Origin of the sequence: Peribacillus sp. FSL M8-0224 (genome assembly GCF_038003055.1) — a bacterium.
GTDB classification, from domain to species: Bacteria; Bacillota; Bacilli; order Bacillales; family DSM-1321; genus Peribacillus; species Peribacillus frigoritolerans.
This window is the reverse complement of record NZ_JBBOOJ010000001.1, coordinates 4,613,721-4,844,406: the sequence shown is the minus strand read 5'-3', so window position 1 is coordinate 4,844,406 and position 230,686 is coordinate 4,613,721. Positions and strand designations below refer to the sequence as shown.

The 230,686-nt window shown below is 42.4% G+C and carries 219 protein-coding genes, 22 tRNA genes, 3 rRNA genes, 6 pseudogenes, 2 riboswitches and 1 other annotated feature (2 of these 253 only partly in view); of the genes and pseudogenes, 162 read left to right on the top strand and 88 right to left on the bottom strand.

The window, feature by feature from the left end; all coding sequences use genetic code 11:
• Positions 1–63, bottom strand: partial view of a NifU family protein gene (locus MKX49_RS23605; protein ID WP_034310199.1) — the 5' end (the start) only. Its footprint begins 174 nt before the window's first position; only the first 63 of its 237 coding nucleotides appear in the window; the start codon lies at positions 61–63; its stop codon lies off the left edge, out of view.
• Positions 64–227: 164 nt separating this feature from the next.
• Between MKX49_RS23605 and MKX49_RS23600 the strand changes: the two genes are divergently transcribed.
• On the top strand, positions 228–557 hold the full coding sequence (locus MKX49_RS23600) for a YuzD family protein (RefSeq protein WP_034310202.1): 330 nt from the start codon (positions 228–230) through the stop codon (positions 555–557).
• Between the two features lie 72 nt (positions 558–629).
• Here MKX49_RS23600 and MKX49_RS23595 read toward each other — a convergent pair whose 3' ends face one another.
• Positions 630–1,697 (bottom strand): NAD(P)/FAD-dependent oxidoreductase, encoded by a 1,068-nt coding sequence (locus tag MKX49_RS23595; RefSeq protein ID WP_048687320.1) that lies wholly within the window; start codon positions 1,695–1,697, stop codon positions 630–632.
• A gap of 288 nt (positions 1,698–1,985) precedes the next feature.
• On the opposite strand from MKX49_RS23595, the gene MKX49_RS23590 reads away from it, so the two are divergent.
• Positions 1,986–2,222, top strand: a complete 237-nt coding sequence (locus MKX49_RS23590; protein ID WP_034310204.1) for a YuzB family protein — start codon at positions 1,986–1,988, stop codon at positions 2,220–2,222.
• A gap of 49 nt (positions 2,223–2,271) precedes the next feature.
• On the opposite strand, the gene MKX49_RS23585 is transcribed toward MKX49_RS23590, so the two are convergent.
• On the bottom strand, positions 2,272–3,018 hold the full coding sequence (locus MKX49_RS23585) for a DUF2225 domain-containing protein (protein ID WP_340878030.1): 747 nt from the start codon (positions 3,016–3,018) through the stop codon (positions 2,272–2,274).
• Between the two features lie 173 nt (positions 3,019–3,191).
• Here MKX49_RS23585 and MKX49_RS23580 point away from each other — a divergent pair, with 173 nt between their 5' ends.
• The 12 genes from MKX49_RS23580 to MKX49_RS23530 all read left to right on the top strand — a co-directional run bounded on the left by MKX49_RS23580 (position 3,192) and on the right by MKX49_RS23530 (position 13,655).
• A complete protein-coding gene (locus MKX49_RS23580; RefSeq protein ID WP_063574759.1) occupies positions 3,192–3,554 on the top strand; it encodes a HesB/IscA family protein in 363 nt (120 codons plus the stop codon).
• A 157-nt stretch (positions 3,555–3,711) separates the two neighbouring features.
• Positions 3,712–4,761, top strand: coding sequence for a tyrosine-type recombinase/integrase (locus MKX49_RS23575; protein ID WP_340878027.1), 1,050 nt, complete (start codon positions 3,712–3,714; stop codon positions 4,759–4,761).
• A gap of 171 nt (positions 4,762–4,932) precedes the next feature.
• On the top strand, positions 4,933–6,036 hold the full coding sequence (locus MKX49_RS23570; protein ID WP_340878026.1) for a hypothetical protein: 1,104 nt from the start codon (positions 4,933–4,935) through the stop codon (positions 6,034–6,036).
• A gap of 160 nt (positions 6,037–6,196) precedes the next feature.
• The gene (locus MKX49_RS23565) at positions 6,197–7,150 is read left to right on the top strand and encodes a hypothetical protein (protein WP_340878024.1); all 954 of its coding nucleotides are present in this window, start codon (positions 6,197–6,199) and stop codon (positions 7,148–7,150) included.
• 241 nt (positions 7,151–7,391) lie between these two features.
• Entirely contained in the window at positions 7,392–7,838 is a 447-nt protein-coding gene (locus MKX49_RS23560; RefSeq protein WP_340878022.1) for a hypothetical protein, read from the top strand.
• A gap of 50 nt (positions 7,839–7,888) precedes the next feature.
• Positions 7,889–8,056, top strand: coding sequence for a hypothetical protein (locus MKX49_RS23555; RefSeq protein WP_340878021.1), 168 nt, complete (start codon positions 7,889–7,891; stop codon positions 8,054–8,056).
• Positions 8,057–8,312: 256 nt separating this feature from the next.
• A complete protein-coding gene (locus MKX49_RS23550) occupies positions 8,313–8,570 on the top strand; it encodes a BRO-N domain-containing protein (RefSeq protein ID WP_340878019.1) in 258 nt (85 codons plus the stop codon).
• Positions 8,571–8,978: 408 nt separating this feature from the next.
• The gene (locus MKX49_RS23545) at positions 8,979–9,557 is read left to right on the top strand and encodes a site-specific integrase (protein ID WP_340878017.1); all 579 of its coding nucleotides are present in this window, start codon (positions 8,979–8,981) and stop codon (positions 9,555–9,557) included.
• A gap of 854 nt (positions 9,558–10,411) precedes the next feature.
• Entirely contained in the window at positions 10,412–10,648 is a 237-nt protein-coding gene (locus tag MKX49_RS23540; RefSeq protein ID WP_340878015.1) for a hypothetical protein, read from the top strand.
• Between the two features lie 523 nt (positions 10,649–11,171).
• On the top strand, positions 11,172–11,981 hold the full coding sequence (locus tag MKX49_RS23535; RefSeq protein WP_340878013.1) for a hypothetical protein: 810 nt from the start codon (positions 11,172–11,174) through the stop codon (positions 11,979–11,981).
• Positions 11,982–12,425: 444 nt separating this feature from the next.
• A complete protein-coding gene (locus tag MKX49_RS28490; RefSeq protein WP_445670144.1) occupies positions 12,426–12,728 on the top strand; it encodes a helix-turn-helix domain-containing protein in 303 nt (100 codons plus the stop codon).
• A gap of 63 nt (positions 12,729–12,791) precedes the next feature.
• On the top strand, positions 12,792–13,655 hold the full coding sequence (locus MKX49_RS23530) for a hypothetical protein (protein WP_340878011.1): 864 nt from the start codon (positions 12,792–12,794) through the stop codon (positions 13,653–13,655).
• 350 nt (positions 13,656–14,005) lie between these two features.
• On the opposite strand, the gene MKX49_RS23525 is transcribed toward MKX49_RS23530, so the two are convergent.
• Genes MKX49_RS23525 through MKX49_RS23515 form a run of 3 tightly spaced genes read right to left on the bottom strand, consistent with a single transcriptional unit; the run spans position 14,006 to position 17,648 of the window.
• Entirely contained in the window at positions 14,006–15,118 is a 1,113-nt protein-coding gene (locus tag MKX49_RS23525) for a Ger(x)C family spore germination protein (protein ID WP_340878010.1), read from the bottom strand.
• Entirely contained in the window at positions 15,115–16,212 is a 1,098-nt protein-coding gene (locus MKX49_RS23520) for a GerAB/ArcD/ProY family transporter (protein WP_340878008.1), read from the bottom strand. Before MKX49_RS23520 ends, MKX49_RS23525 begins: the two co-directional genes overlap by 4 nt.
• Entirely contained in the window at positions 16,209–17,648 is a 1,440-nt protein-coding gene (locus tag MKX49_RS23515) for a spore germination protein (RefSeq protein ID WP_340878005.1), read from the bottom strand. Before MKX49_RS23515 ends, MKX49_RS23520 begins: the two co-directional genes overlap by 4 nt.
• Positions 17,649–17,912: 264 nt before the next feature.
• On the opposite strand from MKX49_RS23515, the gene MKX49_RS23510 reads away from it, so the two are divergent.
• A complete protein-coding gene (locus tag MKX49_RS23510) occupies positions 17,913–18,227 on the top strand; it encodes a YolD-like family protein (RefSeq protein ID WP_340878003.1) in 315 nt (104 codons plus the stop codon).
• Between the two features lie 152 nt (positions 18,228–18,379).
• Positions 18,380–18,478: pseudogene (locus tag MKX49_RS23505) on the top strand (iron-sulfur cluster assembly accessory protein); the annotation flags it as partial.
• A 259-nt stretch (positions 18,479–18,737) separates the two neighbouring features.
• Here MKX49_RS23505 and MKX49_RS23500 read toward each other — a convergent pair.
• Together MKX49_RS23500 and MKX49_RS23495 are read right to left on the bottom strand one after the other, a co-directional pair.
• Entirely contained in the window at positions 18,738–19,379 is a 642-nt protein-coding gene (locus MKX49_RS23500) for an SDR family oxidoreductase (RefSeq protein WP_340878001.1), read from the bottom strand.
• A gap of 152 nt (positions 19,380–19,531) precedes the next feature.
• A complete protein-coding gene (locus MKX49_RS23495) occupies positions 19,532–20,524 on the bottom strand; it encodes an NAD(P)/FAD-dependent oxidoreductase (protein ID WP_251540382.1) in 993 nt (330 codons plus the stop codon).
• 474 nt (positions 20,525–20,998) lie between these two features.
• On the opposite strand from MKX49_RS23495, the gene MKX49_RS23490 reads away from it, so the two are divergent.
• The 4 genes from MKX49_RS23490 to MKX49_RS23475 all read left to right on the top strand — a co-directional run bounded on the left by MKX49_RS23490 (position 20,999) and on the right by MKX49_RS23475 (position 24,287).
• Positions 20,999–22,213 (top strand): NAD(P)/FAD-dependent oxidoreductase, encoded by a 1,215-nt coding sequence (locus tag MKX49_RS23490; RefSeq protein WP_340877999.1) that lies wholly within the window; start codon positions 20,999–21,001, stop codon positions 22,211–22,213.
• Positions 22,214–22,415: 202 nt separating this feature from the next.
• Positions 22,416–22,895 (top strand): NUDIX domain-containing protein, encoded by a 480-nt coding sequence (locus tag MKX49_RS23485; protein WP_340877998.1) that lies wholly within the window; start codon positions 22,416–22,418, stop codon positions 22,893–22,895.
• A gap of 107 nt (positions 22,896–23,002) precedes the next feature.
• Positions 23,003–23,320, top strand: a complete 318-nt coding sequence (locus tag MKX49_RS23480) for a YuiB family protein (RefSeq protein ID WP_034310217.1) — start codon at positions 23,003–23,005, stop codon at positions 23,318–23,320.
• A 274-nt stretch (positions 23,321–23,594) separates the two neighbouring features.
• Positions 23,595–24,287 (top strand): 3D domain-containing protein, encoded by a 693-nt coding sequence (locus MKX49_RS23475; protein WP_052137353.1) that lies wholly within the window; start codon positions 23,595–23,597, stop codon positions 24,285–24,287.
• Between the two features lie 60 nt (positions 24,288–24,347).
• Here the strand turns inward: MKX49_RS23475 and MKX49_RS23470 are convergent, their stop codons facing one another.
• Positions 24,348–25,136, bottom strand: coding sequence for a cobalamin-binding protein (locus tag MKX49_RS23470; RefSeq protein ID WP_340877996.1), 789 nt, complete (start codon positions 25,134–25,136; stop codon positions 24,348–24,350).
• A 9-nt stretch (positions 25,137–25,145) separates the two neighbouring features.
• Entirely contained in the window at positions 25,146–25,628 is a 483-nt protein-coding gene (locus MKX49_RS23465) for a divergent PAP2 family protein (protein ID WP_034310222.1), read from the bottom strand.
• Between the two features lie 271 nt (positions 25,629–25,899).
• Here MKX49_RS23465 and MKX49_RS23460 point away from each other — a divergent pair, with 271 nt between their 5' ends.
• Complete coding sequence (locus MKX49_RS23460) at positions 25,900–27,405, top strand: leucyl aminopeptidase (protein ID WP_340877995.1); 1,506 nt, start codon at positions 25,900–25,902, stop codon at positions 27,403–27,405.
• Between the two features lie 63 nt (positions 27,406–27,468).
• On the opposite strand, the gene MKX49_RS23455 is transcribed toward MKX49_RS23460, so the two are convergent.
• Entirely contained in the window at positions 27,469–27,840 is a 372-nt protein-coding gene (locus MKX49_RS23455; RefSeq protein ID WP_048687647.1) for a hypothetical protein, read from the bottom strand.
• Positions 27,841–28,094: 254 nt separating this feature from the next.
• Between MKX49_RS23455 and MKX49_RS23450 the strand changes: the two genes are divergently transcribed.
• The 6 genes from MKX49_RS23450 to MKX49_RS23425 all read left to right on the top strand — a co-directional run bounded on the left by MKX49_RS23450 (position 28,095) and on the right by MKX49_RS23425 (position 32,980).
• Positions 28,095–28,844: a GTP cyclohydrolase II gene (locus MKX49_RS23450; RefSeq protein WP_340877994.1), complete on the top strand. Its 750-nt coding sequence runs from the start codon at positions 28,095–28,097 to the stop codon at positions 28,842–28,844.
• Between the two features lie 13 nt (positions 28,845–28,857).
• Positions 28,858–29,952 (top strand): bifunctional diaminohydroxyphosphoribosylaminopyrimidine deaminase/5-amino-6-(5-phosphoribosylamino)uracil reductase RibD, encoded by a 1,095-nt coding sequence (gene ribD / locus MKX49_RS23445; RefSeq protein WP_063595848.1) that lies wholly within the window; start codon positions 28,858–28,860, stop codon positions 29,950–29,952.
• 23 nt (positions 29,953–29,975) lie between these two features.
• On the top strand, positions 29,976–31,073 hold the full coding sequence (locus MKX49_RS23440; RefSeq protein WP_340877993.1) for an FAD-dependent monooxygenase: 1,098 nt from the start codon (positions 29,976–29,978) through the stop codon (positions 31,071–31,073).
• Positions 31,074–31,088: 15 nt separating this feature from the next.
• A complete protein-coding gene (locus tag MKX49_RS23435; protein ID WP_241592773.1) occupies positions 31,089–31,652 on the top strand; it encodes a 5' nucleotidase, NT5C type in 564 nt (187 codons plus the stop codon).
• Between the two features lie 115 nt (positions 31,653–31,767).
• Complete coding sequence (locus tag MKX49_RS23430) at positions 31,768–32,166, top strand: hotdog fold thioesterase (protein WP_340877989.1); 399 nt, start codon at positions 31,768–31,770, stop codon at positions 32,164–32,166.
• 94 nt (positions 32,167–32,260) lie between these two features.
• Positions 32,261–32,980 (top strand): MOSC domain-containing protein, encoded by a 720-nt coding sequence (locus tag MKX49_RS23425; protein ID WP_289351272.1) that lies wholly within the window; start codon positions 32,261–32,263, stop codon positions 32,978–32,980.
• A 53-nt stretch (positions 32,981–33,033) separates the two neighbouring features.
• On the opposite strand, the gene mnhG is transcribed toward MKX49_RS23425, so the two are convergent.
• From mnhG to MKX49_RS23390, 7 genes are read right to left on the bottom strand one after another with little or no spacing between them, the layout of a single operon-like run.
• Complete coding sequence (mnhG, locus tag MKX49_RS23420; RefSeq protein WP_048687653.1) at positions 33,034–33,372, bottom strand: monovalent cation/H(+) antiporter subunit G; 339 nt, start codon at positions 33,370–33,372, stop codon at positions 33,034–33,036.
• Positions 33,356–33,628: a Na(+)/H(+) antiporter subunit F1 gene (locus MKX49_RS23415; protein ID WP_370023645.1), complete on the bottom strand. Its 273-nt coding sequence runs from the start codon at positions 33,626–33,628 to the stop codon at positions 33,356–33,358. Before MKX49_RS23415 ends, mnhG begins: the two co-directional genes overlap by 17 nt.
• An 11-nt stretch (positions 33,629–33,639) precedes the next feature.
• A complete protein-coding gene (locus MKX49_RS23410) occupies positions 33,640–34,116 on the bottom strand; it encodes a Na+/H+ antiporter subunit E (RefSeq protein WP_323596148.1) in 477 nt (158 codons plus the stop codon).
• A gap of 6 nt (positions 34,117–34,122) precedes the next feature.
• Entirely contained in the window at positions 34,123–35,604 is a 1,482-nt protein-coding gene (locus MKX49_RS23405) for a Na+/H+ antiporter subunit D (protein WP_340877986.1), read from the bottom strand.
• Positions 35,597–35,938, bottom strand: coding sequence for a Na(+)/H(+) antiporter subunit C (locus MKX49_RS23400; protein WP_048687657.1), 342 nt, complete (start codon positions 35,936–35,938; stop codon positions 35,597–35,599). Before MKX49_RS23400 ends, MKX49_RS23405 begins: the two co-directional genes overlap by 8 nt.
• On the bottom strand, positions 35,938–36,360 hold the full coding sequence (locus MKX49_RS23395; RefSeq protein WP_034310256.1) for a Na(+)/H(+) antiporter subunit B: 423 nt from the start codon (positions 36,358–36,360) through the stop codon (positions 35,938–35,940). The genes MKX49_RS23400 and MKX49_RS23395 overlap by 1 nt, the downstream gene beginning before the upstream one ends.
• On the bottom strand, positions 36,357–38,762 hold the full coding sequence (locus MKX49_RS23390; RefSeq protein WP_340877984.1) for a Na+/H+ antiporter subunit A: 2,406 nt from the start codon (positions 38,760–38,762) through the stop codon (positions 36,357–36,359). The genes MKX49_RS23395 and MKX49_RS23390 overlap by 4 nt, the downstream gene beginning before the upstream one ends.
• Before the next feature lie 319 nt (positions 38,763–39,081).
• Here MKX49_RS23390 and MKX49_RS23385 point away from each other — a divergent pair, with 319 nt between their 5' ends.
• Together MKX49_RS23385 and MKX49_RS23380 are read left to right on the top strand one after the other, a co-directional pair.
• On the top strand, positions 39,082–39,654 hold the full coding sequence (locus tag MKX49_RS23385; RefSeq protein ID WP_340877982.1) for a DUF5366 family protein: 573 nt from the start codon (positions 39,082–39,084) through the stop codon (positions 39,652–39,654).
• Positions 39,655–39,750: 96 nt separating this feature from the next.
• Positions 39,751–41,099, top strand: a protein-coding gene (locus tag MKX49_RS23380; RefSeq protein WP_445670112.1) for an IS3 family transposase whose coding sequence is annotated in 2 segments (ribosomal slippage) — positions 39,751–40,231 and positions 40,231–41,099 — 1,350 coding nt in all. Because the reading frame shifts where the segments join, the coding sequence is not laid out codon by codon here.
• A gap of 512 nt (positions 41,100–41,611) precedes the next feature.
• On the opposite strand, the gene MKX49_RS23375 is transcribed toward MKX49_RS23380, so the two are convergent.
• Positions 41,612–43,471 carry a transglycosylase domain-containing protein gene (locus MKX49_RS23375; protein WP_340877980.1) on the bottom strand — a complete coding sequence of 620 codons (1,860 nt, stop codon included), beginning with the start codon at positions 43,469–43,471 and terminating at the stop codon, positions 41,612–41,614.
• Positions 43,472–43,729: 258 nt separating this feature from the next.
• Here MKX49_RS23375 and kapD point away from each other — a divergent pair, with 258 nt between their 5' ends.
• Positions 43,730–44,353, top strand: coding sequence for a 3'-5' exonuclease KapD (gene kapD, locus MKX49_RS23370; protein ID WP_340877978.1), 624 nt, complete (start codon positions 43,730–43,732; stop codon positions 44,351–44,353).
• A gap of 37 nt (positions 44,354–44,390) precedes the next feature.
• Here the strand turns inward: kapD and MKX49_RS23365 are convergent, their stop codons facing one another.
• Complete coding sequence (locus MKX49_RS23365) at positions 44,391–44,777, bottom strand: kinase-associated lipoprotein B (protein WP_034310268.1); 387 nt, start codon at positions 44,775–44,777, stop codon at positions 44,391–44,393.
• 178 nt (positions 44,778–44,955) lie between these two features.
• Between MKX49_RS23365 and MKX49_RS23360 the strand changes: the two genes are divergently transcribed.
• The 5 genes from MKX49_RS23360 (at position 44,956) to MKX49_RS23340 (ending at position 47,201) form a co-directional block, all read left to right on the top strand.
• Complete coding sequence (locus tag MKX49_RS23360; RefSeq protein WP_034310270.1) at positions 44,956–45,546, top strand: peptidylprolyl isomerase; 591 nt, start codon at positions 44,956–44,958, stop codon at positions 45,544–45,546.
• 132 nt (positions 45,547–45,678) lie between these two features.
• A complete protein-coding gene (locus MKX49_RS23355; RefSeq protein WP_340877976.1) occupies positions 45,679–45,903 on the top strand; it encodes a hypothetical protein in 225 nt (74 codons plus the stop codon).
• A gap of 167 nt (positions 45,904–46,070) precedes the next feature.
• Positions 46,071–46,202, top strand: coding sequence for a hypothetical protein (locus MKX49_RS23350; RefSeq protein ID WP_340877974.1), 132 nt, complete (start codon positions 46,071–46,073; stop codon positions 46,200–46,202).
• Positions 46,202–46,546: a GNAT family N-acetyltransferase gene (locus MKX49_RS23345; protein ID WP_340877972.1), complete on the top strand. Its 345-nt coding sequence runs from the start codon at positions 46,202–46,204 to the stop codon at positions 46,544–46,546. Before MKX49_RS23350 ends, MKX49_RS23345 begins: the two co-directional genes overlap by 1 nt.
• 40 nt (positions 46,547–46,586) lie before the next feature.
• A complete protein-coding gene (locus MKX49_RS23340; protein ID WP_323596131.1) occupies positions 46,587–47,201 on the top strand; it encodes a PH domain-containing protein in 615 nt (204 codons plus the stop codon).
• Positions 47,202–47,241: 40 nt separating this feature from the next.
• On the opposite strand, the gene MKX49_RS23335 is transcribed toward MKX49_RS23340, so the two are convergent.
• Positions 47,242–48,099: a manganese catalase family protein gene (locus tag MKX49_RS23335; RefSeq protein ID WP_323596130.1), complete on the bottom strand. Its 858-nt coding sequence runs from the start codon at positions 48,097–48,099 to the stop codon at positions 47,242–47,244.
• A 143-nt stretch (positions 48,100–48,242) separates the two neighbouring features.
• On the opposite strand from MKX49_RS23335, the gene MKX49_RS23330 reads away from it, so the two are divergent.
• On the top strand, positions 48,243–48,998 hold the full coding sequence (locus tag MKX49_RS23330; RefSeq protein WP_340877970.1) for a TraR/DksA C4-type zinc finger protein: 756 nt from the start codon (positions 48,243–48,245) through the stop codon (positions 48,996–48,998).
• A 39-nt stretch (positions 48,999–49,037) separates the two neighbouring features.
• Here the strand turns inward: MKX49_RS23330 and MKX49_RS23325 are convergent, their stop codons facing one another.
• Complete coding sequence (locus MKX49_RS23325; RefSeq protein WP_340878609.1) at positions 49,038–50,222, bottom strand: MalY/PatB family protein; 1,185 nt, start codon at positions 50,220–50,222, stop codon at positions 49,038–49,040.
• A gap of 94 nt (positions 50,223–50,316) precedes the next feature.
• On the opposite strand from MKX49_RS23325, the gene MKX49_RS23320 reads away from it, so the two are divergent.
• The gene (locus MKX49_RS23320) at positions 50,317–50,577 is read left to right on the top strand and encodes a DUF1871 family protein (RefSeq protein ID WP_340877969.1); all 261 of its coding nucleotides are present in this window, start codon (positions 50,317–50,319) and stop codon (positions 50,575–50,577) included.
• A 235-nt stretch (positions 50,578–50,812) separates the two neighbouring features.
• Here the strand turns inward: MKX49_RS23320 and MKX49_RS23315 are convergent, their stop codons facing one another.
• Complete coding sequence (locus tag MKX49_RS23315; RefSeq protein ID WP_340877968.1) at positions 50,813–51,655, bottom strand: alpha/beta fold hydrolase; 843 nt, start codon at positions 51,653–51,655, stop codon at positions 50,813–50,815.
• Positions 51,656–51,959: 304 nt separating this feature from the next.
• Between MKX49_RS23315 and MKX49_RS23310 the strand changes: the two genes are divergently transcribed.
• Together MKX49_RS23310 and MKX49_RS23305 are read left to right on the top strand one after the other, a co-directional pair.
• Positions 51,960–52,460: an Lrp/AsnC family transcriptional regulator gene (locus tag MKX49_RS23310; protein ID WP_034310292.1), complete on the top strand. Its 501-nt coding sequence runs from the start codon at positions 51,960–51,962 to the stop codon at positions 52,458–52,460.
• The gene (locus MKX49_RS23305) at positions 52,457–53,626 is read left to right on the top strand and encodes an aminotransferase (protein WP_034310296.1); all 1,170 of its coding nucleotides are present in this window, start codon (positions 52,457–52,459) and stop codon (positions 53,624–53,626) included. The genes MKX49_RS23310 and MKX49_RS23305 overlap by 4 nt, the downstream gene beginning before the upstream one ends.
• Before the next feature lie 158 nt (positions 53,627–53,784).
• On the opposite strand, the gene MKX49_RS23300 is transcribed toward MKX49_RS23305, so the two are convergent.
• Together MKX49_RS23300 and MKX49_RS23295 are read right to left on the bottom strand one after the other, a co-directional pair.
• On the bottom strand, positions 53,785–54,138 hold the full coding sequence (locus tag MKX49_RS23300; RefSeq protein ID WP_048678021.1) for a helix-turn-helix domain-containing protein: 354 nt from the start codon (positions 54,136–54,138) through the stop codon (positions 53,785–53,787).
• Between the two features lie 139 nt (positions 54,139–54,277).
• A complete protein-coding gene (locus tag MKX49_RS23295) occupies positions 54,278–55,621 on the bottom strand; it encodes a sodium-dependent transporter (protein WP_072272298.1) in 1,344 nt (447 codons plus the stop codon).
• Positions 55,622–55,962: 341 nt separating this feature from the next.
• Here MKX49_RS23295 and yugI point away from each other — a divergent pair, with 341 nt between their 5' ends.
• Positions 55,963–56,367 (top strand): S1 domain-containing post-transcriptional regulator GSP13, encoded by a 405-nt coding sequence (gene yugI / locus MKX49_RS23290; RefSeq protein ID WP_034310304.1) that lies wholly within the window; start codon positions 55,963–55,965, stop codon positions 56,365–56,367.
• A 137-nt stretch (positions 56,368–56,504) separates the two neighbouring features.
• Here the strand turns inward: yugI and MKX49_RS23285 are convergent, their stop codons facing one another.
• Positions 56,505–56,738 (bottom strand): DUF378 domain-containing protein, encoded by a 234-nt coding sequence (locus MKX49_RS23285; RefSeq protein ID WP_034310308.1) that lies wholly within the window; start codon positions 56,736–56,738, stop codon positions 56,505–56,507.
• 211 nt (positions 56,739–56,949) lie between these two features.
• On the opposite strand from MKX49_RS23285, the gene MKX49_RS23280 reads away from it, so the two are divergent.
• From MKX49_RS23280 to MKX49_RS23270, 3 genes and pseudogenes are all read left to right on the top strand, one after another.
• On the top strand, positions 56,950–58,113 hold the full coding sequence (locus MKX49_RS23280; protein ID WP_063595866.1) for an iron-containing alcohol dehydrogenase: 1,164 nt from the start codon (positions 56,950–56,952) through the stop codon (positions 58,111–58,113).
• Between the two features lie 147 nt (positions 58,114–58,260).
• The gene (locus tag MKX49_RS23275; protein ID WP_048678018.1) at positions 58,261–59,607 is read left to right on the top strand and encodes a glucose-6-phosphate isomerase; all 1,347 of its coding nucleotides are present in this window, start codon (positions 58,261–58,263) and stop codon (positions 59,605–59,607) included.
• Positions 59,608–59,847: 240 nt separating this feature from the next.
• A pseudogene (locus tag MKX49_RS23270) lies at positions 59,848–60,210 on the top strand (cytochrome c biogenesis CcdA family protein); the annotation flags it as partial.
• Positions 60,211–60,606: 396 nt separating this feature from the next.
• Here the strand turns inward: MKX49_RS23270 and MKX49_RS23265 are convergent.
• On the bottom strand, positions 60,607–61,887 hold the full coding sequence (locus MKX49_RS23265) for a M20 family metallopeptidase (RefSeq protein ID WP_340877964.1): 1,281 nt from the start codon (positions 61,885–61,887) through the stop codon (positions 60,607–60,609).
• Between the two features lie 416 nt (positions 61,888–62,303).
• Here MKX49_RS23265 and MKX49_RS23260 point away from each other — a divergent pair, with 416 nt between their 5' ends.
• Positions 62,304–62,708, top strand: a complete 405-nt coding sequence (locus MKX49_RS23260) for a YugN-like family protein (protein ID WP_048678017.1) — start codon at positions 62,304–62,306, stop codon at positions 62,706–62,708.
• Here MKX49_RS23260 and MKX49_RS23255 read toward each other — a convergent pair.
• Both MKX49_RS23255 and MKX49_RS23250 read right to left on the bottom strand, forming a co-directional pair.
• Positions 62,705–63,697: a potassium channel family protein gene (locus MKX49_RS23255; protein ID WP_340877962.1), complete on the bottom strand. Its 993-nt coding sequence runs from the start codon at positions 63,695–63,697 to the stop codon at positions 62,705–62,707. The genes MKX49_RS23260 and MKX49_RS23255 overlap by 4 nt on opposite strands.
• Before the next feature lie 244 nt (positions 63,698–63,941).
• A complete protein-coding gene (locus MKX49_RS23250; RefSeq protein WP_063595869.1) occupies positions 63,942–65,228 on the bottom strand; it encodes a glycosyl hydrolase family 18 protein in 1,287 nt (428 codons plus the stop codon).
• Positions 65,229–65,393: 165 nt separating this feature from the next.
• Between MKX49_RS23250 and MKX49_RS23245 the strand changes: the two genes are divergently transcribed.
• Positions 65,394–65,603 (top strand): alpha/beta-type small acid-soluble spore protein, encoded by a 210-nt coding sequence (locus MKX49_RS23245; protein WP_034310322.1) that lies wholly within the window; start codon positions 65,394–65,396, stop codon positions 65,601–65,603.
• Between the two features lie 60 nt (positions 65,604–65,663).
• On the opposite strand, the gene MKX49_RS23240 is transcribed toward MKX49_RS23245, so the two are convergent.
• Positions 65,664–66,413, bottom strand: coding sequence for a glycerophosphodiester phosphodiesterase (locus MKX49_RS23240; RefSeq protein ID WP_340877959.1), 750 nt, complete (start codon positions 66,411–66,413; stop codon positions 65,664–65,666).
• Positions 66,414–66,560: 147 nt separating this feature from the next.
• Between MKX49_RS23240 and MKX49_RS23235 the strand changes: the two genes are divergently transcribed.
• The 4 genes from MKX49_RS23235 (at position 66,561) to MKX49_RS23220 (ending at position 70,855) form a co-directional block, all read left to right on the top strand.
• Positions 66,561–67,388: an undecaprenyl-diphosphate phosphatase gene (locus tag MKX49_RS23235; RefSeq protein WP_340877957.1), complete on the top strand. Its 828-nt coding sequence runs from the start codon at positions 66,561–66,563 to the stop codon at positions 67,386–67,388.
• 375 nt (positions 67,389–67,763) lie between these two features.
• Positions 67,764–69,086 carry an APC family permease gene (locus MKX49_RS23230; RefSeq protein ID WP_063595871.1) on the top strand — a complete coding sequence of 441 codons (1,323 nt, stop codon included), beginning with the start codon at positions 67,764–67,766 and terminating at the stop codon, positions 69,084–69,086.
• Positions 69,087–69,232: 146 nt separating this feature from the next.
• The gene (locus MKX49_RS23225) at positions 69,233–70,426 is read left to right on the top strand and encodes an MFS transporter (RefSeq protein ID WP_340877956.1); all 1,194 of its coding nucleotides are present in this window, start codon (positions 69,233–69,235) and stop codon (positions 70,424–70,426) included.
• A 99-nt stretch (positions 70,427–70,525) separates the two neighbouring features.
• Positions 70,526–70,855 (top strand): hypothetical protein, encoded by a 330-nt coding sequence (locus tag MKX49_RS23220; protein ID WP_048678011.1) that lies wholly within the window; start codon positions 70,526–70,528, stop codon positions 70,853–70,855.
• A gap of 108 nt (positions 70,856–70,963) precedes the next feature.
• Here MKX49_RS23220 and MKX49_RS23215 read toward each other — a convergent pair whose 3' ends face one another.
• Positions 70,964–71,107: a hypothetical protein gene (locus MKX49_RS23215; protein WP_153246076.1), complete on the bottom strand. Its 144-nt coding sequence runs from the start codon at positions 71,105–71,107 to the stop codon at positions 70,964–70,966.
• 145 nt (positions 71,108–71,252) lie between these two features.
• Here MKX49_RS23215 and MKX49_RS23210 point away from each other — a divergent pair, with 145 nt between their 5' ends.
• The 3 genes from MKX49_RS23210 (at position 71,253) to MKX49_RS23200 (ending at position 75,376) form a co-directional block, all read left to right on the top strand.
• Positions 71,253–72,116 (top strand): STAS domain-containing protein, encoded by an 864-nt coding sequence (locus MKX49_RS23210; RefSeq protein WP_340877953.1) that lies wholly within the window; start codon positions 71,253–71,255, stop codon positions 72,114–72,116.
• A gap of 178 nt (positions 72,117–72,294) precedes the next feature.
• Positions 72,295–72,732, top strand: coding sequence for a hypothetical protein (locus MKX49_RS23205; RefSeq protein WP_340877951.1), 438 nt, complete (start codon positions 72,295–72,297; stop codon positions 72,730–72,732).
• 274 nt (positions 72,733–73,006) lie between these two features.
• A complete protein-coding gene (locus MKX49_RS23200; protein WP_340877949.1) occupies positions 73,007–75,376 on the top strand; it encodes a penicillin acylase family protein in 2,370 nt (789 codons plus the stop codon).
• Between the two features lie 52 nt (positions 75,377–75,428).
• On the opposite strand, the gene MKX49_RS23195 is transcribed toward MKX49_RS23200, so the two are convergent.
• Both MKX49_RS23195 and MKX49_RS23190 read right to left on the bottom strand, forming a co-directional pair.
• Positions 75,429–75,647: a hypothetical protein gene (locus MKX49_RS23195; RefSeq protein WP_048678007.1), complete on the bottom strand. Its 219-nt coding sequence runs from the start codon at positions 75,645–75,647 to the stop codon at positions 75,429–75,431.
• Entirely contained in the window at positions 75,640–76,263 is a 624-nt protein-coding gene (locus MKX49_RS23190) for a sigma-70 family RNA polymerase sigma factor (RefSeq protein ID WP_340877947.1), read from the bottom strand. The genes MKX49_RS23195 and MKX49_RS23190 overlap by 8 nt, the downstream gene beginning before the upstream one ends.
• A gap of 156 nt (positions 76,264–76,419) precedes the next feature.
• On the opposite strand from MKX49_RS23190, the gene MKX49_RS23185 reads away from it, so the two are divergent.
• From MKX49_RS23185 to MKX49_RS23170, 4 genes are all read left to right on the top strand, one after another.
• Entirely contained in the window at positions 76,420–76,584 is a 165-nt protein-coding gene (locus MKX49_RS23185; RefSeq protein ID WP_081088496.1) for a YvrJ family protein, read from the top strand.
• A gap of 402 nt (positions 76,585–76,986) precedes the next feature.
• Positions 76,987–77,814 (top strand): GNAT family N-acetyltransferase, encoded by an 828-nt coding sequence (locus MKX49_RS23180; RefSeq protein WP_445670143.1) that lies wholly within the window; start codon positions 76,987–76,989, stop codon positions 77,812–77,814.
• Between the two features lie 40 nt (positions 77,815–77,854).
• Positions 77,855–78,313 carry a DinB family protein gene (locus tag MKX49_RS23175; protein ID WP_323596089.1) on the top strand — a complete coding sequence of 153 codons (459 nt, stop codon included), beginning with the start codon at positions 77,855–77,857 and terminating at the stop codon, positions 78,311–78,313.
• A 318-nt stretch (positions 78,314–78,631) separates the two neighbouring features.
• Positions 78,632–82,450 (top strand): bifunctional 2',3'-cyclic-nucleotide 2'-phosphodiesterase/3'-nucleotidase, encoded by a 3,819-nt coding sequence (locus tag MKX49_RS23170; RefSeq protein WP_340877941.1) that lies wholly within the window; start codon positions 78,632–78,634, stop codon positions 82,448–82,450.
• Positions 82,451–82,847: 397 nt separating this feature from the next.
• Here MKX49_RS23170 and MKX49_RS23165 read toward each other — a convergent pair whose 3' ends face one another.
• Positions 82,848–83,216 (bottom strand): TspO/MBR family protein, encoded by a 369-nt coding sequence (locus tag MKX49_RS23165; RefSeq protein WP_340878608.1) that lies wholly within the window; start codon positions 83,214–83,216, stop codon positions 82,848–82,850.
• A 233-nt stretch (positions 83,217–83,449) separates the two neighbouring features.
• On the opposite strand from MKX49_RS23165, the gene MKX49_RS23160 reads away from it, so the two are divergent.
• A complete protein-coding gene (locus MKX49_RS23160; RefSeq protein WP_340877938.1) occupies positions 83,450–84,313 on the top strand; it encodes a DUF4349 domain-containing protein in 864 nt (287 codons plus the stop codon).
• Positions 84,314–84,358: 45 nt separating this feature from the next.
• Here the strand turns inward: MKX49_RS23160 and MKX49_RS23155 are convergent, their stop codons facing one another.
• The 5 genes and pseudogenes from MKX49_RS23155 to MKX49_RS23135 all read right to left on the bottom strand — a co-directional run bounded on the left by MKX49_RS23155 (position 84,359) and on the right by MKX49_RS23135 (position 89,119).
• On the bottom strand, positions 84,359–85,726 hold the full coding sequence (locus MKX49_RS23155) for an amino acid permease (RefSeq protein WP_048685272.1): 1,368 nt from the start codon (positions 85,724–85,726) through the stop codon (positions 84,359–84,361).
• Positions 85,727–86,045: 319 nt separating this feature from the next.
• Positions 86,046–86,724, bottom strand: a pseudogene (locus tag MKX49_RS23150) (endonuclease I family protein); the annotation flags it as partial.
• 105 nt (positions 86,725–86,829) lie between these two features.
• Positions 86,830–87,204: pseudogene (locus tag MKX49_RS23145) on the bottom strand (DUF6359 domain-containing protein); the annotation flags it as partial.
• Positions 87,205–87,404: 200 nt separating this feature from the next.
• Positions 87,405–87,752 (bottom strand): phage holin family protein, encoded by a 348-nt coding sequence (locus MKX49_RS23140; RefSeq protein ID WP_048685276.1) that lies wholly within the window; start codon positions 87,750–87,752, stop codon positions 87,405–87,407.
• 476 nt (positions 87,753–88,228) lie between these two features.
• Complete coding sequence (locus MKX49_RS23135) at positions 88,229–89,119, bottom strand: TetR/AcrR family transcriptional regulator (protein ID WP_048685277.1); 891 nt, start codon at positions 89,117–89,119, stop codon at positions 88,229–88,231.
• Positions 89,120–89,737: 618 nt separating this feature from the next.
• On the opposite strand from MKX49_RS23135, the gene katA reads away from it, so the two are divergent.
• From katA to MKX49_RS23115, 4 genes are all read left to right on the top strand, one after another.
• On the top strand, positions 89,738–91,192 hold the full coding sequence (gene katA, locus MKX49_RS23130) for a catalase KatA (protein WP_063595885.1): 1,455 nt from the start codon (positions 89,738–89,740) through the stop codon (positions 91,190–91,192).
• 194 nt (positions 91,193–91,386) lie between these two features.
• Positions 91,387–91,692, top strand: coding sequence for a hypothetical protein (locus MKX49_RS23125; protein WP_340877935.1), 306 nt, complete (start codon positions 91,387–91,389; stop codon positions 91,690–91,692).
• A complete protein-coding gene (locus MKX49_RS23120; protein ID WP_340877933.1) occupies positions 91,656–92,288 on the top strand; it encodes a glycosyltransferase in 633 nt (210 codons plus the stop codon). Before MKX49_RS23125 ends, MKX49_RS23120 begins: the two co-directional genes overlap by 37 nt.
• A gap of 60 nt (positions 92,289–92,348) precedes the next feature.
• On the top strand, positions 92,349–93,542 hold the full coding sequence (locus tag MKX49_RS23115) for a M14 family metallopeptidase (protein ID WP_323596069.1): 1,194 nt from the start codon (positions 92,349–92,351) through the stop codon (positions 93,540–93,542).
• A 437-nt stretch (positions 93,543–93,979) separates the two neighbouring features.
• Here MKX49_RS23115 and MKX49_RS23110 read toward each other — a convergent pair whose 3' ends face one another.
• Entirely contained in the window at positions 93,980–94,306 is a 327-nt protein-coding gene (locus tag MKX49_RS23110; RefSeq protein WP_226990476.1) for a hypothetical protein, read from the bottom strand.
• A 276-nt stretch (positions 94,307–94,582) separates the two neighbouring features.
• Here MKX49_RS23110 and purT point away from each other — a divergent pair, with 276 nt between their 5' ends.
• The 10 genes from purT to rpsN all read left to right on the top strand — a co-directional run bounded on the left by purT (position 94,583) and on the right by rpsN (position 103,092).
• Positions 94,583–95,743 (top strand): phosphoribosylglycinamide formyltransferase 2, encoded by a 1,161-nt coding sequence (gene purT, locus MKX49_RS23105; RefSeq protein WP_063595889.1) that lies wholly within the window; start codon positions 94,583–94,585, stop codon positions 95,741–95,743.
• A 664-nt stretch (positions 95,744–96,407) separates the two neighbouring features.
• On the top strand, positions 96,408–97,724 hold the full coding sequence (locus MKX49_RS23100; protein WP_445670173.1) for an alkaline phosphatase: 1,317 nt from the start codon (positions 96,408–96,410) through the stop codon (positions 97,722–97,724).
• A 20-nt stretch (positions 97,725–97,744) separates the two neighbouring features.
• Entirely contained in the window at positions 97,745–98,392 is a 648-nt protein-coding gene (locus tag MKX49_RS23095; RefSeq protein ID WP_340877928.1) for a DUF4352 domain-containing protein, read from the top strand.
• 103 nt (positions 98,393–98,495) lie between these two features.
• A complete protein-coding gene (locus MKX49_RS23090; protein WP_072272311.1) occupies positions 98,496–98,648 on the top strand; it encodes a YpzG family protein in 153 nt (50 codons plus the stop codon).
• A gap of 195 nt (positions 98,649–98,843) precedes the next feature.
• A complete protein-coding gene (locus MKX49_RS23085; protein WP_170946990.1) occupies positions 98,844–99,224 on the top strand; it encodes a nucleotide excision repair endonuclease in 381 nt (126 codons plus the stop codon).
• 382 nt (positions 99,225–99,606) lie between these two features.
• The gene (locus MKX49_RS23080; RefSeq protein WP_153246133.1) at positions 99,607–99,777 is read left to right on the top strand and encodes a hypothetical protein; all 171 of its coding nucleotides are present in this window, start codon (positions 99,607–99,609) and stop codon (positions 99,775–99,777) included.
• 403 nt (positions 99,778–100,180) lie between these two features.
• The gene (locus MKX49_RS23075; RefSeq protein ID WP_340877927.1) at positions 100,181–101,374 is read left to right on the top strand and encodes a GTP-binding protein; all 1,194 of its coding nucleotides are present in this window, start codon (positions 100,181–100,183) and stop codon (positions 101,372–101,374) included.
• Positions 101,375–101,396: 22 nt separating this feature from the next.
• Positions 101,397–101,546, top strand: coding sequence for a 50S ribosomal protein L33 (rpmG, locus tag MKX49_RS23070; protein WP_034310390.1), 150 nt, complete (start codon positions 101,397–101,399; stop codon positions 101,544–101,546).
• A gap of 66 nt (positions 101,547–101,612) precedes the next feature.
• The gene (locus tag MKX49_RS23065) at positions 101,613–102,782 is read left to right on the top strand and encodes an FAD/NAD(P)-binding protein (RefSeq protein WP_340877926.1); all 1,170 of its coding nucleotides are present in this window, start codon (positions 101,613–101,615) and stop codon (positions 102,780–102,782) included.
• A 40-nt stretch (positions 102,783–102,822) separates the two neighbouring features.
• A complete protein-coding gene (rpsN, locus tag MKX49_RS23060; protein ID WP_034310392.1) occupies positions 102,823–103,092 on the top strand; it encodes a 30S ribosomal protein S14 in 270 nt (89 codons plus the stop codon).
• 78 nt (positions 103,093–103,170) lie between these two features.
• Here the strand turns inward: rpsN and MKX49_RS23055 are convergent, their stop codons facing one another.
• Both MKX49_RS23055 and MKX49_RS23050 read right to left on the bottom strand, forming a co-directional pair.
• A complete protein-coding gene (locus MKX49_RS23055) occupies positions 103,171–104,814 on the bottom strand; it encodes an alkaline phosphatase (protein WP_340878607.1) in 1,644 nt (547 codons plus the stop codon).
• Between the two features lie 176 nt (positions 104,815–104,990).
• Entirely contained in the window at positions 104,991–105,395 is a 405-nt protein-coding gene (locus MKX49_RS23050; RefSeq protein WP_054398933.1) for a VOC family protein, read from the bottom strand.
• Between the two features lie 303 nt (positions 105,396–105,698).
• On the opposite strand from MKX49_RS23050, the gene MKX49_RS23045 reads away from it, so the two are divergent.
• The 3 genes from MKX49_RS23045 to MKX49_RS23035 all read left to right on the top strand — a co-directional run bounded on the left by MKX49_RS23045 (position 105,699) and on the right by MKX49_RS23035 (position 108,230).
• Positions 105,699–105,968, top strand: coding sequence for a DUF1292 domain-containing protein (locus tag MKX49_RS23045; protein ID WP_034310405.1), 270 nt, complete (start codon positions 105,699–105,701; stop codon positions 105,966–105,968).
• Positions 105,969–106,188: 220 nt separating this feature from the next.
• A complete protein-coding gene (locus tag MKX49_RS23040; RefSeq protein WP_095679907.1) occupies positions 106,189–106,617 on the top strand; it encodes a cell wall hydrolase in 429 nt (142 codons plus the stop codon).
• 146 nt (positions 106,618–106,763) lie between these two features.
• Positions 106,764–108,230 carry a PAS domain-containing sensor histidine kinase gene (locus MKX49_RS23035; protein ID WP_340877923.1) on the top strand — a complete coding sequence of 489 codons (1,467 nt, stop codon included), beginning with the start codon at positions 106,764–106,766 and terminating at the stop codon, positions 108,228–108,230.
• Positions 108,231–108,267: 37 nt separating this feature from the next.
• Here the strand turns inward: MKX49_RS23035 and MKX49_RS23030 are convergent, their stop codons facing one another.
• Positions 108,268–109,260, bottom strand: coding sequence for an NADPH:quinone oxidoreductase family protein (locus MKX49_RS23030; RefSeq protein ID WP_340877921.1), 993 nt, complete (start codon positions 109,258–109,260; stop codon positions 108,268–108,270).
• A gap of 162 nt (positions 109,261–109,422) precedes the next feature.
• Between MKX49_RS23030 and MKX49_RS23025 the strand changes: the two genes are divergently transcribed.
• Positions 109,423–109,863: a peptidylprolyl isomerase gene (locus tag MKX49_RS23025; protein ID WP_034310415.1), complete on the top strand. Its 441-nt coding sequence runs from the start codon at positions 109,423–109,425 to the stop codon at positions 109,861–109,863.
• A 77-nt stretch (positions 109,864–109,940) separates the two neighbouring features.
• Here MKX49_RS23025 and MKX49_RS23020 read toward each other — a convergent pair whose 3' ends face one another.
• Complete coding sequence (locus MKX49_RS23020; protein ID WP_340877918.1) at positions 109,941–110,879, bottom strand: oxidoreductase; 939 nt, start codon at positions 110,877–110,879, stop codon at positions 109,941–109,943.
• A gap of 107 nt (positions 110,880–110,986) precedes the next feature.
• The gene (locus MKX49_RS23015) at positions 110,987–111,757 is read right to left on the bottom strand and encodes a TSUP family transporter (protein ID WP_063595895.1); all 771 of its coding nucleotides are present in this window, start codon (positions 111,755–111,757) and stop codon (positions 110,987–110,989) included.
• 213 nt (positions 111,758–111,970) lie between these two features.
• Here MKX49_RS23015 and MKX49_RS23010 point away from each other — a divergent pair, with 213 nt between their 5' ends.
• Positions 111,971–112,753, top strand: coding sequence for a TrmB family transcriptional regulator (locus tag MKX49_RS23010; RefSeq protein WP_275731433.1), 783 nt, complete (start codon positions 111,971–111,973; stop codon positions 112,751–112,753).
• Positions 112,754–112,818: 65 nt separating this feature from the next.
• Here MKX49_RS23010 and MKX49_RS23005 read toward each other — a convergent pair whose 3' ends face one another.
• Positions 112,819–113,172 carry a hypothetical protein gene (locus MKX49_RS23005; protein ID WP_063595897.1) on the bottom strand — a complete coding sequence of 118 codons (354 nt, stop codon included), beginning with the start codon at positions 113,170–113,172 and terminating at the stop codon, positions 112,819–112,821.
• Positions 113,173–113,341: 169 nt separating this feature from the next.
• Here MKX49_RS23005 and nagZ point away from each other — a divergent pair, with 169 nt between their 5' ends.
• Positions 113,342–114,574 (top strand): beta-N-acetylhexosaminidase, encoded by a 1,233-nt coding sequence (gene nagZ / locus MKX49_RS23000; RefSeq protein WP_340877913.1) that lies wholly within the window; start codon positions 113,342–113,344, stop codon positions 114,572–114,574.
• Positions 114,575–114,663: 89 nt separating this feature from the next.
• Complete coding sequence (locus tag MKX49_RS22995) at positions 114,664–114,852, top strand: hypothetical protein (RefSeq protein WP_063234131.1); 189 nt, start codon at positions 114,664–114,666, stop codon at positions 114,850–114,852.
• Between the two features lie 473 nt (positions 114,853–115,325).
• Here the strand turns inward: MKX49_RS22995 and MKX49_RS22990 are convergent, their stop codons facing one another.
• Both MKX49_RS22990 and MKX49_RS22985 read right to left on the bottom strand, forming a co-directional pair.
• Positions 115,326–115,727 (bottom strand): SET domain-containing protein, encoded by a 402-nt coding sequence (locus MKX49_RS22990; protein WP_063595898.1) that lies wholly within the window; start codon positions 115,725–115,727, stop codon positions 115,326–115,328.
• A 282-nt stretch (positions 115,728–116,009) separates the two neighbouring features.
• A complete protein-coding gene (locus MKX49_RS22985; protein ID WP_063595899.1) occupies positions 116,010–117,635 on the bottom strand; it encodes a M4 family metallopeptidase in 1,626 nt (541 codons plus the stop codon).
• 442 nt (positions 117,636–118,077) lie between these two features.
• On the opposite strand from MKX49_RS22985, the gene MKX49_RS22980 reads away from it, so the two are divergent.
• The 3 genes from MKX49_RS22980 to MKX49_RS22970 all read left to right on the top strand — a co-directional run bounded on the left by MKX49_RS22980 (position 118,078) and on the right by MKX49_RS22970 (position 121,685).
• On the top strand, positions 118,078–119,559 hold the full coding sequence (locus MKX49_RS22980) for an amino acid permease (protein WP_323596023.1): 1,482 nt from the start codon (positions 118,078–118,080) through the stop codon (positions 119,557–119,559).
• A 242-nt stretch (positions 119,560–119,801) separates the two neighbouring features.
• Entirely contained in the window at positions 119,802–120,902 is a 1,101-nt protein-coding gene (locus MKX49_RS22975; RefSeq protein WP_340877911.1) for a CaiB/BaiF CoA transferase family protein, read from the top strand.
• Between the two features lie 255 nt (positions 120,903–121,157).
• Positions 121,158–121,685, top strand: coding sequence for a hypothetical protein (locus tag MKX49_RS22970; RefSeq protein WP_340877910.1), 528 nt, complete (start codon positions 121,158–121,160; stop codon positions 121,683–121,685).
• Positions 121,686–121,828: 143 nt separating this feature from the next.
• On the opposite strand, the gene MKX49_RS22965 is transcribed toward MKX49_RS22970, so the two are convergent.
• Complete coding sequence (locus tag MKX49_RS22965) at positions 121,829–122,932, bottom strand: 5-methyltetrahydropteroyltriglutamate--homocysteine S-methyltransferase (protein WP_340877909.1); 1,104 nt, start codon at positions 122,930–122,932, stop codon at positions 121,829–121,831.
• 81 nt (positions 122,933–123,013) lie between these two features.
• Positions 123,014–123,115, bottom strand: a riboswitch (SAM riboswitch).
• Between the two features lie 156 nt (positions 123,116–123,271).
• On the opposite strand from MKX49_RS22965, the gene MKX49_RS22960 reads away from it, so the two are divergent.
• The 7 genes from MKX49_RS22960 (at position 123,272) to MKX49_RS22930 (ending at position 130,942) form a co-directional block, all read left to right on the top strand.
• Entirely contained in the window at positions 123,272–123,691 is a 420-nt protein-coding gene (locus tag MKX49_RS22960; RefSeq protein WP_340877908.1) for a hypothetical protein, read from the top strand.
• Between the two features lie 173 nt (positions 123,692–123,864).
• On the top strand, positions 123,865–124,407 hold the full coding sequence (locus tag MKX49_RS22955) for a glycerol-3-phosphate responsive antiterminator (RefSeq protein WP_048683275.1): 543 nt from the start codon (positions 123,865–123,867) through the stop codon (positions 124,405–124,407).
• A 225-nt stretch (positions 124,408–124,632) separates the two neighbouring features.
• Positions 124,633–125,457, top strand: a complete 825-nt coding sequence (locus MKX49_RS22950; RefSeq protein WP_053536671.1) for an MIP/aquaporin family protein — start codon at positions 124,633–124,635, stop codon at positions 125,455–125,457.
• 21 nt (positions 125,458–125,478) lie between these two features.
• A complete protein-coding gene (gene glpK, locus MKX49_RS22945) occupies positions 125,479–126,969 on the top strand; it encodes a glycerol kinase GlpK (protein ID WP_340877907.1) in 1,491 nt (496 codons plus the stop codon).
• Between the two features lie 410 nt (positions 126,970–127,379).
• On the top strand, positions 127,380–129,032 hold the full coding sequence (locus MKX49_RS22940; RefSeq protein WP_340877905.1) for a glycerol-3-phosphate dehydrogenase/oxidase: 1,653 nt from the start codon (positions 127,380–127,382) through the stop codon (positions 129,030–129,032).
• Between the two features lie 204 nt (positions 129,033–129,236).
• Positions 129,237–130,691, top strand: coding sequence for an alanine/glycine:cation symporter family protein (locus MKX49_RS22935; protein WP_340877904.1), 1,455 nt, complete (start codon positions 129,237–129,239; stop codon positions 130,689–130,691).
• Between the two features lie 107 nt (positions 130,692–130,798).
• Positions 130,799–130,942 carry a sugar diacid recognition domain-containing protein gene (locus tag MKX49_RS22930; protein ID WP_340877903.1) on the top strand — a complete coding sequence of 48 codons (144 nt, stop codon included), beginning with the start codon at positions 130,799–130,801 and terminating at the stop codon, positions 130,940–130,942.
• A 207-nt stretch (positions 130,943–131,149) separates the two neighbouring features.
• Here MKX49_RS22930 and MKX49_RS22925 read toward each other — a convergent pair whose 3' ends face one another.
• The 4 genes from MKX49_RS22925 to MKX49_RS22910 all read right to left on the bottom strand — a co-directional run bounded on the left by MKX49_RS22925 (position 131,150) and on the right by MKX49_RS22910 (position 136,655).
• Positions 131,150–132,370: a PucR family transcriptional regulator gene (locus MKX49_RS22925; RefSeq protein WP_340877902.1), complete on the bottom strand. Its 1,221-nt coding sequence runs from the start codon at positions 132,368–132,370 to the stop codon at positions 131,150–131,152.
• 130 nt (positions 132,371–132,500) lie between these two features.
• A complete protein-coding gene (gene putP, locus MKX49_RS22920; RefSeq protein WP_096339239.1) occupies positions 132,501–133,970 on the bottom strand; it encodes a sodium/proline symporter PutP in 1,470 nt (489 codons plus the stop codon).
• Positions 133,971–134,137: 167 nt separating this feature from the next.
• Positions 134,138–135,679: an L-glutamate gamma-semialdehyde dehydrogenase gene (gene pruA / locus MKX49_RS22915; protein ID WP_340877901.1), complete on the bottom strand. Its 1,542-nt coding sequence runs from the start codon at positions 135,677–135,679 to the stop codon at positions 134,138–134,140.
• 58 nt (positions 135,680–135,737) lie between these two features.
• Positions 135,738–136,655 (bottom strand): proline dehydrogenase family protein, encoded by a 918-nt coding sequence (locus MKX49_RS22910; protein ID WP_034310470.1) that lies wholly within the window; start codon positions 136,653–136,655, stop codon positions 135,738–135,740.
• A gap of 388 nt (positions 136,656–137,043) precedes the next feature.
• Between MKX49_RS22910 and MKX49_RS22905 the strand changes: the two genes are divergently transcribed.
• Positions 137,044–137,208, top strand: coding sequence for a hypothetical protein (locus MKX49_RS22905; protein WP_153246116.1), 165 nt, complete (start codon positions 137,044–137,046; stop codon positions 137,206–137,208).
• Between the two features lie 338 nt (positions 137,209–137,546).
• On the opposite strand, the gene MKX49_RS22900 is transcribed toward MKX49_RS22905, so the two are convergent.
• Entirely contained in the window at positions 137,547–137,777 is a 231-nt protein-coding gene (locus MKX49_RS22900; protein ID WP_063595909.1) for a helix-turn-helix domain-containing protein, read from the bottom strand.
• A gap of 237 nt (positions 137,778–138,014) precedes the next feature.
• Here MKX49_RS22900 and MKX49_RS22895 point away from each other — a divergent pair, with 237 nt between their 5' ends.
• The 11 genes and pseudogenes from MKX49_RS22895 to MKX49_RS22840 all read left to right on the top strand — a co-directional run bounded on the left by MKX49_RS22895 (position 138,015) and on the right by MKX49_RS22840 (position 148,871).
• Positions 138,015–138,410, top strand: a complete 396-nt coding sequence (locus tag MKX49_RS22895; protein ID WP_340877900.1) for a VOC family protein — start codon at positions 138,015–138,017, stop codon at positions 138,408–138,410.
• Between the two features lie 24 nt (positions 138,411–138,434).
• Positions 138,435–138,806 (top strand): MmcQ/YjbR family DNA-binding protein, encoded by a 372-nt coding sequence (locus tag MKX49_RS22890; RefSeq protein ID WP_340877899.1) that lies wholly within the window; start codon positions 138,435–138,437, stop codon positions 138,804–138,806.
• A gap of 209 nt (positions 138,807–139,015) precedes the next feature.
• Positions 139,016–140,209 carry an aminotransferase-like domain-containing protein gene (locus MKX49_RS22885; protein WP_340877897.1) on the top strand — a complete coding sequence of 398 codons (1,194 nt, stop codon included), beginning with the start codon at positions 139,016–139,018 and terminating at the stop codon, positions 140,207–140,209.
• Positions 140,210–141,212: 1,003 nt separating this feature from the next.
• A pseudogene (locus tag MKX49_RS22880) lies at positions 141,213–142,489 on the top strand (IS110 family transposase).
• A gap of 592 nt (positions 142,490–143,081) precedes the next feature.
• Positions 143,082–143,558 (top strand): hypothetical protein, encoded by a 477-nt coding sequence (locus MKX49_RS22875; protein ID WP_340877896.1) that lies wholly within the window; start codon positions 143,082–143,084, stop codon positions 143,556–143,558.
• Positions 143,539–143,649, top strand: a complete 111-nt coding sequence (locus MKX49_RS22870) for a YjcZ family sporulation protein (RefSeq protein ID WP_340878606.1) — start codon at positions 143,539–143,541, stop codon at positions 143,647–143,649. The genes MKX49_RS22875 and MKX49_RS22870 overlap by 20 nt, the downstream gene beginning before the upstream one ends.
• Before the next feature lie 314 nt (positions 143,650–143,963).
• The gene (locus tag MKX49_RS22865) at positions 143,964–144,536 is read left to right on the top strand and encodes a recombinase family protein (protein WP_340877895.1); all 573 of its coding nucleotides are present in this window, start codon (positions 143,964–143,966) and stop codon (positions 144,534–144,536) included.
• Positions 144,537–145,486: 950 nt separating this feature from the next.
• Positions 145,487–145,702 (top strand): hypothetical protein, encoded by a 216-nt coding sequence (locus MKX49_RS22860; RefSeq protein ID WP_340878626.1) that lies wholly within the window; start codon positions 145,487–145,489, stop codon positions 145,700–145,702.
• A gap of 602 nt (positions 145,703–146,304) precedes the next feature.
• Positions 146,305–146,514: a hypothetical protein gene (locus MKX49_RS22850; RefSeq protein WP_340877894.1), complete on the top strand. Its 210-nt coding sequence runs from the start codon at positions 146,305–146,307 to the stop codon at positions 146,512–146,514.
• Between the two features lie 526 nt (positions 146,515–147,040).
• Positions 147,041–147,835 carry an FkbM family methyltransferase gene (locus tag MKX49_RS22845; RefSeq protein ID WP_340877893.1) on the top strand — a complete coding sequence of 265 codons (795 nt, stop codon included), beginning with the start codon at positions 147,041–147,043 and terminating at the stop codon, positions 147,833–147,835.
• A gap of 229 nt (positions 147,836–148,064) precedes the next feature.
• Positions 148,065–148,871, top strand: a complete 807-nt coding sequence (locus MKX49_RS22840) for a glycosyltransferase family 2 protein (RefSeq protein ID WP_340877892.1) — start codon at positions 148,065–148,067, stop codon at positions 148,869–148,871.
• A gap of 141 nt (positions 148,872–149,012) precedes the next feature.
• Here MKX49_RS22840 and MKX49_RS22835 read toward each other — a convergent pair.
• Positions 149,013–149,416, bottom strand: a pseudogene (locus MKX49_RS22835) (tyrosine-type recombinase/integrase); the annotation flags it as partial.
• Positions 149,417–149,902: 486 nt separating this feature from the next.
• On the opposite strand from MKX49_RS22835, the gene MKX49_RS22830 reads away from it, so the two are divergent.
• Entirely contained in the window at positions 149,903–150,334 is a 432-nt protein-coding gene (locus MKX49_RS22830; RefSeq protein WP_340877891.1) for a hypothetical protein, read from the top strand.
• A 240-nt stretch (positions 150,335–150,574) separates the two neighbouring features.
• Positions 150,575–151,009 carry a hypothetical protein gene (locus MKX49_RS22825; protein ID WP_445670142.1) on the top strand — a complete coding sequence of 145 codons (435 nt, stop codon included), beginning with the start codon at positions 150,575–150,577 and terminating at the stop codon, positions 151,007–151,009.
• Positions 151,010–151,242: 233 nt separating this feature from the next.
• On the opposite strand, the gene MKX49_RS22820 is transcribed toward MKX49_RS22825, so the two are convergent.
• From MKX49_RS22820 to MKX49_RS22800, 5 genes are all read right to left on the bottom strand, one after another.
• Positions 151,243–151,734, bottom strand: a complete 492-nt coding sequence (locus tag MKX49_RS22820) for a hypothetical protein (RefSeq protein ID WP_340877890.1) — start codon at positions 151,732–151,734, stop codon at positions 151,243–151,245.
• Between the two features lie 300 nt (positions 151,735–152,034).
• Positions 152,035–153,258, bottom strand: a complete 1,224-nt coding sequence (locus MKX49_RS22815; RefSeq protein ID WP_340876652.1) for an IS110 family transposase — start codon at positions 153,256–153,258, stop codon at positions 152,035–152,037.
• Positions 153,259–153,803: 545 nt separating this feature from the next.
• Positions 153,804–153,876 (bottom strand) — tRNA-Ala (locus MKX49_RS22810).
• A gap of 267 nt (positions 153,877–154,143) precedes the next feature.
• Complete coding sequence (locus MKX49_RS22805) at positions 154,144–155,163, bottom strand: beta-propeller fold lactonase family protein (RefSeq protein ID WP_340877889.1); 1,020 nt, start codon at positions 155,161–155,163, stop codon at positions 154,144–154,146.
• A gap of 489 nt (positions 155,164–155,652) precedes the next feature.
• The gene (locus MKX49_RS22800; RefSeq protein WP_048683326.1) at positions 155,653–156,360 is read right to left on the bottom strand and encodes an MgtC/SapB family protein; all 708 of its coding nucleotides are present in this window, start codon (positions 156,358–156,360) and stop codon (positions 155,653–155,655) included.
• A gap of 151 nt (positions 156,361–156,511) precedes the next feature.
• Here MKX49_RS22800 and MKX49_RS22795 point away from each other — a divergent pair, with 151 nt between their 5' ends.
• Positions 156,512–157,411 (top strand): DMT family transporter, encoded by a 900-nt coding sequence (locus tag MKX49_RS22795; RefSeq protein ID WP_406593175.1) that lies wholly within the window; start codon positions 156,512–156,514, stop codon positions 157,409–157,411.
• 32 nt (positions 157,412–157,443) lie between these two features.
• Here the strand turns inward: MKX49_RS22795 and MKX49_RS22790 are convergent, their stop codons facing one another.
• Positions 157,444–157,629: a hypothetical protein gene (locus MKX49_RS22790; protein WP_034310479.1), complete on the bottom strand. Its 186-nt coding sequence runs from the start codon at positions 157,627–157,629 to the stop codon at positions 157,444–157,446.
• A 429-nt stretch (positions 157,630–158,058) separates the two neighbouring features.
• On the opposite strand from MKX49_RS22790, the gene MKX49_RS22785 reads away from it, so the two are divergent.
• The 24 genes from MKX49_RS22785 (at position 158,059) to MKX49_RS22670 (ending at position 164,934) form a co-directional block, all read left to right on the top strand.
• A 16S ribosomal RNA gene (locus MKX49_RS22785) occupies positions 158,059–159,609 on the top strand.
• Between the two features lie 176 nt (positions 159,610–159,785).
• Positions 159,786–162,718, top strand: a 23S ribosomal RNA gene (locus MKX49_RS22780).
• Positions 162,719–162,837: 119 nt separating this feature from the next.
• Positions 162,838–162,953: ribosomal RNA gene (gene rrf, locus MKX49_RS22775) — 5S ribosomal RNA — on the top strand.
• Together the 16S, 23S and 5S rRNA genes with 21 tRNA genes alongside form the textbook arrangement of a ribosomal RNA operon.
• Positions 162,954–162,964: 11 nt before the next feature.
• Positions 162,965–163,040, top strand: a tRNA-Val gene (locus tag MKX49_RS22770).
• A gap of 10 nt (positions 163,041–163,050) precedes the next feature.
• Positions 163,051–163,126: transfer RNA gene (locus MKX49_RS22765), tRNA-Thr, on the top strand.
• Between the two features lie 21 nt (positions 163,127–163,147).
• Positions 163,148–163,223 (top strand) — tRNA-Lys (locus MKX49_RS22760).
• A 7-nt stretch (positions 163,224–163,230) separates the two neighbouring features.
• Positions 163,231–163,312: transfer RNA gene (locus MKX49_RS22755), tRNA-Leu, on the top strand.
• Between the two features lie 8 nt (positions 163,313–163,320).
• A tRNA-Gly gene (locus tag MKX49_RS22750) sits at positions 163,321–163,395 on the top strand.
• A gap of 12 nt (positions 163,396–163,407) precedes the next feature.
• Positions 163,408–163,496: transfer RNA gene (locus MKX49_RS22745), tRNA-Leu, on the top strand.
• Positions 163,497–163,506: 10 nt separating this feature from the next.
• A tRNA-Arg gene (locus MKX49_RS22740) sits at positions 163,507–163,583 on the top strand.
• Positions 163,584–163,594: 11 nt separating this feature from the next.
• Positions 163,595–163,671, top strand: a tRNA-Pro gene (locus tag MKX49_RS22735).
• A gap of 17 nt (positions 163,672–163,688) precedes the next feature.
• Positions 163,689–163,764, top strand: a tRNA-Ala gene (locus MKX49_RS22730).
• A 28-nt stretch (positions 163,765–163,792) separates the two neighbouring features.
• Positions 163,793–163,869, top strand: a tRNA-Met gene (locus MKX49_RS22725).
• 10 nt (positions 163,870–163,879) lie between these two features.
• Positions 163,880–163,956 (top strand) — tRNA-Ile (locus MKX49_RS22720).
• Positions 163,957–163,976: 20 nt separating this feature from the next.
• Positions 163,977–164,069 (top strand) — tRNA-Ser (locus MKX49_RS22715).
• Positions 164,070–164,172: 103 nt separating this feature from the next.
• Positions 164,173–164,246 (top strand) — tRNA-Met (locus MKX49_RS22710).
• Between the two features lie 6 nt (positions 164,247–164,252).
• Positions 164,253–164,328: transfer RNA gene (locus tag MKX49_RS22705), tRNA-Asp, on the top strand.
• 23 nt (positions 164,329–164,351) lie between these two features.
• Positions 164,352–164,427, top strand: a tRNA-Phe gene (locus MKX49_RS22700).
• A 17-nt stretch (positions 164,428–164,444) separates the two neighbouring features.
• Positions 164,445–164,520 (top strand) — tRNA-His (locus MKX49_RS22695).
• A 4-nt stretch (positions 164,521–164,524) separates the two neighbouring features.
• Positions 164,525–164,598, top strand: a tRNA-Gly gene (locus MKX49_RS22690).
• A gap of 5 nt (positions 164,599–164,603) precedes the next feature.
• A tRNA-Ile gene (locus MKX49_RS22685) sits at positions 164,604–164,680 on the top strand.
• 12 nt (positions 164,681–164,692) lie between these two features.
• Positions 164,693–164,767, top strand: a tRNA-Asn gene (locus MKX49_RS22680).
• A 1-nt stretch (position 164,768) separates the two neighbouring features.
• Positions 164,769–164,859, top strand: a tRNA-Ser gene (locus tag MKX49_RS22675).
• A 3-nt stretch (positions 164,860–164,862) separates the two neighbouring features.
• A tRNA-Glu gene (locus MKX49_RS22670) sits at positions 164,863–164,934 on the top strand.
• A 41-nt stretch (positions 164,935–164,975) separates the two neighbouring features.
• Here MKX49_RS22670 and MKX49_RS22665 read toward each other — a convergent pair.
• The gene (locus tag MKX49_RS22665) at positions 164,976–165,725 is read right to left on the bottom strand and encodes a TraR/DksA C4-type zinc finger protein (RefSeq protein ID WP_340877887.1); all 750 of its coding nucleotides are present in this window, start codon (positions 165,723–165,725) and stop codon (positions 164,976–164,978) included.
• 146 nt (positions 165,726–165,871) lie between these two features.
• A complete protein-coding gene (locus tag MKX49_RS22660) occupies positions 165,872–166,792 on the bottom strand; it encodes a 1,4-dihydroxy-2-naphthoate polyprenyltransferase (protein WP_034310484.1) in 921 nt (306 codons plus the stop codon).
• A 299-nt stretch (positions 166,793–167,091) separates the two neighbouring features.
• On the opposite strand from MKX49_RS22660, the gene MKX49_RS22655 reads away from it, so the two are divergent.
• The 7 genes from MKX49_RS22655 (at position 167,092) to MKX49_RS22625 (ending at position 175,048) form a co-directional block, all read left to right on the top strand.
• The gene (locus MKX49_RS22655; protein ID WP_340877885.1) at positions 167,092–168,501 is read left to right on the top strand and encodes an isochorismate synthase; all 1,410 of its coding nucleotides are present in this window, start codon (positions 167,092–167,094) and stop codon (positions 168,499–168,501) included.
• Positions 168,494–170,245 carry a 2-succinyl-5-enolpyruvyl-6-hydroxy-3-cyclohexene-1-carboxylic-acid synthase gene (menD, locus tag MKX49_RS22650; protein WP_340877883.1) on the top strand — a complete coding sequence of 584 codons (1,752 nt, stop codon included), beginning with the start codon at positions 168,494–168,496 and terminating at the stop codon, positions 170,243–170,245. Before MKX49_RS22655 ends, menD begins: the two co-directional genes overlap by 8 nt.
• Positions 170,242–171,063: a 2-succinyl-6-hydroxy-2,4-cyclohexadiene-1-carboxylate synthase gene (menH, locus tag MKX49_RS22645; RefSeq protein WP_340877881.1), complete on the top strand. Its 822-nt coding sequence runs from the start codon at positions 170,242–170,244 to the stop codon at positions 171,061–171,063. The genes menD and menH overlap by 4 nt, the downstream gene beginning before the upstream one ends.
• A gap of 7 nt (positions 171,064–171,070) precedes the next feature.
• The gene (menB, locus tag MKX49_RS22640) at positions 171,071–171,883 is read left to right on the top strand and encodes a 1,4-dihydroxy-2-naphthoyl-CoA synthase (protein WP_370029151.1); all 813 of its coding nucleotides are present in this window, start codon (positions 171,071–171,073) and stop codon (positions 171,881–171,883) included.
• An 86-nt stretch (positions 171,884–171,969) separates the two neighbouring features.
• The gene (locus MKX49_RS22635) at positions 171,970–173,451 is read left to right on the top strand and encodes an o-succinylbenzoate--CoA ligase (protein WP_340877879.1); all 1,482 of its coding nucleotides are present in this window, start codon (positions 171,970–171,972) and stop codon (positions 173,449–173,451) included.
• On the top strand, positions 173,448–174,551 hold the full coding sequence (gene menC, locus MKX49_RS22630; RefSeq protein WP_340878604.1) for an o-succinylbenzoate synthase: 1,104 nt from the start codon (positions 173,448–173,450) through the stop codon (positions 174,549–174,551). Before MKX49_RS22635 ends, menC begins: the two co-directional genes overlap by 4 nt.
• Positions 174,552–174,901: 350 nt before the next feature.
• Positions 174,902–175,048 carry a hypothetical protein gene (locus MKX49_RS22625; RefSeq protein WP_153246142.1) on the top strand — a complete coding sequence of 49 codons (147 nt, stop codon included), beginning with the start codon at positions 174,902–174,904 and terminating at the stop codon, positions 175,046–175,048.
• A 45-nt stretch (positions 175,049–175,093) separates the two neighbouring features.
• On the opposite strand, the gene MKX49_RS22620 is transcribed toward MKX49_RS22625, so the two are convergent.
• Entirely contained in the window at positions 175,094–175,789 is a 696-nt protein-coding gene (locus MKX49_RS22620; protein ID WP_340877878.1) for a response regulator, read from the bottom strand.
• Complete coding sequence (locus MKX49_RS22615) at positions 175,782–177,392, bottom strand: sensor histidine kinase (protein WP_340877876.1); 1,611 nt, start codon at positions 177,390–177,392, stop codon at positions 175,782–175,784. The genes MKX49_RS22620 and MKX49_RS22615 overlap by 8 nt, the downstream gene beginning before the upstream one ends.
• 140 nt (positions 177,393–177,532) lie before the next feature.
• Between MKX49_RS22615 and MKX49_RS22610 the strand changes: the two genes are divergently transcribed.
• A complete protein-coding gene (locus MKX49_RS22610; RefSeq protein WP_054398972.1) occupies positions 177,533–178,597 on the top strand; it encodes a DctP family TRAP transporter solute-binding subunit in 1,065 nt (354 codons plus the stop codon).
• Positions 178,598–178,638: 41 nt separating this feature from the next.
• Here the strand turns inward: MKX49_RS22610 and MKX49_RS22605 are convergent, their stop codons facing one another.
• The 3 genes from MKX49_RS22605 to yidD all read right to left on the bottom strand — a co-directional run bounded on the left by MKX49_RS22605 (position 178,639) and on the right by yidD (position 180,483).
• Positions 178,639–179,013 (bottom strand): hypothetical protein, encoded by a 375-nt coding sequence (locus tag MKX49_RS22605; RefSeq protein WP_340877875.1) that lies wholly within the window; start codon positions 179,011–179,013, stop codon positions 178,639–178,641.
• Positions 179,014–179,189: 176 nt separating this feature from the next.
• Complete coding sequence (locus MKX49_RS22600; RefSeq protein ID WP_340877874.1) at positions 179,190–180,140, bottom strand: metal ABC transporter solute-binding protein, Zn/Mn family; 951 nt, start codon at positions 180,138–180,140, stop codon at positions 179,190–179,192.
• 121 nt (positions 180,141–180,261) lie between these two features.
• On the bottom strand, positions 180,262–180,483 hold the full coding sequence (yidD, locus tag MKX49_RS22595) for a membrane protein insertion efficiency factor YidD (RefSeq protein ID WP_207118056.1): 222 nt from the start codon (positions 180,481–180,483) through the stop codon (positions 180,262–180,264).
• Between the two features lie 209 nt (positions 180,484–180,692).
• Between yidD and MKX49_RS22590 the strand changes: the two genes are divergently transcribed.
• Positions 180,693–181,166 (top strand): S-ribosylhomocysteine lyase, encoded by a 474-nt coding sequence (locus tag MKX49_RS22590; protein ID WP_034310515.1) that lies wholly within the window; start codon positions 180,693–180,695, stop codon positions 181,164–181,166.
• A 37-nt stretch (positions 181,167–181,203) separates the two neighbouring features.
• On the opposite strand, the gene ytzI is transcribed toward MKX49_RS22590, so the two are convergent.
• A complete protein-coding gene (ytzI, locus tag MKX49_RS22585; RefSeq protein ID WP_034310518.1) occupies positions 181,204–181,359 on the bottom strand; it encodes a YtzI protein in 156 nt (51 codons plus the stop codon).
• A gap of 124 nt (positions 181,360–181,483) precedes the next feature.
• Here ytzI and MKX49_RS22580 point away from each other — a divergent pair, with 124 nt between their 5' ends.
• Positions 181,484–181,924, top strand: a complete 441-nt coding sequence (locus tag MKX49_RS22580; protein WP_048686502.1) for a Dps family protein — start codon at positions 181,484–181,486, stop codon at positions 181,922–181,924.
• 96 nt (positions 181,925–182,020) lie between these two features.
• Here MKX49_RS22580 and MKX49_RS22575 read toward each other — a convergent pair whose 3' ends face one another.
• Entirely contained in the window at positions 182,021–182,287 is a 267-nt protein-coding gene (locus tag MKX49_RS22575) for a DUF6154 family protein (protein ID WP_370020242.1), read from the bottom strand.
• A gap of 226 nt (positions 182,288–182,513) precedes the next feature.
• On the opposite strand from MKX49_RS22575, the gene MKX49_RS22570 reads away from it, so the two are divergent.
• A complete protein-coding gene (locus tag MKX49_RS22570) occupies positions 182,514–182,864 on the top strand; it encodes a hypothetical protein (protein ID WP_048686500.1) in 351 nt (116 codons plus the stop codon).
• Between the two features lie 113 nt (positions 182,865–182,977).
• The gene (gene ytkD, locus MKX49_RS22565) at positions 182,978–183,448 is read left to right on the top strand and encodes an RNA deprotection pyrophosphohydrolase (protein WP_340877872.1); all 471 of its coding nucleotides are present in this window, start codon (positions 182,978–182,980) and stop codon (positions 183,446–183,448) included.
• A gap of 232 nt (positions 183,449–183,680) precedes the next feature.
• On the opposite strand, the gene MKX49_RS22560 is transcribed toward ytkD, so the two are convergent.
• The 3 genes from MKX49_RS22560 to MKX49_RS22550 are packed head-to-tail and all read right to left on the bottom strand — an operon-like array spanning position 183,681 to position 186,261.
• Entirely contained in the window at positions 183,681–184,472 is a 792-nt protein-coding gene (locus MKX49_RS22560) for an ABC transporter permease (protein WP_222620005.1), read from the bottom strand.
• Entirely contained in the window at positions 184,462–185,232 is a 771-nt protein-coding gene (locus MKX49_RS22555) for an ABC transporter ATP-binding protein (RefSeq protein ID WP_340877871.1), read from the bottom strand. The genes MKX49_RS22560 and MKX49_RS22555 overlap by 11 nt, the downstream gene beginning before the upstream one ends.
• Positions 185,233–185,259: 27 nt before the next feature.
• Entirely contained in the window at positions 185,260–186,261 is a 1,002-nt protein-coding gene (locus tag MKX49_RS22550) for an ABC transporter substrate-binding protein (RefSeq protein WP_095679328.1), read from the bottom strand.
• Positions 186,262–186,396: 135 nt separating this feature from the next.
• Between MKX49_RS22550 and MKX49_RS22545 the strand changes: the two genes are divergently transcribed.
• The 4 genes from MKX49_RS22545 to MKX49_RS22530 all read left to right on the top strand — a co-directional run bounded on the left by MKX49_RS22545 (position 186,397) and on the right by MKX49_RS22530 (position 188,969).
• Positions 186,397–187,185: an alpha/beta hydrolase family protein gene (locus tag MKX49_RS22545; protein WP_252267928.1), complete on the top strand. Its 789-nt coding sequence runs from the start codon at positions 186,397–186,399 to the stop codon at positions 187,183–187,185.
• A gap of 50 nt (positions 187,186–187,235) precedes the next feature.
• On the top strand, positions 187,236–187,478 hold the full coding sequence (locus MKX49_RS22540; RefSeq protein ID WP_048686484.1) for a DUF2584 domain-containing protein: 243 nt from the start codon (positions 187,236–187,238) through the stop codon (positions 187,476–187,478).
• A gap of 221 nt (positions 187,479–187,699) precedes the next feature.
• Complete coding sequence (locus MKX49_RS22535) at positions 187,700–188,164, top strand: DUF523 domain-containing protein (protein WP_214774116.1); 465 nt, start codon at positions 187,700–187,702, stop codon at positions 188,162–188,164.
• A 34-nt stretch (positions 188,165–188,198) separates the two neighbouring features.
• Complete coding sequence (locus MKX49_RS22530; RefSeq protein ID WP_340877869.1) at positions 188,199–188,969, top strand: sulfite exporter TauE/SafE family protein; 771 nt, start codon at positions 188,199–188,201, stop codon at positions 188,967–188,969.
• A gap of 254 nt (positions 188,970–189,223) precedes the next feature.
• On the opposite strand, the gene MKX49_RS22525 is transcribed toward MKX49_RS22530, so the two are convergent.
• Together MKX49_RS22525 and wecB are read right to left on the bottom strand one after the other, a co-directional pair.
• Entirely contained in the window at positions 189,224–189,394 is a 171-nt protein-coding gene (locus tag MKX49_RS22525; protein ID WP_340877868.1) for a Fe3+ hydroxamate ABC transporter substrate-binding protein, read from the bottom strand.
• Positions 189,395–189,542: 148 nt separating this feature from the next.
• Positions 189,543–190,679, bottom strand: coding sequence for a non-hydrolyzing UDP-N-acetylglucosamine 2-epimerase (gene wecB / locus MKX49_RS22520; protein WP_323598614.1), 1,137 nt, complete (start codon positions 190,677–190,679; stop codon positions 189,543–189,545).
• Between the two features lie 195 nt (positions 190,680–190,874).
• Here wecB and MKX49_RS22515 point away from each other — a divergent pair, with 195 nt between their 5' ends.
• From MKX49_RS22515 to MKX49_RS22505, 3 genes are read left to right on the top strand one after another with little or no spacing between them, the layout of a single operon-like run.
• Positions 190,875–192,080 (top strand): glycosyltransferase family 4 protein, encoded by a 1,206-nt coding sequence (locus MKX49_RS22515; RefSeq protein ID WP_340877867.1) that lies wholly within the window; start codon positions 190,875–190,877, stop codon positions 192,078–192,080.
• Between the two features lie 23 nt (positions 192,081–192,103).
• Positions 192,104–193,420 (top strand): glycosyltransferase, encoded by a 1,317-nt coding sequence (locus MKX49_RS22510; RefSeq protein WP_063595929.1) that lies wholly within the window; start codon positions 192,104–192,106, stop codon positions 193,418–193,420.
• Between the two features lie 41 nt (positions 193,421–193,461).
• Positions 193,462–194,763 (top strand): nucleotide sugar dehydrogenase, encoded by a 1,302-nt coding sequence (locus tag MKX49_RS22505; protein ID WP_048686473.1) that lies wholly within the window; start codon positions 193,462–193,464, stop codon positions 194,761–194,763.
• Between the two features lie 635 nt (positions 194,764–195,398).
• Here the strand turns inward: MKX49_RS22505 and pckA are convergent.
• Positions 195,399–196,985 carry a phosphoenolpyruvate carboxykinase (ATP) gene (gene pckA, locus MKX49_RS22500; RefSeq protein ID WP_340877865.1) on the bottom strand — a complete coding sequence of 529 codons (1,587 nt, stop codon included), beginning with the start codon at positions 196,983–196,985 and terminating at the stop codon, positions 195,399–195,401.
• Positions 196,986–197,414: 429 nt separating this feature from the next.
• Positions 197,415–197,577: riboswitch (SAM riboswitch) on the top strand.
• A 163-nt stretch (positions 197,578–197,740) separates the two neighbouring features.
• On the opposite strand from pckA, the gene metK reads away from it, so the two are divergent.
• Entirely contained in the window at positions 197,741–198,934 is a 1,194-nt protein-coding gene (metK, locus tag MKX49_RS22495) for a methionine adenosyltransferase (RefSeq protein ID WP_048686467.1), read from the top strand.
• Positions 198,935–199,222: 288 nt separating this feature from the next.
• On the opposite strand, the gene MKX49_RS22490 is transcribed toward metK, so the two are convergent.
• Positions 199,223–199,741, bottom strand: a complete 519-nt coding sequence (locus tag MKX49_RS22490) for a gamma carbonic anhydrase (RefSeq protein WP_053537396.1) — start codon at positions 199,739–199,741, stop codon at positions 199,223–199,225.
• Positions 199,742–199,951: 210 nt separating this feature from the next.
• On the opposite strand from MKX49_RS22490, the gene MKX49_RS22485 reads away from it, so the two are divergent.
• On the top strand, positions 199,952–200,755 hold the full coding sequence (locus MKX49_RS22485; protein ID WP_034310569.1) for an alpha/beta hydrolase: 804 nt from the start codon (positions 199,952–199,954) through the stop codon (positions 200,753–200,755).
• A 62-nt stretch (positions 200,756–200,817) separates the two neighbouring features.
• On the opposite strand, the gene MKX49_RS22480 is transcribed toward MKX49_RS22485, so the two are convergent.
• The 3 genes from MKX49_RS22480 to MKX49_RS22470 all read right to left on the bottom strand — a co-directional run bounded on the left by MKX49_RS22480 (position 200,818) and on the right by MKX49_RS22470 (position 202,878).
• A complete protein-coding gene (locus MKX49_RS22480) occupies positions 200,818–201,213 on the bottom strand; it encodes a hypothetical protein (RefSeq protein ID WP_340877864.1) in 396 nt (131 codons plus the stop codon).
• A gap of 136 nt (positions 201,214–201,349) precedes the next feature.
• Entirely contained in the window at positions 201,350–201,922 is a 573-nt protein-coding gene (locus tag MKX49_RS22475; protein ID WP_323598611.1) for a class I SAM-dependent methyltransferase, read from the bottom strand.
• Positions 201,919–202,878 carry a TIGR01212 family radical SAM protein gene (locus tag MKX49_RS22470; protein WP_048686310.1) on the bottom strand — a complete coding sequence of 320 codons (960 nt, stop codon included), beginning with the start codon at positions 202,876–202,878 and terminating at the stop codon, positions 201,919–201,921. The genes MKX49_RS22475 and MKX49_RS22470 overlap by 4 nt, the downstream gene beginning before the upstream one ends.
• A gap of 168 nt (positions 202,879–203,046) precedes the next feature.
• On the opposite strand from MKX49_RS22470, the gene MKX49_RS22465 reads away from it, so the two are divergent.
• The 5 genes from MKX49_RS22465 to MKX49_RS22445 all read left to right on the top strand — a co-directional run bounded on the left by MKX49_RS22465 (position 203,047) and on the right by MKX49_RS22445 (position 210,616).
• Positions 203,047–203,553, top strand: coding sequence for an SMI1/KNR4 family protein (locus MKX49_RS22465; protein WP_052137365.1), 507 nt, complete (start codon positions 203,047–203,049; stop codon positions 203,551–203,553).
• A 96-nt stretch (positions 203,554–203,649) separates the two neighbouring features.
• The gene (locus tag MKX49_RS22460) at positions 203,650–203,913 is read left to right on the top strand and encodes a DUF2524 family protein (RefSeq protein ID WP_034310579.1); all 264 of its coding nucleotides are present in this window, start codon (positions 203,650–203,652) and stop codon (positions 203,911–203,913) included.
• A 153-nt stretch (positions 203,914–204,066) separates the two neighbouring features.
• Positions 204,067–204,297 (top strand) — a binding site (T-box leader).
• Between the two features lie 53 nt (positions 204,298–204,350).
• Positions 204,351–206,765, top strand: a complete 2,415-nt coding sequence (gene leuS, locus MKX49_RS22455) for a leucine--tRNA ligase (RefSeq protein ID WP_340877863.1) — start codon at positions 204,351–204,353, stop codon at positions 206,763–206,765.
• A 335-nt stretch (positions 206,766–207,100) separates the two neighbouring features.
• A complete protein-coding gene (locus MKX49_RS22450) occupies positions 207,101–210,268 on the top strand; it encodes an Ig-like domain-containing protein (protein ID WP_340877861.1) in 3,168 nt (1,055 codons plus the stop codon).
• Between the two features lie 126 nt (positions 210,269–210,394).
• Complete coding sequence (locus tag MKX49_RS22445; protein WP_340877859.1) at positions 210,395–210,616, top strand: hypothetical protein; 222 nt, start codon at positions 210,395–210,397, stop codon at positions 210,614–210,616.
• Between the two features lie 571 nt (positions 210,617–211,187).
• On the opposite strand, the gene MKX49_RS22440 is transcribed toward MKX49_RS22445, so the two are convergent.
• The 3 genes from MKX49_RS22440 to MKX49_RS22430 form a co-directional block, all read right to left on the bottom strand.
• Entirely contained in the window at positions 211,188–211,760 is a 573-nt protein-coding gene (locus MKX49_RS22440) for a hypothetical protein (RefSeq protein ID WP_340877857.1), read from the bottom strand.
• Between the two features lie 129 nt (positions 211,761–211,889).
• Entirely contained in the window at positions 211,890–212,384 is a 495-nt protein-coding gene (locus MKX49_RS22435) for a spore coat protein (protein WP_048686288.1), read from the bottom strand.
• Between the two features lie 132 nt (positions 212,385–212,516).
• Positions 212,517–213,419, bottom strand: a complete 903-nt coding sequence (locus MKX49_RS22430; protein ID WP_063589861.1) for a LysR family transcriptional regulator — start codon at positions 213,417–213,419, stop codon at positions 212,517–212,519.
• A gap of 133 nt (positions 213,420–213,552) precedes the next feature.
• Here MKX49_RS22430 and gltB point away from each other — a divergent pair, with 133 nt between their 5' ends.
• Positions 213,553–218,103, top strand: a complete 4,551-nt coding sequence (gltB, locus tag MKX49_RS22425; RefSeq protein WP_340877854.1) for a glutamate synthase large subunit — start codon at positions 213,553–213,555, stop codon at positions 218,101–218,103.
• Positions 218,104–218,119: 16 nt separating this feature from the next.
• Positions 218,120–219,601 carry a glutamate synthase small subunit gene (gene gltD / locus MKX49_RS22420; protein WP_340877853.1) on the top strand — a complete coding sequence of 494 codons (1,482 nt, stop codon included), beginning with the start codon at positions 218,120–218,122 and terminating at the stop codon, positions 219,599–219,601.
• Between the two features lie 250 nt (positions 219,602–219,851).
• On the opposite strand, the gene MKX49_RS22415 is transcribed toward gltD, so the two are convergent.
• From MKX49_RS22415 to MKX49_RS22405, 3 genes are all read right to left on the bottom strand, one after another.
• Complete coding sequence (locus MKX49_RS22415; RefSeq protein ID WP_340877852.1) at positions 219,852–220,445, bottom strand: MEDS domain-containing protein; 594 nt, start codon at positions 220,443–220,445, stop codon at positions 219,852–219,854.
• Between the two features lie 90 nt (positions 220,446–220,535).
• Positions 220,536–221,171, bottom strand: a complete 636-nt coding sequence (locus MKX49_RS22410) for a FusB/FusC family EF-G-binding protein (protein WP_034310600.1) — start codon at positions 221,169–221,171, stop codon at positions 220,536–220,538.
• Positions 221,172–221,314: 143 nt separating this feature from the next.
• On the bottom strand, positions 221,315–221,578 hold the full coding sequence (locus tag MKX49_RS22405; protein ID WP_034310602.1) for a CD3324 family protein: 264 nt from the start codon (positions 221,576–221,578) through the stop codon (positions 221,315–221,317).
• A 358-nt stretch (positions 221,579–221,936) separates the two neighbouring features.
• On the opposite strand from MKX49_RS22405, the gene MKX49_RS22400 reads away from it, so the two are divergent.
• A complete protein-coding gene (locus tag MKX49_RS22400; protein ID WP_340877851.1) occupies positions 221,937–222,581 on the top strand; it encodes an SDR family oxidoreductase in 645 nt (214 codons plus the stop codon).
• A 42-nt stretch (positions 222,582–222,623) separates the two neighbouring features.
• On the opposite strand, the gene MKX49_RS22395 is transcribed toward MKX49_RS22400, so the two are convergent.
• The gene (locus tag MKX49_RS22395; RefSeq protein WP_340877850.1) at positions 222,624–223,190 is read right to left on the bottom strand and encodes a sugar O-acetyltransferase; all 567 of its coding nucleotides are present in this window, start codon (positions 223,188–223,190) and stop codon (positions 222,624–222,626) included.
• Between the two features lie 359 nt (positions 223,191–223,549).
• Between MKX49_RS22395 and brnQ the strand changes: the two genes are divergently transcribed.
• The 5 genes from brnQ (at position 223,550) to MKX49_RS22370 (ending at position 229,325) form a co-directional block, all read left to right on the top strand.
• Complete coding sequence (gene brnQ / locus MKX49_RS22390; protein ID WP_230178467.1) at positions 223,550–224,881, top strand: branched-chain amino acid transport system II carrier protein; 1,332 nt, start codon at positions 223,550–223,552, stop codon at positions 224,879–224,881.
• A gap of 802 nt (positions 224,882–225,683) precedes the next feature.
• On the top strand, positions 225,684–226,550 hold the full coding sequence (locus tag MKX49_RS22385; RefSeq protein ID WP_289351195.1) for an ATP-binding protein: 867 nt from the start codon (positions 225,684–225,686) through the stop codon (positions 226,548–226,550).
• 15 nt (positions 226,551–226,565) lie between these two features.
• Positions 226,566–228,482 (top strand): vWA domain-containing protein, encoded by a 1,917-nt coding sequence (locus MKX49_RS22380; protein ID WP_340877848.1) that lies wholly within the window; start codon positions 226,566–226,568, stop codon positions 228,480–228,482.
• Between the two features lie 152 nt (positions 228,483–228,634).
• Positions 228,635–229,006, top strand: a complete 372-nt coding sequence (locus MKX49_RS22375) for a hypothetical protein (RefSeq protein ID WP_340877847.1) — start codon at positions 228,635–228,637, stop codon at positions 229,004–229,006.
• Entirely contained in the window at positions 228,996–229,325 is a 330-nt protein-coding gene (locus MKX49_RS22370) for a hypothetical protein (protein WP_340877846.1), read from the top strand. Before MKX49_RS22375 ends, MKX49_RS22370 begins: the two co-directional genes overlap by 11 nt.
• Positions 229,326–229,374: 49 nt before the next feature.
• Here the strand turns inward: MKX49_RS22370 and MKX49_RS22365 are convergent, their stop codons facing one another.
• Positions 229,375–229,494 (bottom strand): DUF4023 family protein, encoded by a 120-nt coding sequence (locus tag MKX49_RS22365; protein ID WP_053536616.1) that lies wholly within the window; start codon positions 229,492–229,494, stop codon positions 229,375–229,377.
• 1,111 nt (positions 229,495–230,605) lie between these two features.
• Between MKX49_RS22365 and MKX49_RS22360 the strand changes: the two genes are divergently transcribed.
• Positions 230,606–230,686, top strand: the start of a protein-coding gene (locus MKX49_RS22360; RefSeq protein ID WP_323598594.1) for a hypothetical protein. Its footprint extends 207 nt past the window's final position; only the first 81 of its 288 coding nucleotides appear in the window; the start codon lies at positions 230,606–230,608; the stop codon falls past the right edge of the window.

The following is a 230,686-nucleotide window of genomic DNA, read 5'->3' as shown; positions in this document are numbered from 1 at the left end:
AAGAAACGGACGAAGCTTATCTAGGACTTCTTGAACTTGAACTTCCATTGTTTGTTCAGACATTGCAATCGACTCCTTTCCTAATCATATTATAATGCGAAGGTAATAAAAAATCCAACTGTAACTTTGCGGAAATATAATCTATATTATTCTGGTATGATGGAAACAGGTGAAGTTTTAAACATTATTCAAATGAAGCAACTATAATAAACAGAAGGAGGAAGAGTATGGTAAGGAAGGATATAGAGATAGAAGTGTATGGAGCGGAGCAAATTTGCGCGAGTTGTGTGAATCTCCCCTCTTCGAAAGATACCTGCGAGTGGCTTGAAGCCGCTTTAACGAGAAAGTTTCCTGAGCAGCCATTCAAAATATCCTATATAGATATGTATAACCCACCAGAAACATTGAAGCAAAAGAGCTTTGCCGAGAAGATGATCGAGGAAGATTTATTTTATCCACTGGTTCTCATCGAAGGTGAAATCATTGCGGAAGGAAATGTCCGTCTCAAAAAAGTGGTGGAAACTATGGAAAAATATGGATACTCGGTGCGGGTGTGATATATAATGGAAGAAATAAGAAAAACTGACCCATGAATGGGCTGCATGCAGCTCATTGGGCCAGTTTATGAATCAACCGTTATGGTACTTATACATCCAGAGAATGCCTGATTTCATTAGGCGTGCCACTCTGCCGGTGATTGGGCGATTTGCAACAAGACCAAAACCTTGTTTCTTCCCAAGGGAACCTAATGTTCCTTTTAATTTCATGGTAGGGAAGCTTTCCGGAAGTGGTTCATTTGCCCATTTCTTCACAAGGACTTGGACGATTTGCTCAGCTTGGGACTCCGCTAATTGAGCACTAGGTGCATGAGGAAGGCTCGCGCAGTCGCCGACTACAAAGATGCTGTCATCATTAGGAAGGAAATGCTGAGGAGTCAGAACGGCTCTTCCTTGACGGTCTTTTTCAATATCCATATCGCGGATGATCTTGCTTGGCTGAATTCCAGCTGTCCATACGATGACGTCGCTTTGAACGGCTTCGTCGCCATTATAAAGAAGATTTGGTTCAACTTTCGTAATATTTGAATGATGTACGATTTCGATGGTATGTTTATCGAACCATGATTCGACAAAAGTACTTAATCTTTCTGGGAAAGCAGATAGAATATGCGGTCCACGGTCAAATAGCTTAACGTTTAAATCTGAACGGCTTTCAATCAATTCACTTGCAAGCTCAACACCGCTCAGTCCGCCACCAACGATAGAAACGGTTGCACCGGCACCTAAATTATTCAAAGCTGAATATGTGCGGCGTGATTTATCGATTGTTTGGATACTGTAAGTGTGTATGTCTGCACCAGGAATATCGTGGTATTTATCTTCGCAGCCAAGGCCAATGACTAAATCATCATAAACGACAGGATCTTGATTTTCTATAATGACCTGTTTATTTTCCATATCGATGGAAAGTACTTCTCCGTATACGTTCTTCAAGCGAGGATGTTCAGGAAATGCAACACGGATGTGCTGATCTGGAATGGTACCTGCTGCTAAAGCATAATATTCCGTTTTTAAGCAGTGATAAGGATTACGGTCGATAAGCGTGATGCTCACATTTTCAGGAAGCTGATTAGGCAGCAATCTTTGCAACATGCGCATACCACCATACCCGCCACCAAGTATGACTAGATTCTTCATATGATTTTTTCCCCTTTATTTGATCTCTTGAAAAATTTGATTAGCACTTAACTATAGGATTCCCCCAAATGGTCCCCTTAAAAGTTCAATTAAATATATATACCCCAATTTGTAGTAAGAATAAAAAATTAGATAATTTTCTTTTTTTACGTACCCCGACAAAAGTATAACGAATATAAAAGGAAATCACAACCGATATCTTGAAATAGGCTTATTTTTTATGCGTAAATATTGACTGTTAATGGGAAAAGTAATAAGATGGGTTGTTAGTAACTGTGAGGTGAAACAATGTACCCGATTATTGAATTTTGCGTAAGCAATCTAGCCAGTGGGGCTCAGGAGGCTCTGGAAAGATTGGAGCGGGATCCGAATTTGGATATCATAGAATATGGTTGCCTGGGATATTGCGGCAGATGCTCCAGTAACTTATATGCACTTGTAAACGGTGAAGTGGTTTTTGGTGACACAACGGATGAATTGGTAGATAAAATATATAAGTACATTGATGAATTTGAAATGTCTTAATCATCAACGGCGGATAAAGGCTGTTCCTGGAAGGGACAGCCCTTTTTTATCAGTGCTGCAGCAAAGGGTGGGTTGTTTCCTGGGTCCGTTTGAGTTCCTGAAAGCGGTCCCTGGCCATCTGAATGATGGAGGCTTCCCGGGCATTTTTTTGTCTTTCGAACACGAATGAAAAATACTTGATGGCTGCCTTTTCATTGCCTATCCTTCTTGAGATTTCGCCAGCGAGATAAAGGATCCGGGCTTCGGATACCTGGGTGCTGCTGAAGTCCCCTGTTGAATAAGATGCTTCATATTCCTTTAGGGCGAACTTCAAAAATCTTTCTTCTTGTTCCTTGTTTTGTTTGATCCTATATAACCAGGCTATCCGTAAACAGATTCCAGCAAGGATTATATGTTTTTCCTTTTTTAAAGCTCCGCAATAACTCGCCAGCTTGTATGTATTGATCGCGTCTTTAATGGATCTTTCAGTGCTAAAATGATGGGGAACCCACTGGGAGCTGACTTTTTCCAAAATGATTTCCATTGTAGTGGGGGGGAAGTGCCGGGAAAAATCCTCGGAATAAGAAAAGCCGCAGTGAGGGCACACAAAAATATTATAGTAAAGTGGGTTTACGGCTGAATCAGCATGAATGGGACAAAAGTCCGTGTCATATTTAGCAACTTTTACAAAACGTGACCGGACCTTTTTAGTGGTCGACTTTTGTTTGCATAAAAGGCATTCCATGCTTTTGTCATATAGAGGATGTATACTTTCGATGGTGATTACCCCCTTATTGTAATTTAGGATTTGGTTCAACGGATTGGTCCATTATACCTACACCTATTATTATAGACTAATGTTAGTTGGTAAAATAGGTGGGGGAATATGAATTTTTCCAAGCTGGAAAATTGAGCGCGGGAATTTCTTTGGTATATACTATAAAGAGAAATGGTTCTATCTCACATATTCAGAAGAAGGAGGGATTTATTGTGAGTGAAGTTGTTCAAATAACGGAAGCTGCCGCTTTTCAGATAAAAGAAATGATGAAACATAATGGTGAAGAGGGTTCCTTTTTAAGAGTGGCCGTTAAAGGCGGAGGCTGCAGTGGATTATCCTACGGAATGGGCTTTGAACAAGAGCCCGGAGAAAAAGATAGCCAGCTGGAACAGTTTGAAATTAAGATCCTTGTCAATGCCGAGGATGCAGATATATTGAATGGAACGGTAATTGATTATAAACAAACGATGATGGGTGGAGGCTTTACGATTGAAAACCCAAATGCCATCGCTTCATGCGGTTGCGGGTCTTCCTTCAAAACGGCAAAAAACGCCGGCACGCCGGAGAACTGCTAAGTTTAGCTGACGGTCAGTGATCGGTAAGTTAAGCGATGGGGATTACGTATTTACTCTTCGGAGGGTTACGTACTAAACCCCTAGCTAATTCGATATCAACTCATATATTTGACGCTTCTTGACGTATTTAACGATACGTTGGGAGGCGTCTTTTTTTATGTCCGAAGAAAGGAAAATCAAGCAGCGAAGGGCTAAGGTTGCCAAGCGTGCGAACGTCACATCCGATATTCAGCCCATGGCGCTAGAGCCTGCGTGGAACTACTTTATTACCGCAAAGATAGGAGAAGGTATCCGGGATAGGACGCGTGATGATTACTCTAACACTTGGCGTTATTTTACCGGATGGCTTGACGAGGAAAATTACTCCATTAAGTTTGTGCACGAAATAACAACGGATGTTTGTCGGAATTACATCCACTATCTAACAGTTGAAGCTCCGCGATACAAGGGCCATAAATTCATACAAAACGATCATGGGAAGGGCCTTTCATCAGCGACGATTAATATGCGGATTAGAGCGTTAAAGGTGGCGTTCAACTTCTGGTATAAAGAGGAGTTTGTGCGCAAGAATCCGATGGACAATATCCGGTGTCAAAAGATAGACGAAGATAAAATCGAGTCATTTACGGACGAACAAATCGAGGCATTGTTGGGCGCCTGCGATCAAAGAACATATGTAGGGTTTAGGGATTACGTGTATCAGTGGACGCTCCTAGATAGCGCTATGAGGATAAATGAACTACTTTCAATACGACAGGAGGATATCGATTTAAAAACTCGGACTATTACGCTAGCGGCGCGTTTTAACAAGAATAGGCGAGCCCGCATCATTCCTCTGTCCTCTGAAACGCTGAAATTGTTACTCGAATTAATTGATGAGAATAAGGCTCACTTTCCGCAAGCTGAAAAGGTCTTTTTGTCCTGCTACGGTGAGGAAGTGTCGGATACGCAAATGAATAAGCGCTTGAAGTATTACGGAGACATTACCGGGGTTGGTAAGCAGATACGTACGACTGCCCATACTTGGCGACACACGGCAGCACGGAATTACATCCTTAATGGCGGAGATCCCTACACCCTTATGCGACTGCTCGGCCACAGCTCAATAAATATGACACGTCGCTACGTTCAAATGACTGCGGATGATGTCCGAATCAAGCACGACCAGTTTTCGCCAGTTAAGAAATTCCGTACAAAATTACGCTAATAAACATAAAAAGAGCGCCAGTTGTTGCTGCAACTGGGCGCCCCGCACTAGTAATGATTATTTATAGGTTAACGAAAAAAAGCGTAATCGTCAACGTTTGTTTGTCTATGCCTTCTTTTCGTATCCTATAGCGCGGGCCATGTCTCTTTTATGAAAAGGGGAGCCGAAATCATGTCGAAACTAAGTATAGAAACTATGTCCATGCCTACAATCCAAGCAGAACACGCAGGAAACATCGCCTATTACAAATCCCTATCTAAATTTAAGACCTTAGAAGCATTCAACGCACATTATCGCAGCTTAACTTATACATATGCGGAACTACTCGAACAGAAACCGTCCTACAAGGCGATATTAAAGGCTTTATTTGAAAGCGCACCTAGTACATTTGGAGTGCCTTTCATGAAGCGTGAAACACTCGCAGAGAAGGCGGGGGTATCTTTGCGATCCGTCGCTAACTTCCTAAAAGCTGCCGCAGATACTTTCGGAATTACAACGCTTAAGCAGCTCGGCAAAAAAGACAAACGTTACGGCGGTTATGCGTACCTAGTTTACGTATTCTCTCCCCTATCTAATTTAGTCCCGCATCCTTCCGGTGAGGTTATCGAAGCCCCTCCCGAAAATGCAGATTGCACAGCGTCTTGCACAGCGTCTTTGCACAGCGTCGACATGCCGGAAGCCCTAGAGCTCCAAGCGTTAGAGGATCCTATTCCGGCTCCGAATCAAGACTCTTTTAAGCAAGATTCTCCTTCGGAATTAAAAGATTTAAAAGATATATATAAAAGCCCGGTCGCTAAAGCAACTATCATTTCGAATGAATTAAATGAAAATGCGATCGAGATCGTAGCAGCAAAACAAAATATCGATATCCAATTTTTACAAGCGTTCTCCCCTTATCATCTGGACTATGCAGAATTAAATGAGTTCGTCGTATCTATCAAACGTACGGTTAATAAGCAAGGGTGGAATCTAGCAGACTACTCTTTCGAAATCATGCAATCTATTAAGGCGGCTTTCCCTACATACAAAGAATACGTTCAAGGTAACTTTAAGGGATCCATCATCGGATACATATGCGGAACTATCAAAAACATAATCTCGAAATCTATCGAAGACGCTAACGACGAAGAAGACTACATAAACGACGACGACGCTTACAGCGACAGCCCTTTCGAGTTCGGATACGCATTAGATACGCAAAAGTATACAGCTACGCCCTCCCCTCTTTTCGATGCAGCTACAGTCGAAGAACTAAATCAGCTCGGAGTTTATTAATTATATACCTGGTTAAATAAAGTAAAGAAAATTGATGGTGGAAATAATTGTTGAGTTAATGAATATTGTGGGAATTTATTACTTGTAAGGGATAAATGAATATAAATAAGGGTACTGTGCTTGGTATAATTAAATTATAAAAATTGTAAGGGGTGGAAAAATGAGACATAAAGATAATCCTGAGAAATTACTTAGTCCAGAGAAGTATATGGAGATAGAAGGATTCGATACTAGATTAGCTGTACAGAAGATGGAAGATTTTCTAGAAACCTTAGGTGATGCAACCATTTCACTTATTTATTCAAATAAAGATGAGTATAAAGAAGAGAGTAAACGAGATGCTCTTTTTATTAGGCGAACTCATATTAGACATGCGATTATTGATTTTAATAATTGCTTTGACTTATTTTTACAAATTCCCTGGTTTTATTATCGTGTGTGGGATGAATATAATCCAAATGGTAGGTTCTATAATGATAAGTTAACTCCCGTTTTAAGAAATAATGATGGTTGGGTAGAAATTGCTGAACAGAATTGTAATTTTAATAGATTAAAAAGGTTTTTAGCTTTACAAACAAATCAAAAAATAGTGGACTTTGGCAATAAATTAACTATCTTTTGTAATAAATTTATATATAACGAAATTGACTCTATCGTAATTAGGGAAATAGCAAACCAAATAAAACACAAACATAGTTTGAAAATAAAAGAGCTCTATGAACCATATGATTTTTCTTTAATCGTTAATGGAGTTAAAGTTCCTCTTAAAGATTTAAAATTAGGGGTTGAAATTGAAAAGGAACTTTATGATGAGAAAACTAAACAAGATTTAGGAATTAAAATTAAAAACTCCGATGATGTAGAAGTAAGCATAAATTTTAAAGGTGGGGAAATTTTTAGAGGGGAAGATATTTTAAGAGAAAACAATATGTTCCCCATCGAAGACTTGTATAATAAAATAGTAATTTTCAGAGATGAAATTATAGACCTCTACAATGAGTGGTGTAATTTACTTAAGCCAAATCTTGAAAAAAATCCTTTGTTTGCAAACGACAAGATTCGTAAAGGTCCAGATTTAAACCTAGATAAATTCTTTAAAGCAGCTCCAAATTAAAAAAAATATGAAATATCCAAATCGAGTATCTTAAAGGTACTCATTTTTTATACATTTGGATCACATACTCGAATTAAATACTAGTCATATAAGTAAATAAAAGTTAGTCGTATATTAGAGTATTAAAACGAGCTTAAAACGGCTCCTATATGAAAAAATCTCGTTTCTTTTCTAGGATTTATAAATGTTTTGTCGAATAGGAACTAGGGGAATCAGTATCAATAATGGGGAGGCAAAGGAATTGGAAAAAAGGCACGTGGAGTTCCTTTTGTGGGATACGAAAGGTAAGGCTATTCTAAGTGAGCTAATCGCATTACAAGAAGAAATAAATAAGGCTTATGACGAAGCTCATGCGATATCTTTCGGCAATGAGGAAGAATTTAAGCGGAAATCGCAGATAGCCTATGATTTACATGATAAGGGTAAGCCATTAGTAGAAAAGCTAGAGTCCATGTTTTATGTAGACGAAATACTTGACTATTATTATTCCGTCTCACCCGAATTTTCTCAACTTCCTGCGACTGCGAGTAGCTTGCTTTCAACGATAGAAAGCGAGAGACTTAAAAGACACACTAGAAAGCGTCAGCCTAGAGTTATAAAAGAGAGAGCGATCGAACTAGGGCTCTGGGATGAACAACTTGTTCCGCAGATAGTCGAAAGTAATAAGAAAAAAGCGAAAATGAAATAAAACGTTAGACCTTATATAAGTCATTTTGAGAGGGGGTACATTCAATGCAAATGGACGAAGCGTCAGAACGCCGGAAAGAATGGGGCGATAAGCCTTGCGATCATCCGCAAGTTGTAAAAGAATACTTTCTCGGAACAAATACGGGGGACTTCGTATGTACGCAATGCGGGAAGTCGGCATCATCTCGTGAATATCTCGAGAAGGAGCAACAGAAATAAAGGTTTCGCTGCGTAACATCCAATTTTTTCCGTGAACTTGAGACATTCTTCGTGATTTCTTTCGCATAACTTCGCAATCCCTTGCGGGAGTAAGCGTGAGGGCTTCGTTTTTTTATCGGTGTCAAGTATTTTTGCTTTACGATGGTTTACATGCCGAACGGAATCACGGGGTTGTATATCCGTTTTACGCTACTTTCGGTCGGATCTGGAGAGGCTCTTACAAACTCACGGGGGTCCGCATTCTAGGCGTGATGTATTGCGAAAGGGATCCGTAGGATTTATCGCATGTGATACAGATGGAATGAACGAAGTACGTACGATTATGAAAGACGGTGAGCCGTGGTTCGTGTCGAAAGATGTTTGCGAAGTATTAGAAATCGGGAATCCTAGCCAAGCGTTAAATCGTTTAGATAGGGACGAAAAGGGTATATGTTTATTAGATACCCTTGGAGGAAAACAGAGTCTAACAAGCGTAAACGAAATGGGCTTATACACGTTAGTCTTGGGAAGCTGAAAGCCCGAGGCTAAATCGTTCAAACGATGGATAATACACGAAGTTATACCGTCGATTCGGAAGTGTGGTGTCCAAATTACGGACGGCATAGGTAGAGAACAAACTATATCTGTCAAACTGACAGGTATGAACATGAAATTTACGGCAATCAGCATTATTTTTGAAAGGATATTACGTTAAACGTAGGGAACTCGTGATTTTATTCGGGTTCTTTTTTATTTAATTTCCGTCTCAAATGGGACACAATGTAATTGAGTCTCATTCGATAAATACCACTCGTCCTTACTGCGACAAGGGCTCAAGGTGATTCCGAAGGATGTTTTCGAAAGTCGCTTGCTTTTGAATGAGACATAATTTATAATTGGGTCATATTTAGTCTTATTGAAGATTGGACGGGGGATTTTAAACATGGAATTTGTAGAGCCGATTCGTGACCGAAATAAAATCGCAGCAATGAAGAAACTACTCGCAGGAAGTCCGAGGGATCACTTGTTATTTATTATAGGTATAAACACGGCTTATCGTGTATCAGATTTACTCTCTATGCGATATAGCGACGTGATGGATTCAAACGGGAAACTCTTCCCGCATTTTAAATTGAGGGAAACCAAAACGAAGAAGAATAGTAAAGTCTCAATGTCAAAGGGAGTTCAGAAAGCGTTAACTGATTACATAAAAGATAACTACAAAGGAAATCCCGACGACTATCTTTTCCAGAGTCGTAAACGAGATAAGGACGGCAACTCGCAGCCAATAAACCGAAAGTCAGCATGGAGGATTATTCAAGAAGCTGCGGAGCAACTCGGAGAAAAAAACATCGGCTCTCACAGTCTGCGGAAAACCTTCGCATATCATGCTTACCAGAACGGAACGGACATCGTTTTACTTCAAGACATGCTTAATCACTCGAGCCCTTCCGTGACATTACGTTACATCGGGATTACACAGGATGAAAAGGATAGAGTGGTACAGGCGTTAGATTTATAGGGCGGCAGAGATGCGGCTCTTTTTTACGTCTATATACGTCCGTATACGTCTATATACGTCTATATACGTCCGTATACGTCCATATAGGGCGTTATAGAACATCTCTACACACGTCCTATATACCTTTTATGAGTCGGACCTCTATCGCCTCGTATACGGCTTATACGGGGTTCACAGGGTATAATGTATATCGAATGATTAGAGGGACGGGAGTGGTGTCCTAAAATGGGACATCACCCTCGGGGTTTTTATAGGGTGGTATACGACACGGCCATACGGCTCCACCAAGCAGCACACCACCGAATCTCTTTTCGTGCGCATCGGTGTTCGCATTCTAAACCGTGAGGATCGGCAGCTCTCGAGCTTATCACCTTTACTTTAATGAACGAATCGTCATCGCATCGATTTAATTGATCTCGAAGAATATAATTGTCTTTCGGTTTTAATCTGGATTCGATTAGGATTGCGATCAGATTCGAAAGGTCCGAGCTCGCTTTACAACGTCCCTTTTAAAGCGTCTTGCTTCGTTACTAAGCGGTCTTTAAAGCTATCGATTGTATTTCATTGTATGCGGTTGTGGAAGGTCGTAGGGAGGCCGTATGCGTCGATTACGGGCCGGAATCCTCCGAAAACCATTTACCCCAAGCCCCCGGCCCAAATAGGCTCCAGCTGCTACACAAATTTAGTAACATAGAAATTGAACTCGACCCCTTACGAAGCAGCAGCTCGAAAAAATTCCGCATACTATTTTAAAACTCGATAGGTAAATTGAACGAATGTACAATTCCCTTTTCAACTTTATACCATTCACACTATTAAGTGGTATAATTATCCATATAGTAAGGAGGTAGATTATGTTTAAGAAATTCTTTATGTTATTCGGCTTGTTAATCACTTTCATTGGCCTTTCTTCTTTCCAATCTGATTTAGCAAATGCGCCAGTACCAGTAGATGAAGGAGTTATTCTATTACCTGGAAGTGTTACATTAGTTGAAGATGACATTGAAACAGCAAAAAAACAAAGAGAAAAAGCGATGCAAGACATCGCAGAACACCCTGCATTATTGCAACCTGCGACTGTAATTGAATGAAAAAGGACTCCTTTACTGTAAAGGGGTTCTTTTTTTGTTCATTTCTCTTATTGAACTACCATGAAAATAAGTTTCTTTACGTCTCTGGAGAAGTTTTGATTGTATATCGTAGGGTCAAAACCGACCAATAACAGCCTTTTGTAGGGCCAATCCCGACTATGTGAAAAGTGGTCTCGCGCTTAGGGCCCCAAGGGTTTGAAGCGTTTTTGGTGTGTTGTGTATTCTTTATTCTTAGGGGACACAAACATTACAGTCGAATAAATTCTCCTGTTATCGCATCAAGGATATATCTATATCAAGTTATTGTAAGAGAATGCGAGTACCTACGATATTACATAGTGATTGCGAGGGCGAGAGCCCGTAGCTGGGCGAAGCCCAAAGTATTAAATAACTAATTAATGAATGAAGAGCCTTCGATATCTAAGAGTTCTTTTCGTGATGAAAACTATGTATCAAGAACGTAATAACCTTCGCTAATGCATAAGAAGGCACGAAGCCTTTAACACGAAAGGGGAGAAATTCGTTGGAAACAAAAAGACGAGGAATCATAGATATGGATACGGGGTGGTTATTACAGGAGCTTCGCCCAAAAACAGAACAGCAAATGCGTTACGCGGCGAAGAAAAGAGCAATCGAAGAAGGCAAAGGACCAAATTTTATCGCATGCTTTCCGCAAGAGTTACGAAAGATAAATCGCGAATTAACGCTTATCGAAGCAGGGGCAGCGATGAGACTTCTCGGTTTTCTGCGATGGAAAGAGAACGGAAGGCTTATAAACGAAGGGAAGTCGCTCACAATCAAGGACCTTTCGAAGATTTTTAAAAAGGGACTAACCGCAACCAAGGATATTCTCAACCGTTTGGAATCGTTCGAGCTCGTAAGTCGGTCGAGAGAAGGACGAGCGAATGCGTTCTTCATTAATCCTCGGTTCTTTCAGTTCGGAGGAAAAATCAACTCGAAGGATTTTACGAAGCTCTTCGTCGTAGAATCACGCAACCTCGTAAACGATCTATCTATCCAAGAGGCGGGGCTTCTGTGGAAAATCATCCCGCATTTCAATTACGAGAACTATTATTTATGCGTGAATCCAACGGAAAAAGATGCGAAACATATGTCTCGAGAAACACTTGCGGCCCATATCAAGCACGACCCGAAAACCGTAGGTAAACTCATGAGCGGACTAAACCGTAGGGGAGCCGTCCTCATAACGCAGACATTAGGGTCAAAGCGATACCTCATTAATCCCGATTTAATGTACCGAAAAAGCTACGAGGATGAGACTACTAGGAACGTTCGAGGGCTATTCGAGCAGCACAGGAAAAACCTCCATTAATTATTAAGAGGTTACGGCAATTGGGGAGGCTTCAATGCCATTTTTAAGCCCACCCCGGCCCGCCTCTCAACTCTCTTCCGCATCCATCCCCTATTATGCGTATCTCACGTATAATCACAGTCAATTAAATGCCGAGTTCCTTCTATTTAAATAAGGGCCGATGCCTTGCCGATCTTTCATGCGGAGGATCACTTCGAATTGGGGTTTTCCGAGTGCTTCCGGTAAGAATATTTCCGTGACACTACAATAAAAGCGGTCTAGAACGTCTTATAAGAGAAGGGAAGTTTACCCTTTCCGTTCCGGCATTCCCTGATGCCATCCTTTTTCCGTCTAGTAGAGTGCTCGTCTTACTCAAGTACTCTACCGGACACCTGCTGTTAACTAAATCAACAACTTGTTTTTTTACTACTACGGGATTTTTATTCCCAATAAAGGAGAGATAACATGCAACTATCGAACGAGCTATTAAAGCTCTTCCGCAATATACTCGGAGTTACGATTAGGGACGTATCAGAGAAGACGGGCTATTCGGAGGGAGCGATTTCTCGATATGAGACGGGCGATCGAAAAATACCGGAGGAATTTGCAAAGAGGTTCTACGATAACTTCTCAATCGAGCCCAGCCTAAAGACAGACGTCATATTATTAAATGCTGCGGTAAGGAATATCAAAGAAACTAACGCAATAAAGAAAAGGAGACAGAATAAGCATGGGCACAGTCGACAATTAAGTCGAGTATCAAACTAATGCGAGTTATATAGTCGAGGCAATCAACAAATAAACTTATTAATAACTAGGAGGAAACAACCAATGAAACTAAACATACAAGACATGCGAGGCCTAATCGAGTACATAAACGAAGAGCATAACGCTACAACCCGATATTTCCGTGAACAGATAATCGATCCCTTTCGTGAGAAAAAGGCAGATATAAACCGCTCTCGGGACTTAAGTGACGTGGGTAAGCTAAATAAAATAGCCGAGCTACAAAAGGTTTACGAGAGGAAGGCCCTTGAACTAAGTCGGGATTTACATGCAGGGACGGAGGAAACGGCACGCATGGTAAAACAAGCTGCGGAGGAACTACTCATTAGTGAAATCAAACCGGTAGACCCTCACAAGAAAGCTCTTTTCGACCAGAAAGTCGAGAAGCTTACGGCAGACGTTAAATTCGCCGTGACACCGAAGCGAGCTTCCGACGCCTTAAAAGAGCTCCTAACTCTTGCGGACGAACCTGCCTTAGCAAACGAGGTAAAGGGTAAGATTCTCGAACTTTCCGATTACGTGGTCGATGCGTCGGCTCCAATCGAGAGGATGAGGGTTCGTAAAGAACTGGGAGACCTATACAACACAGCGTCTAGACAGGCAATGCCGGAAGGGGGCCAGGAAGCGGCGGGCATCTTAGAATCGGCGACTCGACTAATCGAATCCTCGGGCATCTCACAACCAGTCGTGACGGCTCTACGTGAGGTTTCGATCCACGCATCGACCTTCATCTATAATCCGGAAGAGGGGCTTGCTACCTTAAACGTAACCGAGCCGAGCCCGCAGGATGCGCAGAAGACGGCGCAGCAAGAGAGCCTCGAGCGCTTGGCGGAAAAGGCGAGACGTACAAATCATATCGACGATAGAATCGCTTACACTCAAGCGAAAATGGCACTGATGCGAGCTTAAATAACGAGAGCGCTAAAAAGGTCAATACTGTAGAAACCATAAAGACAAAACGGAGCTATTCGCTTTTTTCATGCGAAGGCTCTTTTTTATTTAGGAGGGAAAGAAAATGAGGCCAAATGTATAAAGGAGATTAGTGATGGATTTTGATTTAACTATAAATTCTAAAAGACCATATGAAAACTCTATGAAAAGAGTTTCAGTAAGTAAGACGGTTTGGGGATTAGCTTAACGAGCCTAATCAGCGCCATTATGCAGAGTTTCGAGATTAATGTTTAAATCACTTACTCATCGAAAGAATGATAAGAATAGTTTAAATGACGCATACCCTATTAGAGTACGCGCCCATCGAACTATTCGATATCCTGGTTTATGATCTCTACGTCGATATTCGGTTTAATTGATAATCGTGGATAGTCTTTACTCCAATTTAAAGTTTTCCAACGGTTTGGATGGTAAGCCTTTAAGTGCATTCCAATTCCCAGAAGATCACAATTAGCTTTTTGTAAAGTCTTGATTGTCTCTATCGCCTGTTCCTCCAGATGTTTGCCCAGTTCTTTTTCTATCTTGTTAACACTAACAGTGTTAAGCGTTTGAACTGACTCGCCGGATTCAATTGAATTAATTTTCAATCGGACTCCGATATTGACTTTTGGCAATCCGTTCGTTTCAGGGAGGACTGTGATATTTGAATTCACATTCTTGACGTACACAGCGTAATTACTACCCGGTCCATCGCTGTTTTCTGACATTTGTCCAGTCAACCTTTGCCTTCCTCGGTCCCTCCCTAACAGTAACATTACCATTCTAACTTGTTCCTTTTCGAGTTCCTCACCAGTATTCATACCTTGACGGAATAATTGGGCGCCTTTTAAAACTATGTCCGAATTTGATTGTTTCAACAGCGGCAGAGCGACATCTTCCAATATTACTCCTTTAGATTGAATAAAACGCATCATAGAAACGTTAGACATTATTCCGTTCTCTTCCAAAGACGAAACAAACTCGGACAGCTGATTGGTAAATTCTTTATTATTTTTTAAATTGGTTTTTAAAACCTTAGATATATTCCCGTCAAATACGACTACGGGAGAGTTAATCGCCGAATAGGGGGCCTGTAATAAAAAAGTTAGCTTTGGAACAGGATCATGAGAAGCGAAACTCTTGCTAATCACATACATTCTCGTGTTCACTCCTAAAAAAGGAGCCTGGCCTGTGTATTCGCTTTGACCGACTGCTTCGGCTATACTGGGTCCTTTAAGTTCAGTAATCTCCGAATTCGACTCCCCTCCTCCTTGTCCCGCACTTTTGAGACGTGTGACGACATACTCAAGGATGATGTTCCCGCTCTTATCATCAAGATCAATACTAGCGATATCCACCAACAGGATATGTCGCAGCTGCATTTGATCCCAACAACCAGTTAACAGCAGCAACATCAAAATTCCAATTGTAACTTTTTTCATCCTCTCGCTTCCTTTCTCCGAGCCAATGAAACAATAAGCAAAATGGACGGCACAATGGCAATGATAATGAGGGTAGCAATATTATGATAGTTAGAAAATCGGAACAACCATTGCCGGTCGTTGACCAATAATCCGACTGCGAAGCAAACAATTGCCAAAATCCATACCAAAAGAGGGTGGTTGCGGATTTCTTTGCCTCCGACGAAAGCCAGATAACGGGCAGATAAAAATAAATAAACATAAACCGTTACCGATGTAACTGACAGCCATATTGTCATAAATAAAATATCGAGATTTTGAACGACAGGCCATGTGAATTTTCGGAGAATAAATATCATCGGTTCGGGAATGGAATTTAATTGACCTTCGCTAAAGTTGTACGTCACAATAATCGATATCAATACGTAAAAAAAGGTCGTAAATCCATTGGCGAGAGACATTGAAATCAGGATATCCTTCTTTTTATGGCATTTTACGAATGGAAAAACGTACAAGAGAAGTTCATACCCTGCGTACGCCCAAAAGGCAGGCAGAGTATCCTTAAAAATCGATCCCAACCCATGCGTACCAATAGGCAGTAAATGACGCAAGTCCCCTTTTCCCATTCCACTAATAAATATAATCACAAAGCAAATTAGATACATAATCATGATCGTCTGCGTAATTGTAGCGATTGAACGGAGAGTAGATGAAGCGATATACGCTGCAATTGCAATAGATATTCCGATTAACACGTACCAGGGGGTCTCAAATAACACCCAACGGCTGAGGACATCGGAATAAGAAACAACTACCATAATGCTAGATTGTACGCAGTACGCTGCAAACAATAAGTTCAGGACCGATCCTAACGGTTTTCCGATGATTGTGAATATGTACTGGGGCAACGTTCGATCGTCATATCTTTTTCCGAGTTGATAGATGATCATTATGACCGCTTGAGCGATTACTCCCCCGAGCAATATGGAAATCCACGAGTCGTAGCCCGAGTGGCGGGATTCTAGGTAAGGGATCGACAAAACATGAACGCCCACTTGTGTCAGAACAACGAGGCAAAAAAGCTGGTTAGTGGAAATCTTTTCTAAGTGTATCATTTTGTCGGCCACCTTGAATCTCTAATTCTTGTCTCGTCTTGTGCCAAGCTTTCTTTCGGACGTTTTTTCAAGCTTCTGATTGGTCCCCTGAAAAACGTATCTTTAATCGTACCGCCGCTAATCCCAGGGTAAAAGTACGGAATCCCCATCGTGTTAGTTCGAGCCAAATGCGTGATCATTAAGAGAAGTGTTAGCTCCAAACCTATCAACCCGAGGAACGAAGCAATAAATATAAAAGGGTACGTCAGTATACGGGCCGTGTTGCTCATTTCATAAGAAGGGATAATAAAAGAAGTAACTCCCGTTAGTGCTACAATGACGACCATCATATTGGATATCAAATTGGACTCAACGACGACGGTACCAATGACGATACCGCCGACCACGCCGATGGTTTGGCCAATCGGACTTGCGAGACGAACTGTTGCTTCTCGCAAGATTTCGAGTATGAGCAGCATCGTTATTGCTTCGAGTACAGGTGGCATCGCTACGTATTCCATAGAGCTTTGCAGCGTAAGTGCAATTTCGAACGGTAGAATACGGGGGTCGAATGTAACAAGGGCGACGTAAGCACCTGGTAAGAGTATCGTGAAAATAAAGCAGACGATACGAAGAAACCGTAAGGAGCTGCCGAATAGCCAACCAATTTGATAATCGTCTGGGGTTTGAAAGAAAGCCCAAAACGAAACTGGAACGATAAGGCAATCTGGCGAACCGTCGGTCAAAATCGCGATTTTCCCATCCATCAAATATGATCTTACCCGGTCTGGTCTTTCAGTTACGAGTATTTTCGGAAACAACGAGAATTTTTTATCTTGTATCAACTCCTGGAGAAAACCGGGTGCTTCAAGATAATCGATGTCAATGTTCGAAATTCTGCGATTAAACTCCTTTATGACATCTTCGTTCGCGAGAGAACTAAGGTAAAGTACGGCAACTTTTGTATTCGACCTCCGGCCAAGCTGATAGGACTTTACGACAAAATCGGTTGTTGAGATCAACTTTCGCATCAGGTTGAGATTCGTATCCAGGTTCTCTATCAACGCTTGGTTGGAACCGCGCAGCACTCGTTCATTTACCGGAATGTTTACCGCTCTTTCTTTGTTAAGCTCGGTTCCAAGCAAATATAGTTTCGCTTCGCCTTCGATTTGAACTACCGTCTTCCCTTCGACCAGCGCCTGCGACGCAACCAAAAGTAGATCGGTCTCGCTGTAATCCAGAATGGACACTGCTTCGCGTACGCTGATGTCCGTGTTGCGTAGCAAAGGGCGGATAATATGGTCTTGTACCACTGGAAGCTCGATCATTGTATCCAAATAAAAAAGCCGGTAATGTCTTTCACTGGCCATGAAATTACTCGTTTTAAAGTCCGAGCTATGGAATAGCAGTCCTTGCAGCGTCTTCTCGTTTATGTCTAGAGATCGGTCGGCTTTCATAAAGTTCCTCTTTTCTCCAAAACGGAAAGTTGATCATATTTTATCCACAATTTCTTTTCCTATTCTGTTTTAAACGGGAGAGGCTTGGACTTACTTGAAATCCTCCGATGATGAAATTGATTCCGTTTTTATTGGAGAGTTAAGTGAAAAGGGAGCAGGGAAATGTTGATATGTCGATTCATTCGTAGTCACTAAGCTTGGGTAAGCCTTTGCTTTTGAAGTGCGCTTCGCTCGAATTAATTCGATGTTGTATGTTTGCGGAACGTGCGTTCGTGTCCTGCTGCCTTTCTACCGGAATATACGAAGATGCTCCTGGATCTGGACACGGATTATCACCGCAAACAAAAACCCATTATAGGCGAGTTTCAATATGAAGAGTTCGACCAGCGAATTTGCTACTCAATGGAATATAATTTTGCGGTGAAGATTACGAAGTGGGTGGACGGTTTTAATTACGAAATAGTTGGACGCATACATTACATCGATCCTATACATAAGGAAGTGCGACTGAAAACGAAAGCGGACGAAGTGGAGCGAGTAAAGATGGCTGACATAATTGCCGTGGAAGTTATGGAATAAATTTCCCCTTCGGACTTGTACACCGGTTAGCCAGCCGTTATAATAATAGAAAATACACGTTACGGTAAATACGTAAGTGCGAAAAAGTATACGAGTGTGATATATCGTTCAGTGACCGACTAAGTTACCGTTAGGGCAGCGTCTTCCATTACGGAGGCTTTACGATCGAAAACCCAAATGCCATCGCTTCATGCGGTTGCGGGTCTTCCTTCAAAACGGCAAAAAACGCCGGCACGCCGGAGAACTGCTAAGTAAACTCCAATACTTCGGAAAAAGGGGGCACTTTAATAAGTGCCTCCTTTAGTTTGTTTTGACAAAAGGGATTCAGGATGGTCTCATCCTAACACGAGACTAGATTATCATTACGTTTTTTATTGTAAACCTTATTGGATTTCTGAAATCAACTACAACGTTTTTTAGAAAAAACGGTAGGCAAACATGCTTTTCTTTGAATGTTTCTACAGTCTAGTCCAGGGGGGAATTTAACAACTGCCCCTTTTTCATGCTGGCTTACATATTGTTCAGGGCCTCCTTGATTGGGAGGGTGCCGCTGAATATCTCGAATGTTTTATTGAACGTTTTTTCCTCTGTGACAGATTGGGCAAGAACGGAGGCGACATCGGCTCTTGGAATGGACTTATCAGTATGATCGACTTTCTCATCCGCAAAGATTTTTCCGATCGCTTGTTCATTTGTCAAAGCAACCGGCCGGACTATCGTGTATGTCAGCCCGCTTGCTTTTAAATGTTCATCGGCATCATGTTTTGCTTCAAGATAATGGCGCATTTCTTCTTTGGCTTGTTCCGGATTATCAGAACCGACAGAGCTTAACATGACAAAACGTTCGATCCCTTTCTTTTTGGCGGCATCAACCAGTTTAATGGCTCCATTCTTATCCACAGCTGTCGTTTTATCCGGCCCTGTTTTAGGTCCAGATCCGGCGGCAAAAATGATGGCATCCATGTTATCCACTGCTTTATCCACATTTCCCTCTAAATCTGCAAGGATTGGATGCCCGCCGAGTTCTTTTATCGTTTGAGCTTGTTCCTCTTTCCTGATCATCCCGTAAACGGTCATTTGCGGATTTTTTGATAATTCCCCAATGATCTGCTTTCCGGTCGTTCCGTTGGCCCCTGCAATTAAAATATTCATGGATGCATTCCCCTTTCATGACTTCTACTACTCTTTACCCATAGAATGAAAAGGGTAAGCACTGTGGATAACTAATTGAAAAAACTTATCCACAATCATCGAATTGGGGACAAAAAAAACCGGCCATGAAAGCCGGTTTTTGCGTAATATAATTAAAACATGGAAGAACTGTGCATCGGCTGAACTTTTGCTTTTGGGTCAATATATTGCTTGGCGTGATTGACGGCAGTGGGTGCCTCACCAAAACCACTGGCAATCAATTTTACTTTGCCATCATAGGTTGCAATATCACCTGCTGCATAAATTCCCGGGATATTCGTTTCCATTCTGGAATTCACCAAAATGCTGTTCTTCTGGATATCAAGTCCCCATTCCTTAATGGGACCAAGAGAAGAAACGAAGCCGTAATTGACGATGACTGCATCTACATCCATGGTCTCTGTATCGTCACCATTTGTATCCTTGATGACAATTGTATGGATACGTCCGTTTGTACCAATCAACTCTGCAGGTATGTATGGAGTCTTTATTTCCACTTTTGAATTTTTAAGTGTTTCTACACTATGTTCGTGGGCACGGAACTTATCTCTTCTGTGAATGATGCTCACTTTCTCGGCAATCGGCTCCAGCATTAAGGCCCAGTCCACTGCTGAATCCCCACCGCCGAAGACCACCACTTTTTTGCCGGCAAAATGATTGAGGTCATCGATGAAATAGTGAAGGTTGCCGTTTTCGTATTTTTTTGCATCTTCAATTTCGATGCGGCGGGGTTGGAAAGCCCCATTTCCAGCTGTGATGATAATCGTTTTGGAGTAATGGATTTCTTTATCAGTCGTTAACTTGAAAACTCCATCGGCTTGCTTTTCCACTTCTTGAACGGCTTGCTCCAGGACGACATCCTGTTCGAACTTTGCCATTTGTTCTTTCAAATTATTCACTAGCTCCTGAGCTCGCACTTTGGGGAAACCAGCGATATCATAGATGTATTTCTCAGGATAAAGGGCCGACAATTGTCCGCCTAATTGTGGCAGGCTCTCGATGATTTTTACGGATGCCTGTCTCATTCCTCCATAAAATGCAGTGAATAATCCAACCGGGCCTCCGCCAATGATTGTAATATCATAAACTTTTTCATTAACTTCCAACGTTATCCCTCCGATATACTAGGTTTGCTGAAATTTATTCTCTTATTTTAACATAGATGATCTTTTAAAAAACGGAGAAAGTTAGAAAAGTGAGAAAGTTTTGACTATATTTGTGCGTTTTCGTGATGAATGGTTTGTATCCGCTTTCAAATCTGGGTGAAATTACCCTTTGCCAATGTTGAGCATAACGTATAAATATGGTCGCAACTGGGTGAAAAGTAATGTTTTTCGGCTATATTTCAACCCGAAAAAGTTCGGTTTGTTACTTGAAAAAGGTAAGGAAAAAGACTAATATTTACTTAGATATCATTTGGTAAATTTTTTATGAATTTTTTATGACATTTATGAAGTGTTACGTGAAATACGTCACAAATGTATAAGAGTGCTTTTTATAATGGAAATTATAAAGATAGACAATATATTTTAGTTATGGAAAGCATCACAAGAAAATATCGTAAAGGTGGAAGAATACTTTTGAAAAAGCCAACAATCGTTGTTTTAGGAGCAGGTTATGGTGGATTGATGACTGTTACTCGCTTACAGAAGGCGTTAGGTCAAAATGAAGCAGAAATCGTATTAGTTAACAAAAATGATTACCACTATGAAACAACATGGCTGCATGAAGCATCCGCTGGAACGCTTCATCATGATCGTGTGCGCTATCCAATCAAAAGTGTCATTAACAGCAAAGTTAAATTCATCCAGGATTCCGTTTTGGAAGTGAAAACGGAGAACAAAAAAGTCATCCTTGAAAACGGCGAAATTTCTTATGATTATTTAGTGATTGGTCTTGGACCTGAATCGGAAACATTCGGAATCCAGGGGCTAAAAGAATATGCTTTCTCTATCTCTAACGTGAACACGGCACGTAAAATCCGTGACCATATCCAATTGCAATTCGCGACGTACAGTACTGAGGTCGAAAAGAATGAAGACCGCTTGACGATCGTTGTTGGAGGAGCAGGATTTACGGGTATAGAATTCCTTGGCGAATTGGCTAACCGTGTCCCTGAACTTTGTAAAGAATACGACATCGATTTCCAAAAGGTCCGCATGTACTGTGTGGAGGCAGCCCCAGCCGTCCTCCCTGGCTTCGATCCGGAATTGGTGGATTATGCAGTATCTTACCTTGAGAAAAAAGGTGTGGAATTCAAAATCGGCACACCGATCAAGGGGGCGACTCCTGAAGGCATCATCGTGGCAAAAGGTGAAGATGAAGTGGAAGAAATCAAAGCGGGCACCGTTGTATGGGCAGCTGGCGTACGTGGAAACTCCGTGATAGAGACTTCCGGTTTTGAAGCTATGCGCGGACGTATTAAAGTGAATCTTGACATGCGGGCACCGGGGCATGACGATATCTTCATCGTAGGGGATTGCGCTTTGATCATCAACGAGGAAATTAATCGTCCATATCCACCTACTGCACAAATAGCGATGCAGCAAGGTGAGGTCATTGCGAAGAACCTGACAAAATTGGTTCGTAACGAAAGCGACCTGGAAACGTTCACTTTCGAAAACAAAGGAACGGTATGTTCACTCGGTGAAGATAATGCGATTGGTGTTGTCTTCGGCAAGAAAGTTACAGGTAAGACTGCATCATTCATGAAGAAAATGGTTGATAACAGGGCATTGTTAATGATTGGCGGAGCCTCACTTGTTGCTAAAAAGGGTAAATTCAACGTCCTTTAATTTTTTCGATAGATCAAAAATGGCCATTTGGGGATTGTCCCTGAATGGCTTTTTCATTGGCATCCCATCCATCGATGAGTGTGTCATAGCGGAGTATGCAATTTTTTTGTGTGGAATATAATGGGGATGACGAAGTTTGATCAAGGAAATTATCTTTGGCATCATCTTTTCTAAATAATGAATGTAGGGGAAGTGGGTTTTGGTGGAACATTGCAAAAATGTTTGGCTGGCAGTGTCCGGCCTTGTGATATCCGATAAAGGTGAGTGGCTTGTCGTGAACAAAAGGTATGGCGGATTGAAAGGGCAATGGTCGCTTCCGGCAGGTTTTGTCAAAAATGATGAAACCGTCGATGAAGCTGTCGTAAGGGAAGTGCTGGAGGAGACGGGCATTCATACAGAAATCGAAGGCATCGTAGGAGTGAGAAGCGGAGTCATCAAAGGGGATATAAGTGATAATATGTTGATATTTTTACTTAAACCGCTCAGTTATGAAGTAAATGCTCAATTGGATGAATTATATGAAGCTAAATTTTATCACCCTGATTTACTCATGAAGGAGGGGAAGCAATCGTTACTATTGGAACAGCTTTTAGCTTTTAAAAAGGAAAGAATGCAGACGATGCTTGACGGGTTGAATCCGGGAGATCAATTTGGATATACATCATATAAACTATTCTTGTAATTTGGGTAATTATCTTTTCTTCGGTATTATTTGGTATAAGTCGTTGACGCAGCAATTATTTTTTCAGTAAACTAAAGGTGTCGCTTTTAAGGAGGGTCAAGAATAACATGCCATTGCCTGTTTTAATTATCTCAATACTCTTATTTTTCATATTGTTTTTCGGAATTGGCTTTTTGCTGAATATGCTCTTTCGTTCTTCGTGGATCATGGTCTTCTTATTTCCAATCGTCTTCATCATCATTGTCAATGAAACAAAGCTAATAGAATATTTTAGGAATCCGGGAATATCTTTTTCCAATCTTGGTACGAACCTTACATCCCTGCATACGGCAGACATCATTATTTTATCAAGCGGGCTGCTTGGCGCGGTTTTAGCTGGTGTGGTGATCAGGATTCTAAGGAATAAAGGATATCAAATGTTTTAATAAGGGAAGGGCCGTCATTTATGGACGGTCCTTTTTGTTTTCGCATACTTTGTTGCTATTTACTAAGTAGTGCGGTGTGGATGATTTCCCCTCCAGATGCTCGTGTCCCGCTGCTCCCGCAGGAGTCTCGCACTTCCGCTCCAATCAACCTTAAATAGTTTCGTTTTAAAAACAACAATCTTTGTAAGAAAAATTGGTTCTTTCCATGCTTTATGAATACTTTCACTCCGTAAAGGGAACAAATATCCTTGTGAGAGGAGTGGAATTGATACATATGAAGATTGTAAAAGCATTATTTTTGAGGGTTGCTATTATCATATTATTTATCTTGGCCATCGAATCGACCTTGAATCATGTTTTTGGGGCTGTGCCTGAAGATCATCCTTTTGAAGAAGCGATGAGACAACATCGAATGCTTGGTCTCGAATATAAAGCGATTCATAGTGGAGGGCAAGTGGCAACGCTAATGGCATCGGCATCCGCGAGCAATGGTCCCACAACGATAGCGGAGGCAATCGAGCTCTCGAAATATCCGAAGCATGAAGTTTTGGCTACAGGATATACAGCAGGGTATGAATCAACTGGAAAGTACCCGGAAAGCCCATCCTATGGAATCACGTATTCTGGGGTGAAGGTGAAACGGGATTTGTTTTCCACCATTGCCGCCGATCTTGCCGTATTCCCTCTCGGAACCATCCTTTGGATTCCGGGTTATGGATATGGGGTTGTAGCGGACAAGGGTGGTGCGATCAAAGGGAATCACCTGGATCTATACTACGAAACGGTACAGGATGTGTACGAGAACTGGGGAAAGAAAACCCTTGAAGTATATGTTGTCCAAAAAGGGAACGGCGAGTTATCCGAACAACAGTTAAGCAGGTTGAATGAAACCAAGATCAAGCAGGTATTCAAGCCGAAAATCGCAGAGAAAACATTGAATGAGAATGTAGCTTCCTTTGCTTTTTAAAAAGGAAAGTGAAAGGCTGCCTCAATTGAGGCAGCCTTTTCTGTTTCATTTAGGACGCACTTAGGGCATGCCTTTGTAGGCTTCAGGATGCAGAGTCTTGGCCAATATGGACAGTCCATCCAGTAAACGCGGGGAAGGCCGGCAGAATAAAGGTTCTTCCATGATGTGAATATGGTTATTCCGGACGGCCTTCATATCAGTCCACCCTTGCCGTTTCTTGACAAGCGCCGGGTTTACTTTTCGTAAAGGGACACCGACCCAAGCTAAGCAAATATGGTCGGGATCCTTTTTTTGGACCTGCTCGGAAGTAACTTGAATGCTTGCCATGTCGACATCTTCGAAAAGGTTATATCCTCCCGCAAGCGTACTGATCTCGGATAACCAATTAACTCCCCCGGGGCTGAATAAGGGATTAGGCCACCATTCCCAATACAGGGACGGCTTTGTTTCGATTTTGTCTGCGATCTTTTTATATTGAAGGATGGCATCACGGAATTTGGCAGCCTGTTCCTCTGCTTTTTCCTTAAGATCCATCGCCTCGCCCAAGGTCAGTAAATCTTTTGCGATATCTTCAAGTGATTGCGGGTTGAAGATGATATGGGGGATGTTCCGTTCCTTTAGCCCCTCAATGTTTTTTTCCATGCCCGGTACACTCAGTGAAGCCAGCACCAAATCGGGTTTTAGTGATTCCACATGATCGATATCGATCGATAAGTCGGGCCCCACTTTAGGAAGATGCTGTATGGTTTCAGGCCAATCAGAGTAGTCATCGATGGCGATCAGCTGATCTTCGATTCCAAGATATGTGCATAGTTCCGTATTGCTGGGGCAAAGAGAGATTATTTTCAAATTGAACACCTACCCTTGAAAGATGAAAAAGTGAAGTGCCAATGCAATGAATACTCCGGTCAAGGCTCCGAAAAATACCTCGATTGGCTTATGGCCCAACAGTTCCTTTAATTGCTGCTGTTTCTGTTTATCTGCTTTTTTCTGCCAGTTCTTTGCTTGCTCGACAAAGGTATTGAAGTCGGTAACGAGCTGGTTCAAGACGGCTGCCTGTTCTCCTGCCTGCCGTCTCACTCCTGTCGCGTCGAACATCGTGATGATTGCAAAGATCGCGGCAACGGCAAATACAGGGGAATCCATTCCGGTTTCGATCCCTACCGCTACGGTCAGGGCTGACACGGCCGCAGAGTGGGAGCTTGGCATACCGCCTGTGGAGTTAATGAGTGACCAGTTGACTTTACGAAATGCTATGAAGTGGATGGGCACTTTAATGAATTGAGCAAAGAAAATGGCAATCAATGCTGCGATTAAAGGGAAGTTGAGTAATAATTCCAAGAGTATCAGCCTTCTTTCTAGTTATAAGTAAAGATGAAATCCATATATGGGTAAATTACATCCTGTTCGGAATAAGGCCCTTATTATTAGTTCCATTCAGTCCTGTCTATTCCCTGCTGGTAATAGTATAAATATGATCTTTCTTATACTATTACTCTAAAGTCACCCATTCTAAACAATATACCTTGTTATTATTATTTTCGCGGACCTTATTCGAAAATTTTTGAAGATTTCGTTATAATGAATGTAATAGAATGGAGGAGGTAGCAGAATGTTCACAGTAAAAAATTCCATAAATATAGATTTGATTGATGAATGCCTGATTCTAGGCGTATTTGACAGACCCGTAAAGTTCACAGGGATAGGAAAAGAAGCGGATGAACGATTGGATGGCCAGCTGACAGAGTTAGTGAAAGCCGGGGAAATTTCTTCCAAGAAAAAATCAGTGGTCAAAATACATACATTAGGTAAATTAAGCGTAAAGAGATTGATTTTTGTAGGATTGGGCAAGGAAAAGGAGCTATCTTTTGAAACGCTCCGCGAAGCGTTGGGAAAAGCGCGTAAGACGATTAATGAATCAAAGATTACGACACTTTCGATCGCGTTGGATACATTCACGACTGAAAATCTGGATGCATTGGACGCAGCGCACGCTTGTTCCGAGGCTTTTGAACTTGCTTCCTATAAGTTTGACGGATACAAGCAAAAATCGAACCAGGTCGAAAAAAGCCTTGAATCGATTACGGTGTACAGTGAATTTGATCAAGAAGAGGTCGGTGCCGCGCTTCATGTAGGGAGGATCTTCGGAAGGGCGACGAACTCAGCGAGAACTTTGGTCAATACACCAGGCAATTTGCTGACTTCCACGGATTTGGCGAATTATTCATCTGCCTTGGGCGAACGTTATGGTTTTGAAGTGGAGATCCTCGAGAAGGAAGACATGCTCAAGCTGGGAATGGGCGCACTCCTTGCTGTCAATAAAGGTTCGGTCGAGCCTCCGAAAATGATCGTCCTGAAGTATCAAGGTAAGGATGAATGGAAGGATGTTATCGGGTTGGTCGGTAAAGGAATCACATTCGATACGGGTGGATACTCATTGAAAACGAAGGCTGGTATCGTTGGAATGAAGACGGATATGGGCGGTGCGGCAGCCGTTTTAGGTGCAATGGAAATCATCGGCGAATTGGGACCCGACCAAAATGTCGTGGCGGTCATTCCTTCCACCGATAACATGATCAGCGGCGATGCATTCAAGCCCGATGACGTGATCACTGCCATGAGCGGCAAGACGATAGAGGTATTGAACACGGATGCGGAAGGCCGTCTGGTTTTGGCGGATGCCATGACTTACGCTAAACATCATGGTGCTGACTATCTTATTGACGTTGCCACATTAACGGGTGGTGTCATAACGGCGCTGGGCATGGATATGACGGGTGCAATGACAAATGACACGGAGTTCTATGAACAAGTGGTCAAAGCCTCAGAGGAGGCAGGGGAGCCCATTTGGAGATTGCCGATTACGGAAAAGGATAAAGAGCGGGTACGCAATAGTAAAATGGCGGATTTGAATAATTCACCTGGAGGGGCGGGACATGCGATCATGGGCGGCGCCTTCATCGGTGAATTTGCCGAAGACACTCCGTGGGTCCATCTGGATATTGCCGGAACTTCCACAACCTCGAGCAACTCCGAATTGTGCACATCGGGGGCTACCGGTGTCATGGCACGCACGCTTGCACTATTGGTTGAAACCTTTGAAACGAAGACTAGATGAACCCAAATATCCGAAGCCGAAAATAGGCTTCGGTTTTTTTACCAAAAAGGTGTTGGATGGTCGTTATGCATCCCTCCATTTCAAGCTGACGATGATATGGCAATTTTCTTCCCCTTCTTTAGGATAGAAATCAAAACGGATACCATCGGGGTTATACGTGATATCAGGTTCGTTCTTAATTCCTATCTTTCGGATCATATCGATCACGACATTTTTTTGCGATGCTTGGGCAGCAGTCATCAACCGGTTCGAGAAAGGCTTGGATGTGGCTATGGTATCCATGACTTTTTTTACATCAAGCATCAAAGATTGCGAGGTCTTTGCCGATTTGACTAGCAGATCTGGATTGGGTGCCGAGTAGGGACGCAATGGCCGATTCCTGGCGTGAGGCGGAAATAAGATAGGATCATATAAAAAATAAGGGAAATCCTCCAAAAGGTTTCCTTCCTTTCATTAGGTCTGTCTATAGACAGGTTTTCGTTATACGTTAAAATATGTATAAAGGCCAGCCGATATGATAGCGGTTTGTGAATGACCTTTTTCTGCAAAAAAACTTCTTGAAAATTATGATCAAAGACACACTATTATTTGTAAACTGCTTCATTGACAGGTATAGTGTATAGTAATATACTTACTTACCTAAAGTAAGGAGAAGACACACTATAAATTATAAAATAGGTGATGTTAACATGAAAATAACCCAGGAAACAAAAGACCTTTTAATAGATAAAATGAATATCATCAAAACCCCCGGTAAAGCTGATATATGCCTTGTGGGACCTGTGAACCTGCCGGTTGAACAAGGAGATTTCTCAACGGTTTTCCAATGGTATACATGGCTTCAGCTTGAAGGCGCGGATAATGAAAAGGATACGGTGCTTGATTCGCTTTCGGAAGCGAACCTCGCTTTTGGACAGCAATCCTCCGTATTGGTTTATGGTGATTTTAAAAAGTCGGAGGATGCACTTGTCCGGATGCATAGCATCTGCCACACAGGTGATATCTTCGGCAGTAAACGCTGTGATTGCGGCTACCAGCTCCACCAATCGATGAAGATGATAGCCGAGCATGGGTGCGGGGCCATTTTTTACCTTGCGGACCATGAAGGAAGAGGGATTGGCCTGTTTTCCAAATCCCTTGCCTATTTGCTTCAGCAGGAAGGTTATGACACGGTCGAGGCGAATGAGGCTTTAGGATTCGAAGACGATACGCGATCTTACGAGGGAGCCATTCGCGTATTGAGGGAACTGCGTAAGGATCCGGTGACTTTAATCACGAACAACCCCAAAAAGCTGGATGCCCTCATGAAGCATGGACTTGCGGCAAAGGACCATATTCCGCTTTGGGGCGGTTTGACGGAGGATAATAGTTTCTATCTCGATACAAAGGTTAAGAAGTCTGGACATATTCCCAAAAAGAAGCCAACTTTGATTGTATAAGGAGAGCTATAGAATGAATGATGATCAATATTACATGAAGCTGGCACTGGATTTGGCAGCCAGTGCTAAAGGAAAGACGAATCCAAATCCAGTGGTCGGGGCAGTCATAGTGAAAGACGGTGTGATAGCCGGGACAGGGATCCACCGTAAAGCGGGTGAACCGCATGCGGAAGTACATGCTTTCAAAATGGCGGGTGAGTATGCAGAAGGTGCAACGCTTTATGTGACTCTTGAGCCTTGTTCCCATTATGGAAAGACGCCTCCTTGTGCAAATTTGGTGAGAGAATCAGGTGTCCGGCGAGTGGTGGTTGCGACTCAAGATCCGAATCCGGAAGTGGCCGGCAGAGGGATATCGATCATAAAGGATGCAGGCATTGAAGTCGAAGTCGGCGTCCTGGAAAAGGAAGCTCAAAGGCTGAATGAGCGTTTCATTCACAATATGCTGACGGATCGTCCATTTGTCATATCGAAGTATGCGATGACACTCGATGGAAAACTTGCAACCCACACAGGCCATTCAAAGTGGATAACAGGAGAAGACTCACGTCATTCCGTTCATTTGCTTCGTGATGAGGTGGATGCCATCCTAGTTGGTATCGGGACTGTGTTGGCCGATGATCCATCACTGACGACCAGACTTCCGGAGGGCGGAGGGAAAAATCCGATCCGGATCATTTTAGACAGTGAATTACGGGTTCCGTTGGATGCCAAAGTTGTACAAGTATCAGATGCGAAGACCTTGATCGTGACGCAGGAAAATGCACCTGCGGATAAAATGGACCTTTTACGTGAAAAAGGGATTGAATTCATTTTCGTCCCCAAAAACGAGACTGGACTGAATCTAAAGGCATTAATGGAAGAGCTGTATAAAAAGGGGATTACGGATGTCTTGCTGGAAGGCGGAAGCGAAGTGAATGCCTCATTCCTTAGGGAAGGGCTCATCGATAAATACTTGATTTATATAGCCCCTAAACTATTGGGCGGTAGAAACTCACTAACACCGTATACTGGCATGAATGTGGATACGATGGATGAAGCGATGGATGTTTCCTTCTCTGGCGTGGAAACGTTTGGTGAGGACATACGCATCACGGCTTATCCTAAATAAAAATAGACAACAGGTGAAGAGGCATGAAGGTTAAATCAGATGTATGCATAGTCGGTTCAGGTCCTGGAGGTGCCCTGCTGGCTTACCTATTGGCCAAGCAGGACATTTCAGTCGTATTGCTTGAAAGGCATCCTGAAGTTTCAAGGGAGTTCAGGGGCGAGTTCTTGAATGATGAAGGAGTGGGCATTCTTAAAAAGCACGGTTTATTCAATAGTGTGGAAAAACTTGGCTTGCTTAGGATGGAACAAATTGAATATTGGCATGACGGCCAAATATTCAAAATCATTTTCCCAGAATGGCCTGTCGATCATGTTGGGATACATGTCCCTCAAAACCATCTGCTTACAGCCATATTGAATGAGGCCGAAAAGCTGGATTCCTTTCAATTGATGATGAATACGAGGGTTACCGGCTTGATGCAGAATGAAATGGGCCGTTTTACGGGTGTCAAGGCCCGTAATGGCGGGAATGACCTTGAAGTGCAAAGTCCATTGATAATCGGAGCGGACGGCAGGTTTTCCATCGTTCGAAAAAAAGCGGGAATACCAGTCGAGATTAAAGATCATGGCTATGATTTACTGTGGGCAAAAATTCCTGCTCCGGAGGGGTGGAGGCCTTCGATCAAGATGGCATTGGTCAATGGCTCCCAGGTTGCCCTCTTCACCCAGGCCGGAGGTTTCATCCAAATTGGCTGGAATATAGAGCATGGTTCATTTCCCCATTTGCGAAAACAGCATTTTGAACCGTTCATTGAAGATTTGCTTCTTGCCTTTCCTGAATTAAAAAAGGTTGTGTGTGAAAATATCCGCTCTTGGCAGGACTTCATTTTATTGGATGTTTACAGCAGCTATTGTGAAACGTGGACAAAGGATGGCGTTGCTTTATTAGGTGATGCAGCCCATACGATGACGCCTACAGGTGCGTTCGGACTCAATTGTGCCATGAAGGATGCCGATATATTGGCCGAGCTTATTTCTGGATGCATCCTGCAGGGGGATACTGGCTTCCTTGGACTTAAAATGGCTGAGCCAAAAAGAAAAGCCGAGATTGAAAGATTACAGGCCGTTCAGGTGGACAAGGAGATGTCCTTCGCATCACAGTTTGCCGCCGCTTATGTTTGAATAGGAGTGAAGGATATGAAATTCGGTTTTGATATTGACGATACCCTTATTAACTTGAGGGAGTTCGCGTTCCATCTTTATAATGAAAAGCTTAATACGAACATAGAGTTAACGAAATTCAGGGCTTTAAAGACGTTGGAGATCCATGAAGCTTTCGGGCTTGATAAAGAGGCTGGGGGCAAGATGTGGAACAGCCTGGCCGATGAAGTGTATTATTCATCCTGTCCAGCCTTCGAGGGCGCAGTGGAAACGCTGCAGGAGCTTGAACGCGATGGCCACGAAATCTATTACATTACCGCCAGAAAAGCGGAGCATGGTGAACGGACGAAAAAATGGCTGATCGAAAACGGCTTTCCGGTTAAGGATGACCATTTTTACTGCGGGATGAAGGATCATGAAAAAATTGATACGATCCGCAAATTGGAATTGGATTATTATTTTGATGATAAACCGGCGGTGCTGGAAACGTTATTGGATATTCCAACGAAAGTGTATGCAATGGATAACTCCTATAACAGGGAATTGGATATTCCAAGACTGACAAGCTGGTATGAATTAAAAGAAATCCTCTCCAAATAATACATTTACATGATTGACGGATGACTTGATAGACTTGGGTCATCCTTTTTTTGTATACTAATATGAATAGCGGTTCATTTTTTGCTAAAAAAACAAGAGAGTCGGGGGTAATGGGATGGAGAGAAATATTGAAAAGTCATTGATAGGCACGCTTGGGATTGAAATGAAAGAAGTCGGCGAGGGGAAAGTCATTGCGACGATGCCTGTGGATGAACGTACTAGGCAGCCGTATGGTTTATTGCATGGTGGAGCGTCCGTTGCGCTTGCGGAATCCGTTGCAAGCTTTGGAGGGATGATGCTGGTAGATAGTACAAAACAAGCTGTCGTCGGCCTTGAAATCAATGCCAATCATATTAGGGGCGTCCGTTCAGGTGTTGTTACCGCGGAGGGGAACATCATCCATCGCGGGAAGACGACGATGGTGTGGGACGTGAAGATCCGTGATGAAGAGGATCATCTTATCTGCATTTCACGCTGTACATTGGCCGTTATCGACTTACCGAAGTCAAAGTGAATCAAAAGAACAACGTAAATTGGCGCAATGATTCTACATTATTCGGTTTACGTATAATATGGCAGAAGACTATTGTATGAAAAGAGGTTTTTTTATGCTGGTGGGTCATATACAAGAAATCACCCGTCATCCTGTAAAATCATTCACTGGTGAACAGGTACAGAAAACGAAGGTGATGGACTATGGACTATATGGAGATCGCAGCCATGCCTTTAAAGGCAAAAATGGGAAGTTCCTGACGATAACCCAAGTCCCGGAAATGGTCCGTTATCAAGCTGCTTTTTCTGGTGAGGAAGCACTTGACCAATATCCGGAAATCCAAGTGAAGACCCCTTCAGGAAACGTTTTGACATGGGGAGAGGGAGCCTTTCAGCAGGAAATGGAAAGGTTGTTGAAACAGGAGGCAGAACCGGTTGTTTATCATCCTGCACATATTCCGTTAGGTGCGATTGAAGAAGAAAACATCCTGCTTGTCAGTGATGCCTCGATTGGCGAATTGACCAAGCTTTGGGGAAAAGAACTGGATGGCAGGAGATTCAGGCAAAATTTGATTATATCCTTAGTGAATAAAACCCCCTTTTTAGAAGAGCAATGGTTCGGAAAAAGGATTCTAATCGGAAATGAAGTGGAATTGGAGATCAAAAGGCATTGTGAGCGCTGTATGATCATAACTGTCGATCCAAGCGATTCACATAGAGATCCATCACTGCTGAAAACTGTCGTCAAGGAAAGGGAAAATCATTTTGGCGTATATGCCTCGGTCATGCAAACAGGTGAAATCAGAGTGGGCGACCAGGTATTTTTAAAAGATTGAAACAGAAAAGAGCTGCTCCTGTAATCAGGGCAGCTCTTTTTCAATGGCAGGGATCACCGGGTTTTCTTTAAATCATCCTGGACACTCCGATCCCACATTTTTACACCCGTATGATAAGCCGAGCGCATGATTAAATGTCCGGCAACAGGACTGGTCATGAAGATGAAGATGATCGCGAGCACGACCCGGAAATCGAAATGGCTATGTTTATAATAAAAATATAACAAGGTGCCGATCAGGATGAACATGATTCCAAGTGTCGAGCTTTTTGAGGCAGCGTGATTTCTTGTATAGACGTCGGGCAGCCGGATGATGCCGAAAGCCGAGACTAAAAAGAGAAAGACTCCCATTAATAGGAATAGGGCCGATAGGATTTCAACGATTGCGGTCATCTTCGATTATCTCCCCTTTCTCAAGGAATTTGGCGAAAGCGACCGTACCGATGAAAGATAGGATTCCGAGCAGAAGAATGGCTTCCAGATATGCACTTGTATCCATGACAATGGAGGCAAGTGCAACGATCGCGATAAGATTTATTCCCATTGCATCGAGTGCGATGACCCGATCCGGTACGGAAGGCCCTTTGATTAAACGGTATAAGAATCCAATCATGGAAAGTGAAACACCGAGCAACGCGATTTTAAGCATTAGATCGAACATTATTTGCCCACCTCCATAATCGCTTTTTCAAATGTATTTTTAATGCTGTCCACAGCCTCTTCCTTGTCGGCAATATCCATCGCGTGGATATAAAGAGTCCGATTATCTTCCGATACTTCAACGACAAGTGTTCCTGGTGTAAGTGTAATTAAATTCGATAGTATCGTAATTTCCCAATCCTTGGTCAGCACGGTTTCAAATGCGAATATGCCAGGCTTCATATCCAGGCTCGGTTTAAGCACGGCCTTAAGGACGCTAATGTTGGAAAGTATGAGTTCCCTTGCGAATATGAGCAGCAATAGAACGACGGCATTCACCCTTTTCAAGTAAAAACGATCATTGAAAAAATGACGGAAGACGAACATGATGCCGAGCCCCAATATATATCCGATGATAAAAGTGCTCCCGTTAAACTCATTTTTTAAAAACATCCAGATAAACGCAAGGAACACATTCAGTAAAATTTGGAATGACATCAGGCACTACTCCTTTAAAACCGCTTTGTTATAGATTTCGGGATTCATTAATGAATCTACAGCTTGTGTAATGTATGGGTAAACCGATTCTGTCCCTATTCCGAATAAAACGGAAATGATGACGAGGAGGACTGCCGGAACCAGCATTTTATTGACCTTTCCATTAGTTAAGGCATAATCAGCTTTTGGAGTTCCCCAAAAGCCATGCATGAATATTTTTATGACGGAATACAGGACCATCAAGCTTGAAATTAAGACAACGGCCATTCCCAAGTATGCCCCTTTTTCTGCAGCTCCCTGAAGAATAAGGAGCTTGCCGGCAAAACCGCTGAACGGCGGGATTCCCGCCAATGATATGGCCGCTATGAAGAAGGTCCATGCAACGGCAGGGTATTGCTTGATCAAGCCGCCCATGTCCCGTAAATCATCCGATCCGCTGATTTTGATCATGATGCCAACCAGCAGGAAGAGTGCAGCCTTGATCAGCATGTCATGAATGATATATAGAATGGAACCCGATAAAGCCTGTTCATTCATGATGGAGATGCCGTATAGAATAACCCCGACGGCGATGATGATATTGTAAATGATGATTTTTTTTACATCCCAATAAGCTATCGCACCAATGACACCGATGATAATGGTCAAGATTGCAAGTATCGCAAGGAATGTATGGGTGAAATCCTGGTCATGATAAAACATCAGTGTATAGGTCCGGAAAATGGAATAGATCCCGACCTTTGTCAGCAATGCCCCGAATAGAGCCATCACTGGAATGGGCGGAGCATAATAAGAACCAGGCAGCCATTGGAAAAGCGGGAAAATGGCTCCCTTCAAACCGAAGACGATCAGAAAGCCAATCGCTATCACCGAGATGATTCCAGGCTGGTTGACTTCCGTTATCCTTTGACTGATGTCCGCCATGTTCAATGTTCCTACGACTGAATAAAGATAAGCCACCATGATGACGAAAAAGGAAGAGGATAGTACATTGACGATGATATACTTCAATGATTCCCTCAGCTGGATTTTCGTCCCTCCCAGTACAAGCAGCACGTAGGAAGCCATCAGCATGACTTCGAAGAATACGAATAGATTGAAAAGATCCCCCGTAAGGAAGGCACCGTTTACCCCGATCAGTAAAAATTGGAATACAGGATAGTAATAATGTCTTTCACGTTCTTCCCCTATGGAGTAAAACGAGTAAAGCAGTATGGCCAATCCAATGATATTCGTGGTCAGTACGAGCAGCGAAGATAGCATATCTGCGACGATCACGATCCCGAATGGCGCCTCCCAGCTTCCGACGCCTAAAGTCAAGATGCCTTGATTATGGACCGTAAACACTAGATAAAGGGAAATTACAATTCCGATAAGAGAGGAAAAAAGCGATATCCCTCTTTGCAGCTTGATTTTTTTTGCAAAGAATATGAGCAGGATGCCTGTGAAAAGCGGCCATAAAACAGGCATGAAAGTAAGATTATTCATTCGTTTCCGTACCTCTCATTTCTTCCATGTCATCCGTACCGAGTTCCTGGTAGGTCCGATAAGCCAGTACCAGCAGAAATGATGTGACGCCGAAACTGATGACGATCGCCGTCAAGATAAGCGCTTGCGGAAGCGGATCGACATAGGATGCAGCTTCATCACTCAGCAATGGAACGGAACCGCCTTTCAAACCGCCCATCGTCAAAATCAAAAGGTGGGCGCCGTGACTGAGCAGCCCGGTACCGATTATGATTCTTAAAATGCTTTTGGAAAGCATTAAATAGGTCGCACACATAAATAGTATTCCAATGACAAATGCCATTAAAAGTTCCATTATTCACTCTCCCCTATCGTTTGAATAATGGTCATCGTTACACCAACAACCACAAGATAAACACCCAGATCAAAAAGTACCGCGGTATGAAGCGAGATGTGCCCAAGAAGCGGTAAATCAACATATTGATAAACATGTGTCATGAGGGGCACCCCGAACACCAGCCCACCGGCCACGGTCAGGCTTGATATGAACAGGCCTGAACCGATCATTAACTTATAGTCAATCGGCAAAATGCCGGTGACGGTTTTAATGTCGAAAGCGAGCAACAGCAGGACTATGGCGGCTGAAGTCATTAAACCGCCGACAAACCCGCCGCCTGGCGAATAATGCCCGCCTAAAAAGATGGCTACCGCAAACAGCAAGATAACAAAGGCGGCGACTTTCGTAACCGTTTGGAGAATCAGGTCATTTTGCTTCATGATTTATCTTTCCCCCCTGTCAAACGCAATTTGATCATCGCGAATATTCCGAGCGCAGCGATGGAAAGGACAGTGATTTCAAACATCGTATCAAGTCCGCGGAAGTCAACGAGAATGACATTTACGACGTTTTTCCCGCCTGCCTCCTTATAAGCATTTTCAAGATAGTAACTGGATATGGAATCAAATAGTTTATTGCTATGTGCCGATAAGGCGATCAATGTGACGATGACTCCTACACCAATGGATATCATGGCATTATTCAACTTGAACGTCATCCGTTCTTCCTTTCTGCTTGCCATTAACGGGAGGTGGAAGAAACAGAGCAAAAACAGCGATACCGAAATCGTTTCGATGACTAGTTGAGTCAAGGCTAAATCCGGTGCCCGCAGCAAAACGAAAAATAGGGAAATCGTATAACCGACGGCTCCTAAGATGATAATGGAAGTTAAACGGGATCTTGCAAACAGAATGGCGACCGAGCCAATCACGATGATTCCGGCTAATACCAATTCATATATGCCGATCGGGGCAAAATTCCCTGCATCCAATTTAAATGCATCCTTCCAATAGAGCGTAAAGCCCAAGGAAAGAATGAAGAAAAGGAAGATTGAAAGCAGATATGTCCGAATCGAACCTGTCATTAATACTTTCATGACGAAGGATGCTGAACGTTCGAGCCCTCTTACCCCGTTATCATACAAAGCATTCAGGGAGATGCGTTCAGGAATCCACTGAGTGACTTTCTGCCACTTCGGAAGCGTTTTGTATAATAGAATTCCAAATGCTATGATGCCGATGGTCATCCATACTTCAGGTTCGAATCCATGCCAGAAGGCGATATGGACTTGGAAATCCGGTCCCGCCAAGCTTGGCTGTATGCCGGCTACTGCTGGTTTAATGATGGATGAAGACAGCAAGTTTGGAAAAATACCGAAAACGATGACCAACGAAGCAAGGATGATCGGGGATATCAGCATCCCGACCGGTGCCTCGTGGGGCTTTTTTTCCAAAAGTTGTAACTGAAGTTTGCCTGTAAAGGGTTTGAGCACGACAATCATGCTATAAATAAAAGTGAATACACTGGCTACCCATGCAACCACAGGGAACAGGACCCCCCATGTCTCCATATTGAAGATATCCAATTCCAATACATTCACCATGCTGGCCAGGAACATTTCCTTGCTCAAAAAACCATTGAAGGGCGGAAGTCCAGCCATTGAAAAAGCACCTATCACAGCGACGGTGAAAGTGATTGGCATCAACTGCATCAATCCGCCAAGCTTTCTGATATCACGCGTACCGGTTTCATGATCAATGATGCCTGCAACCATGAATAGGCTCCCTTTAAAGGTCGCATGATTAATCAAGTGGAATACTGCTGCAACCGTGGCTGCCAAGTATATATTTTCCCCCAACGTTTCATAGTGGAGTGCCGCAGCACCAAGTCCCAAAAGCGACATGATCAATCCGAGCTGACTGATGGTGGAAAAAGCGAGAATCCCCTTCAAATCAGTCTGCTTGATTGCAGAGAATGAGCCCCAGAACAGGGTGATCAATCCGGCGATCGAAACGAGCCAGAACCATAATCCCGATTCTGCAAAAACAGGGCTTAATCGGGCAACCAAATAAATGCCAGCCTTGACCATTGTGGCGGAATGAAGGTAAGCACTGACCGGAGTAGGGGCTTCCATCGCGTCAGGAAGCCAAATATGGAATGGGAACTGTGCGGATTTAGTGAACGCGCCAAGCAGCACAAGCAAAAGTGCAGGAACGAAGAGCGAGTGGTCCATAAGTTCCCCGCTTTGGGCAATCAATTCACGTATGCTGAATGTGTTCCCCATAATGGAAAGGAGAATGATGCCTCCAAGCATGCTTAAGCCTCCAAACACAGTGATCAGCAGCGATTTCTGCGCCCCGTAACGTGAACGCTCCCTCTCATTCCAATATCCTATCAATAGAAAAGATGATAAACTCGTGAATTCCCAAAACGAATAAAGGACTATTAGATTATCGGAAAGGACGACACCAAGCATCGCCCCCATGAAAAGCAAAAGGAAGACGTAAAATTGGTTCAGCTTTTCTTTCTCCTTCGATAAATAGAAAATTGAATAAAGAACGACGAGTGAACCAATACCTGTAATGAGCAAGGCAAACAAAAGCCCTAGTCCATCGACATAGAAATCAACATCTATTCCGAGAGAAGGAATCCATGTTGCGCTTTCCATAACGATATCCCCTTGTTTGGTCAAGGAAATGAACCTTGAAAAATAGGTGAAAAGGAGAATCGGTAAAATAAATACAAACCAACCTGTATGTATTTGTCGGAATAGTTTGTACAATATTGGTACAATAAGTGCTAATAGAAACGGTGATAATACCGCCCAATGAAGTAAAGACATAAACTCCCCCCTTTTTTAAAAAACGAAGTCAGTCGTCTTATTATGCTTTTTTCACGCAATCCTAGACGTTAGGAAATCTTCGTTGAATATGTATTTTTTTATCGAATGCTTGCCTCGCTTAAAAGTATAACGCAATTTATGTGGGTTTGCATGGCTTTAAAAACGGTGAAGGCCAACTTGAATGATGTTTTATATATAGGTAGAAAAGGAGGGGAAAACGTCCTGAAAAATTTATTAAAAAAAGTTTTTCAACGGTGAATGAGTAGAGTATCCATTGTGAAATCGTGGATTATCTTGCATAATATAGGATAAAAGACACATGGATGGAGAAATCATGAAAAACACCTATTTATTTAGCTATTTACCAATCATTTCAATCCTATTGTTCAGCCTCTCATTTGCCATTTATGGGGAAATGCAAATGCTCAAGTTATTTGGAAATTTGGGAATCTACCAAGGGATGCTGGAATTCTTTTCTGAAGCCGGCATCAAGCTCGCGCTGCTGATCGTATTGCTCCTTTTATTCTTCAGGGTTTTTGCTGCATTGAAGCTGATCTCCGATACGATATTGGAGCTGTCTTTATTATTCTTTTCCAAGGATTCGGAGGGTAAAGCCCTGAACAGTGTAAGAAAGGGATCTGTCATTTATGTGATTGGCGGTGCCTGTTCATTGTTCAGCGTTCAATTCATCTTCGGGCTTGGGTCGATCTTTATCGCGACGAATGTCGTGGCTTTAATTTATTTTGTCAATAAGTTGAGCCCGAGCCTGAATTTGTCGAGGCTAGTGGGATTGGTCTTCTTTCCAATCTTCGTGTGGACGGCACTGATTTCAATAGTCGCTTATGCGGGATTGAAGCTCTATAACAGCGTCATTGCAAGTCTTCCCATATAGCGAAAAAGAAGGTGCCATTGCGGCACCTTACAGAATGTAGACATGAACTGCCCCGTAAATGTTAGACACCAAACTAACATTTACGGGGTGTTTTTTATGGCTAATTTTTCTGCCGAACAGAAAATATTCATTGTACGACTTTACCTTGAAGGAAAGCACAGCTATATGGATCTTCAGAAAATATTTGAAGTTTCTTATCAAATGATTCAAGGATGGGTTCGTTTATACCAAATTCAAGGAGCCGATGGATTTAAGAAATCCTATACAAGTTATTCTACGGAGTTTAAAATGGATGTACTTAATTATATGAATGAAACGGGTATATCTTCTTACGACGCAGCCGCAAGGTTTAATATTTCATCTCCAGCGCTAATTCGGACGTGGAGAATAAATGTTAATGCCTATGGATTAGATGCCCTAATTTCTAAGAAAAAGGGGAGACCATCCATGAAAAAAGATATCAATCCATCCAAACAAATTGAAGGTTCGGTTAAAGAGCTTGAAGAACGAATTAAACAACTGGAAATGGAGAATGCGTATTTAAAAAAGTTAAATACTTTAGTTCAAATGCAGGAAAAATTACAACCAAAATCAAAGCGCAAGTAATTTATGAACTAAAGTCCATTTATAAGGTTGTGGCCTTAATTAAAGTCGCTGATATTCCACGTAGCACGTACTATTATTGGGAAAAACGCTTGAATCGAGAAGATAAGTATTCGAAGGTAAAAGCCACTATTCAGTCTATCTATCATGAACATAAAGGACGTTACGGTTATCGTCGTATCACAAAAGAGTTAAAAAAATATGGGTTTTCTCACAATCCAAAGACCATCAACCGCCTCATGAATGAAATGGGCGTAAAATGTTTAGTCCGTATGAAAAAGTATCGTTCATATAAGGGGCGTGTTGGTCGAATTGCCCCCCATATTTTACAACGTGATTTTCAAGCCGAGAAAATGAATCAAAAATGGGTAACAGACGTAACGGAATTTCATTTATTTGGGGAGAAACGTTACTTATCCCCTATCCTTGATTTATGTAATGGTGAAATTATTGCCTACAAAGTGATGAAACGGCCTGTTTATAAACTTGTTGGAGATATGTTAGATGAGGCGATTAAACACCTAAAACCAGAAGATACGGTCATCCTCCATTCGGATCAAGGGTGGCATTATCAAATGAAGAAGTATCAAAAAACCTTAAAAGATTCCCGCATTATACAAAGCATGTCCCGTAAGGGAAATTGTTTAGATAACGCAGTCATGGAAAACTTTTTTGGCTTGTTAAAGTCTGAATTGCTTTATCTCCAAGAGTTTGAAAGTATGGAGCACTTTGAAAAGGAATTAGATGATTATATTCATTACTATAACCACAAACGAATGAAGGTAAAATTAAAAGACCTGAGTCCGATAGAATACCGAACTCAGGTCTTAGAAGCTGCTTAAATTATATGTCTAACTTTATTGGGTCAGATCAACAATAATGAGTTGCCTACAGTTTTTTTGAGGAAATGTAAGAAGGTTGATTTCCACTCCAGGCACTCGCTTTCCGCGGGCGGTCCGGGAGCCTCCTCGGCGCCAGCGCCTGCGGGGTCTCCCTTTGACGCGCTTTTCCCGCAGGAGTCTCGTACCTTCCGCTCCAATCAACTTTGTTTTAGCATTTAGATGGAACTTCTTTTGTCGACAACAGGAAGGTGCCATCAGACTGTAGACAACCAGGATAATATCAAAGCAAGCGGCTAGCATTGTCTTGGCTAGCTGGTTATTCGCCAGGAGTGTCGCGAATTTTTTCAATCCATTGAGGTTTCATCCCCTGTAAAACAAATCATAGAGTAGACCATGTCTTGTTTTAAAATCATGGTAATAATTCCATGATCAAATCGTGTCAGGGATTGAGACCATTCCGAACCTCATTTTATTGACAAACTAAGAAGGTGCCATTGCGGCACCTTCTTTTTTCACTCGGCAGTCTGGCTGATATCTTTCCAAATCAATAGATGGGGTGAATGTGAATAAATGGATTGTAGATTGGATGGCTTGTCCCTTCCAATCCAAACCCCTGTAGTATAGTGTGCTGTCAGACCGACAAACCACATGTCTTTGACATCATTGGTCGTACCGGTTTTACCGCCGACATAATCTGTAGGAAAGTAGGCTTTGCGGGCTGTTCCGGATAGGGTTGTTTCATGGAGCAGCTGCCGCATCTTGGCTACGGTGCGTTTGTTCCATATCTCCTTGGAGCGGTCTTTCCATTTATAAAGGACTTTACCTTCTTGGTCGGTGACTTTTGTAATGGCACGCGCTGGCTGATAGTTTCCGTCATGGAAGGAAGTATAGGCATTTGTGAGTTCAAGGGGACTCATGCCATATTCGAATCCGCCTATGGCCGAACTCGTATGGTGGTCTTTTTTGCTCACCTTATTAAAGTCGAAAGTATCCAGGTACTTGAAACTCGTTTCCATCCCCGTCTTTTCAAAGAGTCTTATGGCGGGTGTGTTATAGGACTGAGCGAAGGCAGTTCTAAGTGTGACCATCCCATAGCTGTCGCCGCTATAATTCTTTGGACAATAGCTATTGCTGCAATAGCTTGCTCCGCTTACGAGCTGATTGATGTCAGCATCCGTTTCTTCTAAATAGGGAGCATAATCGAGAAGCGGCTTAATCGCTGACCCTGGCTGCCTATAGCTTTGGTATGCCCGGTTGAAAGAATTTTTTTTATAATCTTTTCCCCCAATCAAAGAGACAAGCTCGTGCGTATGATGCTGTATAACCACTAAAGCTCCCTCGATATCATTGACACCAATTTTTGATTGTACAGCAGTCTTTGATTGTGTTTGCAGTTTAGTATCGAGTGCGGTATGGATGGTTACACCGGAATTCAAAAGCTTTTTGACCTTTTTATCCAACTCGGCTTCCGCGTTCTTACGTATAGCGACATCAGTGCTTTGCAGAGATTTGTCGAGACCCTCGGAGGATGCCACCAGGTTTTTCAATTCCTGATGAACATATGTCACGTAATCGGGATATAAGTCGACCGGGGTGGACAAGTCTAATTTAATCGTACTTTTGATAAGCTTTTCGTACTCGGACTGTTCTAAAGCACCATTGGCAACCATTTGTTCCAGCATTCTCTCCTGACGCTTTTTCGTCGCATCGAAATGTTCAAGGGGATTATAGTATTCCGGATTATTAGGGATTGCGGCAAGGAAGGCAAGTTCCGCCTTGGTTAACTCTCCAGTCGGTTTACTGAAATAATATTGGGAAGCAGCTTCGATTCCATAAGCTCCATTACTGAAATAGATGGCATTCAAATACAGCTCCATGATTTCCGGTTTTGATTTTTTTCGCTCTATCTGATAGGCATAAATGAGTTCGCTGAGTTTTCGGTTATATGTCCTATCATGTGATAGATAAACATTCCTGGCCAGTTGCTGGGTAATGGTACTGCCGCCTTGTTCGATTGTTTTATTTTGTGAATTGATAAGAAGCGCCCTGCTTATGCCGGATAGGTCGATTCCTGCATGATCATAAAATTTCTGGTCCTCTGTAACGATGAACAGATTTTCCAGGAAAAGGGGGATGTCTTCAAGTTTTAAGTAAGTCCGTTTCTCACCAGTGGAAATTTCACTGATGACCTTTCCATTTGCGGCCTTCATGTAACTATTCTGAGCCAGTTCTATCGATTCAACAGGAATCCGCTCGTCGAGTACATGATAGGGAGATTGCGCTAAGGACCACTCCTGATTGGAAAGGAAAATGAAAAGGATCAATACGGGAACTAAGAGGGAAATCGTGATATAGCCAAGATACGTGCGCATAGTTCAACTTCCTAACTAATATATTTTTAGTATGTCCTTGGAATGAAGGAATGAAAAAATGGTACTTTTGGTTCATTCATCCATCATAATCCAAAAAAGGTAGACAATAAAGAGTTTTGGGTAAATTAGGTATGACGGCGAGCGCGGTATCCGAATGGCAAAGAAATAACTTTCTAAATCTTCTGTTATAATAATCTCGTGAGAAAAAACCATGTTTGTTTATATGTTGATGTCAGGAATATGAAGGGGGTCATAAAAATGGAGGAACAACAGCAATATGTATTCATAGATTTTGAATTTACGATGCCGGAAGGAAAAGCCAATCCAACGGGGTTTTATCCGGAAATCATTGAGGTTGGTTTAGTCACCGTCATTAATGAGACCATTGAGGAACAATTCTCATCTTTTGTTAACCCAGTGAAATTTCCAGTTTTAACGGGAAGGTGCAAGAAGTTCTTGAACATTACCCAGGATCAGGTGGACCGGGGGATTTCATTTGAAGAGCTGGTTGCGTTATTGAAGAAAATAGATGAACAGCACCCGACGACGATTGTTACTTGGGGAAATATGGACATGAAGGTGCTTCGCCAGAATTGTCAGAAGGCAGGATTGGATTTCCCTTTTTCAGGGAAGGAAAATGATCTATGCCTGGAGTATAAACGCTTTTTCGGGGATCAAAATCAAACCGGACTTTGGAAAGCTGTACAGGCCTATGGCAAAGAAGGGACAGGCAAGCATCATAGGGCTCTCGATGATGCGATTACGACATATAATATCTTTAAGTTAGTGGAGAAAGATAAAAGTTATATGAAAAATCATGAACCGACGACAATTGGCGACCGCATTGATTTATCAAAGGTATTGAATCATTTAGTGTTATAAAAGCCAAATCATATACTACTGATTTGGCTTTTAAGCTTTATTTGAAATAATCCGCCGCTAGATCTTCAAGCAACTGTAAGCTTTTATCATTCCACTCTGTTTGGGCTTCGCTTAAAGTGCCTTTCATTTTATCAACAGCTTCTCTTAAGGATTCCTTATACTCCGGAATCTCCTCATCGAAAGTCCTTACCATATTTTTTGGTACATTGGTTTGTTCCCGGAATGCAAGAGCACGCCGCTGATGGAACATGGACACTTCCGTTTGCTTCGGGTTATGAAGATCTCCTTGCATGGGGTGCTTCAAAACAGCCAACACTTTAACAAGATATGCAGCAGGTCTGATATCGGTGACTTCCCCGATGTATTTTCCAGTTTTATATATGGCGGTAACCTTATCGCCGATTTTAAAATCCTGTTCTGACATTTCCCTACCACCTTTCTTTTAACTTCCTTCATGATACATAAGAACAACGATTTTTTACAGCGAATTTGTTCAATTTCGTAAAGATGCTTTTTTTATGAAAATCGTGTAAAGTGTACAAATGAAGATGGAAAATGGTGTTTCATGCCATTTTATTTTAAAAAGAAAGAGGTTATGTACAATGACAAACTTTCCGCAATTAACAAGTGAAGTTTTGGAAAATGAAAAAGCGGTCATCATGCAAACGACGATGGGCGATATTAAAATTAAACTATTCCCTGAACTGGCTCCAAAGACAGTGGAGAATTTCTTGACACATGCTGAAAACGGTTATTACGAAGGAATCATCTTCCACCGTGTCATCAAGGATTTCATGCTTCAAGGCGGAGATCCGACAGGGACTGGAATGGGTGGAGAAAGTATTTGGGGAGCTCCATTTGAGGACGAGTTCTCCATGCAATTATTCAATTTGCGCGGAGCTCTTTCCATGGCTAATGCAGGCCCGGGAACAAACGGCAGCCAATTCTTCGTCGTACAAGCCCAGCACGTGGACAGCAGGATGGGTGAGCAAATGAAGCAAGCCGGTTATCCGGAAGAAATCATCAGTGCTTATATGGAACAAGGAGGCACACCATGGCTGGATCATAAACACTCTGTTTTTGGACAAGTGGTCGAAGGCATGGACGTTGTTGATACGATTGCTAACGTAGAGACAGTTGCGGGAGACAAGCCAGCAGTGGACGTTGTCATTAAAGGGATCACCATTTTATAAATAAAAGATAAGCGAGGGGCTCAGTGCCTCTCGTTTTTTATGTTTTAGTGGATTAGGCCCACTAGTGGATTGTTCTGGTAATTGATATAATGAGAGATGAAGTTTAATTCCCTATCAGGAAGGATGTAACGGATGGACTTTCTCGATCATGCTTTACTAGGTTTGTTTCTTTACTTTCCGGAAGACAAGACTGAATATATCTCGGCTGGTATAACTTGCTTCATTTTTTTAGTGGCGGCCGTTTTTACGATGAGGGCAATTATAAGATATTCAAAGAAGGAAGAATTGAAAACGAAGCAATTCGAAGATGAGGTCACCAGAAGGAACCAGCGTATAAAGGATGATACCATTTCCTGATCCCGGAAGATGCCTGCATCGCGAGCCCCGTTTTTTGATATTGATTATCTGAATATGAATGGTATTATGTTTTGTTAGAAGGTCGTAAAGAATTAAATGTTCCCTTCTTAGCATAAGCATTTTATACTATAAGCATAGAGATAGAAACTTTGGGGGCGTAATTGGTTATGCAAATCGTAGCTAAAAGAATGATTGCGGCAGATACGGTCAAGGACTTTTTCATTCAGCACTGGGAGACGACTCAAGTCGTTTTTTCAAGAGGCTTGTTTCATTATGCGGAACTTGAGGGTTTTGGGTGATGGACGAGAATGGAAAAATCACGGGATTGGGAACATACAAATTATCCGACCATGTATGTCAGATCATCTCTTTGAACAGTGAGCATGAGAATCAAGGTGTGGGCTCATCATTGCTTTATGTGATGGAAAATATCGCTAAGGAAAAAAATTGCCATACTATTAAAGCGATTACAACGAACGATAATCTACAGGCGTTGAAGTTTTTTCAAAAGCGTGGTTATGTCATTTCGGAAATCGTTAAAAATGCCGTGGAAGAATCACGGAAAATCAAGCCGGAAATACCATTTTACAGTTTTGATGGAATTCCGATCCGAGACGAGATCATACTGGAGAAATGCTTATAATAAGGTGAAATTCACCTGGATATTGATAGGGGGAATGGTTATGTTTAAGAAAATGGCGGCTGATGCCCTTGGTCTTAGTGATATTGGAAGTGTGATTAGTCCTGCAGATTATGACAAGGTGGATGCAGATGATTATATTATGCATGAAGATGGGGAAAAAATTTATTTCCTGATTAAATCGAAAACCGATGAGTACTGTTTCACGAATCAAGCGTTCATACATTTGGACGGCACAAGTGCGATTAGCAAAAAGCGAACACTTACAAGATATAGCTACAGCCAGTATACGATCTCCAATGCCACGCTTGAAACCGCAGGGACAGTGGATTTGGATGCAGAAATTAAATTTTCGATCGGTGCAAAGACTTTCTCCATTGATGTCCATAAGAAATTCATTGAAGAATTAAAAGACTTGTTCAAATCACTCGTTAAAATATCGGAAATTTGCCATGAGAATGAATTTGCCCTTCAATATGCCCAGCAAAGCGTAAACCTTGCTTCTTCCACTTTGAACCAGGTTCGCACTGATGGAAGCCAAATGGCTGCAAGCTTCAAGGAAATTAATTCGGCCGCTTTCGATTGGTTGATGGACAGCCGGAAAAAGTACCATGTGAAAGATTTTGGCTTTGTTTTTGAGAAATATATCAATAATTAAAAAAGAAGGCGAACACAACATTTTGTGTTCGCCTTCTTTTTTAATTATTCAAATCACTCAATCCCGGGCTATGTTCATTTGGCATATCCGGCATTTCAGGCACAGGGAATCCTTTTGGCGGCTCGGTAACAGCAAGGTTTCCGCCATTTCGGCTCGGTGTCTCCCCTTGGAAAATCTCGCCGATTCGTGTTTGATCCATCCTGAAATTGAATTGGGCATTATGGTAACCTAAATCCACATATTTGCGGCATTCAGGATATTTGTTCAAATCATAATTAGGTACAGGGAAGATTTTCCCCCAGTCGACGCCAAGCGTTTCTAATGCCTTGGCAAATGCATTTTGGTGGGCATTGTCGCGAACCATTAAAAATGCCAGTGTTTCGCGCATTGATTTATTGGAACTCATTTCATAAATTCTGGACTTTTGCAGGACTCCCGTAGATTCAAGCATGACATTATTCAAAAGGTTGGCCACAAGATTACCGTGATCATAAACCCATGATCCGTTCCATGGATTGCCGCCAGCATCGACGGGCAGGGATGCTTTCGCACCGATGATGAAATGGTGAGGGTTTGCGCCGCCTTTGATGACTTCATCCAATGGGGCGTCATCGATACCGGAATCTCCAGGCATATCCCCGCCAGCATCATTCAGCAGCTGATTGATGGTAGATTGGACAAGTTCAACATGGCTCAGTTCCTCCAAGAAAACTCCGCGAATTAAATCACGATATTGTTTAGCCTTGCCGCGAAAGTTGGCGCTTTGGAAAGAATATTGCATCATCGTCCGCATTTCACCGAATTGCCCTCCAAGCGTTTCCTGGAGCACTTTTGCAGCATTTGGATCAGGCTTATCGGGAACGATCATATTGATTAAGTCTTCTTTATAGAAATACAAATGGAAGCCCTCCTTAAAATTAATATTTCTAAGTTAGCTTCTGTTATCTGAATTAATTTATTCCTAAGGTAAAAAGTACCTTTATGGAATGACGGGAAGAGAGAAATACTAGAGGGAAGAACGATTTTGAAAGGATGTTGCACATGCTATCCAATCAGCAGCTAAAAGAATTTCAACAGCAATTGCAGCAAACGAAGCAAGAGTTGGAAGAACGATTAAATGATTCAGGCAACCACGATTTAAGAAGAAGCCTGGAGGATTCGACTGGTGAGTTATCGAGTTACGATAATCATCCCGGAGATGAAGGAACCGAGTTATATGAACGGGAAAAGGATTTGGCCCTTACCGAGCATGATCGGGATGAAATAAGGGATATTGAACGAGCGCTTTCTGCCATCGAGGCAGGTGAGTATGGCAAATGCGAGGTTTGTTCAAAGGAAATACCTCTTGAACGTTTGAAAGCAATCCCTACAACGACTTATTGTGTCGAGCATACTCCCTCACAGGAAACTTCGGACAATCGGCCGGTGGAAGAGGAAGTGCTCGGACCCCCATTCGGGAGGTTTGATTATGATGACCGGCATGAATCGGTTGCCTACGATGCGGAAGATTCTTGGCAGGATGTTGCCAGTTATGGAACATCTGAATCGCCTTCCGATTTCGTAAATCCGCCAAACGATTACGAAGATATGTATGTCGAGTCCGAAGAAAATGTCGGCTATGTCGAAAATTATGAAAATTTCGTTGGTGTGGATATGTACGGGGAAGAGGTAACGGTTTATCCAAACTCCCAATATGAAGAATTGAAGGAAGAACTTTTTGAAGAAAATATTCAAACCCCGTTTGGGGATTTGCCCCGATATGAGCATGATCCTTATGTGGATGAAGAAAAAGATTAAAATGAAGAACCAGGATTCTAAGCCTGGTTCTTTTTTTATTTAAGAAAAAGCCAATTTCAACCGGTTTAGCCCATCCATCATGACGCTGCGTGAACAACCGAGATTCATTCGGACGAAACCTTCTCCGCCAGGTCCGTATTTAGAACCAGGCTCCAATGCGAGCTTCCCTTGATGGATCAGCCGATCCTTTATTTCCTTGTCGTTCAATCCAAGGTCACGGCAGTCAATCCATAAAAGGTAAGAGGCTTCCGGATGCATGACATGCAGTGAAGGAATTTCGGCTGCAATGAATTCCTCTGCCACTTTTATATTCTCCTCAATGTAGCCTATCATGTCTTCAAGCCATTCCAAGCCCTCCCGATACGCGGCTTCCATTGCTGTTAAGGCAAAGATGTTAAGACCATGGAAGGCCAGTTTCGTTTGCGCCATTTGCAGTTGCTTCTGCAATCTTTCATTACTGGTGATCAGGAATGAGGCCTGAAGGCCGGCAATATTGAATGTTTTGCTTGGCGCCATCAATGTAACGGTCCTATCCGCTAATTTTTCTGAAAGGGAGCCAATCGGATAATGCTTGGATGTTGTATGGAATAAGTCAGCATGTATCTCATCACTGACGATGACTACATCATATTTTTCACATAGCTCCCCGATCCGTAGGAGTTCGTCCTTTGTCCAAACGCGTCCGCCAGGGTTATGCGGACTGCAAAAAAGGAATAGTTTCACTCCGCTTTTCAGCTTGTCCTCAAAATCGTTGAAATCAATCTCGAAGCGGTCCTTTTCAATGATAAGGGGACTATTGACCACTTCCCGGTCATTGTTTTTGATCATATCAAAAAATGGGGTATAGACGGGAGATTGTAACAGTATTTTATCGCCCGGGTTCGTGAATGCCTGGATGGTTGTACCGATTGCGGAAACGACGCCGGAGCTGAATGAAATCCACTTCTTATCGATTTGCCAGGAGTGCCGGTCTTTAAGCCAGCTTTGAATTTCAGTGAAGACCGTTTCAGAAGGGACGGTATAGCCGAAAATCGGATGATTCAAGCGTTCCATCAATGCCTTTTGAATGCCCTCAGGAGATGGGAAGTCCATATCGGCAACCCACATTGGCAGAACATCCTCGCGCCCATATAAGGATGTGAGGGAGTTTTTATCCCATTTTGCAGACCCTGAATTTTCCCTGTTGATTTGTTCTTCAAAAATTGATTTGTTCAAAATATCCACCACCGAATAAAAATTTGTCGTCTTCGCGAAAAGCCTGTTGTTATGATACTATGATATCATGTTCTTTGAAAATATTGAGCAGGTGATAAATTAGATGGATACACAGCAAATGAATTTAGCGTTGGTTGCCGTTTTACAAGAATGGGACCCTTTCAAGATAGGTTGGGATCTATATGAGCCGGAAATTGCAGATACGGTCGTAGCAATCCGGGATATAGATGACCCGAAGGAACTGGCGGAAAAAATAAAATCCATTTACGAGTTCGCATTTGATGAGTCCATTCAGATGGAAAAGTGCCTGGACGTTGCACGAAAGCTGCTCATCATAAAAAATGATACCAGCTGTTCGATATAAAGGTGAAAAAGGTGTACCCGGAAATCAGGGGCACCTTTTTTACGTAGTTTTTTGCTCTATACCCATAGTTTGTTCAGTTAACTGATGGTTTGTGCAGTATACTCGTGAATTTCAGCGATTTACTCGTGAGATTCGGCGATTTACTGGTGAATTGTGCTTTTACTCGTAAGTTTGTGTAGTTTACTCGTAAGTTTTGGCGATTTACTCGTGAGTGGTCAGCGATTTACTCGTGAGTTTACGTTGGGGTGGCTACTCCAATAAACCCCTTAATTAGTTGGTACACTTCTTCAGGTTTCTCTTCTGGAAGAAGGTGCCCGGTATCCTCAATGACAACAAGCTCGGAATTAGGCAGGTCTTCATGGAGCCTTTCGCCGATATTCAATGGCACCACTCGATCATGTCTTCCCCAAATAAGCAGGCATGGTGTATGAATATCACTAAGGTCCTCCTTCAGCAAATCGATTTCCTTATCTCGAAGCATTCTTCCCAATGCCCGGAAAATATCATGCTTCTTTATGAATGGCTTTAGATATCCCTGCCGCATTTCATCGTCAATCATCGCCGGGTCATGGACGACATTTTTCAAGTTCTTTTCGATACCTGATTTTTGCAGATACCGTTTTATCCCGTATGAAAAGAAAGGCAGGTAACTGACCATCTTCATTTTTTCCGAATAGCCGGGCTGATAGCCTGAGCCGGCAAGTAGAATGGCATGGTCGACAAGGTCAGGATATGACTTGATGAGCTGCAGGGAAATCTGCCCGCCCATGGAATGGCCGATGATACTGAATTTCCTGATTCCTTTTCCCTCCAGGAACATAACGATGGATTTAGCGATGTTTCGGAATGAATATGTATATCGATAATCTTTGCCGCTTTGCCCGAATGGCGGGAGGTCTATGGAGATCACATTGTATTCCTTGATTAAATGGGGGACTAATTTACGGAAACTGAAGCTCGATGACAAAAATCCGTGAAGCAGGACAAGGGTGGGGAGAGAATCATCGATTCGGTCATATTCAAAATAGATTTCGATATTCCCTACCCATTCGAGACCTTTGGTTGTATGACTTTCCACATAAGCTCCTCCTCCGTTATTGTTCCATGATAAAAACCTATGTTACCCTGAATATTCCAAAAAAGGTCCTATAATACTGTTGCATAACAGTAATTGTAATAATAACGATGAAAAAACACAATTACTATAACAGGTCACCAGCCAATTTTGATATAATAGTGTAAGTTTATCCTGACAGCATAGGACTTATTAAATTATATTGTCATATAGGATTTTTAAAAAGTCTAATAAGGTAATTCGTGAGACTATCTGCCAGCCAAACCATCACAGCTAAATTAGTGAATTCCAAAAGGGGGGTTTTCCAATGCACTTGAATGAAGAGGAATTGGAAGTCTTGAGAATCATTGAAAATAACAGCCGGATTGATCTGAAGGATTTGGCTAAAATGACCGATCAATCAGATTCGGACATTGAAATAACATTGAAGAAACTGGAAGATATGCGGGTCATTGTACGTTACTTAACAGTCATTAACTGGGCTAAAGTGGATGAATACCATGGTGTCACAGCGATGATCGATGTAAAGGTCACTCCAAAACGTGGCGTCGGTTTCGATGATGTTGCAAAAAGGATTTACAAATTCAAGGAAGTCGAGTCCGTTTATTTAATGTCTGGGGCTTATGATCTTTCAGTCATTGTCGAAGGGCGTTCGATGAACGAAGTGGCAAGCTTCGTTTCGGAAAAACTTTCGACACTGGATTCCGTCATTTCTACGACGACTCACTTCATAATGAAAAAATACAAGCATGATGGCACCATTTTTGATCAAACTGAAGAAGATAAGCGGATAGTGGTGTCACCATGATTAAAACGAGTTATGTTTCAAAAACGATTGCAGAGCTTAAGCCATCAGGCATCCGCCGCTTTTTCGACTTGGCAGCCAATTTGGAAGGGGTCGTTTCGCTTGGTGTAGGTGAACCGGATTTCGTTACATCTTGGGCGGTAAGGGAAGCGGCGATCAACTCCCTGGAGGAAGGATATACCTCATATACGGCCAATGCCGGATTATTTGAATTAAGGTCGGAAATCAGCCGGTATATGGAGAAGCAGTTCCATGTTTCGTATAGACCGGATGATCAAATCATTGTCACGGTCGGAGCAAGCCAGGCCCTCGATATTGCCCTGAGGACCATCTTGAATCCAGGTGAAGAAGTCATTGTCGTCGAACCTTGTTTCGTCGCCTATGCACCGCTTGTGACCATGGCAGGGGGAATACCGGTCACGGTCCAAACATCCAAGGAAGAAGACTTTAAGCTGACTCCCCAACAACTCGAAGCGGCGATCACGCCTAAAACGAAGGCCGTTTTAATCTGTTCACCGAATAACCCGACGGGAACCCAGCTTGGGCAGGAAGAATTAGTGATGCTTGCTGACATCGTTAAAAAGCATGACTTGCTGGTCATTTCCGATGAAATCTATGCCGAACTTGCTTATGATGAGGAATTCACTTCTTTTGCTGCCGTTGACGGCATGCTTGAGCGGACAATTGTCATCAATGGGTTTTCGAAAGGGTTTGCGATGACTGGGTGGCGTCTTGGGTTCGTTTGTGCACCTAAGGAAATTTCCGAAGCGATGCTTAAGCTTCACCAATATGCGATGATGTGCGCGCCGACCGTTGCCCAGCATGCTGCATTGGAAGCTTTAAAGAACGGGATGCAGGATGTGGAAGAAATGCGTCGGAGTTATCGGAGAAGACGAAATTATATCGTGAAATCATTTAACGATATGGGTCTGGATTGCCATAATCCCGGCGGGGCTTTTTATGCTTTTCCATCAATCGAAAGAACGGGGATGACTTCGATGGAATTTGCTGAAAAACTTTTGACGGAAGAACTTGTTGCGGTTGTACCGGGAGATGTGTTCGGGGAAAGCGGTGAAGGTCATATCCGCTGTTCTTATGCATCCTCCATGGAACAGCTTCAGGAGGCGCTCAGAAGAATGGAACGTTTCATGAAGAACCATTGCCAATAAAAGCAAAAAAATAGGGATCCGGCCATTAGCTGCCGGATCCCTTTCCATAGGGGGAATTAGAAAAAAGAGTTAATCTAATGGATTAACATAGAAAGTGTTAATCATAGTATATCCAGTACCCAGAAAAAAAATACACATACTACGACCCATTTTTTGAATTAAGCTTGTGTATTATATAAAGTATGCATAACTTTCAGAATTTGTTCTTCGCTAAAGTCCTTGGCTGTTCTTAAAAGGAGCTCCGCTTTTTTGGTTCCGATTTCTTCAATCAATTTTTTTATGTCCTCGTCGATACCAGCGGCGTTACCGGTCTGGGCATCCTTCAGGAATTCTGAAGCCGGAATGTCAAGAACGGTGGAAAGCCGTAAAATGGTTTGTGTATCAGGAACCGATTCACCCGATTCATACTTTTCGATTTTCTTCGTGCCGATTCGTAATTTTAAAGCCAGTTCCTGTTGGGTTAGGTTGTGATCTTCTCGGTATTGACGGATATTCTTCGCGATATTTGACATGGTCAGACACTCCTTTTTCAGGAAATATATTTTTATTATGTAATTATTTTACCATATTATTACTTAAGTGAAGGAACGGAATATGTAGGTTTTGTGAAAAAAATGCCGCATCGGGATTAACGAAACGGCACGTTGATTGTTAAATGAGATTAGTTGACTTAAGGAATACGAGTATGATCATGATCGGCACGATGTAGCGAATCAGGAAGTGCCAAAGTTTAAAAAGTGATCGGCCGGGATCAGCGCCAGTTTCGAACTCCTTTTGTACCTCGATCCTTTTCATTTGATAGCCGATGAAAAGGGATATGAACAAGGCGCCGACTGGCAGCGCGATATTGCTTGTCAGATAATCAGCGAAATCGAATATGGATAAATTGAAAATCTTCACATCCGAAAGCACCCCAAAGGATAATGCGCTTGGAATTCCAATCAGGAAAACGGTGATACCAGCAATCCAAGAAGCCTTCTTCCGTTTTGCGGAATCCCCCTTGATCATGGCTGCAACGACGATTTCGAGAATGGAGAATGCCGTCGTAAGGGTGGCAAATAATAATAATATGAAGAAAATGAACATGAAGATCCCGCCAAGCGCCATTTCATTGAAGACGGCAGGCAACACGACAAATACCAATCCAGGACCGCTTGAAGGGCTGAAACCCAGTGCGAAAACAGCCGGGAAAATGACCAAACCTGCCAGCAAGGAAATGAAGATATTCAGTCCAACTACCGAAAAGGCCGATTTTGTAATATCTTCTTTTTTACTTAAATAGGATGCGTAGGTTACCATTACGGAAACACCGACACTTAGTGCAAAGAAGGATTGGCCGAGTGCCAATAGGATCGTTTCCCCTGTTAATGCGGAAAAGTCCGGTTTCAAGAAGAATTTAACACCTTCCATCGCTCCATCCAGAGTCAAGGATCGGATAAGAAGGATGATGAAAAGAATGAACAATGAAGGCATCATATATTTATTAGCCTTTTCAATTCCCTTGGAAACGCCGCCTTGCACGACCCAAATGGTAAAGACCATGAATAATAACTGAGCGATGACCGTTTCATAAGGATTACTGATTATCGTATTGAAGAAGTTCCCATATTCCTCTTGCGTCAAGTTTGAGAGGGAACCTGTAAAGCTCCTTGCTAAATAGGAGATGATCCAGCCTCCAACAACACTGAAGAAGGAAAGAAGAATGATTGAAGCTACGACACCGCCATATCCAATCAATGCCCAAGGCTTTCCAGGGGCGATATGTTTATATGCGCTAATGGCATCTTTCTGTGCATTGCGGCCAATCGTGAATTCCGCTATTAATATCGGTGCCCCGATAAGCAGGGTGAATATAATGAAGAGCAGGAAGAAGACCCCACCGCCATTTTCCCCAGTCATATACGGGAGCTTCCAGATGGCGCCCAATCCAATAGCGGATCCCGCGGCTGCCAGGATGAACCCAAGTTTTGAAGTCCATTGATCTTGTTTTGACATGATGGAAAAACTCCTTTAGATGTAAAGAATATCTAGCTGTATATTTTTTTTAAAACATTTTCTCATCTTACTATGATTAGGGGCAATTGGATAGGTTTAATATTACAATCTTTAGAAAAATGAATAAATATCTTAAGGGAAATAGAGGTTATTTGCAAATTTTTAGGTTAAGTTATATACAAAGATCTTATAATATTTATTATTTCCAAAAAACAAACATTTTTAATGAGTAAAATCCCAAAAAGTATGGTATACTTAACTTTGATTATTTTCCAATTATGTGATATAATTTTTTATTGCGTGAAAAGACGAAAAAATATATATAAAATAGGAGTGTTACCATGTCTGAAAAATTCGAAATTGGTGCGGTAGTTGCTGGTAAAGTTACTGGTATTCAACCATACGGTGCATTTGTTGCTCTAGATGAATCAACTCAAGGTTTAGTTCATATTTCTGAAATCACTCACGGCTTCGTTAAAGATATCAACGAACATTTAAAAGTGGGCGATGAAGTGAAAGTTAAAGTTCTTTCCATCGATTCAGCTGCTGGAAAAATCGGCTTATCGATCCGCGCTACAGAAGAAGCTCCTGAGCGTACTGAAGCTCCGAAAAAAGCTCCGAAAAAACGCCAAGCATCTGTTAAAGCGACATCTCACATCGAATCTACTGAAGGTTTCAACACATTGAAAGACAAACTTCAAGAGTGGATTGAACAATCTCAACGCGAAGACTTAATCAAAAAATAATTTTTTAGAACCGGCAGATCCTTGATCAGCCGGTTTTTTTTGTCCAGGGGGCATATGAATGAAATAAAGCCGGGTCATGTGTTTATCCATGGTCCGGCTTTATTTTATAGAACATAACATTGTCCATGATCAAGATCTCAACGAGTCGGTTTGGTTTCAGGCTCCCTGGAAATTTCAGGACTTGGTTTAAAGAGAAGACCAAGATTAATGAGACCGGCAATTCCAACCAATCCATAAACGATACGGGCCATTCCAGCATCTTGCCCTCCGAAAATCGAAGCGACCAAGTCAAATTGGAAAAACCCTATTAATCCCCAATTGATTGCCCCGATTATTGTAAGAACAAGTGCAATTCTTTGTATTCCACTCATTGTACAGCCTCCTTTTTTTTGAAAAAATCAGTTCTTTACTTATCATGCATTTTCAGCATGTAAATATACATCCACTCAAAAGTTCCGGGCGGATATTTTGTATTTAAATGGAACATTGGTCATAATGAATAAAAGAAAAACTAGCACTTGGCCCTGTCATTCATTCGAAAACGGAGTCCATGTGGCATTAAACATTAAAGGAGAGATACCATTGGAAAATTTCACATATAAAAATCCTACTAAAGTAATTTTCGGGAAAGGTCAGCTTGAAAGCTTAAAAACTGAAATTCCCGCCTATGGCGATAAAGTTTTACTTGTATATGGTGGAGGAAGCATAAAGAAAAATGGCTTATATGAAAAAGTGATCAATGCCTTGAAAGAGATCGATGCAGAGGTGCACGAACTTTCCGGGGTTGAGCCGAACCCACGCATCTCAACAGTCCGGAAGGGTGTTGACCTTTGTAAAGAACATGGGATCGACTTTGTCCTTGCGGTTGGAGGGGGAAGCGTTATAGACGCTACAAAGGCCATCGTTGCAGGTGCTAAATATGAGGGGGATCCATGGGATCTTGTGATTAAGAAGGCACCAGTCGAAGAGGCCCTTCCATTCGGAACGGTGCTGACTTTAGCTGCAACAGGCTCTGAGGCGAATTCGGGATCTGTCATAACAAACTGGGAAACGAAAGAGAAATATGGATGGGGAAGTCCATTGGTATTTCCGCAATTCTCCATTTTGGACCCTGAAAATACTTTTTCAGTACCAAAAGACCAGACGGTATACGGAATGGTCGATATGATGTCACATGTATTCGAAACGTACTTCCACCCGGAAACGCATGCACCGCTGCAAGACCGTTTTTGTGAATCGCTGTTATCGACGGTGATTGAAACGGCACCTAAACTATTGGAAGACCTGGAGGATTATGAGCATCGGGCCACTATCCTGTATGCCGGAAACCTAGCCTTGAATGGGTCGCTTGGGGTTGGTTATAGCGGTGATTGGGCAACGCATAACATTGAACATGCCGTTTCAGCTGTTTATGATATCCCGCATGCAGGAGGATTGGCCATCTTATTCCCAAATTGGATGAAGCATGTGCTCCATGAAAATGTCGCACGCTTTAAACAAGTTGCAGTCCGTGTATTCCATGTAGATCCGGAAGGTAAAACGGATGAGGAAGCGGCCCTTGAAGGCATTGAAAGACTTAGGTCATTTTGGAGCAGCTTAGGGGCGCCGACCAATCTTTCGGATTATGGCATCGATGACTCACAATTGGAAGTCATGGCTGATAAAGCGATGAGCAGAGGGGAATTTGGACGATTCAAAGTCCTCAACCGTGAAGATGTCCTTGCCATTTTACGGGCTTCCTTATAAACAAGTGATATGATCCGCTCTCCCGCCTTGCCAGGTGGGAGATTGCTTTATATGCATAATTCGTTATTTACTTGATCGATTTCTTGATTATGAGAATTACATCAGATAAAGTGAAAGGGAAACTAAAGAATTCAAGGAGGAATTTGAATGGCCCATATTCGTTTCGATTATTCAAAAGCCCTGCCGTTTTTCGGGGAGCATGAAATTACCTATCTACAGGATGCTGTAAAAGTGGCACACCATTCCCTGCATGAGCAGACAGGGGCAGGCAATGAATATCTTGGCTGGCTTGATTTACCCGCCAATTATGATAAAGAAGAGTTCTCAAGAATCAAAAAAGCGGCCGCGAAAATAAAAGAAGATTCAGAAGTGCTGCTGGTTATCGGAATCGGTGGATCATATCTTGGAGCACGGGCAGCAGTTGAGATGCTTCAACATAGTTTTTATAACATTCTACCTTCGGATAAAAGGAAAGCACCGCAAATTTTATTTGTCGGTAATAATATAAGCTCTACATATATGCAGGACGTGATGGACCTATTGGAAAATAGGGATTTCTCGATCAACGTCATCTCTAAATCCGGTACGACCACGGAGCCTGCACTGGCCTTCAGGATTTTCAGGAAACTGCTTGAACAAAAATACGGCGTTGAAGAAGCTAAGAGCCGCATTTATGCTACGACTGATAAAGAGAAGGGCGCATTAAAAACGGTAGCAACGGAGGAAGGTTTCCAAACTTTCGTCATTCCTGATGATGTTGGCGGACGTTACTCGGTCTTAACGGCTGTAGGGCTGCTTCCGATTGCTGTCAGCGGGGCGGATATCGATCAAATCATGGAGGGAGCCGAGCGTGCCAGGGCCGACTTCAGTTCTTCCGAGCTAGGGGAGAATCAGGCATACCAATATGCGGCGGTTCGGAATATCCTTTACAATAAAGGGAAAACGATTGAAATGCTGATAAACTATGAGCCTGGACTTCAATACTTCTCTGAGTGGTGGAAACAGTTATTTGGAGAAAGTGAAGGAAAGGATCAAAAAGGGATATTCCCTTCATCGGCTAACTTCTCGACTGACCTGCATTCATTAGGGCAGTATGTCCAGGAAGGACGGCGTGATCTTTTTGAAACGGTCATCAAAGTGGATAAGGCCCGTCATGAAATCGTGATTGAAGAAGCGGCCAATGACTTGGACGGCCTGAATTACCTAGCAGGTGAAACGGTGCAATTCGTGAATAATAAAGCATTTGAGGGTACGCTGTTAGCCCATACGGACGGTGGCGTTCCCAACCTGATCGTAACGGTTCCTCAGCTCGATGCTTATACTTTTGGCTACCTTGTATATTTCTTCGAGAAAGCTTGTGCAATGAGCGGTTACTTACTGGGTGTAAATCCATTTGATCAGCCTGGAGTGGAAGCCTATAAGGTGAACATGTTTGCTCTTTTAGGCAAGCCGGGTTATGAAAAGAAAAAAGCGGAGCTCGAACAGCGCTTATAATATAAAAGGCATCAAGCCGGAATAACATCCGGCTTGATGCCTTTTTTTTGTTGAACGCCAAAGGGTAAGAATAAACATATTCGATACTGGTATCGAAAATGAAAGTGGGGGGTGATTAGTATCGAGGAGCTAGAGAAACTGAGAACGGTTCCCCGGTCCGCAAGAAGCCTGCCTGCCGGATGGAAAGAAGAAGATGTAAGATGCTAAAACAAGACAAAATCAAAACTGGAGGAAATCATATTGGGAGACTTAAATATTTTTATATCTTTTGGTGCTGGGGTTTATCCTTTATCTCTCCTTGCTGTTTGCCCGTATATCCTGCCTTTTTATCTTATATTACAGGATTATCAGTTACAGAATTAAAAGAAGATAATAACAAAGTAAATAGCAGGCCAATTTTATTTACGATCTCTTTTATGAATACATTGATTTAATCAGACAAGTAGGTGCTATTTTGATAATTGTTTTTGGTTTAATGATTATTGGGGTTTTTCAACCAAAATTCTTAATGATGGATAAAAATCGCCCATCCGCTAGATAGGTTCTATTTTAATTGGGATAGGATATGCTGCTGGTTGGACTCCTTGCATAGGCCCCATATTAGGGGCGTTGTAACCCTTGGTTTATCTACAGGTCAGATGTTAATAATACAAAAAGTGAACCTGACTAAAAAAGAAGGCAAAGAATTATTAAAAAAAATCCTGGTTCATTCAGAGAAAAAAGGAATTCCCACTTTTCCCAAAAAGAAAAAAGCCTGAAGCGGTTTTACTGCTCCAGGCTCTTTTTTTAGCTTTTGGTCTTCATGTAAATTTGAAACAAAGTTTGATCAAAACACGCAATAAATATATCTAGTTTAGCATTGAACTAAAGAATTAATACCAACGAGTATATAAATATTCCCACCAATGACCACCACCACCATATACACCTTGAAAGAGAACATTAGCAGTAGCGCGTGCAGTATACCCTGCACCTGCATAAAGTTTAGTGAAAATAGATTTAAAATGACCTAAGATACTTGACTGCAGTCTCAGCATATATCTCGGCAGATTCTATTAAGTTCTCCACTGAAACCCGCTCATCGTACCCATGGATAGTGTGTTCCAGCCCAGGACCGTAAAGGACGGTTTCAATGCCATGGCGCCGGAAGTGACTGGCATCACTTGAACCAAGCAAAAGTACGCTGAAGACGGGTTCCTCCATTCCAAGGACACGCTGGATTCCCAGTTCCATGGCCCTCACAATTGGACGATCCTCTAAGGTCCAGTTCGGGTTAGTACAGGGTACCATTGGCTCTACAACCGCACCTGGCGCTACAGCACTAACAAGATTCCTAGCGATATCAAGTACAAACTCGGGCTTCATACCGAATGGAACCCGGGTATCCACTTTAATGATACACTTGTCTGCGACGACGTTCACATTTGTTCCGCCCTGGATTACACCTGGATTGTAAGAGGGACGATAAAGTAACTGTGACAGTAAGGGATTTCCTAGACTCTGAGATAGGAGCCACTCAGTATTGTACAAAAGTTGACAAGGCTCTGGCGGAGGTGTTGCCTTGAGCTCCCATAGCTTGGTTAGTGCTTCGACCGCGGCTGCCCCCCTTCGTACGGCGGAGATTCCATAAAGCGGTTGTAGGCTGCCATGATCTGTCTGACCTGGTATGATCACCTGCATCCATGCCTTGCCCTTTTCACCGGCATTCGGATGGTAGCGGTCCGTTGGTTCACCAATCAGACAAGCATCACCCTTAATCAATCCTTGATCCAGGAGCGAGGCCACCTCAATGCCGCCAGTCTCTTCATCCGGAGAGGCAATAACTCCTAGGCTACCTTTCAAATTAAGAGTGGGGGCGAACTCCTGAAGTAGTCCAGCCACAAAAATCAGTGCTGCCAAGCCTCCTTTCATATCGGAGGCTCCCCTACCCAAAAGCATACCTGCTCTGACTTCTCCTGAGAAAGGATCGAAGGTCCAATGTGAACAATCGCCTGCAGGTACGACATCTGTATGTCCACAAAATAGGAGCCGTGGACCAGGTACCTTGGTTAAGGGAGCATCACAGACCACGGTAACCAGCGCATTTTCGCTACGGCGGTGCTCGGTAATCAAGAACCCTTTTGCTGCTAGGTATCGGCTAATATGGCGTCCCATTTCTGCTGACCGCTTCTTAAACTCGGGCGATGGATTTTCAGATGGAATTCGAATAAATGAAGCAGCAAGTTCGACTAATTCCTGTTGCCTTGACCTTATCAGTTGCCGGATTATTCTGGTACTCATATAAATACATCCCCTCCATGTCCAGCATTAGCCGCAATATTTCTATACCTATTCTATGTGCTGTTCCTAGTTCATATTTCTGAGGTTAAAAGTGGGGAATTTAAAGTCTCGTTCAATGCTATAGTTAAACTTAATGAGCCAAAGAGCCAAAGTTATATATGGGTAGCGTCAGGAAAATGTGCTTAACGTTGTATATCCGCATTTTCCTGACGCTACCAGCAGAAGGTCCAGTAATTACGAATGGAGGAGGAGGAGGGAGCGACGAAGCTGAAATAAAAGCGTAAGGAAAGCTTGGAAATCAGTGAGGAAGCCAATCTTCCTTTATGCCTGATCAAGGGGACAATAGAGTCATTCCAGGTTTTTTTTTAAGCGCTTTGGTTAAGCTAATAGAAAATTAGCGAAAGAGGTTTTATACAATGATTAAAATTTCTTCTCAGTTGGAAGGGAAAACATTCGGGTTGTTCGATCTGGAGACAAAGTTAAAACCGGAAGGATATGCGATAGGCGGAGGATGGGATTATGACCACGGGTCTTTTGATTATAAGATTGATGACAGTGATGGCTACCAATTCTTGCGGGTCCCTTTCAAGGCTGTTGATGGTTCACTCGATCAGGACGGGGTAATGGTCGAACTCTTACAACCGTTTTTGTTATCTCATAAGTACGAGGACGGGATTGACGATGAAGGAAATATCGGAAACCTCTCCGCTTCCTTCAATCAGTTTGCCGAGCCTGAAAATCCGGATGCCGAATTTCCGGAAAACTATATCTCATTAGGAAAAACGCTTGTCCGGGATCTGGAAAAGCTTTTATTACATTAATCATCAATGATGAGTAGAGTGTCATCACGCTGGATGACTACATCTCCGGGGGGCTTGATTAAGGTCTTGCCTCCTGAAATGATGCCGACCAATAAAATGTCTTGATCGAATAGCTTAACGTTCAGCTGTTTGAACGTCAATTCCACCCAGTCATCCTGGATGGGCAGCTGTTTGAGGCTCAATCCATCCCGCTCATTTTGTTCCCTGGCTTCCGTTATGATCCCCTTCGATAAGCAATCCTGCATATATTCACTCGCGAATTTATTCGTTTCGACTATGCCGTCCGCCCCAGCCCGTAACGCATTTTCCTTTTGTTCATGCGTCAAAATTTCCACAAGACAATAAACATGCGGATTCAGCCCTTTGACGGCCAGTAACGTTAAAATCGAGAACATATCCGTTTGCAGCTCGTCCTGCTTAAGGTCAGCCGTAATAAGGACGCGTATGGCTTGTTTAATATTGGCTTTCTGCAAAACGGAATCCAATGTAGCTTTTCCTTGGATAAAGTGGATATTCGTTCGTGGAAGCGGGTGCTTTTGCAGTGTATCATCGATAAGGACAATGGATTGATGGTGCTTGCGATCATGAATGTTTTGGATGATTCTCTTGGAACGGCCATTCCAGCCCACAATGATAATATGTCCGCCGCCGCCGAATACTTTCTTTCCTGTTAGAAATTGCTGTTCATTGGATATGGAAATTTTAGCGATGTACGCAAAATAAGAAGTAATCAGGCCGGCCCCTGACAAAATGAGGACCATCCCAATGATTTTGCCAAGATTGGTCACGGGAGTGAAATCTCCATAGCCGACCGTTGACATCGTCACGATTGCCCACCAGATGCCATCAAGTAAGGTGGGGAATCTCTCCGGCTCCACAATGTGGATCAAGACCCCGAATGAAAGTAAAAATAATGCGATGATGGAAAGCAATCTGATGAAACGCGGAAATCTGGGAACGGTACTGATGTATGGACCGATTCTAATCATTTTTTCACACCCTTTGAGCTGTTCCTTATAGTATGGTCAAAAAAGGCATGGCTCATAAGGGTCCGGACTGACAAACTTTGAATGATGAATATTGGCATATTGCCTGATCGAATTTCGGTAAATGATAAAAGCCCTCCGGAAGATGTCGGAAGGCTTATAGTGCTGAGTCACGTATCCTGAATGGACTTCATGCTCGATGGTTGATTATATGCCCATTTCAGCTTGGGTATTCCTATATCTTTTGTTAAACCCTTCTCCGTACGTTGAAGTTATCACTGATGAGCAGCCAGTTTTGGGGGAAGGCTAAGCCGAGCTTCCAATAACTCATTCCCCTTAAGTTCAATTCTTTGAGTAAATCGAATTTTGCCTGAATCGATCTGGCATCTTCAAACCACACCTCATGCTGCCTATCCTCAATATCGGTATAATTGAAGTGAGGGGCCTGTGCGGTTTCGTCATACTCGATGGAAACATCATTGTCCGCCGCAATTTGGATGGCCTGCTGCGGACTCACGGCCCTGGCAGTGGATCCCTGTACAAAAGGCAGGGTCCAATCATAGCCATATAGGTTTTGCCCCATCAGGATCTTGTTGGAAGGAATATCGGTGACGGCATATTCGAGGACATCCCGAACAGGTCCGATAGGTGACACTGCCATTGGCGGTCCGCCGCTATATCCCCATTCATATGTCATGATGATGACGAAGTCGACGATTTCACCATGTGCTTTATAGTCATGGGCCTCATACCAACGGCCTTTTTGCTCAGCACTTGTTTTAGGGGCCAGTGCCGTGGAAATGAACCATCCTTCCTTCTTGAAGCGATCCCTGGCTTTTCGGAGAAATTGATTATAAGCTTCTCTGTCGGCCGGCCGTAAATACTCAAAGTCAAAGTGGATATCCCGGAAACCGTATTTCTTTGCCGTTGTAACGATATTGTTCAGGAACTTATTCTGAACGGAAGTATTCGTTAAGATGATTCGCCCGAGCTCATCGCTGAATTGGTCATTCTCCTGATTTGTGATCACCATCATCAGGACATTTTTATTTTCCCTGGCGATGGCAGGGAAGTCATTGAGCAATGGCTCTTTTAAGGAGCCGTCTCGCAGCGCCTGGAAGCTGAAAGGGGCTAAGTAGGTTAAATAGGGCGCAGCTTCCCTGGCGGCCGTCTCAAGGGCCGGTGCAACCGTCGTGCCCCTCGGCTCGACATAGCCGTTGAATTCGGCGGTCCTTTTCCTCCGTGCCGGAATATAAAGCCGGTATCCAACGGATAGGATTTGATTTTCGGAAATGCCATTTATATTTGCCAATTCTTGAACAGGGACATCAACCCTTTGGGAAATGGAATAAAGACTATCACCTGGTTGAACGAAATAATAACTGCCGACGATTGGAATGACAAGGGCCTGCCCCGAAACAAGATTATTTGGGTTAGGGATCTTATTTGATTCAACGAGCCTGTCGACGGTTACGCTGTACGTCTGGGCGATGCCATATAACGTCTGGCCTGGCCTAACCACATGTATTTGCAATTCTTTTCCCTCCTACTGAAAGTTTCCTAACAGTTTATGAGCATAAAAAGAATTTCATGATAAAGAGCTTAGGATTAAGAGAAACGCAAACAAAAAAATACAATAAATTGGCAATAATAATTTAAGCTTAAAATGCTAATTAATATTAGTAGGAGGTGAAAACACATGGCAAACAACAATAACAGCAATCAACTTCTAGTATCTGGTGCAGAACAAGCTCTACAACAAATGAAAAATGAAATCGCTAGTGAATTTGGTGTAAACCTAGGTGCTGACACTACTTCTCGCGCTAACGGATCTGTTGGTGGGGAAATCACAAAACGTTTGGTTCAAATGGCTGAACAACAACTAGGCGGTTCAAACTTTTCTCGTTAATTAATTGAATAAATATGGATTAGAAAGAGAAGGGGCATCGCTCCTTCTCTTTCGCATGGCTCAGCCATGTGACCGCCAAGCTTTCAAAATCTTGATTGCCCTTTCAGGGAAATCGGTCATGATGACGTCGACTCCCAACTCTGCCAGCCTGACGATGTCGGCTTCATCATTGGCGACCCAAGGCCGGATTTTATATCCAAGTTTTTTCGCTTTTTCTTTAACCGCAGGAGTCAGGCTGTTTTTATCTGGATGAAAACCTAATTCTTTTTTATCACGTAAGATTTCTTCGAAGTTTTCAGGAAGCCCCTCGAACAATAATGCCCGTTCAAGATCTGGGGCAAGCATCTTCACTTTTTCAATGGATTGATGGTTGAAGGAAGAGAGGATCACCCGGTTTTCCATTCCATATTGACGAATTGAATCAATGATCTTCTGTTCGATTCCTTCATAAGCGAGTTTATCCGTCTTGATTTCGATATTCATCAATAAAGCATTTCTCTTAGCCCAGTCGAAAACATCCATTAAAAAAGGAATCCGCTCCCCAAGGAATTCATTGGAAAATTTGCTACCGGCATCAGCCGTTTTCAGTTTTTGTGCCGAATGATCTTTTACATAACCGGTAAGGGTGGTCGTTCGATCAAGTGTTTCGTCATGGATGATGACCAGTTCCCCGTCAGAACTGAGGTGGACATCGAACTCGATCCCCTCGGCCCCGATTTCTGCCGCCTTTTGAAAGGCTGCCATGGTATTTTCAGGATGCGTCCCCTTGGACCCTCTATGGGCGAAAATCAGTATGTTTTGCAAAATCATCACTTCCCCTTTAAACTTTATCTTGAACCCTATCATACATGTACGCTTGAATTGTTTCAGCAATGTTTAATAGACAATATTTTAAACAACGAGTAAAATACATATGATATTTCCATAAATAGGTGTTCGAAATATGAGGTGAATAAAATGAATATGTGGGAAATTTTTGTTGCAGTTATCCTTGGTCTTGTAGAAGGATTAACTGAATTTGCTCCTGTATCGTCAACAGGGCATATGATTATCGTTGATGATTTATGGCTGAATTCGAAAGAACTTTTCGGGAGTGAAGTGGCTAATGCCTTTAAGGTGGTCATTCAGCTTGGATCGATACTCGCCGTTGTCGTGCTCTTCTGGGGACGATTCATGGACTTGCTTGGTTTAAGGAAGCTGAAAGGCACATCCACTGTGAACGGCCAAAAGCTTAACCTATTGCAGATCATCGTCGGATTGTTACCGGCGGGCGTTTTAGGTCTATTATTCGAAGATTACATTGATGATCATTTATTTACGATGAAGACGGTTATCGTCGGATTGTTCCTTGGCGCGTTTTTGATGATTGCTGCGGATAAATTCCGTCCAAAGCTGACTGCAGAGACGGTTGACCAAATCACTTATAAACAAGCCTTTGGTGTAGGGTTAATTCAATGTTTGTCACTATGGCCGGGATTTTCCCGTTCAGGTTCAACGATATCAGGCGGTGTGCTATTAGGGATGAGCTACCGGGCTGCTTCCGATTTCACGTTCATCATGGCAGTGCCGATCATGGCTGGTGCCAGTTTGTTAAAAATCGTGAAATACTGGGATAGCTTCACGCCTGAAGTTCTGCCATTCTTTATTGCAGGTTTCATCAGCGCATTTATCTTTGCGTTATTCTGTATCCGCTTTTTCTTGATTTTAATCAATAAAGTTAAATTGACTCCTTTTGCCATTTACCGGATCGTCTTGGCGGTTGTGCTTCTATTCATTATTTGGTAATACGAAATGAAGCTTGAAAGAGGAGATGGACCACCCCGTTGATTCGGGGTGGTTTTTTTGTGTGTCCGAAAATAAGCGGGATTCCCATAAAATTCTTTACGAATGATAATTGAGTTTCGGTGTTTTTAATTCGTTATTTTTGAGTAAAAACTCAATAAATCTTTTTATAACAAAAAAATATTCGGTTTTTAGTGCAGTTCCAGTCATAATTAGTAAAAAAAATATAAATAAAATAAAGCTGCCTGAGCGTAATGATACCAACGTGTTTGGGTATTTATCGGAATATTCAAATGATTACATAAACTATTTCCATATAATTTATATGATATAATTTTAGTATAAATAAAGTACATGTGTACACCTAGGGAGGACAACATGGGAAATGACCAATTGAAGAAAACGATTGGCTTTTGGGTAGGAACATCTATTGTAGTTGGTACAGTTATCGGTTCTGGTATTTTCATGAGACCTGGTGACGTGCTTGAATTGAGCGGTAATTCAACCATGGCCTTGTTAGCTTGGCTGATAGGCGGTCTGATTACCCTTGCAAGCGGGTTGACGATTGCCGAAGTGAGTACACGGATTCCTAAAACGGGCGGCTTATATGTCTATATGGAAGAAGTGTACGGTAAAGCATGGGGATTCCTATGCGGCTGGGTTCAGACATTGGTGTACGGACCTGCAGTCATGGGCGCCCTCAGTTTATACTTCGGGTTATTAGTTGCAGGAATATTTAAGATCGCTTCAAGCTACTCTTTGGCGATAGGGATTCTGACGATTGTATTCATAGCAGGCATGAATTTGCTGGGGACAAAATACGGCGGTATCATCCAAACCTTATCGACCGTAGCTAAATTGATCCCAATCATTTTCATAGCGGTGTTCGGTATCGCACAAGGTGATATGCCTGTATTCAATATCGATAGCGAAAGTTCAATGAAAATCAGTATGGCCGGTGCGATTTTGGCTACGCTCTGGGCGTATGATGGCTGGATGAATGTCGGCTTCATGGCAGGGGAAATGAAAAATCCACAGAAAACGCTGCCGCGGGCAATCATAACGGGATTGGTCGTGGTCATGGTCGCTTACTTGGGTGTGAATCTTGCCATGCTTCATGTATTGGGGGCGGAGGGAGTCATAGCCCATGGTACGAATGCAGCGAATGTTGCAGCAACGCTTCTATTCGGAGAGTTGGGCGGGAAATTGATATCGATCGGAATTGCGATTTCAATCTTCGGTTGCTTGAACGGAAAGCTTTTGACCTTTCCGCGCATTACCTTGGCGATGGCGACTGATAAAATGATGCCAGGCCATAAACAAATCGGAAAAATATCGCCCAAGTTCAAAACGCCTATAAATGCCACGGTATTGCAAGTGATCATTGCAATCATCATGATGGTTGCAACAGACCCTGACAAACTTACCAATATGGCTGTATTCTCTGTCTTCTGTTTTTATGGATTAGCCTTCTTTGCGGTCTTCATCTTACGCAGAAAAGATCCGGATGCAAAAACGTATAAAGTGCCGTTTTACCCATTCATCCCCATTGTGGCGATTGCTGGTGCAATATATATTGTTTTAAGCACATTAATCCAAACACCTTTAAATGCCTTGTACTCAGTGATCATCCTTATTATCGGTATGCCAGTGTACTGGCTCCTTAAGAAAAATGAGCGGGATGGTAAACGTTCAAATTAATGAAAAAACCTTCACTGCATGCAGTGAAGGTTTTTTTTAGTTGCTGGAATGAAATTTTCCCGTTTGACAAAAGTGGTGAAATAGACAACTCGGGAAGTTCGTATTAACATAGGGGGAAAGTTAAATAGTGAAGGGTCTGAACAAAAGTGAATTATATCGAGCCTGCTGGTAAATCATTCAGGAAAACGATCTTGGCTTTATTTCTTGGTAGCTTTGTAACGTTTGCGGATCTGTATAGTACCCAACCGGTCATTCCGGTTTTCGCCAAGCAATTCGGAGTCTCTCCTGCAATGGCAAGCCTTACATTATCTTTCGCAACTGGAACGCTTGCACTCTGTTTATTGCTTGTTTCTTTTTTCTCAGAAAATATCGATAGGAAAAAAATAATGGGGACGGCGCTCACTCTGTCTGCATTGTTATCCATATGTGTCAGCTTCATCCAGGATGATCTATACATCCTGATTGCAATACGGGCGATTCAAGGTGCGGTGCTTGCAGGTTTCCCGGCGATTGCGATGGCCTATATCAATGAAGAGTTTCATCCGAAAAGCCTTGGCTATGTGATGGGGATCTATGTGAGCGGTTCGAGTATCGGCGGATTGGCTGGCAGGCTGATTGTCGGGGTGCTGACCGACCATTTCTCATGGAACATAGCGATTGGAAGCCTTGGAGCTTTAAGTTTGATCATCAGTCTGGCTTTTTGGTGGATGCTTCCGCCTTCGCAGCATGCTGTCCGCGTACGGGTCTCATTATCAAGGATCAAAATATCCCTTATCAATAACTTAAGGAATAACAGACTAGTACTCTTATTCGGCATGGCCTTCCTATTAATGGGCTCGTTCGTTACCGTTTATAACTTTGTGGGTATACCTTTAATGGGTCCGCCATATCATTTATCACAGACATTGATTGGCTTCATATTCATAATCTATCTTGTGGGGACGTTTAGTTCAACATGGATGGGGAAGCTTGCCGATCAATATAGTCGGAGGGTTGTACTTCTTATCGGCATCGCAATCATGCTGATGGGCGCCCTGTTAACCTTATTGGACCCGCTTTTGCTGAAAATAATGGGGCTTGCCCTGTTTACATTTGGCTTTTTTGGAGCTCATTCCATTGCGAGCAGCTGGGTCGGCAGTTTGGCAGATAAGAGTGAAAAGGCACAAGCATCCGCATTATATCTCCTATTTTACTATGCAGGATCAAGTATAGTGGGGGCATCTGGCGGTTTATTCCTGATGAAGTTCGGCTGGGGAGGGGTCATCTCGGCTGTATCCATTCTGATCCTCCTTGCTGCGGCTTGTGCGATGATGGTTGAAAAAGTGAAAATCGTTAAATAAAATGATCTTTTCTATCATGTTTTTCCGGAATCCTGAATATAATCTAGTGAAAATGGATATTGAATAATAGATTGATAAGAGAAGAGGGTATTAGATAGAGTGAAACGAAAAGCAGTAATTCTCATTGGGTTAATAGCCGTTTTAATTATATTATTCGTTGTATACTTAACAAGTCCTGGCAGATTGCAAAAGGTGCAGATTGTTGAAAAATACTATCCGCATTTCTCCGATGGCAAGGCAGTCGGTTTTAAGACGAACGAAGTCATTGATGTGACGGAAACCGAAGAGGGATCCAATTGCGCAATGAAATTCGACAATGGGAAAACGTTTGAAATTGATTGTGACCGTTATTTAACATACAAAATTGATGAAACAGTCTATATTACTACTGAAGGGAACCATGTTGAGGAGATCCGGAGAAAAAGGTAGTGGCTTATCGATTTTTAATGACGAAAGAGCTGGGTTTTCTTAATGAACAGCTCAGCTCTTCTATTTGATCCCATTCAAAAAACCCAGGCCATTTTGGACTGGGCTTTTTCATTTTTTATCTTTGCCTTTACTTTTATCCTTTTTATTACGCCGAAGTACATTCAAGATTCTGCGGCTGTTATTTTTACTGTTTATGAGCTCGACTAAATCGCTCATGTTTTCAGATTCGAAGTCTTGTTGATCTTTTTTCATGTTCATCCCTCCAAGTCATATATCATAATACCCTTATCAAGAAAAGGGTAAACGTCTATTAGCATATTGGTAATAGAAGGATTTTATATCCTTACCCCTCGATTATTTGCTAAAATATGATAAAAGCCCTGTATGGGAGGTCCATATGGAAGAATTAAGAATGATTGGCGAAAAAATTGAAAAATTTAAATATATCTTAGTGGAGCATATCGAGTTGTTTGAAGAAGAGGAACCGCTCTATGATTTAGAAACCAGTAAAGAGGTACGGTCAAAACTTATTCAAATTCATGCAGATGCCTTGATTCATGGAAAGGCACAAGCGATGGAAAGCATGAAAATAACGGGTATGGAAATAGGTAAGCGCATCGTGGATATGGGCATTCCTTTAGATAAGAATATTGAGGAAGCGCAGCTTGTGCGTAACCTTTTCTGGAGTTTCATTGAAGAAGAGGTGAGCAACCGATATTACTCCATTGAAATTCTGTTAAAAGCAAGCTCAATAATTGATGCAATCCTGGACCAGTTCATACACTGTGTGAGTATCAGTTACGTGAATCATTATAAAGAAATGGCGAGAATGGCAAACGAATCGTTGCAGAAGATAAAAGAAAACCAAGAAGTCATGGAAGAATTGTCCACCCCGATTGTTCAGACCATATTAAAGGATGTGCTGCTCTTACCTTTGATCGGACGCATTGACGATTGGAGAATGGAGTCGATTCAATCGACGGTGCTGCAAAAATGTGCAGATCTGCATGCGGAAGTATTGATCATGGATTTCTCGGGAATTACCTTTACGAAGGAAAGCGATATGCTCTCCCTGCTGGATCAATTAGTGGGGGCATTGGCCTTGATGGGAACGGAAACGATGTTTGTCGGTTTTTCCCCTGATGTCGTGAAAGAGATCGTCAAACTTGATTTTGCAAATCAGGTAAAAGCCTTTCTATCGTTCAGGCAGGCCCTTGAATATCTGTTGAATCAAAGAGGGCTGGCTCTTCAGCCAGTATGATGGAGGTATCCTTTTTTAGGGTATCTTTTTTTCTATGTCAGGCTAACATTCCTGCTGCCCCCATATTTAATGCCCATCGATATTTCTCCATGTTATAGTGAAGTGGCGTGGACGGACATGTTGTTTTTGATTTAAATTAAATAGGACATGTAAAGCGTGTAAGGAAGGTGGTTGAATAGTGTTTTTCAAGAAAAATGAAGAACCTGAACATTACGAAAAATGGTATTGTGTAGGAATCATGACGGATAATGGGCTGGAGGATGAAGAATATGATGTTTTGTCCAAACGCATCCTCGACTCGGTCCAAAATGTCTCGGTCATATCGGACTTGGTAAGGGTGGAATGGGATCGGGACAAATTGCGAGCCTTGAATGAACGTTTTGGGGACCCCTCATTTTCCGACCCATGGTTTATCATTAATGAATTCATACCAGAGGATATAAAAAAGGAAAGAAAACTTCTGGAGAAAACTCATAAATGGAAGAGGATCTTTGGTCTCCTTTCCCCGATTGAATATATGGAAGCCGAGACGAAGGCGGCCCATGACTTTGATAAAGCTCTCTTTTATACAGACGATGTAGATAAAGTGACTGAATACATTATTGCAAATAGCTAGCATTCCCTGCCACATCGATACATTGTATCGGTGTTTTTGCATTTGATTTACTGTTTATCGGAGTAATTTCACGGTAAAAATTCGACCTTGAGCGAGTTGATTCGACCTTGTGTGTAATAATTCGACGTTGCTCGAAATAATCCGTACTTGCGCCTTTCTTCCTTCTTGAAATAAAAAGAGAGAATGTGAGGAGGGTGGTAGGAAAGATGGAGTTAAACGCGGAATATCTTAAATAGAAAGAAAGAGAGTTTTAAGGGGAGAGGAAGATGAATCGATGGAAGTTGCCGTACCTCAGCAAAAGCCAAAACGGAAGTGGAGAAAGCGGGCGCTATGGAGTTTTGGAATCCTGATCATACTTTCGCTGTCAGTCTTGATTGCCGCAAATGTATTTCTTTCAAGATCCTTGCCGGAAACAAAGGGGGAAATATCGCTTCCAGGTCTTTTGAAACCGGTTACGGTGGTGAGGGATTCAAGTGGGGTCCCGCATATAAACGCAGCGAGTGAACATGATTTGTATTTAGCCCAAGGATATATCCAAGCCCAGGACCGTTTATTTCAAATGGATTTAAGCAGGCGTCAGGCGTCAGGTAGATTGAGTGAAGTGATTGGTGAGAAAACCGTCAAAAATGATAAGTATTTCCGCACACTTGGTTTGAGGAGGGCGGCCGAAGCCTCTTATGCTGCATATTCAAGTGACGGAAAAGAAGCCTTGGATATGTTTGCCGAGGGTGTAAATCTTTATATCGATGAATTGAAGGAGAATGGGAAATGGCCGGCGGAGTTCACTCTGCTTGGATACGAACCGGAGCCTTGGACACCCGTCGATTCGCTGACCATCGGTAAATATATGGCCTTTGATTTAGGAGGGAACTGGGAAGATCAGGCGTTTAGGCAGTATTTGCTGCAAACGTTCCCCAAGGAAAAGGCATATGATTTATTTCCTGATTATCCAAAGAACGCTCCATATATCATCAGCAAGGAAGAACTGGATATTGAAAAAAGTTTTGCAGGGGCCGTTATTCCTTATGAATTCAACGGCAGCAATAACTGGGTCGTTTCAGGCAAGAAAACGCAATCCGGTCAGCCGTTATTGGCGGATGATCCCCATCTGGGATTGGCTACACCGTCGGTTTGGTATCAAATGCATTTGGAGGCCCCGTCAGTCAATGTGAGCGGTGTTATTTTTGCCGGGATTCCGGGAATCATATTAGGCCATAACGAAGAGGTTGCTTGGGGTGTGACCAATACCGGTCCGGATGTTCAGGATCTGTATATTGAGAGGAGAAACCCGGAAAACGAGAAAGAATTCTCCTACAAAGGTAAATGGGAAAAAGCTGAAATCTTGGACGAACCCATCAAGGTGAAGGATGGGAAAACACTTGACTATCAAGTGACGGTTACCCGCCATGGACCCGTTGTCTCCGAGTTTGCCGGAAAAAGCGGAAAAGATACCGTGCTTGCCTTAAGGTGGACGGCACTTGATCCATCTGCCGAGCTTGAAGCGGTACTGAATATGAATAAGGCGGGAAGCTGGAAAGAATTCGAAAAGGCCCTCTTGAAATTCGAAACGCCGGCACAGAATTTCGTCTTTGCCTCAGCCGATGGGACCATTGCATACAAGGCGAATGGGAAAATCCCAATCCGGAAAAAAGGTGATAGTATGCTGCCTGTACCTGGATGGACGGATGAATTTGAGTGGAAAGGCTATATTCCCTTTGATGAACTTCCAAAAACGGTGAATCCAAAAGAGGGATTCATTTCGACAGCGAATAATAAAGTCATATCAGATGATTACCCTTACCATATCAGCAATAACTGGGCACAGCCATACCGACAGATGAGGATACAGGAGTTTTTAAAGGCGAATAAAAAGCTTACGGCCGAGGATATGCAAAGCCTGCAGATGGATAAAGTGAATTTGCAAGCTAAGGAGTTTGTTCCTCGATTCGTGGAGGTATTGAAAGGTCCATCTGGGAAACAGGAAGCCCAGGCACTGACGATTCTGAAGAAATGGAATCATATCGATTCCGCTGATGAAGCGGCACCGATGATTTTTAATGTCTGGATGCGAAATATAGGGGATGTTCTGCTGAAAGAAGAAATACCGGAAGAAACCCTCAACCTTTTTAATGGAAGGCGTTCGGCCGTTGATGAACTGCTAAGGCGGGCACTGGATGGTAAGCCGGGCCCTTGGATTGAAGATGCAGGCGGACTTGAGCAGGTGCTTGCCAAGTCGTTACAGGTGACGTTAACGGGACTGGCAGAATCACAAGGTGACGATATAGCAGATTGGGAATGGGGAGACTATCATCAGGTCAGGTTTAACCACCCGCTATCAAGTGTCGCCCCGTTACATTATTTATTTAACGGCGGCGGCGGCATTCCGGTAGGCGGCAGCAGTGTCACCGTACAGGCGGCGGCATTTTTAGATGATGGAACCGTTAATCACGGTGGCTCCTGGCGATTCGTCATCGACCTAGCCGACATGAATCAAGGATATCACCTTGTTGGTCCGGGTCAATCAGGTAACGTTAAAAGTGAGTGGTATCACGATCAGCTTGATGATTGGGCAGAGGGTACTTATCACAAAACCACGATAGACGATCCAAAAGGGGATAAGCTGACATTGAAACCATCATACTGAAATTCAAAAAAAAGTACCAAGACCAGCATCTTTCTCTGGACTTGGTACTTTTTCATTGTTTTTGCTTAGTCAGGAATTCTGCAAGGAACTCCTCAAAATTGGGGGCTTCGATTGCTGCGATTTTTTCATATGATTCAATGATCTTGAGTTTAATTTCTTGTTCCAGATCATTCCGGTCTTGATAGTTCGTGTTTTTTAATGATTTTTTTATTTTAGGATTCAAAGAGTCGATCAGGTCCAACAATTCTTCTTTTGACAGTTTTTTATCCACAATGGCTTTTCTCCTTTCTAACATATACCTCATCCATATAGTGCTTTCGAAGTTTTTTTAGAGCTTGTTTACGAATGCTTGAGATATTCTGTGGCGACTCCTGGAAATAGGCAGCGATTTCCTTGTTGGATAGGCCGTAGGAAAAGATCATGGTCAGCACCAGGTTTTGTTTGGCTGTTAACTTCTTCAAGGCTTTTATCATCTCTTCATCACTTATGTGTGAAGCGAGTTCATTCGATTCCCCCATCTTTTCAAGTTGAACATCCAAGGTGCCGATTCGATCGATCAATCCGCCAGTATCCCTTGGTGTCGCATCAAGTACCATATGATAGCGTTCCCGCTGCTTCCGTGCCCTTTTATCAAAATCAACAGAGAAGAAGTAAATTAAGGAGCACATGTATTTGTATACTTTAGCCCGGTAATAGAAAATTTTGAAAGTCTCGTTGAGATGATCAATGTTGTGGGAAGAAGGGGAATCAAGAGTTTCAGTGAAAATCTTTAAATGCTCTGGGTTCTGTAAGAATAATTGAATGATCGGTTGTGCAAAGAAAGATGAGTACTGTTGCTGCAGAAACTCCAATGAATGAGAAAAAAAATGAGAAGTTAATTGGTTCATTGTTATCCCTCCTTTTATTAATAAAGTGATAGACAAGGGGAATAAATCAATTATATAGGAACATTCGTTCTTTTTTCCATAAATCAATAGTGCTAGATTGATTTTTTTTGACAAGTTTCACTTTAGATATCAGATACAAGAAAAGGGGTGAAGAGGATGATGATTGAGGATGCTACTATGTGGGTTTCATTAGTTAGCGAATTTGGCTATCCATTCGTCGTTTCTATGTTTTTGCTCTTCCGCTTCGGTAAACAATTAAAAGAACTGACAACGGACGTAGAGAACTTAAAAAAGTCCGCTCATAAAACGAAAAAACGATAACCTCAGGACGTAAGTGCCGGATGGTAAACACCGAATTTCGGATTCTATACTAAAAAGGGTCCGGAATTCGGGTATAAAGAAATGGGTACTATCTGAATTCAAGCTTTTGTTAAATCCCTCCCTTAACCTAAAATAAAATAATGATAAACCATTATTTGGAATATAGCACAAAATAGGTAAAAAATAATCGTCATTTGGAATCATTTTACTGCTATAATTCATCCGTCAATGGAATTAGATAGGAAATCCTCCCCTCGTAGGATTTTAGTTTTATGGATTAAAGTGAAAATACTTTTAAAAAAACAACATTCATCAATAAACTTCTGAAATGTATGCGGCACCCAAGTAAAAGGGTGCTGCTTTTCTTATTTTTTGGTAATAAACTGATAATATGGAAAAGGGGTGGCAAATTTGAAAAATGAACAGCTGGAAGATATTCGGATCCTGCAGCAAGAATGTGAACGGGAAGGTTTTACGTTAAAACTGAATTGGGAAACGCTTCGCAGTCGAAATGGTATTCATAAGAATGATTTTCTCCACTATGATGGATTGAAGCTGGTTGGTTTTCTGGGTCTTTACGATTTTGGAAACAAAGCGGAGATGTGCGGGATGGTGCACCCTGACTACCGGAGGCAAGGCATTTTTACTAAGCTGCTGGAAGAGGCGATAAGGAGTGCCGTGGAGCGCAACTATAAGGTGATTCTCTTGAACTCACCTGCGCAATCACATTCTGGGACAGAATTTTTGAAACAGTTCCCATGTGAGTTTGCTTTCTCAGAGTTTCAAATGAAGTGGTCCGAAACGGAGCTTGATGATTATGATGATGCAGTCGTCCGCCCTTCACGGAGAGATGATGAGGAAACGGAAATTCAGCTGGATATTCAATGTTTCCATTTTACGAAACAAGAGGCGAAGGATTATTATCAGCGCATCCTATATGAGGATACTCTGAAAACCATGATGATTGAAAAGGGCGGCCGCGCAGTCGGTAAGATCCGGGTTGATCACTCAGGCCGGGAAGCGTGGATATATGGATTTTCCATTTTGCCAAAATACCAGGGAAAAGGACTTGGAAGAAAGGCATTGAAAAAGGTTGTAGCCGAACAATGCCAGCTGGGATATGATATTTTTCTCGAGGTCGAGGCGACTAATGAGCATGCGTTAAGACTCTATGAATCTTGTGGCTTCAAAACGATTCAAAGACAGGATTATTATCAATACAAAGGCTGAAGGGGATTTGACGACAAAGAGTGTTAGGGGGCTGGGATGGATGTTGACATTATTCCATTATAACTGGCAGGTGAGAAGGGAATGGTTCAAGTGGTGCCGATCCTTACCGAATGAGGAGCTGAAACGGCAGCGTACGGGAGGGATGGGCAATATATTGCGGACACTTGCCCATATTATCGATGTCGAATGCAGCTGGATCAGGGCCATACAAGGGAGGCCTGATGTCGCGATCGATTTGGATGCTTATGATACGATCGGAAAAGTGGAGGATTTATCTAACCAATATCACTCAGAGGTCATGGACTATTTGAACTCGCATGCAATTGAAGAAGGGAATGGAATGGTTCAGCCATCCTGGATGGAGGGGACATATGAAAAAGGCAGGATACTGCGCCATCTCATAGCGCACGAAATTCACCATATAGGCCAGCTGTCCATCTGGTCGAGGGAGATGGGCATCGAACCGGTATCCGCCAGTTTAATAGATCGGGATATATAGGTTCGCCGTTTTCAAAGGGTTTCCCTGAAAAAAGAGCGTAAGGAACGATCTTTAAAATCCATACGATGTTAGCAGGCTGGTTCATTTTCATGGGCCAGCTTTTCTCTATCAGGGGACATTATCCCTAAGGATTCATAGGGATTCTATGATGATTCATTTACATGATTGAAGGTATATCGAGCTAGGCGCTTTGGATGGGAATGAGTAAAAAGTACCATTTATTCAAAATTCGTAATATTACGGTAAATTTTGGCGATAATTCGACAAAATCATGATATATTATTCTAGCATTTTACAAAACTAGAAGGGTTGTGAAGTATGTCGTACAAGATTCATGTTAAGAAGATGCTCGCCCCGATCCTTGCTGTGAGTTTGATTACAGCGCCATTTACCGTACCGGGGGAGGCATCCGCCAAAGAGTCTAATAAGAAACCGGCCACGACTGAACCATTTATCATTTCAGCTCCTACTGTTCATTACTCAAAAGGCACCAAAGCGACTGTAACGGTCACACCGAAAAAGGGGAACAAAGGAAATGAAACCGTTGTCTTTCAATTAATGAATGGGACGAAGGTCATTTCACAATCAGCCGTTGAGGCGGATATTAAATCGGCCCAAAAGTTCTCGGCGTACTTCAACTCGTACAAATCGGGTTATTGGGTTAACGTATCGGTTGTCTCCAATTATAACGGCCATACGAGTGACTTCGGCAAAAGCCTGGCAGCCTCCGTTTCGGATGCCCCATTTGAACTAAGGGTCATGGAAACGACTGATATACACACCAATCTGGTGAGCTATGATTATTATAAGGATGCCGTATCGGACTCCGTCGGCTTTTCCCGCACGGCATCTTTAATCAAACAGGCACGAAAAGAAGTGAAAAATAGCGTTTTAGTGGATAACGGCGACCTTATTCAAGGGACCCCCCTAGGTACTTACAAAGCAAAAATAGCGCCACTGAAAAAGGGTGAAGTCCATCCCGTTTATAAAGCGATGAACTTGCTTGACTATGATGTGGCCACATTCGGCAATCATGAATTCAATTATGGTTTATCTTATTTGGACGAGGCCATCAACGATGCGAACTTCCCTTACGTCAATGCCAATGTTTATAAAAAGGATAAAGACAATAATCCAAAAAATGATAAAAATAAATATGCTCCTTATAAAATCGTCACGAAGAAAGTGAAGGACATCAATGGAAAAGAAAAATCAGTAAAAATAGGATACATTGGATTTGCCCCTCCGCAAATCATGGATTGGGATAAAGCGAATCTAGACGGTAAGGTCATGACAAAGGAAATCGTCACGACTGCAAAAAAATATGTACCTGAAATGAAGAAAAAAGGCGCGGATGTCATCGTGGCCCTCACGCATTCCGGGTTTAATGGCGATACCAAGAATACCGAGGATGTCATCTATTCATTAAGCAAGGTATCCGGCATCGATGCCATCACGTTCTCACACACACATAAAGTCTTCCCGGCACAAGATGAGGCTTCTTTAGACAGCCTATTCAAAGATAGCCAAGGAAAAGTCCTTGAAGGCGTGGATAATAAAAAGGGTACCATCAATGGTGTACCAGCGGTTCAAGCAGGATATGGAGGCAGTCATCTCGGGATCATCGATCTTGATATCCAAAATATCAAGGGAAAATGGAAAGTCGTCAATTCCGATTCATCAACACGGGCAATCAACGACAAAATAACAGGAAAAAAAGCGGCTGAAGATGCAGCTGTCGTCAAAGCCGTGAAGAAGGATCATGAAGGAACGATCAAGTATGTTAACACGCCAATCGGAACGACTACAGCTCCAATTCATAGTTATTTCGCCCTTGTTCAAGACGATCCTTCCGTACAGGTCGTGACGAGCGCACAGAAATGGTATGTAGAAAAATACATTCAAAGCAACCGCCCTGAATACAAAGACTTGCCCATCCTCTCTGTAGGGGCCCCATTCAAAGCGGGTCGCAATGGCGTCGAGGAATTCACGGAAATCAAGGAAGGCGGACTGACCATTCGCAGCGCCGGTGATTTATATTTATACGATAATACCTTGAAGGCAATCAAGATCAAAGGGTCCGTGGTTAAAGAGTGGCTTGAGATGTCAGCCGGGAAATATAATACGATCGATCCTGCCAAGTCTGAGGAACAGGAGCTGCTTAATGGAAAGTTTGCCGTCTATAATTTTGATGTGATTGACGGTGTCACGTACCAAATCGATGTCACCAAGGCTCCGCGCTATGATGAAAAAGGGATAAAAGTGTCGGATTCAAGCAGGATTGCAGATTTGAAATATAATGATGAACCAGTGGACCCGAATCAAGATTTCATCGTCGTGACGAATAATTACCGTGCTTCGGGCGGGGGGAACTTCCCGGGAGTCAAGGGCAGCGAATATGTGGTTGACTCTGCGGATGAAAATCGCCAGATCTTGATGGATTACATCACACAAGAGGGTGAGATCAATCCAACCGCTGATAATAACTGGTCGATAGCCCCGATTTCAGGCAAGGTGAACGTTACTTTCACCTCATCGCCAAAAGGTGCGGAATATTTAAAGGAAGACAGCTCGATTTCCTATACAGGCAAAAAGGATGATAAAGGCTTTGGCATTTACAAATACAATTTGGGCAAAGAAAACGTTAAGGTGCAACTGCTCGGGATCAATGATCTTCACGGCCAGCTTGATACCACCTCCGATTTCGGCGGCATCAAACAAGGGCGTGCCGATTATTTAGCCGCACACTTGAAGCAGCGGAAAGCTGAAAACCCTGAAAATACACTTTTACTTTCGGCAGGGGATGCCGTTGGGGCAAGTGCACCCGTTTCTTCTTTGATCCAGGATAAACCGACGCTTCAGTTTTTGAATAATATGAAATTCGATGTCGGGACTGTCGGGAACCATGAGTTCGACAAAGGGGTAGAAACCTTGATGGCTCAGATCAATGGCGGAAAGTCGCCAACATCCGATGTGGTATTCGATAAATTGAACTTTCCATATGTAGTGGCCAATGTCGTATATAAAGACACGAAAAAACCGATTTTGGACCCTTACGTCATAAAAAAGGTAGGCGGGGTTGATATTGGGTTCATAGGTGTAGTCACGAATGCCACACCTCAAAAAGTAAGTCCGGATGGCATTAAGAATGTGGAATTCATAGAACAGGCACCTGCCGTAAATAAGGCGGTAAATGAGTTGAAAGGTAAAGGCGTCAAATCGATCGTGATCATCTCACATGACCCAGGCACGGAAAAGGAAGGGGTCATCACAGGCGAAGTGGCTGATCTTGCTAATGCCGTGGATGATGAAGTGGATGTGATCTTAGCAGGAGATAATCATGCAAAGGTCAATAACTATGTCGATAATAAATTGATCGTACAAGCTTACTCTTATGGAACGGCTTTTGAAGATGTGGATTTGGAAATCGATCCAAGCACAAAGGATATTGTTAAAAAGTCAGCTGAGATTGTTACGGTTACACAAGATGGCATCACACCGGATGCCGGGACGACGAAATTCATCAACGACTACCTGGACATGTTCCCCGAGCTGAAAGCTCCGCTTGGGACAACGGATGAGAAAATTTTAAGAACCAATGCCTATACGCAGGAAACGGGCCTTGGGAATTTAATTGCCGATTCAATGAAGGCCGATTTGAACTCCGATTTTGCCTTCATGAATCCAGGCGGAATCCGTGCAGATATTCCCAAGGGGGAAGTCACTTTTTCCGATTTAGCGAAAATCCAGCCGTTCGGAAACGTATTGGTTAAGCTGGAACTGACTGGAGCTGAAGTGAAAACGCTGCTCCAACAGCAATGGATCGTGGAAGGATCTCCGAAAACTTTGCAAATTTCTGGACTGAGCTATACAGCCGACTTCAGTAAACCTGTCACGGAACGTGTCACCTTATTGAAGAAAGCGGACGGAACACCAATCAAGGATACCGAAACATACACGGTGGCCGTCAATGATTTCATGGCAAGCGGCGGTGATAACTATACCGTCCTGAAAGGAAAAGAGCGTGTGTTTGGACATGCAGACCTGGAAGCATTCGTTAACTATGTGAAAGAGACCTTTAAAGGCGGAAAGATCACGGCAGAAATTGAAGGCAGAATTACGAATATCAATAATTAGTTGGGGTTTACTCGTGAAACTAGCACATTTACTCGTAAGTTCAGAGGATTTACTCGTAAAATTGGGGATTTACTCGTGAGTTTAGCGGGTTTACTCGTAAAATTGGGCATTTACTCGTGAGTTTAGCGGGTTTACTCGTAAAATTGGGGATTTACTCGTGAGTTTAGCAGGTTTACTCGTAAAATTGGGCATTTGCTCGTGAGTTTAGCAGGTTTACTCGTGAAATTGGGGATTTACTCGTGAGTTTAGCGGGTTTACTCGTGAAAATAGCACATTTACTCGTGAGTTTAGCAGATTTACTCGTGAAAAATGCACATTTACTCGTGAGTTTTCAACTTTTACTCGTGAAACTCAAAAAGGGAGCGCTCCTTAATATAAGGGGCGCTCTTTTTTGTGATTAATTGTTTCTGAAAATAGAAAAGTTCAATCTAAATAGCAAGGTGACCCATGCGATATAGGGAATCATTGCTAAACCTGATGTACGGTCTATTTTATAAAACTCGAATGCCGTCAATGTAATCAAGGTCAGCAGTGCAGCCATTTCAATAAAGGCTGTTCCGCGCAAGCCCCATTTGAAGAATAAAAATGACCACAAGAAATTCAACCCTAGTTGAGTATCATAGAGGAGTTCAGCGGACTTCGATTCTTTTTCTTTGGATGCAATGCGATATTTCGCTATTCCCATAATCGTATAAAGGCTGGTCCAAGCAACGGGGAAAGTCCAGGAAGGAGGAGCAAAAGCAGGTTTCTTGAGTTTGTCATAAATTTCTTTTTAATTCCTTGTGGCGAATATCCCCACAAGTGAACCTCCGACGACAGGTACCAATACACTTTTAGCCAATTTTCCGTAGTTCATAATGCAATCCTCTTCTTTCTTCATTATTTGTATGTTCTTATACCTTTACCTTCGCACCTGAAAATAAAACATCCCCTTTAATCAAGAAGTGTAACTTTCTTCCAAACTTTACGTCGGTACTAGTAAGAAAGGGGGGAATACCGATGAACCGTAAAACAATGATGCTCATGTTCAGTTTGTTCCTTTTACTTGCTGGATGCAGCAGTAACGAAAAAGATGATTCACCATCGGAATCACAGGATGAAAAGGCGGAAAGTAAAATGGACGCTTCCATTTCCGGGAATAAGGTGCAGGAAGAAGCAGCGGAAAAGGAAGGGATGACGGATGAAAGAAAGGTCATCCATCAGGCCCAGCTTGAGTTGAAGGTGAAGAACCTTGAAAAGGCACAAATGAAGATTGAGAATAAGGTGTCTGAATATGGCGGATATGTTGTTGAGTCCAATGTATACAGGGAAGATGAAGAACTGGTGGAAGGAACGATCACTGTTCGGGTCCCTGAAGCCCATTTTCAGGATTTTCTAACCGATAGCGAGGGCGAGGCTTCAGAAGTGGTCGGAAGGAGTGTGACAGGACAGGATGTAACGGAGCAATATGTGGATTTAAAAGCAAGGTTGAAGTCAAAGAGGGCAGTGGAGGAAAGGTTGCTTGCATTCATGAAGGATGCTGAGAAGACGGAAGATTTGCTGAAAATATCATCTGATCTTGCCGTGGTGCAAGAAGAAATAGAGCAGCTGACCGGGCAAATCAAGTATCTTGAAAACCAGACTTCGTATTCGACCGTCACCATCACGTTATCACAGGACAGGATAGTTGTGCCGGGCATTGATAATAAGGAATTGAATACATGGGAGAGAACGAAGAAACAACTTGCAACGAGTGCGAATCTATTACTTAAAGCGGGTTCAGGAATCATTGTTTTTATAATAGGAAACTTGCCGATCCTCATTATTTTAGGAGGAGCTGGTGCGGTGGTCCATTGGGTGATCAAAAGAAGGGGTAAAAGGTGAAGGAATTAATAGAGGGTGCCAATTAGACTGGGCACCCTCTGCTATTTATCTTTTCCGTTTATGCAAGCCGGTCACATAATACAGGGCTACCAACAGTAGGATCCAAATCGGACCAACGATTAGAGCGATTCTTGTATCTGCTGAAAAACCGAGTACTATCATTACGAATACCAAAAAGGCTAAAGTGAAATAAGAAGTGAATGGGAAAAGAGGCATTTTGTAAGATAAGCCTTGTTTTTCTCCCTGACTCATTTTTCGTCTAGACATAATCTGTGTGACAAGTATCGTTCCCCATGTCCAGAGGGCGCCGAATGTAGCGACACTTGTGACGTAAGTGAAAACTTTATCGGCTTCCATGTAGTTAAGGTAAACGCCGAAAAGAAGTACGATAGCCGAAACGATAATGGCAACGCCAGGAACGCCTGACTTTGTTGTACGTTCGAAACTTTTTGGTGATTCACCTTGCTGTGCCAGGTTGAATAACATTCTTCCTGTACTGAAGATCCCGCTGTTACAAGATGAAAGGGCTGCTGTCAGTACAACAAACTGAATGATTCCGGCTGCGCCTGGTATACCGATTTTATCAAACATCATAACGAATGGGCTGTTTTCTCCATTCATTTCATCCCATGGAGTGATCGATAAAATGACCGTCAGAGCTAAAACGTAAAAAAGTAAAATCCGATAAAAAACGGTATCGATGGCTCTTTTTAAAGATTTTTCAGGGTTTTTAACTTCACCTGCGGTTACACCGAGCATTTCAATTCCCAAATAGGCGAACATGACCATTTGGAACGAGAGGATGACACCAGAAATCCCATTAGGGAAAAATCCGCCATTTTCAACAAGGTTGCCGAAACCGACCGCGATTCCGCCGTTCCCCAAACCAAAGATGATCATTCCGAAGCCAAGGACAATCATCAGGATGATCGTTACGATTTTAATAAGGGCGAACCAGAACTCCAATTCACCGTAAGCCTTTACAGCAAGAAAGTTAATCGTTGTCATGATGGCAAGTGCGGCTAATGCCCAAGCCCATTGCGGAGTATCAGGGAACCAAAATTGCATGTAGATTCCGACTGCCGTAATTTCAGCCATACAGGTGGCGATCCAAACGAACCAGTAATTCCATCCGGTTATATATCCGGCTAGAGGACCGACAAATTCGCTTGCGTAACGGCTGAAGGAGCCTGCGACTGGATTTTTTATTGCCATTTCACCTAGTGCACGCATGATAAGATAGATCATAAGTCCGCCAATGGCATAAGAAATGATGATTGCTGGACCGGCTAATTTAATCGCAGATGCCGAGCCGAGAAATAAACCGACTCCAATGGCTGCGCCAAGAGACATTAATGCGATATGTCTTTCTTCCAAACCTCTATGTAGTTGAGATTCTTTGGAGTTTTGCATAATTTTCCCCTTTTCTATGTTGGAGTTTAATTTTCTCTATCTAGCATTTTATCACTAGTAGAGGTGAATACATATTATTTATTGATTTTTCACATAATATTACAATTAAATAATATATTTTAATAGTTAGAATGTAAAGAAAAATATGAAAACGCTTACTAAGAAAGTGTTCCTAAGATTTTTCATCGCAATATAATCTTTCGAAACTAATTATAATGCTATACAAACAAAATATAATTATGTGATTTTTCTAAAAATTTAGACATTTAAAAATAAAAAAAAGCTGTCCCGAAGATAAGCAACAGCTTGATTCGTTTCATCATTGCCAGATGGCGGAGGCCCATTCAGGATGATCAATGAAAGGGTTGCGATTATGCTGATATTGATTATAAATGATCTCATTTCGGTTACGCTCGAAGGCATCTACAGGATCCTGTTCATTCCACTCCAGTAAGACAGCCAATTTACCATGATAAGGGGCGGTGCCATTATTCACTTGATTATTCAGCTCTAAATTGACTTCCCCCTGCATCACCCTCGTAACGAACCGCCATATAAAACAGCATCCGGGCGACGTCACCTTTGACGCTATCGCGAGGTTCCCACGAATCAGAATCATAGTAATTTCCTGTTGCTTCGGTATGTTCAGAACCTCCATTATCAAAGTCCAGGTTGTTTCTTGTACTGTTGACGGAGGCATCAGTAGGCCGAAGGTGATGCAGGTCGGTGCCGGGTCCTAAAGTGGTACCAAAATCACCATGTGATTTTGCCCATACATGCTCACGATTCCAATCATTAACACCTGATCCGTTCAGCGTTTTTCCTTGGGAACGCCCTGTATAAAGTAGAATGACATTATTGGCGTTATTCGGGTCCTCATCGGTTATCCGTAAAGCTTCCCAGACATTTGAATACGATATTTCCGTATGGTCATCGATGATTTCATGGAGGGCTTTCTTTAATGACGCCCCTGATTTACCGCTGGCTGAATCATAGTATGAGCCAATCCCCGGTGTCTCCTGTTCTGGTGAATCATTCCCTGAAGACATGGCAGATACATCTTTTAAGCCTGGATGGGTGAAATAGGCACTCAGTGTACCGGTGATGGTGACTTTTTTCCCTTTTAATGCAGGATTTGTTTTTAACCCAAATTCTGAGCGGAAGGAGGATGGAATCTGAACATAAACCATATTGGCAATGTTTGTTTCCGATGAGCTGTCTGCAAGTGCTATGGCATAATCATTCGGATAGCTGCTCGTAATGACGGTATTGGCTGACGTGGGCTGTCCTACCACATATCCACTGACCGTTTTAATCGTGCTGTCTTGATTCGTAATGGCTTGGGAAACGGAGTAAGGAGATGACGAGCTGCCATCGCCAGCTGCGGCTAGTGATGGAGTAATGAAAAGAGCGGGAATAAGGAAAGCGAGCACGAGTACAATGGACAGGGCAAATCTTGATTCATGTTTTGTGAACATGTGATTCCTCCATAATTCGATTCATACCCATTTCCAGAGAAATTGGCATGTATATGTAAAGTTATGGATATTAGCCGCTTTTTCCTTCTGGATTGTCAAAAATGAGAGAAAACAGCTAGTGATGCTTAGCGGAATTTAGTGAAATAGCCCGGGAAATATCGAAGGCTGTCATGGAAATGACATGAAAAACCGTCAGCATGCTACTGACGGTTTTTTTTACTCTGTTTTATAAGAAGACTTTGAATGAAACTCAATAACAATGATCCGATTAAAGCCCCCCAAAAAGAATCTATTACAAAGCCACTGACAACATAGGAAGTGATTTGGAATGTGAAGGCATTGATAATGAAAGAAAACAACCCGAACGTCAGGATGGTGATCGGCAATGTGATAAGTTGGAGGATGGGTCTAACCAGCAAGTTCATGATCGATAATATAAAAACCGCCAGCAAGGCAGTTCCGTAAGATTTGATCGTGATGGAGTCGAGAAGCCAGTCAATAACGAGCAATACCAGCCCGTTGATAAGAAAACGCATGATTATGTTCATGAAAAACTCCTCCTGAAGTCACTTTCTACAAGTCATTATACTAAAATTTGATGAATTTCAGTTATATGTTTGCAGAATTGTCACAAAAAAAAGAGGATACGATAAGCATTCCCCCAGAATGGAAAGAACCCTTTTAAGGGTCATAAAAGAGTTCTTCTTTAAAAAACAGTCCAGTTGATTGGAACGGAAGGTACGAGACTCCTGCGGGAAAAGCGCGTCCCGGGAGACCCCACAGGCGCTTGCGCCGAGGAGGCTCCCGGACCGCCCGCGGAAAGCGAGTGCCTGTAGTGGAAATCAACGTTTCTTTTTACAAACCCTCAAAAAGGACGTTTCAGCTAGTTTTCTTCAATCCGTTGCGGATTTTATAAAACAGTAAAAAACCATGAAGGATAACTTGGTTTTTTGTAAAATTATGGTTGGTGATAAGGCCATTCCGAACCCCATTTGTCTACAAAATGGGATTCATTAGGTTCTCTTTAGTTGTTGGCAATGATCTTTTCGAATTCACTTAATTCCAAAGTGTTTTTTAATTTGGGATTGGTGTTTAAGGAAAGAAGGGCACTTTCAATAAGAAAGGTTCGCGGTTCAACGTTTTGTAATAATTCCTCTTGGATAAAGTGAATCAATTTTAAGTTTTTAACCCGTTCCGCTTCATCATCTTGGCAAAGCCTCAAGATCATCTTTTTTAGGTCATTTGCAGAGTGCAGGAGTGCTGTATGAAAATCCTGCTGGTTATGGAAACACTCAGGCAGCCATTGCTTGATGAGATCGGGTTCCAAAAGCTGTGCATTTGACTTGCTGACATCTTCGAAAATCGATTTAATCCTATCGACACAATAACGGATAATTTCAGTAGGGTTGAACTCAGGCTCTTTAGCCAAGGCATTAAAATGAATCGTTTGATGCATCATTCCCGAGTAAAGAATGGCACAGTCCAAAATATAAGGTTTTTTATCAGCACCGAAAATGTCCAGAAACCGTTTTGATAACCAATGGATATGCTGGAATTTAGCATGTGTTATGAAGTTCTTAAGTTCGCTATCATTTGAAATCATTACTTCTTCATATAAGAAAAAGATTTTGTTGTTTTTGTTTGAGTGCATTTGTAATTCTGATTGTTTGATGAATATTTCAATATCTGCAAGGTTTTGCCCAATCAGCAATTCATTCCGCTCTTTTTCGAATTTTTCTTGCGAAGTTAGGAAGACTGCCTTAAGCAATTCGCTTTTAGAAGAAAAATAGTTATAAAATGTTCCTTTTGAAATGCCGCTATAATCTAAAATATCCTGAATGGAAGTTGCTTGGTAACCCTTTTCAATAAATAATTGGTGCGCATATTTAACTACCAGTTGTTTGCGCTCATTCATATATATCACCCTTACTCTTATTGGACGGTCATTTTAACGTAATAGTATCTTATTTTCTATATGAACACAAACCGGTATGTTTACAAATTCTCTAGCAAAATAAGGGGGATGGCCTTTTGTTTCAGCGGATTCAGGAAGAGTTCTGCTGAAAGATAGGGTTTACAAAAGCAATGAAAAATTCAGTTTCTATGCATCCGGCTATTCGTCATTCTGTAAATAAAGGCTGACGAAGTGAACAAAGTCACAGGAGAACATTTCGGTTTGTTATAAGATGAATAGAAGAAAAGGGTGAAGTAGCGCAAAGTATCTATGATTATTCGTTAACCATTCTCGATTGCTATCCCATTGGTAGGAGAAATGATAAAATCACTCGTCATGAAGGAAAATTGCCTATAAGGGTCGTATACCATTATTAGGAATGTAATTATGTGAATAGGCTGTTCCATCAGCGTTTGTACCTTTTGAACTATCCATATTATGGATGTGTTTGGAGTTATATCATCAGCGAGTGAATAATGAATTGATTATTATATTAAAATTATTATAAATAAGTATTGATTTTTTTCTGAGAAGCTTTATCATTATATACATAAATAATAATGAAAAGGTGGTTCAATTATGTCGAATAAGAAAAACCTTACTACAAGCTGGGGAGCCCCAGTTGGAGACAATCAAAACTCTATCACTGCCGGCGAACGCGGCCCTGTGCTCATTCAAGATGTACACTTATTGGAAAAGCTAGCTCACTTCAACCGTGAACGTGTCCCTGAACGTGTGGTTCATGCGAAGGGTGCCGGTGCATACGGTACTTTCGAAGTAACGAACGACCTTTCTCAGTACACGAAAGCTAAGCTTTTCAATGGTGTGGGCAAGAAGACAGATCTTTTTATCCGTTTCTCCACAGTTGCAGGTGAATTGGGTTCTGCAGATACAGTCCGTGACCCGCGTGGATTTGCCGTTAAATTCTACACCGAAGAAGGAAACTACGATATCGTCGGTAATAATACGCCAGTATTCTTTATTCGCGATGCGATTAAATTCCCCGACTTCATCCATACACAAAAGAGAGATCCTAAAACACATTTGAAAAACCCTACGGCTGTTTGGGATTTCTGGTCACATTCACCGGAATCTCTGCACCAAGTGACGATCCTGATGTCCGATCGGGGCATTCCTGCTACACTTCGTCATACACATGGTTTCGGTAGCCACACATTTAAATGGGTGAATGCTGAAGGAAAAGGCGTTTGGGTGAAATACCACTTCAAAACAGAACAGGGCATCAAAAACCTTGATGTGGATCTTGCTGCAAAACTAGCAGGTGAAAACCCTGATTACCATACGGAAGATCTTTTCAATGCGATTGAAAAAGGGGACTTCCCTGCCTGGAAATTATATGTTCAAATCATGCCTCTGGAAGATGCGGATACATACCGTTTCGATCCATTCGATGTGACGAAGGTATGGTCTCAAAAAGATTATCCGCTGATTGAGCTTGGCCGTATGGAATTGAACAGAAATCCTGAAAACTACTTTGCTGAAGTAGAGCAAGCCACATTCTCACCGGGAACATTCGTACCGGGAATTGAGGCTTCCCCGGACAAGATGCTTCAAGGTCGTCTATTCGCATACGGAGATGCACACCGTTACCGTGTGGGCTCGAATCATAACCAGCTTCCGGTTAACCGTCCGAAAGTGGAAGCGAACAACTATCAGCGTGACGGCTTCATGCGTGCAGATGACAATGGCAAGGGATCTGTTTATTATGAGCCGAATAGTTTTGGCGGCCCTGCCGAATCAGCGGAAAATAAAGTCACTCCTTTCGAGGTGACCGGGAAAGCTGCACAAGTTGGTCATAATAGTGATGATCACTACACTCAAGCAGGTGACTTATACCGTCTATTGAGTGCCGAAGAGAAAACGCGCCTTGTTGACACGATCGTGGGCGCAATGAAACCTGTGGAATTAGAGGAAATCAAGCTTCGTCAAATCGGTCATTTTTATAAAGCCGATCCGGAATACGGAACGCGCATAGCCGAAGGTTTAGGTTTATCTGTACCGCAAGAAGTGTAAAATATGAAACTCCCAATCTAGTAAATGCAAACAGGCATCCATTCATGAATGGATGCCTGTTTTGTGTACACAGGACGCCGTTTTTAAATGACACCCGACAAGTTCGGTAAGAATATATAGTTATGTCTTCAGGGAAAGTCTTGCAGTCAGATTAATTGGGGGCCAGTCAAGATTAACAGTAAAGGGTGGTATTAATGACCAGTAAAAAGGTTCGGGTGTTAGTGGGCAGTCCAATTTACCAAAAACCACATATTTTACAAAAGTTCCTGCTTTCACTCAAACGGTTGGATGCGGAGGGGAAGGAACTTGCCTATTTCTTCATTGATGACAATGAAGATGAGCGATCAAGCAAGATGCTCGAAGATTTCAGTCAGGAGCAGAACAATGTCAAATTACTGGCATCCAATCAAAGCAATATTTATGTGTGTAATGGCACTACCCATTACTGGAATGAAAATCTGGTATGGAAGGTCGCGGATTTCAAAAATATGAAGCCGTGATTATTGATGACGGCAGCACGGACAATTCCGCAGAGGTTTGTTTAGAGGTTTTGAAAGGGGTGCCGGTGCGTATCATCAGGAATGATATCTCCAAGTTCTCCAATGAAATTGAACTTCGTAAAATGCAATGGAAAGAGACGGTGAAGTCAAATCCCGAGTGGATATTAAATCTTGACGCCGATGAAGTGTTTGAAAATAGATTCAAAGAGGAAGTCAGGCAGCTGATAAGCGATCAAGAAGTGGATGTATATTGCTTCCGGTTATATGACTTTTGGAATGAAACCCATTACAGGGAGGATGAACACTGGTGCGCTCACCAGTATTGCCGGCCGTTCCTGGTCAGATATCGGGAGGGGTTTGAATGCAAATGGAACGATAGGCCGCAGCATTGCGGTAGATTTGCAGAAAATGTCTTTGAATTGCCTCACAAGTTATCCGACATACGATTGAAGCATCTGGGCTGGGTTAAAAAAGAAGATCGGATGGCGAAATTCAAAAGATATCGGGAATTAGACCCTGATGGTACGTATGGAAGTAATGAGCAATATCAAAGCATTCTGGATGAAAACCCCAATTTGATTTGTTTTGAGGAGTGACTTTTGCTTTGGCAATAATTGAATCGAATCTGCATACATTTGGTTAAGAGGAGGTGCAGTATGGACGTTTTTGTGCGGCAAAATGATTCCTTGTGGTATTATAGCCAATTATTCAAGGTGAATTACCAACTTATCATTGATTCCAATAGTGGGATTGATCCACTTGCACTTATGATTGGCCAACAAATCAAAATACCTGGCTTTACGACGACCGGCTATACCATAAAGCAAGGTGATTCGTTATGGGCAATTGCCAGGTCACGCAATCTTTCATTGGATGCCTTATTTTTAGTTAATCCCAATCTCAACCCGAATGCCTTGCAAGTCGGTCAGACAATTTCTGTGCCATTAAGGATTACGTGGAGGCTCATTCAAGGAAATCGGGAATATGATTATGGGACGATGATGACCGATGTTAGACGTTTGAAAACAATCTATCCATTTATAAAAAACTCCCCCATCGGGGACTCGGTGCTTGAAAGGGATATCCCCGAAGTTCTGATTGGAAATGGCAACAAACGAGTTCACTATAATGGTTCCTTTCATGCGAATGAGTGGATAACGACGCCTGTGATCATGACCTTTTTAAATGATTATTTACTTGCAATCACGAATCAGGCTGACATCCGCGGTCTAGATATGTTTCCCTTTTATCAACAGACGATGCTGTCGATCGTCCCAATGGTGAATCCGGACGGAGTGGAGTTGGTTTTGAAAGGACCGCCTGCAGATGAGACATTGAGAGGACGGCTCATCGAATGGAATAATGGCAGCGAAGACTTCTCTGGCTGGAAAGCCAATATCAATGGTGTGGATCTGAATGATCAATTTCCCGCCGAATGGGAACTGGAACAAGCCCGTAATAATGTAACGGAGCCAGGTCCGGCTAATTATCCAGGGGAAGGGCCGCTTACACAGCCAGAGGCCATTGCAATGTCAGAGTTGACAAAAAAACGTGATTTTGGCAAAGTCCTTGCGTTCCACACCCAAGGAGAGGTGATTTTTTGGGGGTTTGAAGGTTTGGAACCACCCGAGTCGGAAACGATAGTCAATGAGTTTGCGAGGGTCAGTGGATATGAGCCTGTTAAATCCGCCAATAGTTATGCAGGGTATAAGGATTGGTTCATTCAGGATTGGCGCAGGCCGGGATTTACCGTGGAGCTGGGCAAAGGAACGAATCCCCTTCCCATATCACAGTTCGATGAGATTTATCAGAAGTCGCTTGGGATTTTCTTGGCAGGGTTATATATGTGAAATCTGACCAAATGAAAAAGCTCAACTCCGTTTCCATGGGGTAGAGCTTTTTAGTCTTATAAACTATCAGACTTGAAACGATGAGGGCTGCTGCAAAAAATAAGTAAAGTTATGCTTTACTTATCGATTGCATGATTAACTCGCTTTTTAGCTTGAAATGAACGGACATTTTCCATGCCCCGGTGATTTTGCAGCCCCTACCAAAAGGAATCTAATAGTTTTACGGTAAAGAAGTTACCTTCCTTAGCGCTAGTATTGGCCCCACCTACGCCAGATACTGTGACGGCCACGCATGCCATCCAACCTAATTTCATTATAATAGAAAGCGCTTACATTTTCAAAAGTAATCGTATTGCAAATTTCGACATTCGATAAGTGTCCCTTACCAGTAGGTGGAGAATGGGCATATTACTGATAAGGGCCCTATAAGATTCAGGTTAATCTGCAATGAATTCCTGTAGCTTTTGCCTTAGGCCACCATTGCCGAATTTAATGAACTTTGTCTTTCCGGCTTCCTGTTCCGAGGTAGAAGCGAAATCCAAGAAGGCTAAAAGGTTGATCCGGCGGTGAAGAATATGGACAATGCCGTATTCATAGAACCAATGATCGATCGTGTTGTAAACCCCTCTATTCAGTCGATATTTCTGCTGGCACCAGTGGAAAAATAGTCTGTCAGGAAGATTAAGGTACTCCATGTCTTCTAAGCCTCCATTTTTCTTCTCATTCATGACAGGGGAAATGGTCCTTAGCAATTCCTTTTGCATAGTAAACTCCTCCCTCATTGATAAAAACGAAAAAACCCCCTATTCCTGTTGAATAGAGAGCCTCCAGTAGACTAGTCAGCTTATATATATTCCTTATATAAAAGCAGTATAAAGTGTATTAATCCTATTTGTCAAGTTGGTATTTGATAACGGGAAATAAATATATTCATTTCCTGTTTTCAGTGTGATTTTAAATGAAAATACGAATAAATATTTATGTTTATTCGTTTATAGTTCGTATATAATGTTTTTGAGGAATTAAGGAGGAGAGACTGAATGTATAAATCGAAAAAGATTTTATTATTGGGCTCGGGTGAATTAGGGAAAGAGGTCATACTTGAAGCTCAGCGACTTGGTGTGGAGACCGTTGCTGTAGACCGCTATGAACATGCCCCTGCCATGCAAGTCGCTCATCGCAGTTATGTGATCGATATGCTGGATGCGGAACAACTAAGGGGAGTTGTAGAGAAAGAACAACCCGATTTGATTGTACCGGAGATAGAAGCCATCGCTACATCCGAATTAGTCAAGTTGGAAGAGGAAGGCTTTCAAGTCATTCCGACAGCAAGAGCCGCTAAATTGACGATGGATCGTGAAGGGATCAGGAGGCTGGCTTCTGAAACGCTGGAGATTCCGACAGCAGCCTACAAATTCGCAAACACCTATGAAGAATTTGTCCAAGCTGCCAAGGAAGTTGGGTTTCCCAATGTCGTCAAACCTCTGATGAGTTCTTCAGGTAAAGGGCAAAGTGTGTGCCGCACGGAAGGTGACCTGGAGGATTGCTGGAAAATCGCGATGGAAGGCGGCCGGGTTCAAAATGGACGGGTGATCATTGAAGAATTTATCCGTTTTGATTCGGAAATCACGCTGCTTACTGTCCGGACCGTAAATGGTACCATGTTTTGTGCTCCCATCGGTCACATTCAGCAGGGCGGGGATTATATTGAATCCTGGCAGCCGCATAATATGACAGAAGCACAAATAATGGAAGCGAAAAGAATTGCCCATGCCATTACGGATGAACTTGGCGGGTACGGATTATTCGGGGTAGAGCTTTTCCTCTCAGGGGATAAAGTCTATTTCAGTGAAGTTTCCCCACGTCCGCACGATACGGGGCTAGTGACATTGGTGACTCAGAATTTGTCCGAGTTTGCCCTTCATATTCGGGCGATTCTAGGATTCCCCATCCCGGAAATCAAGCTGATCAGTCCGGGTGCCAGCCGTCCATTAAAAGCGCAAGATGAGTTATCGGAATATTCAATAGTCGGTGTTGAACAGGCTTTGGCTTTACCTAATACACAAGTGCGTCTTTTCGGAAAACCAGTTACAAAGGCAGGTAGAAGGGTTGCGGTCGCCCTGTCGTCTGCCGATTCCATCGAGGTGGCGAGAGTGAATGCGGCCCGTGCTTTGGAATGTTTAGTTGTAGAGAAAGAATAGTGAAAAAAGCGCTCCAGCTTGTCGACAAGAGGGAGCGGATTTCTTAAATAAATAACATGATCTTCACTCCAGGTACTCGCTTTCCGCGGGCGGTCCGGAAGCCTCCTCGGCGCCATTTGCACCTGTGGGGTCTCCCTTGGACACGTTTTTCCAGCAGGAGTCTCGTACCTTCCATTCCAATCAACTGGAATGGTTTTTAAAGTAAAACGTAGGCTGGTCTCATCCCGAACGGTTTAAGAATAGTTTGTGCTTCATGATTTTCCTGCCGAATAACTGGCTAGCCGAAACTCCGCTAGATGCTTGCGACAGGAGGTTTGACAGTCAGTCGGCGAAAAAAAGCGGATTTTCGAAAAAAATGTAACGTTTCTCAAAGATGACTTTGTCTGCTGTCTTACTCTAAAGCATCCTTATTCGGATGCTTTATTTTTTTTCTCCATTAATAGCACATTAAACTCTCCTAACAACCACCCGATTTGAAGACGTTGAATGGCCTGTAATATACCCCAGCTACTGATGATTTCCCTGAATAACCAATTCCGCATGCTGTCTTTACTTTGTCTTAACAATTATCCTGTCGCTTTTTTACATAGCCTTGACATTGAGTTCATTTTCTTCACCTATAGTTAAATTAAATAGAAAACATTACGGGAGGTCATTCATTTGAATCGCACTTGGAAGTTTATCATGGTCCGGTGCGGATCGTGTTTCGGCAAAGGGGAACCCAAATAAAGAACCGGAAATCAAGAACGTTATTTTCCTGATCGGTGACGGCATGGGTGTTTCCTATACCTCCGCTTACCGGTATTTAAAAGATAATCCTGGTACGAAGGTGGCAGAGCGGACAGAGTTTGATAAATACTTGGTTGGCCAGCAGATGACTTACCCAGAAGACTCTGCACAAAATATAACGGATTCAGCTTCAGCCGCTACGGCAATGTCTGCAGGAGTGAAGACTTATAACGCTGCCATTGCAGTGGATAATGATAAATCCGAAGTCAAAACCGTATTGGAAGCAGCAAAGGAAAAAGGAAAAGCGACGGGATTGGTTGCCACTTCGGAAATCACTCATGCTACGCCTGCATCTTTTGGCGCCCATGATGAAAATCGGAAAAACATGAATTCAATCGCAGACGATTATTATAACGAATTAATCAAAGGCAAACATAAAATTGACGTCCTATTGGGCGGTGGGAAGTCCAATTTTGTCCGGCCTGATGTCAATTTGGCGAAAGCCTTCGAAAAAGATGGTTACAGTTATGTGACGGATAAAAATCAAATGTTTAAGGACAAAAATGAGCAGGTCCTTGGTTTATTCGCTTCTGAAGGACTTCCGAAAATGATTGACCGCCCAAGTGATACGCCTTCTTTGGCAGACATGACAAGTTCGGCGATCCAGCGCTTGAATAAAGATAAAGATGGATTCTTCCTTATGGTCGAGGGAAGCCAGGTCGATTGGGCAGGACATGATAATGATATCGTAGGTGCAATGAGTGAAATGGAAGACTTTGAAAAAGCATACAAAGCGGCCATGGAATTTGCGAAGAAAGACAAACATACCTTAGTGGTGGCTACGGCGGATCACTCTACAGGAGGATTCTCGATCGGAGCAAAAGGAATATATAACTGGTACGGTGAGCCAATCAAGGCAGCCAAACGCACTCCTGACTTCATGGCGGATGCCATCGTCAAAGGCGCTGATGGTGAAAAGACGTTAAAGCAATATATTAACCAAAATGTAGTGAAGCTAACTGACGGTGAAATCAAAACGGTAACTGAAGCTGCCAAATCAAAAAATGTGACGAATGTCGATAATGCCATCGAAGCCATATTCGATAACCGGACCAATACTGCCTGGACTACTGGGGGACATACGGGTGAAGATGTTCCAGTCTACGCATACGGGCCATATAAAGAACGTTTTGCCGGGCAAGTCGATAACACGGATCAAGCCAAAATCATTTTTGAGCTATTAAAGAAATAATGACTTCAGGGAGGGATTCAATGAACAGACTGATGATCGGTGCCCTGTTATTAACGGCATTTGGTGCTCTTAATACCCAACCAGCTTACGAAGAAGAAACAACAGCTAAAGAAAAAACAGAGGAAATTGCACGACCACTGGAAAAAAAGGATGTCTATGTTCCGAATCCGCAGCTTCCTGATGATATAAACTTGAACCAAATCGATCAGAATGTTTCCGATGCCAAAGGCGAATTAACTTTGAAGGCCTATAAAAAAGTGAATGAAACGTTGAATGTTGGCCCGGTCGAGGTTAAAGTCAAAGAAATGAAAGTGATGCATGCCACTCCGGATTACAGCATGATCGATTTCTTCCACGGCTATACGCATGATGAAGATTTCGATATCGTAAAAGTGAACGTGGAAATCAAAAACAATTCGGATAAAGAAATTAAGTTTTCGCCAGTTGCTTTCCTTGAAACGGACAGAGGAGAACATCTGACATGGGAAGATGAGATCTATTTGGAAGAACTTACTGGTGAAATAGAAGGAAACGGTTCAAAAAGCGGAAACATTGGTTTCATTCTAAATGATGGAAACATAAAAGGCATATCCGTCATGTCAAGTGATGCGGTGGATGACGATGGGAAAGTCCTTGCAAAAGGCAAGTCAGCTGAATTCGCTTTTTAAAGAATATGTATAAATGGCTGGGAAAAATAAAATACTAGAACAAGTGATGGGGATTACTATCACTGAACGGAATATCCAAATCCTAATGATGAGGTGACACAGAATGAGCTATAAAGATCAATTAGATCCACATTCTCAAAAGTTTCACCATAATTGGACAAGACCTAAGCGTTCAAAATCTCAAGTTAATGGCCACACGCAAGAATCACAAACAAACATTATACTAAGAAGCAATGCAAAGGCTCACAGGTGGTAACGGATATTTCCGATAAAGAAGGAGGCTCCCAAGCGAGTCTTCTTCTTTATATTTAGAATCAGCTTAAACCAAGCAAGGCATTCATGGCTTTTCACTCATAATTATGATACCATTTACCTTTAAGATTGAAGTGATGAGCTTGGCGTGAAACTGGAGTCGATTGAAAGTTTCACCTTATACAAATAGAGGACGTGAATTGTAATGATTAAAATTGAAATCCCTGCAGCGGATATAAGCATCAAACAAAGAAAGCAAGTGATTGAAGGAGACGAAGCTGTCATTCCTGAAATTTACGGGTTTATCGATTTTCATTTGATTCCCCGTGATAAAGGCGGCATCATCTTGTTTTACAATGAAAACGATGAACTGATTTTTGTCGGTAAAGCCCGTAAATTAAGACCAAGGGTCAAGAAGCATTTTGAGGATAATGTTTCTCCGATTAAAGAGCATCGTAATGAAGTCAAGAAAATTGACATTCTTTTAGTCGAAGACGCTATGGAACGTGAAATCTATGAAACGTATATGATCAATAAGCTTCATGCTAAATACAACGTCGATAAAGTGTTTTATAAATAAGCTGTTTTCATAAAGATTGTTGTTTTAAAACGAAACTATTTAAGGTTGATTGGAGCGGAAGTGCGAGACTCCTGCGGGAGCAGCGGGACAGGTGAGACCCCACAGGCGTTTACGCCGAGGAGGCTCACCGCCCGCCCCGCGGAAAGCGAGCATCTGGAGGGGAAATCAACCACACCGCACTACTTGGTAAATAGCAACAAAGTATGCGAAAACAGCCTATAAATAAGAAACACCTATGAAAAGCTGACTGCATATGCACTCAGCTTTTTTGTGTTTAGGAAAATGCACAGAAATAATTTCGTACATTTACAGCAGCTACATGTTAGGTTAACAATGTTGGTTTATATTTAGAGTATTCCAATACATTCTCAGGAGGAAGCTATTGAAGAAAATACTTTGTAAAAAGGTGTTAGTTATCTCGATCGGGACAGTGATTGCCTTTGGGAATTTAACGTGGTCCGTATCACAAGCTTCTAAACTGGCGAAACAGAGAGAGATTGAAACTTTTGAACAAAAGACAGTAACATCTTCAGGGTGGGAAATGGCGGAATAAGCACAATGGCCAATAATTTTTTTCTCGATTTGCAACAAAGAAAAAGAAAAATGTATTGGATAATGAAACGTTGTTAATGATCAGCTGCTTGTATATATAGAAGTACATTAAAATGATAAAACTGCAATGGAGGTTCCATACACATGATGTAATGTGTGATTGGGCTTCCATTTAATTTTATTGGTTTAATGTCAGCCCCTTTCATTTATCCGTGTGTCGGAGCAAGCGTGATTACATGGGTTCGGGAGAAGTATTCGGAGGAAATTTTGAAAAAAACTTGCAAATAGTAATGATTACGTTTTATTATTAGAGAGTGTTTTTATATGGAGATTGCTTTGGTGTTTAAATCGTAATGATTTTGATTTACTTGCAGCAAAGAAATCAGGTAAAGGAGTGGTAAGGGATGGAGATGAAGAAAATTCCGGTTACGGTACTGAGTGGATACCTTGGTGCGGGAAAGACGACGCTTTTGAATCATATTCTTGGGAATCGGGATGATCTGAAGGTTGCTGTCATCGTTAATGATATGAGTGAAATCAATATTGATGCTTCGCTGGTCAAACAGGGAGGGTTTACCCGGACGGATGAAAAACTGGTGGAAATGCAGAATGGCTGCATTTGCTGTACGCTTCGTGAGGATTTGATGATTGAAGTGGAGAAATTGGCGAAACAAGGGGACATCGATTATATCGTGATTGAATCGTCTGGGATAAGCGAACCGGTACCTGTAGCCCAAACCTTCTCCTATGTTGATGAAAGCATGGGAATTGATTTATCGGAATCTTGCCGGCTTGATACGATGGTCACCGTTGTTGATGGGTATAATTTTTGGCAAGACTTTACTTCCGGAGAAACGCTTATTGACAGGATGCAGGCAACTGATGCTGCGGATGGCAGGGAAGTGGTCGATCTATTAATAGATCAGATAGAGTTCGCCAATGTCATCCTGTTAAATAAAATCGATCTGATGGATGCTGATGCCGTTGCGGAATTGAAGGCGGTTCTTCATAAAGTGAATGCCGATGCGAGAATTATCGAAACAAACCATTCCAAGGTGCCGCTAAAGGATGTATTGAATACACATTTATTTGATTTTGAAGAGGCAAGCCAAGGAGCCGGCTGGATAAAGGAATTGAATGAAGAGCATATCCCGGAGACCTTGGAGTATGGGATTTCTTCCTTCGTTTACAGGAGGGGGGTACCCTTTCATCCCGAACGGCTGATGGAGTGGTTGGAAAACTGGCCCGTACAAGTGGTGAGGGCGAAGGGATTCCTTTGGCTGGCATCGAGAAATGATACGGCAGGCTTGCTTTCGCAGGCAGGACCGTCATTGACTTTACAAGCAGCCGGTAAATGGATTGCAGCTTACCCTGAAGAAGAACAGCGCCAAATTTTAAAGGAAGCACCTGAATTATTGGAACGGTGGAATGCAGTATACGGTGACAGGATGACGGAGCTTGTGATGATTGGCATTCAAATGGATCAACAGGAAATCGAAACTGAATTAGATCAATGCTTATTGACGGAAATGGAGATGCAGCAGGATTGGTCTCTTTATGAAGATCGATTGCCTGCATTTACGGAAATCGTTCATTAAAAAACTTTAGGAGGAAATAAAAATGAGAGTAAACATTACGTTAGCATGCACAGAATCAGGGGACCGAAATTATATTACAACGAAAAACAAGCGGAATAACCCGGACAGGATCGAATTGAAAAAGTACTGCCCGCGATTGAAGAAACACACGCTTCACCGTGAAACGAAGTAGTTTTAAGGTTTAAATCGTAATGATTATGTTTTATCGAAGAGAATGGAAGTAAAAGGAGGGAAGTTCATGTTGGAATGGATCATTGTTGGCGGAGGCATTCAAGGTATGACGATGGCTGCATTTTTACTTAAGTCAGGAAAAACGACGGTGGACCAGCTGGCGATTGTCGATAGAAATGAAGAACCATTGGCAAGATGGAAGCAGTGTACGGAAGTCATTTCAATGCCATATTTACGTTCTCCATCCGTACACCATCTGGATGTGAATCCCTTCAGCCTGCAGAAATATGTGGAGAAGGCAGACTGGAAAAATAACTTTTACGGCCAATATAAGCGGCCATCCCTACAATCCTTCAATGAACATTGTGTTCACTTGGCTGATGATTTAACCATTAAGCAGGCATGGGTGCAAGGGGAAGTCATCTCTGCCTGCAAAACGGGACAGGGCTGGGAAATCCAATTGCAAAACAAGCGACGGCTTGAGGGGCAAAAACTTGTGATTTCAATTGGTATTGGCGAACAGCCTTATTGGCCTGAATGGGCACGGCAATTCAAACAAGAGCATGTGGGTCCCGTTTACCACATATTCGATGAAAATATTCCGGAGCTGACACAATTACAAGGACCCATCACGATCATTGGGGGCGGCATATCTTCTGTCCATCTCGCTTTAAAGCTGAGTAATATCTATCCACAGGATGTAACGGTTCTGAAGCGGCATCCTTTTAGAATTCATGATTTCGACAGTGATCCTGGTTGGTTGGGGCCGAAAAAACAGCGACCTTTCCGTGCTATATCCAGCTTTCAAAAAAGACGCGAGACCATTATCCAGGCCCGTAATAAGGGATCCATCCCACCTGACTTACATAAAGCGCTGATGAATCAGGTTAAACAGGGATTATTGCGTGTCATGGATGTTGAGGTGAAAAGCGCTGTGTGGAAGGATGGGCATATCAGCCTAAGGGATAAAAACGAAAAGGTCATTCAACAAACAGGGACGATTCTTTTAGCGACCGGCTTTAAGTCAACATTGCCAGGGAAGGATTGGCTGACGCCAGTCATCCGGTCGCATGATTTACGCTGCGCGGAATGTGGTTATCCAATTGTATCGCAGTCGTTGCAGTGGGGACCTGGCTTATATGTCACGGGTGCACTGGCTGAACTTGAAATGGGACCGATATCCAGGAATATATCGGGAGCAAGACAGGCAGCGGAACGAATTGTGAATAGTTTATAGATTTTTCATACATTCAAGATCTTAAAAAAGGAGAATAAAAATGGCGAAAAAATCCAAGGTGATAAAAGCGCAAAAACAGTTGGCAATGGTCGAAAAGTATGCAGAACTTAGAAAGGAATTGAAGGAGAAAGGGGATTATGCCGCATTGGCCAAACTCCCTCGTGATTCCTCGCCGACAAGGGTTCACAATCGTTGTGGAGTAACGGGGAGGCCCCGTGGATATATGCGCAAATTCAACATGTCGCGTATCGTTTTTAGGGAACTTGCTCATAAAGGGCAACTGCCGGGTGTCAAAAAGTCAAGCTGGTGAAGCGGGGAGTTCTAGATCATTCATAAGAAAAGGAGCCCTTGTTAAAAACAAGGGCTCCTTCCCATTCAAAAGTGTTGCTTACTTGACTGCCTTTAATGCTTGTTCGGATATATAAAAGTCTTTTCCGTTGTAAACGGTGATCGCATTAATTTCTTTTTGTTTAGTGGATGTAGGAGTCTTGCTGATAACGATATTCTTATTTGCAGGCAACTCCACTTTTTGCTGCCCCTTTTTCGCTACGAAAACCGGGTTATTCGGGTCTGTAACATCAATGCGGGTTGAATATCCTTTTTTCTCAAAGGAATCTTTAGCATTCATGTATAGTTTGTTCGATAATTTTTGTAAATCAAAGCCCATGAATTCGGCCATTTTTTTAGCGAGGTCTGTATTCTCCACTAATCCAGTCGGTTTTGAAGGGCCATAAGAATACAGGAATACGTCTTCACCTGTATGACCGCCAGTTGTAAAGCCAATGTTGGCACGGTTAGCAAGCAGCTTTGTCATTTCAGCACCTACGTTTTTAGTAGAGGTAAGTTTTGCTGTTTCTTCAGAAGTCAGATTATCCAGTCCATACAGTGCTGCAACTTCTTTCAGATTGGAGTGATCTGGTTTTAGCTTACTTAAGGCCCCTTCAACAGTCATTTTCGCTTTCTTTAATGGATCGATATAAGCTGATACGGGTGTTTCCGGGTAGGAGGAGTTCGTGTTTACGTTACCCATTGTAATTCCGCTGTTCCCATGGTCCGTTACAGCAATGACCATCGTGTTTCCGTCATTTTTTGCAAACGTAAGGGCTTCGTTCACGGCATCATCAAAAGCTAAAGTATCACTAATCATTCCGATCGTGTCGTTTCCGTGAGCAGCCCAGTCAATCTTGCTTCCTTCAACAAATAAGAAGAAGCCATCTTTATCTTTTTTCAAGGTTTTAAGGGCTTTATTGGTCATTTCAGCTAAAGTGGGTTCACTTGGCTTTGTTGTTTTACGATCTAAATCATATGCCAGGGCGCTTGGTGCAAAGCTTCCCCAAATTTTATTCGATTTGGATTTTAACAGCTCGTCACGGGTTTCAACAAAATCATATTTGTCTTCATCGAGCACTTCCAAAAGGTTTTCTCCATCAATTCTTGCATTTTTTGTTTTACCTGGTAAAAGGGATTCTTTGCCCCCTCCCAAAACGACGTCAATCCCCTGATAAACCTGCTGTTCCGCAATATCACCATAATTGCTTCGATGTGTCACGTGAGCGGAGAAGCCTGCGGGTGTAGCATGCTGGATTTCAGATGTAGAAATGATGCCAGTAGCCTTTCCGGCTTGTTTTGCACCCTCCAAAACGTTAGCGACTGGTTTATGGGCATTTTTCGGATTAACCGGATCGAGCCCTGGAGAATTAACGATGGTTGGCAGGACACCGACAAATTTATCATTTGATTTATTTCCTGTCGCAAGAGCTGTTGCTGCAGGAGCTGAGTCGGTAATGGCCGATTCAGCCGAGTATGTACGCATGCCGCCAGACAGCATTTCGTCCATGGCTAGATTATCGCCTTTATACCACCTTGAAAGGGTTGTGGCTCCTGTGCTTGTTCCATCCATCACCATCATGATGACGTTGGTTGGTTCTTTTTTCTTGTCTTTAGCCTGGACATCTTCCTTCATTGTTGAAATACCAAGTGATGATATGGCCACCGCGCCCGCTAACGTAATTCCTGCTACCTTTTTGCTCATTTTCCCCAAAATGCATACCTCCAAAAATATGATTACTTTTAGGATAAATGTAGTATATTAAGAAATTACTTCAAGTAAGTTAAGAAAGGTTTTTTATCTGTAAATTTTGTTTGAAGAATAGAGTGAACGTTAAAAAAAGCAGAAGTCTATAAGACTCTGCCTTTTTAGGATGGTTTTTACCTTTGGAAAAATTCAATCCACTCTTTTTCCGGTCCATATACGTAGAAATAGCGATAACCATTCGGAAGGGTGACGATCTCTTCATCAATCAGTTCGGTGTTATCCAAGCTTTTGATCCGGGCATATTCTTCTTCGATATCATCCACGGTAATGGCAAAATGGTGGATCGTTGCTTCGGAGGGAAGTGTGTCGCTATATCCCTGAATCAATTCTATTTCTGTTTCGTCCGACTCTTCGTAACCGAGGAACGCCAGTTCGATCACTCCATTAGTATGAGTCATGCGTTCCTTTAATTTCAAATCCAACACATCTTGATAAAAGGCGATGGATTTTTCAAGATCTTTTACAACAACGCCAATGTGATCGACCCTTTTTACAGCCAAGAAATCTTCCTCCTTCATTAAATCCGTATGCAACTTGCTAATAGTAGTATATATAAGATTATTCGGAATTAAATTACTTTTTTATAGCCGTTTTTAGATAATTTTTAAAATGATGTTAATAAAGGGAAAGTATTGGTGAATAATGAAAAATGACAAATGGCTTATGGGATAATACTTTTCTTCCATAGAATCTCTTGATAGATTCTTTCTTGGAAAGAAATGTATTCATCATTTTCCAGGGCAAAAATTTGTTTCTAAATGGAATAGTCGATATACTATGGAAACAACTCCATTATTAATGGATAGGAGAGGAGAGGTTGTATGGGAAAAATTCGTGAAGGTGAAGTTTTCACTCTTACTGATGACAGTGATGAAGGCCATGAAGTTGAGGTTTTAGGTTCATTGGATGTAGAAGGAACGGAATATGTTGCAGTAGGCTTGCTTGAAGATATTGAAGAGGATACGGATGAAGATATCGATATTTTCTTTTTCAGGGTCGAAGGCGAAGGTGAACTGCTCGATATCGAATCGGATGAAGAATTCGAAAAGGTATCATTGGCGTTTGAAGCGGCATTTGAAGCGAAAGAATGACAAGATAAAAGACGGCACAATGTGCCGTCTTTTTTATATGTATAAGGAAAGTATCGGCCCCGCCTTCGCCAAATACCATGATAGCCACGCGTGCTATCCAGCCTTACTTAAGTATAGGGTTGTATTATTGATAGGACGTGTACTCCATATGAAGGTTTTGTTAATAAACGGAGTATTTTTCCATATAAAAGGCATAGGATTAAAAAGTGGAGGTGATGGGATGTCCGTTGTAAAGCACACTGATGCCGATATTGCCTTATTGGCTAGATTGCTTAGGGCGGAAGGTGAGGGTGAAGGTGATCAAGGCATGCTGATGATCGGTAATGTAGGGGTCAATCGGATTAGGTCGAATTGTTCCGATTTCAAAGGGTTGAGGACGATTCCAGACATGATTTATCAGGAGCATGCCTTTGAGGCTGTACAGAAGGGGTATTTTTATCAGCGGGCAAGAGACAGGGAAAAGAGGCTTGCACGCCGTAGCGTAAGCGGCGAAAGGCTATGGCCTTCGAAATTTAGCCTATGGTACTTCAGGCCACCGGGAGATTGCCCGGCAACCTGGTATAATCAGCCCCTTGTTGGGCGTTTCAAGCTCCATTGCTTTTATGAACCAACAGGTACAGAATGTCCCAATATTTATAATACATTTTAAAGAAATGGCTGAACCTTATGGGGGTTTGGCCTCTTTGTGCATCAATCCTTAACTTGGAAAAAACATATGATAAAACTGGCAAATGATTTACTGATACTGTAAAATTGAGACTGTAAATTTCCGGATAAGAAAGGAATAAAAAATTGATGAGTAAAAGGCTTATTGATTATGGACAAGGGCAAATGGGAGAACAGCCGGAGGATAGTACCGAAAAATTCAAGTCTTTCATGGAGAACAACCCGGACGCCATTTCCATTGTTGATCTGGAAGGAAAGACCCTTCAGGTGAATGCAGCTTTTGAAGAGTTTTTCGGATGGACGAATAAGGAGCTCATTGGCATGCCGTTTCCAATTATTCCTGATTTCTTGAAGGAGTCAGTCAATGAATTGCATGACCAAATTAAGGCAGGGGTACAAAAGAAAGGCTTTGAAACGGTCAGGTTAAGGAAGGATGGCCAGTTAATCGATGTAAGCATCTCCCTGTTTAATATCCGCGATAATGAAGATGAGCCGTGCGCATTGGTTTTCGTTTATCGGGATATTACGAATCAAAAACTTGCTGAAGCTGCCTTGAAGGAAAGTGAACAAAGGTATCGCAGTTTAGTGGAGGTGTCACCTGAAGCGATTTTTGTACATCGCAATGGGATCATCGAGTATATGAATCCCATGGGGGCAAAAATGCTTGGGATGGATAGTGTGGAAGATATTATCGGTAAATCGGTTTTTCAGTTCGTCCACCTGGAGTCCCGGGAAAGTGTACAAAGAAGAATCGAAATCATGAGGGACGATTATCAGGCGGTTGGTTTACTGGAACAAAAGTTCATTCGGCTTGACGGACAAGAATTTTATGGAGAAACACTCGGTCTTCCGATTATTTATAAAGGGCAACCAGCCATACAGGTATTCTGTAGGGATATTACGGAGCGTAAAAAGACCGAAGAGCTGCTCTGTAAATCCAATATGTTATCGGCGGTAGGACAGATGGCTGCAGGTATCGCACATGAAATAAGAAATCCATTAACTACGGTCAAAGGGTTTTTGCAATTATTAAGGGAAGACCCTGAGCAAAAGGACTATCTTGAAATGACGGTCAGTGAAGTTGAAAAAATTGAAATCCTGGCCAATGAGTTTTTAAGTTTAGCAGAGCCTGAAGCGAAGGTTTGTGAACTCATTCAGCTTAACGAGATATTGGACAGTGTGATTACGTTAGCCGAGTTTCAAGCGATATTGAATGATGTCGAAATCATCAAGGAATATAATACGGATTCGGCATCTGTCTTTGGCGAACCGAATCAGTTAAAACAAGTATTCACGAATGTCGTCAATAATGCGATAGAAGCCATGCCGAATGGCGGCAAACTTCATATACAGTTAAACCATGAAGGTGAATCTGCGATGATCCGGTTCATTGATCAAGGCTGCGGAATCACAAATGAGCGCATGAAGCATCTAGGGCAGCCTTTTTATAGTACATCTGAAAAAGGAACAGGGTTTGGGCTCATGGTCAGCACCAAAATCATCCATGAGCATAATGGGGAAATTCATTTCAGCAGCGAAGTGGGAGAAGGGACGATTGTGGATATCAGTCTCCCTATCTATGAAAGTTCACAATGAAAAGTGACGAGAAGCCATGCTCTCGTCACTTTTTGGTTCATAGTTTAACGATCGTCCTGCCTCTTGCTTCCCCTTTTAATAGGGTAGGAAGGACGTCAGGCAATTCCTTAAGTGTAATTTCCTGTTGAACGAGCTGTTCCAAATCCTCTAGTTTAAAGTCGGTGGCAAGGCGGTGCCAAACTTTCAATCTTGTATCCATCGGGCAATTGACCGAATCGATCCCAAGTAGATTAACACCTCTTAGGATGAATGGAAAGACGGTGGCAGGAAGGCTTGTCCCAGCTGTCAATCCGCTGACCGCCACAGCTCCGCCATACTTGATTTGGCTAAGGACCGAAGCTAACGGTTCACCGCCGACGGGATCTACCGCCCCGCTCCACTTCTGTTTGCCCAGAGCCCGAAGCTTGCCATCATATACATCTTCACGCGATACAATGGTCGACGCACCGATTGCCTTCAAATATCCATGTTCCGATTCCTTTCCAGTACTCGCCTCAACGGAATAGCCAAGTTTGGAAAGGATCGAGACGGCAAAACTGCCGACCCCGCCAGTTGCACCAGTGACAAGAACGCTCCCTTGCTCAGGTGTGAGGTTATTTTCTTCGAGCCGCAGTACCGATAGTGCTGCAGTGAAACCGGCCGTTCCGATGATCATCGCCTCTTTCATTGTTAGGCCATCAGGAAGCGGGACGATCCACTCTGCAGGAACACGGGCAAATTGACTATAGCCCCCTGGTTGGGAAACGCCAATTCCGTATGAGGTCGCAATGACTTCGTCTCCTTCTTTAAAGCGGGAATCCTCAGATGAAACGACAACACCAGCCATATCAATTCCCGGAACGATCGGATAGCTGCTGACAATGTTTCCATTTGGAATGGCTGCAAGGCTATCTTTATAGTTCACACCGGAATAATGAACACGGATGAGCACTTCGCCTTGAGGTAAATCATCAAGTGATAGCTGCTGAATGTTAACGGTGAATTGATCATCTTGCTTATTTACGACTAATGCATCAAATTGCTGTATCATGGTTCGTTCCCCCTTATATTCATGAATCTACCCCATTATAAAATAAAAAATAGAGGAATGTATAATGATACAATTCGAAATAAGTAGCGCTTCCTTTTCTTTCTGCTTCTAAAAATGGTACTATTAGATTTGATTCAGTTCATATTAAAGGAGATGTTTAACATGGCTAAAAAAGGATACATACTTATGGAAAATGGAGAAAAAATCGAATTCGATCTTTTCCCGAACGAAGCACCTAACACAGTGGCTAACTTCGAAAACTTGGCAAACACAGGATTTTATAATGGCGTAGTCTTTCACCGTGTAATCCCTGGTTTCGTAAGCCAAGGCGGAGATCCAACAGGTACTGGGGCAGGCGGAAGCGGCACACAAATCAAATGTGAAACAGAAGGAAACCCTCATAAACATGAGGCAGGAAGCCTATCTATGGCACATGCTGGAAAAGACACAGGCTCAAGCCAATTCTTTATCGTGCATGAACCACAACCGCATCTTAACGGTGTTCACACAGTATTCGGTAAAGTGACTTCTGGACTTGAAACAGCCAAAGCTATGAAAAATGGCGACAAAATGGAAAAAGTCGAAGTTTTTGACGCTGAATGATGGAAGCGAAAAGAGGGGGCATTATGCTCCCTCTTTCTTTTTGCGCTGTTCATGAGCGAAGACAGGGAAATATAGAGTCATTTTGGCGTCATGCTTTCAGTGAAACGATATTTGACCTCTGTCAAGGTTTCTGAAATATCCCATAATCTTTTCGACGTTTCTTCATTATATAAGGTGTCGATGATCTCGTCTTTTCTGGGAAAGCCTTTTCTGCCCTTCTTTCCATCGGGTCCGATATACTCCCCGCCTGTCAATGCAGGTTCCGTTGCGGCATAAAGGGTAGGCAATGCCCCCATACTTGCCGGTTGCGTGATGGTTTTGGAAAGAAAGTGCACGAATCTATTTATGGGTTTGCCAGAACCGCGTGACATGAGATTAGTATGGGAAAGGCCCGGATGACAGGCAACACTGATCGGGGTTGCGCCATGCTGGTTGAATTTATTCTGTAATTCGCGGGCGAAGAGTAGATTGGCCAGCTTGCTTTGCCCATAGTATTTCATTGGCTTATAACCGTTTTCACCATTTAGATTTTCGAAGTCTATATATCCATTGATGGCGGCCAAGCTGCTCAATGTGACCACACGCGATTTTGGCGTAGAAAGGATACGCGGAAGAAGGAGGCCTGTCAAAGCAAAATGACCGAGGTGATTGCTGCCGAATTGCAGCTCGAAGCCATCCTTCGTCCTACTGTAGGGCGGAATCATCACACCTGCGTTATTGATGAGGACGGAGAGAGATTCATAGTTTTCCTGAAAGGAAGCGGCAAAATGCCGAATGCTGCTCAAGTCACTTAAATCCAGCTCCATCACACGTACATTTGCCTTTGGATGGACCGATAAGATTCTATCGACCGCCTTTTCACCCTTTGAAGCATTCCGGACCGCAAGGATAATCTCTGCCCCCTTACCGGCCAGAGCAAAAGCCGTTTCGAAGCCAAGCCCACTATTTGCACCAGTAATCACAATGGTTTGCCCCGATATATCTGCCATTTCTTCGCCATTCCACTTTTCAACCATCCAATCACACCTTTCCACACAGTCTTTACCTATCATATACCCAAATAATTCCTATATGTCACATTCTGTGCGGGGAACGATGTGCTGTCGTCTATTTTTTTAAAAGATTAGCCGCCCATTATATAATCCAATATATTTTTCATGATCAGAATGACGGTTACGATGATAAATAATACTCTTACATATGCCACCCCTTTCTTAATGGCAAATTTAGAACCGGCCAACGCTCCTGCTATCATGGAGATCCCCATTGGAATTCCATAGGAAAAGTTGACGGTATCAAGGAATATGAACATGATCAGTGCCGCCAAATTACTTCCGAAGTTCAAAAATTTGGCATTTCCTGCAGAGTTCAAAAAATCAAAGCCAATCATTAAAAAGGCAAACAAAATGAAGGATCCCGTTCCAGCGCCCAAAAAGCCATCATAAAAACCAATGGCAAATATAGCGAACGCAAATAGTCCAGCCTTTTGCCATGTGAGTGTATGGTAAGTCGATTTCTGGCCCCAGTCCTTTTTAAAAAAGGTATAAATGGCAATAGCTATTAATAGAACCAAGATCATTGGCTTTAATAATTCAGGCGAGACGAAATTGACAATCCAAGCTCCTAGCAGGGAACCTATGAAAATCAATGGAAAAAGTTTTGAAACCAATTTGAAATCAACCTTACCTGAGCGAATGAAGGCAATGGTGCTTGTTAAAGACCCCATGGAACTTGCTAACTTATTCGTAGCGATCGCTGCTGACGGGGAAAGTCCTGAAAATAATAAAGCGGGTATCGAAATCAGGCCGCCGCCGCCGACCACGGAATCAATGAATGCTGCCAAAAATCCGAAAAACATCAGCAGCAAAAGTGTTGAAATTTGTATATCTTCCATCCAAGAAGCCTCCGTATCAGTGGCATTATGGCTGAAATGTTGTTTTGCTGGAGCCATAATCCACGCGTTCATATTAGTCACTATTTAGATAGTAACTAATATGAACCGTCCTGTAAATAAGAATATTTGAGCCATACTGTTTGAAATCGAATAGATTTCGATAAGAGATTTGGTATGATAGGCATATAACTTACCAAAGCACTAGGAGGTACTATGCAAGATATCATTCAAAAACTACAGTCTCTCGGGTTTAGTCAATATGAAGCAAAGGCTTATGTTTCTTTGGTTCGCCAAGGCCCAACCAGTGCCTATCAAGTAAGCAAGGAGTCTGGAATTCCAAGGGCCCGCATCTATGAAATATTAAATGGACTGCAAGAAGAAGGAATCGTCTTAAAAGAGGAAATCAATGACTCGATAAAATATTCACCGCTGCCAGTCGATGTTTTTTTGGAATCGGTTCAGTCAAAATGGAACAATACCTATCAATCCATCAGCCATACATTAAAGCAATTCGAGAAAAACGAACCGATGTCCGACAATCGTGTAATGACGCTTAAAGGTGAAGGGCACATCCTATCCTTCTGCCGTACCTTGATTCAAAAAGCCGAGAAAAGGGTGGTGGTTTCCCTATGGGACGAGATGTATGGAAAACTTGAACAAGAGCTAATAGGGGTCGCTGCGCATTGCACGCTCAAGGGGATTGCATTTCAGGTTGAAAACCCATTATCGGGTATAGATATACATCGCCAAACAAGCTATGTGGAAAATATCGGAGAAAACAAATGGTTCATCTTATCCATTGATGGCAAGGAGACGATTTACGGCCCTTCGCCCGAAACGAGAGAAACGGCGTTCTACACAGATGATCCCATTCATATCAATTTTCTCGAAAATTACATTTGGCATGATATCCTCGTTAACCGCTTGGTTAAAAAGGATGAAGAAGATGCCGAGAAATGGATTTCAAGTGAAAGAGACCGTTTTTTCTCCCTATAAGATTTGAAAAAAAGCTGATAACCCCATATGCAGGGGATATCAGCTTTTTTATTTTTGTACCAGAGTCATTCGGATAAAAGGGTTTTAGGAAATTTAATGGCCGTGGGCAAGCTGGATTTATCTCGATAAGACCTGTAAGACACAATCGTATGATTATGCGCTTGAACATCCAACTGGAGAACCTGTGAGCTTTTCATTTCCAAATAGTACGTAACGTCTTCTATTTGTAAATGATAAAAGGAAAAAGGTATCCCTAAAAGGTCTTTCCTGATTAGTTTTGTTTCGGGCTGATTGATGATGTGCTCACTCAATTCCGCTATCGTAACAGAAGTTGTTCCTGTAATGGCTGTTATTTTTTCTTTTGCATAATCGACTGCATGACCGAAAGTGACGGCAATGTTCTTCAAGATTCCGTTCATGGGTGCATCTCCTTTGGAATTAGGCTATGTATGTAGTATTAGACGCGGCTAATGGTTTATGCAAAAAAATCCGCAATGATGATATAGAATCGTTACTTTATGAACATGATTAAGAAGTGTGCAATAAAATCAATAAAAGGGCAAACAAGAAAGGACAGAAGGTCAAAGTATGAGGAATAAAAAAATTATGGGCCTGCTTTTCATCGCAATCCTCGCTTTTTCAGCCGTGTTCATTCAGTTGAATATGGGTGTCAATTCCAAATCGGAAAAAGGGAAAGACGACGATGCAGATAATCATGAGAGAATAGAGAAATTACTGAATAAAATGACGCTTGAAGAAAAAATCGGACAGCTTATGATGGTCGGTTTCAAGGGGACTGAAAAGAGCGATGAAATTACGGAGCTCATCGAACAAAAACATATAGGAGGCGTCATTTATTTTGACCGGAATATGAAATCACCTAAACAAGTGGCCAGGTTATCCAACTCGCTTCAGCAAACGGCCAATCAAAGTGCACATTCGCTTCCGTTGATGGTGGCCATCGATCAGGAAGGCGGGGACATCATCAGGATGAAGGAAAGGGTATCGCCCCTCCCTGCGCAACAGGATCTTGGAAAAAATGCCTCTATTGAAGACATGTACAAGGTGGCCAAATTGAATGGGACAGAACTGGGCTCCATGGGGATTAACATTAATTTTGCCCCTGTACTTGATCTATCGAAAACGGATAAACGTTCATTTGGGCAAGATCCGGAAAAGGTCTATCAATACGGAAAGAAAGCCATTCAAGGCTTTAATGATGTATCGATAACTGGTGCATTGAAGCACTTTCCTGGAAACGGACGCAGCGAAATCGATCCGCATGTCGAAACATCTTCCGTGGAGGCAAACCAACTTGATCTGGAAAATTCGGATATCTATCCCTTCAAGCAAATCATAAGTGAAATGGATAACCAAAAGTTTTTCGTGATGGTGACCCACATTAAATATCCAGCCTATGATAAAGAAAAACCAGCAAGCCTTTCTAAAATCATCATAGAAGACCTGCTTCGGGGGAAACTCAAATATGAGGGACTTGTCGTTACCGACGATTTGGAAATGGGGGCTGTGAACAAGTATTTCTCCTATGATGAGATGGGGAAGCAGGCAATCCTCGCAGGAGCCGACTTATTACTTGTCTGTCATGAATATTCCCATGAGCTTGAGGTATATAACGGTTTACTGCAAGCAGTAAAAGCAGGGGAAGTTCCAATGGATAGAATTAACGAGTCAGTGAAAAGAGTGCTGACATATAAACTTAACAACATGAAGCAAAAGAAAGCTGACCCTGATCAAGCGGAAAAAGTCGTGAAAAATCCCGAAAGCATAAAGTACATCGAAAGCCTGAGCGAGGATGAATAAAAGCGAAACCGCTCTCTCGAAAGGATGCTTTGTTTAAATCAGCTGATAGAGGGAACACTATATAGGACTAACTTGAAGGAGGAAACTACATGCCATCAAACAAAATGCTTGGAACCGTCCTGATAGGAGCAGCCGCATTTTTAATGCGCAATAAGAAAACCCGTGAAAAAACCATGGGTCAAATAAGATCCCTAGCCACACCAGAAACCATTGACAAGGTGAAGAGCCAATTCCAATCAATAACCAAAACAAAATCAAGTAACCCATCCGTACGTTAAGGTGAAATAACCCCATTAAGTTAATCTTAATGGGGTCAAACTGTAAACAAAATAGAGAAGAACCAGTTTTTTAAAAAAAGTTCCCGCTGATTGAAGAAATCCGCTCCCTTTCCGCCGACTGTCTGCCAAGCCTCCTCGACGCAAGCGTCTGTGGGGTCTCGTCTAGCCAGTTATTCGGCAGGAGTGTCGCAAATTTCTTCAATCTAGAGAGGGTTCCATTCGTATAATCAACAGATAATCAAGTTTAAAATCATGGTTCGGGGTGCGAACATTCCGAAATCCAAATACCCCTTTAAGTTTTTCTTATTGGGGCTTTTTTATTGCTTAATATTCTCTTAGTAAACAACTAAAACGATTTAAAATCACCGTGAAATCTTCAAGCCGGTGAAAGGAAAAAGGAAAAGCACTCGTTTCTTTCGAAGACCATGGACAGGCATTCAAAAAGTACAAGTGCTTTCATGAAGGATCTATGATCATTCAGCTTCTTCTTCGCCGTCATTTTCTTTATTGAACCAAAGCGGATCCTCATTATCGACTTCACCATTATAATTAATCAGGATTTCCTCTCCTGCTTTTATGTCGGTGTAAGCAAAGAAATCAAACGTATGATTCTTGAAGTTTATGTCATACGTAGCGTTGGGTGTATAAGAATGATTAAACAGCATGCCATAGCCTAAAAGCATGGCAGTATGGTTAATTCCATATTCAAACGCATAATCAGCCAGCAATGTCTTCTCAATGAAAACATGCTCCTCGTTCGGATATGCAATGACAGGTGCCTCATGCAAAAGCTCACCTTTTTTAATATCTCGTGTTGCGAATACGCCTCTATTGAACTCGCCATCACTGAGTGTGGAAGTTTTAACTTCAATCATGTTCGTCACCTACTTGTTCTATTCAATATAGTCCAGATCATCTAAGCTTGACAGTTAATAAGAAGAAAAGCAACTATTTTACGGAATTAATCATTTTTAGTAAACGACTCAGTTTGTTTTTATTGAGGCCCCGCCTGTACCGTAGAACGGAATTCTTCACATCAAGGACGAAAAAAGGGAACGAACGGCCGAAATGATCCTCGGAAGGTAGACTGATACATAAGAAAAAACACCTCCGCTAGAAGGGAAGCTAGGGAGGTGTTTGGTATATGGGTAAATCTGTTAATTCACACCGACAGCTGTAAAGGCATTTTTGACAGCTGTGACTTCTGCACTGCTTGAACCGTATAAATCAGAGGCTGATTGTATGACGGCCGCTCTGGCTTGTGAAAAAGTAGACGACGAAGTTAAATATGTTGTGTTTGCCCGATAAAAGATGGTTCCTAGTTTATCGATGCCGATTCCGGATACACTCACGCCATGGTGGGTTCCGCCTGCAGAGATTAAATAAGCTGCCTTATTAATGATTCCGCTGTTCGTGTGGACTCCGCCATTATCACCCGTTCCTGTATAACGGTTCGAATAATGGTCAGGGTCCCCATTCAATGTTGGATTAGCCATCGAGCGGAGTGCATCACCGGAAATGTTAGGTGTGTAAATATCTTCCCCGACCAAATAATCGGCTTTGGCACTTTGATTCTTAAATTCTACGACAGTGCCAAAAATATCAGATATCGCTTCATTCAAAGCACCGGATTCATATTGATAGGTAAGGTTCGATTCCGAGGAAGTGACGGCATGCGTCAATTCATGCGCAACGACATCGAGCCCGCCGGACAATGGGATGAACGTCGTGCCATCTCCATCACCGTAAACCATTTGGGTGCCATCCCAAAAAGCATTATTGTATCTTGAGCCATAATGGACGGTTGATTTCAGGATGGTTCCATTACCATCATAGGAGTTCCGGCCAAATGTGGATTTGTAATAATCATAGGTTTTACCCGCATAATAATGGGCATCCACCGCAGCTTTATCGGCAGAAGCAGTAAAAGCATTTGTTGTGTTGGAAAAGAGTGTACCAGGCAATCTTGAACGGTTATTGGCGTTATACGTGTAGATGCCTTTACCGCGTGTATTGTCTTGTAAGTAGTATTGACCGTTGGATAAGGTAGTGTTCAGCGACACCGTATTGTTTAAGACGCCAGTGCCCGTTCCGACGGAGTTGGTCCCCGTCACTTCATCCAATGTATTATATTTATTCAGGATTTTACCCGTTTTGACTGAAATGAAATAATTATGATTTCCTGGTTCCGGACTTAAGAATTTCAAATTGACTTTATATACATAATCGGCCTTGCCTTCATTTGCGTATACATATAGGTCGGATTCAGGTGATTGCTCGTAGGCAGGTGTGAACCCCAGATCCGCTTCAGCTATTTTGATAGCTTCGGATTCACTGATGCCTTTTTTAGCCTTTTTCCCTAATTTCGTGTTTAGATTGGCTTCAACCGTACCGGACACGACGGTCAATACACCTTTAGCGTCAATCAATACGGCTTGTGTGGAATTCCATACTGGTACGCCTTTATAGGTTTGTTGCAATTTAAGGACGGTATTGCCCAGTTCATCCTTGCTTTCTTTCTCGATCGTGAAGGAGTCCTTCGCCTTTTGCTTTTCTAGCTTGTAAGACTTTTTGTTTTCATCAAAAAAGGTAAGAATAATATCTTCTGCCGTTTGCTTTGAGGGGTCCGTAAGCTTCCCAGACTTGTACTCTAGCGAATCCCTATGCTTATTGTACTTTTCAACACTTAACACATTTTTTGCCGCTAAAGCTTCTTGATGGGGAATAGCAGAAAATAATAGACCGATTGATAGTGCAGTTCCTAAAAATACCTTACCTTTCATAACACTCAACTCCTTCATGAGAATACCTCATTTTTACATCGTTTCATAATTATTATCAAATGGAGAAAACTCGCAAAAAATATGACATTTAAAGGAATAAAATGGAGAAAAATGGATTTTAATAGAAATATTCTCTGAATATATTCTTTTAGTAATATTTGGAATGTATTTAAATTAAACCAAATGAATAAATGTGCAAAAAAACATGGCATAATGTGCAAAAAAACATGGCATAATGTGCAAAGAAATTTGTCTATTGAAGGCATTTTTTTGGATAATCTGTTGAATATTGCGCTTTGTAAATTTGGCATGAAAATTGCATATATTCAGAAAAGGAATTCGGATTGTAAATTAGGTCTATTTGAGAGTCTATGAAATAGGAAAATTTATTAAATGATTTCCCCATATATGAAAGCGCTTATATAGAAAGGGATGAAAAATTATGATACCAAAACAAGAAAATGACATCTTGCATCCTCCAAAGCAAGAAGAACAAGGGTTAAAGCGCGGTTTGAAATCCCGCCATTTAACGATGATTTCCATTGGCGGGGCTATTGGTACCGGGCTGTTCCTCAGCAGCGGGGCAGCCATTCATACAGCTGGGCCAGGCGGGGCATTACTTGCTTATGCCTTAGTTGGGGCAATGGTGTACTTCGTGATGACGAGCTTAGGGGAATTGGCAGCCTTTATGCCGACAAGCGGCTCCTTCAGTACCTATGGATCGAAATTCGTCGATCCGGCATTTGGTTTTGCCTTGGGATGGACGTATTGGTTCAATTGGTCGATGACGATAGCCGCAGAGTTGGCAGCCTCGACAATGATCATGAAATTCTGGTTTCCGAATAGTCCATCATTGTTATGGAGTTCATCATTCTTGGTGCTCATTTTCCTATTGAACTATTTATCCGTTAAAGGATATGGTGAAGGGGAATACTGGTTTTCCTTCATAAAAGTAACCGCCATCGTTATTTTTATTATCGTCGGGCTGCTAATGATCGTCGGCATTATGGGCGGCGAAGCGGTAGGCTTTAAAAACTTCACCGTCGATGACGCTCCTTTCCCGGGCGGGTTCATGGGTGTCTTCATCGTTTTCATAGCGGCTGGCTTTTCTTTTCAAGGTACCGAAATTGTCGGTGTAGCTGCCGGGGAAAGTGAAGATCCTGCACGGAATATACCGAAGGCCATTAAAAGTGTCTTCTGGAGGATCTTGCTCTTTTACGTATTGGCAATCTTCGTAATTGGACTGCTTATCCCTTATACGAACTCGAGTTTGCAAGGTGATAACGTCATGGTAAGCCCATTCACGCTCATTTTTGAAAAAGCTGGAGTGGCCTTTGCCGCTTCGCTTATGAATGCCGTCATTTTAACAGCGGTATTATCTGCTGGTAACTCTAGTCTATATGCATCTACACGCATGTTATATTCAATGGCAAAAGATGGGCAAGCACCGCGTATTTTTGCAAAACTTAATAAACGCGGCGTACCGGTTGCAGGCATGATTTTGACATGCTCCATCGGCATGCTGGCCTTTTTAGCCTCCGTATTCGGCGATGGTAAAGTGTATATTTGGTTAATGAATGCCATTGGAATTACAGGATTCATCTTTTGGCTCGGCATTTCCATCAGCCATTACCGTTTCCGGAAAGCGTTCATCGCTCAAGGCCATTCATTGGAGAAGCTGCCATATAAGGCACTATGGTTCCCGATCGGACCGATCTTTGCCATATTAATCGGCATGATCGTCATCCTGTCCCAAAATATCCAAGCCTTTTTCTCAGACCATATCGATTGGGGCAGTGTTGTAGCTGCATACCTGGGAATCCCGCTTTTCCTTGGTCTATGGCTTGGCTATAAATTTGTAAGAAAAACTAAATTCGTTAAACTTGATGAAGTCGAATTTGACTTTGACAAAAAATATGAATGAACAAGCTTAAAGTAAAAGCAGCCGGACAATGCAGTTTTAAATTGTCCGGCTTTTACTTGTTTTCTATAGGCTCATTATCAAAAGCCAGGAAGCTGATTCCTGGCTTTTATTTTTATTAAATGGAAATTTATACAAATGTTATGGGAGGTGTTATATGATAATCGTAAACTCGGCTTTATTGCATGTACAGAACGACTGGAGGGCTTTTACTATTTTCAAGGGAAAGGGAAGGTGCACGGCTGATGACCTTATTGACTCATTTAAAAGTATTGGACTTTTCAACGTTACTGCCAGGCCCATTTGCCACTTTGATGCTAGCGGATTTAGGAGCGTATGTTTTGAAGGTGGAGAGGCCGGGGACAAAGGATTCATGGGGTGTGAACCAATATCTTAACAGATCGAAGAAGTCGATCACACTGGATTTAAAACAATCCGAGTCTATCGAATCCGTAAAAAACCTAGTGACGGAATACGATATCGTCATTGAACAATTCCGTCCAGGTGTCATGGAACGTCTGGGTCTGGGGTATGAGGCATTAAAATCGATCAACCCGAAGCTGATTTACTGTTCGATCACGGGCTACGGCCAGACTGGTCCCTATAAAGACCGACCGGGACATGATATCAATTATATTTCGATAGCAGGCTTATCAGGCTATTCCGGTACGAAAAAGGACGGCCCGGCAAAAAACGGAACCCAAATAGCAGATCTTGCCGGAGGCTCACTGCATGCTGTCATCGGAATATTATCTGCAGTCATTCACAGGGAAAGAACAGGATTCGGCCAAGCCATCGACATCAGCATGACCGACTGCAGTTTTGCCTTGAATGCCATATCCGCACCTCCGAATTTACAAAGGGGCCTTGAACTTGAACCAGAAAAACTGATGCTGAACGGAGGGTCTTTTTATGACTTTTACGAAACGAAAGATGGACGCTATTTTTCGGTAGGCAGCCTTGAGCCCCCTTTTCGAAAAGCATTATGTGAAGCGATCGGTGCACCCGATTTATATGAGCTGAGCATGAAAAGCGATGAAGAAAGCGGAATCAGGTTTAAAACGGCCGTCCGGCTGGCTTTCCGCGAGAGAGATTTTCAGGAATGGCAGGAGATATTCGCTGAATTCGAGGCCTGCGCAGAACCAGTGCTGACCTTCACCGAGGCGGCCGAGCATCCCCAATTGAAGGAGAGGGGAATGATCGTCGAGGTACCTGACGGAAAAGGGAATGTCCAGAGGCAAATCGCCTGCCCGATCAAAACATCGGTTTTCACCCCTGAATATAAACATGCAGGCTTGGAGCCAGGACAAAACAACGCAGAAATCCTTCGCACCCCCAATCGCTAAATAAAATTGTAAAGGCTATCGCTTATCCGGTTTTTTTTGGAAGGTGATAGCCTGTTTTTTTTGAATGCCGGAAAAAGGAGGGGGAGGGTCGATATGATCGTTCGAAGTTCGAAGGAAGGAGAACAATTATCCTCTTATCATTTGTGGAAAGCAACATATTCCCACTGTGAAAATTTACTAGTTATAACCAGTGTGGGCAGGGTATCAGAGTAGCATCCTGGTAAGGAAATCGCTGGTAAGGAGGGTTAGTTAAATATGTTTGGTCTCTCTGATATCATTAAATTTCTATTTTCCTTTTTTTTGATCATGCCGATCGTTACACTGATACATTTGAGCGGGCATATTTTCTTTGTTACGATCTTTGGGGGATCAGAAAAGAAGATCTTGATCGGGTGTGGTAATAAGCTTTTCGCCTTTCGGAACATAGAAGTGAGGAAATATTATTTTTGGAATGGTACTTGCGAGTTCAAGGGATTGAAACATGATAATCGATTGACGAATACCCTGATCTATTTAGGGGGGTCTATCTTTAATTTGATCAGCATGCTGATCATATATAGCTTAGTGTATCAGAATATCCTGGACAGCTCGGTAATCTGGTATCAATTTATCTATTTTTCTTTTTATATTATGTTTTTCTCCCTGTTTCCGATGTATTTCTCGGACGGATCGCCTAGTGATGGGAAGGCTGCGGAATTAGCCTTGAGGAATAAGCTGGAAGATAGGGTGACGGATGATATATTCGTGAAGAAAATGGAGGATGATGATGATAGCTGCAAGTAAAAAGGGAAAGTGCAGATGGCCGTTCTTTTTTTATTTGCTTTCAGTTTTAGGGTTTTAAGTATAAACCTAATCGGCACGCTTATATTGAAGCCGATTAGGTTGTTCGAATCCTGTAAATAAGTTTTAAAGTCCCCGCAAAATAATCATTCCCATACTTCTTTTGCTACATCAACGACGAATTTCAGTTTTTCCCATTGCTGTGCTTCGGTTAGCTTGTTGCCGTGATGTGTGGAGGCGAAGCCGCATTGGGGGCTTAAGCATAATTGTTCGAGCGGAACGAAGTGCGAGGCTTCTTTAATGCGTGCCTTAACAGCTTCCTTGTCCTCGATTTCCCCATTTTTTGAAGTGACGACACCCAGTACGACCCGTGCACCGCCATTTGGAATGTATTCCAATGGTTTGAAATCCCCAGAGCGTTGATCATCATATTCCAAGAAGAATCCATCCACTTTTTCTTTTGCCAATAAAGTTGGGGCGATACGGGCATAGCTTCCTTCAAACGCCCATGTCGACTGGTAGTTTCCGCGACATAGGTGGGTAGTGACGATAAGGTCTTCTGGTTTGCCTTCCAATGCGCCATTAATGACCCGAAGTGCAAGATCAATTAATTGTTCCCTCGTATATTTTCCATCCTTGAACTGGAAATCCGGAGCTGAAAGTCTGGCAATATATACATCATCCAATTGAAGATAACGCACACCTGCTTCATAAAAGGCTTTCAAAGCATGCTGATAGGCTTTGATGATATCATTTGCATAGTCTTCGATATCAGGGTAGACGTCTTCATTATGAATGCCTGCAGCAAATAATTGATTCGGACTGGGGATGGTTTGCTTGGCAACGGCACGTCCGTTCACTATTTTGTTCAATTCAATGAAATCACGAATGAAGGGATGTTCAGGGTTGAATGAAACCTTCCCGGTATTGCGAACATTATATCTCTCTGTTTCCACACCATCGAATGTGAGGCCTTTTTCAGTTACATATCCCTCGATGCCATTTAAATGTTCGAGGAAGTCAAAGTGCCACCATGTTCGTCTGAACTCACCGTCCGTAACGGCCTCTAAACCAACTTCAATTTGTTTATCGACGATCCGTTTGATTTCTTCAGTTTCAATTTCACGAAGCCGCTCAGCTGAAATGGTACCTTCCTTAAAGTCCTTTCTGGCAATATGTAAACGTTCCGGTCTTAATAAACTTCCGACGTGGTCCGCCCTGAACGGTGCTTTCGTTAATGTGATTGACATGTTGATTCCTTCTTTCCTTTTAAAAATAAAAAACCTCTCCTTAAAAATAAGAAGAGGTGTTGGCAACAAAGCTATATACTCTTCTTATCTTCAAGTTTTTACACTTCTGGAATTAGCACAGTACAAGATCAGTCTGTTGCTGAGGCATCAAAGGGCCAGTCCCTCCACCTCTCTGGATAAGAGTTGTCTATTAAATTAACTATGACTATACAGGTAGTTTTTATGAAGGTCAAGGGGGGGAGCTGGAATATTTCGAATATACCGTTTATTAATCTGGGCTGAAATGTTAACGGCATCAGGGAATCCGGCATATGCTTTGAGTGGGGAGGGGATGCAAGGATGAGTCCATTCAAAAATGGCATACCGATTACGGTAACTGAAGCCATGATAGAGAGAATCATAAAAATGAAATCATCTGGTCAGGATATTAAAGTCGAGATTACGCCAAGGCATATTGTGCTTTCCGGAATGATGGAAGTTAAAAAAATGATGTTTAAGAAAAACGTAGCTTTCCGGATTACATTAAAACCGGTTCATGTGGAAAAAAGAACGATTTCATTTGAATTAGTGGAAATGGAACCCGTTGACAGGAATTTCATCAACCAAAGGATATTTAACAGACCGCCATTTTTTGAATATGAAAAAAGAGCAATCAAAATGAATGTTAATGCTTGGAGCATCGTGAGGAAAATTCCGATTGGCACAATTAAATCGTATGAACTCGCCGAAGGTGCATTGAAAATGAATCTTTCTATATGATTTAAGGGGATATTTTACATATATCCTTAGCCGTAACCTATAAAGGGTTTGCCAGGTATGATAGTGTTAAGATGACATGGTTCATGAAAAAAATGTGTTTGATAAATCAAGCTCTTTAAAATATACTAAATGACTTGAAGTTTTGAGTTTTTCTGGGAATGAGGAGGATAATGATGGATCAGAAGATTTTGCCTGCTTCAGCAAGCATGAAGGATTTCGAAAGATTTCTAGAAAGTTCCTATGAAATAGGTGTGTTTCTTGATTTGCATATCTCACAATTGAAAAATGTAAGTATGATGGCAAAGCAGCATAATAAGAAAATGATTTATCATGTCGATTTGATCCATGGCATAAGAAGTGATGAGTACGCGACGGAATTCATTTGTCAGGAATATAACCCCTATGGGCTGATTTCGACTAAATCAAGCGTTATATTGAAGGCGAAGCAAAAGGGGGTCATTGCCATCCAGCGAATCTTTTTAATAGACTCACACGCGCTTGAGAAAAGTTATAAGCTGGTGCAGAAAACAAAGCCGGATTATATCGAAGTATTGCCGGGCGCCATGCCATGGATGATAAAAGAAGTGAAGGAACGATTGCAGACACCGATTTTTGCAGGCGGCCTCATACGTACTTCGGATGAAGTCCTGAATGCCCTTGATGCAGGGGCATCGTCAATCACCACTTCAAAAACTGAATTATGGGATATCGTCTAATAGGGAAAAATTGAAAAAAATTACAGAAAAATAGATTAATTTCTCACAAATTATTGACAGCGTTTTCATAACCTAGTATATTTTACAGTACAAGTTAATATATGTGACGGAGACTAGGAGATTCACAACAGATCTATTCATAATTTTTTTATGAAGATAGTTCTGCTGCGGATCTCCTTTTATTTGTTGGCAAGGTTTAAAAAATTATCAGGGGAGGGTTTTATCATGACTCCATTTTGGGGAGAAGTGTTAGGCACGATGATTTTAGTTTTATTCGGAGCAGGTATTGGGGCAGGTTCATCCTTAAAGGGTTCCTATGCAAAAGATGCCGGCTGGATCGTTATCACGATTGCATGGGGATTGGCTGTTACCATGGGTGTTTTTGCAGTGGGGTCCATAAGCGGGGCGCATTTAAACCCGGCGGTCACAGTTGGGTTTGCCATTATTGGAGAATTTCCATGGAGTGATGTGCCCGGTTACATCGTTGCCCAGATGATTGGCGCGATACTCGGCGCAACTCTAGTATTCCTGCACTATTTGCCACACTGGAAAGCTACGGATGATCCAGGGGCGAAGCTTGGTGTGTTCGCGACTTCACCTGCAATCCCGCACACATTTTCAAATCTATTAAGTGAGATGATTGGAACTTTCATCCTTATTCTTGGTCTATTATTTATAGGAGCCAATGATTTTACAGAGGGTCTAAACCCATTCGCAGTCGGGTTATTGATTGTCGTGATCGGGATGTCACTTGGGGGAACGACAGGATACGCCATTAACCCTGCCCGCGACCTGGGGCCGCGCATCGCTCACTTTTTGCTGCCGATACCTGGTAAAGGCAATTCCAACTGGGGCTATTCATGGATTCCGGTCGTTGGACCGATTGTAGGGGGTTCACTTGGTGCCGTTTGTTATAAAGCATTTTTTATGGGGGAAATAACGGCAGGATTTTGGTCTGTTATGGGTGCAAGCCTGGTACTATTGATAGTAGCCTATGCTTTTGGTAAAAAACAGTCACATGAAATGGATAGCAGAAATATCGCTAGTTAATTAAAAGGAGGGGCATACACAATGGAAAAATACATTTTATCATTAGATCAAGGAACAACAAGTTCGAGGGCGATTTTATTTAATGAAAAGGGGGAAATCGTCCATTCCTCCCAAAAGGAATTTACGCAGCATTTCCCTAAACCAGGCTGGGTCGAACATAACGCCAATGAGATTTGGGGATCGATCCTGGCGGTGATCGCCGGTGTACTATCTGAATCCGGTGTAAAGCCAGAGCAAATTGCCGGTATCGGGATCACCAATCAGCGTGAAACGGCAGTCGTTTGGGATAAGGAAACAGGTACGCCTGTCTATAATGCGATTGTATGGCAGTCCAGGCAAACAAGTGGAATCTGTGATGAGTTGAAGGAAAAGGGACTTAATGATCTATTCCGGGATAAAACGGGATTGTTGATAGATGCCTATTTTTCCGGAACGAAAGTGAAATGGATCCTCGATAATGTGGAAGGGGCGCGGCAAAAGGCGGATGAAGGCAAGCTGTTATTCGGTACCATCGATACTTGGCTGATCTGGAAGCTATCAGGAGGCAAGGCTCATGTAACGGACTATTCCAATGCATCCCGGACATTGATGTACAATATACATGAACTGAAATGGGATGAAGAACTGCTTGAGATATTGACTGTACCAAAGTCGATGCTGCCGGAAGTGAGGCCTTCCTCTGAGGAATATGCACGTACGATCGAATATCATTTCTTTGGCCAATCGATTCCGATCGCCGGGGCAGCCGGTGATCAGCAGGCAGCATTATTCGGCCAAGCCTGCTTTAATGAAGGAATGGCTAAAAATACGTATGGAACAGGCTGTTTCATGCTCATGAATACAGGAACCAAGGCTGTCAGCTCCGAACACGGACTATTGACGACCCTTGCTTGGGGCTTGAATGGGAAGGTCGAATATGCACTGGAAGGCAGTATATTCGTAGCTGGCTCCGCCATCCAATGGCTCCGCGATGGCCTGCGGATGCTGCATGATGCCAAGGACAGCGAGGCCTATGCAAAACGGGTGGAAAGTACGGATGGAGTATATGTGGTACCAGCTTTCGTAGGACTTGGAACTCCATATTGGGACAGCGAAGTGCGGGGAGCCGTTTTTGGTTTGACGCGCGGCACATCAAAAGAACATTTCATTCGCGCCACACTTGAATCACTTGCGTATCAAACGAAGGATGTCCTTGATGCAATGGAGGCAGATTCAGGAATCGAGCTGCAAACATTAAGAGTGGATGGCGGGGCAGTCAAGAATGACTTCTTGATGCAATTCCAGGGCGACTTATTACGTGTGACCGTCGAGAGGCCGACCATAAACGAAACTACAGCATTAGGTGCTGCATACCTAGCCGGCCTTGCTGTCGGGTATTGGAAGGATCAAGAAGAAATCTCCCGGCAATGGGCGGTAGACAAAACCTTTGAACCATCCATGGAAGAGCAAGAAAGTGAAAAATTATATGAAGGCTGGAAGAAAGCCGTACATGCCGCTATGGCGTTTAAATAAAAAACAACATGAATCCTTTCTCAAATGAGCTGGAGTATGCTATAATGAAATCAAGTTAATAACTCGGCCGGAGAACAGGAGAGACCATGAATGCGTTATCGTTAATTCGATAATGTGCATTTATGGTCTCTTTTTTTGTTTTTAACGGCAGATTAGGGATATTAATATCTATATAACTTATGCGAACAAATGAACCAATTGAATATAATGACCGAATTCACGAGTAAATCGCGCGAATTCACGAGTAAATCGTGTGAATTCACGAGTAAACCGTGCGAATTCACGAGTAAAAGTGCAGAATTCACGAGTAAATCATGCGAATTCACGAGTAAAAGTGCAGAATTCACGAGTGAACATCGCCAATTCATACAAAAAACAATAGAATGCAATACTTAAAGGAGGAGTCAGGCATGAGGTTTTCAAATATATATCGGGAAGAAACGGTCGAAACTCTGAAAAAAGAGAAATTTGATGTGGTTGTCATTGGTGGGGGAATTACCGGTGCAGGAATCGCTCTGGATGCAACGACCCGTGGGATGAAAGTGGCTTTGGTTGAAATGCAGGATTTTGCTGCAGGTACTTCAAGCCGCTCGACAAAGCTTGTTCATGGCGGATTGCGGTATTTGAAGCAATTTGAAATAAAAATGGTTGCCGAGGTTGGTAAAGAGCGAGAAATCGTATATGAGAATGGACCGCATGTGACCACGCCGGAATGGATGCTGTTACCGATGCATAAAGGAGGCACCTTCGGGAAATTCAGTACTTCGATTGGGCTTCGGGTCTATGATTTCCTTGCAGGGGTTAAAAAATCTGAACGCAGGAAAATGCTTTCGGCGGATGAAACACTAAAACGGGAGCCTCTCGTTAAGAAAGAGGGATTGAAGGGCGGAGGCTACTATGTTGAATATCGGACAGATGATGCACGTCTTACGATTGAAGTCATGAAGGCGGCTGTCGATAAAGGTGCAACACCGATAAATTATACAAAAGTAGATAAATTGTTATATGAAAACGGTAAGGTGAACGGAGTCCAAGTGGCCGATTTGCTTTCAGGTGATGCTTATGAAATATACGCAGACAAAGTTATTAATGCAGCAGGTCCGTGGGTGGATTCCATTCGTGAGAAGGACCAATCGAAACAAGGGAAGACGCTGAAGTTATCCAAGGGTGTTCACGTGGTCATCGACCAATCGAAATTCCCGTTGAAGCAGGCGCTTTATTTTGATACGCCTGATGGCCGGATGATTTTTGCCATCCCGAGAGCCGGTAAAGCTTATGTAGGGACTACAGATACTTTTTATGATGGTGATCCTGCAGTGCCGACCGTTACTTCCGAAGACCGTGCCTATCTATTAAAGTGCATACATTATATGTTTCCAGAAGTGAACATTACGGATGATGATATCGAATCCAGCTGGGCTGGGGTAAGGCCGTTGATTCTTGAAGAAGGGAAAGATCCTTCTGAGATATCAAGGAAAGATGAAATCTGGGAGTCCGATTCTGGCCTTATCACCATTGCGGGTGGGAAATTGACCGGTTATCGCAAAATGGCAAAAACGACGGTCGACCTTTTGGCAGGGAAGCTTGCCGAGCAGTCCAATAAAAATTACCCAGCCAGCAGCACGAAAGGAATGCCGATTTCCGGAGGGGATGTCGGGGGATCAAGCAACTTCTCCGATTATATCAAGCAACATGTTCAAATGGGAGTTGACTCAGGGCTCGCTGTAAAGGACTCCAAAGAGATATTGGCCATGTACGGGTCCAACGCACCTGTGTTATTCGATATCGCCAAAAACGAAGGAGACGGAGGAGCGAACAGCGGCCTTCCAAAGAAATTGTTCGTACAGCTGAAATACGCAGTTGATCATGAAATGGCCGCAACTCCAGTGGATTTCTTCTTCCGCAGGACGGGGACGTTGTTATTCGATATCGATTTAGTCCAAACGCATAAACATGCAGCGATCGATTATATGGCTGGATATTTTGGATGGACGGAATCAACAAAAATGGAGAGAACCAATCAATTGGAACAGGAAATATTGGGTGCGATTAAAGTATCTTGATCCATATGCAAAAAACATGACGCCGGCGGAATCGCTGGCGTTTTTTTTGTATTCGGAATGTGATTATCGGGGTATTTGCAAGTGGAAAAATAAAAATACATATGTGAGGTTTCCTCACGTGAAAACTATTGTTTAATCCATCAAGATGAAATATAATCATTAAAAGATAAATTAGAATTTTCAAACTATAAAGGGGGAGCTTGATTGTCTGAATTTATTACGGCTTTAAATGGAGTTTTATGGAGTTCGCCAGTCATTTATATTTTATTGGGAGTAGGTTTATTATTCTCGATTTTGACCCGTTTCCTGCAAGTGAGGCATATTAAGGAAATGGTCCTTTTGATGTTCCAAGGAAAGAGTTCGGAAGCGGGGGTTTCCTCATTCCAGGCTTTATCCATAGCCCTTTCAGGTCGGGTCGGTACAGGTAACATTGCAGGGGTGGCCACGGCTATCGCCTTTGGCGGTCCCGGTGCCGTTTTCTGGATGTGGGCCATAGCCTTCATAGGAGCGGCCAGTGCATTTGTGGAATCCACTTTAGCTCAAATTTATAAAGTCAAACAAGATGGTCAATATCGAGGGGGACCAGCCTATTATATTGAAAAAGGAATGGGCGTGAAGTGGTTTGCTGTTCTTTTTGCATTTGCAGCCCTTATAGCCATGGCCATCCTTATGCCAGGTGTTCAATCCAATTCGATTGCTGCCGGAGTGGAAAATGCATTCGGCATCAAACCGGTGTTCACTGGTTTGGCCATTGTCCTTTTACTTGGCTTCATTATATTCGGCGGTGTAAAACGGATAGCTAATGCTGCAACCTTAATCGTCCCTTTTATGGCCCTTGGTTATATATTGCTATCTGTTGTCATCGTTCTAATGAATATCACAGAATTACCAGGAGTCATTTCTTTGATATTCAGAAGTGCCTTCGGGTTGGATTCCGCATTTGGGGGGATCATTGGCATGGCGATAGCTTGGGGAGTGAAACGCGGCGTTTATTCGAATGAGGCCGGGCAAGGGACAGGAGCTCATCCTGCGGCTGCGGCGGAAGTATCACATCCGGCAAAGCAGGGTCTTGTTCAAGCATTCTCGGTTTATATCGACACATTGTTCGTTTGTTCCGCTACGGCCTTCATGATTTTATTTACAGGCATGTATAATACACAAGCGGAAAATGGTTCATTTATCGTCAATAATTTGGGAGATGTAACACCTGGTCCAGGGTATACACAAGCAGCAATTGATAGCGTAATCCCAGGTTTTGGTGCTGGCTTTGTCGCAATCGCCCTTTTCTTTTTCGCCTTTACGACGATCATGGCCTACTATTATATCGCTGAAACCAATATCGCCTATTTAATGCGCAACCGGAATGGTAAATCGGCCATGTTCGCCTTGAAGCTCATCATCCTGGCGGCCAGTTTTTACGGATCCGTGCGTACGGCAGAGCTGGCTTGGGCATTAGGGGATGCGGGTTTAGGCATTATGGTATGGCTCAATGTCATTGCCATTTTAATCCTTGCTAAACCGGCGCTCATTACGTTAAAGGATTACGAAAAGCAAAAGAAAGCAGGAATCGATCCGGTTTTCAATCCAAAAGCTTTAGGCATAAAAAACGCCGATTTTTGGGAGCGTGAGTACACCGGCGACAAGGAAAATGTTTCTTGAGGGAAAATGCTATTAAATTAATTTAATAGAAGAAGATACATGAAAAACCAGCTCAAGTTATTTACGAGCTGGTTTTTCATGGTTTTGCGATAACTAGGGGGGATAATATGTTAGCCAAATTAGCTCAAGAAATTGTGAATATAACAGGTGAAGTAATCGGTCATGATGTACTTATCACGGATAAAGACGGAATGGTTCTTGGTTCAAGCGATAAGCCGGGAAATTCTTATTGGGGGCACTCCGCAAAGTGAAAGAACCATAGAAACTCTGGGTCTAAGCAAACTATCGAAAGAGGAAATGATGGATTTTGTTCGTACTGGGACGCCTAAAGTTTCCGCATAAGGTGAGTCCAGTAAATAGGTAAAGCATGTATAAGGAGAGAAGAAACCGGCAGACCTCGCCGCGTTTCTTCTCTCCTTCGCTTATTGAATCACCCGAACTCAAAAACGGGACGTTCTTTAAGATCTCTGCTTTATAAGCTGTAAGTCGATGTATAGTTGCATTCTCGAATGAAAGTCATCAAAATCGATTGAGGTGAGATCGGTTATTTGATTCAATCTATATTTCAATGTGTTGGTATGAATGTAAAGCTGTTCCGATGTCGGTTTGATCCGGCAATTGTTCAAGAGATATATTTCCAGTGTTTGAAGGAGTTTGGTTTGGCTTTCCAGGTCCTTCTTTTGAAGAATTTCTAAATCCGTATTGATATAATTCGTTTTAGTATGATGGTTGGAGATCATTTCGAGGTAACGGAAAATCCCAAGCTTGCTATATTGGAAGGGAAGCTGTTCGGGTACACCGATGAATTTGGCTGCGTTGATCACTTCCAGGGCTTCGAGATAGGATTTTCTTAATTGAAGAATCGAAGAGTACTCATTTCCGATTCCCGGGAATACCTTTTTATCAGTGAATTGAGAAAGAACGGTATTCGTTAAATCATTGGCGCTATCGGTAAGCAGGTCTTTCCCTTTTCCGTTGCTGCCAATCAGGACGATGATCTTCAATTGGTTTGTGAATACATGGGTAAAATGATTCAACGCATTGGCAAACAGACTGACTGTATCCGCTAATTCATCGAAATGTTCCGCATCTGATTGAGCGATGGTAAAGACATTGACAAGGAAAGTTTCCGGAATGAGAAGACTCATATTGGCGGCTTCCCATTTTATTTGGTTTTCCGTTTGATAGACTTCGTCAATGACCTTTTGATAAAACTCATTTTTTTCTTCATCTTTTTTTATGTTTATCTGTTTTTTCTGATAAAGGAGCTTGCCGATATGATGGGAAACCTCGTGTAAAAATTCCAGATCGGAATCAGTCATCATTTCCGTTTCTTGGACCCAAATGAACCCGAAGACTTGTCCTTTATGAACGGCGCTCACAACGACCCTTTGATTTAACCCGATTTCCTCGATTTGTTTCACCCTAAAGGGATGCTCCACTGTTTTAAGCTGTTCGACAATGCCCTCATCCATGAATTTTTCCAGGATTGGAATCGGCCAATGCTTTGTGAAGATGGTTTGCCGATTGGCTTGGTCGAAGTGTTCGATATAATATGAACTATATGCCAGCAATAAAAATTGGTCATTTTCGATAACGACTGGTTTTTTTAAATAAGTGCTGACCATATCCGTTATATCGTTGATGTTTGTGAGAGTCAGGATTTTTTCTAATGACATATATGGCCCCCTGCAGTTTTTTGAAGTGTATGACAACTTAGTTTAATAATACTTTTAAACTAATGATGTGTATAGGGGCAAGAACAAAGAAGGAACGGTATATGAAAAAATACCGTTCCTTTTAGGGGTTTTATTTTTGTTTTAAAGTTTTTTCGAATTCTTCGAATTTCGCTTCTACTTCTTTTGATGGTTTCGCTGTTAGAAGACTGACCAGGATGATGGCAATCAAGCTTGCGCCAAAACCAGGAATCATTTCATAAAGCGTATCGGATAATCCTGCCATCGACCAGAAAATTACAGTAGCGGCACCAACGATCATCCCGGCTAAAGCGCCCCATCTTGTCATTCGTTTCCAGCAGAGGCTCAGTATGACCAATGGACCGAATGAAGATCCGAATCCAGCCCATGCATATCCGACAAGTCCAAGGATCGTGTCATTCTGTTCCCAAGAGAGAATGAGCGCTATGACGGATATGGCCAGTACGGAAAGTCTGCCCAGGAAAACAAGCTCTTTATCTGAAGCGGAACGACGGAAGAAAGTTTTGTACATATCCTCCGTTAAAGAGCTGGCCGTAACCAAAAGCTGCGAAGAAATCGTGCTCATGATGGCTGCCAGTATCGCTGAAATCAAGAAACCAGTGATAAGCGGGTGGAATAGTATTTCCCCTAACTCTATGAAAATCGTTTCAGGATCAGCTAACTTCAGGTTGTTCTGATGAAAATACGTGATACCGATGAATCCAGTCAGCATGGCACCGATACTGGAGAAAATCATCCAGCCCATTCCGATAGTACGGGCTTTCTTGATTTCTTTAATAGAACTGATCGCCATAAAGCGGACAATGATATGCGGCTGTCCGAAGTAACCCAGTCCCCAAGCAAATAATGAGATGATTCCTAAAAAGCTGGTCCCCGTGAAAATATTCAACAGAGCAGGATCAATGGAACGTGGCGTGTCAATCGCAGGACCGAAACCGCCAACATGGAAAAGGGTGACGATCGGTACAAGAACCAAGGCGACAACCATGATGATCCCTTGAACAAAGTCTGTCCAGCTTACTGCCAGGAATCCACCGAATAAAGTATAGGCAACGGTGACGCCTGTTAAGATCCATAGGCCTGTATGGTAATCAAGGCCGAATGTACTTTGGAATAAGACTCCGCCGGATACCATTCCGGAAGAAACGTAAAAGGTAAAGAATACGAGGATAACCAAAGCCGAAATGAGCCTTAAGATCTGTGAGCCCTCGCCAAAACGATTTTCCAGGAAAGCGGGGATCGTAATCGAGTTATTGGCGACTTCCGTATAGGTTCTCAATCTAGGTGCAACATACAGCCAGTTCATATAGGCTCCTAATGTGAGACCGATTACAATCCAGATTGAACTTAGTCCTGTTGCGAACATGGCACCAGGCATACCCATTAAAAGCCAACCGCTCATATCCGCGGCACCGGCGCTTAATGCAGTGACAGCAGGTCCAAGGCCCCGGTCGCCCAGCATATAATCATTTAAATTGGAAGTCCTTTTGTATGCGAAGTAACCGATGAGAAGCATGCCAGCCATGTAAATGCTGATCGAAATTATTAATGCGTAATCCATAAAAGACTCCCTTCGTGATGAAATATATAATTTTTTGTTTTAAAAGAGGAAGCAACCTATTTGTCACTTCCTCCATTTAACTTCATTTTGGTTTCCGTATCCAGAATGGAGGATACGGAAACCATAGGGATTTCAAATCATCTTCCGAATTGCTCAATGGAACATTATCAGAATGTTTCGGATGTTGTTTTTGCTTGCATATGAAGCTGCAAGTAGTCCGGTCCGCCTGCCTTGGAATCAGTTCCTGACATGTTGAACCCGCCGAATGGCTGATAACCTACGATTGCACCAGTACAGCCGCGGTTGAAATACAAGTTCCCGACATGGAATTCTTCGCGTGCCTTTTCCATGTTAAGGCGATTTGTCGTAATGACAGCCCCAGTCAAACCATATTCAGTGTTATTGGCAATCTCAAGTGCTTCGTTAAAGTCCTTGGCTTTTGTGAAGGCAACGACTGGTCCGAAGATTTCTTCTTGCATCAAGCGGCCTTGCGGATCGACATCGGCAACGATTGTCGGTTGAACGAAGTAGCCTGTAGAGCTATCTCCTTCTCCTCCAGTCAGAATGCGTCCTTCTTCGTTCCCAATTTCAATATAGCTCATGATTTTGTCAAAAGCAGCTTGATCGATAACCGGTCCCATGAAATGATTTTCTACAGGATTACCAACTGTAAGTTGTTTTGTTAATTCAACAGCGCGAGCTAAAACTTGATCATATACATCTTCAACGATGACAGCACGGGAACAAGCAGAACATTTTTGTCCAGAGAAGCCAAATGCAGATTTCACGATCGATTGAGCAGCCAATTCAAGATCTGCCTCTTTGTCGACGACGATTGTATCTTTTCCGCCCATTTCAGCGATGACACGCTTCAGCCAAATTTGGCCTTCGTTCACTTCTGAAGCACGTTTGTAAATGCGCAGACCTACATCACGTGAACCTGTGAAGGAGATGAAACGTGTTTTAGGATGATCGACCAGGTAGTCGCCGACCTCTGCTCCGCTTCCTGGAACGAAATTCAATACACCTGCTGGAAGGCCTGCTTCAAGCATCACTTCAACGAATTTCGCAGCAACGATAGGAGTAGTAGAAGCTGGTTTCAACAGGATTGTGTTACCAGTAACGATAGCGGCAACAGCTGTACCTGCCATGATCGCAAATGGGAAGTTCCAAGGAGAAATGATGATGCCGACTCCTAATGGAATGTAATCATAGCGGTTGAATTCTCCCGGACGGCTTTGAACAGGCACACCATCTTTAAGAGTAAGCATTTGACGAGCATAGAATTCAAGGAAATCGATTGCTTCCGCTGTATCAGCATCAGCCTCATTCCAAGGTTTTCCCGCTTCTTTCGTCAATAACGCAGAGAATTCATGCTTGCGTCTGCGAATGATGGCAGCCGCTTTGAACAAAACGTCAGCGCGGATTTCCGGCTTCACTTTTTTCCAGCTTTCAAAAGCGGTAACAGCTTCCTGCATGGCTTTTTCAGCAAGGTCCCTATTCGCTTTCGAAACGCGGCCGATGACCTCTTGCTTATCTGCAGGGTTGTATGAAACGATTTTCTCATCAGTCGCCACTTGCTCTGCACCGATATAAAGAGGGTAGTCTTGCCCTAAGTAGCCCTCAACAGTTTGAAGTGCTTCCTGATATGCTTTTTTGTTCTCCTCGTTTGTAAAATCAACAAATGGTTCGTGTTTATATGAAATCATTGATAATCACACCTTTTAATAGATTTTTTTGTAGCAATTAATAATGTTGAAAGTATATTTAGCTTCTGACCATCCCTTTGAAGGCAAAGGCAATATTGGATGGCCTTTCTGCAAGCCTTCTCATGAAGTATCCATACCAATCCAGACCATATGGTACATAGACGCGCATTTTGTAACCTTGCTTGACCAATTCGTATTGAGTCTTGTTCCTCATGCCATAAAGCATTTGGAATTCGAATTGTGTATTTGGGATGTCATATTTCTTGGCCAGCTCTTTTGTATATTCGATGATTTTGTCATCATGTGAGGCAATGGCCGTATAATTTCCGTTAAGAAGACTTTGCTTAATCAACTTTTTATAGTTTTCGTCTACATCATTCTTCTCGGGAAAAGCCACCTCAGGAGATTCCTTATAGGCACCCTTTACGAGACGCAGGAATGGCTTATATTGGCCAAGGTCCTCCAAATCTTTCTCTGTGCGGAATAAATATGCTTGTAGAACAGTACTTATGCAGCTGTATTTTTCTTTGAACTGTCTAAAGATATCGATTGTTGCCTGACAGCGAACTTCATCTTCCATATCGATCGTGACCATGACTTTATGTTTTTCGGCTGTATCAAGAATTTTCGTCATATTCTCAATCACTAGTTTATGATCGATATCAAGTCCCAAAGAAGTCATCTTCAGAGAAACCTGTGAATCAAGTTTTTCCCTGCTGATCATTTCGATCGTTTCGATGCATTCTGCCGTCCGTTCCAGAGTCACTTCCTTGGAATCAACGAATTCCCCAAGATGGTCGACTGTAACCGACAAGCCGCTATTATTAAGTTGTTTAATGAATTTAATGGAACTTTGGAAATCAGTTCCCCCAATGATCTTTCCAGCAGCAAAATTTCCTCCGCTTTTTTTAGCAATATTATTAAGCAGGTTATTCTTAGATAAAAATAAGAAAAAGTCCCTTGTAATGGCTTCCATATAAAGCGCACCCCCTAAGAAGATGTATTTCTTAAATTAAGCTTAAGGTTTTTCGACAATATTCTCAATGTTCTCAAAAAACAATAATTCTGTCATTTCTTTGTCGGTTTTGGACAAATGAAAAGGTTTACATTTCTGCAGATGAAACGAAGGTTTATCTTTTGACTTAAAGAGAAACGCTAGAGGTAAAGCATTTATTAGTAAGCAGGGCTTCTATGGATGCGTTTAAAAGTGGAAACTCGACCATAATCATCCAATGCGTTATAATGAACCTTATTTAACAGAATCGGTCAATGTTCGAAGAAAAAACGATAAATGAAGCTTTCAGACTTAATATCGGTGAAAAATCGCAAAAATAAGTGCATCGGCAAGCCGGGGAGGATAATGAATGGATGCTGTACTTGAAGAACTTAGAGAAACATCGGGATTGATAGTAGGATTAATAATGGCCCTGGTAATTATGGGTCTGATCGGTTATGCCCTTACGAATGTACATGAATCCATCGTTTCACCTGTGGTTCAGTTCATAAAGAAAATGGTCGGTCGAAAATAGTTCAAGCGGAATACATAAACTTTTGTCCCTAATCGATAACGCCCTTGTTAAAGAAATCCCTGCAGGGTTTGTCTAAAAGGGACAAAGAGCCCCAAATATATACACATCAGCCGAGAATGAAGAAAATCCCCCGCTCCTAATGGAAGTGGGGGATTTTAATTCAGGGGATGTCGTTGAATCTCATATGAACTTTTTCACCTGAACTTTGAAAAGCCGGGGCCGTTGGAATGAAGGTTAATTTCCGAAAGAAAAGCTTGGGTTTTGGGAGCATGGATAGGAGAGTATGAACAAGAATTGAAAAATAATTTAGCCCCGCCCATAAGCCAGGGCCTTTTTGTTTACAAATTAAAGTAGTCATCTGCCTTTGCGCCTGCATCTATACTTCGAACCGCCTTCATGATTTTCTTTAAAACCCCGGCTGACGGCACATACTTGGGATCGCTGCAAACTCTGCTTATCGTATTGCGTGAAATTCCTGACGCACTTACAAACTCCTCTTGGGTATATCCGTGCTTATCGATTAATTTACCGACCTTGCTTCGCGGCTTTCTCTTCCCGAATCTAAACATTTGATAACCTCCTAGAATGATTTACTAGCAGTCTCGTCCAGCTTTCACAAAAATATACACATAGTTTCGCAAATGTTTGGGATACAAAGTTGAAAAGCGGTTCCCGGGTTGGTTGTATGATGAAGCTTCAATTTCTTTGAATTTATTTCCATTTAAATTATAATAATAAATAGGCAGCGAACACAGACTGAATAATGTAAATGAATGGCTAATTCATATGTATCTTAGGAGGAAATCATGGGAAGAATAGTTCATTTCGAAATTCATGTGAATGACATGGAACGGGCAAAGACGTTTTATGGAGAGGTGTTCGGATGGTCATTTCAAGACTGGAGTGATTATGCAGGGATGCCTTACTTTGGAGCAGTGACTGGCAATGAGAATGAACATGGTATCGATGGTGCTTTGATGCAGCGTCCTAGTGCTCCGCCGGAAACACACCAAGCGTTAAATGCATTTGCGTGTACCATTGGCGTGGAAAATTACGAATTAACGGAAGCTAAAATCATTGAGAATGGCGGCAAGCTCGCAATGCCCAAATTTGCCCTGCCTGGAATGGCTTGGCAAGGATACTATATCGATCCCGAAGGCAATACTTTTGGAATTCATCAACCCGATGTGAATGCAAAATAGAGTGGATAATAGGTGAATTGAAACATGGAATCACGAGACACGAAAGCCATGCTTGATATTGTACGCAATATCTGTCTTGCACTGCCGGAAGCTGATGAACATATTGATGGTTTCGGTCACAATACTTTTAAAATCAATGGAAAATCCTTCGTGATTTCTGGTGAAAGCGAGAAAGGATTCAGCTTGTCGTTCAAGTCAGATCGAGAAACTCAAGAATTATTGCTGCAGAAAGAGAAATATTTAAAAACCCCATATATAGGTCGTCACGGTTGGGTTTCCATTCAAAATCCGGATAGGGAAGACTGGGATGAATTTACCTATCTAATTCAAGAAGGCTATTTACGTGCGGCACCGAAGCGTATGGTAAAGAAAAGGAATGAGTTGAATAAAAAGTGAAGAAAGGCGGACGATCTGCCTTTCTTTATTTTTTACGTGTAAGAGGGACTCCGGAATTTGGAAAATATAAAGAGAGGGATTGTTGTCTCTCATCAGAAGAACGTTTAGTATTAATAGTAGGTTATGATTTGTATCTTAAAATAAGCAGCTAACTTTAAAGATTGCGAGAATCAATCAAGATTTGGTTGAAGGAAAGGTGTTTGGTTGAAGTGAAAGTTGAATCTTTTTTTTCTGAGAACATTAAAGCGGCACTTAAGAATGATCCGCCCGGTGCATGGATGCCAGATCTGCCAGATGGTTGTATTCGCTTGAGTTCAGGCTATCCTGATCCTGCTCTCGTTCCTGCTGAGGAGCTCAAGGTAGCTGTAGCCAGACTTCTTGATGAGGAGCAGGATTTGCCGCTCCATTATCTCGGAAGTCCGCGAATTCCAAGACTAAAGCAGCAAATCCAGAAAAGGTTGGCAGAGCGTGGAATTTGCGTTTTGGAAGAACAGCTTTTGATTACATCAGGAGCTTGCCAGGGGATTGATCTTATTGCCCGCGTTCTTCTTGATGATAAAGCGGTTGTAGCAGTAGAGTCTCCCACCTACATGGAGGCTTTGGAGATTTTTCAAAACTATACGAAACGGATTATTAGTATACCTATAGATGAACAGGGACTCCAAACATACCGATTAAAGGAAATGCTGGATGAAAGGAAACGCACAGGTCAAACCCTCCCGCGTTTTGTATATACAATCCCAACTTTTCAAAATCCAACTGGAACGACTATGACAATTGAGCGCCGGAAGCATTTATTGGAGCTTTCCATCGAGTATGATTTCCTCATTCTGGAGGATGATGCATACGGGGAATTATCCTTCGATAAAAATCCGGTCCCAATAAAATCTATTGATAAATGCGGGCGAGTCCTCCAAGTCGGGTCATTATCCAAGGTTGTTGCGCCAGGAATGCGGATTGGATGGATAGCGGGAGAAAGTGAATTCATCAAGGCTTTTGAGTGGTTTAAAAAAGATTTAGACCATCCATTTGCTCAAAGTTCAATGGCTGTATACTTAGAAAACACCGATTTTGAGAAACGGCTCGACCTTCTAAAAGATACGTATCGTTCTAAATGCACTGCGTTAATCCATTCTATGGAACAATTCCTTCCAGAATCCGTTTCCTGGTATGTTCCAGATGGCGGTTACTTTGTATGGGTGAGAATTCCAGGAGTGGATACATCGCAGTTATTATCACAGGCTCTGGCTGAGGGTGTTTCATATGTTCCAGGGAAATACTTTTTCTTGGATCAAAACGATGGAACCGAGTTTCTCCGGCTCTCGTTCAGTTATGCCAATGAGAAAGAAATGATCGAGGGAATACGAAGACTAGGACAGCTTATCGCAACTAGTTTGTCCTGAAGGATTGTTAGTTTGTTAATCTATAAGTTATTTCGCTGTTTTTTTACACCTACTTCCTTAAAGGGGGTAGGTTTTTTATTCTTTATATCGAGTTAATAAGCAAAATATTTTCTTCCGACCATGAGAGAGGAAAAGGCTCATACATTACGTTTAAAAAAAGCATGAAAATTTTATCGCAGTGATTGAAGAAATATTAGGGGCAGTGGTGGACAAATTGACAAAAAGAAAAAACCCTTGATATATCAAGGGTTTTCGGATATGGAGCATAGCGGGATCGAACCGCTGACCTCTACGCTGCCAGCGTAGCGAGATGCTTTTCCTCTCTTAATATTAAATACTTTTAAAGTTGATATAATAGGTACCTTTCCAAAGAAGTAGGTAATAGTTTTTCCTTTAATACTAACTATTCCTTTTTAATGAGTGACCAATAATGTGACCAAATATATTTTTCTTTATTGCCTTTAGGTAGTACATAAGTATTGTTTTTTGAGTAAAAATCATTTATTAGAAAGTATAAAGTAATACATAATTTCAGTGTACTTTCCAAGATATTTTTTAACTTATACAAGATGATGAAAGAAAGGGAACAATTACTCTAAGTTTTAAGTATTACTCCTCCAAAAGTGACACTGGGAACCTATTCACATCTACTGCCATCTATGCAGCTTGAGACTATTAATGTCCTTAATGAGATTTTATTCGAGGAGGATTGATATAAATCAAGACTAGAAGATAACAATAAAGTTATAAATTCGGAACGAAGTCATTATGATTTCGTTCTTTTATTCGAATATTGTGCTTATCGGGAATTGTATAAATACAGGATAGTTTTCCTTTTTATCCTTGGCTCTGTTAAAAGATGTTGTTGATTTTCTTGATGAACTAACGGGACAGGTTAGCATTCCTGTAGTTCGTTATTTTTCAGCTTTGAAAAAAATAGGGCTCCTCAGTAAGATATGAGTAAGACACCACTCAAACTCAAAACCTTAGGAGGAACCCTAATATGAAGTTTAAAATGCAAGATAAACAAAATCAACTAATAGAAAGAATTTCCGATAAACACCTTGTTGTTGGAGTGGATATTGCCCAACAATTACATGTGGCTAGAGCAGTGAATTTCCGTGGAATTGTAGTTGGAGATCCACTTGCATTTGAAAATAATGAAGATGGATTTGCTAGTTTATTAAAATGGATGGATAAGCTTCAAAGATTAAATAAACTGGAGGCAGCCATCGTGGGAATGGAACCTACAGGCCATTACTGGATTAATCTTTCAAAATGGCTATTTAAACAAGGAATTGAGGTAGTAACGGTAAACCCTCACTTAGTAAAAAGGAATAAAGAAAACCGTGATAATACTCAGTCGAAAAGTGATAAGAAAGATGCCCTGGTCATCGCTGATATGGTGAAGAACGGTTACTACACCTTTGTCAGGAACACTTCAGAATCATTTGAAATACTTAGGGTCCTTATGTCTAACCGTGATGTGGTAGTTAAACGACTTGGTTAGCACTATTAATCAATTAAACCGTTGGGTGGATATTGTCTTTCCCGAACTCAGGCAAGTATTTAAAGACATTACTGCTAAAGGGGCAATCGCCACACTTCGTTTATTTCCATCTCCAATGGAACTGCGTTCCCTGAAACCTCATGATGTTGTTTCAGGTTGGAAATCAATAATGAAGAGGCAGCCTGGATTAAAGAAGGCTCAATTACTTCTTCAGTTAGCTAGGAAATCTGTCGGCACAAAACAAGCACTTGAAGCGTATAAATTTCATTTGGAACAATTATTAGAGGAGTATGATCTCGCAGTCTTACAACTCGAAAGAGTGGAACAGGAGGTTAAGGATGTATTAACACAAATACCTTTTGCCAAGAAGCTGCTTGCCATTAAGGGAATTAGTGAAATTTCTTTAGCCGGAATATTAGGTGAAGCAGGAGATCTAAGTGGTTTTTCACATGGTAATTCTTTACTTCGACACGCTGGGTTGCATCTGGCTGAAGCAAGCTCTGGAAAGTGGAAAGGCCAAATTGTCATCTCTAAACGAGGGCGATCTAGGCTAAGGCGTTTCCCTTTACTTAGCCACCATGAGCCTTGTGATGAATAACACGGAATTTCGAGCCATTCACTCCCATAATGTTAAGGTGAAAAAAATGAAGAAAATGAAATCGATTATGAAATTGGTGGGTAAGCTAGCTAGGATATTTGTTGGAATAGCACGCAGAAACGAGTCTTATTGTGCAGATAAAGTTCAACCTATAACTGAAATGATTGCGTAGTTTTAAAGGGGGATTTTTTAATAGGGTTCTCGAAGGGAACCTTTAAAAACTAATGTTCATAGTTTTCTTTTTACTAATGTTGGCTTATTCGTAGGATCTCAAAAATGTACGGAGTACCAGATTACTTGAACAAAAGGGCACCGACCCATCAGGTTAGCATAACTGGCCTCCACCCCTTGGATAGGCATGACGAAGGAATGATAGGGCAATTGACCCGTTGAGACATGGGAGGGAAAGCCTCCAGGGGCGGCGTGGAGAATGTACATTATATGGTAAAATGTGGAGTGTTGTACAACTCCTTTATTTCCCTATGCCTTCACGAAGACTTCATGTCCTGAATCACTCCGTTTTAACCATGAACTTAAATTCAAGGGTGATGAAATCCTGCGAATAAGCGAGTATTTGTGAGAAAATCGAATTAAACTGAGGGAGTTCATCAAGAAAAAGGATTATTTATGTTCGTAACCGAATTAGACAAAGAGGGAAAAGCTTTTCCGCCCAGGTAATCAATAATTTCATTAGTTATACCTAGATTTCACCATCGGCATTTAACATAAGGAAAATAAAAGTTTAGATGGAGATGAAATATGAAATGAAAAATATAAAAAGTGACTTTTATAATAGTAAAAAGGAACAAGACTTTTTGGAGCACTTAGATGATAGAGACAAGGCTTTTTGGGATAGCTTGAGCTTCTTAAATGAATTAAATAATATCGGAAGATTCGATAATGAGGGTGTAGCATTTTATCATGCTAGACACCTGATATCTGGAAGACTAATTAACCATATAGCATCCGCATATCATCTTTTGAAAATGGGATTAGAAGATGAATGTTTGGTCATGTACAGACAATCACTTGGAAATTTATGGCTTTTAAAATATTTCATTAAAAATCCTAATGATGCTTCTAAATGGATGCAAAAAAAAGACCCAAAAAATATTGAACCATGGGAAAGAAGAGCAGTCTTAGACAATAGAAAAAAAAGCAAATCGTATTTACAGGAATTTATCCGATGTTATTCACTCAAACCACAAATCTTTCTGGGGAATTGGCATCGGCGGTTTTGACCACGGATTTGGTGGAGGTTTCGCCTTCATAGTCGTTTTGTTTATACTCTTAATCATTGTTGGAGCTAGCTGTTTCGGTGGCGGTTTCTGATGAAATTAGTTTGAAAAAAACCGACCTTTATTGGTGGTTTTTTCAAATTTGCAGACACTTTTGTGTCTACTACATTCATGCTCTCAACTTCTTCAATCTCACGTACACGTTTGTAAAAGTCTGTTTTGAGTTTACGAACGTTCTCTGGTTGTTATGTACATTTACGAACGTGTCTAAAAGTTATAAGTTCTAGAGACTTGAAAAAACAGCTCAATTCCCCCTAAAAATAATCCTTAACGTTGTCCGGAAGTTAGTCTAGAATAAAATTACAGAAGTTAACTAACTTTTAGATAAATGAAAAGAGGTTATACATAATGGCTATTATAGGATACGGACGTGTAAGCACCATTGACCAAACATTAGATTTACAGGAAGAGAAGTTAAAAGAATATGGCTGTGAGAAGATATTCATGGAGAAACAAAGTGGAGCTAAAAGTGATCGTGAGGAACTGATTAAGGCGTTGGACTATTTAAGGGAAGGTGACAAGCTGGTTGTTTACAAAATAGACAGACTAGCTAGGAGTACATTTGATTTACAAAAGATTGCTAAGGATTTAGAAGAACGTGGAATAGCTTTAGTATTCATCAAAGAACAGATTGATTTTAGTACACCATCAGGAAAGCTAATGTTCACTATGCTGGGGGCTATTGCTGAGTTTGAACGTGATCTAATTATAGATAGAACAGCAGAGGGTAGGGAACGTGCTAAGGCACAGGGGAAACATATGGGTAGGAAAGGGAAGGACGAGAAGGACGTTAAGAAGGCTTTAAAGCTTTATGATGAAAGAGGTTCAAACGGTTTAAGCGTTAATGATATAGCCAAAATGACAGGTGTCCCACGTTCCACTATTTATGCTAAAGTGAAAGAGATGACTAGCAATAGCTAATCGTCTTTTTTCTTGTGGCATTATTTCCATTTGCAGTGACTACTTCTTGAACTAATACGCTTTATTGAAGATCCGGCTGCCATCTGTAGTTTCTTTTGTTTATGCAGTTTAGTTCAACAAGTGTAGTGTGTTCGTACTGTGAAATAAATATATATGTGTTTTTGTCATTTTTTCAGAAAACCAAGTTAGCTAGAAACACAATTTATTCGATCAAAAAGGAATTTGAAAAACCAAACAAAGAAGTAATAAATCAAAATGATGGTATGGGAGATTTGGATATCTTCCTTATAAATACATTGAACGTCGAGTACAGCAAGGTAACATTGTTTACGTCAGGTAAGCGAAACTGAAAAGGGTCTATACAATCTAAATACCCATAGAGCAAGGCAAGCACACTAGAGGTTGAATCCCTGTGTCCACCTCTGAGAAGTCTAAGCCGTCTAACGATTCATCTCTTATAAAAAATACGGTCTCAAGGGTCAACACATGCTAGGTGGGTGCTAATCAGGATCAGCAATTGTTTTTTTTGGCTTTGTTAATATTGATGTTGATTTTTGAACAAATAAAAGAGACCACTTATTATGTTCTTCTTTAGTGTTTCTTAATGAACTAGCTTACCTGTTAGTTAGTGTTAAAAATTTTTTAGAAGTTAATTTTCTAATATTACTTCAACCCCTTTTTGTTAACAACCAACCTTCTTAAAAACGGTTTATAAACCAGTAGATTTTTGCTGTTTGAGTTAGATTTATTTTCACTTTTGTACCCTATTGTACAAACATCTTTTCTTTTAATGAATAAAATAACCCGAAAGTAAAAAAAGAAAAAGGTGATTATAATTAAAAATCGTTATCATATTTCACATTGTAATTCCTTTGTAGACACCACATATCTTTATAAGAAATGTGATCAAAAGAAACCGGATGATTGTCATTCTTGTCATAAGAAACACAATGACTGTAATTGTAATCAAAAGAAACCGGATGATTGTCACTCTTGTCATAAGAAACACAATGACTGTATTTGTGATCAAAAGAAACCGGATGATTGTCATTGTTGTCATAAAAAACACAGTGACTGTATTTGTAATCAAAAGAAACCGGATGATTGCCATTCTTGTCATAAGAAACACAATGACTGTCACTGTGACCATAAGAAACATAATCTAGTACGAGCATCTGCTTTTAGGGCTAATAAGAACACACCACAACTTTACAAAGCAACGGTTACTCCCTCTGTAAAAGTTTTATACCAAACTGAACAATTTGATTTAGCAAATGAATATAATCCGCATATATCAACATTTATTCCAACTGAGAATGGAGTTTATGAGATAACAGCAAAAGTCTCCTTTTGTCCGTCAAAAAGTAAAAGCGATAATTCCTCAAAAAACAAAAAAGATAATTGCAAATGTGATTATTGTAAAAAAAATCATTCTTCAAAAGACAAAAAAAGCATTTCTTAAAAGAAGGATATGTCGCATCCATTGCAATTAACGTAAACGGAGATGATTTAGATATTGTAAATGACTTCTTTGAGAAATCAAGACCTATTGGACTATCGGTTACTACAATCCTTCAGTTACAAGCAGGAGATCGGGTACAAGTAATATTTAGCGCAGGTGCAAACGGAGAAATTTTAGCAGAGGCACCTCTAACTAACTTTCAAGCTGCTAGATTCCCCTCTCCAATGTAAATATCTTTTTTGCCTTTATTTGCTTAGTTCTTACATTGAGCACCTAGATATCATATTTGTTATTTAAGGTGAGTATTTGAATTTTTCAGGAGTTTTAAAATCGGCTAAACAAGAGTATGACCAGGCTATTTCCACACGTGAAAACTACCAAGATTCGATGAAAAAAGAAGGCGTTTCTGGAAGAATGGACCTTGAAAAACAGTTCCATACTTTAGGGGAAATGGAAGCTAGAGTTCCTGAATTTAAAGGTCAGATTCAATCCCAAGAAAAGGTCTCGACTTATTAGGCGCCATTATGAAGGGCATTGAACAGGCAGGAAGGGAAATGCAGAAGGAAGAACAACGTCAGCAACAGAAGGTTAAAGGTAAAAGCAAAAAGAGAAATCAATGGGAATTAGAACGTTAATATGCCTTCGGTTATGTCAACAAGGTTAATTAGGGGTTCCAACAGAATTTTTCTGCATAATTTACTAAGGTATATATATAGTACAAACAGTGAAAATAGGAAGGCTGTACAAAAACAGCATATGATGTCCTGCCCCGCATCTATCTCCACGAACAACAGAAGACCTTATTCCTCCTTTTTGATTACTCTAGTGTAATTTAATACTAATAATATGATTTAGCTAATTAAATGTTTGCATAATAATTTTCCAAAACTTTCTATTAATGGGTGAATGTCTTAAACAGACTTTGCCGCGAAACATATATATATATATACCATATATTGGAACTGGTTTTGTTTCATTATGTTTCAGTCTAGTAGGAAAAATATCAAAAGCAAAAAAACAAACAAAAAGGGAGCTGTTATTAATGGATGCCAACACACTAGCTATTCATAGGCAAGGTGTTGATTTTTTAGTCAATTCTACACCCTATTTTCAAGAGTTTTGGGACGGAATTCAAAGTTGGGAAATAGAAACATTTCAAATATTCAATAGATTCCTAAATAATAAATATTCATATCTTGATATTGGTGCTTGGATTGGTCCTACTGTTTTATACGGAGCTCACAAGGCTAAAAATGTATTTGCAATTGAGCCAGACCCTGTTGCATATCAAGAATTGATTAAAAATATACAGTTAAATCCCAGGATTTCTTCAAAAGTAACCTGTATTAATGCAGCTATAGTGGACAGGCCTGGGCATATCAAATTATATAAAAGAGATGAGCTTGGAGACTCTATGTCAAGCATTCTTCCTACAAGAACAGATGAAGATTATTTTGAAGTCATTGCCACTTCCATAGAAGAACTAACACTAAACTACAATTTAAAAGATCTTAATTTTATAAAAATGGATATAGAAGCAGGAGAATATTTTTTAATACCTGCTCTTAAGGAATTTTTAAAAAAGAACAGACCGACATTGTACTTATCCCTGCATCCTCCGTTTTTACATGAAGCATTGAATTTAAGATTAAGCAAGAATACCAACTCAAAGATGGATGCCAATTCACTCGACATAGTTTCATTGACAGAAAATTTAGTGAATAATTTAGATTTTTACAAATTTATATATGATCCGCAGGGGAATCTCGTTAATAAAGATACAATATTAAATTTAAAAAATCTTGGAATGTTTTTATTTACCGATGAGCAATGGTGATCGTTAGATCTTAAGTGTGGGATTATCCCTAGCTTCAGTTTTGGGAGGAATTATATTTGTAATCCCTTTATAAATAAGGAATTATTTATTGAAAAAGCTATTAGCAGTGTATTAGAAAAGCATTTTATAATTAGAAGTTATTACTATTTCAGAGTGCAAACAATACGGTGACTACATTGAGTTGGAACGACTACGAGAAAATCAAAGAGAAAAAAGGAGAATGAAACAGTTGGAATATACCATTGTAATCCCTGTTTATAATAAAGAAGGATTCATGATTCGTTGTATTAGCAGTGCCCTTAATCAGACTTTAGCTCCCTCTTCTATTTTAATAATAGATGATGCCTCTACCGATCAATCTATTAAAGAAATAACCCCCTTTTTATTTGATAAAAGAATAAAACTAATTCAATTGAAAAAAAATGGAGGGACATCAAAATTATTAAATGAAGCATTACGGTATATTAAAACCCCCTACTTCATTCAGTTAGATGGTGATGATTGGCTTGAACCTAATGCAGCAAAAGAGCTTGTGTCTGCACTTCATTCTAATCCATCTGCTGGGTTTGCTTACGGAAATCACCATTTTTATTACTATGATAAGAAAAATGAACTTAATAATATTAAGCCCATGATCGCACCTAATTTTGAAAATAAGTATGACCTTTTATTGAAACTGTCGTTTATGATAAACCCCCGATGTTATCGAACAAAGTCAATTATTGATATGGGCGGATGGATTATAGATTATCCTTTTGATAAATGGGAGGGGAGATTTTTTGAAGATGTGCAAATGATTCTAAGACTCGCTAATAAATATTCTTGGATACATGTTAACAAATTTCTTCATAATATTACAATAAATATGAATACATCCCAACATGACGGTAAGTTATCTTTAATAAATTTTAATCATTTGAGAATGTCAATGTATGAATATATGTTAGAAGAATGGGGAGGAGAATACTCACCTCTATGGAATATAGAAAGCGGTTATATTTTATTAAAAGACCTAACTTTCAATAAAGCTAAATAGCAGTGATTATTCCATTTATACCCCAATTTACCTAGTAATCAATGATGAACCAATGGCTAGAATTAGCAATTCATCTTAAGAAGTAACGTTCTAATTGCATCAAACTGAATAAAATTACTTGAAGAAAATAAAGAAGAGGGATTAGTGAAAAACGCTAAAATGTTTCAATACGTTGTTCGTTTCTTCTTCCGTAATGCCGATATAACGCAGGGTAACAGAAGGATGGGAATGATGGAGAATCCTTTGCAACATGGCAATATCCTTCGTGGCTTTGTAAAACCAATAACCAAACGTTTTTCGTAAGGTATGATTGCCGACATGTTCCACGCCGGCGAACTCTGCAGCCTTATTTAACTGTCTGTAGGCCTGAGTAGGGGTAATGGGGCCTTCTCCCTTCCTGGACGGAAATAAATAGGACTCGGGACGTTTTTGGCGTACTCATAGACCTCCTTAAAGCAATTCGCGATATACATGTCGCGGATTTTTTGCGTTTTACCTTCCTTAACCCGGAGAATCTTGTGTTGTTTGCTTTTAAGGTCCAGGATTTGCAGGTGTAGCCAACGCCAAGATCGGAACGCTAGTAAAAGCCATCAATGAAAAATTGAATGGGTTTGGGGTAAGCCGATCTACTTTTGAACGGATGCTAAGAAAAGCGAAGGATTTAGGGATCGTATCCATCGAAAATACGAATAAATCTAAAGGCGGAAAAGGACATAATGTCTATATTTTCAACACAACGATTATCCCGGTCTCCTAGAAAAAAATCGACAGACACGTGGACAAATCCATCAAGCAAGAAAGGTCTTAGAAAAGGCAGGAACAGCCCATCAGAACGCTTTTGTACGTCGAGTGGCCTCTTTATATCCTGAACGTCCTGAAATGCGCCATATAAGCCTTGAAACGGCTAAAAAGCTTATGGAAGTTAATAATGCAAACGGAAATAAGGTGGTACCAATTGAGACTATCCAGAAAACGCTAAATACCCGTAAAGAAGACATTCGAAGGCTTCATGGTGAAATAGATCGTGTGGTGTGAATCAGCACCGGTCACGCCTGCAGCGTGCGGAAGGCTATCTGAACAATTATGAAAAGTATTATGCCCTTGTTGAAAAAATCGAGAACAATCCTTTCTTGAAAGGCAAACTGCTTGTTTCAAAATCGGCTAAACAAGAGTATGACCAGACTATTTCTACACGTGAAACCTACCAAGATTCGATGGAAAAAGAAGGTGTTTCCGGAAGAGTGGACCTTGAAAAGCAGTTGTACACTTTAGGAAAAATGGAAGCTAGAGTTCCTGCGTTTAAAGGTCAGATTCAAGCACAAGAAAAAGGGATCGACTTATTTGGCTCCATTATGGAGGACATTGGACAGGCAGGAAGGGAAATGCAGAAGGAACAACAACGTCAGCGACAGAAGGTTAAAGGTAAAAGCAAAAAGAGAAATCAATGGGAATTAGAACGTTAATACGCCTTCCGTTATGTCAACAAGGTTAATTAGGGGTTCCAACAGAATTTTTCTGCGTAATTTACTAATCTAAGCTTTATATTTTGTTTTCCTGTTATACTAGCCTATTTCCCTCTACATTTATCCGCATAGGATAAACAAAATAATTATAAGCGGGGGAAGAAAAATATGTAAGAAAAAGTAAGGCACAATAATGCCCATTTTAAAAAGGTAGGGGTAATTGGCCTAGGTTATGTAGGTTTGCCTCTTGCTCTTCTTTTTGTGAAAAAGGGCTTTGATGTCATTGGTATTGATGTCAATCAAAGCAAAATTGAAAGCCTGAAGCAAAATGCTTCATATATACCCGATGTTAGCGGTGATCAAATAAAAGATGCAGCATCCTCTGGGAAATTTACTGGGATGTTCAACCACTTCATAACTGATGAACTTTTCGGTCATCTGATTGCAACAGTAAATGAATCTATACAATATTTCACCGAAATCATGAATTTATTTCATACAACCATAGAAGAAACAGAACACGCAGAATTGTATAAAGAAATTTCTCTAAAATTAGGAATGTGTATATACATAACAAGCTATTTCAAAGACCCTAATAGAACAATATCCATGTTAAAAAAGAACGGAGAAGATGATGTTATCCGATATTTAAAGTCTAATTATAAAAGAGTTTAAAAGCATCTAATTTTCACTCTTATAAGGAGGATTCACAGGCTTTGCTTCCTTCAACATTAAATAATTATCTGAACATCTTTTACATCACCAACATATAATTTAATGTGGTATTCAAAATATATTTTCCTTTTAAGGAGTAACTATCTTTTGCCGGGATAGTTACTTTTTTGTGTCCTGGTTTACTCGTACTGTGTGCTAAAGGAACAAAATATTCATAAGGGAATTGAACCATATTATTTTAGCTTATTATTCTTTACCCATCTCTTAATCTGTTCAGCAACTTGTAATACTGGTGTATTTGAGGTATCTATGATAGGGATTGGGGGAACTGAAGCTTGAGCCTTATCAACCATTTCTTTGGATAACTTAAGAGTATGTTGAATACCCACTGCATCCCATACTTTACGAGCATTTAAACGTTTGGTACGTACAGCATCATTACAATGTAGGTGTAAATAAATAGGATGAAATAATTGGGGATGTTCGCAAATGTGAATATTATATGGTTGTGGGACATTACCAAATAAAATTGTGTTGCGTCCACTTAAAGCATTATAATAAGCAATTTTCATCCAATTACTACAAGCTGTTTGATAATCATCATTATTAACGATAATATCCATATCAAAAACATAGAAATGAGCCATAATTCTTTTTACTTCTTTTGCAGTTGTTGATTTTCCAGAACCACTTTGTCCAGTAACAATAAATAGAGGAAATGTCATGTTTATTACCCTCCAAATGTAAAGGGAATAGCTTAGTGCTTTCCCAGGTCTATTTTCCATATGTTTTATTATTATGTTGAATGATGTTAATTTGTACCTATTTGGGAAGTAAAATCAAGGAACCATTATTTTTTTTTCGTCACAGTTGTGTCAACTCTACAATAAGTTTAATGAACTACCATGAAAATAGACTTCTGGAATTTAGGGGAAAAGGCAATACTTAAGAAGACGCAGCTCATTGTTTTTTTAAAAAGGGGAGAGCGCCTAATTTACTGATTTATTGTAGGTAAGTGGACTGGATTAAGATGCTTCAGGTTCTTGTAATGTAACTGTGTATCCTAAACTTTCAAGTCTTCTTAGTGAATGCCGAAAAATTGATTGTTGTCTCTGTTTATCAAAGTAGTCTTCGCCTAAGTCTACATACATTTCTTTTCGAGTTAAGAGATAATAGGAGATACGTAACATGGCATGAGCGACTACTATTCCTGCTCGTTTCTTACCTTTTCGTGATGCTGTACGCCTATACAGTGCTCCGAGATAGTTTTTAGATCCTCTTACAGAATGAGCTGCTTCTGTTAATGCTGATCTCAAATACTTGTTTCCTTTTTTTGTTTTAGCCGATTTTCTTTTTCCCGCACTTTCGTTATGCCCAGGAACTAGTCCTGCCCAAGAACACATATGAGCTGCACTTGGAAACTGTTTCTTAATATCAGTCCCAATTTCAGATAAAATTTGCTCAGCCATTCTTGTAGCTATACCAGGAATAGAGTCTAATCGTTCCACATCTTCTTGATAGGAGCTTACTCTTTCCTCGACCTCTTGGTCGAGCATCTCGATTTGTTCTGTTAAAAAATCAATATGCTTTAAAATGGTTTTTAACATGAGGCGTTGATGCGAATTGATATAACCTTTAAGGGCGAGTTCTAGTTCATCTTTCTTCTTTTTCATTGTGCGTCGAGCAAAGTTTGCTAGTTTTTCAGGATCTTCTTCACCTTCGGCAATTGCGTTAAGCATGTCTCGAGCTGAAACACCCATAACGTCTGAAACGACAGAGCCTAGCTTAATATTTGCGCCCTCTAACACTTTTTGGATTCGATTATGTTGTCTAGCACGTTCTTCAATGATACTTCTACGGTACCGAACTAGTTCACGTAGTTCCCGTTGATTTCGGTCTGGAATGTAACTAGCTTTTAGAAGTCCATGACGAAGAAGTTTGACAATCCATTCTGCATCTTTAACATCTGTTTTACGCCCTGGCACTGCTTTCATATGTTGAGCATTCACAACCAAAAATTCAATCTCTTCAGCTTCTAATAAATTAACAATAGGTTTCCAATATACACTGGTACTCTCCATGGCAACATGAGTACAGTTATTCTTTTTAATCCAATCCACTAACTGTATTAGAAAAACAGTTTTTGTTGAAAACGTTTGAATCTCCTTTCCTTCTGGTGTCATAATACATGCAGTAATATTGTCCTTATGGACATCCATACCACATGCTCTTTCAATGACTACTTCCATTGAAAACATCCTTTCTACGGCTCTCAATACAATTGGAGGCTGGTGCAAAAACCAGAATAGGATTAATCTACCATGTGTGCTTCCCGTAAGGGAGCGACAGTCAGTGGTGCACCTTGGTCGTTGGAGTCAGACTAACGGATGGGCTCTAACGCACCATAGTTCATCGACCTTCCTCTCCCAGCCGTAGAATCAGTATTGACCGTTCTGAACCATTTTCATTCTCTGTGGTGAAGCGCTGATTTTTGCGCTTCATGGATGGCTAACGGGTGCGTAGTTCCATAGGAAAAAGAAAGGAGCTGCGACTGCAACTCCTTTGCTTTAACTAAAAGATTAATTATATGAAAAGAACGGCTATAATTTATTGAAAAGTTATAATAAATTATTTTTATCTAAAGATTCCGGATAGCTACCCAATTGATAAAATTTAGCCTCATTTCTTCATATTCGTATGCATCGTGACCAAACTCGTGACCAGATACTGAGCATCATAAAATAATGACTTAATAAAAATAAAAATAACCTTGCTGCGCAAGGTTATTCGGATATGGAGCATAGCGGGTTCGAACCGCTGACCTCTACGCTGCCAGCGTAGCGCTCTCCCAGCTGAGCTAATGCCCCGAATTGAGGTACAATAATTATTTTATCGGATTTTGGTGAAAAGTCAATATAAAATATAAGATTTTTGCAAAAATGATAAAAAATCCGTTTGAGGATAGTCAAACGGATCAGACTAGAGACGCGATGAATCACGTAGCTACAGATTTTTTGTTTATACGATTGGATGTAAAAGACCTGCCGCAAAAGATTTCATGTTAATCCATCTCTGGGTTCATTTTCATTTATCACGTGCTTCATCAGATTCTAGTATTTTAAGCTTGTATTTTTTTACTTATCCTGAATTATATCCGTGATGGTGTATGTTTTAACATCAACACGGGCAATGGAGAGATCACGGTTTAATACATAAGCCTGATCCCCATCCTGGCTAAAGACGATTGCTTGCCTTGGTTCTTTGAACCCCCCGATTGTTTTAACTATGCGGTGATCAGCGACATTTATCACGTCAATCGTATGATCAGCCTTGTTGCTTGCGAAAAGGAGTTTATCATCAGGCGATAGAGCAGCGCCATATGGCTCGCGTCCCACTTTGATTTCACCCTTTATATTACCGTCTAGCGTATCAATTGCGGAAATGCTGTTGCGTCCGCTGTTGGCGGCATATAATGTTCTTCCATCAGCGGTAATCGAGATTCCGCGTATACTGGAGAACCCTGTTATTTCACGAATGATTTTTTTGGTGGTGGCATCAACGATAGACACTTTATCTCCTTGAAAGTTCGTGACAAAGATATATTTTCCGTCCGAAGAGACTTTGATGCCCTGCCTTGGTTGGGCGAAACCGGTAATGACGTCAATCGGTTTTCGTTTTTCCAGATCCACGACCGTGACGGAATTGTGTGCTTGATTGTTCACATACAATGTCTTGCCATCCGGGCTGACAGCAGTCCCAAATGCACCCGGACCAACGACAACTTCATCTTTCAAGGTGAAATTTTTTAAGCTGTAAAAACGGATCGTACCGAGCGTACTGTCAGAGATGGCAAACTCTGAGCCGCCATCAATAAACACGATGTTTCTCGGTGAACCGAAGCCGTCGATCTTTTTACGCAACTTGCCTTTGGTAAGATCATAGACCAGGATGGATTGTTCACGGCTATCCGAGACAATCGCTATTTGTTCATCCGGACTTACGGCAAGGGAATTGTTGGTGATGTGGGTGTCAAAGCCTGTCGCCAACTCTGGGCTTTTACTTTTAATAGAAGAAGCACCTATTACATTTGGTATGAAAAACACAAATAGTAAGGGTATAATCCATATACTTTTTACCTTCATTTTTTTTAACATCACTCACCTCGGGAAATTAATTTCTTGATAATTGTTTATATCCCTGTCAATATCATGCTGGTTGTCCTGACCACCTTTCTTTAAAATGTTTAATCAAGCCGGGTTCTTCCTTTCACTATATATAAACGTATAGAGCAGGATATCGGTTTGGTTAGTTTGCAAATTTATAATTTATAATAAATGTATAGAGTGGACCCCATAGATGAATAAGGCCGCAGTGAAGTCACGTAACACTAGACTTCCTCACTGACAGGTGGATGATAGTAAATGTCTATATATAGGTGTTAGATTCTGATGCTGGAGATAAAAACTGAGGATTGTGGAAGTTTCGATTGATTTATGCAGGCAAGACTTAGCCATTAATTGGTGCCTAACTGGACTTGCCAAGGGGTCAAAAATGGTTTAACAGAGTGGACTCGTATAGGTATGGAGGGAAGTTAAGGAGAATTTCAAAAGGGGTTCGGAATGTTTAATTCCCAACCCCTTTTATTATACATTTTCGATTTCCACCCGTGCAATTTCCTTAAGATTGGAGACGGTGTAATACACTTCCGATGTTCTGACTTTGTGATCGACCAGAACTTTAAGGGTCAAAAGGTGGTTGTCATTTGCCACATCTTTGATTCTGAGATTTTTGATGAATATTTTTTCTTCTTTGATTTTTTTCAGTACGATTGCAATGTCATCTTTATTTTGTACAACAAGCTGTAGGAAGATTTCTTTTTGCCGTAACTTCATCGGTCCGAGCCAGGTGACGATTGCGGGCACCAATTCCACACTAATGATCAATAAGATGACGCCGGCTATGGCCTCGAGAAAAAAACCAGCTCCAACGGCAATCCCGATTCCCGCCGCTCCCCAGATGATGGCGGCTGTCGTTAAACCGGATATGCTGTTGTTGTCACGCCGGAGAATGACGCCAGCACCTATAAAACCGACGCCGGAAACGATCTGGGCCGCAAGACGCAAGGGATCCATTGTGATATTAACGTCGTCGCTACCCGGGAATTTATAAGCGGATTCCATGGAAACGATCGTTAATAAACAGCTGACGATTGAAATGACCAGGCTTGTTTTTAATCCAACGGGTTTTCGTTTCATTTCTCGCTCTAGGCCGATAATTAGTCCAAGGAGAGCTGAAATCCCCAATTTGATAAGGATTTGCAGTTCCGATTGAGGGTCGAATGTCCATTCCATTTTGTTTCACCACTTCCGAATTATTATCGAAGAATAAAATCGTCTGTTGCCATATACCCGTTTTTCAAAAAAAACTACCCTAATAATTTTAACATAGTAGAATAGAGTTCTATGTAACGTAATTCCGTTGAAAGGAGGAATCTAAGTGCAAATGCCAAAAGTGAATCCCTATGTAGCGTTGGCGATCGGTGTGGCATCCGTATCTTTTTCGGCCATCCTTGTTAAACTGGCGACCGCTCCATCGGGTGTTATCGCCTTTTACCGTTTATTATTTACCGTCCTTCTTATGTTGCCGGTTTTCATGGTGAAATACCGTCATGAACTTAAATTCATTGAAAAAAAGGATTGGCTGTATTCGATTGCGGCAGGAGTGTTTTTGGCTTTTCATTTTATTTTATGGTTTGAATCGCTTAATTACACATCGGTCGCAAGTTCAACTGTCCTCGTAACCCTCCAGCCTTTATTCGCTTTTGCCGGAGCCTACCTGTTTTTTAAAGAAAGATTTTCAATGAAGGCAATATTGAGCGGCATCATTGCGATAGCAGGCAGCCTTGTCATTAGCTGGGGTGATTTGAGAATCAGCGGCATGGCGCTTTGGGGAGATATTCTTTCGCTTATCGCATGTGCGCTCGTAACCGGATATTTACTGTTTGGTCAAAATGTCCGAAAACGCGTCTCTTCTATAACATATACATTTGTCGTGTATGCAATCAGCTCCGTCGCCTTGTTTTTCTATGTGATCTTCAAGGGAGAGGCATTGGCGCCTTATCCTGCTTCCGATTGGATCTATTTCGTTTTGCTTGCCATTTTCCCGACTTTATTAGGACATTCTTTATTCAATTGGTCACTAAAATGGTTAAGCACATCGACGCTTTCGATGGGAATATTGCTTGAACCGGTGGGAGCGACAATTCTGGCTTATTTCATATTAGATGAACCGATACTCTGGACGCAGGTCCTTGGAGGTACCATCATATTGGGTGGTTTGATGATGTTCTTAAAGGATGAAAAGAAAAGCAAGGAACATAAAGAGGCGCAAGTCTCCGTATAAAAGCAGTAAGTCTCCCGACTTACTGCTTTTATCTAATATGGGTGAAACAAATAGGTGATCCGTGTGAAAATCAAAGCGAAAGTAAAGCTGAATAAAAACGTCGTACCATTCACCTTGCCTTTTTCTCTGCTGAACTTGATGGCTTCATAAAAAGCGGTACTGAATAAGTAAAGGGCCATACTGTAAGAAATGAGTAATCCGATTAATGGCAGATTCATTGCTTCACCTCATGGAAAAAAGATATCTATATATGACTATTTGTGTTTCTTTGGAAATATGCTTCGTTTATTCATAAAATATGGGCATGGCCCGGATGTCAGGGGAGGGGTGTGATAAAGAATATATAGAAGGAAATAGGTGAAAATGTTTTTTTTGAAAAAGTTTTAAAAAACGTATTGCAAACATTTTTAGTACATGGTATATTATTTCTTGTCGCTAAGACAGCAACTTAAACAGCTAACAAGTTGTTAAAAAGAATTTAAAAAAAGTTGTTGACGAAACGTGACAGAATGTGTTACATTATAGAGGTCGCTTCTGAGAGAAACGACATCGAAATTGCTCTTTGAAAACTGAACAAAACAAAGCGCCAACGTTAAATTTTAAGTGAGCACACACTATCAAAAAAGCAAATGAGCAAGTCAAACATTTCTTCGGAGAGTTTGATCCTGGCTCAGGACGAACGCTGGCGGCGTGCCTAATACATGCAAGTCGAGCGAATCGACGGGAGCTTGCTCCCTGAGATTAGCGGCGGACGGGTGAGTAACACGTGGGCAACCTGCCTATAAGACTGGGATAACTTCGGGAAACCGGAGCTAATACCGGATACGTTCTTTTCTCGCATGAGAGAAGATGGAAAGACGGTTTACGCTGTCACTTATAGATGGGCCCGCGGCGCATTAGCTAGTTGGTGAGGTAATGGCTCACCAAGGCGACGATGCGTAGCCGACCTGAGAGGGTGATCGGCCACACTGGGACTGAGACACGGCCCAGACTCCTACGGGAGGCAGCAGTAGGGAATCTTCCGCAATGGACGAAAGTCTGACGGAGCAACGCCGCGTGAACGAAGAAGGCCTTCGGGTCGTAAAGTTCTGTTGTTAGGGAAGAACAAGTACCAGAGTAACTGCTGGTACCTTGACGGTACCTAACCAGAAAGCCACGGCTAACTACGTGCCAGCAGCCGCGGTAATACGTAGGTGGCAAGCGTTGTCCGGAATTATTGGGCGTAAAGCGCGCGCAGGTGGTTCCTTAAGTCTGATGTGAAAGCCCACGGCTCAACCGTGGAGGGTCATTGGAAACTGGGGAACTTGAGTGCAGAAGAGGAAAGTGGAATTCCAAGTGTAGCGGTGAAATGCGTAGAGATTTGGAGGAACACCAGTGGCGAAGGCGACTTTCTGGTCTGTAACTGACACTGAGGCGCGAAAGCGTGGGGAGCAAACAGGATTAGATACCCTGGTAGTCCACGCCGTAAACGATGAGTGCTAAGTGTTAGAGGGTTTCCGCCCTTTAGTGCTGCAGCTAACGCATTAAGCACTCCGCCTGGGGAGTACGGCCGCAAGGCTGAAACTCAAAGGAATTGACGGGGGCCCGCACAAGCGGTGGAGCATGTGGTTTAATTCGAAGCAACGCGAAGAACCTTACCAGGTCTTGACATCCTCTGACAACCCTAGAGATAGGGCTTTCCCCTTCGGGGGACAGAGTGACAGGTGGTGCATGGTTGTCGTCAGCTCGTGTCGTGAGATGTTGGGTTAAGTCCCGCAACGAGCGCAACCCTTGATCTTAGTTGCCAGCATTCAGTTGGGCACTCTAAGGTGACTGCCGGTGACAAACCGGAGGAAGGTGGGGATGACGTCAAATCATCATGCCCCTTATGACCTGGGCTACACACGTGCTACAATGGATGGTACAAAGGGCTGCAAACCTGCGAAGGTAAGCGAATCCCATAAAGCCATTCTCAGTTCGGATTGCAGGCTGCAACTCGCCTGCATGAAGCCGGAATCGCTAGTAATCGCGGATCAGCATGCCGCGGTGAATACGTTCCCGGGCCTTGTACACACCGCCCGTCACACCACGAGAGTTTGTAACACCCGAAGTCGGTGAGGTAACCTTCATGGAGCCAGCCGCCTAAGGTGGGACAGATGATTGGGGTGAAGTCGTAACAAGGTAGCCGTATCGGAAGGTGCGGCTGGATCACCTCCTTTCTAAGGATAATTACGAGAGCGCTTTTGTTTTGTTCAGTTTTGAATGAGTAATTCATTCAAATAGGAAAGACAGTCATCACGATGTGATGGATACTTTCTGCTTTGTTCCTTGAAAACTAGATAATAGATAGAAGGCAATTAATTTTTTTCAAAGCATCTGTAAGATCTTTTTTAACGGTTAAGTTAGAAAGGGCGCACGGTGGATGCCTTGGCACTAGGAGCCGATGAAGGACGGGACTAACACCGATATGCTTCGGGGAGCTGTAAGTAAGCTTTGATCCGGAGATTTCCGAATGGGGAAACCCACTGTTCGTAATGGAACAGTATCTTTACCTGAATACATAGGGTACTGAAGGCAGACCCGGGGAACTGAAACATCTAAGTACCCGGAGGAAGAGAAAGCAAACGCGATTTCCTGAGTAGCGGCGAGCGAAACGGAATTAGCCCAAACCAAGAGGCTTGCCTCTTGGGGTTGTAGGACACTCAACATGGAGTTACAAAGGAACGGGGTAAATGAAGCGACCTGGAAAGGTCCGTCGAAGAAGGTAAAAACCCTGTAGTTGAAACTTCGTTCCCTCCTGAGTGGATCCTGAGTACGGCGGGACACGAGAAATCCCGTCGGAAGCAGGGAGGACCATCTCCCAAGGCTAAATACTCCCTAGTGACCGATAGTGAACCAGTACCGTGAGGGAAAGGTGAAAAGCACCCCGGAAGGGGAGTGAAATAGATCCTGAAACCGTGTGCCTACAAGTAGTCAAAGCCCGTTAATGGGTAATGGCGTGCCTTTTGTAGAATGAACCGGCGAGTTACGATTTCATGCGAGGTTAAGTTGATGAGACGGAGCCGCAGCGAAAGCGAGTCTGAATAGGGCGAATGAGTATGAGGTCGTAGACCCGAAACCAGGTGATCTACCCATGTCCAGGGTGAAGTTCAGGTAACACTGAATGGAGGCCCGAACCCACGCACGTTGAAAAGTGCGGGGATGAGGTGTGGGTAGCGGAGAAATTCCAATCGAACCTGGAGATAGCTGGTTCTCTCCGAAATAGCTTTAGGGCTAGCCTCAAGATGAGAGTATTGGAGGTAGAGCACTGATTGGACTAGGGGCCCCCAACGGGTTACCGAATTCAGTCAAACTCCGAATGCCAAATACTTATTCTTGGGAGTCAGACTGCGAGTGATAAGATCCGTAGTCGAAAGGGAAACAGCCCAGACCACCAGCTAAGGTCCCAAAGTATACGTTAAGTGGAAAAGGATGTGGAGTTGCTTAGACAACCAGGATGTTGGCTTAGAAGCAGCCACCATTTAAAGAGTGCGTAATAGCTCACTGGTCGAGTGACTCCGCGCCGAAAATGTACCGGGGCTAAACGTATCACCGAAGCTGTGGATTGACACCGTATGGTGTCGATGGTAGGAGAGCGTTCTAAGGGCGTTGAAGTCAGACCGGAAGGACTGGTGGAGCGCTTAGAAGTGAGAATGCCGGTATGAGTAGCGAAAGAAGGGTGAGAATCCCTTCCACCGAATGCCTAAGGTTTCCTGAGGAAGGCTCGTCCGCTCAGGGTTAGTCGGGACCTAAGCCGAGGCCGAAAGGCGTAGGCGATGGACAACAGGTTGATATTCCTGTACCACCTATACATCGTTTGAACGATGGGGGGACGCAGAAGGATAGGGTAAGCGCGCTGTTGGATATGCGCGTCCAAGCAGTTAGGCCGGAAACGAGGCAAATCCCGTTTCCATTAAGGCGGAGCTGTGATGGCGAGGGAAATATAGTACCGAAGTTCCTGATTCCACGCTGCCAAGAAAAGCCTCTAGTGAGATGTAAGGTGCCCGTACCGCAAACCGACACAGGTAGGCGAGGAGAGAATCCTAAGGTGTGCGAGAGAACTCTCGTTAAGGAACTCGGCAAAATGACCCCGTAACTTCGGGAGAAGGGGTGCTTTTTAGGGTGAATAGCCCAGAAAAGCCGCAGTGAATAGGCCCAGGCGACTGTTTAGCAAAAACACAGGTCTCTGCGAAGCCGCAAGGCGAAGTATAGGGGCTGACACCTGCCCGGTGCTGGAAGGTTAAGGGGAGAGGTTAGCGCAAGCGAAGCTTTGAACCGAAGCCCCAGTAAACGGCGGCCGTAACTATAACGGTCCTAAGGTAGCGAAATTCCTTGTCGGGTAAGTTCCGACCCGCACGAAAGGTGTAACGATCTGGGCACTGTCTCAACGAGAGACTCGGTGAAATTATAGTACCTGTGAAGATGCAGGTTACCCGCGACAGGACGGAAAGACCCCGTGGAGCTTTACTGCAGCCTGATATTGAATTTTGGTACAGCTTGTACAGGATAGGTAGGAGCCTGAGAAGCCGGAGCGCCAGCTTCGGTGGAGGCGTTGGTGGGATACTACCCTGGCTGTATTGAAATTCTAACCCGCGCCCCTTATCGGGGTGGGAGACAGTGTCAGGTGGGCAGTTTGACTGGGGCGGTCGCCTCCTAAAGAGTAACGGAGGCGCCCAAAGGTTCCCTCAGAATGGTTGGAAATCATTCGTAGAGTGTAAAGGCACAAGGGAGCTTGACTGCGAGACCTACAAGTCGAGCAGGGACGAAAGTCGGGCTTAGTGATCCGGTGGTTCCGCATGGAAGGGCCATCGCTCAACGGATAAAAGCTACCCCGGGGATAACAGGCTTATCTCCCCCAAGAGTCCACATCGACGGGGAGGTTTGGCACCTCGATGTCGGCTCATCGCATCCTGGGGCTGTAGTCGGTCCCAAGGGTTGGGCTGTTCGCCCATTAAAGCGGTACGCGAGCTGGGTTCAGAACGTCGTGAGACAGTTCGGTCCCTATCCGTCGCGGGCGCAGGAAATTTGAGAGGAGCTGTCCTTAGTACGAGAGGACCGGGATGGACGCACCGCTGGTGTACCAGTTGTCTTGCCAAAGGCATAGCTGGGTAGCTACGTGCGGACGGGATAAGTGCTGAAAGCATCTAAGCATGAAGCCCCCCTCAAGATGAGATTTCCCATGGCGCAAGCTAGTAAGATCCCTGAAAGATGATCAGGTTGATAGGTCAGAGGTGGAAGCATGGTGACATGTGGAGCTGACTGATACTAATAGATCGAGGACTTAACCAACGCTTTTTAAATAATGAAATACCTTCTTATTATCTAGTTTTGAAGGAATGAAAATTTCTTCTTGCATTTTCTCAAAAAGACGTTATAATAATATATGTCTTGAAAAAATGTTAAAATTGTTTGGTGACGATAGCGAAGAGGTCACACCCGTTCCCATTCCGAACACGGCAGTTAAGCTCTTCAGCGCCGATGGTAGTTGGGGGTTTCCCCCTGTGAGAGTAGGACGTCGCCAAGCAGGTTTCATATGGAGGATTAGCTCAGCTGGGAGAGCATCTGCCTTACAAGCAGAGGGTCGGCGGTTCGATCCCGTCATCCTCCACCATTTTACACCTGCCGGTGTAGCTCAACTGGTAGAGCAACTGACTTGTAATCAGTAGGTTGGGGGTTCAAGTCCTCTTGCCGGCACCATTTTTAAGATAGTACAAGCACGAGCCATTAGCTCAGTTGGTAGAGCATCTGACTTTTAATCAGAGGGTCGAAGGTTCGAATCCTTCATGGCTCACCATTTATATGCGGGTGTGGCGGAATTGGCAGACGCACCAGACTTAGGATCTGGCGCCGCAAGGCGTGGGGGTTCAAGTCCCTTCACCCGCATCTTTCATGCGGAAGTAGTTCAGTGGTAGAATACAACCTTGCCAAGGTTGGGGTCGCGGGTTCGAATCCCGTCTTCCGCTCCACTTTTCGTATGTGCCGGGGTGGCGGAACTGGCAGACGCACAGGACTTAAAATCCTGCGGTAGGTGACTACCGTACCGGTTCGATTCCGGTCCTCGGCACCATCATAAATATGCGCCCGTAGCTCAATTGGATAGAGCATCTGACTACGAATCAGAAGGTTGTAGGTTCGACTCCCGCCGGGCGCACCATGTTTTTATTGCGGGAAGTAGCTCAGCTTGGTAGAGCACTTGGTTTGGGACCAAGGGGTCGCAGGTTCGAATCCTGTCTTCCCGACCACGTGATTTTTAATGAATGGGGCCTTAGCTCAGCTGGGAGAGCGCCTGCCTTGCACGCAGGAGGTCAGCGGTTCGATCCCGCTAGGCTCCACCATTTTTCAATCAGAAACTTATATTATATTGGCGGTGTAGCTCAGCTGGCTAGAGCGTACGGTTCATACCCGTGAGGTCGGGGGTTCGATCCCCTCCGCCGCTACCAATAAATATAAGGACCTTTAGCTCAGCTGGTTAGAGCAGACGGCTCATAACCGTCCGGTCGTAGGTTCGAGTCCTACAAGGTCCACCATATTCATTTTTTTAAGCCGTGGAGGTATACCCAAGTTCGGCTGAAGGGATCGGTCTTGAAAACCGACAGGGGAGTCAAATCCCGCGGGGGTTCGAATCCCTCTACCTCCTCCATTTTTTCTAAAAGCAGCAAGTTGTTTTAAAACAACCTTACATAAAGGATGCGGACGAAACAATATTCACGAAAGCTTGATGCTAATCGTTTCATTATTACCGTCGCGGGGTGGAGCAGTCCGGTAGCTCGTCGGGCTCATAACCCGAAGGTCGCAGGTTCAAATCCTGTCCCCGCAATTATTAGGTCCCGTGGTGTAGCGGTTAACATGCCTGCCTGTCACGCAGGAGATCGCGGGTTCGATTCCCGTCGGGACCGCCATTATTTAAATTGAATACATATGTGGCTCAGTAGCTCAGTCGGTAGAGCAAAGGACTGAAAATCCTTGTGTCGGCGGTTCGATTCCGTCCTGAGCCACCATATCTTACAAAATTACGGCGATTGTGGCGAAGTGGTTAACGCACCTGATTGTGGTTCAGGCATTCGTGGGTTCGATTCCCATCAGTCGCCCCATTTCGCGGGTGTAGTTTAGTGGTAAAACCTCAGCCTTCCAAGCTGATGATGAGGGTTCGATTCCCTTCACCCGCTCCAAATATGGGCCTATAGCTCAGCTGGTTAGAGCGCACGCCTGATAAGCGTGAGGTCGATGGTTCGAGTCCATTTAGGCCCACCATATTCATATTGTTCCGCAGTAGCTCAGTGGTAGAGCATTCGGCTGTTAACCGAACGGTCGTAGGTTCGAGTCCTACCTGCGGAGCCACGGGGAAGTACTCAAGAGGCTGAAGAGGCGCCCCTGCTAAGGGTGTAGGTCGCGCGAGCGGCGCGAGGGTTCAAATCCCTCCTTCTCCGCCAGTTGGCCCGTTGGTCAAGCGGTTAAGACACCGCCCTTTCACGGCGGTAACACGGGTTCGAATCCCGTACGGGTCATAACAAAAAGGGAAGCATACATTCATGTATGCTTCTTTTTTTCATTTATTTTCCTTGATATAACCATCTTTTTGTTTATAGGGAATGTCTCCAAGTTGGGATTCTATATTTTCTTCTTTCAGGGTATCTTCATATTCCTTTTGCTTTTTGTTCGGTATATCCACTCTCGTTTTTCCTTCGATATCATTTGCGGCAAATCCTTCATAGTCTTCAGGAAATCCATCCGTTTCATCCTCGTTTTTATAAAGACCATTGTAATTGTCATGATCGCCGGTATAATCAGATGGCGTTTCTGATGTACCGAATTTGGCCACTTCACCAAAGCTATCTTCTTTAGCCGCCATTTCGATTCCATGACGATTTTCAAAATGATCACCCTTGGATGGAATCAGTATATCCTCTTCCACTGGCCTGTCTTGTGAAAGCGTTCGTTCTGGGGCATGCTCGACACAGTAGAGGGTGCTTGGGATCGCTTCAAGCCTCTCGATGGGGATTTCCTTATTGCAGGTTTTACAATGGCCATACGATCCTTCTTCCATGGCTTTCAAAGCTTCATCTATTTTCTCCATTTCGGATTGTGCATGCTCATCGAGTGCTTGATTCCGTTCCATCTCGAATAATTCGGTCCCTAGGTCAGCAGGATGATTATCATAGGATGATAATTCACCTACGGATTCCGTTTGGCTTTTATCCAGAACGGATTGTTCATCATTTTGAATTCTATTACATAGCTCATTTTTTTCTTGAAGCAGTTCTTTTTTGAATTTTTGCGTTTGTTGTTTCGTTGCCATATCCAATTCACTCCTTCTAAAGTCCAAATCTCTTTTTATATTGGTAAGGTGGTTGTATTATCTATTACCCGAATCGGAGTATAGGAAAACAATATGGAACGGAAGATAGAAAAAAGGACTGAGCGGATGGGCTCAGTCCCCGGAGATTATATAAGATAGCTGATGAATAATCCAATGGCCATGAGTAAGCCAAAGAAGGTGTTCGTTTGGGCAGTGGCTTTCATTGCCGGCACCATCGTGATCGGCTGTGTTTTACCTACGAAGCCTTTTATTGCGGCCATGGCCTTCGGTATGCTAAGGAAGGCAAGGAGAATCCAAGCCGTAACGCTTCCGGTAAGAACGAGCCCAACAAGCCATAGATAAGAGAAAGCGAACATGATTGCCATGAATGTCAGGGCGTTTTTCCTGCCCATCACGACTGGCATCGTTTTGCGGCCATGTGCCTTATCCCCATCATGATCTCGGAGGTTATTGGATAGGTTGATCAGCCCTACCAGTATCCCACTTGGAATGGCAATTAAGATGGCTGTTGAAGAAACATCACCGGTTTGAATGAAAAAGGCGATCAGGATTATCAAAAAGCCCATGAACAATCCAGAAAAAAGTTCCCCGAACGGTGTATATGAAATGGGCAGGGGACCGCCTGTATAAAGATAGCCGACAAGCATGCAAACGAGGCCTACTGCAGCAAGCCACCAAGACGATGCGGCACAGATATAGATTCCAATGATCAAGGCGATGGCATACATGCCAAGGGCCAAGTTCATGATTAGTCTGGGGGTCATCCCATGACGGACGATCCCGCCACCGATCCCTACGGATTCCTCCGTATCCAGGCCTCTCTTGAAATCATAGTATTCATTGAATAAATTGGTTGCAGCTTGAATCAGGATACTTGCAATCATCATGGCAGCGAATAGTAACCAATTCACTCCATCTTCCAAAAGTGCAATCACAGTTCCAAGTAAGACTGGGACAAAAGCTGCGGTTAGTGTATGTGGACGAATTAACTCCCACCAAATCTTCCAGGTCCGTTTAAGGGGAAGTCCGTCGTATTCTGTTTGCATTATTTCTCTCCTCAAAATCATTATTGGTTCTCTCGAAATTATAACAAATATTGAAATGTTGCACAAAAGGTTATCCTAATAAATGCAGGAAAAGTGGGTATGGGTGACAATTGAAATTCATGGGTGATGCATTTCCAAAATCAAGGGTATTTCTCTACATTCGCTAAGATTCATATAATAAGGAAAAAAGCAGGGAAGAATCGTTCGGTAAAGGGGCGTTTTATTGACATGAGGTTCAAGGGAGGTGTATCTTTAAATAGGTTAAATAGCTTTTAAAATGTACATTTGGGGGGATTTTTTTGGCTATCTCAGAGGAAACTGAACAGTTTCAGGGACTGGCTTCAGCTATACAAAAGGCGAAGGACTTGAATGATCAAGTTCTATTCAGTCATATTAAGAAGATTAAATGCAACAACCCCCTTTCATTTTATCAAGCTGGAAGAGAACGGTATGCGGGTGAACGCTTTTTCTGGGAGGACCCTGCAAAGGAAATAACCATCACCGGTTTAGGCAATGTTAAGAAACTCAAAGCGGCATCAAATGCCGAACGTTATAGAGAAGTCGAAAAGAGCTGGATCAAACTGCAGAATGATGCTGTCAAAACAGGAGTGACCGATGTAGAAGCGACAGGTCCTTTACTGTTTGGGGGCTTTTCTTTTGATTATGAAAATGACAGTACGCTCCTTTGGAATCAGTTCGGGGACAACCTGTTTTATATACCTGCCTTCATGCTTTCAATAGTGGGGAAACAAGCTTACTTAACGACAAACTTACTTTGTTCGCCTGATGATTCAGAAAAACTCTTCATAGATATGATAAATGAACGGGAAGCTTTCCTCTTCGAAAGCTTGGATGGCAATGGATTGGGTGCAAATTTCCTTGTTATGCAGAAGGAAGTCGAACCTGAGGAATGGAAGCGGACGGTCTCAGAGGCTGTTCAGGAAATCAAGACGACAGATCTCGACAAGATTGTTTTGGCAAGGGAGCTTCGACTTGGTTTTGAACGTTCCATCGATTCAGGGAAAGTGCTTGAACAATTGATTGCTGAGCAGCCATTGAGTTATATTTTCAGTTTGGAGGCTGGTGGTGACTGTTTTGTCGGTGCCACCCCCGAACGTTTGATTAAGAAACAGGGAAATGAAGTTTTTTCTACCTGTCTTGCCGGATCGATGCGGCGAGGGAAAGATGAGCAAGAAGATGTTTGTCTTGGTGAAGAATTGCTTCATGACCAAAAGAATTTACAAGAGCATCAATATGTCGTGTCGATGATATCCAATGCTTTTGATTCTGTATGCGAAAAGGTGATGGTCCCGGCCGGACCGACACTTATGAAAAACCGTCATATCCAGCATTTGTACACACCGGTTCGCGGTATATCCAAGGAAGGTGTCACGATTTTTGAATTCGTCGAGAGCCTCCATCCCACACCTGCCATGGGAGGACTTCCAAAAGAAAAGGCTGTTGTCCGAATTCGGGAATTGGAAGGTCTGGAACGCGGATTTTATGCGGGTCCTTTAGGCTGGGTGGATACGTATGGGAACGGGGAATTCGCTGTAGGGATACGTTCTGCCCTGATACAGAACAATGAGGCATCGCTCTTTGCCGGATGCGGAGTAGTGGAAGAATCGACACCCGAAAGTGAATTCCGGGAAACGGGGATTAAATTCAATCCGATGTTAAGTGCTTTAGGAGGAAATCTTAATGAATGACCGAGATGCATTGACAGCGTATGCTGCTTCATTCGTCGATGAGCTGGCACAAAATGAGGTGAAGCATGTGGTGGTGAGCCCAGGTTCACGATCCACGCCCCTGGCTTTGCTGCTAGTGGAACATCCTGATATCGAAATTCATATTAATGTGGATGAGCGTTCGGCTGCTTTTTTTGCCCTTGGTTTGGCTAAGGCCTTAAAAGAACCTGTCGGACTTCTTTGTACGTCCGGTACAGCCGCTGCAAACTATTATCCAGCCGTCATCGAGGCTTTCTATTCAAGAGTGCCGCTTATTGTACTTACAGCTGACCGTCCGCATGAATTGCGTGATGTCGGAGCCCCGCAGGCAATCGATCAAATACACCTCTACGGGAGACATGTAAAATGGTTTGTCGAAATGGCACTTCCTGAAAGCACGGATGGGATGATGCGGTATGCCAGAACGGTCGGTGCAAGGGCAGTGGCTACAGCGGCCGCTGAACCGGCAGGGCCTGTACATTTGAATTTCCCGCTTCGAGAACCATTGATTCCGGACCTGGACCAAGCAAAGGAGTACCGGCAAAATAAAAGGAAGCCTGCAGTGTTGATTGACAGTGGAGAACGGTCATTGTCCGCATCACAATTAGAAGCGGTTGCAACTACATTGTCAAAAGCTAAGCAAGGTATCATTGTATGTGGCGAATTACCGCATCCAGAGATGAAGGAAGCCATTGTCGCATTAGCGAAAAAACTTGCTTTTCCGGTACTGGCTGATCCCCTTTCACAGTTAAGGAGCGGAAGTCATGATAAAGCCGTCATCATTGATGCGTACGATACGTTTCTGCGCGATGAAACGGCAAAAGCGGCGTTCAGGCCGGAAGTGATCTTGCGATTCGGGGCAATGCCTGTTTCTAAACCGTTATTGTTATTCATGAAAAAACAAAAACAGGCGATTACTTTGGTCGTCGATGGCGGAGCAGGCTGGCGCGAACCAGCCGGTTTGGCAACGAATATGATTTACAGCGAAGAGAAAGATTTTTGTCTGCGAATAGCTGAAGGCATTACTTCTTCCCCTGATGATGAATGGCTTCGCTTATGGCAAACCGTCAACGGAGCGACGAAGGATGCCTTAGCCTCCGTCAGGGATGAAGCGGAGTTAAGCGAAGGCAAGCTGTTCGCCTTGCTTGCTGATATGATGCCATTGGAGTCGACGTTATTTGTCGGGAATAGTATGCCTATACGTGATTTGGATACTTTCTTTTTGAATAATGAAAAAGGAATCCAAACCATTGCCAATCGCGGGGCGAATGGCATCGATGGTGTCGTTTCCACTGCACTAGGCGTGAGCACGGTATCGGAAAATACAGTGCTGGCAATCGGGGATTTAAGCTTTTTCCATGATATGAATGGCTTGCTTGCAGCAAAACTTCAAAAACAAAATATCACGATTTTGCTGGTTAATAATGATGGCGGCGGCATTTTTTCCTTCTTGCCGCAGGCGAATGAGAGGGAACATTTCGAAACGCTATTCGGCACACCTCATGGGCTTGATTTTTCACATACTGCCCAGCTTTATGGCGGTAAATACAACAAGGTGCAAAATTGGGATGAGTTCGAGAAGGTATTTACAGAGTCGTTCGAAATTCAAGGTCTGAAAATCATCGAAGTACCGACAGAAAGAGAGTCCAATTTACAAAAGCATCGAAATTTGTGGAGCTTTGTTTCCCAGGAAATAAAAATGGTGTTAGACAGGGAAATATCATGAATATTGTCAGCAAGGATGTCAATTATGCTGTTGAAATAACGGGAAATGGGGATCCTCTTGTACTTTTGCATGGATTTACGGGAAATCGGGATACATGGAAATTTCTCATCCCGCTACTGAGTGACAGGTATACGCTGATCATGGTCGACATCATCGGACATGGCATGTCTGCGTCACCAGCCGATCATCGAAGGTATGAGCTGGAAAATGTGGCTGAGGATATCAAGTATATTTTGGATGTGTTACATTTCCCGAAAGCCCATATCCTTGGATACTCGATGGGCGGAAGGCTCGGATTGGGATTTGCCTGTTTGTATCCTGAGTATGTTGATACATTGATACTGGAGAGTGCTTCACCTGGTCTTTTAACAGAAGAGGAGCGGGAAATCCGAAGGGGAAATGATCGGAAGCTTGCCGAACGGCTTCTTGCAAATGGCATGGAAGCGTTTGTGGATCAATGGGAAAACATCCCGCTGTTTGAAAGCCAAAAACGGTTGTCGGCCAAAACCAGGTCGGCCATTCGGGAGCAGCGGCTGGCAAATGACCCTGCCGGCCTTTCCAATAGCCTTCTTGGCATGGGGACCGGCAGTCAGGCTTCTTACTGGGAACAACTGCAAACCCTTGATTTCCCGGTGCTCCTTGTAACCGGTGAACTTGACCATAAGTTTTGTCGAATAGCTGACTCGATGAAAAAAGAGCTGACGCGCGTCGAATGGAAAATAATAAATGATGCGGGACATGCGATTCATGTGGAAGTTGGAGAAAAGTTTGGTAAAATAATAAGTGAGTTTTTAAAGCGAAATAGAAGGAGGAATTAAGGTGACGATTCAATGGGAAACAATACGTGAATATGATGAGATTTTGTATGAAAAATATAACGGGATTGCGAAAGTGTCCATCAATCGACCGCATGTACATAATGCATTCACGCCAAAAACGACTGCTGAAATGATTGATGCATTCGCAAGGGCGCGTGATGATTCCAGCATTGGTGTCATTATTTTAACAGGTGTAGGCGGCAAAGCATTCTGTTCAGGCGGAGACCAAAAAGTACGCGGAAATGGCGGATATGTGGGTGAAGATAACATTCCGCGTCTAAATGTTCTTGATTTGCAACGTTTGATCCGCGTCATTCCAAAACCAGTCGTAGCCATGGTGGCAGGATATGCAATTGGCGGAGGTAATGTCTTGAACGTGGTATGTGACTTGACGATTGCTGCTGACAATGCAATTTTCGGACAAACTGGACCGAATGTAGGAAGCTTTGATGCTGGTTATGGTTCTGGCTACCTTGCACGTATCGTGGGTCATAAAAAGGCGCGTGAAATCTGGTACCTATGCCGTCAATACAATGCACAGGAAGCATTGGATATGGGATTGGTCAACACGGTCGTGCCTTTAGACCAATTAGAAGCGGAAACGGTTAAATGGTGTGAAGAAATGCTTGAGAAGAGCCCGACTGCACTTCGTTTCTTGAAAGCGGCAATGAACGCTGATACGGATGGCCTTGCAGGTCTTCAGCAATTGGCTGGTGACGCTACACTTTTATACTATACAACAGAAGAAGCAAAAGAAGGCCGCGATGCATTCAAAGAAAAACGCACTCCGGACTTTGGGCAATTCCCTCGTTTCCCTTAATGAAACGCGTGAATCGATGAGACTGACAGCTTGGCGGAAAATCGCCGGGCTGTTTTCTATATCAAAAAGGAAGAGGGGAAGCAGCAATGGCAGAAGAAAAGTTGCCGAACTGGCTGAAAAATCGGGCGCATCTTTCACCGGATCGCCCAGCAATTGAGTTTGAAGGTCATACGTATAGCTTTCTTGAACTGTATACTTTATCGGAGAAGATGGCTGGAAGGCTTTCAAGCATTGGTCTGGGCGCTGGCGATTCATGCGCGGTTTTGCTCCGTAACCATATTGATGGTGTTGTCGTTATCCATGCACTATTTCATCTCGGTGTGAAGATTGTGATGCTGAATAATAAGCTAACGGCAAAAGAGCTGTCCTGGCAGATCGAGGACAGCAAAACAGCCTATCTTGTTTCGGAAGGGTCCTTCTCCGGCAAACTAGCTGATATTGGTGAGATTCTCCCGGATTTGAAGCTTCACTTAATGGAAGAATTGCCGGAGGAGGGCACAGCAGGGATACTTCAAGAGTTTTACCTTGAGGATACCGCTACGATCATGTATACATCTGGTACGACAGGAAATCCAAAAGGGGTCATCCAAACATTCGGCAACCATTGGTGGAGTGCCGTTGGGTCTGTTCTGAACCTTGGATTGCATGAAGAGGATTCTTGGTATTGTGCGGTTCCGATCTTTCATATTAGCGGTTTATCCATCTTGATGAAAAATGTGATTTATGGCATGAAAGTCGTTTTGGCGGAACGTTTCGATGAACGGGAAGCAAACCGGAGCATCCAGGAAAATGGCGTGACGATCATTTCGGTCGTGACGGCGATGCTGAATAGGATGGTGCAGGATATGAAGGGAACAAGCTATCCCAAAACCTTCCGCTGTTTCCTGTTGGGCGGCGGCCCTGCACCCGTCCATTTGCTTGAGGTATGTAAGGAGAAAGGGATTCCCGTCTATCAAACATATGGGATGACCGAAACGTCTTCACAGATTGTGACGCTGGCACCGGAATATAGCATGGCAAAAATCGGCTCTGCGGGAAAGCCTTTGTTTCCTTCGCAGTTACGGATTGAGAAAGACGGCACGATGTGTGAACCGGGTGCAGTGGGGGAAATCGTGGTTTCAGGTCCGAATGTGACGAAAGGCTATTTTAATCGGATGGATGCTACACAGCAGGCCATTACCGATGGATGGCTTTATACTGGGGACCTTGGTTATCTCGATGAGGAAGGTTTTTTATATGTGCTTGACCGACGTTCGGATTTAATCATTTCCGGCGGTGAAAATGTCTACCCGGCCGAGATTGAAAATGTCCTTAGTACGCACCCCGATGTGTTCGAAGCGGGAGTGACGGGGACAGAAGATGAAAAATGGGGACAGATCCCGCTTGCTTTTGTTGTCCTGCATCAAGGTGCAGAGCTAGGTGAGAGCGAACTGCTCGAATATTGCAAGGAGTATTTGGCATCCTATAAGATTCCCCGGAACGTGATATTTTGTAAGGAGCTTCCCAGGAATGGAGCAAGCAAGCTTCTTAGACGGGAACTGAAGAAGGAGATGGGGGAATGGCAATGAAGTTATCCTCCATTTCCCTAAAGCTCATTAAGGCCCCTTTAAAGCGGCCATTCAAGACGCATCTCGGAACGGTAAGCGACCGGGAAGTGATAATTGTCGAAGCCATGGATGAAGATGGATTGATTGGATACGGGGAAGCTGTGCCTTTTACAAGTCCTTGGTATACCGAGGAAACGACCAAAACATGCTTTCATATGTTGGATGACTTCTTAATCCCGCTGACATTGGCCAGTCAGATCAGGCATCCTGATGAACTGCCGAACTTATGGAGCGGAATCAGGCGGAATGCAATGGCGAAATCGGCACTAGAACAGGCAATCCTCGATTTGTATGCGAAGCAGAAAGGAGTCTACCTTGGACGGCTGTTTGGCGGCGTACGAAGTGAAGTGGCCGCTGGCGTAGTCATTGCATCGAATGATATAGAAGATGCAATGCGCCAGATCGAGGATTTTTCCGGTTCCGGTTATCAGCGATATAAAATAAAAATAAATCCTCAAAATGATTTGGATTTTTTAGCGGAAATCCGTCGGGCCTATCCCGATATCCCGCTAATGGCAGATGCCAATTCAGCGTACACTCTTGATGACATCCCGCATCTGCAGAAGCTTGATGACTTTAAGCTGATGATGATTGAGCAGCCGCTGGGGCATGACGACATTGTGGAACATTCATTTTTGCAGAAACAGCTGCAGACACCCATTTGCCTTGATGAAAGCATAAATTCATTTCATGATGCAAAAAGTGCACTGTCGCTCCAGAGCTGTGGGGTCATCAACATTAAGATGGCTAAAGTCGGCGGCTGGATGGAAGCGGTAAGAATCCATGATCTATGCCTGGGAAATGATGTGCCCGTTTGGTGCGGCGGTATGATTGAGTTTGGCATTTCACGTGCACATAATATTGCACTTGCCTCATTAAAGGGGTTCACGATTCCTGGGGATATATCATCTTCATCCCGTTATTGGGATGGAGATATAATCGATCCTGAAGTCATCGTCGAAAATGGCATGATCCAAGTTCCCGATAAAGCTGGAATCGGTTTTGCCATCAATGAAAAGCGGCTTAAGGAATTGACTACATATAGTAAACTGTACAAATGAAACATCAAAGGAGGTGCACGCCCACCTCTTTTGATCAAATATTGATCCCATCTCCTTTTACTCCCACGATTTATGTAACTTACCCAATTAGTACTTTATTGGACGGAAACCCCACCCTTTTGGAACATGATTTTAATAGGATACTAACAGTCGGCGGAAAGGGTACGGCTGACTGAAATCAACCTGAACATTTTTTATTTGTCTGCAGATTTTTTAGAAAAACCATTTAAATGGCCCGATAAACCATAATTTTTTCGGAAAATGGGGCTTTGTCTATTTTTCCTTTATTGGATTATTTTGTATAATGAATGAAAAGAAGGGCAACCAAAGGGAAAAGGAGGGGAGAGTGTATGAAAAAACCGTACCTTATTGCGGAAATTCTACTAAGAAGGGGCATGCCTGACTATGTCATAAAAGAAGTGACGGCTTTGAAGGAGTGCGAGCTGTTTCTTTTGAAGAGAAAGTGGGGCCTCTATGACCGGAAGACAGGTGCGTAAAGAATAAAAGTAAAAAGGGAACCGTTCGAGCCGGTCCCCATGCGTTTAAAGTTTTTTTAGCCGGTACCTATTGACTGGACGGCCTATGCTGCCATATTGTACGTCAAGCTGAAGGACTTCTTCGCCATGCAAGTATTCAAGATAGCGCCTAGCTGTAACTCTGGCGATTCCAATTCCATCAGCCACTTCTTCTGCCGATAGTGACCCAGGCTGGGTCTTTATGAACTTCGTCACTTGCTCAAGAGTCGCGCCATTCAATCCTTTCGGAACATCATATTTCGGACGCGCTTCAGAATGTGTCTTATTTTGAAAGAGGATTCGGTCGAGCTGATTTTGGGAAATTTGATGATCAGGTTCAACCTCCATCCGAAAAGCATAGTATTGTTCCAGCGTATGTTTTAGCCTATCGAATTTAAATGGCTTGATTAAATAGTCAAAAGCCCCGTTCTGTATCATTTTTCGAATCGTTTTCTGATCATTTGCCGCTGAAATGATGATGACATCCACATCAATTTGCTCTTTTCTAATTTGATAAAGTGTATCAACCCCGTTTAAAGATGGCATGAAGATGTCCAAAATGACAAGGTCGGGTTTAGACTGCCTGATTTTTTCCAGACCTTCAAGCCCATTTGAAGCTGTATCAAAGACTTTAAAGGCAGGCAGGCGCTCGATGAACTGTTTGTTGACCTCTTGGACCATTGGGTCATCTTCAATTAAAAGTACACGAATTTCGTTAGTCATTTTGGTTCTCCTCTATATCATGCATCGGAAAAGAAATAAAAAAGCTTGTTCCCTCATTAGGGCGTGTCGTGAATTTCATTTCGCCGTTCGCTTTTTTTACAATTTGGTCTATTAAATAAAGACCAATTCCTGATCCTTCCGCACCTTTTGTTGTAAAACCATACTCGAATATATCTTTATGAATGTCCTCGGGAATGCCGGGTCCATTATCCTCAAGCACGATTTGACAATGACGTTCATCCTGGTAGATGGATAGATAAACCTGTTTGGTTTCCTCTGAGCAATGCTTTAGCGCTGCGAATGAGTTTTCGATCAGGTTTCCGATTATCAAAACAAAATCGTGATGGTCCAAACCAGCGGGGAAGCGGTCCAATTTTGTGTGTTTGTCCATGATGAGCTCGATCCCGAGTTCCCGTCCCAAGGAGATCTTACTTAATATCAGCCCCACTAAATTATCATCGTGAATGTGCTTCGTCAAAAACCTGGTCAATTCCTCTTGTTCTTCCGTGATCTGAAAAATGTAATGCAGCGCTTCGTCAAGATTACCTAGCTGGATCAATCCTGCTATCGTATGAAGTTTGTTCATATGTTCATGGTTTTGAACGCGCAGGGCTTCCACGAATGCTTTGACACTGGTCAACTCTTCAGCTAGCTTCGTCACATCGGTGCGATCCTGGAAAATGGCCACGGCACCGATCGTTTTATCCGCAATCTTTATCGGTACCCGGTTGCTTACAATATTCCTGTTTTGAACGGAGATTTCCTGATTGAAGATGGGAGATGTCCGATCGAGCACTTCCGGGAGACGGGTATCATGTATGATATCATTGATATTCTTGCCTATGACCGCACCTTCGATCTTGAATATCTGCTTAGCCTTTTCATTGAAAATCGTGATGGCCTGATTATTATCTATGGCGATGACCCCTTCATGCATGGCATTGAAAGCGGCTGTCCTTTCAACCAACATCCGTGAAATTTCATGGGGTTCCAGTTGGAAGGTTTCTTTTTTTATCCTTTTTGCCATGAGCCAAGAGCCGCAAACACCGAATAGAAGGGTAAGGACCAGGATAATCGCGATTTCGCCTTTCAGGTCCTTTATTAATTCCGGTATCGTAGGCAAGATATTCCCGACCAGCACGACGCCGATTTGCTCTCTATCTCCATCGAGGATCGGGACAAAGGCGCGGATTGAAATGCCAAGTTCGCCAGCAGCCTTTGAAAGGTATTCGTGTTCAGCGAACGCAGCGCTTTCATCACTGCTGCTAGACGGGGTCCCCAATTGACTGAACACCGGGTGGGAATAGCGTATATGCTGATTGTTGAGTACAACTATATAATCCGCTTGATGGATTTTCCTTAAGTTTTCAATAATCGGATTAAGCTGCGTCCATCCTTCAGGCTCACGGACCAATTTCTGTACTTCAGGGAGTTCGGCAATGGTATGGGCTGTGATCATGGATCGTTTGCCGATTTCATCTTCCCTGACCGAAACGATATTTCCGAATATAAAAATCCCGCCTATTAGTATCGAAAAAGCGACGATTACGAATGATAGCAGGGTGATTTTAATTTGAATGGGCATATGAAAGGATTTATCCATTGGTTTTCCTCCATTACTTCTATACTTAATAGTAACAGAATTTCTATCACTTTTCGCTATTTTTCGCGCAGTGTATTACGACAGTAAAAAGCTGTGATAGAATAGTGATAATGTGAAGTGAGCGGTGAGGAGTTGTCGGTATGCGTGCATTATGGGGGTATTTCTTATTAATTGGCTTGGGGCTGTTGATAGCCGTGTATATATCGTTTCAATCGTTCTTTACAAGCTTCGGTTTCAATTTGCCGAAGGATGAGGAGCAGGTCGGGATGAAGGATCAAATCGTGATTAAGTTCAGTCATGTCGTTGCCGAAAATACACCTAAAGGGCTAGCTGCGAACCGATTTGCCCAACTTGTCGATGAATATACAGACCATCGTGTCAAAATAGAAGTTTATCCTAATCAGTCATTATATAGTGATCAGGAAGAAATTGAGGCATTACAAGAAAACAAGGTGCAGATGATTGCACCGACTGCATCTAAAATTACGAGCATATCAAAGAAATGGATGCTATTGGACCTCCCTTACGTCTTTCCAACGGACGCTGCCTTGCAGGAAGCGTTGAATGGGGAAGTGGGGGAAGAGCTGCTTAAGCAGCTGAATATCATCGATATTGAAGGACTCGCATTTTGGTCGAATAACTATAAACAAATTACAAGCAGTAAACCGATACGGCATCCAAGTGATTTTGCAGGAAAGCATTTCAGAATCATGCCAAGTGCAGTCCTGGAAAGCCAATTCAAGCATTTTGGGGCGACAACTTCTGTCCTGGAGTTTAATGAAACGTTCAAAAGCCTTGAGATCAACGAAACGGACAGCCAGGAAAATACGATTTCGAATATCTATTCCAAGAAATTATATGAAGTGCAAAAATATTTAACAATCAGTGATCATGGCTATTTAGGGTATGTAGTCATGATAAACGAGCAGTTTTGGAACAAACTCCCGTTGGATATTCAGCAGCAAATCCAACGGGCGATGGATGATACAACGAAATGGCTATGGATCAAATCAAATGAATTGAATCAGGAACAGCTAAGGGAAATCCAGCAAAAATCGAATATCGACATCTATACACTGTCAGATGAAGAAAAGAAAGAATGGATGGATGAGATGACCGTCATCTATCCGGAATTCGAATCCACGATTGGAACCGAATTGATGACGAAAATGGAAAAGATCCGTGAGAAGTATTTAAAGGAATAACTAACGTAAGGGAATCCCATTGAAAGGGGTTCCCTTCTTCTTTATCGTTCCCGATAGAATGACTCTTCTGGATTTTGTAAAAAATCAATCATCTCTTCATAATCATATGTTTTTAAAACTAAACCATTTTCATCAAACAAGATGAATGCAGGTTCTTTCTTTAAATCAAGTTTTGGATATTGCTCATTCAATGACTTGTAAGATGCTTCATTTGTAATTGGGCCCACATTGGTTATATTACTCTCTTCTAGTAAATCAAATGTAATTTCTTTACCAACGGTTTGGAGCGAATACGTATGACCCTCACTGGGCAAAAGATTCGAATGAATTCTAGCGTAATCATCTTTTTCATCCGTGCAAGCAACTAGCATCGATAGGAGTAGAAACGTTAAACTTCCATTTATGACCTTTTTCATATTTTCCCCTCTCTAAGCATTTAATTATTCCATAAATTGTAATGATTAAAGCTTATCATAGTTGCTTAGAACAGGAGGCTATCATGCTTTGTCAGGAACCGAAACTCCAACTCAAATAAGCTGACAAAAGAGGTACAAAAAAGAAGCGAATCCAAAGGGAGCCGCTTCTTTCTCGTCTATTGCAAGGCAGTTTGCAGTGTCTTTACGTTTTTTTCCATTAAACTGAAGTAATCTTCGCCGGCTTCGATATCATTATCCGTCAACACGGAAAGGTTATGGAGCTCAAGTGATTTCGCTCCCATTTCCTTTTGGATGATTTCGGTAAGTTTAGAACTGATATTCTGCTCGAAGATGACGTAGTTCAAGTCTTCTTTTTCAGCCATGGTTACGATTTTCCCCAGTTCCTTTTGAGAAGGTTCGTTTGAAGATGTTAGTCCTGTGACGCCAATTTGTTCCAATCCATAGCGTTCCTCCCAATAACCATATGCAGAATGGGAAACGATGATCTTATTGGTACGGCCCGACTCGATCGTCGTAGCGAATTTTTCATCAAGTGCCTCAAGCTTTTCGGAAAGCTCATTGAAATGGCTGTTGAAGTATTCTTCCTGTTCAGGCATTTTTTTCGTTAATTCGTCCTTGATGGTTTTAGCCATGTCAATGGAATAGACGGGATCTAACCATAAATGCGGATTAACGCCCCCATGGTCATGACCGTCTTCTTCATGTGCATGTTCTTCTTCATGTGCATGTTCCTCTTCTTCAAGATGAACCGTTTCGCCCACCGCAATTGTGCTGACGCCTTCTTTGCTTAGAATTGGTTCAGCCTTGGTTACAAAGCCTTCTAGATTATAGCCAATATAGAAAAACAGGTCTGATTCAGCCATTTTCACAATATCTTTTTGAGAGGGTTCGAATGAGTGTTCATCCGTTCCTGGAGGATAAACCGTCTCGACATTCACGTACTCCCCGCCAATGGCCTCAGTGAAGTATTGTAAAGGGTAAACCGTCGTATATATATCCAAGGCATCCTTGGTTTCCTTTTTACTCGATTCTCCCTTTGAGTTGCCGCAGGCTGACAGAAATACCGCAGTAACAAGTAAAAGGGAGAGCAATGCTCGAATTTTCATATGATATGCTCCTTTATAATTCGTATTGATTACGATTTGAATTTTATGTGGTAAAAACGAAATGATTACGATTTGACTTCTGTATGATACAAAAGATTGCAAAGGAAAGCAAGGTTTTTTTCTATTGGTCCTCACTTTTTTCTTTTTTTTCGGGAACAAGGTCAATGCCCCCTGGATGAAACGGATGACATTTAAGAATCCGGATGAGTGCTAACCAGCTTCCTTTTATAGGTCCGAAACGATTGACCGCTTCCAAACCATAATGGGAACAAGTTGGATAAAAACGGCAGGTAGGCGGTTTTAATGGAGAGATGGCAACTTGGTAAAAACGGATGATTCCCATTACTATTTTTTTCAACACGATGCTTTCAGCTCTTTTCGAGTAAATTGACTACCCTCCATTATAGCATATTTTCTAAATTTCCAAAAAGGGTAAAAAAGGAATGAGCCTATTGGTAATCCGATTGATATAATGAGAATTAATTTTAAAGGATGAAATATATTGTTATTCAAGGTAAAATAGAGATGACATACAATTAAGGAGTGAATTAAATGCCTTCAGTTGAAAGCTTTGAATTAGATCATAACGCTGTTAAAGCCCCATATGTTAGACATTGCGGTGTCCATAAGGTAGGAACAGACGGTGTTGTTAATAAATTTGATATCCGTTTTTGCCAGCCGAACAAACAAGCGATGAAGCCGGACACGATCCATACCCTGGAACATTTGCTTGCATTCAATATCCGTAAGCATTCCGAGCGCTTCGATCACTTTGATATTATTGACATTTCGCCAATGGGATGTCAAACAGGATATTACCTTGTGGTCAGCGGCGAGCCGACTGTGACGGAAATCATCGATGTTCTTGAAGATACATTCAAGGATGCTGTTACAATTACCGAAATTCCTGCTGCAAACGAAAAACAATGCGGCCAAGCAAAATTGCATGATCTTGAAGGAGCTAAGAAATTAATGAATTTCTGGCTTGCACAAGATAAAGAAGATCTTCATAAAGTTTTCGGTTAATAAAAAAGTTCCTGTCCATTTGTGACAGGAACTTTTTTCATTTTTCGGGTTCTTCTTTTTTTCCCTCATCCTCTGGCAAAGGTTTGACCGGATCCACTGTATGCTTGTAGCTGTAACCTTTTCCGATTGTTAAGACCGATAGTGCCAATACAATCAGAATCACAATAATGGAGATAACTAAAACCGTAATCATACTTTACAGCTCCTAACGTTCACAATTTAGATTCATTTTAGCATAAGAACCGAGTCAGCTAATGTTTCAATTTTCGAATAGAGGGAATTATAAAGGTATAACCAACTTACGGAGGTAGATATTTATGGCTCAGAAAAAATTAGGAACTTTAGTGAATAAGGAAATTGCAAACTTCAGTGTTCTTTATACGAAAATTCATAATTACCATTGGTTCGTGAATGGACCGCACTTCTTTGAATTGCACCAAAAATTGGAAGAGTTATATAAAGAAGTGACATCCAACTATGACGAATTGGCTGAAAGACTATTGGCCATTGGTGAAAAGCCGGTTGCTACCCTTAAAGAGTACATGGAATTAACGACGATCGAAGAAGCGACAGGTAATGAAAATACAGAAGATATGGTTCAAAGCGTCATCAGTGATTTTGAAAAGCTTTCCGAAGAGTTCCTGGAAATCATCGAAGTTGCCGAACAAGAAGATCCGGTTACGGCCGATATGCTGACAGGCATGAAGAAAAGCTTAAACAAACATGCTTGGATGCTGCGTGCGTATTTAGGACATTAAGATTTAGGAAAAGCCCTGCTTCGGCAGGGCTTTTTTTTGGGTTAAACCTATAAAAAAGGCATCCATCAAAAGAGGGACACCTGACATGGTATGTATTTAATGAATATTCCTAGGCGGAAAATGTGTAGGTTTCGTGTCGCTCATACTATTTTGAGCGAACTTCCCTTTTAACGTTTCAATAATGTAAAGGCCCATTAAATTGGTTAGTTCCTGATCATCCATCTCTTGAAGCAATTCGAAAATTTCCTTGCGGTCAAGCTGTTCCAGAACCGCAAACGTAAGCATATCAATATCTTCTTCATCACCAGTCATCTTATCACGGTACATATTGTATAATTCTTCAATTAACTTCAAAACTTTCACCTCACATTTATTAGAAATCCGTTATCTCTTTATATGTAGGTTATCAAAAAAACCTCTGGGTGCATATAAAAATCTTAAGGGATGCTTGGGCTTATTATATGTTTTACCCTTTGAAAGATACTTTAATCTATTATTTAACATCTTTGTCCTTCTGTAAACAAAATTTTCCATTGTATGAAGTGGGGAAATACGTGAAAAATAAGCGTAGGATATATGGAAAGGGTGGATGAATGTGTCTGAAGACAGGAAAAAATATTACATTTGGCTTCCGAATGGACAGATAACACAAGATAGGGAAAGTTCTCCATGGAACTTCGAAATCGAAGCGACAGATAATGAAATCATCAAATTACGTGAATTATTTGATTACAATTATTCAATAGGGGAAGAAAATTTTTACCGGGCACATGTCCCATACCTTCAATATCATTTTGACCGTGAAAATGATAAGCAGGATATCACCCTTCAAAAAATTTACGAAATGATTTACGCCCTGGGTACTGAAGAAGGAAGACGGCATATAGAAAGCATGGGGATACTACAGGCAAAACCAACAGACGATGGCCTCGAATATTGAGGGTCCATCGTTTTTTTGATGTAATGCAGATTCCCTCTGGATAGTGATTTTTTTTACCCATATAATGAAACAAGGAGCATGGCACCATTTCTTATACGGAGAGAAGGGGAAAAATGAAACGATTTCTTGATAAGAACGGATATAAGGTCGAATTCTCCGAGAATCCTGTCTTTGGAGAGCCTTGGCATGTTTTTGTGCTAAGCCGATATAAGGGCAGGTGGGTATTGACCAAACACAGAGAAAGGGGATTCGAGTTCCCTGGCGGTAAACGGGAAGCAGGGGAATCCATTGAAGAAACGGCCATACGGGAAGTGTATGAAGAAACAGGAGGCTTGGTGGACCAGCTGCAATTTTTGGGACAATATAAAGTGCATGATCCAGTGAAGCCATTCGTTAAATCAATATACTATGCCGAATTGCGTGAAATAGAGAAGAAACAAAATTACCTGGAAACGGAAGGCCCGATCTTTATGGAATCATTGCCGGATGTACTCGGTGAGGAGTTTAGCTTCATCATGAAAGATGAGATTGTACCGCTGAGCATATCGAGACTGGATGATGGCATTTTGCAAAGAAACGAGTGAATGGCAGGAACTCACGAGTAAACCGGTGGAACTCACGAGTAAATGTCCGAAACTCACGAGTAAATAGCCGGAACTCACGAGTAAACCGGCGGAATTCACGAGTAAAGGTCCGATTCACGGGTAAATCATCAAAATTTACGAGTAAACTCACGAGTAAAATGCAGGAACGTAACTACATTCATGTTTTAACTCAGCATGAGTGAAAAACTGCCGAGGGTTATCGGCAGTTTGGTTAGTCTTTGATTAATTTTCGCTCGAGCAGTTCCACTAGTTGATACATGATTGTGGCAAAGACGGCAATGATCATCAAGGCAAGCATTACGAGGGTGAAGTTGAAGACTTGAAAGCCATAAATGATTAGGTAGCCGAGTCCTTTGGCCGAAACAAGGAATTCCCCTACGATGACGCCGACCCAGGAGAGGCCGACATTCACTTTCAATGTCGAGATGATCGTTGGGAAGGATGCGGGTAATATGGCTTCCCGAAAAGCTTGTGTTCTTGTGGCGCCAAAAGTTTGGAGTACTTTCAGGTAGTTCGGGTCCACTTCGCGAAATGCGGTGTAGACGACGATGGTGGTGATGATGATGGAGATGATCGCCCCCATCGAGATGATGGATGGAAATCCAGGGCCGAATGCTACGATGATGATGGGGCCGAGTGCCACTTTCGGCATCGCATTTAAAATGACGAGATAAGGGTCAAGTGTTTTGGATAATCTTGGCGACCACCAAAGCAGGGATGCCAAGATCGTTCCAAGCAGTGTCCCTATGATAAAGCCGAGAACGGTCTCGAATAGCGTCACTCCGGAATGGGATAGCAGGGTTCCATCACCCAATTTCTGTATGAAAAGATGCCACACTTTAGTCGGGGAGCTGAAGATGAGCGGATCGATCAGTTCCTTCCTGGATAAAAATTCCCAACTGCTGAAAAAAACGATGAAAATCAGGATCTGATAAAAGCGAATGAGCCTGTTTTCTTTTTTTAATGAGGTTTTATATTGGTTATGAAGCTGTTCAATATTCAAGGCTCTCAAGCTCCTTCCAGATCGTTTGGAATAGCATCGGATACTGTGGATGGTTGCGTGCATGGAAAGGCGTGAGTTCACGCAATTCATCGGGCACCTTGAAGGTTTTGTGCACGCTTCCCGGGTTCGCGGAAAACAGAAAGATGCGGTCACTCATTGCAATGGCTTCACCGATATCATGGGTGACGAGGACGGCTGTCTTTCCGAAGGATTTCAGGGTTTCAAAAACAAGGTCTTCCAGCTTCAACTTGGTTTGGTAATCAAGAGCTGAAAACGGTTCATCAAGCAAAAGGATTTTTGGATCGACTGCCAGTGTCCGTGCCAGTGCAGCCCTTTGCCTCATTCCTCCCGATAGTTCGCGCGGATATAATTTTCTGGTGTCTCCCAATCCAACGTCACTTAAAAGTTTAAGCGTTTTTATTCTCTCGAGTCCTTCATCTTTTTTAATCAGTTTCAATCCTAATAAGATATTTTCTTCTATCGTCTTCCATGGAAATAGATAATCCTGCTGCAGCATATAGCCGATTGAAAGGTCGCTGTTGGCTTTCAGCGGTTTGTTTTCGAGCAGGATCTTTCCTGAAGTGGGCGGAAAGAGCCCGGCGATGATGGAAAGCAGGGTGGTTTTTCCGCAGCCGCTCGGACCTAGAAAAGAGACGAATTCACCTTTTTCAATGTCGAGGGAAATGTCCGCAAGTGCGGTCGCTGCCGTCTGATTTGAAAAATAAGTATGGTGAATGTCTTGGATTTTTAAAAAGCTCATCGGACATCCTCCTTACCTTTTGCTATGTTATTTTGTGACTTCTTCAGCAAAGTCGGTATTGACCAGCTCTTCATGGCTTATACGTGATGGAAGCTCGCCTGCTTCGTCCATGATGTTTTGCAGATTGTTCCATTCTTCTTCATCAAGAATGGGGTCGGTGGCAAAGGATCCTTGTTCTTTGTAGCGGTTGATAACTGTTTCCATCGTCTCGAGATTGGTATCCTCAAAATACGGCTGAATGACTTCGGCAATTTCGGCAGCATCGTTTTCCTGAACCCAATCTTGTGCTTTCTTCAAGGCCCTCGTGAATTTTTCGACAGTCTCTTTGTCTTCTTTCAAATAGCTTTCTTTAGCCATATAAACTGTATATGGAAGATGACCGGACTCGGTGCCGAAAGAAGCGACGATATAGCCTTTTCCTTCTTTTTCAAACACACTGGCCGTTGGTTCGAACAGTTGAACGAAATCGCCGGTTCCGGAAGCGAAGGCAGTTGCGACATTCGCAAAATCAATGTTCTGGATGAGGTTCAAATCTTTTTTCGGGTCTATGTTATGTTTTTTCAATACGAACTCGCCGGCCATCTGCGGCATCCCGCCTTTGCGCTGGCCTAGGAATGTAGAGTTTTTCAGCATATCCCAATTGAAGTTGTCAATTTTTTCACGTGAAACAAGGAACGTTCCATCCGTCTGTGTTAATTGAGCGAAGTTGATGACCGGTTCTTTTGAACCCTGCGCCTGGACATAAATAGATGTTTCAGAACCAACGAGAGCAATGTCTGCTCCATCCGTAAGGAGAGCGGTCATCGTCTTGTCGCCGCCTGCCGTCGTTTTCAAATCAATGCTGAGGCCCTCATCTTTAAAAAATCCCTTTTCGATCGCTACATATTGCGGTGTATAGAAAAGGGAGCGGGTTACTTCGGCAACCCTGACCTTCGTTGTTTCCTGTTCTTTGTTGCCGCATGCGCCAAGCGGGATCACCAGCACGCACAGAAGTAAAAATACGACACCTGCTTTACACCATTTTTTCAAAATTCCTTCCTCCTTGATATATGGGTATTTTGCCTACATTATCGTATGAACGGAAGAAAAAAATGTGAATGCCTCTCAGGGGATAAAAACAAGCGGATGTTTTACAATAAGAATAAAGAGAAAGGAGAGTGGAAATTGGAGAACGGAACGATTATTTCAAAACAGCGGTTTCCATCACCGCATCCACGAATCCATCTTTATTCAGTTACGTACATATCACAAGGCCTGAAGGTAAAGGGTTTGCTGGCTGAACCGGTTGATGGCGAAATACATGACGCCTTCTTATATTTACGCGGCGGGATTAAAAATGTCGGCAAGGTGAGGCCTGCAAGAATCGTGCAGTATGCTGTAGAAGGTTTCATCGTTTTTGCTCCTTTTTACCGTGGAAATCAAGGCGGGGAGGGGGATGAGGATTTTGGAGGCGAAGATCGATTCGATGCGATATCAGGATTCAATCTTCTTGAACAGCATCCCCGAGTGAACAAGGATCACATTCATATCCTCGGGTTTTCCCGTGGCGGCATCATGGCCCTGTGGACTGGGATATACTGCAGGAATGCAGCGTCGATCGTCACATGGGGAGGTGTGTCGGATATGTTTTTAACATATGTCGAACGGGTCGATATGCGTCGGATGATGAAGCGTGTCATCGGCGGAACACCTAAAAAATGCCCGGATCAATATGAATACCGTACTCCATTGTTTGCGATTGAAGATTTGAATGTACCCGTCCTGATCATACATGGTGAAAAAGATGACAATGTCGCCATAGAACACGCATACCGGCTGGAAAAAAGGTTGAAAATGCATGATAAAGAGGTCGAAAGTTGGTATTTCCCTCAATTCACGCATTACTTCCCGCCTGCCGTGAACAGAAAAGTAGTCGAAGATTTAACATCTTGGATGAAAAGTAAAACAGAATAATGATAGAATGAAGGATATACTAAGTATATTGGCAAGAGGAGGAGATACACATGGGCATGCCTATGGAGCTAAATACCATGATCGTTACAAAAGGGAACGAAACCCGTGAAGAAGAAAACACTTTTCGGCTGGCGAAAGCTGGTTACAGGTTATACCCTATCGATATTCCAATCGATGTCCGCAAAACGATCCAATCTGATTCAAGCGGAACAGCCGTTATCCAAAAAATTGAATGGACCAGTGAAAAGACCATCATTACGTACCAACTGCTATCACTGAATTCAACTAACTAAATAGACAAGCGCTTGCCGGGAATCGCCTTCGCTGCAAGCGCTTTTTTTATTTTTGCAGAATTCGACAGATGCGCGGATAATTCGGCCTGTGTGGAAAAAATTCGACCCAAGCAAAACGGGATTCTATCAGCGTAGAATCCCTGGTGGATATTCAATCTTCGAAATGATTGTCACGAAAAGAGTGGTAAAATGGTGTAAAGTGCATGAGGCGGGGTGGTTTGATGATTTTGGTGAGTTCTTGTTTAGCGGGCCTTGAGGTAAGATACAATGGTACTCACAGCTTGGATGATGGAATTATGGCATTGATGAGGGAGAAAAAGGCTATAGCTGTTTGTCCTGAGTTGCTTGGCGGTTTTTCGACCCCGAGGGAACCTGCTGAAATAGTTGGCGGTGAAGGTGGGGATGTCCTTGATGGAAAAGCGAAGATCATCGAAAAGTCGGGCAGGGATGTAACGGAACTGTACATAAAGGGAGCGAATCTTACGTTATTGAAAGCCCAGGAGGTAGGGGCGACGTTAGTCGTTTTAAAAGAAAACAGTCCATCCTGCGGGAGTGCCACGATTTATAATGGGGAATTCAAGGGGAAGAAGAAGGTCGGGAATGGAGTGACCGCGGCTTTGCTTAGGAGGCATGGGTTCACGGTCATTTCAGAAGAAAGGTTATTCGATTACCTGGGTGAAAAATGAGTAATGGCATTAGATTTTGAAAGAAGGGGAATACATGGAGGATATCAATCTCTATACTTTGCTATTTTTAGTACTTGCGGGTTTTATTGCCGCATTCATCGATTCCGTAGTGGGCGGGGGCGGGTTAATTTCCATTCCTGCTTTATTGTTCACGGGAATATCGCCTTCAGCGGCACTTGCCACTAACAAGCTGGCGGGTACCATGGGGTCTTTAACGAGTACGATTTCATTCATTCGGGCTGGAAAAGTGGATTTCAAATTCGTCATCAAGCTGTTTCCGATCACCGTGATTGGAGCGGCGTTAGGAGCATACATTGTACATTTCGTTTCCGCAGAGATATTGAAGCCCCTCATTTTGATCTTGCTGGTCATTGTCGCGTTTTATACATTGGTAAAAAAGGATTGGGGTAAAGACGCAAAGTATAAAGGGCTGACAAGGAAGAAAATGATTCTTTTGATAGTCATAATATTTGCGATTGGTTTTTATGATGGTTTTCTAGGGCCAGGCACAGGTTCCTTTTTATTATTTTCATTTCTCATCATTGGGTTTGATTTTGTCCAGGCTGCCGGGAATGCAAGAATATTGAATTTTGGAAGCAATATTGCCGCACTTATCATTTTTTTATCTATGGGGACCGTCAATTTTGCCTATGGAATCCCGATGGGTCTTGCAATGGTCGCGGGAGCATTGGCAGGGACGAACTTCGCCATAAAGAAAGGTGCTTCCTATGTCCGTATCTTATTCATTTGCGTCACGATTTTATTGATTGGAAAAAATGTCCTTAATTATTTTCATATTTTTTGATGGAGTATTCAGCGAATGAATGCCTATTAAAAATGGCCGGGGATACAAGGCGTATTTTCGGCCACTTTTAAACAAGGTCATTTGCTTCTTCAGGTGTTGGGAAATCAGCTTCCCCGTAGATTTGCAGTTGACCATGAAATACTTCTGCATAAAAGGCCAATGCGTCTATAGCTGTCCATCAAAAATTAAATAGAGGGTAACTTGATTTTTCATACTAATCCTCCTGTTTCGTGTTGACTATCCATTCGACAGAATTAAATTTTCTTATCAAAACAAGCTTCGCAGATGAAACTTCCTTCATTTTTTAAATATGATTTTATTTCAGTCATCCCTTTACCCTTCGGATAACGCATTTTCACAAGAACGAATTCTTCCCCCTTAATTTCTTTACCACATTTAACACAATTGGGATCTTTCCCGAACATTACAACACCTCCAAGGTAATACGATTCACTTCAATGAAACTTTAAATCTCCCCAAACTATCGAAAATGAAAGCAGCCGTTTCATAATCTGGCTGAATAGAAAAAGCCTGCCGCTCTTACGTGACAGGCTTTTCTCTCTATTTTATTTTTTATAATGGAAGGGGTGATTTCACTTCGCAATGCGTTAATAGGATATCGACAATCCGCTTTGAAGCGAATCCATCTCCATATGGGTTGGAAGCTGTCGCCATTTTTTTATAGGTTTCTTCATTTGTAAGTAATTCTGAGGCTAATTGATAAATTCGTTCTTCCTCGATTCCTGCCAATAAAAGGGTACCGGCATCGATTCCTTCCGGACGTTCTGTTGTATCGCGTAACACAAGGACAGGAACGCCAAGTGAGGGAGCTTCTTCTTGCACCCCTCCGGAATCTGTCAATATGAGATGGGCGTGCGCCGCAAAGTTATGAAAATCAAGCACCTCAAGCGGCTCTATTAAGTGAAGCCTTTCCGTTTCACCGAAAATCCGGTAAGCAATTTCACGAACAACCGGGTTTTTATGAAGCGGGAAAACAACTTGGATATCCTTGTAATCTTCAAGCAGCCGTTTGACGGAACGGAATATCTCTTCCATTGGTTTTCCGATATTTTCCCGTCTGTGCGCTGTCATCAATAACATGCGATCTCCATTCAAACCAGATAGAATCGGATGTTCATAGTCTTTACGTACTGTTGTTTTCAAAGCATCGATAGCCGTATTGCCAGTAATATGGATACAATCACTCTTTTTATTTTCCAAAATTAGATTCTCTGCCGCCTGATTTGTAGGGGCAAAGTGCAAATCAGCCATGACGCCTGTCAGCTGCCTATTCATCTCTTCAGGATATGGAGAATACTTATTACCAGTCCGCAGACCAGCTTCAACGTGACCAATCTGTATCTTATTATAGAAAGCTGCCAGGCTGGCGATGAAAGTTGTCGTGGTATCCCCATGTACGAGGACGATATCCGGTTTTATTTCTTTCATGAGCGAACTCAATTTTTCAAGCCCTCGAGTTGTAATCTCTTCTAATGTTTGTCTATCCTTCATCATATCCAAATCGTGATCTGGATTTATTTGAAAACATTGCAAGACTTGGTCGAGCATTTCCCTATGCTGGGCGGTGACCACCACGATGGTCTCTATTTCTTCTGGATGCTTTTTCAGTTCCAAAACGACTGGTGCCATTTTGATAGCCTCTGGTCTTGTACCAAATACGGTCATGACCTTAATACGTTGTTTAGGCATGCTCATTTCCTCCCCTTCTGAATGTCTCCCCCATTATAACGGGAAGTTCATGGGAAATATAAAAACGAAACAATTATTAACAGAATTTTTACAATATTAATAATGACTTTATACTTCTTTAACCTTAAGTTAATATCTGGCATTTACAATATAAAGCAGGAAGTAAGCTAAGCAGAATAGAGGTGATAGGCGAATATGAAAAGCGTCCTGATGATCGTGCAAAACTTTTATCCGGAAATCGGAAGTGCGGGAAATAGAATGAAAAATATATATCTCCATTTGAAAAGAAACGGATTCGAGGTAACGGTCATCACATTGAAGCCGAGTTATCCTAATCAAAGTTTATATCAAGATACAAAGTTTTGGGATGAAGATAGCATTGAAGAAGATGTCATCAGGATTAAGCCGGACAAAGTGAAGAGGTATACAAGCAATATGGGGAAGCGGTTGCTTCATTATCTTGAAGCGATGTGGCTTTTCATCTATACAATCATCCGTCTCGAAAAAAAATATGATTATGTGTTTGCCACGACCCCGCCGATCTTCCCTACATTGGCAGCGTTGATCGCCAAGAAAAAGATGAAGGCGAAACTCATTACCGATGTCAGGGATTTATGGCCGGAATCGTTGATAGGTGTAGGCGTATTTAATAATAAGTGGGTTTTGAAAATCGCCTTCTTCCTGGAAAGGAAGCTATATAGGCATTCAGATTTTATTATCATCAATAGCCCTGGTTTCAGGGATTATATCGTTGCAAAGGGAGTCAAGGAAGAGGCCATTCAATTCATCCCCAATTCGCTTACAGCGGATGAGCTGACGTTAAAGAACTTGCTTACACCCGTATCGGAAAAGGTAATCAAGGTCGTTTATGCGGGGAATATCGGACTGGCCCAGGACTTGAAAAAACTGATAGCCGTCGCTGAAAAGCTAAGGGAACATAAACAAATCGAGTTCTCGATGATTGGATATGGATATCGGATATCCGAAGTGGAGAAGGAGATAAGCTCTAGAGGGCTGACTAATATAAAGATGATTAATGCGATGAATCGAAGAGTGACTCTTCATGAAGTTTCAACGTCTCATATTGCCTATGTGAGCTTGGTTGAAAAAGAAGTCTTCAATAAGGTCCTGCCCGGTAAAATCATCGATTATATGTGTGTCGGAAAACCCATTGTCGGTGATGTGGACGGCAGGGCCAAGAAGATGCTCATGGAGGCGAAATGCGGGTTGGTGGCAGAGAGCAGAAATGTTGATGAAATCTGTCAGCATATATTGACAATGGCCTCAGATCCGGCCCTTCGTGAAGAACTGGGAGAAAACGGTCATCGGTATGCTAAACAACATTTTCAGTGGTCTAAAAATATTAAAGGTCTCATCAACGTGATGAAAGCGTCAGGCTGAAAAATCCGGAAGTGGAGGACAACATGGCGAAGAAAGTATGTATGTTCGTGTGGAATCACTTTACGAACGATGCGAGGGTTCTAAGAGAATGCACAGCACTTACAGAAGCGGGTTATGAAGTCGATTTAATTGCCATTCATAACTGGAAAATCGAAGGTTTGGCCAAAAAGGAGAAACACCAAAATGGTTTCTCGGTCACTAGGGTGAATAACCGCTGGGAGGCGCTTAATAAGATTCTCAGGATCGTAGGCAAATTGAAGAAAAAGAAGTTTGAAATCGTTCTATTTGCCTTATTGATCTGGAATACGCTGTGGAATTTGAACTTGATCAACGGCTGGGTGGGATCGGGAATACTGTTCGGTGCATTTGCACTCCTTGCGCTGGGCACCCTGTTCATCACTAAAACGAAGCTGCCGACACTATTAACGAGGAGCTACATTTTTGGTCAAATGATCTATCATGGCCGGAAAAGGAAATATGATTTCTATCATTCAAATGACTTGAATACGCTCATGCAGGGAGCGATCAGCAGTAAATGGCTGAGAAGGAAAAAGCTGATTTATGACTCGCATGAAGTACAAACGAGCAGAACGGGATATAATAGCCGAATTTACGGGATGATGGAGAAATTCCTATTAATGTTCGTCGATGAAATGATTGCTGAAAACCATACGAGAGCTAAGTATAACGAAGACTTATATGGTCTGTATCCCAAGGTGGTCCATAACTACCCGATTCCAACCAATCCGGAGGAAAGTACGGCCGTGAATTTGCATGAGCTGCTCGATTTGCCAGAGAATGAACCGATATTGTTATACCAAGGCGGCGTTCAAATGGGAAGAGGGTTAGAGCAATTGGTTGATGCTGTACCGATGATCGAGGGCGGAACGGTAGTTTTTATCGGGGATGGAAGGATCAAGGATGAATTAATGAAGAAAGTAAGCGACATGAATCTGGAGCATCGTGTGAAGTTCCTGCCGAAGGTTCCGGTCGACGAGCTGCTCCATTATACAAAAAATGCGTATTTAGGTTTTCAGATATTGAATAATGTCTGCTTTAATCACTACTCCGCTTCTTCAAATAAATTGTTTGAATACATGATGAGCGGTGTGCCAGTGGTTGCCTGCAGCTTTCCAGAAATACAAAAGGTTGTCGATACGGAAAAAATCGGTGTATGTGTCGATTCGCATGATCCAAAATCAATTGCCGAAGGTGTCAATTATTTATTGAAGCATCCTGAAAAAAGGGCGGAAATGAGCCAAAACTGCCTGAAGGCACGACAAAAATACAATTGGAAACAAGAGAAGGAAATCTTTATCGAAATCTATCAAACAGCCTAACAAATTTGAGTGCAGCAGAAAAATAGATAGGAGTGGTTTATATGAAACTTTGTACAATCGGACTTGGTTATATCGGACTTCCAACTTCTTTAATGTTTGCGAAATACGGTGTCGATGTTGTTGGCGTGGATATCCATCCTGAAATTATTTCCAATTTGAATAGCGGCAGGCTCCATATCGAAGAACCTGGATTGGATGAGGTATTAGAAGAAGTGATTGCTTCCAATAAGTTCCGAGCTGCGTTAAGCCCGGAACATGCGGATGTTTTCATCATCGCGGTGCCTACTCCAAATAAAAAGGACATGCACCAATCCTGTGATTTAACACATGTCATGGATGCAACCTCAAACATTCTTCCTTTTATCAAAAAAGGGAATGTCATCATTATCGAATCGACGATAGCGCCAAGAAGCATGGATGATCATATTAAACCGATGATCGAGAGGACGGGCCTTACCATTGGAAAAGACATTTTCCTCGTACATTGTCCGGAACGCGTTTTACCTGGAAGGATTCTTGAAGAGTTGGTTCATAATAACCGTATCGTCGGGGGCATCACCGAAACATGCTCATATAAAGGAAGTCTTGTTTACAAAACCTTCGTTCAAGGGGAGATCATTCAGACCGATGCGAAAACGGCTGAAATGTCCAAACTGATGGAAAACACCTTCAGGGATGTCAATATCGCCCTTGCTAATGAGCTGACGAAAATCTGTTTCGAACTGGACATCAATGTTTTGGATGTCATATCGATGGCAAACAAACACCCTCGTGTCAATATACACCAACCAGGACCAGGAGTTGGCGGCCATTGTTTAGCGGTCGATCCGTATTTCGTCGTTGCAAAGGCACCGGAGTATGCGAGAATCATTAAATTGGCCCGTGATACCAACGTATCGATGCCTTATTACATCGTTAATTCCGTAAGGATGATGCTAGAGGGGATCCGGAAGCCAAAAGTAGCTGTTTTCGGTCTAGCATACAAAGGAAATGTAGATGATATTCGTGAAAGTCCCGCCATTGATGTCGTCAATATCTTGATGGGAATGGAAAACATGGATGTAGCCTTGCATGACCCGCATGTCAAATCTGGAAAGATGCCAGTCGTATCAGTGGAAGACGCTGTAAATGATGCCGACTTGATACTTATCCTGACTGACCATGATGAATTTAAACAGATGGATTATGATAAGCTATCGAATCTCATGAGCAATAAATTGATTCTGGATACACGCAATTGCATTGATGCAACTAAAACAGATGTCCCGGTGGCCAACCTGGGCAATATATATCAATACAAAACGGTGTCCATGAAAAAAGACAGGAATAAAGCGATCATCTAAAAATTTGGACAACATGGATAACGGAATAACGATTAAGGGGGCACTGACTATCACAGTGCCCCTTTTCCAATGAAAAAAAGGACCATGCAAGAAAGTGGTCCTTTCAGAACGTGGAAACGATCCAGTTTGTTTCAGTTCCGCTTCCTGTACGTCAAGCATCCTAGCAGAGTCTCGGCCAATTATTCGAGCGCAGCCGTCATATTTCGGGTTATAAGGCAGTATTCGAGCGCAGCCGCCGTATTTCGGGCTGCAAGGCAGTGAATTCGTCAGCAGATGGCATATTTCGAGCTGTATGGCAGTGAATTCGACAGTAGACGTGTATTCGGGTAAGGAGTAATTTCGACCACAGATGGCGTATTTCGAGCTGTATGGCAGTGAATTCGACAGTAGACGTGTATTCCGGGTGCAAGGCAGTAAATTCGAGCGCAGCCGCCATATTTCGGGGTGTATGGCAGTAAGTTCGAGCGAAGATGCCGTATTTCGGGTTACTTGGTACTTTATTCGACAGTAGATGAGGTATTTCCCCTTCCATGGCACTTAATAAAGTAATCCATAATCATGGTTCGGGATGTGACATTTCTTGCCGACAAACTGAAAGGACCAAGCAAGAGCTTGGTCCTTTTGTGTACAATTTATTAAGCTGTCGGGCCGCCAAGTTCTTCGATTTCACTTGGAACGCTTTTGAATTTCTTGAAGTTTGCACGGAATTGTGCGGCAAGGTCTGTTGCTGCTTCTTTATAAGCGGAAGGATCTGCCCAAGTCTTGATTGGTTGAAGCACTTCATCAGGAACACCAGGAACATGAAGCGGGATATCCAAACCGAAGATATCATCTTTGATCGTTTCGATGTTCGCTAATTCACCTTCAAGCGCCGCTTGTACCATTGCACGGGTGTAAGCAAGTTTCATACGGCTTCCAGTTCCGTATGCACCGCCAGTCCATCCTGTGTTGACAAGGTATACTTTTGCATTGTGCTCGTCAATTTTATCACCAAGCATCTCAGCATAGCGTGTAGCTGGAAGCGGTAAGAATGGTGAACCGAAGCAAGTGGAGAATGTAGCCTCCGGAGAAGTTACGCCTCTTTCAGTACCAGCCAATTTACTAGTGTATCCGCTTAGGAAGTGGAACATTGCCTGTTCTTTGGAAAGCTTGCTGATTGGAGGCAGAACGCCTGAAGCATCAGCTGTTAAGAAAATGATTGTATTTGGATGTCCTGCAATACTTGGGTTCACGATGTTATCGATCGCTTGCATTTGGTAAGCAGCACGAGTGTTTTCAGTCAATGAACTGTCATCATAGTTCGCTACACGCGTATCCGGATCAACAACAACATTTTCCAATACAGCACCAAAACGGATTGCGTCGAAAATTTGCGGTTCTTTTTCACGTGAAAGGTTGATCGTTTTCGCATAGCAGCCGCCTTCGATGTTGAATACGCCATTAGAAGACCAGCCGTGCTCGTCATCGCCAATCAATTTACGGCTAGTGTCTGCTGATAAAGTTGTTTTGCCTGTACCGGACAGTCCGAAGAATAAAGCGACGTCCCCTTCACGTCCTACGTTAGCAGAGCAATGCATTGGAAGGATTCCAGCCTCTGGAAGTAAGTAGTTCATGATCGAGAAGATCGATTTTTTCATTTCTCCTGCATATTCCGTTCCGCCGATCAGGATCGTACGGCGTTCAAAAGAAACGATGATGAACGTTTCGGATGTAGTTCCGTCCACTTCTGGGTCCGCTTTGAAGTTAGGTGCAGAAAGGATCGTGAATTCAGCTTCGTGACCTCTCAGTTCCTCTTCGTTTGGACGGATGAACAAAGTATGGGCGAAAAGGTTATGCCAAGCATATTCATTAACAACACGGATGGGAAGACGTGATGATTCGTCTGCACCAGCGAAACCTTTAAAAACAAAAATCTCTTCTTTTGCTTTTAGGTAGTCAACTACTTTATTATATAGTTTATTGAACACATCTTCGGAAATCGGTCGGTTCACGGGACCCCAATCGATTTTATCTTTAACTGATGCTTCTTCCACGATATATTTATCTTTAGGTGAACGACCGGTATATTTGCCAGTTTCAGCTTTTACCGCGCCGGTTGATGTTAAAACGCCTTCATTTCTGCTAAGTACTTTTTCGACCAATTGAGGAACTGATAGTTGAGTTTGCACATTGTTTCCTGTTAATAATTGGTGTAACTCATTAGAAACATCTACAGAATTCATATATGAGGTACCTTCCTTTGTTTGAGTTTTTAGATTACAATTAGTATAACACATTCATTTAATTAGTCTATACTATTTCTTTTAATTTGTGATTATTTTCAGCTAGCCGCATTAATCATTTTAATCCGGCAGGAACCGAGTCAGGATAATCGCATATACTTTCATGAAGAAAAATTTATTTAAATAGGAAGTTAGTAAGCAATATATGTCTAATGGGAAAGTCAGGATGTCGTTCCTTTTCGATGTTCAATACTTTATTATTAATGGCAATTTACAACATTTCTATTCGTATTTTGCGTTGTAAACCCCTCTAGGACGTTGTATCAACATGTTTTTTCAAATGAACGCCATTCTGGGTGGAAATGTTCTTTTTAGAAAAGCATTGACAAATTCCAGCCAGATACGATAATATCTTAAATTGTACGGATTCTCTTATCCCGAGTTGGTGGAGGGACAGGCCCTTTGAAACCCAGCAACCTGCCATATTGAACTTGACTCCAAGATCGATCGCCGAAAATAAAGCGAAGGTCTTCAAGGAATAGTGGTGATGGTGCTAACCTGAGCAAGGTAAAAAACCCTTGAACGATAAGAGTGAAAGGATAGAAGACAGAGTTTTAAACCTTTCCTCATTTGCCAGGGAAGGTTTTTGTGTTTTTTATAAGTAATTCTGTGTCTATAGTTGAAACTAATGAGGGAAACGAGTTCCGTAAAAATCAGGCTTATGCCTACAACATACTAACTTCCAAGGAGGAAATATGATGTCAAAGAAACGTCTATTTACTTCTGAATCTGTTACAGAGGGCCATCCGGACAAAATTTGTGATCAGATTTCAGATTCCATTTTAGATGCTATCCTAGCTAAGGATGCAAATGCACGTGTTGCGTGTGAAACTAGTGTAACTACAGGTCTTGTACTTGTTGCTGGTGAAATTACAACGTCCGCTTACGTGGATATCCCGCGTATCGTTCGTGATACGGTTAAAGGAATTGGCTACACACGTGCGAAATACGGTTTCGATGCTGAAACTTGTGCCGTTTTGAGTTCCATTGATGAGCAGTCTGCCGATATCGCAGCTGGTGTCGATAAAGCATTGGAAGCTCGTGAAGGAAACATGTCAGATGAAGAAATCGATGCAATCGGTGCAGGGGACCAAGGTCTTATGTTCGGATTCGCTTGTAATGAAACAGAAGAGCTTATGCCGCTTCCGATTTCATTGGCGCATAAACTTTCATTCCGCTTGACTCAAGTTCGTAAAGATGAAACTCTTGCTTACCTACGCCCTGATGGTAAAACACAGGTAACCGTGGAATATGATGAGAATAACCGTCCTGTACGTGTAGATACGATCGTCATCTCTACACAGCATGATGCAGAAATTACGCTTGAACAAATTCAAGCCGATCTAAAAGAACATGTGATCAAAGCTGTCGTTCCAGCCGAGTTGATCGATGCAGATACTAAGTACTTCATCAACCCGACTGGCCGTTTCGTAATCGGCGGACCTCAAGGGGATGCTGGTCTTACTGGACGTAAAATCATCGTTGATACTTACGGCGGATACGCTCGTCACGGCGGCGGTGCATTCTCTGGTAAGGATGCAACTAAAGTTGACCGTTCTGCTGCATACGCTGCACGTTACGTTGCGAAAAACATCGTGGCAGCCGGCCTTGCCGACAAAGCGGAAGTTCAATTGGCATACGCAATTGGTGTGGCAGAGCCTGTATCGATCTCTATTGATACGTTCGGAACTGGTACAGTTAGCGAAGAAGTCCTTGTTGACCTAGTTCGCGCAAACTTCGACCTTCGTCCAGCTGGAATCATCAAAATGCTTGACCTTCGTCGCCCAATCTACAAACAAACAGCTGCATACGGACACTTCGGCCGTACAGATGTCGATCTTCCATGGGAACGCACGGACAAAGCAGAAACATTAAAAGCACAAGCGTAATTCATATAAAAAAAGGTGTCCCGCTATTAGCGGGGCACCTTTTTTATGGATTAACTTAGCCGTCTGCGGGAATAATTCAAGAAATCCCAAAGAAATTCAACTTTAAGGGCCATACTCGTGAATTTGAGCGATTTACTCGTGAGTTTTGAGCAAATACTCGTGAATTTGGAACAAATACTCGTGAGTTTAAGCAATTTACTCGTAAGTTGGTGCAATACTCGTGAATTTCAGCGATATACTCGTGAGTTGCGTTCAAATACTCGTAATTTTCAGTCAAGTGCTCGTGCATTACTTTATTCGTTCCGCCGTTTTATAGTATTGGCCTTTTTCGGCGTATTCGCGTACGATGCGTTCCATATCCTGACGATCTTCTTCGTTGATTTCGCGGATGACTTTAGCTGGACGTCCGAATGCCAACATGTTCGGTGGAATGACTTTGCCTTGGGGAACGAGACTGCCGGCACCGATGAAAGCCCCTTCGCCGATTTCGGCTTCATCAAGTACGATCGATCCCATGCCGATTAAAGCTCCTTTGCGGATTTTACAGCTATGTAATATGACCTGATGGCCAATGGTTACTTCATCCTCGATGATCAATGGATTATTTGGGCTTTGGTGCAGGATGCTGTTATCCTGTATACTGACTTTTTTTCCGATGATGGTTGGTGATACATCACCGCGAATGACGGAATTGAACCAGATTGATGTTTCGTCGCCAATTTTGACATCACCTGTGACGACAGCATTTTCAGCAATATAAGCGCTTTCAGCAATTTCAGGTTCTTTGCCTTTATACGGATAAATAATCATTTTCAATCATTTCCTTTCCGAAGTGAATGTTTTTATGTATTATTTTAATATACCGTATGCAAATACACTTGGCTATTTATAATAGCAATGTACAACTTGTTAGATTTCTTTTTTGTCGAAAATCACGAATATGGTTATAATTTATATATATTATTTCAACTATCATGGATCGTACACAACAAGTGAAAAGTGAAAGGGGGATTTCGAATGTGGAAATGGGAGACAGAAGGAGACGCAAAGGGCGTCATTGTCATCATTCATGGGGCAATGGAACATCACGGACGTTATAAGTGGGTAACACAAATGTGGCTTTCAGCTGGATACCATGTCGTCATGGGCGACCTTCCTGGGCAGGGTATGACTACTCGCGCCTACCGGGGACATATCGATTCCTTTGATGAGTATTTGGACGAAGTGAAAAGCTGGATAGAAGAGGCTTATGAATATTCGTTGCCGGTCTTTTTACTTGGACACAGCATGGGCGGTTTGATTTCGATACGCCTTCTTCAGGAAGAGGAATGGGACATTGCAGGAGTGATTCTTTCTTCTCCTTGCTTGGGCCTCGTGACGAAGCCGCGGAAGTTCCTTACAATGCTCTCGCATGGTTTGAACATCGTTATGCCTCAGTTCAGGGTGGATTCCGGATTGACACCTGAAATGGCGACGAGAAGTGCGGAAATTCGTGAATCCGATAGAAACGATACATTATATATCACAAAGGTTTCGGTTCGCTGGTATCGCGAGCTTGCACAGGCTATGAAGGATGCTTTTGAAGAGATTCCTGAATTTCAGGATGTGCCGCTTTTGGTGATGCAGGGCGGAGATGACCGAATCGTGAACAAGAAGGCGGTTCGTGAGTGGTTCAATTATAATTTGGCCAGTGAAAAGCAATATAAGGAATGGCCGAAGCTTTATCATGAAATCTTCAATGAACCGGAGCGTGATGATGTATTTCAATATGCGCTGAGTTTTGTTGAAAACCGTTTAAAGATATTAGGGTATGTCGTTTGATCCGTACATACTTCAGGATAAATGAAAAACTGCCGAAGTTTGACTTCGGCAGTTTTTTTGGATCAGCCTGCGTTTTTAAGCAATTCGTTCGACTTGATGACCGGTGCCCAGAAAGTAACCGGATACATAAATTGGTTCAAATGAGTAAGTTCCTTTTTGTTGGATAATGCAGTGGATAGGAGATAAATGGATTTGAAGGTCAAGTCATTGGCGAATAGGTCCAAAAGCGTCGCTTTCATATTCATGATCGCTTCATGGTTTTGGGTGGAAATCATTAAATCGAGCTGTGGCAGGAACTTATCAAAATGATGGTCAAATTGTTTGAGGTCCTCCATGGTTTTTTGTTCTTCTGTCAACGAGTTGAGCGAGCTGACAAAATCCCCGTAGTGCTCACTTGAATCCCTTTTGATTTTTTCAGTCAATATATCCGTCAGTAATGAAGTAGGCAAATGTTCCATTTTCTGCACCCTCTTATCTATTTTCTATCATTATAATCATTATAGACGAAAAATTCAAAAAGTTATGATTGGTAATTCTGCTGCCTGCAAGCTGGGATTGAAAAAACACCGTTCTTATCGAACGGTGTCAGATTTATCATCTCTTTTCAATCGCGACAATGAATGGCGGATTGTTTGCTTGGTTGATGAACCCGTATCTCAGGATATGGGCTTTCTGTTGAGGGAAGTTCTCTACATAATCCATCAATGCATCCCGTTCTGCCGATCCTCCTGGATGACCATGGTAAATGACGAGGATGATGATCCCTTCAGGCGCCAGCAGTTCGAACAACTGTTCAATGGCTGATATCGTCGTCTCGGCTTGGGTGATGATTGATTTGTCTCCGCCAGGTAGGTAGCCCAGGTTGAAGATGGCACCTGTGACCTTTCCGGAATGTTCTTTCCCGATATATTTGCTTACATGTTCATGCCCAGCGTGAATGAGGGTGCAGCGCTCTTGTAAATTCTCGGCGTTCAGTTTTGCCGCTGTGGCTTCGATCGCTTCTTTCTGAATATCAAAACTATAGACATGTCCGTCTGCACCTGTAAGTCCTGCAAGAAAGACGGTATCAAAGCCATTGCCCATCGTGCCATCTATGGTTATATCCCCGGGGCGGACCGCTTTTTCCAGCAGAATCCTGGCGAAAGGCAAAATTCGATCTAGCTTCATGATTGTACCTCCATGTGATGATTTTTCCCCTGCCAGCTGTTGCGGCGTTTCAGTTCGGCGTCAATGGCATTCAGGACATCCCATTTATTGACGCTCCACATTGGACCGATCATCAAATCGATCGGACCGTCACCCGTAATGCGATGAACGATCATTTCTGGAGGGATTATTTCCAGCTGGTCACATACAAGGCTGACATAATCGTCACGGTCAAGAAACTCGAGCAGGCCCTTTTCATATTGTTTGACCATCGGTGTCCCTTTTAATAGATGAAGTAAATGGATCTTTATCCCCTGCACATCGAGTTTGGCGACTTCACGGGCTGTTTCCATCATCATGCCGTAATCTTCCTGAGGAAGGCCATTGATGATATGGGAGCAGACGCGGATGCCATGTTTGCGCAGTTTATCGACGCCTTCTTTGTAGCAATCGAAGTCATGGGCGCGGTTGATCATCGTTGCGGTCTTTTCATGGACCGTCTGGAGACCCAGCTCGACCCAAAGGTAAGTGCGTTCGTTCAATTCCGCTAAATACTCGACTACATCATCTGGAAGGCAATCCGGGCGTGTCGCGATGGAGAGTCCGACGACACCTTCCTGGGTCAATACACTTTCATATTTCTCGCGAAGCTCTGCCACGGGTGCATGCGTATTCGTGAATGCTTGGAAATAGGCCATATATTTTCCATCTTTCCATTTATGGTGCATCCGTTCGCTGATTTTCTTAAACTGGACGTCCAAGGGTTCAACCCTGCTGCCAGCGAAGTCACCAGAGCCTGAGGCACTGCAGAAGGTACAGCCGCCATGTGCGACGGTGCCATCACGGTTCGGACAGTCAAAACCGCCATCCAGGGCAACTTTAAAGACCTTATGTCCAAAATGTTCTCTCAGGTGGTAATTCCATGTATGATATCGTTTGTTGTCCGTTGCATATATAAACGGGTTTGCTTGATTCAAATCAGCAACCTCCTAAATAAAATAAAGCGCAACATATATTATACAACATTCTCGCAGCTAGGTCTTTTTTTGAAAAATAAGCGTATACTGTATACTTGAAGGCTAAATATTTTGCTGCTATTTCCAGTTTATCTTTGAATGACTATATCCAATCGGGAGCTGATGGACATGACCGGTCAAGTTGAAGAAGCGATCAAACAAATGAAAAAGAAATTAGCCGAAAATAATCAGGTGATCGAAGTAAATGAAGATGGGTTCACATACAAAGCCACTTGCACCTTCAATTCACCTGCTTCGGATGAACAAATTCATTCCTTTGAAAAGAAAACCGGACTGCTTCTGCCTGAGGATTATAAGGAGTTTTTAAAAATAACCAATGGATGCCGTCTGTTCGATAATGTGGAATCAGGCGGGGAAAACGATTTATACAGCTTGGATGATATTATTAATTACACATATGAAAATTCCTACGAGGGATGCTATAAAGTGGCCTGCATTTATCAAGATAATATTGTGATCGATGGGGAAGCCGTCGCCAAAGGCGATAAGGAGTATTTAATGGTAAAAGGCCATATCGATGATTTTGAAGAAGGCGAGAAGCTCCATATGGGCTTTGCCGAATGGATCGAGCAGTTCATTTCCCATCAAGGTGAGAAGTTTTGGGATAAAGGTTGATTGTTCAAAAAAAAATGATAATCCTCCCGTTATTTGCTCAAACTAGAAAAGATGATTCCGAATCATCCAAATGAGACGCGAAGGAGAGGGTTTGAAATGGCAACCAGACAATCCGTCGATCATTTTTTAGAGCAATGTGAAGGGGCTCTCCATTTTGCAGAGTTTGAATTTAACGAGGCCTCACGGCAGGAGCATTATGATGATGAACAATTTCAAAATTCGCAAAGGTATATCGAAGAGGCTTTGACGGATATGGAACGATTGTATGCCAGTTCGAATGACCAGCAACGGGAAATGCTTTCGCGGATGAAGCAGCAGTTGAACGAATTGAGGAATGAAATGATTTTACTGCGACATTAAATGGAAGCAGGGGAGCTATGAATGAATAGCTCCCTTTTTTGCACGAATTTTCCTGAATTCGCATATATAATGAAAAACCTGTCGATAATGTTTATGTACGGCTATTGCAATTATCGGTGAAATTGACTAGAATGAAATAAAATCAATATTCTCATAAAGACTATGATGAGGAATAGTAGCGGTTTAAACCAGTAAAGAGAGTTGACGGATGGTGCAAGTCAACCTGGGACGGTCGCGAACTCGCCTTGGAGTCCCGGGTGTGAATTAATAAGTAATGCCTGGCGTTTTAATCCATGTTACGGATGTTTTAAGCTGGGCGGATTTTAGCTATCGCCAATGTGGGTGGTACCGCGGGAAGATATACATAATCCTCTCGTCCCTATTTTGGGATGAGGGGTTTTTTATTGTTTTTTATACGGAAATTAGGAGGAAATCATATGAGTTTTGACCATAGAAGCATAGAAACGAAATGGCAAAAGTATTGGGAAGGCAATAAGACATTCAAAACGGGTGAAGAAAGCGGCAAACGCAAATTCTACGCGCTGGATATGTTCCCATATCCTTCAGGGGCTGGTCTTCATGTGGGGCACCCGGAAGGTTATACGGCAAGCGACATCCTGGCACGGATGAAACGGGCACAGGGGTATAATGTATTGCATCCGATCGGCTGGGACGCTTTTGGACTTCCGGCAGAGCAATATGCGATCGATACGGGAAATGATCCAGCTGAATTCACGGAGCACAACATCAATACGTTCCGCCGCCAAATCAAAGCCCTTGGTTTTTCTTATGACTGGGATCGTGAAATAAACACGACAGATCCCGACTATTACAAATGGACGCAATGGATCTTCTTGAAATTATATGAAAAGGGCCTTGCCTATATTGATGAAGTGGCCGTTAACTGGTGTCCTGCACTTGGCACGGTATTGGCGAATGAAGAAGTCATCGATGGGAAAAGTGAGCGTGGAGGCCATCCTGTTGAGCGCCGCCCAATGAAACAGTGGATGCTTCGCATCACGGCGTATGCTGATCGTTTAATCGACGATCTTAATGATGTGGATTGGCCGGAAAACATCAAGGATATGCAGCGTAACTGGATTGGCCGTTCCGAGGGAGCGGAGGTCACATTCAATATCGATGGCTTTGATGAAACATTCACGGTGTTCACGACTCGACCGGATACGTTATTCGGTGCAACATATGCCGTATTGGCACCTGAACATCCGTTTGTCGATAAAATTACGACGGCTGATCAAAGGGCGGCAGTTGAAGCCTATTTAGATGAAGTGAAACATAAAAGCGACTTGGAAAGAACAGACTTGGCAAAGGATAAATCAGGCGTGTTCACGGGGGCTTATGCGATTAACCCGGTAAACGGCGAAAAAATGCCGATCTGGATTGCCGATTATGTGTTGATCAGCTACGGAACAGGAGCAATCATGGCCGTTCCTGCCCATGATGAGCGAGATTATGAATTCGCAGTAAAGTTCGACTTGCCGATCAAGGAAGTCGTAGCTGGCGGAGACGTGACAAGTGAAGCATATACAGGCGATGGACTTCATGTGAATTCGGAATTCCTTGATGGGTTGAATAAGGAAGAAGCCATTTCGACCATGATCAAATGGCTGGAAGAAAAAGAAATCGGCACGAAAAAAATAACATACCGCCTTCGCGACTGGTTATTCAGCCGTCAGCGTTACTGGGGTGAACCGATTCCAATCATCCATTGGGAAGACGGCACGATGTCTCCAGTGAAGGAAGAAGAACTTCCATTGATTTTACCGAAAACTACGGACATCAAGCCTTCGGGTACAGGCGAATCACCTCTTGCGAACATATCGGAATGGGTGAATGTAACGGATGAAAACGGACGAAAAGGACGCCGTGAGACGAATACGATGCCGCAGTGGGCAGGAAGCAGCTGGTACTTCCTTCGTTATATCGATCCGGATAACAAAGAAGCACTTGCCGATCCTGAGAAATTAAAAGAATGGATGCCGGTCGACATTTATATTGGCGGCGCTGAGCATGCGGTGCTTCACTTGCTTTACGCTCGTTTCTGGCATAAATTCCTGTACGATATCGGTGTCGTGCCAACGAAGGAACCGTTCCAGAACCTATTTAACCAAGGAATGATCCTTGGCGAGAATAATGAAAAAATGAGTAAATCAAAAGGGAATGTCGTGAACCCGGATGATATCGTTGAAAGCCATGGTGCCGATACACTTCGCATGTACGAAATGTTCATGGGGCCATTGGATGCTTCGATTGCCTGGTCCACAAACGGATTGGACGGTTCCCGCCGATTCCTTGACCGTATCTGGCGTTTATTAGTCAACGATGATGGTACGATCACAGATAAGATGACCGAAACGGATGACACGGGCAAGCTTGAAAAAGTCTATCATCAAACGGTTAAAAAAGTGACCGAGAACTATGAGGAATTGAAATTCAATACGGCGATTTCACAATTGATGGTATTCATTAATGATGCTTATAAAGCGGATTCGCTTCCTAAGGTGTATATCGAAGGCTTCGTAAAGCTGCTTGCACCAGTTGCACCTCATATCGCCGAGGAGCTTTGGTCTAAACTGGGCCATTCCGAGAGCATCACGTACGGAACATGGCCGGCTTTCGACGAAGCGAAGTTAGTGGATAACGAAGTCGAAATCGTCATCCAAATCAACGGAAAAGTCAAAGCGAAATTAATGGTGCCGACTGACACTACGAGAGAAAAACTGGAAGAAATCGCGATGGGTGATGATTCCATCAAAGAACAAATCGATGGGAAAACCGTTCGTAAAGTGATTGCCGTACCAGGTAAATTAGTCAATATCGTCGCAAACTAAATAAAAATGATTGGAAGCTGTCCCGCATATTTTTACTGCTGGGACAGCTTTTTTTCGTGGCATTGGCTGACCATGGGAATTAGGTCATGTTAGGATTCTCACCGATTTAAATCTATTAGCGATCAATCTGCCAATTAGGCATACTATCGTCATGAGAGGAACATCGGAACGCAAATATCTTGCTTAATTGGTTCATGCGAATCATTTTTCAGCTCTATGGCCAAATAAATCAAGCATTTGACATAAAAAAGGGAAAAAATTGGTTGATAAAATTTTACAGTGTGATAGTTTGGTATAGTACTGTTATTTTTTAACCAATTATTGGAGGGAAAACCGTGAAATTTAAGAATGTGAGTCGAATTACGGCGTGTGCACTTATTTTTGCACTGATTTTCAGCTTGATGGTTCCACTGAATTCTCAAGCAGCAGCAGCAGCACCCATTGAAAATGTAAAAGCGATTAAAAATGGGGACACACTGGACGGAAAGTTTGAAAAACCGGATGTTCAATGGTACCAAATCAGTCCCACAACAGAAGAAGTACAAAAGTTCTCCCATATTGAGTTCGAAGTCAATTCGGACAAAATCTTGAATATCTCCGTATATCAAGATAAAGAAAAAGCAGAAAAAGATGAGAGCAATTATATGGTCTCTTCTTATCCTGATGAAAAAGCTGTAGTCGATTTCCCATATGCTTGGGAAGGCACATATTATGTTAAAGTTGAATATTTCGGCGATACGGATGATGAGGGAAATCCCATTCCGGATGCGGAAAATGTAGCTGAATACTCCATCAATGCGCATTCAGTGACATTGCCGCCATCTGCCGGGGACGAAGGGGAGGAGCTTGAATCTTGCCCGGTTGAAGTGAGTGTAAACGATAAGAAAACGGGAGAATCCATGTTGAAAACACTCCGCGTGTTTAGAGATGAAGTTCTCACGAAGTCATCTGAGGGACGTACCCTTTCCTCTTTATACTATAAAGCTTCGCCATTCCTGGCCCTTCATCTGGCTGGTAATAAAACGGCAAGGGAAGCCGTTTATAATCACTTAGTCGAGATTAAGCCCCTTATCGAGGATCTTAATGAAAATGGAGCAAGCAGTACGGCAGTCATTAGCAACAAGCAGCAAGAAGCGATCAAGGCCTTATTCAAAAAGTCGGCAGATGTTGTTCCGGCTGGATTGAAAAAGGATATGGACGCCATTGCAAAGAAAATCAACCTTGATAAGCTTGCGGGTGAGAGAATCGTCGATATCGCAAGCAAAGCGGGAATCGAACTTCCTGCTTCGAAAAATGTAAAGAACAAATATATCGTCAAACTTAAACCAGGGAAGTCATTAAGCGCTGTCCAATCCAAGATAAGCGGAAAAGGATATGGAACATTATCGGCACCTAAGCAACAAGAGGTTCTGTATGATGATATGTATGTCGTCGAGTTAAAGAACCAAGCTAAAATGAGCACAGCAGCTCTATCCGGTATCGAAAAACTTCCAGAAGTGGAATATATCGAAGCGGTAAAAACGTACAAAGCACTTTCTGCCGACATTCAATCACCGTATCAATGGTCTTTGAATAACGCCGGCGGGGAAGAAGGCGTAAAGGGAGCGGACATCGATAACGAAAAACTGCAGAACCTTATTAAGAAACGCAATTTAAAAGATACGTTGGTAGCCGTTATCGACACAGGTGTCGATGATTCACTTGCGGATCTACAGAGTGTCGTTGAAATGGAGTCAGGTAAGAATTTCATCGATAAGAAAGAAAAAGCAATAGATGACAATGGCCATGGTACACATGTATCCGGAATCATCGCTGCCAAAGCAGATAACGGTTATTCCATGCAAGGAATCAATCCGGCAGCTAAAATCATGCCTGTGAAGGTCTTGGACTCTTCAGGATTTGGAGACAATGAGAAAATTGCACTAGGCATTAAATATGCCGTGGATCATGGTGCAAAGGTCATAAACCTTAGCTTGGGCGGAGAATATAGCAGGACGATCGAATATGCCTTGAAACATGCCGCTGCCAAGAATGTAATGGTTGTCGTGGCAAGCGGTAATGATGGGATGGAAGGTCTTTCTTATCCTGCATCATCAAAATACGCCATATCCGTCGGTGCAACCAATGCCCTTGATTTAGTATCCGATTATTCCAATTATGGATCGAAGTTGGACATGGTCGCACCAGGGACAGCCATCCCAAGCCTTGTGCCTAACGGGAATGTTACTTACATGGATGGTACATCAATGGCAGCTCCCCATGTTGCGGCAGCTACAGCCTTATTATTATCCGGAAATCCTGGGTTGAAAGTGAATGAAGTAAGGGAAATCCTTCATGAGACATCGGAATATGTCGCTTTTGAAGAAGAAGATAATGTAGACCCTTATGAGGACTATGTACCGGAAGATGGCGAAATCATCATACCGGAAGAAGAACTTCCTGTCGGAAAAGATTTAGTCTCTGGATACGGAAGATTGAATGCGTACAGTGCACTTAGTGCAGTGGACTTGAATGCTAAAGTAAATCTTGTGATGGATACGCAAACAAAACTGACTGGTTCAGCTAAAAAAGGTTCAGTAATCGAAGTGAAAAGCGGAAGCAAAACACTCGGTAAAGGAACGGCGTCAGCCAACGGAACGTTCAGCGTTACGATTCCGGTCCAAAAAGCTGAGCAGCTGCTTACTGTGAATATCTCTGATTCTTCCAAACTAGCAGTATCTTCAATCAAAGTATTCGTGAATAAGGGTGCAACCCCTAACAAGCCAACTGTCAAAGCTTTAAGTGACAAAGATACGTATGTAACGGGTCAATCGCAAGTGGACATGAAAATCTCGATCAAAAATAGTGCCAAAAAAGTGATTGGTTCAGGTAACACGGACAGCAAAGGGAATTTCAAAGTGAAAATCAGCAAGCAAAAGGCCGGAACTAAACTTTCAGTCACGGCTACAGACTTAGCAAAACGTGAAAGCAAGGCGGCAACCGTGACGGTTCTCGATAAAACCGCCCCGGATGCACCGAAAGTGAATGAAGTAAGCGATAAAGCTACTTCAGTAACTGGTAAAGCGGAAATCGGTTCAACCGTTACCGTGAAGCACAGCAATAAAAACATCGGAACGGCAAAAGCTGATAGTAAGGGGAACTTCTCCATTAAAATCAGCAAGAAAAAAGCTGGCTCCGCATTATACGTCTCAGCAAAAGACAAAGCGGGCAATACAGGAAAAGCAGCTAAAGTAACGGTTAAAGATAAAACCGCTCCAGGTACACCGAAAGTGAATGAAGTAAACGATAAAGCAACAAAAGTAACTGGTAAAGCGGAAATCGGTTCAACCGTTACCGTGAAGTACAGCAATAAAAACATCGGAACGGCAAAAGCTGATAGTAAGGGGAACTTCTCCATCAAAATCAGCAAGAAAAAAGCAGGCTCCGCATTATACGTCTCAGCAAAAGACAAAGCGGGCAATACAGGGAAAGCAGCAAAAGTAACCGTTAAAAAATCTAAATAAATAGTATGTGAAGGCCGTTTAACTACATGTTAAACGGCCTTTTTTTGTGAGCGCGGTGTTTTTGCTATGAGCGTGCCTTTTCCGAGCTGTGATGCTAGAAAATGATTTGTCATGTGCATTTTCTTCATGATGTCAGATTTGGCATGTCCCATTTTAATTATGAAACTTCACATACTCGCCGTTCGCTTGCAAACGATTCAATGGGATATCGACGAAAAAGTGAAAAAGCCAATCGTGATCGAACTTAAAAAGGGCTATAACGTATATATCGATAAAACGGGAAAAGATGGTTACATATCGAATGAAGGTGATCTGGTATTGGAGAGAGAAATAATGAGGACTGAGTAATTTAAGGTGATTTAATACCAGCTTAATTGAGTGATAAGTTTTCTTAGATTCAAATTCCATGATCGTTTCTTAAAATGATAATATTTATTTACTTCCGAAATGATAAGGAATCAAGCGCAAAAGCGGATTCCTTATTTCAAATGTATATACCGAGGGCGGGATTTTCGAGGGTCCATATATCCACCGGTTATTTGATGTCCGAGAGAGCTCGCAATGACTACTGCTGCAAAGAGGAGGATGATTTTCTTCAAATTAATGATCTTCTTTCCGTTTTATTATTTTTAAAGATTACACCCAAATACCTCTTCCTTCAACCCCTTTTTAAAATGTAGAAAAATTTACTACCATCCTATAACTTGGACTGACTCAACTATCAAATGAGCAAAATCAGTCATCCAATGTTTTTTTTCATCTTTAACCATTAGATGACAAACATTTTTTGATTCTTCAAATGCCTCATTTACTTTCTAGAATTCATAGGGTTTAACGTTCAACTTTTGCAATAGTATCGTGTTAAAACAAACTTGCCCCTGCATTTGTCAGCTCATTTAGTAAATTCACTTCTTAGAAGTTAGACCACATCGTATTCCTTCAACTCGTCCATATGGCTATCACTATCGCCATGAAAATCAGTGGGAAGTGAATGTATGCCTTCCTGATTGCTTGAATAACAAATGCTCGCCAATACTGGCTTGTTATCTTTCTTTATAACGATTTTATCTGGACTGCCCGATACGCTGGCATCCTTCTTTTCGATTTTTTCAGGATAAGTAAACGTATCCGTACCATCATGGTTTTGAATGCTGACGTTGAACATCGATCGTTTTTGATCATCATCCGTTTTCGATGTCGTAAAGATGATTGTCCCATTCTTTTCAATCCCCGTTGTCATGCGTCCCATTTCAGGTTCGACAAGTTTGCCAAATTCATATTTTTCGACCCAGACGGACATCTCCTTGTATGTATCATCCACACTGAAATCGATAAGAAAGGAATGTTCACTTGAATTCTCGAGGATGGCTTTCTCCCTTGCTGTCAGCTCTGGAACTGAAAGGATATTCTCGGATTTTTGATCATCGGCCTTACAAGCAACTAAAGAAAAGGAGAGCAGGGATAGGATGATGGATAAATAGATCTTTTTCATGATTTTCACCCCTTGAACACTAATAACCTAATTAAATCCAATTCTTATATATTATAACATTATAATGAAAAACGGAATCGGAACGCGGCAAAAAAGGCAAGCAATCGGTATGCTTGCCTTTTTTCGCATTTAGAAAGGTTGGGAAAGAGCCTTATTGGCAACATCGACGTCATTTTGAAGCAATTGGTTCAAATCGTAAGCAGGATAGAGGTTTCTTTCATAAAGGTAGTTGAATATCTTGGCATGGGTATCGATGGCTCCATTTAAATGTTTCTTAAATACCTTTCGAAGGGAAGGGGTGGCTGTTTCCGTAATCGCCATTGCGTAATTTTTGATAGATGATTTGGCAAAGCCCAGCAATTCCCCGGCAGCGGCGGCCGATGCGTCATCCCTTGATACATCGTCGTCCCTACCTGTTTTAGGCGTCAACGGGTAAAATTGCAGCAGCTCCATGATGTTTTGGGTAAGGGTGTCGATCGTTTGCTTATATATCGTTTTTAGAATGGGGTCTTTTATTTTTGGATAGGCTTTTTTGAATTTCATAAGGGCATTGGACTGGGCGGCGACCAACTCATGAAGCTCGAGTGTTTCATGCCAAGCAAGATGTGAATGGGTGGGTTGCATGTAAATTCCTCCTGAACGAATAATCTTGATACATTATTCGTTCAGTGGGCTATAGGTAAGTTGTCTAGTGAAATATTTATGGGAAGATCTGTCCCATCTTCAATTTCCATTAACAGTTTTGAAGGCCATGTTTTATTGATATTGTTCGAGAACAGAGAAGAACTTTTTGGCAAATTGGTAAAAAAGTTTTTCTGATGGAGCCAAGTCCCTGTTTTTAGGAGTGATGATGCCGACCGTCCGTTTGACTTCGGGTGTATCGATCGGGATCTTGACAGTGAGTCTTGGAATGACTTCATAAAAGGTACTGTCAGGGAGCAGACTGACTCCGATTCCGGCAGAAACGAGCCCTTTTATGGAATCCATGTCTTCACCTTCCGAGGCGATGTTCGGTGTGAAACCGGCTGCTTTGCACGCTTCGAGAGCGATAGTGTGAAAGATATATCCTTTTGGAAACAAGACGAAGGGATCATTTCTTAAATCACTTAGGCGCACACTCTTCCTATCAGCCAATGGGTGAGTGATTGGCAATAAAGCGGATATGTTTTCCGTGAATAGGATATGACCCTCGATATCTGGATCGTTTGTCGGGATCGGTCCAAGGAAGGCTAATCCGATTTCGCGATTTTTGACAGCTTCCTTTAAAGAGGAATAAGATCCCTGTCTTAAGTGGAAGCCGATATTCGGCTGCTCATCTTTAAAAGCGGAAATGACGGTAGGCAGTAAATGGGTGGAGAGGCTCGTCGGGAACCCGATTTTAATGCTTCCGTGTTCAGGGTCCAAAAACTCCTCAATTTGATATTTGGCATATTCAATCGCCTGTATCGCCGTTTTGGCATGGATCAAGAAAATTTTACCAATTGGGGTTAACTGGATATTCCGGCCGATTTTCTCGAATAAAAGTACGCCAAGCTCATCTTCCAGTCTGGAGATTTGCCGGCTGATTGCTGATTGTGCGATATGCAGGTGTTCTGCGGCTTCTGAGACGTGTTCCCTCTCGGCGACTTCAACAAAATAACGTAATTGTCGTAGTTCCATTTATTCATCCTCCTGCCATTCATCTCAAATTGAGATGGATTCTACTAGAATTATATATTGTTTATATCGATTTGAAAACCTAGAATAAATGTAAGTGACATAACGGTGTAAGAATACGATGGGGGCGATTAATATGACATACAATCAAATACCAAAAGCACGAGGGCTCTACCATCCTGAATTTGAACATGATGCATGTGGGATCGGTTTATACGCTCATTTAAAAGGGCTTGCTACACATGACATCGTCAAACAAGGACTGAATATGCTGTGCCAATTAGATCATCGCGGCGGACAAGGCAGCGATCCCCTTACAGGAGATGGCGCAGGATTAATGGTACAGATTCCTGATGAATATTTCAGGCTGGCATGCCCGGAAATGAATTTGCCGGCAAAAGGACGCTATGGTGTAGGCATGCTCTTTTTCTCTAACAATGATGATGAACGGAATGAAATCGAAGCTCGTTTGAATGCATTTATCGAACAAGAGGGCCAAACGTTATTAGGCTGGAGAACGGTTCCTGTTGATGCAACGAAAATCGGGGAGGTCGGCAAGGAGACATGTCCGACGATCCGCCAAGTATTCATCGGGGCAAGCGTAGAGATGACCGATGATTTAGCTTTTGAGCGTAAATTGTTCGTTATTAGAAAACAAGCTGAAAACTGGGCCCGGGAACGCGGCAATCGTTTTTATTTTGCCAGCCTTTCAAGTGCTACGATCGTATACAAAGGATTGTTGACGCCAGAGCAGGTGGATGCTTTTTATCTTGATCTCCAACAGGAGTCTTTCGTTTCCGCTTTCGCTTTAGTGCATTCCCGCTTCAGTACGAATACTTTTCCTAGCTGGGAACGGGCACATCCAAACCGTTACCTGATCCATAATGGTGAAATCAATACGCTTAGAGGTAATGTGAATTGGATGAAAGCGCGTGAGCAGCAGTTTGTTTCGGAAGCATTCGGGGATGACCTGCAAAAGGTCCTGCCTATTCTGGATATAGACGGCAGTGATTCCTCGATTCTTGATAATGCACTTGAATTCTTCGTGCTTGCCGGGCGTAAACCGGCACATGCGGCGATGATGCTCATTCCTGAACCGTGGACGGAAAATCCGCATATGACGAAGGAAAAGAAAGCATTTTACGAATATCATAGCATGCTCATGGAGCCATGGGATGGACCGACGGCCATATCCTTTACGAATGGCAAGCAAATCGGCGCCATCCTTGATCGAAATGGTTTAAGGCCGGCAAGGTATTATGTAACAAAAGATGATTACATCATTTTCTCCTCTGAAGTCGGCGTGATCGATGTGGAGCCGGAGAATGTATTATATAAAGATCGTTTAAGCCCAGGCAGAATGCTTTTAATAGATTTAGAGGAAGGCCGTATTGTTTCCGATGAAGAGATCAAGTCGGAAATGGCGCAGGAAAATCCATACCAGCAATGGCTGGACGAACAGCTTGTTCAATTAAGTGACGAAGAACCTGTCCTCGAAGGGGAGCCTTTGAGTGATTTATTATTCAGGCAAAAAGCGTTCGGATACACGTATGAAGATGTCCAAAAGTATTTACTGCCGGTCATTAACGAAGGTAAAGATCCACTGGGCAGCATGGGCAATGACATTCCGTTAGCGGTCTTATCAGATCGCCCGCAATCGCTTTTCAACTATTTCAAACAATCTTTTGCACAGGTAACCAACCCGCCGATCGATTCGCTGCGTGAACAGATCGTCACGTCAACGATGACATTTCTCGGTGCGGAAGGAGATTTGCTGAAGCCGGATGAAACGAACAGCCGCCGCATTCAATTGGATTCACCTGTTTTGACGCCAGGTCAAATGCAGCAGTTGAAAGAAAATGCCTATCCTGAATTCAGGAGCAAAGTCATTCACACTTTATTTTCAGAAGATTTAGAGAGTGGACTCGATCGCATCTGCCGTGAAGCGGAACAAGCGATCGCTGATGGTGTCAGCCTTTTGATATTATCTGACAAGGATATGAGCAAAGAAAAAGCTGCGATTCCTTCCCTGCTGGCTGCGAGCGCCCTTCATCAAGAGCTGATCCGCCATGGTAACCGTACGAAGGTGAGCATTATCGTTGAATCGGGGGAAGCAAGGGAAGTCCATCATTATGCATCCCTAATCGGGTATGGAGTGGATGCGATTTACCCGTATCTTGCCTATGAAACATATAAGCAGGCGGTATTGGAAGGCAGTTTGGCCACCAGCTACGAAGAAACGGTAAGGAAATATGTAAGCTCTGTGACAGAAGGCATCGTAAAAGTGATGTCGAAAATGGGGATTTCAACGATTCAAAGTTATCGCGGCGCACAAATTTTCGAAGCGGTCGGAATCGGTGCTGATGTGATCGAACGCTATTTCAGCGGTACGGCATCGCAGCTTAGTGGGATCGATTTGGTAACGATCGCAGATGAAGCGTTGATTCGCCATAGGAAAGCTGCAGCCGATTCCCTTGATGAAACGCTTGAAAGCGGAAGTGACTTTCAATGGAGAAAAACAGGGGAACATCATGCTTTCAATCCTAAAACGATCCATACATTGCAATGGGCGTGCCGGAAAGGCGATTATAATTTATTTAAGCAATATTCAAACTTGGCGAATGAAGAGAGACTCGGGTTTTTACGGAATTTATTCTCGTTCGATCAAAAACGCCAAAGCATTTCAATAGATGAAGTGGAATCCGTGGAATCCATCGTCAGCCGATTCAAAACGGGTGCGATGTCATTCGGTTCATTGAGTCAGGAAGCACATGAAACATTAGCGATTGCGATGAACCGTTTAGGCGGAAAAAGCAATAGCGGTGAAGGCGGGGAGCACCCTAGCCGTTACCAACTTGATGAAAACGGCGATAATCGCCGCAGCGGTATTAAACAAATTGCGTCCGGCCGTTTTGGAGTGAAAAGCCATTACCTTGTTAATGCCGATGAACTTCAAATCAAAATGGCGCAAGGTGCTAAGCCGGGTGAAGGCGGCCAGCTGCCCGGGAACAAAGTATATCCTTGGGTTGCAGAGGTCCGCGGTTCCACACCGGGTGTCGGCCTGATTTCACCGCCTCCGCATCACGATATCTATTCGATTGAAGATTTGGCACAGCTGATCCATGATTTGAAAAATGCGAACCGTGATGCCAGGATCAGCGTCAAGCTTGTGTCAAAAGCAGGCGTAGGCACGATTGCAGCCGGCGTGGCCAAAGGAGCCGCAGATGTCATCGTTATCAGCGGGTACGATGGCGGTACGGGTGCATCACCAAAAACGAGTATCAAACATACTGGTCTTCCTTGGGAGCTGGGTCTTGCCGAAGCACACCAAACATTGATGCTGAATGGCCTGCGCAGCCGTGTTGTCCTTGAAACGGATGGGAAGTTAATGACGGGACGCGATGTGGTCATGGCAGCTATCCTTGGAGCGGAAGAATTCGGCTTTGCTACAGCACCGCTTGTGGTCCTAGGCTGTGTCATGATGCGTGCTTGCCATTTGGATACTTGTCCTGTCGGGGTAGCTACCCAAAACCCTGAACTTCGCAGCAAATTCACTGGAGATGCGGATCATGTCGTGAATTTCATGCGCTTCATCGCTGAGGAAGTCCGGGAAACGATGGCTGAGCTTGGCTTTAGAACACTGGAAGAAATGGTCGGCCGCACTGATGTTTTACAAGTGAGCGAGCGGGCGCAAAACCATTGGAAAGCGAAGCATCTGGACTTGACGACACTTCTTTTCCAACCGGAGGGGATTCGTACGTATCAACTTCCTCAAAACCATAAAATAGAAGAATCTTTGGATATCCGTGAGATTTTACCTGTTGTGGAGCCTGCTTTAAATGACCAAACCCAGGTGGATGTCAGCTTCCCGATTACCAACGTGAACCGTGTGGTCGGAACGATTGTCGGCAGTGAAGTATCCAAACGCTACGGTGAGGAAGGGTTGCCTGAAGATACGATTACACTTCGTTTTACAGGATCGGCGGGCCAGAGCTTTGGAGCGTTCATTCCAAAAGGGATGTCGATGTATTTGACTGGTGATGTGAATGACTATGTTGGGAAAGGCTTATCTGGCGGGAAGATCATTGTCACGGCACCTTCTGGCAATCAGATCGAGGCCGGGGACAATGTAATTGCCGGAAATATCGCCTTATATGGTGCAACAAGCGGCGAGGCCTACATTAATGGCCGTGCGGGAGAACGATTTGCCGTACGGAACAGTGGAGTCAATGTCGTCGTTGAAGGAATAGGAGACCATGGCTGTGAGTATATGACAGGCGGACGCGTGGTCATTCTGGGTGACGTCGGCAAAAACTTTGCGGCAGGCATGTCAGGCGGCATCGCTTATGTACTTGCTGATGATGCAGAAGAATTCAAGGCATTATGCAATGGTGAAATGATAGAATTCGAGACGCTTGATGATATGGGTGATGCCAACGAGGTAAAAGAAATGCTTTACAGCCACCTTCATTATACAGAAAGTGCCAAAGCATCGTATGTACTGGAGAACTGGGAGGATTTCGCCAAGAAATTCGTAAAAGTCATTCCGAAAGATTACAAACGGATGATCAAAAGCATCAATGAGCAGAAGCGTGCAGGGCTAACGGATGAAGAAGCGATCATGAGTGCATTCCAAGCAAATGCCGTTCAAGATAAAAAAATCACTAAACAAGCTGTGATGCAGTAAGAAAGGGGAGAGAAAGATGGGAAAAGCAACAGGATTTATGGATTATCCGCGAGAAAAACCAAAAGACCGGAATCCTCTCACTCGTTTAAACGACTGGAGAGAGTATACAGCTCCTTTCTCTGATGAAAAGTTAAGTACACAGGGAGCGCGGTGTATGGACTGCGCTACCCCTTTCTGCCATATGGGCATGGAATTGAACCGAGTCACTACGGGCTGTCCGATTCATAATCTTATTCCGGAGTGGAATGATTTGGTGTACCGCGGCAGATGGAAAGAAGCATTGGACCGTTTATCGAAAACGAATAATTTCCCTGAATTCACCGGGCGCGTCTGCCCGGCCCCTTGTGAAGGGTCTTGTACGGTAGCGATAAGCGATCCTGCCGTTACCATCAAGAACATAGAACGGACCATCATCGATAAAGGATTTGAAAATGGCTGGATAACGCCTCGCATCCCTGAAAGCAGGACCGGCAAGAAAATTGCCATCATCGGTTCAGGCCCGGCAGGATTGGCGAGTGCCGACCAGTTGAATCAAACAGGTCATTCGGTCACGGTTTATGAGCGCTCAGACCGTGCAGGCGGGCTGTTGACATACGGAATCCCGAACATGAAACTTGAAAAGGATATCGTTGCACGCCGAATCAAATTATTGACCCAGGAAGGCATCGATTTCATTACCAATACAGAAGTTGGCAAAGATATAACAGCCGAAGAACTGAAAGATCAGTATGATGCAGTCATCCTTTGCACAGGTGCCCAAAAGCAGCGTGACCTGGTAATTGAAGGACGTGAGGCATCAGGCATTCACCTTGCAATGGATTACTTGACTACATCGACTAAAAGCCTGCTGGATTCCAATTTTGAAGACGGCAAGTTTATAGACACGAAGGGGAAGGACGTCATCGTAATCGGCGGCGGGGATACAGGAGCTGACTGTGTCGCAACTGCCCTTCGCCAGGGATGTAAGAGCGTCGTACAATTCGGGAAGCATCCGATCCTTCCGACAGCCCGTACATCTGATAATATGTGGCCAGCCTACCCGAATGTCTTTTCCCTTGATTATGCGTATGAAGAAGCGGAAGCGAAATTTGGTGCAGATCCGCGTCAATATTCAATCCAAACAAAAAAAATCGTCGCCGATGAAAATGGCAACGTTAAAGAACTGCACACAATCTCCATGGAAAAAATCAAAGGCGATGACGGAATGTACATTTTCAGGGAAGTTCCTGGAACTGAAAAAGTATGGCCTGCACAATTCGTTTTCATCGCAATCGGATTTGAAGGAACGGAAATGCCGCTATTAACTCAATTTGGCGTAGAAACAGTCAATCAAAAAATTGATGCCGTCTATGGCGAATACAGAACGAATGTCGAAGGGGTTTTCGCTGCCGGAGATGCAAGAAGAGGGCAAAGCCTCATCGTTTGGGCAATCAATGAAGGCCGAGAAGTGGCAAGAGAAGTGGACCGCTACTTGATGGGCGCAACCGTATTGCCTTAATTTCAAAAAAAGAAGTGCCATTATGGCGCTTCTTTTTTTCTGTGGTGGGAAATATGTGCCCGCGAGTAAATGCCCCGAATTCTCGAGTAAAACGCCGAACTCACGAGTAAAAGAGCCGAATTCACGAGTAAAATGCCGAAACTCACGAGTAAATGTACAAAACTCACGAGTAAATGCCTCGAATTCACGAAATGCAACGGAAAAAACACGCTTAGGGGAATTCCTATGCGTGTAAGTGTATTATTTCAAGCTAAATGGGCAAGTATTGTTCACAGATGATGATATCATCGTCTTTTAGAACATAAGGATGTGTTTCCAGCAGGATGGTTTTCAGGTAGTCTGGCATCCTTTCACCTTTGTACGCACAAATTAATGGAAATGACAGCAGATTTACAGCTTTGTCTACTGTTCTCTCAAACTCCTCTATGATATGCAGGGGCTCTTCCAAGGTTGCCCATTCCACATGTGCCCATGATCGGAAAGAGATTTTATTATCTACATAGGGCTGTACCGTTTTATTAAAGTATTCTTCGATTGCAGGAGGATGGTAACTGCCGCTTGAGCAATAGAAATCGAAGTTGTTCACAAAGTGAAGGAGCTCCATTTGATCTTTCGTTAACCGAGTGCTTAGTTCTTTATGAATAATGGGGTAAATACGGTCATTTTCAACAAGAATGACGTAATCTCCCGCCATGATGCCATCTTGGATATAACTTAAAACTTGTTTAATGTAATTTTCCATTTCATTATAGGAATACAGCACATGAATATTTTTTTGATCTTCGAACAACTGATTCATTTTGCTTTTCAATATATCAATCCTTCTTTCATGTATCGCTTCCATTATACTAGAATCCCATAGCAGGACAAAATGAGAGTTTTTTTAACAAGGACAAAAAGCAATCCTTCTCCATTGAAGGATTGCTTTTCCGTTTTATTTCAGCCGTTCGATCAGGTCGGTCATTTTATCCAAAGTGGTTATGTTCTGGTTGCATTTCATGCTGTCCAGACAAATATAATTCCCTTTTTTAATGAATGTCCCTTGGACGGTTCCTTTTGTTTCAGACATGAACATCCCTACTTCTTCAAAGCGGCTGCATATGGCACAGATCCCTTTTTTGTTGGCAGGTTTAATGGTTCCATGCAATCCGGTGAGTTTATGATGATGGGGGGCAATGATGAATTTCTTTCCGGATCCGACATCATCCCATCCCAGGTATGAAATCTCTCTCAAATCGATGTTTTCCAGCAAAGGGGTTTTTAATTTCTTTGCTTTAGGAAATAGTTTTTTTATCGTTTTTTCGGTTACTTCTTTAAATGGGATCACAAAGGGCTTCACCTGTAAGAGAAAGGCTTCGGCTTGTGCGGGATCTTTGATGGTATCCACTGGGTCCAGCAGTTGTTTTTGCTCTTCGCTCAAGTCACTGAATAAGCTTAGTACCCTTTCTTTGGCGACTGTTTTCAGGGTGTTGATCACATCCTTATCGTTGGCAGTCGCGTGTCCATTTATGAGAATTTGTGTTTGGGATTTTATGAAGTTATACTGCTCGCTCCTGATAAAAGGTTCCATTTTCTTCACTCCTGTTTCTGCAAGTGTACCGTTTCTCTTTACTTTACATAAATTGCATTTGCTTTAAAAGGGGGAAAACGACTAAGAAACATACTCGGCATACAAATAGCACTGATATCATTATCAGTGCTACCCGTGTAATCCTATTTAGAATAAACGATTTTCTTGATGGTTTCCGCGGAGAGAAAATGTTCCTCGGCTAATTGATGGATGGAATGCCCGTCTTTGAATGCGTATTTTATAGAGGCATTTCGGTCATCGATCAATTCCCGTGATCCCGAACGGGTTCCCCATTTGTGATGGGCTTTTTCGGGTTTAGGGATATATATGGTTTCACCTTGCACATACTTTTGAATTTCAACGATCAGCTTTTCAGGTAAAACGGCCGTCGCTTTTACATACTTCATTTCTGCCAGCCCCTTATTCTTTATTAAGAATGAAATAAGGTGCAAAGCCGAATATTAGAAATGATAAGGCGGGCGATTAAATTTAGCTTAATTCAACCCCATGCAAAGTATCGCCTCCAATACTAGGCTTTGCATGAGACGCTGCAGAAGGTGGCATTAACATTCGTATTGCCATCTTTACACCTCCCCTTTGTGTTTCTGAAGAACACGTGTTGTTCTTATTATAAAATAGATTAGGGTGGTTGCCAAACTTTTTCCAATGTTAAAGCTGAATCGGCGGGCTGATTGTTTGATAATGTTCTGAGTCCATGAAATAATTTGGAGGGAAACCAAACTAACCATTATGGGAGCTGACTTTATGAAAGTATTCGTAGTTGGGGCAAATGGGCAGATCGGTAAACATCTTGTAGATTTATTAAAAGACAGCCCGGATCATAGTGTACGGGCGATGGTTCGCAAAGAAGAACAAAGTGAGCATTTAAAGAAAAATGGAATTGAATCCGCAGTCGTCAGTTTAACTGGATCAGTGGATGAGATTGCGAATGGGGCAAAAGGCTGCGATGCCATCGTGTTCACAGCAGGGTCCGGAGGTAGCACCGGTGCTGATCAAACGCTGTTGATTGATCTGGATGGTGCAGTCAAAACGATTGAAGCGGCAGAAAACCTGGGAATCGACCGATTCATCATGGTGAGTGCTTTTCAGGCCAATAATCGTGAAAACTGGAATGAAGCCATCAAACCGTATTATGTAGCCAAGCACTATGCGGATAGGGCATTGTTACAAAGCGATTTAAATTATACGATCATTCGGCCCGGCGGTCTGGTTAATGAACCGGGAACGGGCAAAGTGACCGCCGCCGAGGAATTGGAAAGAGGCTCGATTGCCCGTGAAGATGTGGCTCGAACGATTCTTGCTTCATTGACCGATGAAAATACCTATAAGCGTTCATTTGATTTAATCTCTGGCGATACTGCAATCGCGGAAGCCTTGAGGAAAATTTAACGTAAAACAGGGGCAGAGCCACTCAGGGGGAGTGGACTCTGCTTATTTAATTCCTTCGATATGCTTGATGACCTTCGCTGGGTTTCCACCGACAACAACGCCTTCAGGAACATCCTTTGTTACGACGGCCCCTGAGGCAACGACGGAATGACTCCCTATTGTAACGCCAGGATTGATGATGGCCCTTCCGCCAATCCATACATGATCACCTATCGTAACCGGTTTTCCGTATTCCACTCCAGAACTGCGTTCAAAGGGATCCAGCGGATGTGTAGCTGTATAGATATGCACTCCGGGAGCCAACATGCAGTCCCTGCCAATTTTCACTTCACAAACATCCAAAATGACACAATCAAAATTAGCATAAAAGTTTTCCCCGACAGAAATATTGTATCCATAGTCACAACGGAAGGTGGGTTCAATATATACATTTAGTCCAGTGGAACCTAAAAGCCGTTTCAGCAGTGCAGTCCGTTTATCTCCTTCGCTTTCCGTTGTCTGATTGTATAACCGGGTCAACCTTCTGGCATTTTCCCTATCTCTGATTAATTCCGGATCAGCGGCGATGTAAGGTTTCCCGCTCACCATCTTTTCTTTTTCAGTATTCATGTGTGCGCCTCCTGTTTCTTTTTTTATATAGTTTGGAAAAAATATCTGAATATTAAAACACTTTTCCTGCAAAATAAATTGCAGTACTTTTTACTCAACTTTTCTGTTGAATCTAAATGCCTCTTTAGTTTTCTTAAAAAGAAGTAAGAAAAGAAAGATTTTTCCGAATAATGAATGAAATAGCTTTGACAAACGTTCCGCCGGATTTTATAGTAAGAAGAGTTATGGATGATTCATAGTTTCATGAAGGTCCATTTTAACAGATAAGTAGAATGGTTCGAAGTTATGTCATTTTTTTCGGAAATTGTGGACAACTTTTTCCTTCGTTAAGATAATCACAAAACAATGGAGGGCTCTATATGTCACAGAAAGCACCGCTGTCTTTTGTCATTGTAACAGGATTAATGCTTTTTGCTTTATTTTTTGGTGCAGGAAACTTAATTTTCCCTGCCATGCTCGGTCAATCCGCGGGGACCAATTTATGGTCGGCAAGTTTAGGGTTCATCATTACTGGTGTTGGACTGCCATTCATTACAATATTGGCCTTTGGTTTTTCAGGCAAAAATGATGTTCAATCGCTTGCAAGCAGGGCACACCCGTTATTCGGCATCATTTTCACAGTCGTTCTTTATTTATCTTTGGGACCGCTGTTCGCGCTTCCCAGAACGGGGAGTGTATCCTACGAAATAGGGATTAAACCTTTCCTATCTAATGATGTCGGTTTTTTACCATTGCTGATATTCACGATCATATACTTTGGGATTGCCTGTTTATTATCCATCAATCCATCAAAAATGCTCGATATCGTCGGAAAAATATTAACACCTTTATTATTGATTTTCATCGGGATCCTCATTGTGGTCGCAATTATTAACCCAATGGGTGAAATCCAATCACCAGCGGCAGATTATTCAGATAATTCTTTCTTCAAGGGATTTAAAGAAGGATATTTGACCATGGATACGCTGGCCGGATTTGCATTTGGGATCATCGTCATCAATGCGATCAAAGATAGAGGGATAACATCAAGAAAAGAAGTGTTGGGCTTCTGTCTGAAAGCCGGCTTAATAGCTGCCACCTTGTTGGTGATCGTTTATGCGTCTATAACTTATGTAGGTGCAACAAGTGTGGAAAAACTCGGTCAACTGGGTAATGGCGGAGACGTTTTGGCTCAAGCCTCGAACCACTTTTTCGGACCGGCTGGTGCCGTGTTGTTAGGGTTGATTGTAATCGCTGCATGCTTGACGACAAGCATCGGTTTGATAACGGCTTGTGCTACGTATTTCAATAAAATACTGCCTGCCGTATCGTATAAATCATATGTCGTCATCTTCTCCGTTTTCAGTGCGGCCGTTGCCAATGTAGGTTTGACCAAGCTGATTTCCATTACAGTGCCTGTGTTAACGGCGCTTTATCCCGTTGCGATCGTTTTGATTGTTCTTACGTTCTTCCATTCCTTATTCAAAGGGAAATCGGAGGTATATTTAGGAAGCTTATTATTAACGGCCATCATCAGCATAATGGATGGAATAGTGGCATCAGGCATTAAACTGGATGCCGTTTCGGACCTTTTCACTCAATACCTTCCACTATATAGTGTAGGGGTGGGCTGGGTGATTCCTGCCATCATCGGCGGTGTATTGGGCTATATGGTATACCTATTGAAAGGTGATCCCAAGGAAGCCTATTAAGGGATATCATTCTCTAACATAGAATCTTGAAAGGAGCTGTCTTGATGACAGCTCCTTAGTTTGTCTACAAAAGTGAGTTCGGAATGCTATCACCCGCCCCCTGTTTTGATGAGTCTTGGCATCGGCGGAAAGGGAGCGGATTTCAGAAATCAAGCTGGAACGTCTTTTACATAAAAAGCTGCAGCGATCTAGTTCTATATGGTTTTTTATTGTTTTATGAACTCTCATTGGATTGAAGAAATTTGCGACACTCCTGCCGAATATCTGGCTAGCCAAGACCCCACAGCCGCTTGCGGTGAGGAGGCTTGGCAGACAGTCGGCGGAAAGGGAGCGGATTTCAGAAATCAAGCTGGAACGTCTTTTACATAAAAAGCTGCAGCGATCTAGTTCTATATGGTTTTTTATTGTTTTATGAACTCTTATTGGATTGAAGAAATTTGCGACACTCCTGCCGAATATCTGGCTAGCCAAGACCCCACAGCCGCTTGCGGTGAGGAGGCTTGGCAGACAGTCGGCGGAAAGGGAGCGGATTTCAGAAATCAAGCTGGAACGTCTTTTACCTAAAAAGCTGCAGCGAACTAGTTCTATATGGTTTTTTATTGTTTTATGAACTCTTATTGGATTGAAGAAATTGGCATCGGAGTAAGAGAGCGGATTTCAGAATGAAAAACTGCAGGGGAGACTCGCTTTATTCCGAGTTTATCTACAGTCGGGGAGCTGTCTTGATGACAGCTCCTTTTCTTAGTGTTTGTTTTTAATGGGAAAGAGCCTTAAAATGTTCAGAAAGGGGTGTAGGAACATAATGATCAATCGATTACCAACAGAAATAGCAAATATATTACAAACAAGCAAAAAGAATCCTGCTCAATTTGAGGAATTGATCAGGAGCGGCGGATATCTGCCTCCCGAGATGGAATTGATGGTGGATGCCATCACGGCCTTGAGCATGGGGAAGAATATCCTTTTGAAGGGGCCGACAGGGGCTGGAAAGACAAAGTTTGCCGAGACTTTATCGAACTTATTCAACCAGCCGATGTTCAGCGTCAACTGCTCAGTCGACTTGGATGCCGAAAGCTTATTGGGCTTCAAGACGCTGGCTTACAAAGAGGAAAAACAAGTGATAGAATTCGTACCTGGACCAGTGACCAATTCGATGAATCACGGTCACTTCTTATATATAGATGAAATCAACATGGCAAAACCGGAAACTCTGCCGCTTATCAATGGTGTGCTTGATTACAGAAGGACGATTACGAATCCGTTCACGAATGAAGTCATAAAGGCAAAAGAAGGCTTTAATGTGATTGCTGCAATCAACGAAGGGTATGTTGGGACAGTGCCGTTGAACGAAGCGCTAAAAAATAGGTTTGTCGTCATTGAAGTTCCATATATCGAAGGGGAGCAGTTAAAACAATTGATAGAAACCAATACAAAGCTGAAGGATCCAAGAAGTATTGATTTGTTCGTTAAACTGTCGAGTGATTTGATAAATGCCGTGAATCAAGGGAAGGTGGCTGAAGATGCGGCGTCGATCAGGGCTTTGCTTGATGCTTGCGATCTGAGTGTGTTGATCCCGCCGAAACGGGCGATTCTTCGTTCCATTGTGGATAAGTTGGACGAGGAACGGGAGCGTGAGTTCGTGAAGAACTTGGCTGACACATTATTCTAACTAGGAGAATGCCTCATGAAGTATATCCGGTTCAATGATTCAATAATAGATACGGCACTTTTTTTACAGCTTCAGGATCTCTCGACTGTTTTATCCGGCATTCCTGAGCTGGAATTCGAATACAATTATGGCTCCTTCATTGATCTGATCGAGAATAAGGTCACTGCCAGCCACTTTTGGGAAAATGGCAATAAGGAAGTGAAGGAAGCAGGGCTGAAAACGGACGTGCTTCTTAGAACGATAGGCACGCTGCATCATACAACAATCCAGAGCATGAAGGAGTACCAGGACAGCATCGGGGAAAGTTCGCTTCCGAAGTTTGCAGCCCAATTATTCGCTTTGCTGGAAGATTTGCGATTGGAAGAATTGGTGAAGAAAGAAAGACCAGGCACGAAGAAATGGTTTTCGGTAAGGGGGGCTTACCTTAAACAATATTTCGAAAGCCAATTGGCGACGAATGTCACCAGAAGTTTTGCACTGGATGAATTATATTGCCTCATATATTTACTGCTTCAATCTGACAGGCCGGATCCGATTTTTCCTAGAGCCAATGAAAGGCAGCTGGAAGAACTGGAGAAACTCAAACCGTTCATCCATGCGGTCTTTGATGCCACTAAAACCAGTGATATCACGAGAATTTGCGAGCAAATCGTTTTCCGTGTGAACGATGGCTACGAAGATACGATGAATGAATATTTCATTTTCCCCATTGCAAGTGTGGAAAAGTATAAAGCAAATACCTTATTTGATGAACTGACTAGAAATGATGAACTGTTGAACGATGATACAGGTGATGCAGACGAAGAAAAAAGTGAGTTCATTGATGAAAAATTCTCGACTTGGCATCGGGAGAACAAGAACAGCGAAAGTAATTCGACGTTTCTCCAATTTGAATTGGAGCAGGGAACGAAAACAAGCCTGATGGGCGGAGGTGCCCGGGAAGCGGAAGATGCCGACCAAGCACTGGCTTCGATCCAGGGTTCATCAGGGGAAAGTCAACAAAAGGAATACAATCAGCAAGAAACGTTGGAGAAGAAACAAACCAATATGGGCAAAAGCGGTGAACATCCATTTGGTGAAGAAAATAAAGACGTCGTTCAGGTAATCAAAGAAGCCAAAGTACCAACACTTACGGAAGAGAAACGCTACCGAGAGTTTGTTGCGGATATCGAACCGTTCAAGAGGAAACTCTCCAGTACCATTGAAAAGACGCTGGAAAATAAAAAGAACGCACCAAGAAAAGATTTGGTTTTTGGCCGTTTATCAAAGAAATTACTCCCGCTTGTATTTGAAGAAAATCCAAGGGTCTTTTATAAAAAGAACCAGGATTCTAATGAAATGGATGCCGTATTCACATTGCTTATCGATTGCTCGGCTTCCATGCATAACAAAATGGATGAAACGAAACGAGGGGTCGTCCTGTTTCATGAAGTGCTGAAGAAGTTAAGGATCCCCCACTCGATCGTGGGTTTCTGGGAAGATGCCAATGAAGTGAGGGAAGGATATCAGCCAAACTACTTCCATGTGATCCAGTCCCATTCCGATTCTCTTTATCTAAACTCAGGAGCTAAAATCATGCAGCTTGAGCCAGAGGAAGACAACCGCGATGGATACAGTATCAGGGTTGCCACAATGGAATTGGAAAAAAGGCGCGAAAAAAACCGTTTCTTGCTCGTATTTTCCGATGGTGAGCCGGCGGCAAGCGATTATGATCAAAATGGCATTGTCGATACACACCTTGCTGTTTCGGAAGCCAGGAAAAAGGGCATCGAAGTCATCGGCCTGTTTTTAGCGGATGGAGGCATCGATGAGAGTGAAGAGATGACGATGAAAAACATCTATGGCAAAGAACGCCTGATGATTCCGAGTGTAGCTGAATTGCCAGAGCAATTTACACCGCTGTTAAAAAAATTGCTGCTGAAATCCATTTAAGAAATATATAGATAAAAAGGCAGTAGGATTCAAGTTTTGGATCTTACTGTTTTTTTTGGCTTTGTCAACTATTGGTGGAAACTTAAAATGAACGTCGAATGGGATTTCTTTTGTCGTGATTGGGGTAAACCATAGATGAGGAAGTGATCATTTTGATGAATGTACTTTTTATGCTGCTTTATTTTATAATCATTGTTCTTGTAATTGAAATATCGGTAACCTTGATGAAATTGACTGGATTAAAAAGCACAGTGGCAAGATTTCAGGTTATTTCCATGCTGACGGGCACTGGTTTTACAACTGACGAGTCAAAATCCATTATCGATCATCCCGTTCGAAGGAAAATAAGCATGTTCTTAATTTTATTTGGTGCATTCTCGCTTGCTGTCATCATTTCATCGATCAGTACATTGCTTACAGATGATCTGCGTTTGATGGAGTTAAGCATCATTATTGGAATCCTGCTGGTTTTAACCTTTTTGGTGAAGGTTCCATTCCTGAATAATAGATTCGATGAAAAGTGAAATGTACAATCATTATGAATTATGGGAACACCCGATAGAAGAGGTCTTATTTTTAGAAGATGAAGACGTGGTCATGGAAATCGATATTTATGAGGACTCGGAGTACATCGATGTCAAAGCCTTTGATGTCATTTCACATGGAGCCGACATCAATATTTTATTTATTGAAAGCGGAGAGGTGAAAATCAGAAAAGAGCTATACGAGTATAAAATCAAATTAGGGGATAATCTCTTTTTATATGGAAATAAAAAAGAGATAGAAGAAACATTCTCAAAAGAAATCGAAGAGATGAAGAAGAAGAAAAGTGCCTCGGACTGAAAAGATCCCAGCCTATATTAAGGCTGGGATCTTTTGAGGATTGTCTTCATTAATGTTTTTTATTCGGTAATTTCTGAGCGGGATTCCCATTACCTTGACGGCGCATATTGCCTTGTTCCTTTTTTTGCTGCTCTTGAATGCTTTCAACAAACTCCTTTGAACTTTTCATGGAATGTACCTCCTCCGTTATTTTCTTTTTTACTATAACCAGAAGAGGTGGAATTCATGAGTATGGAAGAAATGTTGACTTTCTAAATAGGATAGATGGTAATGTGTGGAATTAAAATGTTTTTTATGAAATGAAACCACCCCGACCTACTAGCATAGCACCAAACGAGACTTCTCTAAACCCTTCATTAATAGCCTTCAAAAATTTCTGATAAGTTAAACCCGGCTAATTAAACCAACAACGATACTTTTATATAAAAAGTCCTTCCATTTATTAATAAACAAGCTTTTGCTAAAACGCCAGTTACGTGTCTCAAATTTGGGAATTTGAATTTCAAAGATGAAACTCCATGATGCGATTCAGATGATTTAATTGAATTATTAAAAACCACGTACGTTTTAGATTAGGAGGGATTATATAAAAAAATTATTAGCAGTTTTAGTTGGTTTTTTAATATGCTTAACGATTATTCCATCATTTATATTTGCTGCTGAAAATGAAGGGGAAAATGCATTAGATTATTCGACCGAGGATTTATTTGGAACTTTTGATTATAATATTATTGAATCGCCAATATTATTCACCGAAGAACCTAAAGTTGAATACAGAGAGTTAATGCAACCAACAAACGGTAAACTATCGTCTCGATCTAGTATAGGATGGAAGGATCATACAAAAGTTTCAAGCTGGACAGAAAAGAGTAAAGTGTCTTTACGTTGGCATCCAGCTTTTTCCGGTAAAAACTACAATATAAGTTATTATAATTTTTCTAATTCAAGTACCTCGATTTCTGTAGCTTTAGGAGGGGCATATGGGAGTGTTTCAGTTTCATATAGTCCTAAAGGTTCCGGGTACTCAATTAAAGCGAACCCGAAAAAATGGAGTAGACCTGCGATCTATGGAGATTTAATCGCTACCAAATATCGGGTAAAATCATATACAGGCGCTGGAAAACTAATAAGCACAACTTATGTAACGTACTATCATACAACAAAAACTTATATAAAAATTTTGTATTAGGATAAAGGGTTGATATAAAATTTTCAAAAAATCATCTTTATTTTTTCTAGTTGGCATATTATTAGTTGTTTGTTTTGTTAGCAGTGATAAATTGGGATTATTCGAAGATGTACCACCTTCAATTGTTTGGGAAGGACAATCTTATAGAATTACTGATGAATCTGTTGAAATT

Coding starts and splice junctions, on each gene's coding strand:
- MKX49_RS22660 (WP_034310484.1), bottom strand. CDS start 166,792: ATGCAAACAGAATACGACGGACTTCCCCTTAAACGGACCTGGAAGATT.
- MKX49_RS22625 (WP_153246142.1), top strand. CDS start 174,902: ATGAAAAAACCGTACCTTATTGCGGAAATTCTACTAAGAAGGGGCATG.
- MKX49_RS23015 (WP_063595895.1), bottom strand. CDS start 111,757: ATGGAAGATATACAAATTTCAACACTTTTGCTGCTGATGTTTTTCGGA.
- mnhG (WP_048687653.1), bottom strand. CDS start 33,372: ATGACCGCAATCGTTGAAATCCTATCGGCCCTATTCCTATTAATGGGA.
- MKX49_RS23040 (WP_095679907.1), top strand. CDS start 106,189: ATGTCCGTTGTAAAGCACACTGATGCCGATATTGCCTTATTGGCTAGA.
- MKX49_RS22795 (WP_406593175.1), top strand. CDS start 156,512: ATGCCAAAAGTGAATCCCTATGTAGCGTTGGCGATCGGTGTGGCATCC.
- MKX49_RS22615 (WP_340877876.1), bottom strand. CDS start 177,392: ATGGATAAATCCTTTCATATGCCCATTCAAATTAAAATCACCCTGCTA.
- MKX49_RS22965 (WP_340877909.1), bottom strand. CDS start 122,932: ATGTCAATCACATTAACGAAAGCACCGTTCAGGGCGGACCACGTCGGA.
- MKX49_RS22465 (WP_052137365.1), top strand. CDS start 203,047: ATGACCGGTCAAGTTGAAGAAGCGATCAAACAAATGAAAAAGAAATTA.
- MKX49_RS23025 (WP_034310415.1), top strand. CDS start 109,423: ATGGCTAAAAAAGGATACATACTTATGGAAAATGGAGAAAAAATCGAA.
- MKX49_RS23410 (WP_323596148.1), bottom strand. CDS start 34,116: ATGTCATTCCAAATTTTACTGAATGTGTTCCTTGCGTTTATCTGGATG.
- MKX49_RS22970 (WP_340877910.1), top strand. CDS start 121,158: ATGTTTGGTCTCTCTGATATCATTAAATTTCTATTTTCCTTTTTTTTG.
- MKX49_RS22365 (WP_053536616.1), bottom strand. CDS start 229,494: ATGAAAAGTTCAAAGGAGTTTGTTGAAAGCATTCAAGAGCAGCAAAAA.
- MKX49_RS23055 (WP_340878607.1), bottom strand. CDS start 104,814: ATGAGCAAAAAGGTAGCAGGAATTACGTTAGCGGGCGCGGTGGCCATA.
- MKX49_RS23110 (WP_226990476.1), bottom strand. CDS start 94,306: ATGCAAAAGGAATTGCTAAGGACCATTTCCCCTGTCATGAATGAGAAG.
- MKX49_RS23435 (WP_241592773.1), top strand. CDS start 31,089: ATGAAATTCGGTTTTGATATTGACGATACCCTTATTAACTTGAGGGAG.
- MKX49_RS22480 (WP_340877864.1), bottom strand. CDS start 201,213: ATGGAACATTTGCCTACTTCATTACTGACGGATATATTGACTGAAAAA.
- MKX49_RS23210 (WP_340877953.1), top strand. CDS start 71,253: ATGGAAGAATTAAGAATGATTGGCGAAAAAATTGAAAAATTTAAATAT.
- MKX49_RS23350 (WP_340877974.1), top strand. CDS start 46,071: ATGCAAATCGTAGCTAAAAGAATGATTGCGGCAGATACGGTCAAGGAC.
- MKX49_RS23255 (WP_340877962.1), bottom strand. CDS start 63,697: ATGATTAGAATCGGTCCATACATCAGTACCGTTCCCAGATTTCCGCGT.
- menC (WP_340878604.1), top strand. CDS start 173,448: ATGAAGTTATCCTCCATTTCCCTAAAGCTCATTAAGGCCCCTTTAAAG.
- MKX49_RS22940 (WP_340877905.1), top strand. CDS start 127,380: ATGAGGTTTTCAAATATATATCGGGAAGAAACGGTCGAAACTCTGAAA.
- MKX49_RS23530 (WP_340878011.1), top strand. CDS start 12,792: ATGAAACTAAACATACAAGACATGCGAGGCCTAATCGAGTACATAAAC.
- MKX49_RS23045 (WP_034310405.1), top strand. CDS start 105,699: ATGGGAAAAATTCGTGAAGGTGAAGTTTTCACTCTTACTGATGACAGT.
- MKX49_RS22395 (WP_340877850.1), bottom strand. CDS start 223,190: ATGAATACTGAAAAAGAAAAGATGGTGAGCGGGAAACCTTACATCGCC.
- MKX49_RS22900 (WP_063595909.1), bottom strand. CDS start 137,777: ATGTTTAGATTCGGGAAGAGAAAGCCGCGAAGCAAGGTCGGTAAATTA.
- MKX49_RS23500 (WP_340878001.1), bottom strand. CDS start 19,379: ATGAATATTTTAATTGCAGGGGCCAACGGAACGACCGGAAAGCAGATC.
- MKX49_RS22975 (WP_340877911.1), top strand. CDS start 119,802: ATGACCTTATTGACTCATTTAAAAGTATTGGACTTTTCAACGTTACTG.
- MKX49_RS23005 (WP_063595897.1), bottom strand. CDS start 113,172: ATGAACGGAATCTTGAAGAACATTGCCGTCACTTTCGGTCATGCAGTC.
- MKX49_RS23295 (WP_072272298.1), bottom strand. CDS start 55,621: ATGTCAAAACAAGATCAATGGACTTCAAAACTTGGGTTCATCCTGGCA.
- kapD (WP_340877978.1), top strand. CDS start 43,730: ATGGAGGAACAACAGCAATATGTATTCATAGATTTTGAATTTACGATG.
- MKX49_RS23090 (WP_072272311.1), top strand. CDS start 98,496: ATGAGCTATAAAGATCAATTAGATCCACATTCTCAAAAGTTTCACCAT.
- MKX49_RS22410 (WP_034310600.1), bottom strand. CDS start 221,171: ATGGAACCTTTTATCAGGAGCGAGCAGTATAACTTCATAAAATCCCAA.
- MKX49_RS22905 (WP_153246116.1), top strand. CDS start 137,044: ATGGATGCTGTACTTGAAGAACTTAGAGAAACATCGGGATTGATAGTA.
- MKX49_RS22845 (WP_340877893.1), top strand. CDS start 147,041: ATGGATGCCAACACACTAGCTATTCATAGGCAAGGTGTTGATTTTTTA.
- rpmG (WP_034310390.1), top strand. CDS start 101,397: ATGAGAGTAAACATTACGTTAGCATGCACAGAATCAGGGGACCGAAAT.
- ytkD (WP_340877872.1), top strand. CDS start 182,978: ATGAAACGATTTCTTGATAAGAACGGATATAAGGTCGAATTCTCCGAG.
- MKX49_RS23385 (WP_340877982.1), top strand. CDS start 39,082: ATGGATGGAGAAATCATGAAAAACACCTATTTATTTAGCTATTTACCA.
- MKX49_RS22875 (WP_340877896.1), top strand. CDS start 143,082: ATGAAAAATATAAAAAGTGACTTTTATAATAGTAAAAAGGAACAAGAC.
- MKX49_RS22990 (WP_063595898.1), bottom strand. CDS start 115,727: ATGATTGAAGTTAAAACTTCCACACTCAGTGATGGCGAGTTCAATAGA.
- MKX49_RS22430 (WP_063589861.1), bottom strand. CDS start 213,419: ATGGAACTACGACAATTACGTTATTTTGTTGAAGTCGCCGAGAGGGAA.
- purT (WP_063595889.1), top strand. CDS start 94,583: ATGTATAAATCGAAAAAGATTTTATTATTGGGCTCGGGTGAATTAGGG.
- MKX49_RS23030 (WP_340877921.1), bottom strand. CDS start 109,260: ATGATACAGCAATTTGATGCATTAGTCGTAAATAAGCAAGATGATCAA.
- MKX49_RS23415 (WP_370023645.1), bottom strand. CDS start 33,628: ATGCTTAAAATCGCGTTGCTCGGTGTTTCACTTTCCATGATTGGATTC.
- MKX49_RS23330 (WP_340877970.1), top strand. CDS start 48,243: ATGCTATCCAATCAGCAGCTAAAAGAATTTCAACAGCAATTGCAGCAA.
- MKX49_RS23155 (WP_048685272.1), bottom strand. CDS start 85,726: ATGCAAAACTCCAAAGAATCTCAACTACATAGAGGTTTGGAAGAAAGA.
- MKX49_RS22980 (WP_323596023.1), top strand. CDS start 118,078: ATGATACCAAAACAAGAAAATGACATCTTGCATCCTCCAAAGCAAGAA.
- MKX49_RS23285 (WP_034310308.1), bottom strand. CDS start 56,738: ATGAGTGGAATACAAAGAATTGCACTTGTTCTTACAATAATCGGGGCA.
- MKX49_RS23340 (WP_323596131.1), top strand. CDS start 46,587: ATGTTTAAGAAAATGGCGGCTGATGCCCTTGGTCTTAGTGATATTGGA.
- MKX49_RS23035 (WP_340877923.1), top strand. CDS start 106,764: ATGAGTAAAAGGCTTATTGATTATGGACAAGGGCAAATGGGAGAACAG.
- yidD (WP_207118056.1), bottom strand. CDS start 180,483: ATGGGAATCATCCGTTTTTACCAAGTTGCCATCTCTCCATTAAAACCG.
- MKX49_RS23170 (WP_340877941.1), top strand. CDS start 78,632: ATGTCGTACAAGATTCATGTTAAGAAGATGCTCGCCCCGATCCTTGCT.
- MKX49_RS22805 (WP_340877889.1), bottom strand. CDS start 155,163: ATGTTAAAAAAAATGAAGGTAAAAAGTATATGGATTATACCCTTACTA.
- MKX49_RS23135 (WP_048685277.1), bottom strand. CDS start 89,119: ATGAATGAGCGCAAACAACTGGTAGTTAAATATGCGCACCAATTATTT.
- MKX49_RS23020 (WP_340877918.1), bottom strand. CDS start 110,879: ATGGTTGAAAAGTGGAATGGCGAAGAAATGGCAGATATATCGGGGCAA.
- MKX49_RS23450 (WP_340877994.1), top strand. CDS start 28,095: ATGAAAATAACCCAGGAAACAAAAGACCTTTTAATAGATAAAATGAAT.
- MKX49_RS22580 (WP_048686502.1), top strand. CDS start 181,484: ATGGCTCAGAAAAAATTAGGAACTTTAGTGAATAAGGAAATTGCAAAC.
- MKX49_RS23305 (WP_034310296.1), top strand. CDS start 52,457: ATGATTAAAACGAGTTATGTTTCAAAAACGATTGCAGAGCTTAAGCCA.
- gltB (WP_340877854.1), top strand. CDS start 213,553: ATGACATACAATCAAATACCAAAAGCACGAGGGCTCTACCATCCTGAA.
- MKX49_RS23240 (WP_340877959.1), bottom strand. CDS start 66,413: ATGATTTTGCAAAACATACTGATTTTCGCCCATAGAGGGTCCAAGGGG.
- MKX49_RS22415 (WP_340877852.1), bottom strand. CDS start 220,445: ATGGAAGCGATACATGAAAGAAGGATTGATATATTGAAAAGCAAAATG.
- MKX49_RS22505 (WP_048686473.1), top strand. CDS start 193,462: ATGAAACTTTGTACAATCGGACTTGGTTATATCGGACTTCCAACTTCT.
- MKX49_RS23095 (WP_340877928.1), top strand. CDS start 97,745: ATGAACAGACTGATGATCGGTGCCCTGTTATTAACGGCATTTGGTGCT.
- menH (WP_340877881.1), top strand. CDS start 170,242: ATGAATATTGTCAGCAAGGATGTCAATTATGCTGTTGAAATAACGGGA.
- nagZ (WP_340877913.1), top strand. CDS start 113,342: ATGAGGAATAAAAAAATTATGGGCCTGCTTTTCATCGCAATCCTCGCT.
- MKX49_RS23375 (WP_340877980.1), bottom strand. CDS start 43,471: ATGCGCACGTATCTTGGCTATATCACGATTTCCCTCTTAGTTCCCGTA.
- ribD (WP_063595848.1), top strand. CDS start 28,858: ATGAATGATGATCAATATTACATGAAGCTGGCACTGGATTTGGCAGCC.
- MKX49_RS23050 (WP_054398933.1), bottom strand. CDS start 105,395: ATGAAGGAGGAAGATTTCTTGGCTGTAAAAAGGGTCGATCACATTGGC.
- MKX49_RS23120 (WP_340877933.1), top strand. CDS start 91,656: ATGGAAGGTCGCGGATTTCAAAAATATGAAGCCGTGATTATTGATGAC.
- MKX49_RS22435 (WP_048686288.1), bottom strand. CDS start 212,384: ATGCAACCCACCCATTCACATCTTGCTTGGCATGAAACACTCGAGCTT.
- MKX49_RS22445 (WP_340877859.1), top strand. CDS start 210,395: ATGATGTCAGATTTGGCATGTCCCATTTTAATTATGAAACTTCACATA.
- MKX49_RS23185 (WP_081088496.1), top strand. CDS start 76,420: ATGATGATTGAGGATGCTACTATGTGGGTTTCATTAGTTAGCGAATTT.
- MKX49_RS23440 (WP_340877993.1), top strand. CDS start 29,976: ATGAAGGTTAAATCAGATGTATGCATAGTCGGTTCAGGTCCTGGAGGT.
- MKX49_RS23300 (WP_048678021.1), bottom strand. CDS start 54,138: ATGTCAAATATCGCGAAGAATATCCGTCAATACCGAGAAGATCACAAC.
- MKX49_RS22460 (WP_034310579.1), top strand. CDS start 203,650: ATGGCAACCAGACAATCCGTCGATCATTTTTTAGAGCAATGTGAAGGG.
- MKX49_RS23545 (WP_340878017.1), top strand. CDS start 8,979: ATGGAATTTGTAGAGCCGATTCGTGACCGAAATAAAATCGCAGCAATG.
- MKX49_RS22865 (WP_340877895.1), top strand. CDS start 143,964: ATGGCTATTATAGGATACGGACGTGTAAGCACCATTGACCAAACATTA.
- MKX49_RS23175 (WP_323596089.1), top strand. CDS start 77,855: ATGTTGACATTATTCCATTATAACTGGCAGGTGAGAAGGGAATGGTTC.
- MKX49_RS23320 (WP_340877969.1), top strand. CDS start 50,317: ATGGATACACAGCAAATGAATTTAGCGTTGGTTGCCGTTTTACAAGAA.
- MKX49_RS23365 (WP_034310268.1), bottom strand. CDS start 44,777: ATGTCAGAACAGGATTTTAAAATCGGCGATAAGGTTACCGCCATATAT.
- MKX49_RS23475 (WP_052137353.1), top strand. CDS start 23,595: ATGAAGATTGTAAAAGCATTATTTTTGAGGGTTGCTATTATCATATTA.
- gltD (WP_340877853.1), top strand. CDS start 218,120: ATGGGAAAAGCAACAGGATTTATGGATTATCCGCGAGAAAAACCAAAA.
- MKX49_RS23565 (WP_340878024.1), top strand. CDS start 6,197: ATGAGACATAAAGATAATCCTGAGAAATTACTTAGTCCAGAGAAGTAT.
- MKX49_RS22400 (WP_340877851.1), top strand. CDS start 221,937: ATGAAAGTATTCGTAGTTGGGGCAAATGGGCAGATCGGTAAACATCTT.
- MKX49_RS23075 (WP_340877927.1), top strand. CDS start 100,181: ATGGAGATGAAGAAAATTCCGGTTACGGTACTGAGTGGATACCTTGGT.
- MKX49_RS23425 (WP_289351272.1), top strand. CDS start 32,261: ATGCTGGTGGGTCATATACAAGAAATCACCCGTCATCCTGTAAAATCA.
- MKX49_RS22820 (WP_340877890.1), bottom strand. CDS start 151,734: ATGACATTTCCTCTATTTATTGTTACTGGACAAAGTGGTTCTGGAAAA.
- MKX49_RS22985 (WP_063595899.1), bottom strand. CDS start 117,635: ATGAAAGGTAAGGTATTTTTAGGAACTGCACTATCAATCGGTCTATTA.
- MKX49_RS22590 (WP_034310515.1), top strand. CDS start 180,693: ATGCCTTCAGTTGAAAGCTTTGAATTAGATCATAACGCTGTTAAAGCC.
- MKX49_RS22535 (WP_214774116.1), top strand. CDS start 187,700: ATGATTTTGGTGAGTTCTTGTTTAGCGGGCCTTGAGGTAAGATACAAT.
- MKX49_RS22540 (WP_048686484.1), top strand. CDS start 187,236: ATGGGCATGCCTATGGAGCTAAATACCATGATCGTTACAAAAGGGAAC.
- MKX49_RS22665 (WP_340877887.1), bottom strand. CDS start 165,725: ATGGCAACGAAACAACAAACGCAAAAATTCAAAAAAGAACTGCTTCAA.
- MKX49_RS22815 (WP_340876652.1), bottom strand. CDS start 153,258: ATGGAAGTAGTCATTGAAAGAGCATGTGGTATGGATGTCCATAAGGAC.
- MKX49_RS22605 (WP_340877875.1), bottom strand. CDS start 179,013: ATGAAAAAGGTCATAAATGGAAGTTTAACGTTTCTACTCCTATCGATG.
- MKX49_RS23525 (WP_340878010.1), bottom strand. CDS start 15,118: ATGAAAAAAGTTACAATTGGAATTTTGATGTTGCTGCTGTTAACTGGT.
- brnQ (WP_230178467.1), top strand. CDS start 223,550: ATGTCACAGAAAGCACCGCTGTCTTTTGTCATTGTAACAGGATTAATG.
- MKX49_RS23275 (WP_048678018.1), top strand. CDS start 58,261: ATGGCCCATATTCGTTTCGATTATTCAAAAGCCCTGCCGTTTTTCGGG.
- MKX49_RS23595 (WP_048687320.1), bottom strand. CDS start 1,697: ATGAAGAATCTAGTCATACTTGGTGGCGGGTATGGTGGTATGCGCATG.
- glpK (WP_340877907.1), top strand. CDS start 125,479: ATGGAAAAATACATTTTATCATTAGATCAAGGAACAACAAGTTCGAGG.
- MKX49_RS23215 (WP_153246076.1), bottom strand. CDS start 71,107: ATGAAAAAAGATCAACAAGACTTCGAATCTGAAAACATGAGCGATTTA.
- menD (WP_340877883.1), top strand. CDS start 168,494: ATGAATGACCGAGATGCATTGACAGCGTATGCTGCTTCATTCGTCGAT.
- MKX49_RS23190 (WP_340877947.1), bottom strand. CDS start 76,263: ATGAACCAATTAACTTCTCATTTTTTTTCTCATTCATTGGAGTTTCTG.
- MKX49_RS22405 (WP_034310602.1), bottom strand. CDS start 221,578: ATGAAGTATGTAAAAGCGACGGCCGTTTTACCTGAAAAGCTGATCGTT.
- MKX49_RS23600 (WP_034310202.1), top strand. CDS start 228: ATGGTAAGGAAGGATATAGAGATAGAAGTGTATGGAGCGGAGCAAATT.
- MKX49_RS23200 (WP_340877949.1), top strand. CDS start 73,007: ATGGAAGTTGCCGTACCTCAGCAAAAGCCAAAACGGAAGTGGAGAAAG.
- metK (WP_048686467.1), top strand. CDS start 197,741: ATGATGTCAAAGAAACGTCTATTTACTTCTGAATCTGTTACAGAGGGC.
- MKX49_RS22380 (WP_340877848.1), top strand. CDS start 226,566: ATGAAGTATATCCGGTTCAATGATTCAATAATAGATACGGCACTTTTT.
- MKX49_RS22555 (WP_340877871.1), bottom strand. CDS start 185,232: ATGAGCTTTTTAAAAATCCAAGACATTCACCATACTTATTTTTCAAAT.
- MKX49_RS22525 (WP_340877868.1), bottom strand. CDS start 189,394: ATGTTCGGGAAAGATCCCAATTGTGTTAAATGTGGTAAAGAAATTAAG.
- MKX49_RS23395 (WP_034310256.1), bottom strand. CDS start 36,360: ATGAAGCAAAATGACCTGATTCTCCAAACGGTTACGAAAGTCGCCGCC.
- MKX49_RS22950 (WP_053536671.1), top strand. CDS start 124,633: ATGACTCCATTTTGGGGAGAAGTGTTAGGCACGATGATTTTAGTTTTA.
- wecB (WP_323598614.1), bottom strand. CDS start 190,679: ATGCCTAAACAACGTATTAAGGTCATGACCGTATTTGGTACAAGACCA.
- MKX49_RS23360 (WP_034310270.1), top strand. CDS start 44,956: ATGACAAACTTTCCGCAATTAACAAGTGAAGTTTTGGAAAATGAAAAA.
- MKX49_RS22510 (WP_063595929.1), top strand. CDS start 192,104: ATGGCGAAGAAAGTATGTATGTTCGTGTGGAATCACTTTACGAACGAT.
- pckA (WP_340877865.1), bottom strand. CDS start 196,985: ATGAATTCTGTAGATGTTTCTAATGAGTTACACCAATTATTAACAGGA.
- MKX49_RS22800 (WP_048683326.1), bottom strand. CDS start 156,360: ATGGAATGGACATTCGACCCTCAATCGGAACTGCAAATCCTTATCAAA.
- MKX49_RS23570 (WP_340878026.1), top strand. CDS start 4,933: ATGTCGAAACTAAGTATAGAAACTATGTCCATGCCTACAATCCAAGCA.
- MKX49_RS23265 (WP_340877964.1), bottom strand. CDS start 61,887: ATGAGTACCAGAATAATCCGGCAACTGATAAGGTCAAGGCAACAGGAA.
- MKX49_RS23115 (WP_323596069.1), top strand. CDS start 92,349: ATGGACGTTTTTGTGCGGCAAAATGATTCCTTGTGGTATTATAGCCAA.
- MKX49_RS22995 (WP_063234131.1), top strand. CDS start 114,664: ATGCCATCAAACAAAATGCTTGGAACCGTCCTGATAGGAGCAGCCGCA.
- MKX49_RS22960 (WP_340877908.1), top strand. CDS start 123,272: ATGAGTCCATTCAAAAATGGCATACCGATTACGGTAACTGAAGCCATG.
- MKX49_RS23390 (WP_340877984.1), bottom strand. CDS start 38,762: ATGTCTTTACTTCATTGGGCGGTATTATCACCGTTTCTATTAGCACTT.
- MKX49_RS22955 (WP_048683275.1), top strand. CDS start 123,865: ATGGATCAGAAGATTTTGCCTGCTTCAGCAAGCATGAAGGATTTCGAA.
- katA (WP_063595885.1), top strand. CDS start 89,738: ATGTCGAATAAGAAAAACCTTACTACAAGCTGGGGAGCCCCAGTTGGA.
- MKX49_RS23125 (WP_340877935.1), top strand. CDS start 91,387: ATGACCAGTAAAAAGGTTCGGGTGTTAGTGGGCAGTCCAATTTACCAA.
- ytzI (WP_034310518.1), bottom strand. CDS start 181,359: ATGATTACGGTTTTAGTTATCTCCATTATTGTGATTCTGATTGTATTG.
- MKX49_RS23065 (WP_340877926.1), top strand. CDS start 101,613: ATGTTGGAATGGATCATTGTTGGCGGAGGCATTCAAGGTATGACGATG.
- MKX49_RS22370 (WP_340877846.1), top strand. CDS start 228,996: ATGAAAAGTGAAATGTACAATCATTATGAATTATGGGAACACCCGATA.
- rpsN (WP_034310392.1), top strand. CDS start 102,823: ATGGCGAAAAAATCCAAGGTGATAAAAGCGCAAAAACAGTTGGCAATG.
- MKX49_RS23515 (WP_340878005.1), bottom strand. CDS start 17,648: ATGAAAGCCGACCGATCTCTAGACATAAACGAGAAGACGCTGCAAGGA.
- MKX49_RS22925 (WP_340877902.1), bottom strand. CDS start 132,370: ATGTCATTAGAAAAAATCCTGACTCTCACAAACATCAACGATATAACG.
- MKX49_RS23480 (WP_034310217.1), top strand. CDS start 23,003: ATGCCATTGCCTGTTTTAATTATCTCAATACTCTTATTTTTCATATTG.
- MKX49_RS23245 (WP_034310322.1), top strand. CDS start 65,394: ATGGCAAACAACAATAACAGCAATCAACTTCTAGTATCTGGTGCAGAA.
- MKX49_RS23230 (WP_063595871.1), top strand. CDS start 67,764: ATGGGAAATGACCAATTGAAGAAAACGATTGGCTTTTGGGTAGGAACA.
- MKX49_RS22570 (WP_048686500.1), top strand. CDS start 182,514: ATGAATGTGTCTGAAGACAGGAAAAAATATTACATTTGGCTTCCGAAT.
- MKX49_RS22910 (WP_034310470.1), bottom strand. CDS start 136,655: ATGGAAGCCATTACAAGGGACTTTTTCTTATTTTTATCTAAGAATAAC.
- MKX49_RS23590 (WP_034310204.1), top strand. CDS start 1,986: ATGTACCCGATTATTGAATTTTGCGTAAGCAATCTAGCCAGTGGGGCT.
- MKX49_RS23405 (WP_340877986.1), bottom strand. CDS start 35,604: ATGAATAATCTTACTTTCATGCCTGTTTTATGGCCGCTTTTCACAGGC.
- MKX49_RS23355 (WP_340877976.1), top strand. CDS start 45,679: ATGGACTTTCTCGATCATGCTTTACTAGGTTTGTTTCTTTACTTTCCG.
- MKX49_RS22475 (WP_323598611.1), bottom strand. CDS start 201,922: ATGAAGCTAGATCGAATTTTGCCTTTCGCCAGGATTCTGCTGGAAAAA.
- MKX49_RS22860 (WP_340878626.1), top strand. CDS start 145,487: ATGACTGTAATTGTAATCAAAAGAAACCGGATGATTGTCACTCTTGTC.
- MKX49_RS23555 (WP_340878021.1), top strand. CDS start 7,889: ATGGACGAAGCGTCAGAACGCCGGAAAGAATGGGGCGATAAGCCTTGC.
- MKX49_RS22895 (WP_340877900.1), top strand. CDS start 138,015: ATGGGAAGAATAGTTCATTTCGAAATTCATGTGAATGACATGGAACGG.
- MKX49_RS22610 (WP_054398972.1), top strand. CDS start 177,533: ATGCGTGCATTATGGGGGTATTTCTTATTAATTGGCTTGGGGCTGTTG.
- MKX49_RS23400 (WP_048687657.1), bottom strand. CDS start 35,938: ATGGAACTTTTAATGGCATTTGTCATTGGAATACTATTTATGTGTGCG.
- MKX49_RS22515 (WP_340877867.1), top strand. CDS start 190,875: ATGAAAAGCGTCCTGATGATCGTGCAAAACTTTTATCCGGAAATCGGA.
- MKX49_RS22930 (WP_340877903.1), top strand. CDS start 130,799: ATGTTAGCCAAATTAGCTCAAGAAATTGTGAATATAACAGGTGAAGTA.
- MKX49_RS22385 (WP_289351195.1), top strand. CDS start 225,684: ATGATCAATCGATTACCAACAGAAATAGCAAATATATTACAAACAAGC.
- MKX49_RS23260 (WP_048678017.1), top strand. CDS start 62,304: ATGATTAAAATTTCTTCTCAGTTGGAAGGGAAAACATTCGGGTTGTTC.
- MKX49_RS23520 (WP_340878008.1), bottom strand. CDS start 16,212: ATGATACACTTAGAAAAGATTTCCACTAACCAGCTTTTTTGCCTCGTT.
- MKX49_RS23460 (WP_340877995.1), top strand. CDS start 25,900: ATGTTCACAGTAAAAAATTCCATAAATATAGATTTGATTGATGAATGC.
- MKX49_RS22485 (WP_034310569.1), top strand. CDS start 199,952: ATGTGGAAATGGGAGACAGAAGGAGACGCAAAGGGCGTCATTGTCATC.
- MKX49_RS23160 (WP_340877938.1), top strand. CDS start 83,450: ATGAACCGTAAAACAATGATGCTCATGTTCAGTTTGTTCCTTTTACTT.
- MKX49_RS23345 (WP_340877972.1), top strand. CDS start 46,202: ATGGACGAGAATGGAAAAATCACGGGATTGGGAACATACAAATTATCC.
- leuS (WP_340877863.1), top strand. CDS start 204,351: ATGAGTTTTGACCATAGAAGCATAGAAACGAAATGGCAAAAGTATTGG.
- MKX49_RS23430 (WP_340877989.1), top strand. CDS start 31,768: ATGGAGAGAAATATTGAAAAGTCATTGATAGGCACGCTTGGGATTGAA.
- MKX49_RS23540 (WP_340878015.1), top strand. CDS start 10,412: ATGTTTAAGAAATTCTTTATGTTATTCGGCTTGTTAATCACTTTCATT.
- MKX49_RS22635 (WP_340877879.1), top strand. CDS start 171,970: ATGGCAGAAGAAAAGTTGCCGAACTGGCTGAAAAATCGGGCGCATCTT.
- MKX49_RS23010 (WP_275731433.1), top strand. CDS start 111,971: ATGCAAGATATCATTCAAAAACTACAGTCTCTCGGGTTTAGTCAATAT.
- MKX49_RS22530 (WP_340877869.1), top strand. CDS start 188,199: ATGGAGGATATCAATCTCTATACTTTGCTATTTTTAGTACTTGCGGGT.
- MKX49_RS22620 (WP_340877878.1), bottom strand. CDS start 175,789: ATGACTAACGAAATTCGTGTACTTTTAATTGAAGATGACCCAATGGTC.
- MKX49_RS22440 (WP_340877857.1), bottom strand. CDS start 211,760: ATGAAAAAGATCTATTTATCCATCATCCTATCCCTGCTCTCCTTTTCT.
- MKX49_RS23235 (WP_340877957.1), top strand. CDS start 66,561: ATGAATATGTGGGAAATTTTTGTTGCAGTTATCCTTGGTCTTGTAGAA.
- MKX49_RS23575 (WP_340878027.1), top strand. CDS start 3,712: ATGTCCGAAGAAAGGAAAATCAAGCAGCGAAGGGCTAAGGTTGCCAAG.
- pruA (WP_340877901.1), bottom strand. CDS start 135,679: ATGATTTCATATAAACACGAACCATTTGTTGATTTTACAAACGAGGAG.
- yugI (WP_034310304.1), top strand. CDS start 55,963: ATGTCTGAAAAATTCGAAATTGGTGCGGTAGTTGCTGGTAAAGTTACT.
- MKX49_RS22890 (WP_340877899.1), top strand. CDS start 138,435: ATGGAATCACGAGACACGAAAGCCATGCTTGATATTGTACGCAATATC.
- MKX49_RS23310 (WP_034310292.1), top strand. CDS start 51,960: ATGCACTTGAATGAAGAGGAATTGGAAGTCTTGAGAATCATTGAAAAT.
- MKX49_RS22600 (WP_340877874.1), bottom strand. CDS start 180,140: ATGAAAATTCGAGCATTGCTCTCCCTTTTACTTGTTACTGCGGTATTT.
- MKX49_RS22790 (WP_034310479.1), bottom strand. CDS start 157,629: ATGAATCTGCCATTAATCGGATTACTCATTTCTTACAGTATGGCCCTT.
- putP (WP_096339239.1), bottom strand. CDS start 133,970: ATGGATTACGCATTAATAATTTCGATCAGCATTTACATGGCTGGCATG.
- MKX49_RS28490 (WP_445670144.1), top strand. CDS start 12,426: ATGCAACTATCGAACGAGCTATTAAAGCTCTTCCGCAATATACTCGGA.
- MKX49_RS23140 (WP_048685276.1), bottom strand. CDS start 87,752: ATGAACATAATCATGCGTTTTCTTATCAACGGGCTGGTATTGCTCGTT.